We start from the raw sequence: 228706 nt of genomic DNA, 5'->3' as shown, positions 1-228706 counted from the left end.
CCCAGTACACGCATTTGATGTCGGGGTAGGTCAGGGTCAGCCCGTTGTAGGTATACGTTTCACCGGGGTGCAGCAGCATGTCACTGATCGCCGCGACGGGGATGAACGTCTGCACCGGGTTGGGGCCCTGCGGCAGCGAGGGGAGCCGGAAGCGCAGCGGCGGCAGGCCGGGTTCGTTCATCGATCCGTAGCCGTGCCCGAAACCGCCTCCGGCAAGCCCGATCTGGCCGAGCATCGCCGCCAGCGTCACCCCCATCCACGGGGCCTGCTCGCCGTGGCGCAGACGCTGCAGTGACCAGCTGACGGTGACGATCGTGCGCTGCCCGGCCATCCGGCGGGCCAATGCCGTCAGGATGTCGGCGTCCAGACCGCAGATCGGCGCGGCCCACTGCGGCGACTTGGGCACCCCGTCGTCGGTGCCCAGCACGTAACGCTCGAAACGGTCGTAGCCGGTGCAGTAGGTGTCGAGGAAGTCCCGGTCGGCCAGACCTTCGGTGGCCAGCACATGGGCCAGTGCCAGCATGATCGCGACATCGGTTCCTGGCGTGGCCGGCAACCACTGGCAGTCGCCGTCGACATCGGAACGCAGCGGGCTGATCGACACGATCTCACCGCCCTTGTCCCGGAACCGGTTCAGCGCGGCGCGCGCCGGATGATCGGTGGTGCCGCCGTGATTGATCCCGGTGTTCTTCAAGTTGACCCCGCCGAAGCACACCAGCAGATCGGTGTGCTCGGCGATGACCGTCCACTGCGTCGAACGCTTGAACAGGTCGTCGTGGGTGCCCACCACCCGCGGCATGATCACCCCGGTGGCGCCCAAACTGTAGGAGTGCCGGGAGAACGTGTACCCGCCCAGCATCTTGAGGAATCGGTGTACCTGACTCTGCGCGTGGTGAAACCGGCCCGCGCTGGCCCATCCGTAGGACCCGCCGTAGATCGCCTCGTTGCCGTAGGTGTCCACGACACGGCGCAACTCAGCGGCCAGCAGATCGGTCAGTTCGTCCCAGCCGACGGCGACGAATTCGTCGGCGCCACGAACCGCACTGGGGCCCGGCCCGTCGCGCAGCCATCCGCGCCGCACCGCCGGCGTGGCGATGCGCGACGGGTGGCGCACCGATCCGGGGATGTTGCCCAGCAGGGGAGAGGGGTCGGTATCGCTGGAAATGGCCGACACGGAGGTGATCTCGCCGTCGGCGACGCTGGCGCTGAACGCACCCCAGTGCGTGAGGCTCGTGGGGGCTCGGCCCATGGCTGAGAGTCTAAACGGGCCCCCGCCCTACGCGCCCGCCCAGTGCCCCAGCAGTGCCTCGGTGACGATCGCGGCGTTGTCGGCGGCGATCTGGCGGTAGACGAAGAACTGCAGGAACGGAATTCCGGGCAGGTTCAGCGGATCCCCGGCGCCGTCGGAGATCCCACGAATGCCGAGGAACGGCACCCCGTAGGCGTCGGCGACCTGCTGTGCCGCGGCCGTCTCCTGGTCCACGGCGTCGACCGGCGGGTTGGTGTTGGTCAGCAGTCCGGTGATGTTGCTGATGAGCCCGCGCGCCAGAAATGGCCCGATCGCGCGGACGAAGTTGCCCGTCGACAGCGGCGAGTAGTCCGGCGCGCCACAGGGCTGCGGCCCGAACACCGCACCCCCCAACGGAATTGCGGGGAAGGCGGTGCCGCCGTTGTTGTCGTCACTGGCGCCGTCACCCCCGACCACCACAGCCGGCTTGCGGCCAAGGTCGATCCGCAGGCCCGAGGTCAGCCCGCTGCAGGGGCAGGCCGGATCGCCGATGCTGTCCGAACTCAGCAGGTCGACCGACACCGCACCCGCGGTAGCCAGTAGCCCGGGATCCACCGGGTGCCAGGTCGCGCCGTCATCGGCGGTCCACCGGGCGGGCACGGTCACCGAACCGATCTGGGCGCCTGCGAAACCGCCGGCGACACCGGAGAACACCACCGCACCGATCGTCGTGCCTGTTTCGGCGGTGAAGTGCTCGAAAGCAGTTGTGGTGGTTCGGGTTGCGTTGACCATTCCGATTCCGGTCATCGCCACGATGACCTTCTTGCCGCCCATCTCGCCGAAGTAGAAGTGCGCTCCGTCGACGACCACCGAAGGGGTGGGGTCCAAGGTGGTACGGGCCAGGATCGCGTCGGTCTCGGCGGGAAACGCCGACAGGATCAACGTCCGCTTCTCGGGCTGGCCTGCCGGGCCGGCGTTGTCGACGGTGGTGGGGTCGCTGACCGCCTGCCTCGGTGTGCGCCGCGCCGAGTGCGCGGCACCGGCGGTGGCCGGACGGGTGAACTGCGTAGGCCTGCTTGGGGTTGGCTGACGGTCCGCCTGGCCGCTGGAGGCGTGGTGGGCTGTCGTGGACGACGGGCCGGTCTCGGCGGCAGCGGTGGCCGGCCACGCCAGCAGGCCCGCACCCACACCGGCGGCCACCGCGACGACCCAGAGCCAGCCTCGACTGCTCGATCGAACCGTTGTCCCCATGGCCACCATCCCGACTTGGCGACACGATATCGGCGTCACACCGCCGGTGTCCGAACTCCGGGTGAACGGCCATGTGCGGCTCGGTCCTGCTGATTCTCTACCAACTACTCGGTTGGTCTATTCTCGTGGCAAGCACGCCCAGCGATTACACCGATTCCGCGGAGGTACACCCATGAGCACTGCCGTCAAGTACGACCGGACGCTATTCGAGCCGGAGCACGAGCTGTTCCGCGAGTCCTACCGCGGGTTCCTCGAGCGGCACGTCGCGCCCTACCACGACCAGTGGGAGAAGGACAAGATCGTCGACCGCGGGGTGTGGCTCGAGGCCGGCAAGCAGGGCTTCCTGGGGATGGCGGTGCCCGAGGAGTATGGCGGCGGCGGCAACCCCGACTTCCGCTACAACACCATCGTGGTGGAGGAGACGGTCGCCGGCCGCTACAGCGGACTGGGCTTCTCGCTGCACAACGACGTCGTCGCGCCGTATCTGCTGCGCCTGACCACCGAGGAACAGAAGCAGCGCTGGCTGCCGAAGTTCTGCACCGGCGAGCTGATCACCGCGATCGCCATGACCGAGCCGGGCACCGGAAGCGACCTGCAGGGCATCAAGACCCGCGCGGTCAAAGAAGGTGACCACTACATCCTCAACGGATCCAAGACCTTCATCACCAACGGCATCAACTCCGACCTGGTCATCGTGGTGGCCCAGACCGACCCCGATAAGGGTGCGCTGGGCTTCTCGCTGCTGGTCGTCGAACGCGGCATGGAGGGCTTCGAGCGCGGCCGTCACCTCGACAAGGTCGGGCTCGACGCCCAGGACACCGCTGAGCTGTCCTTCACCGACGTGAAGGTGCCGGTGGAGAACCTGCTCGGCGAAGAGGGGCAGGGCTTCATCTACCTCATGGAGAACCTGCCGCAGGAGCGGATCTCGATCGCCATCATGGCCGCAGCCGCCATCGAGGCCGTGCTGGCCGAGACGATCCAGTACACCAAGGAGCGCAAGGCATTCGGCAAGCCGATCGGTTCGTTCCAGAACAGCCGATTCCTGCTGGCTGAGCTGGCCACCGAGGCCACCGCGGTGCGGATCATGGTCGACGAGTTCATCCGGCTGCACCTCGACGAGAAGCTGACCGCCGAGCAGGCCGCGATGGCCAAGTGGTGGACCACGGAAGCCCAGGTCAAGATCATCGACCGGTGCCTTCAGTTGCACGGCGGCTACGGCTACATGCGGGAGTACAACGTGGCCCGCGCTTACCTGGACGCCCGCGTGCAGACCATTTACGGCGGGACGACCGAGATCATGAAGGAGATCATCGGGCGCAGCCTGGGCGTCTAGCCCGCATACAGCGGTTTTGTCACAACTTAATGCTGTTTTCCGGTGTTTGTGCGTGCCGTATCTCAGATATCGCCGCGTGTCGTGATCTGCTGACGCAGAGTTGACGCGGACTATAACTAGAGGAATCTTGACCGGAACGCAGGGGAGTTACATGACCTGGCTTGGAAGTCGTCTCACCAGAGGCGTCGGGCGACTAGCGCTTGGCGTGGTCGCGACGGCTGTGGCGGCGCTGCTGGTTGCTCCTGCGGCGGTGGCATCACCGGAAAGCGATGCCGCCAACGCGGCCATCGACCAGGCGTGGCAGGCCGCAGGCGGCGACGGGTCGCCGGTCGGCGGCAAGGACGGCGACGTCTACCCGGTCGGCGACGGGTTCGCGCAGAATTTCAGCGGCGGCAAGATCTTCTTCACCCCGGCCACCGGGGCGCACCTCCTGTTCGGCGCGATCCTGGACAAGTACCAGGAGCTCGGCGGCCCCGCCGACGGCGATCTCGGATTCCCGACCATCGACGAGGTGGCCGGCCTGCTCGGTCCGAACAGCCGGGTCAGCACGTTCAGCGCCAGCGACAAGCCCGCGATCTTCTGGACGGCCGAGACCGGGGCACGGGTTGTGCGCGGCGCCATCAACGCCGCATGGGACAAGCTGGGCGGTTCCGGGGGCACGCTGGGCGCGCCGACCGGCGACGAAACCTACGACGCCGACGTCGTGAGCCAGAAGTTCACCGGCGGCACGGTGTCCTACAACAACGCCACCAAGGTGTTCACCACCGACCCGCCCGACCTGGCCGCGAACCTGGCCGGTGTCGAAGTCCCGTCGGATCCGACGACGTTGATCAACCAGGCCTGGCGGGCAGCCGGCGGTATCTCCGGCGTGCTGGGCGGACGGCAAGGTGCTCAGTACACCGTCGGCAGCGACGGTGCCGCGCAGGATTACGCCGGCGGCAAGATCTTCTACTCGCCGGCGACCGGTGCCCACGCGGTGACCGGCGCGATCCTGTCGAAGTACGAATCGGCCGGTGGCCCGACCGGTGACCTTGGTCTGCCGACCGGCACCGAGGCCGATGGCGGCGCGCCCAACAGCCGGGTCAGCACGTTCAGCGCAGCGGACAAGCCGGTGATCTTCTGGACGCCGGACAACGGCGCGATCGTGGTCCGCGGTGCGATCAACGCAGCCTGGGCGAAGCTCGGCGGTGCGACGGGCTCGCTCGGCGTGCCGACCGGCGAGCAGACCACAGACGGTGACACCGTCACGCAGAAGTTCAGCGGTGGCGAGATCTCCTTCAACAAGGCCTCCAATACCTTCACCACCAAGCCGCCGGAATTGGCCGGACAGTTGTCGGGCCTCCAGGTGCCTGCCGCGAGCGGGCCGCAGACGCCCGGTGCGCCGGGGGCCGACGGCAAGTCCGGCAAGTCGTTCACCTGGCACTGGTGGTGGCTGCTGGTGATCATCCCGGGGCTGCTGCTGATCGGCGTGCTCGCCCTGGGTGTGCTGTGGCTGCAGCGGCGCCGCGCCGCCACCGCCGAGGACGACGACGACTTCGAGGACGCCGACTACGACGATGACGATCGCTGGCCCGGCGATTCCGAAGCGTCGCGGTACTCCTCCTATCCCGACGGCGGCCGTGCCGAGGTTCCGAGTTCCTCCGGGTTTAATTGGTCCTCCCCGGGCCTGGGGGCCAAGTCGATGCCCGGCCCCGACGACGTGTTCGACGGTGACCAGGACTCCATCGACACCACGCCGACCCGCATTCCCGTCGAGCCCGAGGCCGACACCGCGGCAGACGACGTACACCCGGATTACGTGGAGTACGCCGAGGTCGAGGAGGAGGCCGACGAGGCCAGCGACTCCGGCCGGCACGCCGCGGTCAATCTCGAAGAGTCACAGTCGATGTGGCGCCTGGACATGGGCGGTATCGGCACTCCGCGTCGTCGTCGCGCCGCCGAGGAGCCCGACGAGGTTCCGATCGTGCCCGACGAGGATGTGACCGTCGAACCTGCCGAAGAGCAGCAGTCGGATGCGCATGAGGACCAGGACCCCGCCCGTCCGGCGATCCACCTACCGCTAGCCGATCCCTATCAGGCGCCTGAAGGCTATGTGATCAAGGCCAACACCCACTCCGGCCTGTACTACACACCGGAGTCCGAGCTCTACGAGCACACCATTCCCGAGGTGTGGTTCGCCAGCGAGGAACTGGCCCAGGCCAACGGTTTCCACAAGGCCGAATAGCGGCCCGCTCGTCGTCAGATCTTGCGGATGACGGTGACGACCTTGCCCAGGATGGCGGCGTCGTTACCGGGGATCGGGTCGAAGGCCGGGTTGTGGGGCATCAGCCACACCTGACCACCCGTCCGCTTGAACGTCTTGACCGTCGCTTCGCCGTCGATCATGGCGGCCACGATGTCGCCGTTGTCAGCGACGTTCTGCTGGCGCACCACAACCCAGTCGCCGTCGCAGATGGCTGCGTCGACCATCGATTCGCCGACGACCTTCAGCAGGAACAACGACCCTTCGCCGACGAGTACGCGCGGCAGCGGGAAGACGTCCTCGACGGCCTCCTCGGCCAGGATCGGACCGCCCGCGGCGATCCGGCCCAGGACCGGAACGAACGTCGGCTCGGGCAGCGCGTCTGAGCCGACGACCTCGGTCACCGGTGGCGTCGGCATGTCATCCGCGCTGCGGACGTCGACGGCGCGTGGCCGGTTGGCGTCGCGGCGCAGGTAGCCCTTGCGCTCCAGGGTGCGCAGCTGGTGGGCCACCGACGACGTCGAGGTGAGCCCGACGGCGTCACCGATCTCCCTGATACTCGGGGGATAGCCGCGGGTGGTCACGGAAGCGCGGATGACCTCCAGAATGGTCCGCTGCCGCTCGGTCAATCCGGAGTCGGGAGCCCCGCTACGGCTGCTGGTGTCGGTCCCCGATGTCTCACTGCGGTCACTCATAGCGCCGAATGTAGTCGCCCGGACCGACACAATCAAACATTTGTTCGAGCGTGTCGCATCGTGTCGCGATGTTCGATCGCGCGGGGCGAAAACTTGTCGGTGGTCCGTTTTATTCTTCCGACACGCTCGCTCACATGTTCGGACATCGAACACATGATCGAGTATATTTCGAACACAAGAGCGAACAGTCGGGCGCATCGGAGGAAGGAGCGGACATGACAGTCATCGACGATTTACAGGTGGTGGCGTGGCCGTCGGAGCCGCGGCGGTACCCCGTCCGGTCCGGTTCGCCCGTGCGGGTGCGTCCGGGCGGGACGCGCACTGATCGGCCGGGCCCCGCACGGCCGGCGGCCGGGCACCTGCACTACCGCGGCACCGGCGTTGCCGTATCGCGCGCGGCGCACACGCGCAAGCCGGTCAGCACGACGGCCACCATCGTGCTCGCGGGGCTGGCGGCGCTGATCACGCTGTGGCTGGGCTCGCTGTTCCACTTCAGCTCCACCGAGGTGGCACCGGCGGCGGTCCCTGACCAGCTGGCGGTGGTGCGGGTCGAGGCAGGCGAGACGTTGCAGCAGGTTGCCTCCCGGGTGGCGCCCGATGCGCCGGTGAGCCAGGTCGTGCAGCGCATCCGCGAACTCAACAAGCTCGATTCGGCCGCGCTGGACGCAGGCCAGACCCTTATCGCACCCATCGGCTGATTCGCCACCGCCGTGGCCCGCGACGACGCACTCCGCTGGACGGCCCGGGTAGGCTCTGGGTGGTTCACATCACCCGGCTGCGGCGGCGAAGGAGCGGTCATGCACTGTCCGTTTTGCCGTCATCCCGATTCCCGCGTCGTCGACTCGCGTGAGACCGACGAGGGCCAGGCGATCCGGCGGCGCAGATCGTGCCCCGAATGTGGTCGGCGATTCACAACGGTGGAGACCGCTGTCCTGGCCGTGGTCAAACGCAGCGGCGTCACCGAACCGTTCAGCCGGGAGAAGGTCATCAGCGGGGTGCGCCGCGCCTGCCAGGGCCGCCAGGTCGACGACGACGCGTTGAACTTGCTCGCTCAGCAGGTCGAGGACACGGTGCGGGCCGGCGGGTCACCCGAGGTCCCCAGTCACGAAGTGGGCCTGGCGATCCTCGGCCCGCTGCGCGAACTCGACGAGGTCGCTTACCTGCGCTTCGCCTCGGTGTACCGCTCGTTCAGTTCGGCAGAGGATTTCGAGCGCGAGATCGAGGCGCTCCGGGCCCACCGCAGCGTCGGAACATCGGGCTGAGCCCGGCTCAGCCCAGTTGCCGCACCCCGTCATCGACCACGCGGCCACCGACGATCACCCATCCCTCGGGACTCCATTGAGTCTGCAGGCAAGAACCCTTGCCCTGGGTGATGGTGAGGTCGCGGCTGAGGTAGTCGGTGATGCGCACCGCGGCCGACCCGGTCGCCTCGTCCTCCGGCACCCCCAGATCGTTGGCGAACATTCGCGACCGGATGTGCCCCTGCTCGCGGTCGACCCAGGCCCACAGGTAGTGCTCGGCGTCGTCGGCGTAGTCACCCGGATCGGCGGCCAGCACGTCCTCGGCGGACGGCAGGTCGTGGATGGCGAACTCCGGTGACCATTCCGCCCTGGCCCGAATCGTCGTCAGCTCGCCGTCGTCACCCAGCTGCACGATGCCGGCGGGCACCTGCAGGGTATGGACCGGTGTGCCCCGCTCCCGCAGCCACCAACCCGCTCCTACCGTCGGGTGCCCGGCGAACGGCAGTTCGGTGGCCGGGGTGAAGATGTGCGCGAGCGCCGTCGTCGAGCCCGGATCGGGCAGTTCGATGAAAATCGTTTCGCTATAACCCAATTCGGTCGCGATGCGTTGTCTCTCACCGGCGGCGACGGTTGAGGCATTGACGACCCCGAGGGGATTGCCGAAGTTGCCCGTGGCATCGGTGAACACCCGCAAGACGGTGACGTCGACGGTCATGAGCCGACTCTACGACGCGTGCTCGCCTGCGTGCACTGACTAGGTGGCGCTGCGCTCGTCGGTGCCCATCGCGTCGAGCACCGCAACCCGGGTGTCCAGGGAGCCGGTGACCAACCGCTCGCTGATCCCGGTGCGCAACAAGTCACGCAGGACGCCCTGGTCGTACTCGGCCGGCGCCGTGGAGTCGATAAACCGTTGCACCACCTCGACGAACCGGTCCGGATCGTCGTGGAACGGAAAATGCCCGGATCGCGCGAAGATCTCCAGCTGCGAACCGGGCATGGCCGAATGTGCCATCTTGGCGTGGGCTACCGGGATGACGGCGTCCTGATCGCCCCAAATCAATTGCACAGGAACGGATTCCGTCAGATAACATCGGTCGAGCATGGTCACCACCTGACCGCGCCAGTCCACCACCGAACGCAGTGTGCGGGTGAACGCCGAGGACGCCGTCGGCTCGGGAAGGTCGGTCAGGATGCGCAGTGCATCGGGGATGTCGCGGCCGAGGCCGGTCGAACCGAAGACCGAACCCAGCGCCCGGCCCGCGACTTGTAGCGCGGGCAGCACCATCGGCAGCCGCAGCAGCGCCAGGGCCTCGCCGCCCAGGGGCAAGGAGGCCAACCGCAGCGCGATGTTGACGTCCTTGGTGACCCCGCCGGCGCCGATCAGGATGAGGCGCTCGACCAGTTGGGGGAACTGGTAGGCGAACTGCATGGCGACGCCGCCGCCGAGCGAGTGCCCGACCACGGTGACCTTGTCGATATCGAGCACGCTGAGCAGGTCCCGCATGCCGTTGGCATAGGCCGCCACCGAGTAGTCGGCGCGCGGCTTGTCGGACTGGCCGTGGCCCAGCAGGTCGGGTGCGATCACGGTGAAGCGCTGCGCGAGCTTGCTGTGCACTGAATGCCAGGTGGTCGAGTTGTCACCGATGCCGTGAATCAACAGCAGCACCGGACCCGATCCCGCGACCCGGAATGCGCGGCGGTAACCGTGGATGGTCTTGAAGTGCAGCGTCGGAGTCACTTCCCGCACCGGCTGCAGATTGGGCTTTCGCTGCGGCATCTCCAACCTCGTCGTCGGTGCGGGGACTTCCTAGGTCTCGCCGTCGTCGGTGAGACCGTCCTTGAGGTCCTCGGCGTGCTGGGCCAGGAATCGCTCGAATTCCCCGGCGAGTTCGTCACCGCTGGGGAGTTCTTCGTCGTGTGCAAGCAACGACCGGTTCTCCTGCGCGGCAACGAATGCATCGTACTGTCGCTCCAGTGCGCTCACCACTTGAGCGACCTCGGGACTGGCCTCTACCTGCTCGTCGATCTTGGTGCGCACGGCCGCGCCGGCCTCGGTCAGGGCCCTTAGCGGAAGCTGCAGCGAAGTCGTCCTGGCCACCTGCTCCAGCAGCGCCTCGGCGGCGATGGGGTAGTCGGTCTGGGCCAAATAGTGCGGAACGTGCACGGTGAACCCGAGGACTTCGTGGCCGTGCTGGGCCATCCGGTACTCCAGCAGGTTCGAAACGCTGCCCGGCACCTGCACTTCGCCGACCCACGGTTGGTGGTCGGTGATCAGTTCGCGGTTGTTCGAATGCGCCGTCATGGACACCGGGCGGGTGTGCGGCACCGCCATCGGGATGGTGCCCAGCCCGATGGTCTGCCGGACTCCCAGCCGCTCGGCCAGCAGGCGCACCGCGGTGACGAACCGCTCCCACCTCAAATCCGGCTCCAGCCCGGCGAGCAGCAGAAACGGCGTCCCCATGCTGTCGTGCAGTGCGTAGAGGTTCAGCTGCGGTTCGTCATAGTTGGTGAAGTGGTCGGTCTTGAACGTCATCACCGGCCGCCGCGAGCGGTAGTCGAGCAGCTCGTCGATCGCGAACGAGGCGACCAACTCGGTGTCGAGCACGTTGCGCAGATGTTCGGCGGCCAGGTGGATGGCGTGGCCGGCGTCGGAGAACCCCTCCAGAGCGTGCACCAGCACCGGGCCCCGCCCGTCGGACGCCGACAGTTGGGGTGCCGGAAACTCCAGTTCGTACATCCCGGTGGGCTCCGGTTGATACTGCTGTCCCTGCTCGTCAGCCATCGTTTCGCCTCCTCGCGGTGTCCTGCGACGTCATGGTCGCGCTCGTACCGTTGACCACTAGTGTCTCGCAGATCCGGCACAACGCCATCGTGTGCCCGTCTCTGGACAACGCAGCCGTGGTCGCGCTCGTTCCCTGCTCGCCGACGATATCGGGCATGATCTCCTGCATGCGGACCGTCCTGGCGGCATTGAGCATCGCGACAGTTGCTGTTGTGGTGGGCGGCTGCGGCCAGTCCAGCGAGCCGCCGGCCAAAGCCGCCGAGACCGCCAAACCTTCCGGTGAGGCCATCTCGGCGCGACCGTCGGCGCCCCAGCCCGCGGTCGGCGCCCTGTTCCTCGGCGGCACCGACACTCACACCTGCACCGGATCGGTGGTGCGGTCGGTCTCCAAGGACCTGGTGCTGACGGCCGCGCACTGCCTGGCCGACGGCTATCCGGCCACCTTCGTGCCCGGTTTCGCCGACAAGGCCGCTCCGGGTGACGTGTGGACCGTCGACACCGTCTACCTCGACCCGCGCTGGGTGGCGACCCAGGACCCCAAGGCTGACTACGCCTTTTTGCGGGTCAGCAGGCCCGGTGGCGGCGCGATCGAGACGGCGGTAGGTGCTGCGCTGGTGCTGGGCGCAACGCCGAGCGAGTTCAGCCAGGTGACGATCGTCGGCTATCCGCTCGGTGTGGGCGGCAGCCCGCTGAGCTGCGACACGATCGCCGGGGTCGACGAGGGCGGCTTCCAGACCCTGCAGTGCGGCGGTCTGGTCGACGGCACCAGCGGCGCACCGTGGATCAAAGGCCCAGAGGTGGTCGGGGTGATCGGCGGCCGAGACGGCGGCGGCTGCCAGGACAGTGTCTCCTTCTCGGCCCCCTTCGACCAAGCCACCGCAGCCCTGCTTAAGCGTGCCGAGGCCGGCGGGCCCGGTGACACCGCGCCGAACACATTCGACTCCGCGTGCTAACCGCTCACTTACGGAACTGGTTCAGCGCCCGAAGTTTGTTCATCACGTCCAGCGCCGCGACCTTGTACGCCTCGGAGAACGTCGGGTAGTTGAACACGGCGTCGACGAGGTATTCGATCGTCCCGCCGCAGCCCATCACGGCCTGGCCGATGTGGACGAGTTCGGTGGCTGCGGTGCCGAAGATGTGAACGCCGAGCACCTTGAGGTCCTCGGTGGACACCAGCAGCTTCAACATGCCGTACGAGTCGCCGGCGATCTGGCCGCGGGCCAGCTCGCGATAGCGGGAGACGCCGACCTCGTAGGGGATTGCGTTCTTGGTCAGCTCGGACTCGGTGGCCCCGACGTAGGACACCTCGGGGATGGAGTAGATGCCGATCGGCTGCAGCGCAGTCATACCTGCCGTCGGCTCGCCGAAGGCGTGGTAGGCGGCGAGCCGGCCCTGCTCCATCGAGGTGGCCGCCAGCGCCGGGAAGCCGATGACGTCGCCGACCGCGTAGATGTGGTCGACCTTGCTCTGGAAAGTCTTGTCGTCGACGAAGATTCGACCGCGGTTGTCGGCTTCCAGGCCGGCGTTGGACAGATCAAGGCTGTCGGTCTGGCCCTGCCGTCCAGCCGAGTACATCACGGTCTCGGCGGGGATCTGCTTGCCGCTGGCCAAGGTGGTGACGGTGCCCGCCGAGCCGACATCCACGGCGGTCACCTCCTCGCCGAACCGGAAGGTCACCGCCAGATCGCGCAGGTGGAAGCGCAACGCCTCGACGATCTCGGGGTCGCAGAAATCGAGCATCGTGTCGCGCTTTTCCACGACGGTGACCTTGGTGCCCAGCGCGGCGAACATCGAGGCGTACTCGATACCGATCACCCCGGCGCCCACCACGACCATCGAGGTGGGGATGTTCTTCAGGTCGAGGATGCCGTCAGAGTCCAGTACCCGGTTCTCGTCGAATGCGATCCCGGCTGGCCGCGCGGGTTTGGTCCCGGTCGCGATGACGATATAGCGGCCGCTGATGGTGAAATGTTCGGCCCGGGTGGGATCCTCGATCGTCAGGGTGTGCTCGTCGAGGAATCGGCCAAGGCCCATGTAGAGCTCGACACCGTTGCGCATCAACTGGTTTCGGATAACGTCGACTTCTTTGCCGATCACGTGCTGGGTGCGGGCGAGTAGATCGGCCGGGGTGATCTTGTCCTTGACCCGATAGCTGGCGCCGTACAGTTCGCGCTGGCTCATACCGGTCAGATACAGAACGGCCTCGCGCAGCGTCTTGGACGGGATCGTGCCGGTCTGGACGCAGACGCCGCCGATCATGTGGCCCCGCTCGATGACGGCCACCGACTTGCCCAGTTTGGCTGCGGCGATGGCGGCTTTCTGGCCGCCGGGACCCGAACCGATGACGACGAGGTCGTATTCCAAACCCATGAGCAACAGGTGTACGCCGGTTTGCCGAATCTCGCATGCCGACGGTGTCAATACGACGTGAACACTGCGCCATCCCCAGCCCGCAGTTCATCCACAGCTTCGGTGTCCTGGACGGGTCGGCCGGACCGGTATGACGGTGTCGGTTGACAGCGTCGGGGCATGACCACCTACCGCCCTGATTACCGCATCAACCGTCCCGGCGCCCTGATCGCCGCCATCCCTGCCGTGCTGGGCTTCGTTCCCGAGAAGTCGCTGGTCCTCATCGCGCTCGAGCACGACCAGATGGGGGCGGTCCTGCGCGTCGACCTCGACGACGCGATGGCCGGCAAAGTCGACCATCTGATCGAGATCGCGGCGACCTCGGGAGCCGAGGCCGCCATCGCCGTGATCGTCGACGACAAGGGCGCGCCGTGCCCGACGTGTAACGACGACTACCGCCGGCTGTGCCAGGCGCTGGCGGACGCGCTGACAGACCAGGACATGACGCTGTACGCCGCACACGTGGTCGACCGGATCGCGGCCGGCGGCACCTGGCACTGCGTGGACGGCTGCGGGGACACCGGCCCCGTCGAGGATCCGTCGGCCTCCCCGCTGGCCGCCGCGGCAGTGCTCGACGGCAGGCGGCTCTACGGCCGGCGTGCCGACCTGCAGGCGGTGATCGCCGTCGCCGATCCGGCGCACGCCGACTCGCTGGTCGAGGTGATCGGCCAGTGCGCCACCGACAGAGAAATCCGGTGGCGCGCCGATCCGGATGCGTGCGGACGGCGTGACGTTGAGGCGACGATCGCGGCGGCCGCCCGGGTCAGCACCGGAGCCCAACCCGATGACGCGGAGGTGGCGGCGCTGGCGTGCGCGATCACCGATGTCGCGGTGCGTGACACGCTCTACGCGCTGGCCGTCGGGTCGGAGGCCGGGCAGGCCGAGACGCTGTGGGCATTGCTGGCCCGGACCTTGCCGGAGCCGTGGCGAGTGGAAGCCCTTGTGCTGCTGGCATTTTCAGCGTATGCCAGGGGTGACGGCCCGCTGGCCGGCTTGTCGTTGGAGGCGGCACTGCGTGGCGATCCGGAGCACCGGATGGCGGGCATGCTCGACACCGCGCTGCAGTCGGGGATGAGGCCGGAGCAGATCCGTGAACTCGCGGGCACCGGCTACCGGCTGGCGAAGCGGCTCGGGGTGCAGTTGCCGCCGCGCCGGATGTTCGGGCGACGGGCGGTCTAGCCCAGGCTTAGGCGTTCTAGACCTTCTCGACCTTCACGGCGTGGGCCATCTCGTGCGGCAGGTCGACGTTCTCGTGGCCACCGATGATGATCGTCACGCTGCCGTTCGGGTTGTTCTCGACCTGCACTCGGGCGTTAGGCACCACACCGGCGTCCTTGAGCCGGCTGATCAGCCCGACGTCGCCCTGGACGTGTTCGGTCAGCTGGCGCACCACCACCGCGACCGGGGAACCCGCGGGCAGTTCGGTGAGGCGGAACAGCGTGTAGTCGGGCTGGCGGGCGTAGTTATCCAGTCCCAGGTGGGACAGTCCGGGAATCGGGTTGCCGAACGGGGACACCGTCGGGTCGTCGAGGACCTTCACCAGGCGGCGTTCGACGTCCTCGCTCATCACGTGCTCCCACCGGCAGGCCTCGGCGTGGACTTCCTCCCAGGGCAGGCCGATGACGTCGACCAGCAGGCGTTCGGCCAGGCGGTGCTTACGCATCACCGATACCGCCAGCGCCCTGCCCTTCTCGGTCAGTTCGAGATGGCGGTCACCGGCTACGTGCAGCAGTCCGTCGCGCTCCATGCGTGCCACGGTCTGGCTGACCGTAGGTCCGCTCTGCTCCAGCCGTTCCGCGATACGCGCCCGCAGCGGAGTCACACCCTCTTCTTCGAGGTCGTAGATGGTCCGCAGGTACATCTCGGTGGTATCGACCAGGTCGTTCATAGGCCACCCTTCGTCACGGCCAAGTCTACTGGCGCAGCTGGGCGAATGGTCGGACAACACTGCCCCGGCACAGCTGTGTGCCCGTCAGCCAGGGCCGACGGGCACACAGGAGAGTGGTGGTCAGCTGGCGTAGGACCGCAGCCGGTCGGCCCGTTCGCCGTTGCGGAGCTTGGCCATGACCTCACGCTCGATCTGGCGGACCCGCTCGCGGGACAGCCCGAACAGCTTGCCGATCTGGTCCAGGGTGCGGGGCTGGCCGTCGTCGAGGCCGAACCGCAGCCGGATCACCTGGTGTTCGCGCTCGTCGAGGGTGGCCAGCACGCTGCGGATGTCGGTGTGCAGAAGCTCCGAGATCACCGCGTTCTCCGCCGACATCGCCTCGGCGTCCTCGATGAAGTCGCCGAGCGGGGCTTCCTCGTCGCTGCCGACCGGCATGTCCAGGCTGACCGGGTCCCGGCTGTGCTCGAGCAGATCGTTGATCTTCTCGACCGGGATGCCCGACTCTTCAGCCAGTTCCTCGTCGGTGGCCTCGCGGCCCAGGTTCTGGTGCATCTCACGCTTGATGCGGGCCAGCTTGTTCACCTGCTCAACGAGGTGGACGGGAAGCCGGATGGTGCGGCTCTGATCGGCCATACCGCGGGTGATGGCCTGGCGAATCCACCACGTGGCGTAGGTGGAGAACTTGAAACCCTTTGTGTAGTCGAACTTTTCCATCGCGCGGATCAACCCCAGGTTTCCTTCCTGGATGAGATCCAGCAGTGGCATTCCGCGACCGGTGTAGCGCTTGGCCAACGACACCACCAGGCGAAGGTTGGCCTCCAGCAGGTGGCTGCGTGCGGCCTGGCCGTCGCGGACCACGATCGCAAGATCGCGCTTGCGGTTGTCGCTGAGGCGCTTGCGGGTCTCCAAGAGGTGCTGGGCGTACAGGCCGGCCTCGATGCGCTTGGCCAGCTCGACCTCATCCTCGGCGCTCAGTAGTGCGGTCTTGCCGATGCCATTGAGATAGACGCGCACCAGATCAGCGGCTGGGCTCTGGGCGTCCAGATCGCTGTCGAATCGGCTGGTGGTGGCATTTGCCATGGTGGCCTCCTGATCGGCTCCGACTGTCAAATGGTTCAACGTCGGCTAGGAGCTAAGAGTTCCCACGTGCTTGCCGTCTCACACCCTCTGACGTGCAGAAATGTCGCGAGGTTCTGAGAATGTGCTGAGAATGGCGCGCGGTGGCGCTCAGTGGGAACCGGCATCGGCCGGTCCGGCCGGATGCGGTTGCACAGTGGGGAGGACGGCCTCGATCGCCCGGCGATCGGGCCGCGGGAAAAGCTGGGTGCGGTTGGGCATGTCGTTGTACCGGCGCGGCTCCTCCGCGCGGCGCGGCGGCCGGTCGTTGGCGATGAGTACGGCGATCCAGGGCAGTGGAATCGAGACCGCGACGATCGCCAGCGAGATCAGCCCGTTATGCCAGATTCCGTAGGCAATCGCCGCCAGCAACAGAGCCGGAATGCGAAAAGACATGATCGCCAAGTACTTACGTACCCGCGCGCGGTGCTGCTCCTCATAAGCGGGTGCCGCCGCGGTGATGAGCACGGGCCGACCGTCGTCGTCGAAACCCACCTCACGCTTCATTCCCCTACTGTTCCACATCTTGGGGCCGTTTGACCCGGCCGGTTTCTTACGGGGGTCTTACCGGGCAGAATGGTGTCATGCAGACCCAGACGATCGAGCGCACCGACACCGACGAACGCGTCGATGACGGGACCGACGACGACACTCCCAAGGTCTTCCACTACGTCAAGAAGGACAAGATCGCCGAGAGCGCAGTCATGGGAACCCACGTGGTGGCCCTGTGCGGCGAGGTGTTCCCGGTGACCCGGGCCGCCAAGCCTGGTTCGCCGGTCTGCCCGGACTGCAAGAAGGTCTACGAAAGCCTCAAGAAGGGCTGACCGGCTCGGCCGTGGGTTCCGGGCTGGGGTGCGCGGGCTTGGCCGCCTCCCCGGTGCTCTCGCCCAACGAGCGCGCCTTGTGTTCGAGCCACGTCCGCAGCTGGCGGCCGCGGGGGATCGGTGCGGGGAACTCCTCCTGGATTGCGGCGTTGAGTTCGGCACCGATCATGATCGCGAAGCCCAGGAAGAACGCGAACAGCAAGAACGCGATCGGTGTGGCCAGCGCGCCGTAGGTGTAGCCGGTGCTGGTGATCCAGGTCAGGTAGAACCGAAGGCCCATCGTGGCCACCACGAACACCGCCACCGCCAGCACCGCACCCCACACCAGCCGATGGGTCGGCAGTGGTCTGGGCAGCGACACCCGGTAGAGCACGGTCACGGCCACGACCACCACGAACATCAGCACGGGGAAGTAGCCGTGCTGCAGCACGTTGTCCCAGCTGTCGGGGATGTACTCGGAGACCTTGCGCGGACCGAGCGCGACGAACGGGGCGGCCGCGATCACCACCACCAACATCACCACGTACAGGCCCAGGGCGAAGAAGCGCTGGCGCACCGGGTGGCGTAACGGGGTCTGGTCATGGGCCTCGACGACGGAGTCGACGAACGCCGATACCGCTGACGAGCCCGCCCACAGACTGATGACGAAACCCACCGAGACGACCTCACCGCGGGCACCGACGACGATGTCGCGCACCGTCGGCTCGATGATCTCGGCCACGACGTTCTTGGAGAAGAAGCTGTTCGAGGTGCTGATCAGCTGGTCTTGGATCCGCTGCAGGGTGTCGGGCCCGAACAGCGGCGCGATGTAGGCGAGGCTGCCGAGCATGCCGAGCAGCAGAGGCGGCAAGGAGAGCACCGACCAGAAACCCGCCTGGGCGGACTCGGAGAAGATCGAGTCGTCCCAGCTTTTCGACAGGGTTCGCTTGGCGATGCGCCACACGTGATGGCGGGATGGTTTCGCAGGCTGGTCAGTCATGACCAGTCCAGCATTCCTGACGGTTCCCGTCCTGCCCAGCGACGTGGCCGTCAGGCCACGTCATGCGTCCGCGGGACTCACTTCGATCACGGCTGCCAGCTCGATCAGCTTGGCCTGGTGCTCGTTAGCGTGGTGCTGGCAGAACAGCAATTCCGCACCGGAGGGCAGCTTGGCCCGCACTCGGGCCGCTGCACCGCAGCGGTCGCAGCGATCAGCCCTAGTCAATTCGGGACTGGTCAAGAATGCGGTCATGGGCTCCTCCGTAAGGTGCTCAGCGCGCCGGCGGTTTCGGCGCCACCGTCGCGTATCTCTACTGTCTCAGACGTTTTGCGTTCCGGCCTTGTTCCCCGGGGGTTTGACGTTGTGTCGTGTCTCACGCTCCGTCGTGTTGCGGGTGATGCAGTGTGGTCGTATGTACCCGAATCCCGATTTCTTACTCCACCTGTGTGGACGGCGTGACTGGGACGATGCCAGGGGCGTCGGCGAACTTTGCCCCTCGTCGCTGACCGACGTCGGGTTCGTCCACCTGTCGGCGCCGCACCAGGTTCACCTGCCGGCCAACCGGCTTTTCGCCGGCCGTACGGACCTGGTGCTGCTGCACATCGACCCGCGGGTCCTGACCGCGCCGTTGCGGTGGGAACCCGGTGTGCCAACGGATCCCGCGTCGATGTTGTTCCCGCACCTGTACGGCCCGTTGCCGGTCGACGCTGTCGTGGAGGTCGCCACCTACCTGCCGGGACCCGATGGGAGCTTTCCGCCGTTTCAGTCCGCGACGTAGGCATCGGCTTCGATCTCGACCAGCAGATCGGGCTCGATCAGCGCCGACACCTCGACCATGGTGGCGGCCGGCTTGACCGCACCGAAGAACTCGGCGTGTACCGCCCCGACCTCACGCCACTGGGAGATGTCGGTGACGTAGATCCGGGTGCGAATGACGTCGGACAGCCCACCGCCGAGTGAGGCCAATGCAGATTGGATGCGGCGCAACGCATTTCGTGTTTGCTCGGTGATATCGGCACCCGGGCCGGTGGTTCCCGCGACGGAGATCAGCGGCCCGGTCCGCACCGCCCGGGAGTACCCGACTTCGGGTTCGTAGACGGATTCAGAGGACAGGTTCTTCCGGTTGGCCACGCCGGTCAGGGTAGGCAGGTCTGGCCGGCGTCCGCACCTGAGTTTTGCCCAGCGGTTGTCGTGGGTGGTCGACGGCCGCTAGCGTCAATTACGCGGGGGCGGCTTCCTCCCAGTGCTCGAAGTCCAAGCAACTGAAGCGTGCTGGACATGGGCCGCTCCCGCCCAGTTTGCACGCTCGGGGGAAGCGCGGATAAAGCTGCCTAGTCCAGGTAGTCCCGCAAGACCTGCGAGCGGCTGGGGTGCCGCAGCTTCGACATGGTCTTGGACTCGATCTGGCGGATGCGTTCGCGGGTCACCCCGTACACCTGGCCGATCTCGTCGAGGGTCCGCGGCTGGCCGTCGGTCAGGCCGAACCGCAGCCGCACCACACCGGCTTCGCGCTCGGAGAGCGTCTCGAGAACCGACTGCAGCTGATCCTGCAGCAGTGTGAACGACACCGCGTCCACGGCCACCACGGCTTCGCTGTCCTCAATGAAGTCGCCGAGTTGGCTGTCGCCCTCGTCGCCGATGGTCTGGTCCAGCGAGATCGGCTCACGCGCGTACTGCTGGATCTCCAGCACCTTCTCCGGCGTGATGTCCATCTCCTTGGCCAGCTCTTCGGGAGTGGGCTCGCGGCCCAGGTCCTGAAGCAGCTCGCGCTGGATGCGGCCCAGCTTGTTGATGACCTCGACCATGTGCACCGGAATACGGATGGTGCGGGCCTGGTCGGCCATGGCGCGGGTGATCGCCTGGCGAATCCACCAGGTGGCGTACGTGGAGAACTTATAGCCCTTGGTGTAGTCGAACTTCTCGACCGCACGGATCAGACCCAGGTTGCCTTCCTGAATCAGGTCCAGGAACGCCATGCCGCGGCCGGTGTAGCGCTTGGCCAGCGACACCACCAGGCGAAGGTTGGCCTCCAGCAGATGGTTCTTGGCGCGGTCGCCGTCGCGGCAGATCCACTGCATATCGCGGCGCTGCTGCACGGGCAGCTTCTCGCCCTTCTCGGCCAGCTCGGAGAGTTTCTGGGTGGCGTACAGACCGGCTTCGATCCGCTTGGCCAGCTCCACCTCTTCCTCGGCGTTGAGCAGCGCGACCTTGCCGATCTGCTTGAGGTAGGCGCGCACCGAGTCCGCTGAGGCGGTGAGCTCGGCGTCCTTGCGGGCCTGCCGCAGCGCCTCGGATTCCTCTTCGTCCCAGACGAAGTCTCCGGATGCCTTGTCCTTCTCCGACGGCTCGCTGATGTCCTCGTCTTCGGCGGTGTCGGCCTCGGCCGCCGGGGTGGCCTCCTCGTCGGCGACGACCACGTCATCATCGGCGACGACCACGTCGTCTTCGAGATCGTCGAGCTCGATGTCGTCGACGGCGACGTCGAGTTCCGGATCGGCTTCGAGGTCGGTGTCCAGGTCGTCGACGACGACATCGCCGTCGGCTGCGGCGTCAACGCCCGTCTCGGCCTTCTTGGCGCGCCCGGGCGCGGCCTTGGCGGCCTTCTTGGCCGGAGCGGCCTTGGCGGCCGGGCGGCTCTTGGTCGTGGTCTCGATGTCCTCGGCGTCGGCGTTGACGGCCCCTGCAGGGGTGGCCTTCGCGGCCCGCTTGGTCGGGGCGGAACCGTTGGGTGCCTTGGCCGCCGGCCGCTTCGCGGGAGTCTTGGTGGCGGTGCGCTTCACCGGCTCGTCGGTTGCCGGGCTTGCTTTGGTCGCTGCCACGTACACCCTTTCGGTCGTGCTGGCTGTCGGCGGGCGTGGGCGCGCCCGACCGAAAGCGTCGGCTATCAGGAATATCGGCGTGGATCTCGTTGTGGATACTTGCCGCTATCCGGTAGGCGGCCGCCGACGACCATTGTAACGACTGCTGGGCCCTGCACCCGCTCAGCGGGCAAAATTCAGTGTTCGGCGTCGCCTGCGGCGGCCATCGCGGCGCCGACGATGCCCGCCTCGTTGAGCAGTTCGGCCGCCACCACGGGGGTGCGGTTCTTCAGCAGCGGGATCCACTTGTCGGCTTTGCGGCTGATCCCGCCGCCGGCGATGAACAAGTCAGGCCAGATCAGGTTCTCGACTGCGACCAGCACTTTGGTCACTTCTTCGCTCCACCGCTCGTAGCTCCATTCCTTGCGCTCCTTGACCGACGAGGCGGCGCGGTGCTCGGCTTCCTTGCCCCCGACCTCGAGGTGGCCGAACTCGGTATTGGGCAGCAGGACGCCCTTGTGGATCACCGCCGAGCCGATGCCGGTGCCGAAGGTCAACAGCACGACGACGCCGTTCACGCTGCGCCCGGCACCGTGGCGTTCCTCGGCAAGCCCAGCGGCGTCGGCGTCGTTGAGGACCGTCACCTGCCGGCCGCCCAGCGCAGCGCCGAAGAGCTCCGCGGCGTCGGTGCCGATCCAGGCCTTGTCGACGTTGGCCGCCGTGCGCACGACCCCGTCGACGACGACGCCCGGGTAGGTGACGCCGAGCGGCCCGGTCCAGCCGAAGTGGTTGACGACCTCGGCGACGGTTTTGCCGACCGCCTCGGGTGTCGCGGGCTGGGGGGTGAGGAGCTTGAAACGCTCGCCGATGAGCAGGCCGGTGTCCAGGTCGACGATGCCGCCCTTTACCCCGCTGCCGCCGACGTCGACCCCGAATCCTCGGTTCTGTCCTGGGGCGGTCTCGGTTCCGGTCATGGCTGCTCCTGGGCGAGGCGGGCGGTCTGCGCGATCCACACACTAATGCGTACTCGCCGCTGTATGTGCTGCGATAGCCCGGTGAGCGACAACACGCCTGAGCATCTGCGCGCGCTGGCCGAGACGCTGGCCATCGAGGCCGCGGCCTTCGTGCGGCGGCGCCGTGCCGAGGTCTTCGGCGAGGCGGCTGACGCCGCCCGGGACGGCGCGGTGCAGGCGAAGAGCACCGCCACCGATCCGGTCACCGTGGTCGACACCGAAACCGAAGCGCTGCTGCGTGATCGGCTCGCCACCGAGCGCCCGGGCGACCCGATCCTCGGCGAGGAGGGCGGTGGCCCGCGCGCCGATTCCGGCGGTGCGGTGTGCTGGGTGCTCGACCCCATCGACGGCACGGTGAACTTCGTTTACGGCATTCCCGCCTACGCGGTCTCGGTCGGCGCTCAGGTCGACGGCGTGTCGGTCGCCGGGGCGGTCGCCGACGTGGTCAGCGGTGACGTGTACTCGGCGGCGCGGGGCGGGGGCGCGCACGTGCTGCGCGATGGTCGGCGCAGGGCCCTGCGGTGCCGCCCGGTCACCGAACTGTCCATGGCGTTGGTGGGTACCGGTTTCAGTTATGCGGCTTCCCGGCGCGCCGAGCAGGCGGCGTTGTTAGCCCAGCTGCTGCCCCTGGTGCGGGACGTCCGGCGGGTTGGTTCGGCGTCGCTGGATCTGTGCATGGTGGCCGACGGTCGCCTGGACGCGCACTATGAACACGGCCTGCACGTGTGGGACTGGGCGGCTGCCGCCTTGGTGGTCACTGAAGCCGGCGGGCTGGTGCGACTGCCCGCCGACGAGGACGGCGCGGTGCTGGTGGCTGCCGCGCCGGGGGTGTTCAGCCCGCTGGTCGAGGCGCTCGACGGCGTCGGGGGCCTGCGTGCGTTGGACTGAGCGTCAGCAGGTTCCGTTGTGGATCTTGGCGATCAGTGCCGAGTCGGCCGGTTCGGTGGCGTCCGGCCGCAGTCCGGCCAGCACGGCGTCGATGTCGTCGCTGTGGGCGAGCGTGGTGAAGTCGGTGCCGATGGCCAGGTCGACAGAGTCGTCCTTGCGGTCATCCTGGTAGAGCTCGACGCAGGGGGCGACCAACCAGACCGCGGCTGCACCGGCCTTGCCGTTGGCGCCGAAGCGGATCTGGCCCTGGCAGTTGAGCCGCTCATTGGCGTAGACGGGGTCATTGGCGGCGGTCGGCTGCGCGAAACCGACGTCACGCAACGCCCCGGCCACCTCGCCGGCCTGGCCGCCCTGGCCACTGGCGTTGAGCACCCGGATCTTGGCGTCGGCGAGCTTGGCCGGGGCGACGTCGATCAGCGTCGATCGCGAGACCTGCTCACCGAGCTTGGGAGCGGCCGCATCGGCCGACGGAGGTGGGGCGTTGCAGGCTGCGGCTTCGCGGACGTCGACGGGGCGGGTCAGGACGACACCCCACACCAGCGCGGTGATCGCGAACAGCACACCCAAGGCGATGATCCCGGGCAGATAGTTGCGCCGGCGGAACGGGCGACCATGCTTGTCGAAGGCGGTGCCTTCGGTAATTTGAGCGACCACGGATGCACTCTAGAACCACCTCGGGCACCTTGGCCGAACACGCCCAACACGGGATATCAATAGATGTGACGTAAATCACACTTCAACGCGGTGTGATCTGGGCACGAATCGTTTGGCGGATGCGTTCGACGCTGATACAAAGCCTTGCTGAGGTTACGAGGGGACAGACGATGGCTACCGATTACGACGCCCCACGGCGTTCAGAGACCGACGACGTGTCCGAGGATTCGCTCGAGGAGCTCAAGGCACGGCGCAACGAGGCGCAATCAGCTGTCGTCGACGTCGACGAATCAGACACTGCCGAGAACTTCGAGCTGCCCGGAGCCGACCTGTCGGGGGAGGAACTGTCGGTGCGGGTCATTCCCAAACAGGCCGACGAGTTCACCTGTTCGAGCTGTTTCCTGGTGCATCACCGCAGCAGGCTGGCAAGCGAGAAGAACGGCACGATGATCTGCACCGACTGCGCGGCGTAGCCGGCAGTCAGCTGCGCAGCGCCGAGAGCACCCTGTCGGGGTGCCGCGCGCTGACCAACCAGTACGGGGTGGGGTCGTCGGGGTCGTCGAGGACCAGCAGGACGAGGGGGCCGACCCACCCGCGGTGCAGGACGAACGCCGCCGGGTCGAGCTGGCGGCCCAGGGCCGCCGACTTGGCGGTGCGTGGAATCTCGGCCGAGCGTGTCACCACGGAGACCGGCAGATGCGCTTGGCCTGCCCACAATTCGACATCCGGGCCGTCGCCGACCACCCGGACCTCGGTACGTGACAGCCACAGCAACACGCCCACCGCCACCAGCCCGAGCACGACGTACGGCAGCCACGGCGGCAGCGAGCGCACACCCATGTTGACTTCCTTGGCGATGATCCACGCCGGCACCAGACCCAGCGGCCACCACCACCACGGCACCCACAGCCGCTCGCGATACCGCAGGGTTTGCGAGGTCACACGCGAACCAGACACGAGGCCAAGGGTAGTCTGTGGCATCGTGCCGACCAGTCTCGCGGTGGTTCGCCTGGACCGCGATCTTCCTATGCCCAGCCGCGCCCATGCCGGTGATGCCGGGGTCGATCTGTACGCGACGCAGGACGTCGACCTGGCGCCCGGGCATCGTGCTCTGGTGGGCACCGGGATCGCCGTCGCGATTCCCCACGGCATGGTCGGCCTGGTTCATCCGCGCTCCGGTTTGGCTGCGCGCGTTGGCCTTTCGATCGTGAACAGCCCCGGCACGATTGATGCGGGCTATCGCGGGGAAATCAAGGTCTCACTGATCAACCTCGACCCCACCACGCCGATCGAGATTCGGCGCGGTGACCGCATCGCCCAGCTCGTGGTCCAGCGGGTCGAACTACCAGAGCTGGTCGAAGTGGCCTCGTTCGACGAGGCCGGACTGGCAGACACCACCCGTGGCGAGGGCGGCCACGGATCCTCCGGCGGACATGCGAGTTTGTGATGGCATTCGGCAGACGTAACAACGACGATTCCCGCGACGAGACCCCGGACACGCCGGTGGTGGCGCCCGAATCGCATGACGAGGACCCCGAGGAGTTCGACGGCGGGCCCTTCGACATCGAGGACTTCGACAACCCCGACGACGCCGCGCAGGCGCGCCTCGATCTCGGTTCGGTGCTGATCCCGATGCCGGCGGCCGGTCAGGTCCAGGTCGAACTCAACGAGGGTGGCGTGCCCAGCGCGATCTGGGTCGTCACCCCCAACGGCCGGTTCACCATCGCCGCCTACGCCGCCCCCAAGACAACCGGTCTGTGGCGCGAGGTCGCCGGCGAACTGGCCGACTCGCTGCGCAAGGACAACGCCCAGGTATCCATCCAGGACGGCCCGTGGGGTCGCGAAGTCGTGGGCACCGGCGCCGGTGTCGTGCGGTTCATCGGGGTCGACGGATTCCGGTGGATGATCCGGTGCGTGGTCAACGGCGCCGCCGAAACCATGGAGCTGCTGACCGCCGAGGCGCGGGAAGCGTTGTCCGACACCGTCGTTCGCCGTGGCGACACACCGTTGCCGGTGCGTACGCCGCTGCCGGTGCAGCTGCCCGAGCCGATGGCCGAACAGCTGCGCCAGGCCGCCGCCCAGCAGGCCCAGATGGCTGCCGCCCAGCAGGCGCAGATGGCCGCCGCTCAGCAGGCGCTGATCGAGCAGCAGCAGCAGGGCCTTGCGCCCGCCGAGCGGCGCGGCGCGTCGGGGTCGGCCATGCAGCAGCTGCGCAGCACCAACACCGGCGGCTAGTTAGCCGGCGGCGTCGATCAGCGCCGCCACGCACGCTGCACCCAACAGGCTCGGCTGCGGCCCGAACTCGTCGAGCGTCACGGTGCGTAGCGCCGCGCGCGGTGCCGCGGTCACCCACTCCAATGCCACCTCCAGCGGATGGATCGGGTCGTCGGTGGCGCCGACCACGCCCATCGGCACAGCCAGCCCCTCGAATTCGGCGATGGTGGGGCAGACGTAGCCGGCGGCTTCCTCCATAGCCTCGGGCAACTGGGGCCACTGCGCCAGCCAGCTGCGGGTGAGCTCGCCGGCCAGCCAGGCCGGGCTCGATGCGCGCATCTGCGCCGTGGTGGCCGCCAGCCCGTCGGTGCGGAGCTGATGTGCGGTGTGGCGGGCGGATAGCGCGGCCGCGGCCTGGTGCGGCTCACCGGTCCACGGCGGCAGCGCCGCCAGCACTCCCACAGTGCGCTCGGGGTGCGCCAGCGCCCACGCCGCGGCGACGGCCGCGCCGATCGAGACCCCGCCCACCACGATCGGTGCGTGCCGGGCGGCGTCGTCGAGGGCTTGTACGTACCCGCTGACCAGGCGGCCCGGCTGTGGTGCGGTAGCCACCACGACCGCGCCGGCCTGATGCAGGGGGTCGCCGAAGGCGCGGTAGACGTAGTCGTCGTCGGACCCGGTTCCGGGCAGCAGAACCGCCGCGACGCCACGCAGAGTGATCGACATAGCGGCAATCGTGCCCTGTGCCGATACAACCGGGTCTGCTCCGGGTATGCCACGTGGCATTGGGGAACCAAGAGGTCTACCGTGACGTTGGCAGTGTGATCGAACTTCAGGAGAGGCCATGGCTACGGCCGAAGGTTTTGTTCGCCGCATCACGCGTCGGTTGACGGAAGATCCCGAACAACGAGACGCCGAGGAGCTGACCGGCGAGGCCGTCAGTACCGGTGCGCATCGGGCCGTCGATTGTCGGCGCGGACAAGAAGTCACGATGGTCGGCACGCTGCGCAGTGTGGACACCAATGCCAAGGGCTGTGCGGGCGGTGTGCGCGCCGAACTGTTCGACGGCACCGACACCGTCACCCTGGTCTGGCTGGGCCAGCGCCGCATCCCCGGCATCGAGTCCGGGCGGACCCTGCGGGTCCACGGCCGGCTGGGGACCCTGGAGAACGGCAGCAAGGCCATCTACAACCCGCACTACGAGATTCAGCGTTGAGCGAGGCGCCGGCCACCTCCGAGCCCGTGGACGACGAAGAAACCAAGCCGACCCCCGCGCAGGCCCTGCTGGCCCAGATGGGTGGCATCAGCGGTCTGGTCTACTCGGCCCTGCCCGTCGCCGTCCTCGTCCCGGTCAACACCGCCTTCGGGCTCGTCCCCGCCATCAGTGCCGCCCTGGGGGTGGCCGCGCTGATCCTGGTGTGGCGGCTCATCCGGCGTGACTCCGTCCAACCCGCCATCTCGGGGTTCATCGGCGTCGGCATCAGCGCCCTGATCGCCTGGATGGTCGGGGCCTCCAAGGGCTACTTCCTGCTCGGCATCTGGACCTCGCTGCTGTGGGCGACGGTGTTCGCCGCCTCGATCCTGATCCGCCGGCCGGTCGTCGGCTACGTGTGGAGTTGGATCAACGGCCACGACCGCGCCTGGCGGCACAGCCCGCGCGCGGTTCTCGCGTTCGACATCGCCACCCTGACCTGGGTACTGGTGTTCGGTGCCCGCTTCCTGGTTCAGCACCACCTCTACGACGCCGACCGCACGGGCTGGCTGGGGGTGGCCCGCATCGCAATGGGCTGGCCGTTGACCGCGGTGGCAGCCCTGGTCACCTACCTCGCGATCCGTGTCGCCCAGCGCGCGGTGCATGCCCGGCATGCCGAAGAGGCCGGCACCGAGATCGAGCCCGCCGACGACTGAGCGTCAGCCCTTCGATTCCGCCAGCACCGTCGAGCGCAATTCGCCCTCGACCTCCGGAGCCGCGACGAACAACAGCTCGTCACCGCCTTCGAGCGGCTCGTCGGGCTCGGGCACGATGACCCGCTGACCGCGCAGGATCGTCACCAGTGCGGCGTCGCGGGGCAGGGCGAGCTTGCGCACCGGCCTCCCGCCCCATGGCGTGTCGTCGGGGAGCGTGATCTCGACGAGGTTGGCGTGGCCCTGGCGGAACTGCATCAGCCGCACCAGATCGCCCACCGCGACGGCTTCCTCGACCAGCGAGGCCAGCATCCGCGGGGTGGAGACGGCGACGTCGACGCCCCAAGCGCTGTCGAAGAGCCACTCGTTGCGCGGGTCGTTGACGCGGGCGACCACCCGCGACACCGCGAACTCGGTCTTGGCCAGCAGCGAGAGCACCACATTGGCCTTGTCGTCGCCGGTCGCGGCGATCACCACGTCGAACTCCTCGAGGTGCACCGCCTCGAGCAGGCTGAGCTCACAGGCGTCACCGAGGCGCCAATGCGCAGCCGGGATCGCGTCGACGTCGACATGCTCGGCGTTGCGCTCGATCAGGGTGACGTCGTGCTCGTTGTCCACGAGCTCACGGGCGATCGAGCGACCGACCGCGCCGGCCCCGCCGATCGCGACCTTCAACCGTTTCTCGCCCATCTGGTTAGTGCCCCTCTCCGGCGTCCGGGCCCGGTGGTAGCGCGGCGATCGCCAGCGCCTCGCCGGCATGCCCGGACACCGCCGCGATGTAGACCTGATCGCCGGCCTGCACGACGGTCTTGGCTTCGGGCAGGATTCCGGTGCCGAACCGGATCAGGAACGCCACCCGCGCGCCGGTGGCCTCCTCCAGGGTGGTCACCCGGTGGCCCACCCACCCTTCGTGCAGTGAGGCTTCCGCGACGGCCACCGTGCCGGTGGGGTCGCGCCACTTGGTGGTCTCGGTGTCGCCGACGAGCGTGTTGAGCAGCCGGTCGGTGGTCCACGGGACGGTGGCCACCGTCGGGATGCCGAGGCGTTCGTAGACCGCCGCGCGCTTGGCGTCGTAGATGCGGGCCACCACCCGCTTCACGCCGAAAGTCTCGCGGGCGACGCGGGCGGAGATGATGTTCGAATTGTCGCCGGAGGACACCGCGGCGAAGGCGTCGGCGTTCTGAATGCCCGCCCGCAGCAACACTTCCCGGTCGAAGCCCATACCCTGCACCCGCTCGCCGGAGAACTCCGGGGAGAGTCGGTGGAAGGCCGTTCCGTCACGGTCGATGATCGCGACGTCATGCCCGATCCGGGACAGCGCGTCGGCCAGCGAGGCGCCTACTCGGCCGCACCCCATCACCACTATCCGCACCAGCTGTCCTCTCGGCTACGTTGTGCATCGGTCCGCCGCAGCGGGGGCCGGAAAGTGGCTGACCGATCCGTGCGGACAACGACAGTATGGGGAACGCTACAGCCAAACGCGGTTGGGCTTAGTCTTGGCACTCGTGTCTAAGCTTTCGACCGCCGCGCGTCGGCTGGTCCTGGGGCAGCCCTTCCGCAGCGACAAGCTCAGCCACACGCTGCTGCCGAAGCGGATCGCCCTTCCCGTCTTCGCATCCGATGCCATGTCGTCGGTGGCCTACGCGCCCGAGGAAATCTTCCTGGTGCTCTCGGTCTCCGGCTTGGCCGCCTACTCGATGGCGCCGTGGATCGGGGTGGCGGTCGCCCTGGTGATGCTCGTCGTGGTCGCCTCCTACCGGCAGAACGTGCACGCCTACCCCTCCGGCGGCGGCGACTACGAGGTGGTGACCACTAACCTGGGCGGGACGGCGGGGCTGACGGTGGCCAGTGCGCTGCTCGTCGACTACGTGCTGACCGTGGCGGTGTCGATGGCCTCGGCGATGTCCAACATCGGCTCGGCGGTGCCGTTCATCAACGAGCACAAGGTGATTTTCGCCGTCGCGGCGATCGTCCTGCTCACCGCGGCCAACCTGCGGGGTATCCGGGAATCGGGCACCGCGTTCGCCATCCCGACCTATGCCTTCATGATCGCCATGTTCCTGATGTTGCTGTGGGGCTTCTTCCAGATTCACGTCCTGGGTCACCACCTGCAAGCCGAGTCGGCCGGCTTCGGCCTGCGGTCTGAACACGGGGACGTCGTGGGCTTGGCGCTGGTGTTCCTGGTCGCCCGCTCGTTCTCGTCCGGCTGTGCGGCGCTGACCGGTGTGGAGGCGATCAGCAACGGGGTGCCGGCCTTCCGTAAACCCAAGTCGAAGAACGCCGCGACCACGCTGGCCCTGTTGGGCGGCATCGCCGTCACGCTCTTCATCGGCATGATCGTGCTCACCCTGGAGACCGGAGCCAAGGTGGCCGAACGCCCCGAGGAGCAGCTGATCGGGGCGCCGGCGGGCTACCAGCAGAAGACCCTGGTGGCGCAGCTGGCCGAATCGATCTTCCACAACTTCCCGCCGGGGCTGTTCCTGATCACGGGTGTCACCGCGCTGATCCTGGTGCTGGCCGCCAACACCGCGTTCAACGGTTTCCCGGTGCTGGGTTCCATCCTGGCCCAGGACCGTTACCTGCCGCGTCAGCTGCACACCCGCGGCGACCGGCTGGCGTTCTCCAACGGCATCGTGTTCCTGGCCCTGGCGGCCATCGCGTTCGTGGTGGCCTTCCGTGCCGAGGTGACCGCACTCATCCAGCTCTACATCGTGGGTGTGTTCATCTCGTTCACGCTCAGCCAGATCGGCATGGTGCGGCACTGGACCCGGCACCTGCGCACCGAGACCGACCCGGCGGCGCGGCGCCGCATGATGCGCTCGCGGGTGATCAACACCGTCGGCTTCATCGCCACCGGCGCGGTGTTGATCGTGGTGCTGGTCACCAAGTTCGCTGCCGGCGCGTGGATCGCGATCGTCGCGATGTCGAGCTTGTTCGTCCTGATGAAGGCGATCCACAAGCACTACGACACGGTGTCTCGGGAGCTGGCCGCCCAGGAGGCCGAGCAGGGCGACATCGTGTTGCCCAGCCGCAACCACGCGGTCGTGCTCGTCTCCAAGCTGCACCTGCCGACGCTGCGCGCGTTGTCCTACGCCAGGGCCACCCGGCCCGATGTGCTCGAGGCGATCACCGTCAACGTCGACGACGCCGAGACCCGTCAGCTGGTGCACACGTGGGAGGACAGCGACGTCACGGTGCCGCTGAAAGTCGTTGCCTCCCCGTACCGGGAGGTCACCCGCCCGGTGCTTGACTACGTCAAGCGGATCAGCAAGGAAGCCCCGCGCACCGTCGTCACGGTCTTCATCCCCGAGTATGTCGTCGGCCACTGGTGGGAGCAGATCCTGCACAACCAGAGCGCGCTGCGCCTTAAGGGCCGGTTGCTGTTCATGCCCAACGTGATGGTGACTTCGGTTCCGTGGCAATTGAATTCGTCTGAGCGCCTGCATGACCTGCAGGAGCAGAACGCGCCCGGTGACGTTCGCCGCGGTTTTGTCGAGTGACAGCTTCACTGGAGCCGCCCGGCCGGCGACATCAGACCCCGTCGGCTGAGCTGGTTCTCGAAACCGGCCCGGCAGCCAATGGCGGCAGTTGCGTGGCCCGGCACGAGGGCCGCGTGGTCTTCGTGCGCTACGCACTGCCCGGTGAGCGGGTGCGGGTCCGAATCACCGGCGATCGCGGATCCTATTGGCATGGAGAAGCTTTCGAGATCCTCGAGCCGTCACCTGATCGCGTCGAGTCGCTGTGCCGGATCGCCGGTGTGCACGGCTCGGGCTGCTGTGACCTCTCCTTCGTCGACCCGACTGCCGCCCGCGCCATCAAGGGGCAGGTGGTCGCCAACCAACTGGCCCGGCTGGGTGACTTCACCTGGGAGGGCGTCGCCGAACCGGTCGGTGACGGGGCGGCGACGGGCTGGCGCACCCGGGTACGACTGGCGGTGGGCGACGGCAGTCGGGCCGGTTTCCACCGCTACCACAGCGAGGACCTGGTCACCGACCTGCGCTGCGGGCAGTTGCCGGACGGCATGCTCGACGGGCTGGATTCGATCCGGTGGGAACCCGGCGAGCAGGTGCACGTGGTGCTCGACGACGACGGCGGCCGCCACATCGTGTGCACCACCCGCCAGCCGCGTCGCACACGTGTTGTCGAAGGTGCCGAGGAGACCGTGCAGCGCGTGGGGGAGCGGGTGTGGCGGGTTCCGGTCACCGGCTTCTGGCAGGCGCACCGGGCGGCCGCCTCGACCTACAGCGCGCTGGTGCGCGAGTGGGCCACCGACGTGACCGCGACGACGGCATGGGATCTCTACGGCGGGGTGGGGCTGTTCGCCGCGGTGCTGGCCGACGTCGTCGGCGAGAGCGGCCGGGTGCTATCCGTCGATACTTCGCGCAGCGCCTCCCGTTCGGCGCGCGCCGCGCTGGCAGACCTGCCGCAGGTCGAGGTTCTCACCGAGTCGGTCCGCCGCGCGCTCGGCGCCGCCCGCACCGGCGCCGACATCGCGGTGCTCGACCCGCCGCGGTCGGGGGCCGGGCGTGAGGTCATCGATCAGCTCGCCGAAGCCGGCGTCCCGCGGGTGATCCACGTCGGCTGCGAGGCCGCCGCGTTCGCCCGCGACATCGGGCTGTACCGGGCCCGCGGGTACACCGTCGACCAGATCCGGGTGTTCGACTCCTTCCCGCTGACCCACCACATCGAATGCGTTGCCCTCCTGACGCGGTGAACCATCAGTAGACTCACGCCCCGAAGGTGTGCCGGGAAGTCTGGTCGGCAGCGAGTCTCTGTCCCGTCGACGACGAGGTGAATCGTGGCCGATCGCAAACCCTTGCTGCGCCGTGCGCTGTTCTCCCGCGGCTCGTGGTCGGAGACGACGCGTGTCACCACGATCCTGCGCAAGGAGACCGTCGGCGGCGCGTTGCTGCTCGTCGCGGCCGCGACGGCGCTGATCTGGGCCAACTCGCGGTGGTCGGCGTCGTATCACAACCTGACCGCCTTCCACGTCGGCACCGACCGGCTCGGCCTGCACCTTGATCTGAGTCTGGGCGGGTGGGCCGCCGACGGTCTGCTGGCGATCTTCTTCTTCGTGGTCGGGCTCGAACTCAAGCGCGAGTTCGTTGCCGGCGACCTGCGCGACGCTAGCCGTGCGGCCCTGCCGATCGCGGCAGCCGTCGGCGGCATGGTGGTCCCGGCGGCCATCTTCGTCGCGTTCACGGCCAACGCCGGCGATGGCGCCATGCGGGGATGGGCCATCCCGACCGCCACCGACATCGCGTTCGCGGTGGCGGTGCTCGCCGTCATCTCCACGCATCTGCCGACCGCGCTGCGGACCTTCCTGCTGACCCTGGCGGTGGTCGACGACCTGCTGGCGATCACGGTGATCGCGGTGTTCTACACCGAGAAGATCAAGTTCGTGCCGCTGCTGATCGCCTTGATCCCGCTGGCGCTGTTCGCGTTCCTGGTGCAGCGGCGCATCCAGTCCTGGTGGCTGCTGGTGCCGCTGGCCGCGCTCACGTGGGCGTTCGTCCACGAGTCCGGGGTGCACGCCACGGTCGCCGGGGTGCTGCTGGGCTTCACCGTTCCGGTGCTGCGCAACGAGCGGGACCACGGTGACACCGGGCCCGGGCTCGCTGAACATTTCGAGCACGTGATGCGGCCGGTGTCGGCCGGCTTCGCGGTCCCGGTGTTCGCGTTCTTCGCCGCCGGGGTGACCTTCGGTGGCTATGACGGATTGATGACAGCGCTACGCCATCCCATCGCGCTGGGCATCGTGTTCGGCCTGGTGCTGGGCAAGACGCTGGGAGTGTTCGGCACCACCTGGATTCTGGCCGCCGCGACCCGCGCCAGCTTGGACTCGGCACTGCGCTGGATCGACGTCTTCGGGATGTCGATGCTGGCCGGTATCGGGTTCACGGTATCCCTGCTGATCGGGGATTTGGCCTACGAAACGGGGTCCGCGCGCGACGACATCGTCAAGGTTGCCGTACTCACGGGCAGTTTGCTGGCCGCATTGCTGGCGGCCATCGTGTTGCGCCTGCGCAACCGGCACTACCGGTCTGTCTGGCTGTTGGAGACCCGTGATGCAGACCACGACGGAATGCCCGACATCTACAAGTCTCAGCAGGACTGATCACTGCGGGCGTGCGTAGACTGGCCTGATGCTGGAACAGGTTCGCGGCCCCGCTGATCTGCAACACCTGTCGCAGGAGCAGCTCAGCGAACTGGCCGCAGAGATTCGCCAGTTCCTGATCCACAAGGTCGCTGCGACGGGTGGGCACCTGGGACCCAATCTCGGCGTGGTCGAGCTGACACTGGCCCTGCACCGTGTCTTCGACTCGCCGCACGATCCGATCATCTTCGACACCGGCCATCAGGCCTACGTGCACAAGATGCTCACCGGGCGCAGCGCCGACTTCGACACGCTGCGCATGAAGGACGGTCTGTCGGGCTATCCGTCGCGGACCGAGAGCGAGCACGACTGGGTCGAATCCAGCCACGCCTCCTCTGCGCTGTCCTACGCCGACGGTCTGTCCAAGGCCTTCGAGCTAGCCGGTCACCGCAATCGCCATGTGGTCGCGGTTGTCGGTGACGGTGCGCTGACCGGTGGCATGTGCTGGGAGGCGCTGAACAACATCGCCGCCTCCCGCCGCCCGGTGGTCATCGTCGTCAACGACAACGGCCGCAGCTATGCCCCGACGATCGGCGGGCTGGCCAACCACCTGGCCGGTCTTCGGCTGCAGCCCGGCTACGAGCGGGTCCTCGAGCGCGGCCGGACCGCGGTGCGCGGCATGCCGTTGGTCGGCGAGGCGTTCTACCAGGCCTTGCACAGCGTCAAGGCGGGACTCAAGGATGCGCTGTCCCCGCAGGCGATGTTCACCGACCTGGGATTGAAGTACGTCGGCCCGATCGACGGTCATGACGAGCACGCGGTGGAGAACGCCCTGCGGCACGCCCGCGGCTTCAACGCCCCGGTGATCGTCCACGTCGTCACCCGCAAGGGCATGGGCTATGCGCCGGCGGAGAACGACGAGGCCGAGCAGATGCATTCCACCGGTGTCATCGACCCGGCGACCGGGCGGGCCACCCAGGCGTCGGCTCCCGGATGGACCGCGGTGTTCTCCGACGCGCTGATCACCTACGCCGCCAAGCGCCGCGACATCGTCGCGATCACCGCGGCCATGCCCGGCCCGACCGGCCTGTCGGCCTTCGGTGAGCGATTCCCCGACCGGCTCTTCGACGTCGGTATCGCCGAGCAGCACGCGATGACCTCGGCGGCCGGCTTGGCCATGGGCGGACTGCACCCGGTGGTGGCGATCTACTCGACGTTCCTCAACCGGGCCTTCGACCAGATCATGATGGACGTCGCGCTGCACAAGCTGCCGGTGACGATGGTGCTCGACCGGGCCGGTGTCACCGGTAACGACGGCGCCAGCCACAACGGCATGTGGGACATGTCGATGCTCAACATCGTGCCCGGCATCCGGGTCGCCGCGCCGCGTGACGGTGCGCGGCTGCGGGAGGAACTCGGCGAAGCGCTCGAGGTCAACGACGGTCCCACCGCCATACGTTTCCCCAAAGGTGCTGTGGGCGAAGACATTCCGGCTATCACCCGACGCGACGGGGTGGACATCCTCGCGTCGCCCAGCGACGGCCTGGGCAACGACGTGCTGCTGGTTGCGATCGGCTCGTTCGCCTCGATGGCACTGAAGGTGGCCAAGCGGCTGCGCAACCAGGGCATCGGTGTGACGGTCGTCGACCCGCGTTGGGTCATCCCGGTGCCTGACGCCATTGCGCCGCTGGCCACCTTGCACAAGCTCATCGTCACCCTCGAGGACAACGGGGTGCGCGGCGGTATCGGCTCGGCCGTCTCGGCGGCCCTGCGCGCCGCCGAGATCGACGTGCCGTGCCGCGATGTCGGTGTGCCCCAACAGTTCCTCGACCACGCCACCCGCGGTGAGGTGCTCGAGCAGGTGGGGCTGACCGAGCAGAACGTGGCCCGTCAGGTCACCGGCTGGGTGGCTGCACTCGGCGCACTCGACGAGTCGGTCAGCGAACAGGTCGACTAGCGTCTCGCAGCGACATCGATTCTGCCGCGAGATCGCGATTATCCCTGAAAAGTACGCTCTGAGCGCAGATTCGGTGTAGTCAGGTCGACGGCGCCGGCGTCAGCGCCGCTGCCAGCACGGGCACCGCCAGCTGACGCTGCCAGGACCTCGCCCCGCCGTCGCGCAGGAATTCGTCGATCGCGGTCTCCCGGTCTTCTTGGCGGTCTCCTTGCCAGTCCCAGCACAGCCGGCGAATCAGCTCGGGGGACACCAGGTTCTCGGTGGGGACCCCCACTCGGGCCGATAGTTCGGCCAGCGCGGCGCGTGCGGCGTCCAGGCGGGCGGCGGCCTCGGGTTTGCGTTTGGCCCAGCGCACCGCCGGCGGCGGACCGTTCTGCTGGTCACCGGTGTCGGGCGGCTCGGGATTGGTCCGGGCGGCCTCGAGCGCACCCAGCCACACGTGGGCGCTGCGGCGCTGCTTGCTGCCACCGAAGATCGGCAGCTTCGTCAGGTCCTCGACGGTCTTGGGGTCAGCGGTCGCCGCGGCGATGATCGCCGAATCCGGCAGGATGCGCCCCGGCGCGATATCGCGGCTGCGGGCGATCTGATCGCGCACCGTCCACAGCTCGCGCACGGCGGCCAGCCCTTGCCGGCTGCGCACCTTGTGAATGCCTGAGGTTCGCCGCCAGCGGTCCCGCCGGGTGGTCTGGGGCTCCGCGCAGCGCAGGTACTCGAATTCCTCTGCCGCCCAAGCGCTTTTGTCCTGCTGAGCCAGGATGGCCGCGATCTCCTCGCGCAGCGTGATCAGCACCTCGACGTCCAGTGCGGCGTAGTTCAGCCAGGCATCCGGCAGCGGGCGTTTGGACCAGTCGGCCGCGCCGTGGCCCTTGGCCAGGCCCAGCCCGAGCAGACGCTGCACCATCGCCGCGAGGTTGACCCGCTCGAAGCCGGCAAGCCGGCCGGCCAGTTCGGTGTCGTAGAGCGCCGGCGGGTGAAGGCCCACCTCGGCCAGGCACGGCAGATCCTGGTCGGCCGCGTGCAGGATCCACTCGTCCTCGGCCAGCACCTCGGCGACGGGTTTGAGGACGTCGATCGGGCTGCTGCCATGGTTGACCGGGTCGATGAGGACCGTCCCGGCGCCGGTGCGCCGAATCTGGATCAGGTAGGCGCGGTTGGAGTAGCGGAAACCGGAGGCGCGTTCGGCGTCGATCGCGAACGGTCCGTGGCCGGCTGCGAGCTTCTCGGCCGCCTCGGCGATGTCGTTGACGCTCACCGACAGCGGAGGCACACCCTCGGCGGGTTCGAGCAGCGGGGTGGCCTCGACTGCGTCCTCGTCAGGGGTATCGGGCGCCCCGGCGCCGTCGTCGTCTTCGACCATCTCAGGCGCGGGTGCGGGAATTCAGGTCGGTGACGCCCACCGGCGGCAGGCCGGCTGCGTGCTCGAGAACCTCGCAGAACGCCTGCACGTGGGTGTCCAGCGACATCGTGGTGGCCGTCCACGAGGCGCGAAGTTCGAGTTGGTGGGCGCGCGGCGGCCCGGAGATGTCGCCGTAGCGCACCGAGGTGGTGGCGGTGACGGTTCCGCCCAGCGCGGTGACGTGTTCGGCGCGTGACTCCAGGGCGTCCACCAGCCAACTCCAGGCCACCTCGGGCAGCAGCGGGTCAACGGCTTCGCTGGAGTCCAGGTCGGCCTGGATGTAGGCGACCAGGCGCATGGTGCCGTCCCAGGCTTCCGATCCGTCGGGGTCGTGCAGCAGGATCAGCCTCCCGAACGCGTCGCCCTCGGACCGTTCCGGGATGACGTCGGTCTCCGGATGCTTGACCTCGGCGCCGATGGCATAGCTGTACGGCGCGAGACGCTGAGGTGGCCGGATCGGACCCAACTCGATCTCGGAGCGCACTTTCGCGGCGCTCATGGCCGCCACCGCCTCGCGGAATTGCACCGGTTCCGCAGTGGTCACGTGGACTGACGCTAGCCGCATCGGCGAGGTCAGGGGGGCAGGCGCGCCGAATTCGCGCCAGCGCCGGATTCCGGGCGTTCGGCACCGTGGCAGCATGGACGCGATGAGTACGCGTCGCGCACTACCCGAGGCCCCCTTCCTGGCCGCCGCCACGGGCCGCAAACCCAGCCGCGTCCCGGTGTGGTTCATGCGGCAGGCCGGCCGTTCGCTGCCCGAGTACCGGGCGTTGCGGGCCAAGAACACGATGATGCAGGCCTGCTTCGACCCCGAGCTGATCTGCGAGATCACCCTGCAGCCGGTCCGCAGGCACGCCGTCGACGCGGCGATCCTGTTCTCCGACATCGTCGTCCCACTGCGGGGCGCGGGTATCGACCTCGACATCGTTCCCGACGTCGGCCCGGTGATCGCCCATCCGATCCGCACCAAGGCTGATGTCGACGCGATGAAAAGTCTTGAACTGCAGCGGGTCAGCGCGGTCGCCGAGGCGGTGGGTCTGTTGGTGGACGCGCTCGGCGAGGTGCCGCTGATCGGATTCGCGGGCGCGCCGTTCACGCTGGCGTCCTACCTGATCGAGGGCGGCCCCAGCAAGCTGCACGAGAAGACCAAGGCGATGATGCTGGCCGAGCCGGCCACCTGGCATGCCCTGATGGGGATGCTCACCGACCTGACGATCGCCTTCCTGACGGTGCAGCTCGACGCCGGGGTGGACGCCATCCAGGTCTTCGACTCCTGGGCGGGCACGCTGTCGCTCGCCGACTACCGCACCCATGTGCTGCCGCACAGCACCCGGGTGTTCACCGCGCTGGCCGGCCACGGCGTGCCGATGACCCACTTCGGGGTGGGCACCGCCGAATTGCTCGGCGCGATGGCCGAGGCGGTCGGCGGGCACGGGGCTCCGGCCGTCGTGGGTGTGGACTGGCGCACCTCGCTGGCCGACGCCGCGACCCGCGTCGGCCCCGGGCTGGCGCTGCAGGGCAACCTGGATCCGGTGACGCTGCTGGCCGGCTGGCCGGTGGTGGAGAAGGCCGCCCGCGCCGTGGTCGACGACGGGCGGCTGGCCATCGACGCCGGCGCCGCGGGCCACATCTTCAACCTCGGTCACGGCGTGCTGCCCGCGACCGATCCTGAGCTGTTGACCGATCTGGTGGCCTTGGTGCACTCGCTGTGAGATCCGGCGGGCAGGAGCGGAGCGACCCGGGAAGAGATCCGGCGGCGGGCAGGAGCGGAGCGACCTGGGGATGAGACTTTCGTATTGCATTGTGGGGGGCGGTATCTCGGGGCTGGCAGCCGCCTACCGCATTCGTGTGGCAGTCGGTGCAGATGCCACCATTACCGTGCTCGACCCAGCCGACCGGCTCGGTGGCATCCTGCGCACCGAGACGCTGGCCGGTCAGCCAATGGACATCGGCGCCGAGGCATTCGTGGCCCGTCGCCCCGAAGTGCCTGCGCTGCTGGCCGAACTGGGCTTGGCGGGCCGCCAGATCACCACCACCGGGGTGCGCCCGACGATCTTCAGCCAGGGTCGCATCCATCCGCTGCCACCCGACACCGTCAACGGAATCCCCACGTCGGCGGCATCGGTGACCGGCCTGGTCGACGACGCGACGATCGCGCAGATGGCTGCCGAACCGCACCGCCGGCTGCAGTGGCAACGTGGTGCCGACCCCGCTGTCGGCGCCGTAGTGGCCGACCGGTTCGGCGAGCAGGTCGTGGCCCGCTCGGTCGACCCGATGCTGTCCGGGGTGTACGCGGGTTCGGCGGCGACCATCGGCATCCGAGCGGCGGCCCCCACCATCGCGGCGGCCCTCGACGCGGGCGCCGAAAGCCTCACCGAGGCGGCCGGACGGGCACTGCCCGGCGGCAGCCGCGGCCCGGTGTTCGGCGCCATCGAGGGCGGTTATCAGGTGCTGCTGGACGCGTTGATCCAGCGCAGTGGGCTGCAGTGGGTGCAGGCCGCGGTCAGCCGGATCACCGCCGACGGCGCAGGCTGGTCGGTACGCGACGACGAGGGCACCGACCGCTACGCCGACGCCGTCATTCTCGCTGTACCGGTGCCCCGGCTGCCCGCACTCATCGGTGAGATCGCGCCCCGCACGGCCGCGGTGGCCGCCGGGATTCCGGTGGCCTCGGCCGCGGTGCTGGCGATGGCCGCACCGGGCGGAACCCCGTTCCCGCCGCAGTCCGGTGTGCTGGTGGCCAGTGGAGAACGCTTGCACGGCAAGGCAATTACGCTGTCGAGCCGCAAGTGGGGGAGCCGCGGCAACTGCGAGTTGTTGCGGATGTCGTTCGGCCGCTTCGGCGACGATATCGCGCGGTCGACCTCCGACACCGACCTGCGGGCCTGGGCGGTGGCCGACCTCAAGACGGTGTTCGGCATCAGCGTGGACCCGGTCGACATCCTGGTGCACCGCTGGCTCGACGCGATGCCGCAGTACGGCCCCGGTCATGGCGCGCTGGCCGCCGCATTGCGGGCGGACTTGCCTGCGACGCTGGCCATCGCGGGCAACTATCTCGACGGCATCGGCGTGCCCGCCTGCCTGGCCGTGGCCGGGGGTGCCGCAGCGGCTGTGGTGGCGGCCACCACGCACCGATAACGCCCGGCCCGCGTGGCACGATGGTGCCATGGCACGACTGGACTATGACGAGCTCAACGCCACCATCCGATACGTCATGTTCTCGGCGTTCGCCGTCGAGCAGGGGGCGCTGGGCTACGACGAGGATGCCCGCGCCGCGGTCGCCGACGAAACCGCCACTTTCCTCAAGCAGCAGGAGGACAACGGGGTGGTGTTCCGCGGCATATACGACGTAGCGGGAATGCGCGCCGACGCCGACTTCATGTTCTGGACGCACGCCGAGCGGGTCGAATCGCTGCAGTCCGCCTACAGTGATTTTCGTCGCACGACGACCTTGGGCCGGGTGAGCAAGCCGGTGTGGAGCAGTGTCGCCTTGCACCGCCCCGCGGAGTTCAACAAAAGCCATGTTCCGGCGTTTCTGGCCGGCGAGGAACCCGGCAACTATGTGTGCGTCTACCCGTTCGTCCGGTCGCTGGACTGGTACCTGCTGCCCGACGAGGAGCGGCGGAAGATGCTCGCCGACCACGGAATGGCCGCCCGCGGGTACAAGGATGTGCGCGCCAACACTGTGCCCGCGTTCGCGCTGGGTGACTACGAGTGGATTCTGGCGTTCGAGGCCATGGAGCTGCACCGCATCGTCGACCTGATGCGTGACCTGCGGGCCACCGAGGCGCGCCGGCACGTCCGTGAGGAGATCCCGTTCTTCACCGGGCCGCGTGTCGGCGTCGAGGAACTCGTTGCCAAGCTGCCCTGAATCCACTCACCAAAGGCCCAACGTCGATAGCATTTTTCCTGCGGTCAATATCGCCGCGGATTTGCCGAGACGATCGGGGGCCTGGTGGGAGAGCCGAAGGCGACACCGAGGGTGGCCGGTGGCGCGGTTCTGGTTGCGCTGATCGTCGCGGCCTACTTCGGCTGGCTGGCGACAGTGCCGGCGCATGTGGACATCCGGGCGATCGTCTTCGACTCCGACACGTTGATGGTGGTGGTGGCGGCCGTCGCCGCGTTCACCTCGGCCGTCACCGCCTGGGTGACCAGGGGCCGGGTTCGCGCCGCTTGGGCATCGATGACCGTCGGCCTGACCGGATTCACCCTGGGTGCTGCGATCTGGCGCTACTACGAAGTCAGTGGCGTCACCCCGCCGTATCCCTCGGTCGCCGACATCGCCTACCTGCTGCTGCCGATCGCGACCGGGACTTCCCTGGTGCTGCTGGCCAGCGGGATGAACCGGACCTCACGCACCCGCCTGATGCTCGACGGACTCACCGTCGCGGCGTCCTTCACGATCGTGATCTGGATTGTCGTCCTCAACGAAATCATGCGGTTGGACATCCCCAACCGGTTCAAAATCGCGGTCTCGCTGACCTATCCGGTGCTCGACGCGGCGGTGCTGACCATCGGGCTTCTGGTGCTGGCGCGGGCTCTGCCCGGTCAGCGGCGCACCCTCGTGCTGCTGACACTGGCGATGACGTGTGTCGCTGTCTCTGATGATGTGTTCGTCTATCTGGCCGCGACACAACGACACGAGAGCGTGGGGTGGATCGATTACGGCTGGCTGGCCGGGCTGGTGCTGATGACGGCCGCGGCGATTGCGGGGCGCGACTTCAACGTCCGGGAAACCATTGTGGCCCAACCACCTTCGGTGGCCTCGGTCTGGTTGCCCTTTGTTCCGGTCGCAGCGGCTGCGCTGATAGCCCTGATGGCGCCACCGGAAGTGGCCCGGGAACTGCCGATCCTGGTGCCCAGCATTGTGCTCGTGGTGGCTTTTCTGGCCCGCCAGTTGTTGACGATGAGCGAGAACCGCAGGCTGCTGGTCGAGGTTGCCGAGCAGGCGCTCCGCGACCCGCTGACCGGTGTCGGCAACCGGATCGTGTTGCGCGACCACCTCAACCACGCCATGCAGATGCGTGAGCGCGATGGCCTGACGGTGGGTGTGCTGGCCATGGACCTCGACGACTTCAAGGTGGTCAACGACACCCTGGGCCACCCGGTGGGCGACGAGCTGCTCAATCTGGTCGCCGAGCGCATTCTGGGGTGCGTGCGCGACGGCGACACCGTGGCCCGCCTCGGCGGTGACGAATTCGCCGTCCTGCTCGAAGGCCGCGACGACCATACCCAGTTGATCGCCCACCGGGTGGTGGAGGCATTCGACCGGCCGTTCCACATCGTCGGCCAGGAACTGCTGGTGCGGCCCAGCGTGGGGCTGGCCGTCGCCGAAGCCGACGACCCCGACGTGACGGCGATGGAGTTGCTCAAACGCGCCGATATCGCGATGTACGCCGCCAAGCGGTCGCGCACCGGGGGTGTACACACCTATAACGCCGAGATGCTGTTGGCCGAGTCGCCCGGCAGCGACCTGTTCGACAAGCCGTCATCGGAAACGCAGGGACGCGGTGCCGAGTCCGTGCGGCTGCTCGGCGAACTGCGCCAGGCCATCGATCATTTCGAGCTGACCCTGGTCTACCAACCGAAGTTCGATCTGCGCACCGGATCGATCGTCGGCGCCGAGGCCCTGGTCCGCTGGCCACATCCGGTGCGCGGCGTGCTCGCCCCCGACGAGTTCCTGCCCCTGGTCCGCCGGTACGGACTCATGGGACGGGTCAACGACTTCGTGGTCAACAAGGCGCTCGACGACGTCCTGGAGTGGCGCGCTGCCGGCGTGCCCATCCCGATCGCGATCAACCTCTTCGCGCCGTCGATGGCCGACCTGAGGCTGCCCGACACGATCAGCCTGGCGCTGGGCAACCGCGACCTCGAGCCGTCGATACTGACGGTGGAGATTACCGAGGATCTGTTCCTGGACAACATGGAGCGAACCAAACTGGTGCTGGCCCGGCTGCGTGAGCGCGGGATCCGGATCGCCATCGACGATTTCGGTAGCGGCTACTCGGCGTTGTCCTACATGCGCGAGCTCACCGTGGACGAGGTGAAGCTCGATCGGCATTTCATCGCACCGATGCTCGACGACCCGCGGGCGGCGGCTGTGGTCCGGGCGGTGATCGACCTGGCCGCCGAATTGGGCCTGGCCACCGTCGCCGAGGGGATCGAGAACCTGCCGACCGCCAACTGGCTCCGAGAGCACGGATGCAGTGTCGGGCAGGGCTTCTTTCTCAGCCCGCCGGTGTCCTCCGAGAAGCTCGTCACCCTGTTCAGGCGGTGCGCGGTAGAGGGCCCGGGTGGCTATCGCGATGCCGTGCGCTCCCGGTAGACCAGTCGACGCCCTACCCGCTGGTCGGCGGCCACTCCGCTAACGTTTTCACTGACGTCAATTTTTGGTCCGCTCTGTCCCGTCAGGAGGTGCCGTGCCCAAGGCTGTGCATGTGGCCGCCGTCGCCGGGGCCGTCTTTGTCGCCTTCACCGTCTGGATCGTCAGCGGGTTGTCGCACGGTACCGCGCTGGCTGCGGTATCCGACATCGCGTTGTTGCTGTTCACCGTGCCCGCGATTGTCTTCAGCGTTCTTGCCGCACGCGCGTCGCACGGTAGGGTCCGGGTGGCCTGGGCTGCACTGTCCGTGGGCATGGTCAGCTGGGGCGTCGGCGAGGCGCTGTGGACCTACTACGAGTTGATCGCCGAGCAGGCGCCGTTTCCGTCCCTGGCCGACGTTGCCTTCCTAGGGTTCCCCGTCGCCGCGTGTGTGGCGCTGCTGGTGTTGCCGGGCGGGGACACCGGACCGCTGCGCGGCCGGGTGCTGTTGGACGGTCTGATTGTGGCGGCATCGCTGTTCCTGGTCGGCTGGGTCACGGTGCTCGGCCCGCTCTACACCAGCGCCGGCGGCATCAGCCGGCTCGGATTCGCGGTCGCGATTGCCTATCCGCTCTCCGATGTGGTGGTGCTGACGATGGCCACGGTCGTGCTGGTCCGATCGGGTGTGCGTGACCGCGCTCCGCTGACACTGGCGACGGTGGGTGTGGCCTGTATTGCCCTCTCGGACAGTGCGTTTGCCTACCTGGCAGCTAAGGGACAGTACGACAGCAGCCGAGCGATCGACATCGGTTGGCTGGCTGGCCTGCTGTTCATCGCGGTTGCCGCGGTGGCCAGCATGCAGACGACGGGGGAGAACTCCGAGGCGCTGGAGCTGCCGAGCTGGGCGTCGATCTGGTTGCCGTACGTGCCGCTGCTGTTGGCCGGCATCGTCGCGGCCGCCAACCCGCCCGATCTGTTCCGCAACCGTCTCGTCCTGATCGTCGCCGGTCTGCTGGTGGTCGGGGTCTTGGTCCGTCAGTTCCTCGCGGTGAGTGAAAACCGGATGCTGGTGACCGCGGTGGCCGAGCAGGCGCTGCGCGATCCGCTGACCGGGCTGGCCAATCGCGCACTGTTCAACGAGCGGCTCGACCACGCCATGGCCTTGCGTGAACGCGACGGCAGCACGGTCGGCGTGATCTCGTTGGACCTCAACGACTTCAAGCTCGTCAACGACAACCTCGGCCACTCTGTCGGCGATGAACTGCTCATCGGAGTCGCCGACCGTCTGCGCAACGCTGTGCGGTCGGTCGACACCGTTGCCCGGCCCGGTGGAGACGAGTTCTGCCTCCTGGTGTCCGGCAGTGCCGACGCGCCGCATCTGGTCGCCGATCGGGTGGTGCAGGCGTTCGATCAGCCCTTCAGGTTCGCCGGCCATGAACTGCCGATGCGGCCGAGCATCGGGTTGGCGATCGCCGATGCCGGCGAGCCGGCGCTGGGCGCCGGCGAACTGATGGAGCGCGCCGACACCGCCATGTACGCAGCCAAGCGATCGGGTAACAGCGGTGTGGTGACGTACGACCGGCAGATGCACCTGGCCACCGACGCCGGCGATGGGGAGATGTTCGCTCCGTCCGCCGGCGAACCGGAGGCCGGTGGGGTGGCGGCCATCGCTCTGCTTGGTGACTTCCGCAACGCCATCGCCAACGCCGAGCTGAACCTGTTGTACCAGCCCAAGTTCGACCTGTTCACCGAGCGGATCGTTGGTGTCGAGGCGTTGCTGCGCTGGCACCGCCCTGACGGCCAGGTGGTTACCCCGAAGGATTTCCTGCCGCTGGTGCATCGGCACGGATTGACCGGCCCGGTAACCGAATTCGTGCTCAACCGCGCTCTCGATGACATGGTGTCGTGGCGGGAGGCGTCTTTCGACGTGCCCGTCTCGGTCAACCTCTTCGCTGCCTCGATGGCCAACCGCGGGATTCCCGCCAAACTCACTGCGGCGCTGGCCGACCGGGGCCTGAGCCCGGAGGTGTTGACCGTCGAGATCACTGAGGAGGTGTTCCTGGACAACCTCGAACGCACCCGTGCAGTATTGGCGGACCTGCGACGCAGCGGAATTCGCATAGCAATCGACAACTTCGCCAGCGGCAACTCGGCACTCCCGTTCTTGCGGGAGTTGCCGATCGACGAGGTGAAGCTCAACCGGCACTTCATTTCACCGGTCGTCGGTGATCCGCGCGCCGCGACCGTGGTCCGCACCTTGATCGGCCTTGCGGACGGGTTGGGCCTGTCCGTCATCGCCGAGGGGGTCGAGAACGCTGAAACGGCGACGTGGCTTCGCGACCACGGCTGCCGACTCGCTCAGGGCTACTTCCTGAGCCCGCCGCTGCCCTCGGCAGAGTTGCTGCCGCTGTTGGCCGGCGGCACGTCCGACTATCTCGAGACGCAAACCGGCAGCGGCGCGCTCGGATAGACTTTCCCCGCCGTCGGACATCGGCGGCGGCCCAGGGGAGGGGGCGGTGGAGTGCCCAAGGCTGCGCACGTGGCTGCCGTTGCCGGTGCGATCTTCGTCGGATTCGTCGCCTGGATCGTCAGCGGTGTGTCCCAGGGATCGGCGCTGTCGGCCATCGACGACCTCGTGCTGCTCGTCCTGACGGTGCCTGCGGCTGTGTTCTCGGCGATCGCCGCGCGGTCGGCGAGCGGTCGGCTGCGACTGGCCTGGATAGCGATGACGGTGGCTTTGGTGGCGTGGGGGATCGGCGAGGCGATCTGGACGTACTACGAGCTCGTCCTCGACCAGGTGCCGTACCCGTCGGTGGCCGACGCCGCATACCTGATGTTCCCGGTCGGGGCATGCGTGGCTTTGCTGCTGTTCCCCAGCGACCAGGCAGGACCGTTCCGGGGCAGGGTGTTCTTCGACGGCCTGATCGTGGCCGGGTCGCTGTTTCTGGTCAGCTGGGTGACGATCCTCGGCCCGCTCTACTCTGCCGGGGGGACCGATCCGCTCGCGTTCGCGGTTTCGCTGGCCTACCCGCTCTCCGATGTCGTCGTGCTGACACTGGCGGCGGTGGTGTTGGTGCGCTCGGGAGTCGATCACCGCCTCACGCTCACCCTGCTGACCGTTGGCCTGGCCTGTATTGCGTTGTCGGACAGCATGTTCACTTACCTTTCGGCGAAGAGCCAGTACGTCAGCGGCAACGTGATCGACATCGGCTGGGTGGCGGGCCTGCTGATCATCGCTGTCGCCGCCGCGGCGAGTCGCCAGACCACCAATGACACCTCCGACTCGCCGGAACTGCCCGGCTGGGCGTCGATTTGGCTGCCATTCGCCCCGCTGTTGTTGGCCGCGATCATCGCCGCCGCGCAACCGGTACCGCTGCTCAAATCGCAACCGGTCGAGATCGTGGCGGGGCTATTGGTGATCGCCGTTCTGGTCCGGCAGTTCCTGGCGGTCAGCGAGAATCGGCGGCTGGTCGCCGCCGTAGCACAGCAGGCGCTGCGTGATCCGCTCACCGGCCTGGCCAACCGGGCGCTGTTCAACGAGCGGCTCGACCACGCCATGGCGTTGCGCGAACGCGACGGCATCGCGGTCGGCGTCGTCGCGGTGGACCTCAACGACTTCAAGCTCGTCAACGACAGCCTCGGCCATCCGGTGGGCGACAAGTTGCTGACGGGAGTGGCTACCCGGATGCTGAATTCGGTGCGCGCCGGCGACACGGTGGCCCGGCTCGGTGGCGACGAGTTCTCGGTCGTGGTCGAGGGCAGCACCGACGCCGCCCACTTCATCGCCCACCGGGTGGTGGAGTCGTTCGAGCGACCGTTCGTCATCGACGGTCACGAACTGTTGATGCGCCCCAGCGTCGGGCTGGCGATCGCCGAACCCGACGAGCCAGGACTGTCGGCCGACGAACTGCTCCGCCGTGCCGACACGGCGATGTACTGCGCCAAGCGGGCCAGGACGCGCGGCGTGGAGACCTACCACCCGGAGATGCACGTGGTCAGCGGGGGCGAACTCGATGTTCTCGGCGGGGCGCCTTCCTCGGCCAGCAGCGGTGGGCTGGCGGCGATTCAATTGCTCGGTGATCTGCGCCAGGCCATCGCCGACTCCGAACTGATCCTGGTCTACCAGCCGAAGCTGGACCTGCGAACCAGCCGGATTGTCGGGGTGGAGGCGCTGCTGCGCTGGCCTCGGCCTGACGGCGAGGTCCTCACCCCGGAGGAGTTCCTGCCGCTGGTCCGCAGGCACGGCCTGATGGCGGCCGTGACCGAGCGGGTGCTCAACTGTGCGCTCGACGACGCGCTGGTGTGGCATACCGCGTCCTACGACGTGCCGGTGGCGGTCAACCTGTTCGCCCCGTCGCTGGCCAACCTGGGCATCACGACCAAGATCACCGACGCCCTGGCCTGTCGCGGGCTCGATCCTGCCGCGCTGACCGTCGAGATCACCGAGGACATGTTCCTGGACAACATCGACCGCACGCGAGTGGTATTGAATGAGTTGCGGCGCACCGGTATTCGCATTGCCATCGACGACTTCGGCACCGGCTACTCGGCGCTGTCCTATCTGCGCGACCTGCCGATCGACGAGGTCAAACTCGACCGGCATTTCGTCGCGCCGATCCTGACCGACCCGCGCGGGGCTGCGGTGGTGCGTGCGGCGATCGACCTTGCCCACGTGCTCGGCCTGACCACGGTCGGGGAAGGTATCGAGGACGCGGCGACCGCGGACCATCTGCGCGACTTCGGATGCGATATCGGGCAGGGCTTTTTCTTCAGCCCGCCGGTGACCTCAGAGCAGTTGGTCGAGATGCTCGGGCGTCAGGAACCAGCGTCGACGAGATCGAGTTGATCCAGTCGCGCTGATCGGTCGGGTCGGCTGTGGCAGTTCGCGCACAACAACGACCTGTCGAGCCCGGCCGCAGTCGCCGGTGCGCTGTTGATTGTCGCCTTCCTGGCTCGGCAGCTCATCGTTGTCGGCGAGAACGCCAGGCTGTTCTCGGCCGTCACCAACCAAGCCCTCCGTGACCACCTGACCGGGTTGGCCAACCGAGCGGTCTTCCACGACCGGGTGAGTCATGCGATGCAGGTGCGAAACCGCGACGGGGGCGCAGTCGCGGTGATCAGCTTCAACATCGACGACTTCAACATGGTGAACGAAACCTTCGGCTATCACATTGGCGACAAATTGCTCGTGCTTGTTGGCGAACGGATCCTGGCTGCTGTCCACTCCGGCTATACGGTGGCGCGGGTTTGCGGTGACGAATTCGCAGTACTCATCGAGGGAAGGGACGACCACTTGCAGGTGGTCGACCAGCAGGTGGCCGAGGCCCTGGACCGGCCGTTCCCCATCGACGGCCAGGAGCTGATCATCCGGGCCAGCATGGGACTGGCCATAGCAGATCCCGACGACGGTGACATCACCGCCGCCGAGTTGTTGCAACGGTCCGACATCGCACGGGCGGCGGCCACGACGTCGAGGGTCCCCGGCGTCCACCGCGTTCGCCCCCGAGATGGTGGCGGAGTTCGTCGTGGGCGATGTCCAGAAGCCGCCGCCGGCCGGTGGCGGGCAGACTTCGGCCGTCCGTCTGCTCGGGGAGCTTCGGCAGGCCATCGATCGCAATCAGCCCACCCTGCACCACCAGCCGAAACTGGACTTGCGCTCACTGGAGATCGTCAGGGTGGAGGCATTGATCCGCTGGCCGCACCCGTCGCGCGGGATGCTGGGACCCGACGAGTTCCTACCCTTGGTTCGGCGGCACGGTCTGATGGTGACGGTGACCGGCCAGGTGATCAACCGCGCCCCCGACGACGCGCTGGTGTGGCATACCGCGTCCTATGGCGTGCCGGTGGCGGTCAATCTGTTCGCTCCGTCGCTGGCCAACCTCGGCATCACGACCAAGATCACCGACGCCTTGGCCTGCCGTGGGCTCGATCCTGCCGCGCTGACCGTCGAGATCACCGAGGACATGTTCCTGGACAATATCGACAGCACGCGTGGGGTATTGAATGAGTTGCGGCGCAATGGTATTCGCATTGCGATCGACGACTTCGGCACCGGCTACTCGGCGCTGTCGTAGCTGCGCGACCTACCTCTCGATCACGTGAAGCTGGATCGCCGATTTGTGGTGCCGATTCTGTCCAATCCGCGCGCGGCCGCCGTGGTTCGCGCTGTCATCGACTTGGCACACGAGCTGGGCCTGAGTACGGTCGCCGAGGGCATCGAAGACTTCCGCACGTTGTCCCGGCTGCGCGAGTTGGCCTTCGATGTGGGTCAGGGCTATTACTTCAGCAAGCCGGTGGAGCGTGACGTTCTGCTCGCGATGTTCGCTAGCCCTCCGTGGGCACCAGCTTCAACGAGATCGAGTTGATGCAGTAGCGCTGATCGGTCGGGGTCGGATAGCCCTCGCCACTGAACACATGGCCGAGGTGGCTGTGGCAGTTCGCGCACAACACCTCCACCCGGTGCATGCCCAGGGTGTCGTCCGGGCGCAGGATCACCGCGTCGGAGTGCGACGGGTCGAAGAACGACGGCCATCCGCAGTGCGACTCGAATTTCTCGGTGCTGCGGAACAATTCGGCACCACAGGCCCGGCATTGGTAGATGCCTTCGGTCTTGGTGTCGGTGTATTCGCCGGTGAACGGACGCTCGGTGCCGGCCTGGCGCAGCACGTGGTACTCCGACGGGTTGAGCCGCTTGCGCCACTCGTCGTCGGTCAGTTCCAGCTTCGGGGCGGGAATCGAACTCATCAGTTCACGTTACCGCGCTGGCGCGGGTGCGGTCTCCGGTCGCAGCCAGCGCGGGTCGATTCCGTCGTCGAGCCGGCCCTCGGCCTTGGCGTCGGAGTACCGGAAGTACAGCACGCAGAACACCACGATCAGCATCAGTGACCAGCCGTAGGTGATCTTCATGTACTCCAGGAACCGGCCCGTCGTCGGCCAGCGCCACATCAGCCAGCGGTCCATCGTCAAGAACCCGTAGGTGGCCAGCCAGGCCGGCCAGTTGCGCAGCACGGAGTTGGGTAGCACCACCGTCATCAGGAACGGGAAGAGCATCATCGAGTAGTAGCCCTGGGCCAGCGACAGCACCAGCCACGACGCGATCAGCAGCACACCCGAGGACGTCAGCATCCAGAACAGCGGGTCGCGCCGGTGATAGTAGCGGTAGAGCAGCCACAGGCTGGCCGCCGCCAGCGCCAGGAACAGCAGCCGCAGGGCGAGGATCAGCCACGTCGGCAGGCCGTAGTAGACACCGTTGCCCAGCACCGAGGAGTTGAAGTAGTCCCGCGTGGAGAAGATGTAGGGCAGGGTGCGCCGCACGAAGTTCATCGGGTCGGCCACCAAAGGCCAGGCCGCGACGTTGAACACCAGCGGGACGACGAAGGCGGCCACCAACACCCGCCACTGCCGGTTGAGCAGCGGCAGCAGGAGCAGCACGCCGAGTAGCGGCTTGACCACCAGCGACAGCCCGATCGCCACACCCGCCAGCCACTGATGGCTGACCTTGCCGTCGAGCAGCCAGCGGAAGAACAACACTTCGGCCAGCAGGATGCAGCCGTTGATGTTGGTGAACACCAGCGTGTTGGTCACCGACTCCGTGCAGAACATGGCCAGCAGCAGCGCGGGTAGCGCCACCGAGGTCAGCGAGAAGTTGAACAGCCGTACCAGCAGGCAGGCCGCGATGATCATCGCCACGGTGTTGAAGAACACGAACCAGTTGTGCGAGGCGAACACCGGCATGTAGCCGAACGGGGCCATCAGCAGCGTGCCGCCCGGCGGGTACAGGTAGTGCGGGTCGACGTGGTCGAAATGCTCGTTGTAGATCTCCAGGCCTCGCCGGAAGTTCGACACCGCGCGGTACACAGGCCCGAAGTCATCGGTGATGTAGCCGTTGGACGACAGCACGTAGCTGCGATGGATGATCGACATGATCGCGATGGGCCACAGAGCCGACCGCAGCACCGAGGCCGTACTGGCCGGCCCGGAGCGAGGAGCAAAAGCGTTGCGCAGTTGAGAACGCACAGAATCAGCTACCGCCACGTCCGCACCGTACACCGGACTTCTGCCCGCACCGATCAGGCGGGGCAGTAGGTGTCGGTCGGTGGCAGGTTGCCGGTACTGAGGTAGCTGATCATCGGCGGCAGCGCGCAGTCCGAGTAGATGCTGGCGCCGTGGCCGATGCCCTGCCACATCACCCGCTTGCTGGCGGCGCCGGCGTTAATGATGGTGGCCGCCGAGGCGGGCACCCCTTGGCCGCCGGCGATCGGATCGTTCTGCACGCCCATTAGCAGCACGTTGACCTTGAGGTTCTTCGGATCCTTGGGTGCGGCGCCGCTGGGCCAGTTCAGGCACTTGACCAGGTCGAGCGCGCCGACGGTCCCGAACTGGGGGTAGAGCTTGCCCCAGGCGACGACGAGTTCACGCACCCGGTCTGGGGTCGGCCGGTTGAGCGCGTCGCTGCAGGAGTTGATGAATTGGCCGTCGCTGTCGCGGGTCGCCTCGGCCTGGTTGATCAGGCTGTTCAGCGGGTTGGTGTCACCGTTGCGGGCGGCGGCGAGCACATTGGCCAGGCTGACTGTGCTGCCGATGCGATCGCCGCTGGGGTAGCCCAGTGCGGTGACGATCGCGTTGGCGAGCACCGCCACCGACACCCCGCCGGGTCCTTTGCCGGCCCGCGCGGCCGACAGCAGCGAGTCGACGGCGCCCTTCGGGTCGGGACCCAGCGCGCAGTTGACCGCCACGCACTGGGCGGCGAAGGCGTCGAGGGCACCCTGCTGGCTCTTCACCTGGTCTTCGGCTTCGGCTTCGGCGCTGATGCCGGCCGGGATCGGTGAGTCGAGCACCAGCCGGGCCACCTTGTCCGGATGTGAGCCGGCGTAGGCCAGCGCGATCTGGGCGCCGTTACCCACCCCGATCAGGGCCAGCGAGGGGACGTCCCAGGTGCTGCGTAGCCGTTCGAGATCCTCCGCGGCGCGGGCGTTGTCGTAGGCGGAGTCGCCGGGGGCGATCGTGTCTGTGCAGCCGGTGGTTGCGGTCATGGTGATGGCGCCGAGGTTGGCCACCGGGTCGTCACCGGATTCGAACTGTGCCTGGTCGCGCATCTCCTGCCGGTCGAACGCGTCGCGGCAGTCAACCGGGCTGGACATGCCGATGCCGCGGCGGTCCACCGACACGACCGGATGGGTCTTGAGGACGTCGGTTCCGGACCGGGTCAGCCACACCGGCAGTTGCAGCGACGAGGGCATGTCGGTTCCGGTGGTGAACACCAGCGGTCCGGCGTCCGGCGGGGTCTGCACCGAGCGGGCGCGCACCACGCCGATGGTGATCTTGCCGTTGGCGCCGGCGATCGGGTCGAGGTCGGCGTCGTAGTTCGCGCATTCCAGGATCACGCCGGGTGCGGCGGGTGTGCCGGCATCGCCGAACACCTTCGACGTGCAGTCCTTCCACGCCAGGTCGTTCTTGGGGGCGGCGATATCAGGTGGCCCGCCGGCGGGTTTGGCGCTGGTGGGCGCGCCGGCGGGGTTGTGCGCCGAGTCGCTCGCGAACTGCGGGTTGGCGGCCAGCCACGGGGCACACCCGGTCAGCAAAGCAGTCAGCGCGGCAGTTCCGACGCCGACCGCGGCGAGCACCCGGCGATCACGCATGCCCACCACAGTAGCGACAGGCTCGGCGATAGCCGTGTCAGCTCACGCGCGTGTAGCGGCCGTAGAGGTAGCCGCCGGCGTCGGACATCAGGTGCCGCCGCTCCATCCTGGCCAACACCTGTGCCGACCCCGCGGTGATGCGTGGCCCGTCGCCGCCGACCAATACCGGCGCGGTGGTCAGGCACATTTCGTCGAGTAGCCCCGCCGCCAGGAAGGTCCCCATCAGGCTGGGGCCGCCTTCGCACAGAATCCTGCTCAGGCCGCGGTCGGCCAGCGCAGCCACGGCCGCGGCCAGGTCCACCTCGGCGGGGTCGTCGGCGGAGCAACTGAGCACCTCGGCGCTCGAGCCCAGCAGGGAACGGGCCTGCTCGGCGGCGTCTGCACAGGTCAGGACGAGCGGGGGCACCTCGGTGCGGGTCAGCACCGCGAGGTCGTGGTCCAGGCGCCCCGAGCGGGTCACCAGCGCGATCGGCGGTATCTCACCCTGGCCGCGGTGCTGGCGGTTGCGCCGCTGAGCGACGGTCATCTGCGCGCCGGAGTAGTTCTCGGTGCGGGCGGTTCCGGCGCCGACGACGATCACATCGGCAAGCTCGCGCAGCACGTTGAACAGGCGCCGGTCGCCTGCCGCGCCGAGACCGCCGGAGGTTCCGTCGGTGGTGGCGCCGCCGTCGAGGCTGATGATCGCGTTGCCGCGGACCCAGTGCGCGACACCGTCGGGGTAGGCGTAGAGCGAGTAGAGCCCGTCGTCATCCACCGGGCCGTCCGGGCCGAGCAGTGTGAAGTAGGTCCCATCCGACTCGTCGTGGCGTGGGCTTCCCATGCAAACGATTGCAACACGTCGATACAGTTCGTCCATGGACCGCCGCCCAGCCGAAGCCAATTCGGTACCGGGGCTTGACCATCTGGCCGATCGGCATCCCACGGTGTCACCGGAGCGGCTCATCGCCCAGCTGGTGCCGCCGCCGACCTTCGCCGATGTCACCTTCGACAGCTATCGGCCCGATCCGGCCGAACCCAGCCAGGCCGCCGCCGTCGACGCGTGCCGGGCTTTCTGCGAGGAGGCGCTGCGGCGCCGCGCCGGGCGCAAGAAGCTCTTCGGCCGGCGCGAGGTGATGCCCGGTGTGGGGATCTACCTCGATGGCGGGTTCGGGGTGGGCAAGACCCACCTGCTGGCGTCGGCCTACCGCACGCTGCCGGACTCCGCCGAGCATCCCAAGGCGTTCGCGACGTTCGGTGAGCTGACCCAGCTGGCCGGGGTGTTCGGGTTCGTCGAATGCATCGACCTGCTCGCCGACTATGTGGTGGTCTGCATCGACGAGTTCGAGCTCGACGATCCCGGTAACACCACGCTGATCTCGCGGATGCTGTCCCAGCTCGTCGAGCGGGGCGTGTCGATCGCAGCCACCTCCAACACGCTTCCCGAGCAACTCGGCGAAGGCAGATTCGCCGCCCAGGACTTCCTGCGTGAAATCAACACGCTGGCAAGCATTTTCACCACGGTACGCATAGAGGGTCCGGATTACCGGCACCGGGGGCTGCCACCGGCGCCCGAGCCGCTCTCCGACGAGGAGGTGACCGCCGGGGCGGCGGCCACCGCGGGTGCCACCCTCGACGACTTCGACTCGCTGTGCGCGCACCTGGCGACCATGCATCCGTCGCGCTACCTCACCCTGATCGAAGGTGTGTCAGCGGTTTTCGTCACCGGCGTGCACCCGCTGGACGATCAGAACGTCGCGCTGCGGCTGGTCGCGCTCACCGACCGGCTCTACGACGCCGGGATTCCGGTGGTGGCCTCCGGCGCCAAGCTTGACACGCTGTTCTCCGAGGAGATGCTCGCCGGGGGATACCGAAAGAAGTACCTGCGGGCCACCTCGCGGCTGCTGGCGCTCAGCCGCCCCGGCGGCCTCTGACGCCGAATCAGTCGGCCGGCGGCGCCGGCCGCACGGTGGTCAGCTTGTCCAGGCCGCTGATCTGCAGCACCCTGGTCAGCAGCGGATTGGCGACGATGCTGAGTGATTCGGCGTGGGGGACAAGCACATTGATCGCCGCGCTGTCCAGATAGTGCACTGCGCTCAGGTCGAGGGTGAGCGTGTCGACAGCTTCGGCGAATCCGGCCTGGAGGGCCTCGGCGAAGGAGGCGACGTTGCTGGCGTCGATCTCGCCGGCCGCGCGTACGACGACCTGATCGTCGGCACCGCGCTCGGTGTGAACGGTCAGCGGCGTGCTCATCGACGGATCCTCGTCGACAGGCGGACTGTGGTGCCCGTGCTGTCGGGAAGGATATCCACGTCCTCCATCAATGCGCGCATGATCTGGATGCCCCGGCCGCGATGCGAGTTGGCCACGGTCTGTTTCGGCTTCCACGATCCGCTGTCGGTGATGGTCAGGCGCAACTCATCCACCTCCGAGGTCGCGACCAGGGTGATGGTGCCGCCGTCGGTGTGCCGGTAGCCGTGCTCGATCGCGTTCGTGACGGCTTCTCCGGCGGCGACGAGGACGTCCTGGGCCTGATCGTGATCGATGCCTGCCGCGGACAGCCAGTCGCGTAGTGCCGCGCGGGCGGGGGCTAGATGGACCGCGTCGGCGGGGATCGTCACCTGCAGCGGTGCGGGATGGCGGTAGAGCAGTAGGGCGACGTCGTCCTGGTAGCCGCCCGGTGGTGCCAGTTGCGACATCACCTGGTCGGCGAGCGAGCCGAGGTCCAGTGCGCTGTCGTCGCGGATGACTTCTGCAGCCCTGGTGATTCCGTCATCGAGGGAGCGTCGCCGCCGTTCGACCAGGCCGTCGGTGTAGAGCAGCAGCGTGGCCTGGGCCGGCACCGTCACCTGCGCCTGCGGGCGGTTCGTTTGCGGCTTGATGCCCAGCGATATCGAGTGCCCACCCTCGAGAAGAGTGGTGTTGCCGTCGATGTCGACCATGATCGGTGGCGGATGCCCTGCGCTGGAGTAGATCAGCTCCCCGGTCTCGGGGTCGAGGACGGCGCAGAAGGCGGTGGTGCACTGTGCGCCGGGCAGCCGAGCCGCGAAGCGGTCTAGTCCTGCCAACGTCGCTGCGGGGCTCGCCTGTTCGAGCAGCAGGGCCCGGCAGGCGCTGCGCAACTGGCCCATCACAGTGGCGGCGGTCAGGTCATGGCCGACGCAGTCGCCCACCACCAGGGCGATGCGCCCGTCCTCCAGGTCGACGACGTCATACCAGTCGCCGCCGACCTGCAGAGGGTGTGACGCCGGCTGGTAGCGGACGGCGAAGCCTGCGGGCAGCCGGGCCGGGCCGAGAATCGAATGTTGAAGTGCCAGAGCGGTTTCGCGTTGCTGGTCGACCTGGTGAACGCGTTGTAAACCCTGTCCGAGCCGGCCGGCGAGCACGCTGAGCAGGGTTTGGTCCTCGGCGGTGAACGGCCGCTGCTCGGGCAGGTCGATCCACACGACGAGGATGCCCTGCGGGTGTTGCAGGGCGATCCCCACCGAACCGGCGGTTGTCGTATCGGCGGTGAGCAGGTCCCCGCTGCCCGCCAGGGCCCTGATGCGGGCGCGGGCGGGCTCGGCAATCTCGGACCACTTCACGTCGCGGGGTGTGCAGGTCAGCTCCGGGGTGTGCGGCAGCGCGGTGGGGGTGCTGCCCGGGGTGGGGAAGACTGCGGCGAGCACCCGCTGCGCCGACCATTGGGTACACATCTGATACAGCGCGTCCCGCAGCGCATCCTCGACCGTATCAGCTTGTGCCAGTTGCTGATTGAGTGCCGACAGTGCGGTCTGGCGTTGCACGGCGTAGTGCTCGGCGGTGACATCGCGGAACGTTCCGACCATGACGCTGCGGCCGGTGTCGGGGTCCTCGGCGTGGGCGATGTTGGCGGTGATCCAGAGCCGGTGCCCGTCACGGTGGGTGACCGGCACAGTGTAGGTGCCGTCGGGGTCGTCGGGCATCCCTGCGAATGCGTGCACGATCTCCCGGTTGGCTTCGCGCTCGGTGCCGGCGTCCGGCCACCACGGGTGCGTCGGCGGGTAGGGCAGACCCTCGGGGCCGTAGCCGAGGATGTCGGTGAAGGCGGCGTTGATCTCGATGACCGCGCCACGTTCGTCCATGACGAAGAACGCCTCTTGAAGTGAGTCCACCAACGCGCTTCGCCACCGGCTGTGGTGGCTACGCATCCGTGCGAGTTCGATGTTGGCACGCACTCGCGCGAGTAGTTCGGCCGCCGCGAACGGCTTGACCAGGTAGTCGTCGGCGCCGGCTTGGAGTCCCTCGATGGAGGCTTCCTGACCGGCGCGCGCCGAGAGCAGCAGCACTGGTACTGCCACGGTGCGTGGTTCCGAGCGCAATGCGCTCACCAGTGACAACCCGTCGAGTCTGGGCATCATCACATCGCTGACGACGAGGTCAGGCAGCTCCGTCCGGATCCGGTCGAGTGCTTCGCGGCCGTCGTTGACCGCGTCGACCTCGTAGCCGGCGTTGCGCAGTAGCCGGACCAGGTACTCGCGCATGTCGGAGTTGTCGTCGGCGACCAGCACCCGGGCCGGTGGCCCGGCCAGTCCGGACGGATTTGTCAGGGCGGCCAGCTGGCTGTCGGTGGCATCGGCGGTGGTCCGGCCTTCGGCGGGCAGCCAGCGCAGCGCCTCCTGCAGATACGGTTCGGCGACACCGGAGGGCGTCCAGCCCGATCCGGCGGGGGCCACGGTATCTGCAGGCAGGTGGGCGGCGCCGTGTGGCAGCCGGATGGTGAATGTCGTTCCCGCTCCGGGCGCGCTGTCGGCGGCGATGGTGCCGCCGTGCAGTCCGACGAGTTCCCGGACCAGGGCCAGGCCGATTCCGCTGCCTTCGGTCGACCGGGCCCGCGCGGTCTCGATGCGGTGGAAGCGTTCGAACAGCCTGGGCATTTCCTCGGCGGCCACGCCGATGCCGGTGTCGGCCACGCTGACCACCGCGTCGGATTCCTCAGTCCAGACCCGCACCGTGATCGAGCCGTCGAAGGTGAACTTCAATGCGTTGGACAGCAGGTTGAGGACCACCTTCTCCCACATGTCGCGGTCCAGATAGATGGGTTCGTCCAGCGGGGCGCAGTCCACGACCAGCTGCAGTCCGGCCCGCTCGATCGCCGAGCGGAAAACGCTGGCCAGTTCCGCGGTGACCTCGGCCAGGTCGACCGGCTCGTAGCGGGCCTGCACGCGGCCGGCCTCGATGCGGGAGAAGTCCAGCAGCGTGTTGACCAGCTTGGCCAGTCGCAATCCGTTGCGGTGGACGACGTCGAGTTCCGCACGGGCGTGCGCGTCGATACCGGAGGTGCGGGCACGCAGTTCGGCGACGGGCCCCAGGATGAGGGTGATCGGGGTGCGGAACTCGTGGCTGATGTTGGAGAAGAACGCCGTCTTGGCGCAGTCGAGTTCGGCGAGTTCCTCGGCGCGGCGCTGCTGGGCGCGGTAGCTGCGGGCGCTGCTGATCCCCGTCGCGATATGACCGGCGACCAGGTTGATGAACCCGCGGTACTCGTCGTCGAGTGGGCGGTAGCGGTTCAGCCCGGCCACCAGGAACCCGCACGGCGCGCCGCCCTGGACCGGCAGGGGTGTGACCAGCGCACCCTGCGGTGCAGCGTTCCACTCGCCGAGTGGCAGATCGACGAACGGCGCATCGGTGAGCCCGACGAGCACCGACTCGCCGCGGGCCGGGGCGTCCAGTGGCCACACCGAGGGTCCTGCCGCCGCCAGCCAGGGCGGTGCGGCCGGGTGTCCGGCGGCGATCTGGCTCAGCCCGGCCAGCCGCGCGCTGCCGTCGTCGTCGAACAGGTAGGTCAGGGTGAAGGGCAGATCCCGTGGGTTGCGGGCGAGTTGACGGGCGGCGAAGGACAGCATCTCCTCTTCGGTGCGCACCACCGACGGATCGGAGCCCAGGTCTCGCAGCGTCGCCATCCGCCGTTCGCCGATCACCCGGTCGGTGTCTTCGCTGACCACGCAGAGCATTCCGACGACTTGTGCGCGGTCGTCGCGCAAGGGGCTGTAGGAGAAGGTGTGGTAGGTCTCCTCGGGGTAGCCGGAGCGTTCCAGAAAGAGCAGCAGACCTTCGTCCCAGGTCGCCTCGGCGGTGGCCAGGACGCGGTCGATCCTGGGGCCGATGTCGTCCCAGATCTCGGCCCAGACCTCGCGGGCGGGCCGGCCCAGTGCCCACGGGTATTTCCGGCCGAGGGTGTCGCGACGGTAGGCGGAGTTGCAAAAAAACGTCAGCTCGGGTCCCCATGCCATCCACATCGGAAACCGTGAGGACAGCAGGATGCTCACCGCGGTTCGCAGACTCTGCGGCCAGTCGCCAGGAGGCCCCAACGGTGTGCTCGACCAGTCCACCGCGGCCAGATGGCCGCCCACGTCCGGGTCGGCACCGAATACGGAGTCTCCCACGAGCGTCCTTTCGCCATGCCCTTGCCGGTGTCCTGGCGCCAGCGCCCTCGGACTTGCGCGGAGCGGCCCTGTGACCAACCTTACGTGGCGCCGGGCTCACATCTGCCTGGTCTGGGGCTAGATATGGCGAACCATCACGAAGTCATGTTCGGTGTGGGTGCCGAGCGCAAACGTCTTCGTTCCGGCGATGGTGAACCCGTGTTTGGTGTAGAAGCGCTGGGCCCGCAGGTTGTTCTGGTTGACCCCGAGCCACAGGCAGTGCGCGCCCGACTTGGCGGCTCGGTCGGCGGCATCGTTCATCAGCGCCGCGGCAGTGCTACCGCCGTGGTGTTCGGGTGCGACGTAGATCTTCGACAGTTCCGTCGCCGGCCGCGCGGTCACCGCACGGGCGACATCGGGGTTGTCGCCGACCCCGCGAATGAGCATGGCGTAGCCGATGATTCGGTGTGCCTGCCGCGCGGCGAGGACGATCCGCGACGGGTCGGCCAGGTAGTCGCCGAATCGTTGTGGGGACAGCTGCGCTGCGATGAAGGCGGCGACCTCGCGTGGCGGCGAGGACGGAGGACAGGCCAGTGGGAACGTCGCGGCGGCCACCGTCGCCAGTTCGTCGGCGTCGGCATCGGTCGCGACAGTGATCGAGACGGTCACGGAATCCATTGTGCGGTGCGGTTGGGCGCGGTTACGGCGACGGCGTGGTGGTGTTGGCGGCGAGCGTGTTGCCGGTGCGGCGGCCGGCCCGGCGATAGGCTCTGCCTGGCGATAAAGCCGCAGATGGGGGGCATCCGATGGGTACGACGAGGGCTGTGCGGCGGTCACTGGCCGCGGTGTCCATCGGACTCGGCGTCGGTGCCGGCGTGATCCGGATGGCACCGGCCACATCGCTGGCCGAGCACTGCCCGGCCGGTCAGGCCGCCGTTGACGCGGACCGCTGGCAGTGTGTGCACGAGTGCCCGGCGGGCATGATCTACGACGGCGATAGTGATGTCTGCGTGGCCGCGCCGGGCGTCCCGCCCCCAGCGCTCTCACCCCAGATCCCGCAGGCTCCGCAGATCCCGCAATTGTGAGCCCGCGGGTGTGTTCGGGCCGGCAGCGCGATCCCCAGGATTTCGACTAGCCCGTCGCGGTGGGCTTGCCGATTCCGCCACCGGCGGAGGCCGACCTTCATAAACTCGCGCACATGGCAGGCCTGCGCAAATCCGACGAGCGGCCCGACATCAGCAAGATCGACAACCGGGCACCGTCGGTGCCCCGGATGTTTCTTGACCGTGTCGCGGCCACGCCCACCGCGGAAGCATTCCGCTATCCCGACAATGACGGCTGGACCGGCGTCACCTGGCAGCAGGTGGGCGATCGCGTCGAGTTGATCGCCGCGGGGTTGATATCGCTGGGTATCAACGCCGAGGATCGGGTGGCGCTGGCCTCGGGGACCCGCTACGAGTGGGTGGCCATCGACTTCGGCATTCTGTCGGCCGGTGCGGCCACCACGACGGTGTATCCGACGACCAATGCCGAGGATGTGGCGTTCATCGTCGCCAATTCCGGCAGCCGGGTCGTCGTCGCCGAGAACCAGACCCAGGTGGACAAGCTCATCGCGCATCGCGCGGAGCTTCCCGCCGTGGAGAAGGTGGTGATCATCGACGGCCCGGGCGACGGCGAGTGGGTCATCACGCTCGAGGAACTCGAACAGCTCGGCAAGCAGTTGCTGGCTGACACACCCAACGCGGTGACCGAGCGGATCGACGCGATCCGCCCCGACCAGCTCGCCACCCTGATCTACACCTCCGGCACCACCGGTAAGCCCAAGGGTGTTCGGCTCAACCACGAGGCGTGGACCTACACCGCCTCGGCACTGGACTCCCTGGGCGTGCTCAGCGACAAGGACCTGAATTACCTGTGGCTGCCGCTGGCCCACTCGTTCGGCAAGGTGATGCTGGCGCTTCCGCTGGTGATCGGCTTCCCGACCGTGATCGATGGGCGGGTCGACAAGATCGTCGAGAACCTGGCCATCATCCGGCCGACGTTCATGGGTGCCGTCCCGCGCATCTTCGAGAAGGTGCATGGCCGGATCACCGAGATGATGGCCGAGGAGGGCGGGGTCAAGAAGCGCCTGTTCGACTGGGCTGTGGAGGTGGGGCTGCAGGTGTCGCGGGCCAAGCAGGCCGGCCACCGCGTCGGCCCGGTGCTGGCGCTGCAGCACAAGCTCGCAGACCGGTTGGTGTTCAACACCATTCGCGAGCGGTTCGGCGGGCGGTTGCGGTTCTTCATCTCCGGGTCGGCGGCTCTGGACCGCGACGTCGCACAGTGGTTCGACGCCGTCGGCGCCATCGTTCTGGAGGGCTACGGACTGACCGAGACCTCCGCGGCCTCGTCGTTGAACCGTCCGCAGGCTTACCGGTTCGGCACGGTGGGGTGGACGTTCCCCTACACCGAGGTCAAGATCGCCGAGGACGGGGAGGTCCTGCTCAAGGGTCCCGGTGTGATGAGCGGGTACCACGACCTGCCCGAGGCCACGGCCGAGGCCATCGAGCCCGACGGCTGGTTCCACACCGGTGACATCGGTGAACTCGACGCCGAGGGGTTCCTGCGGATCACCGACCGCAAGAAGGACATGTTCAAGACGTCGCAGGGCAAATACGTCGCGCCCTCGGCGATTTCGGCGATGTTCAAGGGGCTGTGCCCGTTCGCCAGCGAGATCATTATCTACGGCGAGAGCAAGCCCTACTGTGTCGCGCTGGTCAGCCTCGACGGCGAGGCGATCAGGGAGTGGGCCGACCGAAACGGTTTGGAGGGCAAGTCATTCTCCGAGATCGCCCGCGACGAGAAGACCAAGGAGATGATCGGCGAGTACGTCGACACGCTCAACAAGCACCTCAACCGGTGGGAGCAGGTCAAGCGTTTCACCATCATCGACCGCGAGCTGACCGTCGAGGCGGGCGATTTGACGCCGAGCCTCAAGCTCAAGCGCAAGGCGGTGGTGGAGAACTTCCACGACAACCTGGACTCGCTCTACGCCTGAGGCGGTGGCGCGGCTGATCGTGCCGCTGCCCGGCGGAGGTGGGCCGGGTACCACGACGTGAACGCGGCCGCGCCGATCAGTGTCGTGTAACTGGCGGTGTGACAAGCCCATTCGGGCAGCACGTGTTTCATCAGCGCCCACGCCAAGGCGGTGTTGACGGTGAACACCGACGCCCACACCGCGGTCAGCAACACGTTGACGCGGATGAACAGCGGGTCGTGCCATTTCGCGGGGTCGGTGTGGGCGCGGGCGTATTCGAGGGTGAAGGGTTTGCCGATCGCCAGCGTGAACCAGGATCCGAGCGCGAGGGCGCCGTTGGCCATCACACCGAGGTGCCGGATGGTCCACATGTTGTGGAAGACCAGTACGGCCAGGGTCGCGATGCTGAAGAAGGCCAGCCCGACCCACATGATGACCCCGCGATGCAGTTTGAGCGCCGCCATCACCACCGACAGGACCAGCGCGGTGACAAGTCCGATCTCGACGCGCGCCATGGTGTCCCTGGCGATCACCAGAAAGGCGATCCACGGCGCGAACGACAGCAGCAGTTTGACGAACGACACGGTGCCCCCTCAGACCTCGTCAGGTCTGGAATCGTAGCGCCATTCTATTGACGCTGCCGTAAACACGGCTGGACGTAACCTTGACGTGGGTTTTCGCGATGGTGGGGGAGTGGAGATGGTGAAACGCGCCGCGGTGCCGGCAGTCCTTGCCGGGCTGCTGCTGACCGCGGGGATCGCCCAGGCCGACACCGCCTTCCCGCAGGCGGGTGCGGGATGCCCGGCGGACCAGGTCGACGCCATGACCCAGCTGCCCGACGGCAGTGACTTCCTGGCCTGCCGCGCCGGCCCCGATGGCTCTCACGCTTGGACTGCGGTGGTGGGCCCGTTCGACCCGAACGACACCTGGGTGAGTTATGGACCGGCGATCACTCTGCACGGTCAGGGTTTTCGCAACCCGAACCTCACCTCCGGGCGTTGGACCGCAACTCCGCTGGACCCCGCAAGCTCCTGCAGCGCAGAGCAGGTCACCGTAGTGAGCGCCGGAGTCCTTGCCCCACCGCAACTCTCGAGCGGTGAGCCGGGCGCCCCGCTGTCGGTGGACCTGCTCCCGAAACTGTTCACGGTGCGCCTGGCCGGAGACTGCCTGTGGGCCAAGGATTCCGGATTAGGGTTCGGGTTCGGCTGGTAGGCGGTCACTGCGGCGGCGAGTAGCCTCGGGCGCAAGTTTCGCCTGACTGTCCGGGACGTGTTCGTCGTCCGCAAGCGAGGCCTGATTGCGACCGGCCGAGTCGAGCCCGCCCAGCTGGTTCTTGTTGACGGTATCGAGCAGTTCCGAAGATCCCTCGACGAAATGGGTCCCGACGACAACGTCGGACTGCTGTTCGGGAGCCTCGACGGATGCGAACTGGACCGAGGTGAGGTGCTCGTTGCGGGTGGATTCCAGGTCGCCGTGTAACGAAACTGACGCACAAATATTTGCTATACCTGCAACAGCGGGAAATTTCTGGATGCGCGCCACCTTAATGGGCCAGCTGAGACGCGTCAGTGAACTGTCGGATGCTGTCACTTCTCACTCAGAAGAGCGCTCTGAAATGCTGTTACGCTCGTGCGAGGTAAGGCTGCTCTCAGCTTGCCATCCGCCGATGGTGTGGTCTTCGCCACAACTTTGGGCAAACCTCTAGAAATTTGCTGGCATAAGTGCACTAATGAAGGGGCCCTAATTGCTCCCCCTCAGCAAGGCACCGACATGAACCTCTTGACCGCCGAAACCGCCGCCGTGGCCGATGCGCCCACCGCGCACGGCATCCACACGGTGTTCGTCATCCCGGAACCGTCCCTGACGGCGCCAGCCGAGACTGATCAGGACGCGGCACTCGCCGAACCCTGCGATGTCGTCGACGAACGCGCCGACGTGTCACCGAACCCCAGCTTCCACCTCAGCACCCAGATGATCCTGGCGGTCATCCTCACCACCGTCATCCTGACAGCTGTGGCCGTCACTGCTGTGGCATCCTTTGCGCCGCAAGGCTTTTCCGCGGGAACCTAAGCTCTCTGCCTATCCGCTATCTGGTCGAGAATTCGCCTGCGCAGTTCTTCGCGAGGCAATCTGACCACCACCTCTGCCTCGTGGCGATACCTGTCAAAGACAAAACCCTGTCGCAGTCCCGGATGGAACGTGGCGTTCTTGTTGACCGGCGTGGTGCATACGCCGTGGTGGTAACCCAGCAGCGTCCAGGTGGCATCCCGGTGAAACGCCAGATGCATGCAGACGGTCGTTTCGCCTGGTTCAGCGTTGGCGGCCACCGCGAACACCCATGCCCTGTGCAGCTTGAGGGCGCCAACGCTGGCCGTGGGCAGGCGGCGTTTGGCGCATTCGACGGCGACCTCTGGGGCCAGCTCGTCTAGCGCCTGGCGGGTGAGGACCCACTTGCGCTGGCGTTCGGCGTCTTGTGCCGCCTCGCGAGCGCGGATCTGGTCAGCCTTTTCGGCCATGTCCATGAACCGACGATAAACCTGGTCCGACGTGTCACCCGGGCGAACTGCGGCAAAAGACCAACTGCCGGAAATGCCTTGTCGGTACCGCCTTCTCGGCTGACTCCTCTGATGAAGATGTCCAGTACCTGCTCTGCATACTCTGGGCGCATCGGACTGTCGGTGAACAGGACGTCGTAGTTCAACGCGGTGCTCAACAGCCGCATGGCTTCCAAAGGATCGACTCCGCTGCGCAGTTCGCCGCGCGCGGCGGCGCGGCGCAGGATGGTGGCGATCTTGTCGAAGCGGATTTCCCAGAAGTCGGCGCGGACCTCGGTGGGGTCCCAATCCTTGCTGGGCGGAATCAGTGAGTACAGCACCGCTCGCGCGCTCGGATTCGCCGATGCCGCCGACAGCGAGTGTGCGTAGGCCACGAGGTCGGTGCGAAGCGAACCGGTGTCCGGGATCGGGACGGACTGCTGTGCACCGCGCAGGGGCGCATCTATCAATAGCACTCGCCGGTCGCCCCAGATCTGCCTAATGGCTTCGGCCTCGACACCGGCACGCGCCGCGACACCTTCGATGGTGAAGTTGTCGATGCCCCGTGAGGCGAGTTCGTCGCTCGCCGCGACGATGACGCGCTGGCACAGCGGTGTCGGTCCGGACTCCCAGTCCACGTTGATCCCCCCGGCGCTCGAAGCTGTGGCGTGCAGCAGATGGTCTCCAGGGGCGAGCGCGCATAGCGCAAGGGGATGGCTACGGTGTCCCGCCCCTGGAGACCGGCTTGCGGCGGTGGGCGGGCGCGCGCTCTTGGGGCGCACCGGCGCACGACCGGCTGATGGCTGTTATCTCAACCTCGTCGCGAGAATTTACGCCACCGGGGGGTCGGTTGGGGCGGGTTCGACGACAAAATTGACGACGCGGTAAGGCATTTGCGCTAACCGCTGCTTTCGAGGGCGGTTCGTCGCAGAACTTCGTAGAAGTAGGGCAGCGATTCGGCGGGAACGATCGCCCGCAGCAGCACCCGCCAGGCTTGGGTCAGCCGGGTCACCTGGTCGTCGCCGATCGCCGCGGACAGGAATTGGCAGCCGATCACCGAGACCCAGATGGTCTCGCCGACGTCGTCGGGCTTGAGGTCGGGGCGCAGGTCGCCTGCAGCGAGCGCGTTCTTCACTTCCTCGACGAAGGCGACCGTGGTCTGGGCGAAGATCTGCTGCCCGGCAGCGCTGACCTGGCCGAGGGCCTGGGAGAGTTCGTTGCCGACGCGCACCGAGTCGTCGGAGTGCATCAGCTGGGCCACCGCGAAGGTGCCGCGCACGATGCCCTCCAGGCCGGGCTGAGCCGGCGGGTCGATGCTCTGGCGAAACGCTGTGCGGATCTTGTCGTGGAATTGGCCGATGACGGCGGCGGCTACCGCGTCCTTGGAATCGAAGTGATAGTAGAACGCGCCCTTGGTCACCGCGGCCAGCTGCTGAATTTCAGCCAAACTTGTTTCGCCATAACCTTTTTTGCTGAACAGGTTGATCGCGGCGTCGACGATCGCCTGACGGGTCGCGGCGGCTCTGGCCTGTGCCATCTCTATCCCCCCTGGCGACCCGGACCTCTGGCCTCGGCGTGATTGCGCTCGCGGTCCAGGTCGGCCATCCCGTGTTCTGAGTACTGCTGACCCATCCGCCTGGCCACCTCGTGGAAGTACTCCAACGACTGGGCCGGCACGATGCCGCGCAGCAGTACCTGCCAGATGCTGGTGAGACGAGCGAACATGTCGTCGCCGATGCTGTCGGAAAGGACGCGGTTGCCCAACGACGCCGACCAGATGGTTCGGGCCAGCCCGTCGACATCGATGTCCGCGGCGACATCGCCCTGGGCGACCGCTCGACGGATGCCGTCGGTCATCACCGTGAAGATGGTCTTGCGGCGTTTCTCGTAGACCTGGGCAGCGACGGAGCTCATTTGGGACAACGACTGCCGCAGTTGGTTGGCGACGCGGGCCAGGTTGTCCTGTCGGTGCATCTGGGCCACGACGAACGTCGAGCGGATGATGTTGTCGAGGGCGGGGGCATCGGATGCGCCGACGACTCGGATCATGGCGGCGCGGAAATCCTCTTCGTACTGCTCGATGATCGCCAACGCCACCGATTCCTTGCTGGGGAAGTGGTAGTAGAAGGCGCCTTTGGTGACTTCAGCCCGGCTGATGATGTCGGCCAGCCCAGTCTCGCCGTATCGGGTGCCGTCGAACAGTTCGACGGCGGCGTCGATAATCCGCTTGCGCGTTACCTCGGCTCTGGCCTGTACTGCCATGGAGCTCCCCGTCTACGGCGGCATGGCAGCCACCAGCGAAGACGAGTCTACTTTTCGACAGGGGATTTGACGCCGAGATTGGGTCCGAGTCGTTGGAACTCGCAAACTCCCGCGACGCCATCAAATGAGGAAAACCCGGCCGAAACCGGGCTCCATCAGGTCGATGTGGTGCGCGATACTGGGATTGAACCAGTGACCTCTTCCGTGTCAGGGAAGCGCTCTCCCGCTGAGCTAATCGCGCGGGTCTATCGGTTGATCCTTGTTGGAGGTGGAGACGGGAATCGAACCCGTGTGCACGGCTTTGCAGGCCGTTGCCTCACCACTCGGCCACTCCACCGTTGGGGTTTGATGCCAGTTGCACCTTCGAGCGGATGACGGGATTCGAACCCGCGACCCTCACCTTGGCAAGGTGATGCGCTACCAACTGCGCTACATCCGCGCGCTCCGAATGAGATCGTCATCCGGTGCGAAGCACGACAATAGTCGACGCAACCGAAGCCACACAAATCCCTATGGTCACCTGTGGTGACAAGCGCATTCCGAGCCGATGGTCGCGTCGTGATAATGTTCTGCCTCGGCGTCGTCGCCCGCTTCGGCGGTGCAACTGCCACTCGGTCTCGTAGCTCAGCGGGAGAGCGTCCGCCTCACACGCGGAAGGTCGCTGGTTCGATCCCAGCCGGGACCACCACCTTTATGGCCAAGCCATTCATCGAGACTCGCCCTTGAGGCGGCGCCCCCGAATCCCGACGATCTCGGCATGACCGGCGCACCTGTGACCCTCAGCCCCGTCGAGCGGCTGCTGGCCATCGAAGAGATCAACGCCGTCTTCGCCGGCCGGCTGCACTGCCTGGACGCCAAGGACTGGGAGCACTACGGCGACTTCCACACCGAGGACGTCGTCAGCGACACCTGGCGCGACGCCCGCCGAGCCGGTGACACCCCCGCCCCGGTCGTCGTCGGCCGGGAGGCACTCAGCACCGCCATCAGGGCCACGTTGGACGGCCCGGTGCCCATCACGTCGGTCCATCACGGCCACACCCCGCTGATCGAGCTCACCACCGACACGACCGCCCGCGGTGTCTGGGCGATGGAGGACCGGCTGTGGTGGACCCACGGCGAGACCGAGGAACATCTGCACGGCTGGGGCCACTACCACGAGACCTATCGCAAGGTCGACGGGCGATGGCTGATCAGTTCACGCACCCTGACCCGCATCCGTGTCGACGTCACCCCGGGATTCCTCGACCGACCCAACCGATAGAGCGCGCCTCGAAATCGCTTGCCTGCTAGTTGGTTTCGCGGCTCGTCGCGATGTCGAGCATCGGCTGTGGCGCCCGCAGCCGGTTCACCCGGATACGCCCACCGCGATCCGGGATGAGGATGACGTGCTTGACCCGTTGGCGCTCACCGGGATCAGTGGTGGTCGCCAACTCCGCACGCAGCAGAACCTCGCGCAGCACCACCCGCATCTCTGCCATCGCGAAGGTGGCGCCGAGGCAGCGGCGGGCACCGCCGCCGAACGGCAACCACGTCGTCGGGCTCAGCGTCGCGCCCACCATGCGGTCCGGGTCGAAGCGGTCCGGGTCGGGGTAGATCGTCTCGTCGGAGTGCACCAGGCCCACGCCCGGGGCCACCATCACACCCGCGGGCAACCGGTAGCCGGCGACCTCCACCGGCCGGGTCAGGATGCGCCCCACGTCGAACACCACGGGCCGGTTGCGCAAGGTCTCCTTGGCGATCGCGTCGAGGTACTCGTCACCCTCGGGGTCGCCGGCGGCACTGGCCTGGGCGGCTGCAACCGCCTTGGCGAGCACCGCCGGGTGGCGGGTCAGTCGCTCCAACGCCCAGGACAGCCCGGTCGCCGTCGTGTCGTGTCCGGCCACGAGCAGGGTCATCAGCTGATCGCGCAATTCGGCATCGGTCATGGTGCGGCTGTCCTGGTCGGCGGCCCGCACCAGCATTGCCAGCGCGTCCGGGCGCGAGGCCAGGTCCGGGTCGGCGCGGCGTTCGGCGATCTCGGCGTACAGCAGCCGGTCGGCGTCCTCGATCCGCTGGCGCACTCCCCGCCACGGCAACCGGCTCTGCAGTTTGGGTGAGGCAATGGCCACCAACTGGGTCGAGGAGAGGTTGAGCAGGCGCGGCATCACCGTTCGCAGGGCCGCCAGCCGGGCCGGGTCGGTCGCCCCGATCACCGTCCGCAGGATGACTTCGAGGGTGATCGCAGACATTCGTGGTGCCACCGCGAACGGTGTGCCCACCGGCCAGCGGTCGATATCGGCGGCGGCGACCTCGGTCATGATCGCGGTTTGGCGCGCCACCGCGTCGCGGGTGAACGGCTCGAGCATCAACCTGCGGCGGTCCCGGTGTACGTCCTCGTCGATCACCAGCACCGAGGCCGGACCCAGTAGCCCCTTCAGGACGGAATTCGCTTCGCCGGCATGGAAAGTCGTGGTGTCCCCGGCAAACACCTTCTTGATCTCGGCCGGGTCGGTCAGGTAGACGATGCTGCCCAGTCCGGCAACGCGCACCGTGAACTCGGTGCCGTAGCGGCGGCGGCAGGCGGCGACGAACCGCGGCCAGTACCGCCACATCAGAACGGCCTGGACGACCGGTGGCAGGGGAGGCCCGGGCGGCAACGTTGCCGGTGCGGCGTCGCTCATGTGGTCAGCATACGAGCAGGTCCCGGCCCTGGCACGGGATTGGTCTGACCACTTGACGTCTGCCGGATCGAGAGGTCATCATCGCCGCATGGTGCTTCAGCCGGTGCAACGCAAGTCGGTTCCGGAAGAAGTCGTGGAACAGATCATCGCCGACGTGCTCAGCGGTGAGATGCAGCCGGGCGACGTGCTGCCCAGCGAGCGTCACCTGGCCGAACTTCTCGGTGTCTCCCGGCCCGCGGTACGGGAGGCGTTACGCGGCGTGCTGGCCGCCGGGCTGATCGAGGTGCGCCAGGGGGATGCGACCACGGTGCGCGACTTTCGCCGTCACGCCGGGCTGGACCTGCTGCCACGGCTGGTCATCCGCGGTGGCGAGCTCGACGTCGCCGTGGTGCGCAGCATTCTGGAGACCAGGCTGCACAACGGACCCAAGGTCGCGGCGCTGGCCGCCGAACGCCGCCAGCCCGAGCTCATCGATGCGCTGCGAGAGTCGTTGCGTGCCTTGGAGTCTGAAACCGATCCCGTCGGGCGTCAGCGGCTGGCGCTGGCGTTCTGGGATGTCGTCGTCGACGGCGCGGATTCGATCGTGTTCCGGCTGATGTACAACACGCTGCGCGCCACCTATGAGCCCGCGCTGGTTGCGCTCAGTGCGGTTATGGCGGACGAGGTCGGCAGGCCCGCGGCCTACGCTGCGGTGGTCGAGGCCATCGAGGCCGGTGATCCTCAGCGGGCGGCCCGCGCCGCGACGGCCCTGCTGGAACCCGCGACCGCGGCGCTGCTGTCGGTACTCGACGGGCTCGAGCGGTAACGCCGGCGAAATTGGCTCAGCCGTCAATCAATTCGGGTCGCCGTTGACCGCCGCGGTCGTGCCGCGGGGCAGCGGTAGGGTTGACGTACTGCCGAACACGGCGACCACCTCCGACGGCGGAAAGCCATGGTGACCACTCAGTTCTCCCCGCGCACGCCCAAGGCGCTCGAGGACGAGCGGCTCCGCGCCCTGGAGCGCTACGCCATTCTCGACACCCCGGGCGACGACGGCTTCGACCGCATCGCCCGGGTCGCGGCGCGGTGTTTCGGCGTACCGTACGCGGCGATCAGCTTCGTCGACCGGGACCGGATCTGGTTCAAGGCGGTGCACGGTATCAGCGGCATCTCCGAGGTCGACCGCGATGCGGGCCTGTGCCCGATCGTCATCCGGGACAGCCGCACCTACGTCGTCCCCGACACCACCGCGGATCCCTACTCTGCTGAAAACGCCTTGGTGACAGGCGATCTGGGAATCCGGTTCTACGCCGCAGCGCCGGTCACCACCGCCGACGGCCACCACCTGGGCGTCGTCAGCGTGCTGGATACCCGGCCCGGCGAGGTCACCGCCGAACAGGTCGCCATCTTGGAGGACCTGGCGGCGATCGTCATGAACGAACTCGAATTGCGGCTCTCGGCGCTGACCACGGTGCGCGCCGAGCGGGATCTGCGCGACACCGCCCAACGCAACCAGGCCACCGTGGCGGACTACGCCGCGGTGCTGCAACGTTCGCTGCTTCCGCCGGCACTGCCGGTGATCCCGGGCATGTCGATGGCCGCGCACTATCACCCGGCCGCCTCCGGGCAGGTGGGCGGCGACTTCTACGACGTCTTCGGCCTGGACGACAACCGCTGGGCGTTCTTCCTCGGCGACGTCGAGGGTCATGGCGCGCCGGCAGCAGCGGTCACCTCACTGGTTCGCTACACGTTGCGGGCGGCGGCACTACACCACGAAGACCCCACCGACGGCCTCACCGAACTCAACGCCGTTCTGGTCAGCGATCCGAACGAGAAGAAGTTCTGCACAGTGCTGTTCGGCAAGTTGGCGCGCGACGCGGCGAGTGGCGAATTCGGTATCGCCCTGGCAACCGGCGGGCACCTTCCTGCTCTGCTGCTCGACAGCCACAGCGGCTCGGTCCGGCCGGTGCGGTCGTCCGGTGGCATGCTCGTCGGCGCGATCGCCGATGCCACCTTCGAATCCTGCGAGGTGTCACTGTCGGCGGGGCAGACCCTGCTGCTCTATACCGACGGCATCGTCGAGGCCCGCCCCGACGGATCCGCCACGTTCGGCGAACCAGCCCTTCGCCTGTTCCTGTCCGAGCGGGTCGGCATGCCCGCCGCACAACTCATCGCTGAGCTCGCCGAACTGGTCGCCACGCTGCAACCCGACGACGACGTCGCGCTGCTGGCTTTGACCGTCGAAGCCGCAACTGACGCCGATGTACGTTAACCTGGAGGGGTCGCGCCGACCGCTTATCGGGGCGCGGACTAGGCGCCGCAAGCAAATCGGCGCACAACTGTTGTGAGTTCTTGCCAGGTTCAGACGGAAGCCGCCGGCATGACCTAACTCAGAGCGCATCGTTCGGTGCGCGCAAGTGAGGTGTGAATCTTGGACGAACAAGCCACAACCACCACCACGGCCAACACCGGGTGCCTGGTCAGCGAAGAGTGTTTCGGCCGTACGGTCGTAGTCGCGGTCTCCGGCGTCATCGACATGCTGACGGCGCCGCAATTGGAGACCAGCATCAAAACGGCGCTGACGAAAAACCCGTCCGCGGTCATCGTCGACATGAGCGACGTGGAGTTCCTGGCCTCGGCCGGGATGGGCGTCCTGGTCGCCGCGCACGAGCAGGCCGGCCCCGGCGTCGGGTTCGGCGTCGTGGCCAGCGGACCGGCCACCAGCAGGCCGCTGAAGCTGGTCGGCCTGGCCGAGATCATCGGGATGTATCCCACATTGGACGAGGCGCGCGCCGCACTGGGTGAGTAATTACGCGAAGGTGGGTATACGGCATTTGCCATGACGACAACGAGTTACCCATGTCCCGACGGTGACAGGTTCGCAGACGTCGGCGTCCACGCCGATGCACGCAGCGCCGGCCGCGTCCGTGACGCCTTCTCGGTGTGGCTGCGGGCAAACACCAACGTCGATGCGGTCCAGTTCAGTGACATCGTGCTGGCCGTCAACGAAGCGCTGGCCAACGCAGCGGAATTCGCCTACCTGCGCGACAGCGGTGCCGGCGCCATCGACGTCGAGGCGGTGCTCAATCGTGCGGCCGCCACACTCACCGTCACGATCGCCGATCAGGGCTGCTGGCGCGAGCCCGATCCCACGACACAGGGCAGCATCCGCGGCCGCGGCATCCCGTTGATGCGCGCCCTGGCCGACGAGGTGACCATCGACACCTCCGCGCTGGGCACCACGGTGTGCCTGCGGTTCGACAACGTCGCCGCCGCCGCCGTGCGCGCCGACGTCAGCGTCTGAATCAGGCCGGCTCGTACCGCAACATCGTCACCCCGTCATCGGGGTAATCGAAGAACACCGGCGTCAACCGCATCCCCACCGACAACCGCGCCACATCGGCGTTGACGATCTCGGTGGAGAACCGCGGTCCCTCATCCCACTGCACCACCGCCAGAATCTGCGGCAGGTCATCGGCGAAATGTGGGGCCACCGGCCGGTAGGCCACCGTGTAGGTGTATAGCGACGCGGCCCCGCTGATCTCACGCCATTCGAGATCGTCGGCCAGCGTGCCCGGCGCCAGCACCCGCGGATAGAACACGTAACTGTCCGACGACGGCGAGTACTGGATGCGAATCTTGTGCTCGGCCAGCGCATCCCAGAACGGCTGAGCGGTCGGCGTCGGGATGGGCATCGGCTTGGCGAATGCGGCCATGATCAGTCACCCTCCAGTACGAGTGTGGTCTGTTCGGACAGGATGCCGCCGTTTCCGGAGACGAACGCGCGGTTGCAGTCGGCCACCTGGGTGGCCTCCGAGCGGCCCATGATCTGACGGGTCGCATCGCAGACGTGGTGCATGCCGCCGGCGGTCCCGGCCTGGCCGTAGCCGAGCTGGCCGCCGGAGGTGTTCATCGGGAAGTCGCCGCGGAACGTCAGGTCGTGCTCGGTGACGAACTGCAGTCCCTTGCCCTTCTCGCAGAAGCCCGCGTCCTCCAGGCTGAGCAGCGCGGTGATGGTGTAGCAGTCGTAGATCGACACCATGTCCATCTCGGCCGGGGTCAGCCCGGCCATCGAAAACGCTGACGCCGCAGCCTTGATCATCGGGGTCTGCAACAACTCCTGGGCGTAGGTGGGTGTCTTGTAGGGCACCCGCTCGCCGAATCCCTTGACCCACACCGGCCGATTGCGCGCCCGGCGGGCCAGATCGGCGTTGGTGACCACCACAGCGGCGCCGCCCATCACAGGCATCACGATCTCGAGCATGTGCAAGGGTGCGGCGATCACGGGACTGTTGACGACGTCGTCGACGGTGATCGGGGTGTCCCTGAAAATGGCGCCGGGGGTGTGGTTGGCGTTGACCCGCTGATCCACGCTGATCTTGGCGATCGCGCGTTCGTCGTAGCCGTAGGTGGCGGCGTAGAGCGTGGCGACCTGTCCGTACGGGCCGTTCTGCCCGAGGTTTCCGTAGGGGATCTCGAACTCGGCCTGCGGTGAGCCGTACCGATTGCTCGAAGCGCCGAAATACAGCATGTCGCCGAAATCCGGGGGCCGCTTCTCGCTGACCGGCGACAGCGGCGTGCCGGGGATGACGCACAGCACCGCGTTGCACAGTCCGAGTTCGATCGCGGCCGCCGCGCGCCACACCATCGCCACCGCGCTGGCGCCGCCGAGGTCGACCATCTCGGCGAAATTGGCTTTGATACCGAGGTATTCGATCACCGTCGACGGCGCGAAGATCTGCGATTCCTGCAGGTAGGTGGTGCAGATGCCGTCGACGTCGGTGGCCGACAGGCCCGCGTCGGCGAGGGCGGCCGCTGCCAGCCGAGCCCAGTGCTCGAGGCTGAACTCCAGCGGCCCGGTCGGGCGCTTGGTCGACGGCAGCTCGGTGTAGCCGACTATCGCGGCTTCCCCTCGAAGACCCATGGCGGCCCTTTCGTCATTGCCCCAAGAACATTAAGGATGTAATCATATTGACCGTTCTATGAAAATCCGCCCACCCGGAAAGGACCCCGCATTGTGAGCGATGTCTCACCACTGGACGGCAAGGTCGCCGTCGTCACCGGAACCAGCCGAGGAGTCGGGCTGGGCATCGCACACGAACTGCTGCGCGCCGGTGCCACCGTCGTCGGGTGCTCCCGAGGGGCGCTGGACGCCATGCCCGGGGTGGCCGACAACCCCGAGTGGGCGGCCCGGTCCTCGCAGCGGGTCTGCGATCAGGGCGACCACCGCGCCATCGACGAGTTCGTCGCCGGGGTGGTCGCCGACTACGGCCGCATCGACATCCTGGTCAACAACGCCGGCGGCACCGTGCCGACCCCGCATGTCGAGGACGTTCCCGAACTCGTCTCGCGGATCCAGGGCGCCCCGCGTTCTGCCGACGACTTCGAACGCACGATCCTGTTCCACCAGTTCGCCATTCAGATGAATCTGATCAGCCCGCTGTGGTTCGCCATCCGGGTGTATCTGCAGATGCGTGAGCAGGACGGCACCGGCTCGATCGTCAACATCTCCAGCGGTGCCGGACATCCGGCCGGATCGCCGACCTTGGTCTCCTATGGCGCGGCCAAGTCCGGCCTCAACCACATGACGCGGTCGCTGGCCGAGGAATGGGGACCCAAGGTCCGGGTGAACTGCCTGGCGCTGGGCCCGACGATGACCGACAACTTCCAATCCTTCGTGCTGCCCAAGGACGACCCGACGGGGGAGAAGTACTTCCGCGACGTGCCGTTGCACCGCGCCGGCGAGCCGTCCGAAGTGGGACGCGCGGTGGTGTTCCTGTCCAGCGGCACAGCTGATTTCATCAACGGCACGACCATCGAGATGGACGGCGGGATGTTGCCCGGCGTGCTCTACGAGGCCGGCCTCAAGACCATTACGGACCTCCTGTGAAAGACGTCATCCAGTTCTCCACCGGCAACGTGGGCGTCCACGCCCTGAAGATGATCATCGAACGGCCCGACCTGCGGTTGGTGGGTCTGCATGCCCACGGCCCGGACAAGGTCGGGCGCGACGCCGCCGAACTGTGCGGACTCGACGAGCCGACCGGCATCGTGGCCACCGACGACATCGAGGCCCTGGTGGCACTCGACGCCGACTGCGTCGTCTACACCTCCCAGGCCGAGATGCGCCCGCAGCAGGCGATCGAGGAGATCTCCCGGTTTCTGCGCGCCGGCACCAATGTGGTTGGGACGTCAATGGTCTGGCTGGTCGCTCCATATCAGGCCGACGAGTGGATGCGCACCCCACTGGTCAAGGCCTGCGAGGCCGGCGGCACCTCGCTCTACATCAACGGCGTCGACCCCGGCTTCTCCGGCGACAGCCTGGTCTACACGGCGCTGAGCCTGGCCGGCCGGGCCACCTCCGTCACGGTCTCCGAGATCTGCGACTACGGCACCTACGACGACGCCGAATTCACCGGCGTCAGCTTCGGATTCGGCACGACACCGGATCACACCCCGATCATGTTCGCGCCGGGCGTGCTGTCCTCGCTGTGGGGTGGCCAGGTGCGTTCACTGGCTCAGCTGCTCGGTGTCACCCTCGACGAGGTGCGCGAGTGGCACGAAAGCTGGGTGACACCCGAGCAGATCGACTGCACGATGATGGCGGTGCCGCCCGGCCGCGTCGCCGCGGTGCGCTTCGCCGTCGAGGGAATCCGCGACGGCCGGCCGGTCATCACCATGGAGCATGTCAACCGGCTGACCTCCGCGGCCGCGCCGGACTGGCCCACCCCGCCCGACGGGCGACCGGGCGTGCACCGGGTGGTGGTCCGAGGCACCCCAGGGGTGGAGATCAACACCCATCTCGGGCTCGACGGTGTCGACCACAACCAGGGCGGTGTCGTCTCGACCGCGGCGCGCGCCGTCAACGCCATTCACGACGTGTGCGCCGCACCGCCGGGACTGCTTGCCGTCAAGGATCTCCCGACCGCGCACGCCGACAATGTGATGTGGTGACCGCGGTGCCCAAGATCGCGCCCCGGCGCCCACCCGGCGGCAGCCAGGAGCGTGCCGACCGCACACGCGATTTGGTGCTCGACGAAACCGTGCGCTGCGTCATCGAGGAGGGCTTCGCGGCGGCCAGCGCCAAACACATCGCCGAACGCGCCGGGGTGACCTGGGGTGTGGTGCAGTATCACTTCGGCGACCGCGACGGTCTGCTGATGGCCGTCGTGGACCGGGGTCTGGCTCAACTGGTGGACGTGCTGCATGCGTTGCCGGCGTCCACCGAACAGCTCGGCCGCCGGGACCGGGTACGCCGCGTCGTCGACGAGGCTTGGAAGGTGTTCTCCAGTAACACCTCTCGCGCTTCGCTCGAGATCTTGATAGGCACCCGGGCAATGCGCGACAAACGCGCGACGAAGCACCTGGCCCAACTTCAGCAGGCCATCACCGATCTCAGTCACGACCTCGCCGAGGGTCTCGACAGCCCGCAGGCCACCGCGGTCGCCGACCTGATCTGGGCCACGATGCGCGGCCTGGTCGTATCGGAGTTGGTGGCCGGCATACCGATGGACACCAGCCGAGAGCAGCAGGCCCTCGTGGACGTGATCTGCGCCTATCTCGGCGACGGTCAGTGACCGCCTGAAAGCGTCTGAACGGCAGTCACACTCGTGGTGGTCGACACCAGAGCGGCCGGGGGTGGGGTCGGCGACGGAAAGGTCGAGTATGGTCCGTTGCCGGCCATGATCGAGTCGTGCGGCGCACCGCGCGGTTCGTCGGCAAGAGCCGCTGACGTCATCACACCGATTGCCGCAGCGGCTATTACACCACCCACGAAACGGATTCACTTCATCTGAATCTCCCTCGGAGTCAGGCGGAGAACATCTTTCGAGGATAGGCCGGGCGGCGGCCGCCGTGTGACCTGAACACGGATCGGCAGCACCCTCGTCGCAGCCACACAGTGGTCATCCATGTTCAGCGGGCGTTACTGCCGGACACGGCCTTTCTCTCAGCAGGTTCCAAGTGCCCGCGTAGCCAAGGATTCAGCGGGGTTGCAGAATCGGGTCACTATGGCAGTGCCCCACCGACCACGGCGGGCGGCCCAATATCGGCGCGAGCGGAGATTGCGATGACCGACCACAGCAGCACCCGGCGCGGACCGATCACCCGTAACGCCGTCGGGTCTGGTTCGGCAGAGGCGTTCGTGATCGTCGCGATCGCCACGATCCTGCTGACCCGGCTGTACCTGCGGCTCACCGGCTACCCGCAGATCGGCGGCGGCGACCTGCACATCGCACACGCACTGTGGGGCGGTGCCCTGATGATGCTGGCGCTGCTGACCGGGTGGCTGGCGCTGGGGTCGGGCGTGCGCGTGCTGACGGTGGTGATGGGTGGCATCGGGTTCGGCCTGTTCCTCGACGAGGTCGGCAAGTTCGTCACCAAGGACAACGACTACTTCTACGGCCCGGCCGCCGAGATCATGTACGTCCTGGTGTGCCTGATCCTGGTCGGCGCGCGGATCATCCGGGTGATCCGCCCGCTCAGTGCCCACGAATGCCTGGCCTCGGCTGCGGCCATCGCCGCCGACGGGACGGCCCGCGGGCTGGCCGACCACCGCCGCGAGATCGGGCTGCAACTCGTCGAGCAGGCCCGGGCCGGGGGAGCACCCGACGGCGATGTCGAACACGTCCGGGCGCTGCTGCTGTCGGCCGGGCATGCCAGCGACCGGCTCTACCGTCTGCAGCGGTGGGCTCCGCGCTTGATTCCCAACGTGTTTCGCAGCCCCAAGTGGGTGCCATGGGTGGGGTGGCTGCTGGTGGCCGGCTCGATCTTCGGGCTGTTCCTGCACACCCTGGGCATCGTGTTCGGCGACTACTTCTACGAAGAGAAACACGTCAAGATCCAACTGGCGGGCAAGAGCCCGGCCACGATCATCCTGTTGGTGACCGCCGGATTGACGCTGGCGATGGCGCTGCCGGCAATGATCGCCCTGCGGCGCACCACCAAGGTGTGGCCGTTGCGCCTGCTGCGCAGCGCCGCGCTGGTGTTCACCTTCCTGACCGCGCTGGTCGACTTCGCCACCGAGGGCTTCGGGGCGTTGATCAACCTGTCGATCGGCCTGTTCGCCCTGGCGATCCTGTCCTATCAGATCGATGTCGCCACGCGGGACACGTCAACCGGCGACCACTCAGACCACTGACAGATACCGCTTGGTGATCACCCGCTGGACGATCGACGCCACCGGCGCCCCGATCTGGCTCCACCACGTCGCGGGCCGGGAGAACGCCACCACTTCGGCGTGCACCGAATCGTCGGCCGGTTCGTATCGCACGCCGAACATCTCCTCACCCGCCACGGCGTGACCGGGCAGACTCCCGTAGGCGAAGCCGCGGCGGTTGTGCTCGTCGACGACGTAGACCACCCGGCACGGCGCCACGAACGGACCCAGCTTGCCCAGCACGTCGGTCCCGACCTCGGCCACCTCGGTGGTCGCGGCGACGCGCAGCCCAGCCCCGCGCAGCATCCCGTAGCGCATGACCGCAGCGGCAGCCTGCTCGAACCGGTCTCGGCCGCGCCCGATCCGCGAGGACAGCCTGACGTGGTGATAAGCCGGGGGAAGCTGGCCCGCGGTCGCCCCCACTTCGGCGTACGTCAACGGCTGTCCGGCCAGGTCGCTGAGCTTCACCCGATCCACCATGCCATCGGCACACGTACCGTCGTAGTCAGGGCCGCTCACCAGGCGGCATACGGTAACCAGGTGGCAGACGATATGACCGTGATGGGCGCGACCCACCCCGGCGGCGGGTTCAACCCGCCCGTACCCACCGCCAAAGGCGGGCCGGACTACGGGCGGTTCATCGATGCGGTCCGCGATCTGCAGGACCACGCCCGTGCCGCCGACGCCCCCGACGACGTCGTCACCCGCGCCGCAGACCTGCTCGAGCAGGCCTCCGGGCTGCTGGCTCCCTTCGATGTCGACGAGTGGACCACGCCGTCGGGCCGGCGCAACGATCTGCCGATGCGCGGCAACATCCTGAGCATCCCCAACGAGGTGGAGCCCGGCGAGGATGGCCGGCTGCGCGGCTGGGCCCGCTTCCGCCGATTCCATCTCGGCCGCAACGGCGCGGTGCACGGCGGCATCATCGCCCACCTCTTCGACGGCGTGCTGGGCAAGACGTCGTTCCTGCTGACCGGCGGGCCCTATCAGCGCACCGCCTACCTGCACGTCAACTACCGCAAGATCGTGCCCATCGAGAAGGAACTGCAGGTCGACGCCGGGGTGCTGCGCCAAGAGGGACGCAAGATCTTCGTCGACATCCGGCTGTCCGACGGCGACACCGTCCTGGCCGACGGGGAAGGACTGTTCGTGCTGCTGAAACCGGGACAGCCGTGAAGAACTGGCGGCGCCGGGCTAGGGGAACCGCCCGGCCGCAGGCGAGGGGGAGAGCGAAGCGACCCGGGGATTGGCTGCGCGCGTGGGCGCGCCAACGTGACCGGCTGCGGGACCGTCCGCTCGCCGACTTCGTCTACCGCGTCGCGGTCGCGGTGGTCGGGGTGACCGTGCTGCTGGTCGGGATCGTCGCGATCCCGTACCCCGGCCCCGGCTGGGCCATCCTGTTCGTCGGCCTGGCCATCCTGGCCACCGAGTTCTACTGGGCGCACCGCACCCTGACGTTCACCCGGGGCCACTACAGCACTGCGATGGCCTGGTTCAAGCGGCAGGGCTGGTGGGTACAGGCGCTCGGCGCGGTGTTCACCGCCGCCGTCGTGGTGGCCACACTGTGGCTGGTCGGCGCGGTGGGCTGGACGGCCGGCCTGTTCGGACTGGATCACCCGGCCTTGGAGAGCCCCATCGGCCTCGGAGCCTGACGCTCGCCCCGATAGCATGGTCGCGACCGGCCGCGAGCCTTCGTGGCGGTCATCCCTGTCCCCGTCACCCGAAAGAGCATCCGTGATGAGCGCCCCCGCGACCACCGCCCCAGCAGCCCCCATCAGGGTCCCTGCCGGGACTACCGCGGGCGCTGCCGTGCGCGACGCCGGCCTGCCCAGCCGCGGGGAAGCCGACGCCATCGTGGTGGTGCGTGACGCCGACGGCAAGCTGCGCGACCTGAGCTGGGCGCCGGACGCCGACGCCGACGTGGTGCCGGTGGCCGCCGACACCGAGGACGGGCGCAGCGTCATCCGGCACTCGGCCGCCCACGTTCTGGCCCAGGCGGTGCAGGAGCTGTTCCCGCAAGCCAAGCTCGGCATCGGCCCGCCGATCACCGACGGCTTCTATTACGACTTCGACGTGCCCGAGGCGTTCACCCCCGAAGATCTCGAGAAGCTCGAGAAGCGGATGCGCGCCATCGTCAAAGAGGGCCAGCTGTTCGCCCGGCGGGTCTACGAATCCAAGGACCAGGCCCGCGCCGAGCTGGCCGGCGAGCCCTACAAGCTTGAACTGGTCGACGACAAGTCCGGTGACGCCGACATCATGGAGGTCGGTGGCGACGAGCTGACCGCCTATGACAACCTCAATCCCCGTACCCGGGAACGGGTTTGGGGTGACCTGTGCCGCGGCCCGCACATCCCGACCACCAAGTACATCCCGGCGTTCAAGCTCACCAGGAGCTCGGCGGCGTACTGGCGCGGCGACCAGAACAACGCCAGCCTGCAACGCATCTACGGCACAGCGTGGGAGTCCCAGGAAGCCCTGGACCGTCACCTCGAGCTGCTCGAGGAGGCCCAGCGCCGCGATCACCGCAAGCTCGGCGTCGAGCTCGACTTGTTCAGCTTCCCCGACGAATTGGGCTCGGGCCTGCCGGTGTTCCACCCCAAGGGCGGCATCGTGCGCCGCGAGCTGGAGGAGTATTCGCGGCGTAAGCACATCGAGGCCGGCTACGAGTTCGTCAACACCCCGCACATCACCAAAGAGCAGCTCTACATCACCTCCGGTCACCTGGAGTGGTACGCCGACGGCATGTTCCCGCCGATGCACATCGACGCGGAGTTCGACGAGAACGGCGTCCTGCGCAAGCCAGGGCAGGACTACTACCTCAAGCCGATGAACTGCCCGATGCACCATCTGATCTTCCGGTCGCGTGGGCGGTCGTATCGCGAACTTCCGTTGCGGCTCTTCGAGTTCGGCACCGTCTACCGCTACGAGAAGTCCGGTGTCATCCACGGCCTGACGCGGGTGCGCGGGATGACCCAGGACGATTCGCACATCTACTGCACCCGTGAGCAGATGCGTGACGAACTGGCCTCGCTGCTGCGGTTCGTTCTCGACCTGCTCGCCGACTACGGCCTGTCGGACTTCTATCTGGAGCTGTCCACCAAGGACCCGAACAAGTACGTCGGCTCCGACGAGGTGTGGGAGGAAGCCACCGAGACGTTGCGCGAGGTCGCCGAATCCTCGGGCCTGGAGCTGGTTCCCGATCCCGGCGGCGCGGCGTTCTACGGGCCGAAGATCTCGGTGCAGGTGCGCGACGCGCTGGGCCGCAGCTGGCAGATGTCGACCATCCAGCTCGACTTCAACATGCCCGAGCGTTTCGAGCTGGAGTACACCGCCGCCGACGGCACCCGCCAGCGGCCGGTGTTGATCCACCGCGCGCTGTTCGGGTCGATCGAGCGGTTCTTCGGCATCCTCACCGAGCATTACGCCGGCGCGTTCCCGGCGTGGCTGGCCCCGGTTCAGGTGGTGGGCATCCCCGTCTCCGACGACCACGTGGCCTACCTGCGCGACGTCGCCGCCGAATTGCGCTCGCACGGTGTGCGGGTGGAGGTCGATGCCAGCGACGACCGGATGGCCAAGAAGATCGTCAACCACACCAACCAGAGGGTGCCGTTCATGGTGCTCGCGGGTGACCGCGACGTGGAGGCCGGTGCGGTCAGCTTCCGGTTCGGTGACCGCACCCAGATCAACGGTGTGCCCCGTCAGCAAGCAGTGGCGTCAATCCTGAAGTGGATCGCCGACCGCGAAAATGCCGTGCCCACAGCCGAACTGGTGAAGGTTGACAGTGACTGAAGACCGCGAGGCGATCACCGATCGGGGAGTGGGGGAGCCTGACCGGCTCCAGCGGTTGTGGACCCCGCACCGGATGAGCTACATCGTCGAGGTGCCCGCGCAGAAGAAGTCTGCCGAGCCCGCACGGCCGTTCACCCACATTCCCACGCTGCCCGACGAGGAAGGCCTGGTGGTGGCCCGCGGCGAACAGGTGTACGCGGTGCTCAATCTCTACCCGTACAACCCCGGCCACCTGATGGTGGTGCCGTATCGTCGGGTCTCCGAGCTCGAGGACCTCACCAGTGAGGAGAGCGCTGAGCTGATGGCGTTCACTCAGAAGGCAATTCGCGTCATGAAGGCCGTCTCCAACCCGGACGGCTTCAACGTGGGGCTCAACCTCGGCAAGTCGGCGGGCGGTTCGCTGGCCGAGCATCTGCACATGCACGTCGTACCGCGGTGGTCGGGTGACGCCAACTTCATCACGATCGTGGGTGAGACCAAGGTCATTCCGCAGTTGCTACGCGACACCCGCGCGCTGCTCGCCTCCGAATGGGCCAACCTGCCGTGAGCGACTTCTACCTGATGACCCGCGCGGCGTACACCAAACTCAGTACGCCGGTTGCCAAGGCGGCCCTCAAGATTGGGCTGACCCCCGACATCGTCACCATCGTCGGCACCGCCGGCTCGGTGCTGGCGTCCTTGACGCTGTTTCCCATCGGGGTGCTGTGGTGGGGTTCGGTGGCGGTGTTCTTCTTCGTACTGGCCGACATGCTCGACGGTGCGATGGCACGCCAGCGCGGCGGCGGCACCCGGTTCGGCGCGGTGCTCGACGCCACCTGCGACCGGATCAGCGACGGCGCGGTGTTCTGCGGGCTGCTGTGGTGGGCGGCGTTCGGCCTGCACAGCTCGTCACTGATGGTGGCTACCCTGATCTGCCTGGTGACCTCGCAGGTGATCTCCTACGTCAAGGCCCGCGCCGAGGCCAGCGGCCTGGAAGGCGGCGGGGGCCTCATCGAACGCCCCGAACGTCTGGTCATCGTGCTGCTCGGCGCCGGCCTTTCGGACTTCCCGGTGTTCGGCGTGCCGATCCTGCTGCCCACCGCGATGTGGCTGCTCGCGGTCGCCAGCCTGGTGACGGTGGGCCAGCGGGTGCATTCGGTGCGTAGCTCGCCGGGGGCGATGGACAAGATCGAACCGGCCACGCCCGAGTCCGGGAGTCCCGAGCAGTGATCGCGACTCCGTCGGGGCTGTGGACAGCCGGGCGTAACCGGCTGCCCTCAGGCGACAACCTGGCCGACTGGGGATACGCCGCGGGCTGGCGGCTGGTCAGAACGATGCCGGAGTTCTTTGCACGCAATGCTTTTGGCGCCGGCGCCCGGTATGCGGCGCTCGGCGGCGGCCCCGAGCAGCTCCGCAAGAACCTGGCCCGGGTGATCGGCACCACGCCCGCCGAGGTGCCCGACGAGCTGATCCGTGCTTCGCTGGCCTCGTACGCCCGGTACTGGCGGGAGGCATTCCGGTTGCCGACGATGGATCTCGACGCCCTTGCGCGCCGGCTCGATGCCGTCGTGGTGGGCGCCGAACACGTCGACGCCGGCTATGCGGCCGGCCACGGCGTGATCCTGGCGCTCCCGCACAGCGGCAACTGGGACATGGCGGGGGTGTGGCTGGTGCATCACAGCGGCACGTTCACCACGGTGGCCGAGCGGCTTCAACCGGAGTCCCTCTACCGTCGCTTCCTCGACTATCGGGAGAGCCTGGGCTTCGAGGTGCTCCCGCTCAACGGCGGCGAGCGCCCGCCGATGGAGGTGCTCGCCGAGCGGCTGGAGGCCAACCGCGCGGTGTGCCTGATGGCCGAACGCGACCTGACCCGATCCGGTATCGAGGTGAACCTGCTCGGTGAACCCACTCGGATGCCGGGCGGCCCGGCGAAGCTGGCCGTCAAGACCGGCGCCGCGCTGCTGCCGGCTCACGTCTACTACCAGGGCGAGGACTGCGTCGTGCAGATCGGCCCGCCACTGGACTGCTCGAGCGCGGACGTCGGTGTGATCACCCAGGCGCTGGCCGACGAGTTCGGCAGGAACATCGCCGCCCACCCCGAGGACTGGCACATGTTGCAGCCGCAGTGGCTCGCCGACCTGTCCGAGGAGAGGCGCGCCCGAATACGGGGCGACGGTCCCAGCTGATGCGCATCGGCATGGTCTGCCCGTACTCGTTCGACGTTCCCGGCGGGGTGCAGTCGCACGTACTGCAGCTTGCCGAGGTGATGCGTCAACGCGGGCACTATGTCAGCGTGCTGGCGCCGGCGTCGGCCGACGTCGAGTTGCCCGACTACGTGGTGTCCGGCGGCAAGGCGGTCCCCATCCCGTACAACGGGTCGGTGGCACGGCTCCGGTTCGGCCCGGCGACCCACCGCAAGGTCAAGAAGTGGCTCATCGAGGGTGAGTTCGACGTCCTGCACCTGCACGAGCCCAACGCGCCGAGCTTGTCGATGCTGGCCCTGCAGGCCGCCGAGGGCCCGATCGTCGCGACCTTTCACACCTCGACCACAAGGTCGTTGACGCTCAGCGTCTTTCAAGGATTTCTGCGGCCGTACCACGAGAAGATCGTCGGGCGTATCGCGGTGTCCGATCTCGCCAGGCGCTGGCAGATGGAGGCGCTGGGCTCCGATGCCGTCGAGATCCCCAACGGGGTGGACGTGGCGTCGTTCGCCGAGGCGCCCCGGCTCGACGGCTACCCGAGGCCGGGAAAGTCGGTGCTGTTCCTGGGCCGCTACGACGAACCCCGCAAGGGGATGGCGGTGCTGCTGGGTGCGCTGCCTGCCCTGGTGGCGCGCTTCGCCGACATCGAGGTCCTCGTCGTCGGCCGCGGCGACGAGGAGGAACTGCGCGAGAAAGCCGGACCGCTGGCCGGCCATCTGCGTTTCCTGGGTCAGGTCGATGACGCCACCAAAGCCTCGGCGATGCGCAGCGCCGATGTGTACTGCGCCCCCAACACCGGCGGTGAGAGCTTCGGCATCGTTTTGGTCGAGGCGATGGCGGCCGGAACGCCGGTCGTGGCCAGCGATCTCGACGCGTTCCGCCGGGTTCTGGTCGACGGCAAGGCCGGCCGGCTGGTCCGCGTCGAGGATTCCGACGCGCTGGCCGACGGTCTGATCGCCGTCCTCGCCGACGACACGATCCGCGGCGGCTACGTCAAGGCGGCCAGGACCGCCGTGCGCCGCTACGACTGGCCGGTGGTGGCCGACGAGATCATGAGGGTCTACGAGACGGTCGCCGGTGCGGGGGCGAAGGTGACGGTGGCCGGCTCGGCGGGCAGGAGCGAAGCGACTCGGGGATCGATCCAATGAACGGCCCGCTGTACTGGTCGCTGACGGCGGTCCTGGTGTTCGTGCTGGTGTTCAGCGCGGTCTGGGCTTACCAGACCGCCAACCGGCTCGACCGGCTGCACGTGCGCTACGACCTGTCCTGGCAGGCGCTCGACGCGGCGCTGGGCCGCCGCGCGGTGGTGGCGCGCGCCGTGGCCGCCGACGCCTACAACCACCGCCCCGAGGGCCGGCGACTGGCCGCGCTGGCTGATGCGGCCGAACGTGCGCCGCGAACCGGGCGGGAGGCCGCCGAGAACGAACTGTCCACGGCGCTGGCGATGGTCGACCCGTCGGCGATACCGGTGGCGCTGGTCGCCGAGCTCGCCGACGCCGAGGCACGGGTGCTGCTGGCCCGCCGCTTCCATAACGACGCGGTCCGCGACACGCTGGCGCTGCGGGAGCGACGCCCGGTGCGCTGGCTGCGTCTGGGCGGAACCGCGCCGCTACCAAGTTATTTCGAGATCGCCGAGCGGGCGGCTCCCGGGCCGGCCGCCGAGGCGGGCGTGGTGGACCGGCGCACGTCGGCGCGGGTGGTCCTGCTCGACGATGACGGCGCGGTGCTGTTGTTCTGTGGGTCGGATCCGGCGGTCACCGCCACCACCGCACCGCGGTGGTGGTTCACCGTCGGCGGCGAGGCGCATCCCGGCGAGCGGCTGGTTGACGCGGCGGTGCGGGAGATCGCCGAGGAGACCGGTCTGTGTGTGGACCCGGCCGCGATGGTGGGCCCGCTGTGGCGGCGGGAGTCGGTGATCGATTTCAACGGCACTGTCGTCCAGAGCCAGGAGTTCTATTTCGTGCATCGGACCCGGCGGTTCGAGCCGGTGGCCACCGGACGCACGGAACTGGAGCTGCGCTACATCCACGGTCACCGCTGGTGTGATGCGGCCACCATCGACGAGCTCGCCGCAGGCGGGCAGACGGTCTACCCGCTGCAGCTCGGCGAGCTGCTGGCCGAGGCCGGCGCGGTGGCCGACGGCGGAGCCGGGCGCGCCGAGCTGCACCCCATCCGCTGAGGGCGACCGTGCCGGGCGGTCACTGCGGGTGGTCCGGCACGTGCAGCCTGATGACCTCGAGCAGATGACGGCCGACGTCGTCGAGCGGGTCGGTCGACTGCGCCGCCACCGCGAGGATCACCGCGCCTTCGATCGCGGCGACGGTCAGGGTGGCCAGCGAGCGGGCGGTCTCCGGTTCGGCGCCGTCCGCGATGAGCCGCTCGGCCAGGATCTCCTGCCATTCCGCGACGGCCGCGCTGGCGGCCTGGGCGGCGGCGGGCGCCTCGGAGCGGCCGAGGATCGCGGCGACGATCGGGCAGCCCGCTTCCACATGCGTCGCGCCGAGCTGCGCCTTCCACTGATCGATGAACATCTGCACGGCCTGCGCCGCGTCAGCGCCGTCGGCTGCCCGGATCGCCGAGGCCAGCTCCTGTCCGGCCTGCCGAGTGGCTTCGGCGACGAGCTCGGCTTTGCCGCCGGGAAAGTTCAGATACAGGGTTCGGCGGGCGAGTCCGCTGTCCTCCAGCAGGGCAGCGAGGCCGGTTCCGGCCACTCCGCGCCGGCGCACCAATCCGGTGACGCTGGCGATCAGGGCGTCTCGTGCGGACATGTTCGGTACCTCTCGGTTCGGCAAGCTCGCCTTGAAGTATACCGATTGGTCTACTAGGCTTGCCCGTACTACCCCTAGGAGGCGGCCATGGCGATCATCGGTGCGGACAAGACGCTGCGGAAGTTTCGCAGAGAACGCCTGATCGGGCGTTATCTGCTCAATCCGGCGGTCAAGGGGCTGAGCAGGCTGGGTGTGCGCACCACCTTGGCCACCGAACTGGAGACCATCGGCCGCAAGACCGGCCAGCTGCGCCGGGTCCCTGTCTCGGCCCAGTTCGATACTGCCGGTGCGTGGGTGATCTGCCAGCATGGCAACCGTTCGGGATGGGGAAGCAATATCGCCGCCAACGCCGGCGTCCGCATCCGGCAGGGCGATCGGTGGCGCACCGGGGTGGCCGCATTCAGGCCCGACGACGACGTCGTCGCCCGTGCCCGCGGCTTCGGCCGGCTGGGGTCCAAGGTCGTCAAGGCGCTGGAAACGACCCCGGTGTCGGTTCGGATCGACTTCACCGACTGACAGCGTGACCGCCCCGCCTCCTGGCGGGAGGTCACCGGTGACCGTTGCGGTAGATTCACGCCATCGGCGATCTGCCTCCGGAAGGGTCCGACCGACCCGCCCCCAGCGGGCGGAAGCGTGGTCGACGGAGTGCTCCAACGCGGAGATATTCAGTTTGGGTGCCTCCCTTACACTGGATCCGTATCAAAAGAAGGGATCGACTGTGGATACCGCAGCTGGACGTAACGGCACGGGCAGCCACGCGCAGACCGGTACGGCCCGGGTCAAGCGCGGTATGGCGGAGATGCTCAAGGGCGGCGTCATCATGGACGTCGTCACCCCCGAGCAGGCGCGCATCGCCGAGGGCGCAGGCGCGGTGGCGGTGATGGCCCTCGAGCGCGTCCCCGCCGACATCCGCGCCCAGGGCGGCGTGGCCCGGATGAGCGACCCCGACCTGATCGAAGGCATCATCTCCGCGGTCACCATCCCGGTGATGGCCAAGGCCCGCATCGGGCACTTCGTGGAGGCGCAGATCCTGCAGAGCCTCGGCGTCGACTACGTCGACGAGTCTGAGGTGCTGACCCCGGCCGATTACACCCACCACATCGACAAGTGGAAGTTCACCGTGCCGTTCGTGTGCGGTGCGACCAACCTTGGCGAGGCGTTGCGCCGCATCACCGAAGGCGCGGCGATGATCCGCTCCAAGGGTGAGGCGGGTACCGGTGACGTGTCCAACGCCACCACCCACATGCGCACCATCGGCGGGGAGATCCGCCGGCTTACCTCGTTGTCCGAGGACGAGCTTTTCGTTGCGGCCAAGGACCTGCAGGCGCCCTATGACCTCGTGGTCGAAGTGGCGCGGGCCGGCAAGCTGCCGGTCACGCTGTTCACCGCCGGCGGTATCGCCACCCCCGCCGACGCGGCCATGATGATGCAGCTCGGCGCCGAGGGCGTGTTCGTCGGCTCGGGAATCTTCAAGTCGGGCAATCCCGCCGAGCGTGCCGCCGCCATCGTCAAGGCCACCACGTTCTACGACGACCCCGACGTCCTGGCGAAGGTGTCGCGTGGCCTCGGTGAGGCGATGGTCGGCATCAACGTAGAGGACATCGCGCAGCCCCACCGGCTCGCCGAACGCGGCTGGTAGGCGCTGCCTGGTGGCGATCGAAGAGATCCTCGATCTCGAGCAACTCGAGGTCAACATCTACCGCGGTGGTGTGTTCAGCCCCGAATCTGGTTTTCTGCAAAGGACTTTCGGCGGCCACGTGGCCGGCCAGTCACTGGTGTCGGCGGTGCGTACCGTGGAGCCGGAATTCCAGGTGCACTCGCTGCACGGGTACTTCCTGCGTCCCGGTGATGCCACCAAGCCCACCGTCTACATCGTCGAACGGCTGCGTGACGGAGGCTCATTCGTCACCCGCCGAGTCAACGCCGTGCAGCATGGGCAGACCATCTTCTCGATGTCGGCGTCGTTCCAGACCGACCAGAGCGGTATCGAACACCAGGACGCCATGCCGGCAGCCCCACCGCCCGACGACCTCCCCGGTTTCGTCTCCAAGGGTGGGGTGTTCGACGACGCCGGCTTCGCGCAGTTCGCCGAGTGGGATGTCCGCATCGTCCCGCGCGACCAGGTGATCACCGACCCCGGCAAGGTCTCCCAGCAGCAGGTCTGGTTCAAGCACAAGGATCCGCTGCCCGACGACCACGTCCTGCACATCTGCGCGCTGGCCTACATGAGCGATCTGACCCTGCTGGGGTCGGCGCAGGTACACCACGCCGAGGAACGCAAACACCTCAATGTCGCCTCGCTCGACCACGCGATGTGGTTCATGCGGCAGTTCCGTGCCGACGAGTGGCTGCTCTACGACCAGTCCTCGCCGTCGGCATGCGGCGGGCGGGCGCTGACCCACGGCCGGATCTTCAACCAGTACGGGGAGATGGTCGCCGCGGTCATGCAGGAGGGGCTGACCCGCTATCAGCGTGGATACCCCGCTGCACAATGACCGTCCGGATCGGTGTGCTGGCCCTGCAGGGTGATACGCGTGAGCATCTGGCCGCCTTGCGCGAAGCCGGTGCCGAGGCGTCCACGGTGCGCCGCCACGAGGAGCTCGACGCCGTCGACGGTTTGGTGATTCCCGGCGGCGAATCCACCACCATGAGCCATCTGCTGCGGGCCTTCGACCTGCTCGACCCCCTGCGCGGGCGACTCTCGGGCGGTATGCCCGCCTACGGCTCGTGTGCGGGAATGATCCTGCTGGCCAGTGAGATCCTCGACGCCGGCGAACCGGGCCGGGAGGCCGTCCCGCTCGGCGGTATCGATATGACGGTGCGGCGCAACGCCTTTGGCCGTCAGGTTGACTCCTTCGAAGGTGACATCGAGTTCGACGGGCTCGACGGTCCGGCGCATGCCGTGTTCATCCGGGCGCCGTGGGTGGAGCGGGTCGGTCCGGATGTGCAGGTCCTGGCGCGCGCCGACGACCATGTCGTCGCGGTGCGCCAGGGCGCGGTGCTGGCGACGGCGTTCCATCCCGAGATGACCGGCGACCGGCGAGTGCACAAGCTTTTCGTCGACATCGTCACCGGCCGGGCCTGACGCTTCCTGCGCTAATTCGTCAGTTGACGTTTACCCGGCGTCAATGTGGGCACACACGTTCTGCCGTGATGGGTGTCCATACTGGCTGGACAGAGGGCTCGGGGCAAAGGACGGAGGCGTGATGTTGTCACGAATCTTGTTCCGCCTGCACCTGCGGGAAGTGGGCCTGGACGCGCAACCGCCTCGGGGCGCCGTCGGCCACCGCTTCGTGTGGCGGCCGGCCTGGCAGTATCACTCGTCCGATCGTCCCACCGGCTGGTGGCGCGCGCTCTAGTCTTCAATAACCGGCAACACTAGCCGCGAGCCGGATCCCACGGTGTTGATACTGCTGGTTCCCACGCTGGCATGCCGGAAGTTCATGATCGCCGCAATGTCCGTGTCCTGGTCGTCACTGGTGAGAGTCAGCGCGATGCGATGGCCGGGCGCGAACCGTCTGGCGTTGGGCACCAGCGGAATCCGATACTCGACATCCTCGCCGATGGGCACCGCGACGGCCTGCCTGCAGGGCAGCACCGGTGCGCCCGGCCGGCTTGCCGCCTCGTCGACGTCGCGCAGGCTGGCGCGCAGCCACCCTGCGGTGACCGGCGTGCTGGAGCCGTCCGGGGCGACATCGGTCAGCGTGACGATCCACGCGGTGTCGGCGGCGGTGGCGCTGGCCAGGAGGCGCAGCTCGATGTCGCCGGCGACCTCAAGCGCATCGTCGAGGGGCTGGCTGGTCCAGGTCAGCGACGACGGGGGATCGATCTCACTTGCCTTGGCGCGGCCCAGCCCGCCGCCGAGAACCATGAAGTCTCTTGTACCAGGGGCATTTTCGTCGTCGTCGAGGGTGCCGTCGGCGCACAGGGCCAGTTCGCGGACCGTGCTTGCTGGCGGCCAGGATTCGCTCATGCGCCACTCGTCGGTGCCGGGCAGGACGTAACGAACCGCCGGGCCGTCGAGGATCGCGGTGTCGCGGCCTTTGAGCCAATGGTCGTACCAGGCCAGCGCTTCGATGTGCAGGCTTTCCCAGGGCCAGGTCAGGCCGTACTCGCCGAGCATCCCGATGCACACGCAGGGGCTGTTGGTCAGCCTGGCGTAGCTGGTGAACGTCGAGGGCAGGTGCAGCGGCACGTTCTGCCAGTCGCAGCCCAAATAGGCTGGGATGTCGACCTTTTCGAGCAGTGGCAGCAGGTTGCGTTCGTCCCACCAGGCGTCGCGGGTGGGGTGCTTGACCGTCGCTTCGAGCCACAGCTCGTCCCAGGGGTGGGGGTCGTGCGGCAGTTTGAGCAGCCCGCGCATCATCGTCACGGCCGCCTCGCCGTTCATCGTCGCGAACTTGCGGTGCAGCCGCGGGGTATTGAGGACCCAGCGTGCCGCTCCCAGCGGTCGGCTGCGCCAGAACGTGTCGCTGCGCGCGGCGGTGAGTCCGAGCATCGACATGAACGGTGTCACGAACGACGCGCTGGACAGGCCGTGGTGCATCGCGGCGTCGTACAGGTCCGCGGTGACGGCCACCGGGAAGATGGCCTTGAGGTGGGGCGGGCGTTCGACAGCGGCCTCCAGCTGGGTCATCGCGAAATAGCTGATGCCGATCATCCCGACATTGCCATCACACCACGGCTGGGCGGCCACCCATTCCACGAGGTCGTACATGTCGCGGCGTTCCTGGGCGTCGAAGAAACCAAACGTGCCGCCGGACCCGCCCGTACCGCGCAGGTTGGCGATGACGTGCACGTATCCGCGTGGCACCCAGAAGTCGGTGGCGCCCGCCTCGATGAATCCGGCCGGCGCGCCGAGGTCCTGGATCTGCCGGGGATACGGGGAGGCCGCGATGAGCGCGGGGAAGCGCGCCCCTTCAGCTGCTGGGCCGTCGGGGCGGTGTACATCGGCCAGCAGGGTGATGCCGTCACGCATCAGGACGGCGACGTTGATATCGGTAGTCATGCCATGGTCGGGCGTGCTGAGGTTGCGGTATTCCCGGCCGGTGGTCTGCGGGCCGTTGAGCCGGCGCTGTCCGGGCTCGGTTCCGGAAACGGTGGACATATCGGCTCCTGTTTCACGCTTCGTTGAGACAGTCTCATCGTATGGTGAAACTAGTTTCAACGCAACGTGAATCTCCGGGTATCCTTGGCCGGTGGCCAAGACTGTTTCCCCTGGTCCGCGAGACGAACGCGGTGTCCTCTCGGCGCGCATCCTGACCGCCGCCAGAGAATCCTTCGCCGAACACGGCTCGGCGGGGACCACCATCAGGGCCGTGGCCCGCGCCGCCGACGTCGACCCCGCGCTGGTCTACCACTACTTCGGTTCCAAAGAAGGCCTGCTCGACGCCGCTACCGCGCCGCCGCCGCGCTGGCTGGAGAAGGTGGCCGCGGCCTGGGGCACCCCCCGCGGTCAGCTGGCCGCCCAGCTGCTGCGCACCGTGATGAGCAGCTGGGAGGACGACGAGATCGGGCCGACACTGCGGGCGGTGGTGCTCACGGCGGCCCACGAACCCACCACCCGCGACAAGCTGCGGACGATCGTCGAGCGCAGCCTGATCGGAGAATCGACGCTCGGCGATGATGAAGGCGAGCGGCTCAGACGAAGCGCCCTGATCTCCAGCCAGCTGATGGGATTCGCTCTCGTGCGTTATGTGTGGAAGATCGAACCGCTGGCCTCGATGACCGAAAATCAGGTGCTAGCCGCGATGGTTCCAGTGGTGCAGCACTACATCGACGCAGACCTGGGGGCGTGAGTGGCCCTTCGTCCGGGCTAATGGATAGTACCCTAACTATTAGGGTACTATCTTTCTTGTGACGATATCCCCGGTGGATCCGCTGGCGCTCGAACAGCAGGTCTGTTTCGCACTGGCGGTGACCAACCGCGCCGTCCTGGCCGTGTACCGCCCGATCCTGGAACCACTGGGCCTGACCCACCCGCAGTATCTGGTCATGCTGGCGTTGTGGGATCACGACCGTGATTCAGCTGCGGCAGGCGATCTTTCGGTCAAGGGGATCGCCTCGGCATTGCAGATGGAATCCGCCACGCTGTCGCCGATGCTCAAACGGCTCGAGGCGATGGGACTGATTCGGCGACATCGCAGCACCGTCGACGAACGTGCCACGGCAATAACGTTGACCGACGAGGGGCGAGCCCTGCGACAGCGTGCGTTGGCTGTTCCGGCGGCGGTCGTGGACCGGCTGGGTGTGGAACTCCCCGAATTGGAGAACCTGCGCGACGTGCTGCACCGGATCAATGCGGTGGCCCTCGCAGCCGGCGCGCTTCCCGGGGTGTGAAGAGCCGACCAGATGGGTGCTGACAGGTCGGTTGACGACAAATTCGACGGTTCCGCCCACAGCGCCGGGCGGACGGAGACGGACGAGCAATGTTGATGAGCGGCAAGTCATTTCATCGGCCCGACCCACTGCGGTGGTTGTGGTACGCCTACGGTGGCACGCTCGGCCCCCGCTATCAGCAGTGGGTGCTGCACGACCTCACCGCACGTAGCCGCTGGTGGCGGCAGGTCGCGCGGACTTTGACGACCCTGCTGCCCTTCGCGGTCTGCGGCATCCTATTGACCAGGCCCGTCTGGATTGCGGCGACAGCGGTCCTGGGTGGTGCTTGCATCGCGTTGATCTACGGCGCGGCCTACATCGACCAGAGCGCCGAACACCGACTCCGCAAGCACGGCTTGCCGCCGGGCACGCTGCAGCGCGTTCTGGCTGAACGGGACCAGGTGGCCGAAGCCGGACGGCGCCGCAGTTACGACGCCAGGTATCGCTGACCGCTTGGGTTTCCTGCTGTCGCGACTGGCCGTACGGACCGCGACTCGCGTCCTGGGCGCATCGAGGATGTCGATGTGTGCGGGCCAGTAGACTCGTCTGGTTACGAGGCTTCGGCGCTGACTGCAGAAGGAAGAGGAAGTACCACCATGAGCGGCCATTCCAAATGGGCCACGACCAAGCATCAGAAGGCCGTCAAAGATGCGCGCCGCGGCAAGGAGTTCGCCCGGCTGATCAAGAACATTGAGGTCGCGGCCCGCACCGGCGGTGGTGACCCGGCCGGCAACCCGACGCTGTACGACGCCATCCAGAAGGCCAAGAAGACGTCGGTGCCCAACGACAACATCGAGCGGGCCCGCAAGCGTGGCGCCGGTGAGGAAGCCGGCGGCGCCGACTGGCAGACCATCATGTACGAGGGCTACGGGCCCAACGGTGTCGCGGTGCTCATCGAGTGCCTGACCGACAACCGCAACCGGGCCGCCGGTGAGGTCCGCGTGGCGATGACCCGCAACGGCGGAAACATGGCCGACCCCGGCTCGGTGTCCTACCTGTTCTCCCGCAAGGGTGTGGTCACGCTGGAGAAGAACGGCCTGACCGAGGACGACATCCTGCTGGCCGTCTTGGAGGCCGGCGCCGAAGAGGTCAACGACCTCGGCGACAGCTTCGAGATCATCTCCGAGCCCACCGATCTGGTCGCGGTGCGCACCGCGCTGCAGGACGCCGGTATCGACTATGACTCGGCGGAGGCCAGTTTCCAGCCGTCGGTCACCGTGCCCGTCGACCTCGACGGCGCCCGCAAGGTGCTCAAGCTCGTCGACGCGCTCGAAGACAGTGACGATGTCCAGGACGTCTACACCAACATCGACATCCCCGACGACGTCGCGGCGCAGCTCGACGAGGACTGACGACGATGCGCTGCGAGGTACGAGCGGCGAGGAGGAGTCGGTCCATGGGGGAGTACTGACATGCCCGCGGTTCGCGACGCCACCAATACCAGGTGGACGGTGCGCCGCGTGTGGTGGCCGTTCGGTACCTGGCTTCTGGAACTGCCGGAGTGGGGCGGGCTGTTCGCACTCGGCATGCTGCTGACCCTTCCTCTGGTGGTGGTCTGGCCGTTCTGGTTGCTCGCCCGATTCCTCGGCGTCCCGTGGACGATCGTGGTCAAGCGGCAAGGTGACGAGCTGCGCCGGGAAAAAGTCAAGGGTTGGAAGGCTTCCGGCGAGCGGATCGCCGAGATCATGGCCGAGGCGCGCGGGCACGGCAGCCCCGAAGCGGAGTCTGGTGCCGTCATCTACTGACTCGAGACGCTCCGAGCGTGTGCTGCTCGGCAGTGTGTCCGCCACGATGGGCCTGCAGTTCCTCGGGGCCACCGCCATCCTGCCGATCCTGCCGCTGTTCCTAGTCCACCAACAGGTCTCGGTCGGCACCGTCGGCATCGTCATGGGCGCCTACTTCGCGGCGGCTGTCGTGGCGCAGTACCCCAGCGGGTGGGCCACCGACCGATGGGGCCACCGACCGGTCATCGTCGCCGGCCTCCTGATGTATGCCGTCGCCAGTGCGGCTTTCGTCCTCGTCGAGGCGGGCTCAGCCTATGCGGTGCTGCGCGGACTGCAGGGCTTTGGATCAGGGGCGGTGCGAGTGGCGGCGTTGAGCATGGTTGGTCGCTGCATCCCCGCCCAACGCCGCGGGGTGGGATACGCCTGGCTGTACTCCAGCGAACTGGCGGGGATGGCCATCGGACCGGTGGTGGGCAGCCTGGTTCCCGAACGCCACGTCGGCGCGATGTTCATCGGAACCGCGGTGTGCTCGGTGCTCGCCTGCCTGCCGATGCTGTTCATCGCACTGCCCGATGTCGAAAGCCCCTCGGAGCCAACCGATTCGGTGTCGGTGCGCGACCTGCTGCGCAGACGGGGGCTGCAGGGCGCGATGCTGGCCGGGCTGGCCGGCGGACTGTGCGCTGGGGTGTACGAGGCATGTTGGTCGCTGCTGCTGCAGAGCAAGGGCGCCACGAACTTTCAGATCGGGCTGTCGTTCGCCGCCTACGCCGTGCCGTTCATCGTCGTCGCGCCGTTCTCGGGCCGGCTTGTGGACCGTTACGACCAACGTCGCCTCGCACTGGCCGCCCTCGCGATGTCGGCGGCGTTCCTGGCCACCTATCCGTTCCTGTCCAGCACGGTTGCACTGATGGCACTGGGGGCTTTCGAAGCCGCCGGATTCACCGTCGCCTATCCGGCTGCCCTGTCCCTGCTGTCCCGTAACGTGCCGGCCGGTGCGGCGGGGCGCGCGCAGTCGTTGTTCGGGGTGGCCGAGATGTCGGCCATCGCGATCGGCGCCGGCGCCGCCGGAGCGATGTTCGCCTACGCGGTCTGGCTGCCGTTCGTCGTCACCTCCGGTGCCGTGCTGATCACCCTGCTGTGCGCGGCCCTGATCTGGCGCTCGGTGCCCGGCCGCTCGGGCGGCACCTCCGATCCTGCGCTGACCGCGATGGCCCTGGAACGCTGACCCGGTGGGTATGTCGCTACGCGATGCTGTCGCTCGCAGCGGTTAAGGTATCGAACAGCTGTTCGTAGGCGAAAGGCGATCCGTGCGGGTGATGGGAGTCGACCCAGGGTTGACGCGCTGCGGTCTGTCGGTGATCGAGGGCAGCGGCGGGCGTCAGGTGACCGCACTGGATGTCGACGTGGTGCGTACCCCGGCCGATCAGCCGCTGCAGAAGCGGCTGCTCACCATCAGCGACACCGTCGAGCACTGGCTCGACACCCACGTGCCCGAGGTGCTGGCCATCGAGCGGGTGTTCGCCAACCAGAACGCCAACACCGCGATGGGCACCGCCCAGGCCGCCGGGGTGATCGCCCTGGCCGCTGCGCGCCGCGACATCGACGTCCACTTCCATACCCCCAGTGAGGTCAAGGCCGCCGTCACCGGCAACGGCCGCGCCGACAAGGCACAGGTGACCGCGATGGTCACCCGGATCCTGCAGCTGCAACAGAAACCCACACCGGCTGATGCCGCCGACGCGCTCGCCCTGGCGATCTGCCACTGCTGGCGGGCCCCGATGATCGCGCGGATGGCCAAGGCCGAGGCGATGGCCGCCGAGCAGAAGCGGGCGTACGTCGCGCGGCTGAAGGCGGCGAGATGATCGCCTCGGTGCGCGGCGAGGTCCTCGACATCGCCCTCGACCACGTCGTCATCGAGGCCGCCGGGGTGGGCTACAAGGTGATGGCCACCCCGTCGACGCTGGCGACCCTGCGCCGGGGCAGCGAAGCCCGGCTGATCACCGCGATGATCGTGCGCGAGGACTCCCAGACGCTCTACGGGTTCGCCGACGCCGATGCCCGCGACCTGTTCTCGACGTTGCTCGGTGTCTCCGGCGTGGGCCCCAAGATCGCCCTGGCCACGCTGGCGGTCTACGACGCGACCGCGTTGCGCCAGGCGCTGGCCGACGGTGACGTCACCGCGCTGACCCGGGTGCCCGGCATCGGCAAGCGTGGTGCCGAGCGCATGGTGCTCGAGCTGCGCGACAAGATCGGCTCGCTGCCCAGTTCGGCCGGGGTGGCCACGGTCTCCGGGCATGCGGTGCGCGGACCCGTCGTGGAAGCCCTTGTCGGACTTGGCTTTGCGATCAAGCAAGCCGAGGAAGCCTGCGACAAGGTCCTGGCCGCTGACCCCGATGCCAACACGTCCAGCGCGCTGCGCGCTGCTCTGTCATTGCTGGGCAAGACCAAATGAGCAGGTTCGAGGGCGACACCGAGGACGACGACCCCGACCGGGACGTCTCGCCGATGCTCAGCGTCGGCGAGGGCGATATCGACGCCAGCCTGCGGCCGCGGTCGCTGCGAGAGTTCATCGGGCAGGCGCGGGTGCGCGAACAGCTGCAGCTGGTCCTCGAGGGCGCCAAGAACCGCGGCGGCACACCGGATCACATCCTGCTGTCCGGTCCGCCCGGTCTGGGCAAGACGTCACTGGCGATGATCATCGCCGGCGAGCTGGGCTCGTCGCTTCGTGTCACCTCCGGGCCTGCGCTGGAGCGCGCCGGTGACCTGGCAGCGATGCTGTCCAACCTCGTCGAGCACGACGTGTTGTTCATCGACGAGATCCACCGCATCGCGCGGCCCGCCGAGGAGATGCTGTACCTGGCGATGGAGGACTTCCGCGTCGACGTGGTGGTGGGCAAAGGCCCCGGCGCCACGTCGATTCCCTTGGAGGTGGCCCCGTTCACCCTCGTCGGTGCGACTACAAGGTCCGGGGCGCTGACCGGCCCGCTGCGGGACCGCTTCGGATTCACCGCGCACATGGACTTCTACGAGCCCCCGGAACTCGAACGCGTGCTGGGCCGTTCGGCAGGAATCCTCGGCATCGAACTCGGTGCGGAAGCCGGCGCCGAGATCGCCCGCCGGTCGCGGGGGACCCCGCGGATTGCCAACCGGCTGTTGCGCCGCGTGCGTGACTACGCCGAGGTACGTGCCGACGGGATCATCACCCGCGACATCGCCAAGGCTGCTCTGGCGGTCTACGACGTCGACGAACTAGGCCTGGACCGCCTCGACCGGGCGGTGCTCTCCGCGCTGACCAAGAGCTTCGGCGGCGGCCCGGTGGGGGTCTCGACACTGGCGGTCGCCGTCGGGGAGGAGGCCACCACCGTCGAGGAGGTGTGCGAGCCGTTCCTGGTGCGCGCGGGCATGATCGCGCGAACTCCGCGCGGCCGCGTCGCCACGCCACTAGCGTGGACCCACCTCGGAATGGTGCCGCCGCCGCGTGCCAGCGGGCTCGGGCCGTCCGGATTGTTCGAGTGAACTTCGACGAACGGAACGCCATATGACCGCCGCCGCCCTGGTATTCGCCGCGCTCGCCGCGCTGCTGCACGTCTACATCTTCGTCATGGAATCGCTGACCTGGACCTCACCGCGCACCCGAAAGGTGTTCGGCACCACGCCCGAGGAAGCCGAGACGACCAAGCTGCTGGCATTCAACCAGGGCTTCTACAACCTGTTCCTGGCGATCGTGACCGCCGTCGGTATCGTGGCAATCGTGTTGGGCCACAACGCTGTCGGCGCTGCGCTGGTGTTCGCCGGCGTCGGCTCCATGCTGGCCGCGGCGGTCGTACTGCTGGCAGTCTCGCCCGACAAGGCGCGAGCCGCGATCACGCAGGGCGTTTTCCCGCTGATCGCCGTGGGCCTGCTGGCGATCGCGGTGCTGTAGGTCAACCTTCAGTCGATCAGGCGGCTCGGCGACGGCCGATGCCGCGTCTGGTTGCCGCCGGCCCGCTTCGCCTCGTACATCGCCGTATCGGCTTCGTCCACCAGATGCTCGATAACCCGCTGCTGCGCACCCCGGCCGATATCGGCGAGTGCCATCGAGGCCATCCCGAGGCTGGCGGTGACCCCGCCAGGCGCCGACGCGACGGCCTGGCGCAGCCGTTCGGCGCGAGCCGCGGCGTCACTGGGTGCCGCCAGCTCCGCGATCAGGAATTCTTCGCCGCCCACCCGCGCCACCACGGAATTCATGGCGCTGAAGCGCCGCAGATTGTCGGCGACCGCGATCAGCACCGCGTCGCCGAAGCCGTGGCCGTGCCGGTCGTTGATCTGTTTGAACCCGTCCAGGTCGACAAGGGTGACGGTGAGACACGACGACGCAGAGTCGCCTGCGGTGTCGATCAGCTGGACCGTGGAGCGGTAGTAGCCGCGCCGGTTCCGCAGCCCGGTCAGCGGATCGGTGTGCGACATCAGCGCATCCACCGTCAGTAGGTGCACCAGCACCTGAGCGGCGAACGGCACGGCGACCACCGCGATCGCCACCGCCACGAAATGCCCTGCTGCCAAGGCGATATCACCGGCGGCGGCGATCCGGGCAGCCGCCAACGCCGTCGTCAGGCCCGCGTTGATCAGGGTGGCCGTCAACAGCCGGCTGGAGTGGAACAACGCCACATACCCGGCAAGAGGAGCGAATGTGGTGCAGGCCAGCAGCCCGGTGATGGGGCTTCCGGCGATCAGGCAACCGAGGGTCACACACGCATTGCCGCCGAGGGCGAACGCGGCTGACTGGCGTTGGGTCGGCCAGCACACGAGCCACATGATGCCCCCGGTCACGCACAGCAGCGACATCGTGATCGCTCCGATGGTGCCCACCCGCCCCTGTGGCCCTGACGGGCTCCACAGCATCAGAATCGGCACGACCGCGAAGAACGCGGCGGTCGAGCCAGCCATCGTCCGGGTGAATCCCTGCAGCTGCCGCGACGCGAGGAACTCCGAGAACCAGTTGTACTGATCGGGCTGGGCCCACCATTGCCGAAGCGACGCCATCACGCCGTCGTCCCTGTGCATCTGCTCCCCGCGCCGGCCCACGCCCCCCAAGATCTGACGATCCTACTGCTTGCAAAGAAACGCCACCAGGGTCGTGGATCGCGCCGACCGCGACCCTGGTGGCGAGTTCGCAAAATGGATTACAACAGCCCGAGCAGAGAAAGGTCCGTCGCGTACTTGACGACGACATCGGACGACACATGCGGGATGTCCTTGTCCGCGCCGATCTTCGCCTCCTGGACCGCCGTCCGGAACAGGTCGGTGGGCGCGATGGATCCGCGCAGGGGGCGCTCGGGTCGCCGGTAGTTGTGCAGCAGCGGCAGTAGCGAATAGTGCCGCTGCCGTTCGGGCAGGCCCCGCATCGCGGTCTCGAACCGCTGCAGCCACTGGTCGTAGTCGGCGATCCGCTGGATCGGGTATCCGGCGTCGATCAACCAGTCGACGAACTCGTCGAGCCCGATACCGTCGTCGTAGGGGTTCATCACGTGATAGGTCTCGAAGCCGTCGGTGACCTGGGCGCCCAGTGTGGAGATGGCCTCGGCCACGAATTCGACCGGCAACCCGTCATAGTGCGCGCGTTGCCGGTTTCCCGCCGCGTCCAGTTCGTAGAACGACGCCGGGGCCACTCCGGTGGCGACCAGGCTCAACATCATCCGGGTGAACATGTCGGGCAGGTTGAGCTGGCCGGCATAGCTGGTATCGGCCAGGATCATGTCGCAGCGGAACACCGAGACCGGCAGGCCCGCCAGGTCGTGGGCTTCCCGCAGCAGTACCTCACCGGCCCACTTGCTGTTGCCGTAGCCGTTGGCATAGGAGTCGTCGACCGCCCGTGTTGCGCTGATCGTGCGGATGTCGGCGTCTTCGACGAAGCGGCCCGGGGTGATGCCGGCACCGACTCCGATCGTCGAGACGTAGACGTAGGGCTTGATGCGTGTCGCCAGTGCGATGCGGATCAGCTCCGCAGTGCCTAACACGTTGGGGGCGAACAACTCCCGGTAGGGCAGCACATGGTTGACCAGTGCGGCCGGGTCGACGATCAGGTCGACGGTGTCGGCGAGCCGCTGCCAGGTGGGCGCATCGAGTCCGAGGTTGTGCTCACCCTTGTCGCCGGCGAGGACCTCGAGATGCTCGGCGGCCAGCTGCCGGTAGTGCGCGAGAAGTCCCGCGTCGCCGCTGTCGAAGGTGGCGTCCAGGCGGGCGCGGGCATCCTCGTCGGAGCGGGCGCGCACCAGGCAGATGACCTTGCCCCCGACCAGGCTCATCCGCTCGAGCCACTCGATGGCGAGGTAGCGGCCCAGGAAGCCCGTCGCTCCGGTGAGCAGGACGGTGCGGATCTCACGGCGCGGGCCGGGCAGCGTAGCGGCCGCGGCGAGTGATTCGGCGTCGATGAACCGTTGCAGCGTCAGGTCTTTGGCGTGAACCTCGGTGGCGTCGGCGCCGTGCACCGCGGCGAAGGTCGGCCGCGTGCTGGCTGAGGCACGCTCGGCCTCGACGTAGGCGGCGATGGACCGCAGGTCGCTGGCCGGGCTGACGATCACCCCGACTGGCACTTCGACACCGAAGATCTCGTTGAGGAGGTTAGCAAAACTCAACGCGGACAACGAGTCTCCGCCGAGATCGGTGAAATGTGCCCCGGTGTCGAGATCGGCAGCGGGTGTGCCCAGCAGCGCGCCTGCCGCACGGATGAGCGTCGCCAGCACCGGTGCGTCGGCGGCGCTGCCGCGGATGGCCCGCAGTTCGTCGTCCTGAGCCCGGGCCAGATCGGTATAGAGCTGTTCGAGGGTAGGGCCGTAGCGCTCCTTCAGTCGCGGCCAGGCCAGCTTACGGATGCCGGTCAGCAGACCGTTCTCCACGGTGAACGGCGTTGTCTCGAGGAGAATGTCGCGAGGGATCTCATAGGACTGCAGGCCCGCTGTCTGCGCCACGGTCTGCAGTGACTCGGTGATCGCCGACTTGAGTTCGGCCTCATCGTGGCCGGTTCGGGCTTCGTCGGTAGGCACCACCACGGCGAGCAGGTAGGGCCGGGAACTGTTGGCGTACAGGTAGATCTGGGACACCAGTTGGCTCGCGGTGAACACGGCCTCCAGCTTGGACACCGTGACGAACTCGCCCTGGGACAGCTTGAGCACGTTGTTGCGCCGGTCGACATAACGGACCTGGTCGGGTCCGATGGCGGCGACGATATCGCCGGTGCGGTAGAAGCCGTCGGCGTCGAACACCTCGGCGGTGACGTCGGGCCGGCGGTAATATCCCGCGAACAGTTGCTCGGACTTGACCAGCAGCTCGCCGCGCGGATGGGGCAGATCAGTGCCGAAGTAGCCGAGTTCGGGGACGTCGACGAGTTTGTAGTCGGTCACCGGCGGGCGCCGGATCAGCCCGTCGACGAACACGGCACCGGCCTCAGTGGAGCCGTATCCCTCGACCAGGTGCATGTCCAGGAACCGCTCCACCCAGGCTTTGAGTTCGGGTGCGATCGGCGCCGACCCGCTCATCGCTGTGACAAACCGGCCGCCGAGCAGGCTCTGCCGCCTCTCGGCGAGCACGCTGTCCTCATCGATGTCAGTGCGGCGGTCGACCTCACGCTGCACCTCCTGGTGGATCATGTCCCAGACGCGGGGGACCAGGCTGAGCTGAGTGGGGCGGACCAGCGCGAGGTCCTCGAGGAATGTCGAGAGGTCGGGCCGGGCGGCGAAATACACAGTGCCGCCGGTGCTCAGCGCACCGTAGAGGGCGCCACGGCCCATCACGTGGCTCATCGGCATGAAGCTGAGCACGATTGCCGGGAAGCTGCCGTGCTGCTCGTCCCAGTGCTGCGCGGCCGCGCTCCACATGTCGGCGACCTTGCTGGCGGGGTACATGGCGCCCTTGGGGGCACCCGTGCTGCCCGAGGTGTAGACCAGCAGCGCCAGGGGGTCCTCGTCGACGCTGGCGGGAGTATGCTCCGCGAGCGCAGTGCCGCGGTCGATCTCCTGCGCCAGTGTCGTGACTTTCACACCGGTGCCCTCCAGTGTGGTGACCGCGGTGTCGAGGGCTTCCCGGTGGTCGTCGTCGTCGGCATGAAAATCGAAGACCACCAAGCGTTTCAGCGCCGGTCCGGTCAATACGAGCTGGGTGGCGTCATCGAGATAGTCCGCGCCGACGGCGATCAGGGTGGGCTCGGTCTCGGCGACGATCGGCGTGAGCTGAGACGCTGCCGCGCTGGTCTGCAGCGGCACGGCGACGGCGCCGAGTTGGGTGAGGGCGAGGTCGACCACCGTGTAGTCCACGCTGGTGAACCCGAGGATCGCGACCCGGTCGCGGGGATGCACCGCGGTGCCTGCCCAGGCTCGGGTGATGGCCTCGACGCGATCCCATACCTGCGCGTAGGTGAGGGTGTCGAATGCCGGTTCGGTCACCCGGGTACGGCGCCCGGTGTCAGGGTCGAGGTGCAGTCGGGAGACGCGCTGGCCCACGGCGGGCCGATCGGCGTAGCCGTCGAATACGGTCTTGATCATCGCGGGCAGTGGCAGCCCCGCGGCGGCCTGGCTGACCAGGGGGAGAGGCTGGGCGGCGGCGAACTGCGGATCGGTGGCGTAGAGGTCGGTGATTCGGCGGGTGAAACGGTCTTCGCGGGTATCGAGCGGCATGACGAATCTCCAAGCAAGTCAAGAATCAGGAATCGTGGGCGCCACGCTGCGCCCGACGGGAATGACGTTAGAGAAGCTAACGATATTCCCGTTCGCGGCTGTGACGCTGCTGCTCGTCGCTGTGAATCTGCTGTCAGTGGTGGGGTACGTGAAGCCGCGAACAGGCGCAAAATCGCACAAACCCGACTGGTGGAGTGCGATTTTGCGCCTGTTCGCACCAACTAACCCGTGTAGGCCATCACGTGCTTGATGCGGGTGTAGTCCTCGAGGCCGTACATCGACAGGTCCTTGCCGTGCCCGGAGGACTTGTATCCGCCGTGCGGCATCTCGGCGACCAGCGGGATGTGGGTGTTGATCCACACGCAGCCGAAGTCCAGTGCAGCGGAGACCCGCAGCGCGCGTGAGACGTCCTTGGTCCACACCGAGGACGCGAGCCCGTATTCGACGCCGTTGGCCCAGCTGATGGCCTCGTCCTCGTCGGCGAAGGACTGCACGGTGATCACCGGCCCGAAGATCTCTTCCTGGATGTGACGGTCACCCTGCCGCAGTCCGCCGATGACCGTCGGTTCGATGTAGAAACCCTTGTCGCCCTGGCGGTTTCCGCCCGCCGCGACGGTGGCGTGCGACGGCACGTCGGAGAGGAACCCGAGCACCCGCTCGAGCTGGTTCGGGTTGTTGACCGGCGGCACCCAGGCGTCCTCGTCGTCGGCGGCCCGGCCGAATGTGGTGGTCGCACTCTTGGCCTGCTCGGCCAGCGCTGCGGTGAGCTCCTCGGCGATCCCGGCGCGGGCTAGCACCCGGGTGGCCGCGGTGCAGTCCTGGCCGGCGTTGAAATATCCGGCGACGGCGATACCTTCTGCGGCGGCGCCGATGTCGGCATCGTCGAAGACGATGACCGGCGCCTTGCCGCCGAGTTCGAGGTGGGTGCGCTTGAGGTGGCCGCCGGCGCTGACGGCCACAGCGCGCCCGGCGGCGACCGAACCGGTGATCGATACCATCTGCGGGGTCGGATGAGCCACCACCGCGGCGCCGGTGACGCGGTCGCCGCAGACGACATTGAGCACCCCGGGCGGGAAGTGCTTGGCGGCGATCTCGGCCAGCATCACCGTGGACACCGGAGTGGTGTCACTGGGCTTGAGCACCACAGTGTTTCCCGCGGCGATGGCCGGGCAGAACTTCCAGATGGCCATCATCATCGGGTAGTTCCACGGCGCTACCTGACCGATCACCCCGACCGGCTCGCGGCGGATCCAGGAGGTGTGGTTCTCCAGATACTCACCGGCGGACTTGCCTTCCAGAATCCGCGCCGCACCGGCGAAGAACCGGATCTGGTCGAGCATCGGCGGGATCTCTTCGGCCAGTGTCACGTGGTTCGGCTTGCCGGTGTTACGTCCCTCGGCCGCAACCAGATCGGCCGCGGACCTCTCGACGTCGTCGGCGAAGCCCAGCAGCGCCTTCTGTCGATGCGACGGGGTGGTGCGCTTCCAGTCGGCGAACGCAGTCGACGCCGCGGCATACGCGTTGTCGATGTCCTGCTCGTTGGAAATCGGTGCGGTGCCGTACTTCTCACCTGTCGACGGGTCGACGATCGGCATGGTGCCGCCGCTGACGGACTCGACGAGTTCGCCGTTGATGAAGTTCTTGACGGTCGTCACCGGGACTCCCTAGATGTCGGCGAGGATGCCGGCCAGGACGTCGAGGCCTTCGGTCAGCAGTTCGTCGCTGATGGTCAGCGGCGGCAGGAAACGCAGGATGTTGCCGAATGTGCCGCAGGTGAGTACCAGTACGCCCTGCGAATGCGCTTTGGCGGCAAGGGTTTTGGTCAGTTCGGGATCCGGCTCGGAGGTGCCGGACTTGACCAGCTCCACGGCGATCATCGCGCCGCGGCCGCGGACGTCGCCGATGCGGTCGTCGTCGGCCTGGATCCGGCCGAGCTTGTCCTTCATCACCTTCTCGATGTGCTTGGCGCGGTCGAGTAGCCCGTCGAGTTCGATGGTCTCGATGGTGGCCAGCGCCGCGGCGCACGCCACCGGGTTGCCGCCGTAGGTGCCGCCCAGACCGCTGATGTGCGGGGCGTCCATGATCTCGGCGCGCCCGGTCACCGCCGCCAGCGGCAGACCGTCGGCGATGCCCTTGGCGGTGACGATCAGGTCGGGCTCGATGCCCTCGTCCTCGCAGGCGAACATCGCACCGGTGCGGGCGAACCCGGACTGCACCTCGTCGGCGATGAACACCACGTCGTTGTCCGAGCACCACGCGCGCAGCGTCGGCAGGAAGCCCGGTGCGGGAACGATGAAGCCGCCCTCGCCCTGGATCGGCTCGATGATGATCGCCGCCAGATTGGCCGCACCGATCTGCTTGTCGATCACCGTGAGTGCCCGCTCGGCGGCGAGCTCGCCGTCGGTGGCCCACTCCTTGTCGATCAGGCCGTCGCGGTAGGGATAGGACATCGGCGCGCGGTACACCTCGGGCGCGAACGGGCCAAAACCGCTCTTGTAGGGCATCGACTTGGCGGTCAGTGCCATCGTGAGGTTGGTGCGGCCGTGGTAGGCGTGGTCGAAGGCCACCACCGCCGTCTTGCGGGTGTAGGCGCGGGCCACCTTGATGGCGTTCTCCACCGCCTCGGCCCCGGAGTTGAACAGTGCTGAACGCTTCGCGTAAGAGCCGGGGGTCAGGCGGTTGAGGTGCTCGGCGACCGCGACGTACTCCTCGTACGGCGTCACCATGAAACATGTGTGGGTGAAGTCGGCGACCTGGGCGCGCACCGCGTCGATCACCCGCGGCGAGGAGTTGCCGATGGTGGTCACCGCGATGCCCGAGCCGAGGTCGATCAGCCGGTTGCCGTCGACGTCCTCGATGATCCCGCCGCCCGCCCGCGCGGCGAACACCGGCATGGTGACGCCGACACCACGCGACACCGCGGCCACGCGGCGCTTGGACAGTTCGATCGACACGGGGCCGGGGATCTCGGTGACGAGTTTGCGGCTCTGCTCGAGGGTGGTCACAGCTGTTCTCCTAGGCGGTGCGGCGCTGGACGAAGCGGGCGATCAGAGCCTATCGGTGCGGGCGCGCACTGCAACTGAAAACCCGGTTCGAGGACGCAGGATGAAATGGATTACGTCGTTCTGAGACCCATTATCAACGTAATCGGTGGCGTCATGTCGGTAAGGGGGGTCCGTCGACCCGGTCGACGGTGGTGAACGACTCGACCGGGCCGCGGCGCAACCGCGTGGGCTGGTGAACGGGGTGCCCGAGGGCGATCACGGCGGCCAGCGCCAGCGGCCCCTGGGCGCCCAGCAGTTGCTTCACCTCGTCTTCCCGCTGGATGAGCATCGTGGTCAGGACACCGCCGAGGCCTTCGGCCCGCGCGGCCAGCAGCAGATTCCAGGCGAACGGGTACACCGAGGCACCGCCGGCGAACGTATAGCGATCCAGGTCGCGGTCCACCGCGGCCAGCTGGGAAAGGTCGGCGAACAACGCGATCAGTACCGGAACGGTGTCGAGGTGGGCAGCGAAACCCTGCACCGGGCCGACCGGTCCGGCAGCGGCCAGCGCGGCGCGCTCGGCACCGGGGTCATTGACTGGTGACCACGGCCGCAGCCCGGCCGCGCTCATCGCCAGGTAATCGGTCCAGCCCGGCAAGTACAGATCCCGCAGCCGCGACCGGACCGCGGGATCCTTGACGACCACCACCCGCCAGGCCTGCGCGTTGCCGCCACTGGGCGCGAATCGGGCGGTGTCGAGGATGCGTGCCAGCACCGCGTCCTCGACTGGTTCGTCGGTGAATTCCCGCACCGTCCCGGTGCTGCGAAGCGTCTCGATCAGGTCCATCCGACCATCTTCTCCGGCCGGCGGGCCGGGGCGAAGCGACCTGGGGATCAACACCGTGACGGTCACAGCCGCCACCGCCAATGGCAGACTGGTCAGCTATGAGGCCCGTGGCCCATCGGTCCCGGAGCATTACCCCCGCACCCGATATGAAAGTGCTGTCATGGATCTAGTCGTCTTTTTGCCCCTGATCATCATCATGGGCGCGTTCATGTGGTTCGCGTCCCGGCGCCAGCGCAAGGCCATGCAGGCCACCATCGATCTGCACGAGTCCCTGCGTGTCGGCGACCGCGTGCACACCACCTCCGGCCTGCAGGCCACCATCACCGGCATCACCGATGACAATGTCGACCTCGAGATCGCTCCCGGCGTGGTGACCACCTGGATGAAGCTGGCGATCCGGGACCGCGTCGAGCCCGAGGTGCCCGAGGTCGAGGATTCGGAGTCTGGAGCTGCCGAAATAACCGAAAGCGACGCGGACCGCCTGACCAAAGACTGAACGCCAGGCTCGGCACGTACCCTCTAGCGAGAACCGACGGCGGATCTCGCAGGTACCTTGCGGAGCGGATCGCGGCACACACCTAGGAGAGACAACAACGTGGCATCGTCTTCGGCGCCGGTGCATCCGTACCGCTACCTGACGCTGTTCCTGGTCCTGCTCATCGGGGTCTACCTGCTCGTCTTCCTCACCGGTGACAAGCATGCGGCACCCAAACTGGGCATTGACCTGCAGGGCGGTACGCGCGTCACGCTGACGGCGCGTACCCCGGACGGCTCCAAGCCCACCCGCGATGCCCTCAACCAGGCTCAGCAGATCATCAGTGCCCGTGTGAACGGTCTCGGCGTGTCGGGGTCCGAGGTAGTGATCGACGGCGACAACCTGGTCATCACCGTTCCCGGCAACGACGGCAACGAGGCCCGCAACCTGGGCCAGACCGCGCGACTGTTCATCCGCCCGGTGATCGGGCAGCCGATCCCGGTCGAGGCCATCAAGGCCCAGGCCAACGGTCAACGTCCCGGAGCCGGCGCGCCGCCGCCCGGTGCACCGCCGGCCGGCGCCCCTGCGCCCGGTGCCCCCGCACCCGGTGCCGCCCCGGACGCCCCACCGCCAGCAGCTCCTGCTCCGGCCCCGGACTCGGGCACCGCCCCCGCGCCGCAGCCGCGTCCTTTCCCGCTCGAGCCGACGCCGGAGCCCACCCCTGCGCCCGGCCAGCCCGCCGCGCCGGCACCTCCGGGCGCCGCACCCGCCGCTCCGGCTCCGGGTCAGCCTGCCCCGCCCGCACCGCCGGGCCCGCCGGATCCGCGTAAGGACCTCGCGGCGCGGATCAAGTTCGAGAAGGAACTGCGGCAGAGCACCAACCAGAACCTGCTGTTGCTGGCCGTGCAGTACATGGCCGGCCGCTGCGACCAGGAAGACGTGCTCGCCGGAAACGACGACCCGAACCTGCCGCTGGTGACGTGCTCGGAAGACCACAAATACGTCTACGTGCTGGACAAGTCGATCATCAGCGGCGACCAGATCAAGAACGCCACCTCCGGCCTGGACAACCAGAGCGGCGCCTACGTCGTCGACGTGGAGTTCAAGGAGCAGGCCGCCACCACCTGGGCCGACTTCACCGCCGCCAACATCGGCACCCAGACCGCGTTCACGCTCGACTCGCAGGTCGTCAGCGCACCGCAGATCCGGGAAGCCATCCCGGGCGGGCGCACCCAGATCAGCGGTGGCAACCCGCCGTTCACGGCCGACACCGCCAAGCAGCTGGCCAACGTCCTCAAGTACGGGTCGCTGCCGCTGTCGTTCGAGTCGTCGGAAGCCGAAACCGTCTCGGCGACACTGGGATTGGCGTCGCTGCGGGCCGGCTTGATCGCCGGTGCGATCGGGCTGGCGCTGGTGCTGGTGTACTCGCTGCTGTACTACCGGGTGCTGGGTGTACTGACGGCGCTGTCGCTGGTGGCCTCCGGCGCCATGGTGTTCGGCATCCTGGTGCTGCTCGGCAGATACATCAACTACACACTCGACCTGGCCGGTATCGCCGGTCTGATCATCGGTATCGGTACGACGGCCGACTCGTTCGTGGTGCTCTTCGAACGCATCAAAGACGAGATCCGGGAAGGGCGTTCGTTCCGCTCGGCCGTGCCACGAGGCTGGGCACGCGCCCGCAAGACGATCCTATCCGGCAACGCGGTGACCTTCCTCGCCGCCGCGGTGCTCTACTTCCTGGCGGTCGGCCAGGTGAAGGGCTTCGCGTTCACCCTCGGCCTGACGACGATCCTCGACGTGGTCGTGGTGTTCCTGGTGACCTGGCCGCTGATCTACCTGGCCTCCAAGTCGCCGACGATGGCGAAACCGGCATTCAACGGTCTCGGGGCGGTGCAGCAGATCGCCCGGGAACGTCGCGCTGCCGCTTCTGTGACGGAACGGGGGTAAGCACATGGCCAGGGATACGACCGAAGACACCGAAAGCACCGCCGTCGAGGCGCCCGACCTCGAAGCCGCCGCACCCAGGCACAACTTCTTCGTCCGCCTCTACACCGGTACCGGCGCCTTCGAGGTCATCGGCCGGCGCAAGATGTGGTACGCGATCAGCGGCCTGATCGTGGCGGCCGCGGTGGCCAGCATCGTGTTGAAGGGCTTCACCTTCGGCATCGACTTCGAAGGCGGCACCAAGGTCTCGCTGCCGGTGGCGGGTGCGACCAGCATCGCCACCACCCAGCAGGTCGAGGACGTGTTCAGCAAGACCCTCGGCAAGAGCCCCGAGGCCGTGGTCCAGGTGGGCAACGGCTCGTCGGCGACCATCCAGATCCGCTCGGAGACGCTGACCAATCAGCAGACCGCCCAGCTGCGCACCGCGCTGTTCGACGCGTTCAAGCCCAAGGGTGCCGACGGCCAGCCCAGCGAGACGGCGATCAGCGACTCGGCGGTCTCCGAAACCTGGGGTGGCCAGATCACCAAGAAGGCGCTGATTGCGCTGGTGGTGTTCCTCGTGCTCGCCGCCATCTACATCACCCTGCGCTACGAGAAGTACATGGCCATCTCGGCGCTGACGACGCTGGTGTTCGACCTGGTCGTCACCGCGGGCGTGTACTCGATCGTGGGCTTCGAGGTGACACCTGCGACGGTGATCGGCCTGTTGACGATTCTGGGCTTCTCGCTTTACGACACGGTCATCGTGTTCGACAAGGTCGAGGAGAACACCCACGGCTTCGAACACACCACCCGGCGAACCTACGCTGAGCAGGCCAACCTGGCGGTCAACCAGACCTTCATGCGGTCGATCAACACCAGCCTCATCTCGGTGCTGCCGATTCTGGCGCTCATCGTGGTGGCGGTCTGGCTGCTGGGCGTCGGCACTCTCATGGACCTGGCTCTGGTTCAGCTGGTCGGCATCATCGTCGGTACCTACTCGTCGATCTTCTTCGCCACACCGCTGCTGGTGACCATGCGTGAGCGCACCGACAAGGTCCGCACGCACACCCGCCGGGTGATCAACCGCCGCAAGCCGGCGGCCACTGTCGCCGCCGCTGCCGCCGAGGTCACCGGCGACGACGTCGACGGCGCGGCCGAGCCGGTGTCCGCTGCGGTGGGCAACAAGCCGGCACCCGGCGCGCGTCCGGTCCGGCCGTCCAGCTCACGCGCGGGCCGGCCGACAGGCAAGCGCAGCACCCGAGGGCGATAACGCGACATGGCTGTCCGGCGCAGGGGCGCCGCCGCGATCTCGGTGGCGGCTGTCGTGGGAGTTCTCGCCGCCGGCACGCTCAGCGCCTGCACCGGCAGCGCCGCCGAACAGGTCAACTACGCCGTCGACGGCACGCTGGTCAGCTACAACACCAACACCGTCACCGGGGCGGCGTCGGCGGGCCCGCAGGCCTTCGCCCGGGTGCTGGCCGGGTTCACCATCCACGGCCCGGACGGCCAGCCGCTGGCCGACCACGACTTCGGTTCGGTCGCGGTGGTCGGCCGCGACCCGCTGGTGCTCGACTATCAGATCGCCGACAACGCCGTGTACTCCGACGGCAAGCCGGTGACGTGCGACGACATGGTGCTGGCGTGGGCCGCCCAGTCGGGGCGCTTCCCGGCCTTCGCCGCCGCCAGCCGCGCCGGCTACATCGACATCGAGTCAGTCGACTGCCAGCCCGGCCAGAAGAAAGCCAGGGTGAGCTTCGCGCCCGGCCGGTCGATCACCGACTACATGCAGTTGTTCACCGCGACGTCGCTGATGCCCTCGCACATCCTCGACGACGAACTCGGGCTCAGCGTCACCCAGGTGCTGCAGGCCGGTGACCCCGCGGCCGTCGACCGCATCGCGCAGGCCTGGAACACCACCTGGGACCTCAAGCCCGGGATGAAGGGTGCCGACCTCAAGAAGTTCCCGTCGTCGGGTCCGTACAAGATCGACTCGGTGCTGCCCGAAGGTGCGGTCGTGCTGACCGCAAACGACCGCTGGTGGGGTGCCAAACCCGTCACCAAGCGGGTCACGGTGTGGCCGCGCGGGGTCGACGTGCAGGACCGCCTCAACAACGGCACCTTCCAGGTCGTCGACGTGGCCACCGGGTCGTCGGGCACCCTGACGACCCCGGACGACTACGACCGCTTCGAGATCCCCTCCGGCGGCATCGAGCAGCTCATCTTCGCCGCCGAGGGTCCGCTGGCCGGGCCGCCGGCCCGGCGCGCGGTGGCGCTGTGCACCCCGCGCGACCTCATCGCGCTCAACGCCGAGGCGCCGATCTCCAACTCCCGGCTCAACCCGGCCGACGACAACGCCTACACCGGTGTCGAGGGGAACGCCGTGGTGGGCCAGTTCGGGGCGGCCAATGCCGACGCTGCCCGCGCCTCGCTCAACGGTCAGCCGCTGACCGTGCGGATCGGTTATCAGGCACCTAACCCCCGGCTGGCCGCCACCGTCGGGGCGATCACCAAATCCTGTGCAGCGGCCGGTATCACCGTGGTGGACGCGACGTCGGACACCACCGGTCCGCAGACGCTGCGCGACGGTGGTATCGACATGCTGCTGGCCAGTACCGGCGGCGCGACCGGCAGCGGCTCCACCGGCTCGTCGGCCATGGACGCCTATACGTTATTCAGCGGCAACGGCAACAACCTGCCCGGCTACTCCAACCCGCAGATCGACGGGATCATCTCGGCGTTGGCGGTCACCACCGATCTCAAGGAGCAGGCGCGACTGCTCGGGGACAGCTCACCGATCCTGTGGGGCGACATGCCCACGCTGCCGCTGTACCGTCAGCAGCGCACGGTGATGGCGTCGAAGAAGATGTATGCCGTAGAAGGCAATCCGACCAAATGGGGCGCGGGCTGGAACATGGACCGATGGGTGTTTGAACAGTGACAGCTGAGTCAGTCGCAGACGTCATCGCCTCGCTGACCCGCGAGGTGCCCGACTTCCCGGAACCGGGCATCCAGTTCAAGGACCTCACCCCGGTGCTGGCCGACACCCACGGATTCGCGGTGGTGACCGGCGCGCTGGCCGAGATCGCGTACGGGGCCGACCTGGTCGCCGGGATCGACGCCCGCGGCTTCCTACTCGGCGGCGCGGTGGCCCACCGCCTGGGCATCGGTGTGCTCGCCATCCGCAAGGGCGGAAAGCTGCCCCCGCCGGTGCACAGCCGCACCTACGACCTGGAGTACGGCACCGCGACGCTGGAGATCCCGGCCGACGGCATCGACCTGGCCGGGCGGCGGATCGTGATCATCGACGACGTGCTGGCCACCGGCGGCACCATCGCCGCGGCACGTGACCTGCTGATCACCGCCGGCGCCGAGGTGCCGGTGGCCGCGGTGGTGCTGGAGCTGGCCGCGCTTGGCGGACGCGAAAACATCGCGCCGCTGCCGGTCCGCAGCTTGCGCAGCATCTGAGGCGATATCCTCGCTCTACGGGAGCGAGCGCGAGGAGGTGACCATGGCTGACGAACAGGGCACAGGCGCGGCGGTCCAGCCCCTGCCGGTCGCCGAGATTCCGCCCGCTGAGCCGCGGGTGGAGACCCCCAAGACCACCAGTAGCGCATCGCGGCGGGTCCGCGCGCGACTGGCTCGGCGGATGACCTCGCAGCGCAGCACGCTCAACCCCGTGCTCGAGCCGCTGGTTGCCGTGCACCGCGAGATCTACCCCAAGGCCGATCTGGCCTTCCTGCAACGCGCCTACGACGTCGCCGAAGCCAAGCACGCCGACCAGTTGCGCCGCTCGGGTGACCCGTACATCACCCACCCCCTGGCGGTCGCCAACATCCTGGCCGAACTCGGGATGGACACCACCACGCTGGTGGCCGCGCTGCTGCACGACACTGTCGAGGACACCGGATACACGCTGGAGGCGCTGACAGCCGACTTCGGCGAGGAGGTCGGCCATCTGGTCGACGGCGTCACCAAGCTGGACAAGGTCGTGCTGGGCAGCGCCGCCGAGGGCGAGACCATCCGCAAGATGATCATCGCGATGGCACGTGACCCGCGGGTGCTGGTGATCAAGGTCGCCGACCGGCTGCACAACATGCGCACCATGCGGTTCCTGCCGCCGGAGAAGCAGGCCCGCAAGGCCCGCGAGACGCTGGAAGTCATTGCCCCACTTGCTCATCGGCTGGGAATGGCCACCGTCAAGTGGGAGCTGGAGGATCTGTCGTTCGCGATCCTGCACCCCAAGCGCTACGACGAGATCGTCCGCCTGGTCGCCGACCGGGCGCCGTCACGCGACACCTATCTGGCCAAGGTACGTGCCGAGATCAACAGCGCGCTGTCCGGGATGAAGATCGGCGCGGTCGTCGAGGGCAGGCCAAAGCACTACTGGTCGATCTATCAGAAGATGATCGTCAAGGGCCGCGATTTCGACGACATCCACGACCTGGTCGGTGTGCGCATCCTGTGCGACGAGATCCGCGACTGCTATGCCGCTGTGGGCGTGGTGCATTCGCTGTGGCAGCCGATGCCGGGCCGGTTCAAGGACTACATCGCCCAGCCCCGCTACGGGGTGTACCAGTCGCTGCACACCACCGTCGTCGGCCCGGAGGGCAAACCGCTGGAGGTGCAGATCCGCACCCGCGACATGCACCGCACCGCCGAGTACGGCATCGCCGCGCACTGGCGCTACAAGGAATCCAAGGGCCGCAACGGAGTTCCGCATCCGCAAACCGCCGCCGAGATCGACGACATGGCCTGGATGCGCCAGCTGCTCGACTGGCAACGAGAAGCCGCCGACCCCGGCGAATTCCTCGAGTCGCTGCGCTACGACCTGGCCGTCCAAGAGATCTTCGTCTTCACTCCCAAGGGTGACGTGATCACCCTGCCCGCCGGGTCCACCCCGGTGGACTTCGCCTACGCCGTGCACACCGAGGTCGGTCACCGGTGCATCGGCGCCCGGGTCAACGGTCGGCTGGTGGCACTGGAGCGCAAGCTCGAAAACGGCGAAGTGGTCGAAGTTTTCACCTCCAAGGCCCCGAATGCCGGGCCGTCGCGGGACTGGCAGACCTTCGTCGTGTCGCCACGCGCCAAGGCCAAGATTCGGCAGTGGTTCGCCAAGGAGCGCCGCGAGGAGGCGCTGGAGGCGGGCAAGGATTCCATCGCCCGTGAGGTGCGCCGGGGTGGACTTCCGTTGCAGCGCTTGGTCAATGGCGAGGCGATGGCGGCCCTGGCCCAGGAGCTGCGGTACGCCGACGTGTCGGCACTCTATACGGCCGTGGGGGAGGGGCACGTCTCGCCACGGCACGTGGTACAGCGGCTGGTCGCCCAGCTCGGTGGGACCGACAGCGCCGAAGACGAACTGGCCGAACGGTATACGCCGGCTACCATGCCGGTGCGTCAACGCAACAACGACGACACCGGGGTGGCGGTGCCCGGTGCGCCCGGAACGCTGACCAAACTGGCCAAGTGCTGCACGCCGGTGCCCGGGGACAACATCATGGGCTTCGTCACCCGCGGCGGCGGGGTCAGCGTGCACCGCACCGACTGCACCAACGCCACCTCCCTGCAGCAGCAGGCCGAACGCATCATCGAGGTGCACTGGGCGCCCTCGCCCACATCGGTGTTCCTGGTAGCGATCCAGGTCGAGGCGCTCGACCGGCATCGGCTGCTCTCCGATGTCACCCGCGTGCTGGCCGATGAGCGGGTCAACATCCTTTCGGCGTCGGTGACCACCTCCAACGACCGAGTGGCCATCAGCCGCTTCACGTTCGAGATGGGTGACCCCAAGCATCTGGGGCATGTGCTCAACACGGTGCGCAACGTCGAAGGCGTCTACGACGTCTACCGAGTCACCAGCGCGGCGTGACGATGGCGACACTGATCACCGGGGCTTCGGCTGGGCTCGGCGCCGAGTACGCGCGGGCATTCGCCGCACGCGGGGATGACCTGGTGCTGGTCGCCCGCCGCCAGGATGCACTGGAAGCGCTGGCGGCCGAGCTGCGCGCGGCGCACCACGTAACCGTCACCGTCTTCGCCCGCGACCTGGCCGTGCCGGGCGCGGGCGCCGAGCTGGTCTCGGCCACCGAGGCGGCGGGCATCACGGTCGACGTGCTGGTCAACAACGCCGGGTTCGGCACGCACGGCGATGTCGTCGACGCCGACCCGCAGCGGCTGGCCGACGAGATCCAGCTCAACTGCGCCACGCTGGTCGACCTGACGGCGCGCTACCTGCCCGGGATGCGGTCACGGGGCCGCGGCACGATCGTGAACATCGCCTCCACGGCCGGCTTTCAGCCGGTGCCGCACATGGCGGTCTACGGGGCGACCAAGGCGTTCGTGCTGTCGTTCAGCGAGGCGCTGTGGGCCGAGGAGAAGCCGCACGGCATCCGTGTGCTCGCGGTGTGCCCCGGTGCGACTGACACCGAATTCTTCGACATCGCAGGCGAATCGGCGGCGCTGGGCAAGAAGCGTTCGGCGCACCAGGTCGTCGAGCGCACCATCCGCGAACTCGGAGGCGGCAAGCCGAGTTTCGTCGACGGGCTGAGCAACGCCGTCACCGCGCACCTGCTCACCAGGCTGGTGCCGCGGCGGCTACTGATCACGGTGACGGGGCGGCTGATGGGCGGCCGGAACTGAGCGCCGTCGCGGCGGTCGATCCCGTGACTCCGCCGGTTTCCCCGGCGAATCCGCGGTCATGGCGAACAGTCCCGACGATCGACGCCCCGCCGACCGCCAAGGGGCAGGCCGGCGCCTTCCACAGCTGACGTCCGGCGCGCGAGCAGCCTGAAAATCGCACGAATCCGGGCCCCGCTATGCGAGTTTGGGACCGCTCGCCGGATAGCCTGCCGGTAGGAGAGGAGCGCACATGGAACCGGTCATCATCGAATGCGCCATCAACGGCGTCACCACGAAGAAGACCAACCCGAATGTGCCCGTCGAGCCACCCGAGATCGTCGCCGACGCCTTGGCGTGCATGCAGGCGGGCGCCTCGATCATCCACAACCACATCGACCGGGTCGGGATCGGTGTGGACGAGGCTGCCGACCGCTATGTCGAAGCGTGGCAGCCGATCCTCACGCAGCGTCCGGATGCGTTGCTGTATCCGACAATTCATCTCGACGAGACGTACTCGCCGTCCTACGAGCACCTCGTCCCGCTGGCGGCCCGCGGGATGCGCCTGGGTGTGACCGATCCCGGGTCGGTCAACCTCGGCTACACCAACGCCGAAGGACTGCCTGCCGGTTCGATGATCTACCGCAACTCCTTCGACACGGTCGCCCACGCCTTCGACATCTGCCACGCCACCAACGTCGGCCCGAGCCTGGCGATTTACGAACCCGGATTCCTGCGCGCCGCGCTGGCCTGGTGGCGGGCCGGCCGGCTGCCGAGGGGCGCCATGATCAAGTTGTACTTCTCCACTGACCGGGGATATCTCGGCGCACCCTTCGGCCTGCCGCCCACCGAGCGGGCGTTCGAGGCCTACATGGAAATGCTTGAGGGATGCGACATTCCGTGGGCGGTCTCGGTGGTCGGCGGTGACCTGTGCGCCAACCGCGTCGCCACGCTCGCCCTCGAGCGCGGCGGGCACCTGCATGTCGGGCTGGAGTTCTACGGCGGCGACCGCACCCCGACCAACGTCGAACTGATCACCGAGGCTGTCGAGTTGTGCGCGCAGGCCGGCCGTCCGGTGGCCACCCCCGATCAGGCCGCGGCCATCCTCGGGATACCCGCGCGGGACCGATAGCGCCGGATCAGTCCAGCCGGACCGAAGCGACGACCACCTTGTTCTTCGGTCGCCCGTCCTCGGGATCGCCGACGATACCCTCGCCGGCGATCGCGTCCACCGTCGCCAGCCCGGTCTCGTCGACCCGGCCGAACACCGTATACGTCGGCGGCAACAGCGAATCCCGGTACACGATGAAGAACTGGCTGCCGTTGGAATCCGGCCCGGCGTTGGCCATTGCCAGTGTGCCGCGCGGATATTCGATGGCCTGTTGCAGAGCCGGGTCGAATGGACGGTACTGGTTGGTCGGGTACTCGTTGGCGAAGCGGTAGCCGGGCCCGCCCTGGCCGGTGCCGGTCGGGTCGCCGCACTGCAGTACTGCCAGCGACGCTGAGGCGGTCAGCCGATGGCACGGGGTGCCGTCGAAGTAGCCCTGCTGGGCCAGGCTGACGAAGCTGTTGACGGTGCACGGCGCCTTGGCGTTGTCCAGGGTCAGGCCGATAGTGCCCGCGTTGGTGGTCATCGTCGCGTTCACTGTGGCCGGGACGGTCGGCACCTTGCCGGACCGCGGCGGCTTGACCGCCTTGTCCGCCGGGGTGACCGTCGCAGGGTAGGTGCAGTTGGCGCCCAGGCCAGCCGGCGGCTTGAACGGTGGCAGCTGGTCGCCGCCGGGCCCGGGTGCGCTGCGCGGGATCCCGGCGCCGCCGTTGCGGGCGGCCTCGTCGCGCAGCACGGTGGCCATCCACCCGAACAGTGCGATGCCGGCGATCACCGCCACGATCGTCACCACCGTCACCAGGTAGCTGATCACGAGCCCGGCGATCGCGAGACCGCGGCCTTCCTCACCGGTCCGCTTGATCTGGGACAGCGAGATGTGGCCGAACACGATGCCCAACGGGGCGAAGAGGAACGCACAGACCAGCGATGCGATCGCCATCCCGTTGGTGGTCGGCGGCGCCGGATACGGGTAAGGCCCAGGTCCAGGACCGTAGGGCGGCGGTGCGCCCGGCGGCGGTGGCGGAGGGTAGTACGGCGGCTGTGTCATCCCTGCCTAATCGAGCAGCACCGACTTGATCTGGACGTCGGCCTTCGGCTTGCCGTCCTGGCCGCCGCCCGCCACGCCTTCGGCGGCGATCTTGTCGAGCGTCGCCAGCCCGGTCGCGTCGATCGTGCCGAACACGGTGTAGTTCGGGGGGAGCTGCGAGTCCTTGTAGACCAGGAAGAACTGGCTGCCGTTGGTGTTCGGGCCGGCGTTGGCCATAGCCAGCGACCCGCGCGGGTAGAGCACCGGCTTCTGCAACGCCGGGTCGTCCTTGGCGTACTGATTGGTCGGGTACTCGTTGGCGAACTCGTAGCCCGGCCCGCCTGACCCGCTGCCACTCGGGTCACCGCACTGCAGCACGGCCAGCGACGGCGAGGTCGTCAGGCGGTGGCAGGGGGTGTCGTTGAAGAACCCCTTCTGGGCCAGGCTGACGAAGCTGTTGACGGTGCACGTCGCCTCGCCGTTGTTCAGGACCAGGCCGATGTTGCCCTGGTTGGTGGCCATGCTGACGCTGATCGTGGCCGGGTCGGTGGGAACCTGGCCGGACTTCGGCGGTTCGACCGGTTTACTGGCCGGGCCCGCGGCCGGGTACTGGCAGTTGGCGCCGAGGTCGGCGGGTGCCTTGAAGGCCGGAAGCTGATCGGCGCCGCCGCGAACCAGCGGGGTCGCAGCGGACGGCGCTCCCGGACTCGGGGGCGCCGACGAGGCAGCGGTGCTGGTGTCGTTGCCCTTCTTGTCCTTGTCGGTCAGGACGAAGGTGACGACCAACGCCACAGCCGCGGCAACCGCCACGATTCCGCCGATGATGGCCAGCAGCCGGCGTCGCTTGGCCTGTTGTTCCCGGCGTTCCAGCTGCCGCTCGAGTTTGCGCTTGGCCGTTGCGCGTCGCTGTTCGTTGGTGGGCACCGCCGTGAGCCTCCGTCGTGCAGTGAGTCTGGTTGAGTCGGCACCGAGTGTGCCAGCTAATCCTGAGGCGAGGGGGCGCGACCCTCAGGAACTCCAGGATGGGAGACTGGATGACGTGTTGCTCACCGGGTTCCCGGCCGGCATGTTGGCGTGTAACTGCTACGTGCTGGCCCCGCGCAAGGGGTCGGACGCCATCGTCGTCGACCCCGGTCAGCGCGCGATGGGAACGTTGCGGCGCATCCTCGACGAGAACCGGCTCACGCCGGCGGCGGTGTTGTTGACCCACGGCCACATCGACCACATCTGGTCGGCGCAGAAGGTGGCCGACACGTTCGGCTGCCCGGCGTTCATCCATCCCGAGGATCGGCACATGCTGGCCGACCCGATTCGCGGTCTCGGTCCTCGGCTGGGCCAGGTCGCGCTCGGCGCGTTGTTCCGCGAGCCCAAGCAGGTGGTCGAACTCGACCGCGATGGCGAGGTGCTCGACTTCGCCGGGCTCAGCGTCACCGTCGACCACACGCCGGGGCACACCCGCGGGTCGGTGGTGTTCCGGGTGGACGACTCCGGCGGGCAGGAGCGCAGCGACCCAGGGATGAGCATGGCCTTCACCGGGGATACGTTGTTCAAGCAGTCGGTCGGGCGCACCGACCTGCCCGGCGGCAGCGGCAACGCCCTGCTGGGTTCCATCGTCGACAAACTGCTGGTGCTCGACGACGACACCCTGGTGTTTCCAGGGCACGGTGAATCGACCACCATCGGTCTCGAGCGCCGCACCAACCCGTTCCTCGAAGGTCTGACTCTGTGAGCGAATTCCAGGCACCCAAGGGTGTCCCCGATTACCTGCCGCCGGAATCCGCCGAGTTCGTCGCGGTCCGCGACGGCTTGCTGAGCGCGGCGCGGCGCGCCGGCTACGGCGATATCGAGCTGCCGATCTTCGAGGACACCGCGCTGTTCGCCCGCGGGGTGGGTGAGTCCACCGACGTGGTGTCCAAGGAGATGTACACCTTCGCCGACCGCGGCGAACGGTCGGTGACGCTGCGCCCGGAGGGCACCGCCGGCGTCATGCGCGCGGTGATCGAGCACGGCCTGGACCGCGGCGCGCTGCCGGTCAAGCTCTGCTACGCCGGGCCGTTCTTCCGCTACGAACGCCCGCAGGCCGGCCGCTACCGCCAGCTGCAGCAGGTCGGTATCGAAGCGATCGGGGTCGACGACCCCGGCCTGGACGCCGAGGTGATCGCGATCGCCGACGCCGGCTTCCGCTCGCTCGGCCTGGACGGCTTCCGGCTCGAAATCACCTCGCTGGGTGACGACACCTGCCGCCCGCAATACCGCGAGCTGCTGCAGGAGTTCCTGTTCGGACTGGATCTCGACGAGGACACCCGCCGTCGCGCCGAGATCAACCCGCTGCGGGTGCTCGACGACAAGCGCCCGCACGTGAAGGAGATGACGGCTGCTGCTCCGGTGATGCTCGACCACCTCTCCGATGTCGCCAAAGCTCATTTCGAGACGGTGCTGGCCCACCTCGACGCACTCGGGGTGCCCTATGTGATCAACCCGCGGATGGTGCGCGGGCTGGACTACTACACCAAGACCACGTTCGAGTTCGTGCACGACGGTCTGGGTGCACAGTCCGGGATCGGCGGCGGTGGCCGCTACGACGGGCTGATGCGTCAGCTCGGCGGCCAGGACCTGTCCGGGATCGGCTTCGGGCTGGGTGTCGACCGCACGGTGCTGGCGCTGCGGGCCGAAGGAAAAACGGTGGGCAACACCAGCCGCTGCGAGGTCTTCGGTGTTCCGCTGGGGGAGCAGGCCAAGCTGGCGCTGGCGACGATCGCGGCCAGGCTTCGAGCCTCGGGTGTGCGGGTCGATCTGGCCTACGGCGACCGCGGCATCAAGGGCGCGATGCGGGCGGCGGACCGCTCGGGTGCCCGCCTCGCGCTGGTCGCGGGGGACCGTGACATTGAGGCCGGCACCGTCGGCATCAAGGACCTGTCGAACGGCGAACAGGTCGACGTGGCGGTCGACTCGGTGATCGCCGAGATTCTCGCGAAGCTGACCTAGTCGCTGCGCGCAGTGCGCGACTTACCGAATTCTCACCAGATTCTTGGCTCTACCACGGTGTTGACGGGAACTGTGCCCGGTCTTTGACGCGTTTGCTGGATATGACCATCGAGTTCGGCGCGGAACTGATCGAGCGTTACCTGCGCACCCGGCAGGTGCGGTACTTCCGCGGCCACCATGACGACGAGTACTTCTTCCTCGTCAACGCCTACCACGGCAGGCTGCACGTGCACCTCGAACCGTGCGGCCCCGACCGGCGCATGGTGAAGATCAGTATCACCGCCGAGCGCTACTACCCGGCTGCGGCCCGCGCTACGGTGGCAGCCCTGGCGTCGCAGTGGAATGCGTCTGCCCCGCCGGTGACGGCGACGGTGTTCGCTTCGTCGGATCCCCGTCTGGTCGGGGTCGTCGCGGCACGCCGCTTCAGCACCGCGGCCGGTGGCGATTTCGGGAGCGTCGTCGACCAGAGCATCCAGTCGGCGATCGATCTGTTCGGCCGGCTCAAGGCGTCGGTGAGTTCCGCGCCGGGCGGGACGACGCATCTGCTCGACGCGGGGTGAGCCTTACAGCGCCGAGCGCCGGTGGGCTGGTGACCCTAGATCGCCATCGCCGCACGCACATCGGCCTCCGACGCAGACCCGCCGGCACCGCTGGAGGTCACCCGACCGGACTCCAGAATGTAGTACTGCTGGGCCGACTCCAGCGCGAAGCCGATGTGCTGTTCGACCAGCAGGACACCGAGATCACCGCGGCTGGTCAGTGCGGTGATGGCGGCCTCGATCTCGGCGACCACCGACGGCTGGATGCCTTCGGTGGGTTCGTCGAGGATCAGGATTTTCGGCGAGGTGATCAGGGCGCGGGCGATCGCCAGCTGCTGGCGCTGGCCGCCGGAGAGCAGACCGGCGCGCCTGCCCAGCAGCTCCTTGAGCGCGGGGAACAGGTCGAGCTGTTCGTCGACGAGTTGCTTGCCTCCTCTGCGGCCGTCGGCGACCACCTGCAGGTTCTCGGCGGTGGTCAGCTGACCGAAGGACTGCTGACCCTGCGGCACGTAGGCCAGGCCGCGGGCCACCCGCGCGCTGGGACGCAGTTTGGTGACGTCCTCACCGCCGATCATCACCTTGCCCGCCGAGCATTTGAGCAGACCCACCGCGGCGCGCAGCAGGGTGGTCTTGCCCGCGCCGTTGTGACCCATGACGGCGGCCACCCCGTCGGAGGGCACCTCGACGCTCACGCCGTGGATGACCTGCGAACGCCCGTACCCGGTACGAACATCGATGAGTTCCAGCATTATTCGTCGCTCTCCAAATCGGAGGCCCCGGCCGCGGCGGTGCCGAGGTAGACCTCCTGCACCTTCGGGTTGGCCTGGACTTCGGCGACCGTACCTTCGGCGATGACCTGGCCGCGGGCCAGCACCGTCACCGACGTGGCGAACGCCCGCATGAAGTCCATGTCATGTTCGACGACGACCACGGTGCGGGTGGAACCGATGCGGCGCAACAGGTTTCCGGTCTCCTCGCGCTCCTCGCCGCTCATGCCGGCCACGGGCTCGTCGAGCAGCAGGACGTCGGCGTTCTGTACCAGCAGCATGCCGATCTCCAGCCACTGCTTCTGGCCGTGGGCCAGCACGCCGGCCGGCTGGTCGGCCAGCCCGGTCAGGCCGACGGTCTCCAGGGCTTCCTCGATCGCCGGCAGGACTGCCCCGCGCCTGCGCAGCAAGGTCCACCAGGAACGGCCTGCCCCGGCGGCGATGTCGAGGTTCTGCAGCACGGTCAGTTGTTCGAAGACGCTGGCGGTTTGGAAGGTTCGGCCCACCCCGAGCCTGGCGATCTGGTGGACCTTCTTGTCGAGTAGTTCAGCGCCGGACTTGTTCACCGATCCGCTGGCCGGGACCAGCCCGGTGATCGCGTCGATGACGGTGGTCTTGCCCGCGCCGTTGGGTCCGATCAGGAACCGCAGGTCGCCCTGGAACAGGGTGAGGTCGACGCCGCTGACGGCCTTGAAGCCGTCGAAATCGACTGTCAGATCGCGAACTTCGAGGTATTCGCTGCCCATGCCGACATTGCCGCCGGCGATCGGTTCGGCGAGTGTCATGATGCGGCTCCGACCTTCTCGGCTTCGTCGAGCGGACCCGGGTCGGGTGCCGCGGGCGGCTCGGCCTTGCGGCGGCGTCGGCGCAGCAGCGTCCCGATCCCGGCCAGGCCGGCCGGGAAGAACCCGACGACGACGATGAACAGCAGGCCCTGGGCGTAGGTCCAGCCCGACGGAAAGCGTTCGGAGAACGCGGTTTGCGCCCACACCACTCCGACGGCGCCCAGGATCGGGCCGAGCAGTGTGGTCCGCCCGCCGATCGCCACCCCGATCAGGAACGCGATCGAGGGCACCACGCCGACCTGAGCCGGGGTGATGAACCCGATGATCGGGGCGAACAGCGCACCGGCGATGCTGGCGAACAGCGCCGCCAGGGTGTAGGCCACCACCTTGATATTGGCCGGGTCATAGCCCAGGAACCGGACCCGTTCTTCACCGTCGCGCACGGCGACCAGCAGTTCGCCGTAGCGGCTGTGCATCAATTGCCGGACCACCGCGACCACCACCAGCAGGGTGCCCGCCGCGATGAAGTACAGCATCTGTCGGTTCACCGGGTCGGACAGCTTGAACCCGAAGAAGGTGCGAAAACCGTTGAGCCCGTTGCTGCCACCGAGGGTGGACTGCCCGACGAGCAGGATCGCCAGCGCGGCGGCCAACGCCTGGGACAGGATCGCGAAGTAGGCGCCCTTGACCCGCCGCTTGAACACACCGAGACCCAGCAGCGCGGCGATCGCGGTGGGGATCACCACGATGGCGAACAACGTGAACGCCGCCGAGGAGAACGGTTCCCAATACGACGGCAGCGCAGGGATTCCCGCGATCTGCATGAAGTCGGGCACCGCCTGTTTGCGAATCTCGGCGTCGGCGATCTTGAGGTGCATACCCATCATGTACGCGCCCAGGCCGAAGAACACGCCCTGGCCGAGGGTGAGCATGCCGCCGCGGCCCCAGGCCAGCCCTATGCCGGCCGCCACGATGGCAAAGCACAGGTACTGGCCCAGCAGGCCGAGCCGGAAGCTGCTGAGCACCGCGGGTGCCAGGCCGAACAGCACGGCGGCGGCGACGGCGAAACCGGCCCAGGTCTGCCAGCGTCCGATAACGGCTCGGGTCATACGAGACTCCTCGTCCGGACCGTGAACAAGCCCTGCGGGCGGACCTGCAGGAAGATCACGATGATCACGAACACGATCACCTTGGCCAGCGACGCGGTGGTGCTGTACTCGATGAACGAGTTCAGCAGCCCCAATGCGAACGCGGCGATGACGGTGCCCTTGATCTGGCCGAGCCCGCCGACCACGACTACCAGGAACGCGTCGATCAGATAGCTCTGCCCGATGGTCGAACTGGTGGAGCCGATCAGCGTCAGCGCCACGCCGGCCACGCTGGCCAGACCCGACCCGATGAAGAAGGTGGTGATGTCGGTCTTGCGGCTGGAGATGCCGCTGGTTTCGGCCAGGTCGCGGTTCTGCACCACCGCCCGGATCCGCCTGCCCAGTGGGCTGGTCTTCATCAGCAGCGTCAGCGTCACGACCGCGACGACGGCCAGCAGCAGAATAAAGATGCGGGTTTTGGGCACCACGGCGCCGAGGATTTCGACACCGCCGGACAGCCAGGACGGCGCGGTCACGTTCACCGCCGGGGCACCGAAGATGCTGCGGGCGGCCTGTTGCAGGATCAGCCCGACACCGAAGGTCACCAGCAGCGTGTCCAGTGGACGGTCATACATCCGCTGGATCAGCGTGACCTCCAGCAGCACGCCGAGCAGTCCGCCGACCACGAACCCGACGACCAGCGAAACGAGCAGGGAGGCACCGGCATTCGAGATCACCTTCTGCACCACGTACGCGGTGTAGCAGCCGACCATGATGAATTCGCCGTGCGCCATGTTGATGACGCCCATCTGACCGAAGGTCAGTGAGAGTCCCAGTGCAGCCAGCAACAGGATCGAGCCGAGGCTCAATCCCGTCGCCAGCTGTCCGACAAGGACATCCATGCTGTGTTATTTCCCCGTCGCTCCACTCGCCCCTGTCTAGCCCGACAGACCCTTGGCCCACGGGTAGGACTTCAGGTAGGGATCCGGCGTGATCGGGCCGGGGGAGGACCAGATGGTGTAGATCAGGCCGTCCGGGTGGATCTCGCCGATGCGGGCGGTCTTGGTGATGTGGTGGTTCTCGCCGTCGATGGTGACCAGACCCTCGGGGGCGTCGAAGGTGACCCCGGCGCAGTTGTCCTGGATTGCCTTGACGTCAAAGGACTTTGCCTTCTCGACGGTGTTCTTCCACAGGTAGACCGACACGTAGGCGGCCTCCATCGGGTCAGAGGTCACCCGGTTGGCGCCGTACTTGGCCTTGAATGCCGCGACGAAGGCCTTGTTCACCGGGTTGTCGAGGGTCTGGTAGTAGTTCCACGCCGTCAACTGGCCTTCGATGTTCTGTGCGCCGATGCCTTGGACTTCTTCCTCGGCGATCGACACCGAGACCACCGGCATCTTCTGGGCGGTCAGTCCGGCGTTGGTGTACTCCTTGAAGAACGCGACATTGGAGTCGCCGTTGAGGGTGTTGAACACCGCTCCGGCGTTGGACGCGCGGACCTTGTTGACGATCGTCGAGAAGTCGGTGGAGCCCAGTGGGGTGTAGTCCTCGCCCTTGATCTCGATGCCGTTGGCCGCCGCGTACGCCTTGATGATGCGGTTGGCGGTCTGCGGGAACACGTAGTCACTACCCACCAGGTAGAGCGACTTGACGCCCTTCTCCTTGAGATAGTCCAGCGCTGGCACGATCTGCTGATTGGTGGTGGCGCCGGTGTAGAAGATGTTCTTGGAGGATTCCAGGCCCTCGTACTGCACCGGGTAGTAGAGCAGCGAATTGTTGCTCTCGAAGACCGGCAGCATGGCTTTGCGGCTCGAGGAGGTCCAGCCGCCGAACACCGCGGCCACACAGTCGTCCTTGATCAGCTTTTCGGCCTTCTGGGCGAAAACGGCCGGGTCAGAGGCGCCGTCTTCGCCCACGATCGTGATCTGTTTGCCCAGAACGCCGCCCTTGGCGTTGATCTCGTCGACGGCGAGTTTGATCGAGTCCCGTACGGTGACCTCGGAGATCGCCATCGTTCCCGACAGCGAGTTCAACGAGCCCACCTTGATGCTGGAACCTGAGGTGTCCACGCACGATTCCGACTTTGCTGAATCGGTCTCACTGGCCTTGCTGCCGCAGCCGGACAACACCAGGCTTGCCGCGAATACGACACTTCCTGCGGCCAGTGCCGATCGGTTCACCACGGAACGTCGAAGGTGCATGGATGCCCTTTCCTATTGCCAGTGACAATCATTGGGTCCCGGCAGCAACGAAGCCGACGGGACCCACAGCGATGTAGACACCGGACGTTAGAGCGCCGACGTTTCTGTGAAATGTCTGTATGTGACGAATGCATTAACGTGCTAGCTACTTCGCTGGGCCGATCCGGGCGGCGCATCGCGTAACGGGCTCGGTACGGTGGCCGATATGGCCGATATGCGAACAGTGACAGCAAGGGTTGGTGCGGCGCTGGTGTTGGCGGCTGCCGGTGTTGCCGGCACTGGGGCGGTTGCTGCCGCCGATCCGGCGGCCGGGCACCAGGTGACCTACACGCTCGCCACGGGCGGTACGTACGACTTCACCATCACCTATCTGACCGCGCAGCCGCCGAGCAAGGACGCGTTCAACGCCAATTCCGACCCCTTCATGAAGCGCGAGACGATCAGCGTGTCGCCGGACGCGCCGTGGGTCTTCACCACCACGCTCGCTGATCCGCAATGGGCGTTCCTGCAGGTGAGCAGTACCACCCATGGTGGCCAGGCGGCGCCGAACGCGCACTGCGAGGTCACTGTCGACGGCCAGGTGGCCGTCGCGCAGGACGCGCCGTACAGCCCGCAGTGCTACCTGTCGCGCTGGACGTCCTAACCGGCGAAGACGTACACCCACGCGGTCCGGCCCGATCGCAGCGGAACGGCCACGCGGGCATAGTCGTCGACCTCGTAGTCGTCGGCGGCCGCCAGTTCGGCTGGCGTGATCGCGAAGACGGTGCCCTCCACGGCGGCATCGCCGCCTGCGGGTTTGAGGATCGGGTGGCGGTCGCTGCCGCTGGTGGCGATGACGTGCGGGTCGGTGATCGTCACGTAGTCCAGGTCGTATCCGGCGATGGCGTCGAGCTCGCCGTCGAGTTCGCGGCCGAAGGTGGCCAGCTGAACCTCGCGCTGGCGCAGCGTCCCGTAGGAGAAGAGCAGTTCGGTCTGCGGCATGACGGCAAGTCAAGCAGCAGGCTGCAGGCTCCGCACGAATTGGGCGACGGCCGCGCCGATCTCGTCAGCGCTGTCCTCCTGGATGAAGTGGATGCCGGGCACGGTCACCTCGGTGAGGTTGGGCCAGGTGCGCACGTAGTCGCGGATCTCGCCGCGCATCAACGCTCCCGGTTCGGCGTTGACGAAAAGCTTTGGTAAATCACTGGTTTCGAGCCATGCGGCATAGTCGCTCACCACGGCGGCGACGCCGGCGGGCTCCCCGTCGATCGGGATGTTGCGCGGCCAGGACAGTGTCGGGCGGCGGTCCTCGCCGGGCGTGGCGAAGGGGCGGCGGTAGTGCTCCATCTCCTCGTCGGACAGGGGGCGCAGGATCGAGGCGGGCAGCACGTCCTCGACGAAGACGTTGTCGGTCAGGACCATCTGCTCGCCTTCAGGGGAGCGGAAGCCCTGAAAGACCGGACGCACCCGGTTAGGAAAGTTCGCCCAGGTGATCGGTTTGGCGATGCCTTCCATGAAGGCGATGCCGGCTACGCGGTCGCGATGCTGGTTGGCCCAGTCGAATCCCAGTGCGGTGCCCCAGTCGTGCAGAACCAGGGTCACGTTGTCGCCGAGGTCCAGGGCGTCCCAGAGGGCGAAGAGGTAGTCGCGCTGCTCGCGGTAGTGGTAGCTGCTGGGACCTGAGTCGGGGAGTTTGTCGGAGCTGCCCATGCCGATCAGGTCGCAGGCGACCAGCCGGCCCAGGCCGTCGAGGTGGGGCATGACGTTGCGCCATAGGTATGACGACGTGGGGTTGCCGTGCTGGAAGACGATCGCGTCACCGGCGCCCTCGTCGATGTAGGCCATGCGTCTACCGAGGACCTCGGCGTATTTCAGGTGGCCGTACGGGGTGGCGTTGGTCATCAGCGTCCTTCGTGAGGGTTGTGGTCGGCGTAGGTGGCCGCGGTTTCTCGGGCGATCCGCAGAACCCGCGCGGAGAACTCGTCGTCGGGTAGCGCTCGGGCCAGGGCGATGCCGCCGAAGCAGATGATGGCCAGCGCGATGGCGTCGTCCATGCGTTCGTCGGATTCGTCGCCGTCGCAGACAGCGGCCAGGGAGATCTCCAGCTCGCGTTGATAGGTGGCGCGGAAGCTGTCCGGGGCGCGGGCGGCATCCGAGCTGAGCGCGGCGAAGCCGCATGCGGTGCCGAGGTCGTCGCGGTGCGCCGGGGTGAGGTAGCGCTGGGCGAGGCGTTTGAGCCGTTCGTTCCACGGTTCCTTCGGCCCGGGTTTGATCCAGTGCGAGCGGCCGGTGGTGATGGCGTGGGCGAATGCGGCGTCGGCGAGTTCGTTCTTGGTGCCGAAATGGGAGTAGAAGGCGCCGTGGGTGAGTCCGGCGTCGTGCATGACGGGGGCGATCGCGGTTCCTTCGATGCCCTCTTCGCGCAGCCTGCGGGCGGCGGCGTCGAGAATCCGCTCGAGGGACTGCTGCTTGCCGAGCCGGCGGCGAGACGGTGCATTTCGCATGATGGTCATCATGCTAATCACATGATAGGCATCATGCCAATACCCCGTGGTGGCATGCTGGCTGGTGTGGGGATGATCTTCCGGTTGGCCGAGCTCCTGCTCATCCTGGTGCCGTTGGCGGGTGCGATCTATGCGGCCTTCAAGGGGGTCTCGGCCATCAACCGGCGCCAGAACCCGGGTTCTGCTGATGAACCCGCTCTGCCGCTGCCGCGTTCTGAGCCGAAAAGCCAAGCAGCGCAATGGCGCACGATCACCCGCGTGCTCGACGAACACAGCCGCACCGACACGCGCTGGCTGGACTACGAACTCGATGCCGCCAAGCTGCTGGACTTCCCGGTGATCACGGACATGCGCGAGCCGCTGACGGTGGCGTTTCACCGGGCCAAGCTGCGGGCCGATCTGCTGCGGCCGGCCAAGGCCGAGGACCTGCTCGACGACCCCGAAGCGGCGCGGCAGTATCTGGACGCCGTCGAGGCCTACGCGACGGCGTTCGACGCCGCTGAAGCCGAGGCGGTGCGCCGGCGGCGCAGCGACTTCAGCCGCGAGGACCAGCAGCGGCTGACCCGGGCCCAGAGCCTGCTGCGGGTGGCCTCCGACGGCGGCGCCACCCCGCAGGAGCGTGAGCGTGCCTATGATCTGGCGCGCGGTGAACTCGAGGGCTTGGTGGTGCTGCCGGATCGGACGCGCGGTGCGTTGGAGCGGGGGATTGCCGGGGAGCTGGACGACTAGGTGTACTGCCCAGGCAGGTTGGTCAATCGGGTGATGGGTGGGACTTTGCCGATCGCGGAGTGTTGCCGGTGGTGATTGTAGGTGTGAAGCCAGCCGGGTAGCGCTGATCGTCGGGTGCCTTCGTCGCGGTAGTGGCGTGCGAACGCCCACTCGTTGGCCATGGTGCGGTGAAATCGCTCGACCTTCCCGTTGGTCTGAGGGCGGTACGGGCGAGTGCGGAGGTGTTTGATCTGCAAGTCGGCACAAGCATCACGCCAGGCGAACGAGCGATAGCAGCCGCCATTGTCGGAGAGCACGCGCTCGACGGTGATGCCCCTGGCGGCGTACCAGGCCACCGCGCGACGCAAGACCGCGGCGGCGGTGGTGGCGGTCTCGTCGTCGTGGATCTCGGCGTAGGCGACTCGCGAGTAGTCGTCGATGACGGTGTGGACGAAGCCGTATCCCAGCAGTTCGTGGTGATGCTTGTTGCGGGTGGTCCCGCTCGTGGTGCGGCGATTCCGGCCTCCTTGGGCACGCCCGACGAAGCGCCACCCACCGCCGGTGGGGATGTTGCCCAGCTTCTTGACATCCACGTGGATCATCGCGCCCGGGCGGTCATGCTCGTAACGGCGAATCGGCTCACCGGTGCGGATATCGATGTGGGACAGCCGATTCAAATGACACCGGACCAGTACCGCATGAACTGTCGAGGCGGCCATCGACAGTCGCGAGGCGATCGCCAGCGGCGAGAGTCGCTGCCTCCATCGCAACTCCACGATCTTGCGCACTACCGGCAGCGGTGTGCGATGGGGACAGTGGTGAGGCCGGCTGGACCGGTCACTCATCCCGGCCGCACCCATCGCGATATAACGCGATGCCCAGCGTTTAGCTGTCGGCCACGAGACGTGGAAGTGCTCAGCGGCTCGGGCAATGGACCAGCCCTCCTCGACCACGCGGCGAGCCAGCAGCAACCGGCCCCGAGGAGTCAGAACAGCGTTAGCGTGGACCACGAAGGTCTCCTGTTCGTTGCAGTGAAGTGGTAGCAGCTCCACTCCACGACAGGAGACCTTCGCCAATCAACGACCGCTAAAGCGCGTCGTCACACTTCTTCGACCAACCTGCCTGGGCAGTACAACTAGGGGCGGGGTGGGTCGCCGATTGTGATGATGTCGTGGGCATCGACTGCACCGCTGTCCGCGATACGGCTCGTTTCACCATCTGATACGCTCTGTATCAGATGGAGGAATGATGCCTACAACGATCGAACGGACTGTCGGCGCGGAGCGCAGTGTTGAAGACATCGCCCACCAGGCACAGGTTCGCCGGGCACAGGAACGCTTGCTGCGTATTGATGACATGCGCGCTGCGCGCGACCTTCAACGGTCCGGGATGAGTCAACGCGAAATCGCTGAGGTGTTGTGTACCACGCAGCCGCGGGTGGGCCGACTGTTGCGCGGAGCCAGCGCCCTCGGGGATTCACCGGGTCCCGAAGAAATCATCCTGCGCGCCACCGTCGACCGGACCCCCCGGGCCAAGCTGTTGAAACAGCTTCGCGGTCTTGATTACACCTTCACCCAGGCCGCGCCCTATCCCCATGAGGGATCCATACCCGGAACCTGGACGCAGGTGAGCACCGCCCATCAACTCGGACTGCTCAGCGACGAGGAATACGAGAGTGTCAGCTCCGCAGTCCAATCGCCGACTGCGTAATAAGGTCCATTCTCAGCTCACTGCCCTCCATCATGGGGGGCAGTTCGCCGTTCCCACCGCAGTGCAGCGTTGCCTCAATGATTCGCTCATTGAGCAGATCGTTCATGAGTACCGCGCTGGATGCCCCAATGCGCCGACACACGGTCGTGCCGCGATCATCACCGCCGGTGTACCCGGTGCCGGTAAGTCCTTTGCGGTCGACATGTTGGGCGCCGGTTACCGTCGCATCGACTCAGACGAGATCAAAGATCTCATCCTGATGCGACTGGAATGGGCTGGGCTACTTGATATCAGGCACAACCACGTGTTGGCCGACGGCAGGCCGGTTCATCCTTGCGAGCTGGCGAGATGGGTGCACGATGCTTCGACCGATGCTGCGAATCGTGTTCGCGCGGTGTCCCTGCGTTTGGGGGAGAACTTCGTCATGGAAGGCACCCTTTCTTGGAAGCCGCTTGTTGGCAGCTATGTGACCGACTTGGCTTCTGATGACTACGAGCACTTGACGATCGTGGATGTCGAAGTTCCCTTCACGCTTGCTCTCGAGCAGTCCAGAGTTCGGTGGTGGGCCGCGCGAGAAGCAGAGCGAACAAAAAACGGCATTGAGCTCGGCGGCAGATTCATCGCGCACGCTGCCCTCGAGAGCTTCTACACCAGGCAGCGTCGGGTCTCAAAGTGCGCGGCCAATGCCCGCAGTCTCCAGAGCGCAGCCAACAATGCAGGTATTGAAACCGACCTTCTCTGCGTCACTCGTACGCTGACCGGACGAGAATACCGAGCTTGGCTCCGACCCGATGGCGACATCGATACCTCCCAGGACGCCCCGCTAGGAGCCGTTTGCATAAACACCGGCGCGATACTCACAAACCCAACGGCCATAAGGGCGGGCGTTCGAAGCAGCCGCGCCTGACACCAGTGGGTCGGGTGCCGCTTACCTACTGCCGTGGGGCGTGGTTTACCGCACTAATAGGGGTTCAGACCTTGACCTAGAACGCCAACAGGTTCTCCCGCAACGTGTCGTACTCATAGAATTCCCGCACCAGGCCCAGGTCGCGCAACGCCGGCACCAGCCCTTCGGTGATGTCGGTGACGTAGCGCCGGCTCAAGTGCTGGATCGGGGTCGTGAGCAGGAACCCGTCCCCGCCAACGGCATCCATCGCCTCGGCCATCTGATTGGCGACGTACTCGGGTGTCCCCACCAGCGGCAGGCAACTGGCGAATCCGGTGGCGGTCGTGGCCAACTGCCGCAGTGTCTTTCCGCTGCCGACCTGCTGGAACTTGTTCAGCGATCCCTGCTCGCCATTGGTGCTCAGCTCCGGCAGCGCCTCATCGAGCGGGAACTTCGAGAAGTCGATATCGGTGACGGTGGAGATCATGCCCAGCTGGCTGGTGATGAACGCATCGGTGTTGACCATCTTGTAGCGCTTGGCTTCGGCGTCCTCGGCGCTGTCACCGAGCACCGGGGTCACCAGGAACATCACCTTGATGTCGTCGGGATTTCGCCCGGCCGCCGCAGCGCGGGCCCGAATATCGTTGCGGTACTCGATCATTCCCTCGATGCCCTCGGCGATGGCCACGATGGAGTCGGCCGTCTCGGCGGCGAACTGCCGCCCCCGAGGTGAACCGCCGGCCTGCAGGTACACCGGGCGGCCCTGCGGGGTGCGGGGTACGTTCAGCGGCCCGCGCGACTTGTAGAACTTGCCGACGAAGTTGACCTCGTGAACCTTGGTGTAGTCGACGAACGTCTGTGACTCGCGGTCCATCACCACCGCATCCTCGTCCCACGACGCCAGCAGCTTGGTGACGACGTCGACGAACTCGTCGGCCATGTCGTAGCGCTGCTGGCGCGGCGGCAGCGTGTCCAGACCCAGGTTGTGGGCGGCCTGCTCCTCACCGGAGGTCACGATGTTCCAGCCGAACCGGCCGTCGGAGAGATGATCGAGGCTGGCGATCAACCGGGCCAGTGTGAACGGTGGATAGGACAGGATCGACGCCGTGGCGATCACCCCCAGCTTCGTTGTCGCCTTCACCACCGCCCCCGCCAGCACGGTGGCATCCATCTTCGGCACCTGCAGCGCATGCTTGAGGGTGGCCTCGGTTGAGCCGCCGAACGCGTTGGACACCATCAGGGTGTCCTCGATCATCAGATAGTCGAAGCACGCGCCCTCGAGCATCTTGGCCATCTCGATGTGGAAGTCGGCGTTGGTCCACGACGTGTTGACCCGGTCGAACCGGTCGAGCCATTGCGGGGGAGCGTAGTTCATGAACCAACCGAGATGCATCTTCTTCGCCATGACATGAGTTCACCGCCAGCTGATTTCGAGACTGTGGCACCCCGGGCACATCGGCATTACGCCACCGGGCAGGAGTGGCCGACAACCTCAAGTGGCGTAATGCGCGCGGAACGCAACTCGCCGTCGGGCGGAAACATCGACCAGTCACATTGGGTGCCAAGGAGGTCAACATGTTTCATCTCGGGTGGTTCCTCGGCAGTGGCTTCAGCGTGCAGACCTGGGCGCTGGACCCGTGGGCGGGTAACACCGGCCACGACTGGATGAAAGGCGACCTGTTCGTCGACCTGGCCGCCTCGCTGGAGCGGGCCTGCTTCGACTACCTGCTGGTCGAAGACACCAGCATGGTCGAAGACGCCTACGGCAGGTCCATGGAGACCACCCTCAAATACGGCATGCTGGCCCCCAAATGCGACCCGGTGCCGATGATCCCGCTGCTGACCCAGCGCACCAAACACATCGGCATCGCTGTCACGCTGTCCACCAGCTTCTACCACCCGTTCATGGCGGCCAGGACGATGACCACCCTGGACCACCTGACCGACGGCCGGGTCGGGCTCAACGTCGTCACCGGGAGCTCGGCCCGCGCCGCCCAGCAGTACGGCTACGACGACCTGATGCTACACAGCGAACGCTACGAGATGGCCAAGGAGTGGATGGAAGCCGTTGGCGCACTGTGGGATTCCTGGGAACCCGGTGCGGTTCTGGTCGACCAGGACACTCCGCGCTACGCCGACCACACCAAGGTGCACACTGTCGACTTCGAGGGCAAGTACTTCCGCACCCGCGGCCCGCTGAACACGATCCCCGGCCCGCAACGCCGACCGGTCATCGTCCAGGCCGGCGCCTCCCCGGCCGGCCGTGATCTGGCCGCCAAATACGCCGAGTCGATGCTCGCCCACGGCACCAGCGTGGAGTCGATGAAGGCCTTCCGTATCGACATGCACCGCCGGATGAAGGAATACGGTCGCGACCCGAGCGAGCTGAAGATCCTGTTCCTCATCGACCCGATCCTCGGGGACACCGACCGCGTCGCCCAGGCCCGCCAGGACGATATGAACGCCGCCCGGTGGAGCGACCACGCCATCGAAAAGGCGTTGTGGGGGCTCAGTTACACCTCGGGAGGGGAGTACGACTTCTCCACTTTCGACCTGGATAAAGAAGTCCCCGACGTGTGGGGCAACGGGGAGACCAGCACCCTGCGCACCTTCATCGAAGGAGCCCGCGGCAAGACCCTGCGGGAGGCCATTGCCACCGTCGACACCCATGCCGGCCTGGCCTTCGTCGGCTCCCCCGACACTGTGGCCGCCAAGATGGGCGAAGCCATGGACGAGGTGGGCGGTGACGGGTTCCTGCTGTCACCGGTAGTCACCCGGCGCAACATCGCCGAGATCGCCGACGGCCTTGCCCCGGCGCTGCGTAAGCGCGGGCTGATCCGAGATGGCTACCACCACCGCACCTTCCGCGAAAATCTGCTCGAGTTCTAGACCCCGAAACCGGCGTAATACGCGGGGCACTACGGCGACGCCGCCGTGTCACGCAGCCACGCTTTACTCGTCGAAGACACGCACGCCAAGGAATGCCGTGCACAGGTCGCACAACTGACCAGCAGGAGGCATTCATGATCGACAACACACCGCGGCCCCGTATCACCGGACCGGAGTGGAACCGCCGGGCGTTCCTCAAAGCCGGCGGTATCACCGTCGGCGGTCTCGGTCTGGCGTCGTGGCTGGCCGCCTGCGGCGGGGGGACAGGCACCCAGAGCAGCGGAGGAACCCTGGATCTTCGGATGCCGTTCCTGGCCGACATGCAGGTGCCCGACCCCGACATCATGTACGAGGGCGAAGGCGTGCAGGTGATGGAATCGGCCTACGAAGGACTGGTGCGCTACCGCCCGGGCTCCTCGCAGATCATCCCCAGCCTGGCCAAATCCTGGACCGTCTCACCGGATCTGCTCACCTACACCTTCACCCTGCAGCCCGGCGTCAAGTTCCACGACGGCACCCTGGCCGACGCGCAGGCATGGGTCAAGAGCTTCGAGCGCCGCGCCAAGGTCGACCAGGGCCCTGCCTACATGGTGGCCGGGGTGGCCAAGACCGCCGCCCCCGACCCGACCACGTTCGTGGTCACCCTCAAGGAACGCAACAACGCCTTCCTGCACTACCTCGCCTGCCCTTGGCAGCCGTTCGCGGTCAGCCCCACCGCGGTGGCCACCAACGCCGTCGGCGACGACCTGGCCCAGGAATGGCTGAAAACCCATGACGCGGGCACCGGGCCGTACGTGTTCAAGGAGTTCGTCGCCGGAAGCCACTACCTGCTCGAAGCGTTCCCCGACTATTGGGGTGAGAAGCCCGCATTCAAGAGCATCCGCATCGACATCACACCCGCAGTGGCAACCCAGAAACTGCAACTGGACTCCGGTGCATTCGACATGGTCACCAAGGGATTCGCGATCCCCGATGTGCTGGCCTACCAGAAGAACTCGCAATTCAGCGTCGTCAACTCCTTCGGCGGCGTGGGAGAAGCGATATGGCTGAACCCGACCTCCGGCCTGTTCGCCAACAAGGCGCTGCGCCAGGCCCTGTTGCCGGCGCTGGACCGCAAGTCGGTGGTCGACAACGCCTGGGGCGGGCTGACCGGCGTGCAGGCCGGCATGTGGCCGGAGGAAACCTTCCCGTCCGCCCTGGCGCCGTTCCCACAACAGATCGACGACGCCGCGCTCAAGGCGATCGTGCCTACCTTGCCGTCGAAGAAGATCGACCTGGCCTGGAGCGCTGATGGCGGCGCACCGCGCCAGCAGATGGCCGAGATCATTCAAACCCAGCTCGCCAATTACGGATTCGAGGTCGAGGTGCGCACCATCCCGGTCGCCGAGCAGTTCGACCTGGCCAACCAGCCGCCGGAGAAGCGACCGGACATGATGGTGACCTTCCTCGGCGGGGACGCACTGCATCTGGACACGACGTTCCGGATCCTGTTGCGCACCGGGGCCAAACCGCTGAACTTCTACCAGTACTCCAACCCCGAGTTGGACAAGCTGATGGACCAGGCGGTGCAGGCCCTCACCCCGGCGGAATCCACCGCGACCTACCAGCAGTGCAGCAAGATCATCCTGGACGACGCGTTGTTCATCCCGTTGTGCCTGCCGCCGAACTCGACGATCGCACACAGCTACATCACGGGTGTCGAGAACAATTCGTTCTACCCGGCGATCTTCTGGCCGCAGGCGCTCAAACGGGCGTGACGGCGCTCAGCCGGCGGAGGACAGCTCGCGGAAGCTGCTGCGGTGGAACACGATTGGCGAGACATCCGGGTAGGTGGCCAGGGCGGTGATCTGCAGGACGACGATCTCGTGATCACCGGCCTCCACCCGCTTGAACGGTGCGCACTCCAGCCACAGGGTGGCGCCGTGGACGAACACCGCGCCGCTGTCGGCGGCCGTCCAGCCCACCCCGGCGAAGCGGTCACCGGTCTTCGCCGACAGCGACCGTGCCACCAGGGCGTGCTCGTCGGCCAGCACCGACAAGCCGAGGCGCTCCAGCGTGGCCAGCTTGGGCCAGGTCGTCGAGGTGTTGGCGACGCACACCGACACCAACGGCGGATCCAGGGACACCGTCGTGAACGAACTGGCCGCCATCCCCTCGGGCAGGCCGTCACGCAGCCCGCAGAACGCGGTGACGCCGCTGGGGAAACACCCGAACGCCTGACGCAGCAGCCCCGGCTCGAACTGCCCGTCGACCGCGCTGATCACGACGAGACCTGCGGGACGAAGCGGCGAGCCATCTGCAGCCAATTGTCGAGATCCGGTGCGGTCTCATACTCCGAATCGAGCAGGAACAGCCCCGGTGCAGGACAGCTCGCCCCGATCTCCACGAGCACCGGCCGCAGCGTCAGCTCCGGTGCGAGGGCGTGAATCGGCGACGCCCCGAGCATCAGCGGGTAGGTAGTGATCCCGTTCAGCTCGCCCTGCCCGAACTGGTCCAGGAACAGCTTCAGCAGCCCGGTGTAGGTGGCCTTGAATGTCGGGGAGGCCACCACCAGCGAGTCGGCGCCCAGCACCAGTGCCTTGGCGGCGGCCACGGCTGGATCACCCCACCCGAGCAGCCCGGGGCCCAGGTCGACGACGTCGATGACGTGGTCGGGCTCAGCTCCGGTCAGCTTGCGGGCCACCATCTCTGCGGCAGCGCGGGTCCGCGACATCGGTTTGGGATTTCCTACGACAACGACAGTCATGGCTGTGAGTCAATCGGCACGGTATTTCTGCCGACCTTCGCCGGGGTAACGCTTGCATTGCGCCGCGACGGTAGCGGTGCTCGGTCATCGGCGCAATGCGATCGACACCTCGGTGACCTATCCGCGTCACGCAGTGCGGGTTTGCTCAAATCTGCCCGAGCGGCCCATGACGGCCGCGCTCGTCGCTTCACCACACCGGTTGAGACCACCTCACGTACAAGGGCGAAGACATGAGCATTGCATCGCACGACCCCGGCGCCGCCGGCGTCGAGCCGAGGGCCAGGGTGCACGATCTGCACGTCACGTTCAACCGCCGCGGCGTCGACGTGCACGCGTTGCGGGGGTTGAGCCTCGACGTGTTGCCCGGTGAGATTCTGGCCCTCGTCGGCGAGTCCGGTTCCGGGAAAAGCGTTATGGGCCTTGCCCTTCTGGGCCTGCTCACCGGGGACCCGGCCCCGCGGATCACCGGGCGCGCCGAGGTCTGCGGCATCGACATGGTGGCAGCGGATCCCGAGGAACGCAGGCGGGTGCGACGCGCCCACCTGGGTGCGGTCTTCCAGGATCCGATGACCTCGCTTGACCCGACGATGCGGGTGGGCAGGCAGGTCACCGAAGCCGCAGGCGACTACGACGAAGCGCGGCGCCTGCTAGACCTGGTCGGGGTTCCCGACCCGGTGCGGCGGATGAAGGCCTACCCGCACGAGCTGTCCGGAGGTTTGCGGCAACGCGTCATGATCGCGATGGCGGTGGCCGGAAAGCCCGACCTGGTGATCGCCGACGAACCCACCACCGCACTGGACGTGACCGTGCAGGCGCAGGTGCTGGCTCTGCTGCGGGAACTGTGCGACGAACTGGGGACCTCCTTCATCGTCGTCACCCACGACATCGGGGTGGCCTCGCAGATCTGCGACCGCGTCGCGGTCATGTACGGGGGCCGGCTCGCCGAACTCGGCACAATGGCCGACGTGCTGGCCGCGCCGTCACACCCGTACACGGTCGGCTTGCTGAACTCTCGGCTGGATCTGGATCTCCCACTGGGACAGGCCATTGCGGCGCTGCCCGGCCAGCCACCGGACCCCCGAAACCACCCGCCGGGCTGCGCGTTCAGCCCGCGCTGCGCCGCCGCGGTCGACGCGTGCTCGGTGTCGGTGCCCGAACCGCTGCCGGCCCCCACCCACTCCGGGCTGGTCGCCTGCGTGGTCGAGGACGCCGCCGCCGTCGCCCAGCACCGCGGGGAGGCACGCGCATTCCGCCCGATGCCGCCGGTGGACGAAGAACGCCCGGTGCTGCAGATCAACGGAGTCGACAAACAGTTCGCCGTCAGCCGCGGGCTGCTCAAACGCGACGCCCTGCACGCGCTGCGGCACGTCATTCTCGACGTCGCCCCCGGGGAATCCATTGCCGTGGTGGGGGAGTCCGGTTCGGGTAAGTCGACGCTGCTGCGGGTGGTCGCAGGCCTGCTGCATCCCGACAGCGGCAGCGTCGAATACCTCGGTGCCCGCCCGCAGGTGGTGTTCCAGGACGCCGGGGCGTCGCTGACGCCGTGGATGACCGTCGGTGAGATCGTCGGTGAGCGCCTGCTGAAGAGCACCAACCGCACCGACCGGCCCGCCCGCGTCGACGAGGTCCTGCGACAGGTGGGGCTGCCACCCGACGTCGCCGCAGTCAAGGCCTCCAGCCTGTCCGGGGGGCAGCGTCAGCGGGTCGCGTTGGCCCGCGCCATCATCGTGCCGCCACGGCTGTTGCTGTGTGACGAGCCCACCTCGGCGCTGGACGCCTCGCTGGCCGCGTCGGTGCTCAACCTGCTGCAGGATCTGCGCCGCGAGCTCGGCATGTCCGTCATGTTCGTCACCCACGATCTGGCTGCAGCCCGGTTCATCTCCGATCGCATCGCCGTGATGTATCTGGGTCAGATCGTCGAGCTGGCCCCCACCGAGGAACTGATCAACAGCCCCAAGCACCCCTACACCAAGGCGCTGCTGGCCGCCGTGCCGTCGCCCGGTGCGGCACCGGTGCGATTGTCGGGTGAACCCGCCAGTCCGCTGGCCGTGCCCACCGGGTGTGCGTTCCACCCGCGCTGCCCGGAACGGGTCGACCGCTGCACGGTCCAGTCACCTCAGCTGCTGTCCATCGACGCCACCAGCAGGCAACTGGCTTCATGCCTGCTGGCGACCGGCGAGCAAGAGGACCTCATTGCCGGCTGATCATCGGCGTAATCCCTTGGAGACGAGAAGGATTCACCGCCGATATCGACTCGGTGTCGGATAGAACCACAACACCATATTCGGATGAAGTGCAGCAAGGAGTTCGGTATGACAAGCAAGTTTCACCTCGGCTGGTTCATGAATTTCATTCCGCCCGAATGGGATACGCCCTGGGCTGCGCCCGATGTCCAAAAGTGGCCCAACGGCAAGTTCTACGTCGACATGGCGCGCAGCATGGAGCGGGCCTGTTTCGACTTCATCATGATCGAGGACACCGTGATGGTGGCCGACGCCTATGGCGGCAGCATGGAGGGCTCGCTGAAGAACTCAGTGTTCGCGCCCAAGCACGACCCGGTGCCGCTGGCCGTGCTGATCGCCGCCAACACCTCCCGACTCGGTGTGGTGGCCACCATGTCGACCTCCTTCTATCCGCCGTACCTGCTGGCGAGGCTGGCCTCCACCGTCGACTCCATCTCCGAGGGCAGATTCGGCTGGAACATCGTCTCCTCCGCCGAGGACCGCGCCGCACAGAACTTCGGCCTCGACGAACTACCCGAGCACGACGAGCGCTACAACGTCGCCGACGAGTACTACGACCTGGTGTGCGAACTCTGGGACTCCTGGGACGCCGACGCGGTGGTGATGGACCGCGAGACGCACACGTACGCCGATCACCGCAAGGTCCGCCCCATCGAGTTCGTGGGCAAGTACTTCAAGTCCCGCGGACCGCTCAACACGGTGCCCTCACCGCAGCACAAGCCCACCATCCTGCAGGCCGGCGCATCGCCTCGGGGCCGCGCCTTCGCCGCCCGGGCAGCCGACGCGATCGTCGCCGTCGGCACCGGAATCGAAGGGATGCGAAGCTACCGCAACGACATTCGGGCCCGTGCTGCCGCCGCCGGCCGCAACCCCGACGACATCAAACTGATGTTCTGCATCTCACCGACGGTGGCGCCCACCGAGGCCGAGGCTCGCGCTGAGCTCGACCGGCTGGTGTCCACCGACGCCTACATCGAGAAGTCGCTGGCCGGCATCTCCTCGAACACCGAGATCGACTTCAAGCAGTTCGACTGGGACAAGCCACTTCCCGAGGATCTCACCACCAACGGCGAACGGGGGTCGCTGGAACACTTCATGCGCGGCGACGGCTCACCCGGGCCCAAGACGCTGCGCCAGCTGGCCATCGACTGGGCCACCACCGGGGTGGAGTTCATCGGAACACCCGAGCACGTGGCCCGCAAGATGGGGGAGGCGATGGAGGAGATCGGCGGGGACGGATTCCTCATCATGAAGCCGGGCTGGGACCTCAACCGCAACTACATCGCCTCGATCACCGACGGGCTCGTCCCCGAACTACAGCGGCTCGGCCTGACCCGAACCTCATACAGCGGCACCACGTTGCGCGAGACGCTGCGGGAGTTCTGATGGCCGTCGCCGAGTACTACGTACCGACTCCGCTGGTTCGCTACCGGAGCCGGATCGGGCTGGGTTTCAGGCAGTACTTCCAGGGCACGTCGGTGCCCGACTACGTGGCGTTCGCCGGACTGGCGGCGATGTTCGTCATCGCGCTGTTCGCCCGCCACATCGCCCCGTATGACCCGCTTGCAGTCGTCGGTGCGCCGATGGCACCCCCCAACGGGACCAACCTGCTCGGTACCGACACGGTCGGGCGCGACATTCTCAGCCGGGTGCTGTGCGGTATGCAGTCCAGCTGGCTTGGCGCGCTGGCGGTGGGAGCCTTCGGCGTCGTCGTCGGCGGCGTCGTCGGGCTGGTCGCCGGTGCCCGCGGCGGATGGGTCGACACGATTCTGATGCGGGTCACCGACGCGTTTCTGGCGCTGCCCGGCCCGATTCTGGCGCTGGCGGTGGTCGCCTCGATCGGACGTTCGTACGCGCACACCCTGATCGGGGTGGCGATCGTGTGGTGGCCGCTGTATGCGCGCATCGTGCGCGCCGAGGTCCGCCGGTTGCGGGCCTCTCCGCACATGGAAGCCGCCGAGGTGGGCGGGGCGAGCAAGTGGCGGTTGATGTACCGGCATCTGCTGCCCGGTGCCATCCCGGCGACGATCGTCACGGCGAGCCTCGACATCGCAGCCCTGGTGTTGATGGTGGCCGGCTTGTCGTTCCTCGGACTGGGGGCGCCGCAACCGGCCCCGGAACTCGGGTCGATGAGCGCCCAGGGTGTCACCTACATCTTCAGTGCGTGGTGGATCCCGATCATGCCTGCGGTCGGGGTCGCCGTCATCGCGGTGATCGCCAACTTCGCCGGTGACGCCATCCGCTCCCGGATCCGGGACCGCTGATGCTGACCGTCCTGCCCCGACGCCTGCTCGGCGCGATCCCGGTGCTCGTCGTCCTGATCCTGGCGGTGTTCACCCTGCAGAAACTCGCGCCGGTCGACCCGGTGGCGGCGCTGGTGGGCGCCAAGGCATCCCCGGAGGTCTACGCCGCGGCCCGCACCAAACTCGGCCTCGACCAGCCGCTGCCCATCCAGTTCTGGCACTACCTGACCAAAGCCGTCACCGGCGACCTGGGCCAGTCCACCGTCACCCGCACGCCGGTCCTTTCCGATCTGACCAGCTTCCTTCCCGTTACGCTCGAATTGCTCTTTGTGGCAATGATTTTGACCGTCATCATCGGGTTCGTTCTGGGCCTGGCGACGGCACAGGGATGGCGCGGGTCGGGCGTGCTGCGGGTGGTGATGGTCTCCGGCGCCTCCATCCCGGTGTTCCTGGCCTGCCTGCTCGGGATGCTGGTGTTCTACCGGTGGCTTAACATCCTGCCGGTGACCGGCCAGACCTCGTTCGTCGACGCCCCGACCGGACCCACCCACTTCCTGCTCGTCGACAGCCTGCTCGCCGGGCGCCCCGATATCTTCGCCGACGACCTGCTGCACCTGCTGTTGCCCGCGTTCTGCCTAGCGGTGACACCGGCGGTAGCCGTCGGCAGGGTGCTGCGCAGCAGCCTGGAGGCCACCCTGCGCGCCGACCACACCCGCACCGCCCGCTCGATCGGACTGTCGGAGAAGCGAATTCTCGTCGTGCACTCGTTGCGTAACTCGGTCGGGCCGGTACTGGCCCTGCTGGGGCTGCAGCTCGCGGTGATGGTGGGCAACTGCATCCTGGTCGAGCTGATCTTCGCGCGGCCCGGCATCGGCCTCTACATCTCCCGTGCCATCGAGAAAGCGGACTTCAACGCGATCGCCGGTGTCACCCTGGTGGTCGGCGCGCTCTACGTACTGACCAACATCGTCATCGACATGCTGCAGTCGCTGGCCGATCCACGGGTGGCGATGTGAGCCGTTGATGCCGTCCCTGCTCGTCAGCTCGTGGCTGTGGCATCTGACCCGGTGGGCCGGATTGTTCCTGGGAACCTATCTGGTGACGCATCTCGGTGGACCGCCGATCGCCAATCAGTTGGTCGGCGTCGCGATGTTCGCCCCGATGCTCGCCGGTGCGTACTTCTCCTCCCGGACCGATATCGACCCGCGCACAATGGTTCTGGCGACCGAACTGGCACTGATCCCGGTCTCGATACTCATGGCGGCGCTGGTGTTCACCGGATCGGTGTCGATGTGGATGGTGTATCCCTTCGAGCTGGCGTACGGATTCGGCGGCATGGTCAACATGACCGCCCAGCGTGAGTTGCTCTTCCGGATCAGCGGACCGGTGCAGGCCTCGCGGGTGCTGAACATCGAAGTCACCAGCCTGGCCGCGGCGATGATGCTCGGGCCGCTGGCCGGTGGGCTGACGATCTCAGCCTTCGGCCTGGGTGTGGCGTTCGCGGTCCCGGTGGTGCTGCTGGCGTTCTCGGTGGTGCTGTTCTGGCGCTCGACGGTCGGCCTGCCGGCCGGGCCCACGCAGATCGGTGTGCCGCAACGGATCGACTGGCGGCTGCTGTCCCGGTCGCCCGCCCTCGGGTTGGTTCTTCTGCTGACGGTGATCTGCAACCTGTCGTATTTCGCGTTCCTGCCGCTGGTTCCGGTGATCGCCGACCGCCTCCACGCCAATGCCGCGATGGCCGGTGTCATCGGGGCAGCCGCCGGTGTTGTGCAACTCGTGATTGCCACCGTTCTGGTCGTGCGGCCGGTGCGGCGTCCGCTGGTGGCGTACGCCGGCGGGGTCGCGGTGTGCCTGTGCTGTCTGGCGATTGTCGCGGCCACACCGCTGTTGAGCGTCACCCTGTTCGCCTTGGGCGTCGCCGGGATAGGCCAGGCGCTGTTCGGGTCGACACAGGCCACGCTGCCGGTGGAGGTGGTCGCTCACCACGAACGCGCGACCGCGCTGGGGATGCTCACCACGACCATCGGCGTCGCGCTGCCCACGGGGATGGTGGTCCTCGGATTGTCCTCGAGTGTGCTCGGCGCCCAGCGGGCCATGCTGGTGTCAGCGCTCGCCGGCCTGGTGGTGCTCGCGGTGACACTGGTGCTGGGACGGCGGCACCTGGGCGGCGCTACACGGCTAGGCGGAGCGACGGGCGTTGGCAGAGAAGGCGACTCGGTCGCCGCGTAGCCGAAGCTGCGACAGCGCGCGGGGCTGGCCGCTGTGATCCTCGATGAGGTCCTCGAGCCAGATCAGCGGTGCGCCGACCTCGACGCCGACCAGCTCGGCACTCTGCTCGTCGGCCGCGACCGCGCCGATGGTGGTCTGGCTGCCGCCGATCTGCACCCCCAGCTTTCGCTCCAGGATGAGGATGACGTCGGACTCGTCGGTGTCCTCCTCGACCGACTGCCCTTCGGGCAGCGCGATGTAATTGACCGAAATACCCAGCGGCAAAGAGTCTTTCATCATCAGGCTCTCGATCATCAGCACCGTCCAGCCCGTCGGAAGCTGCAGCCGGTCACGAACCAGCGGCGGGCAGCCCAGCGCCCGGCATTCCAGCCGCCGCGCCGCGACCGGGGCGAGTTCGTCGATGGGCAGCAGCAGCGCTCCGGCAGCGCGGGTCCCGTTCTTCGGCTCCCGGATCACCAGGCCGTCGCGAGCCAGCTGCTGCAGAACCGTCCGCACGGTGTTGCGGCTTGCCGAGAGTGCCTCGGTCAGTTCGTTTTCCACCAGTGACATCCGGCGACCGGTATTGACCAGGGTTGAGCGCAACAGGTCATAGGTGCGGCGCGGGGAGTTGTTGAGCCGGTCCGGGCTTTGCCGCTGACGCTGATAGAGGACTTCGGGGCGGGTCTGGTCGCGGGGGTGTAGCCGCCCTCGACAGTTTCCGTACATCGCCGGATCGTGTGGTGCCACCTGGCGGGCTCCTTCCCAAGGATTAGGGCCCAAAGACTCTTGTATATATTTGATCAGGACTTTGTTACCGGCTGCTACCACGGCTGATTCGCCCACGTTACGCCGGTGTCATTCGCCGTCCGACGGCATGAGCCAGGTACGAACTACCCAGCAGGATGATCGCGATGAGTGCGAAGAGCCATGCGATACCGATCCCGTTGGCCAGCACCGCGGAGCCTGCCGACCCGACGAGGATGCCGATGCCCGCCGAGATCCGGAACTTCGCCAGTCCCGAGGTGGAGTCGCCGACCTGGGTCACCACCAGAACCGGCAGGCTCGCCGTCGCCCCGGCCAGGCCGATGCCGAACAGTGCGGAGGCGATCAGGTAGGTCGCCGTGCCCGACGCCAGTGCCAGCATTCCCGCACAACACGTCCCGGTGATGAATGACGACACCAGGACCGCCACCATTCCGAACCGGCGGATCACGCGGTAGGCGACCTGCAGGGCGAGGATCTCGGCACCGGACATCAGCGCGATGGCCACCGCGATGGTGGTGGTCGGGTAGTTGCGGACCGCTCCGGCAAGCGGAAGAGCGGTGAACAGCACACCGCCCCGAAGAAAATCGCCCAGCATCGCCAGCACCAATGCCGCAGCGCTGCCCGGTGATCGGGCAAAGCGCGGCAGGCCCAGACTCGGCGGAGCGGTTCCCGGCGGGGCCGCCAGGTTCGGCAGCACCACGGCGCAGGCGGCGGCGACCAGTAAGGCCAGCAACCCCGTCGACACGAAGGCGACGCGGTAGCCGGCGTGGCCGTCGAGCAGACCGGCGACGAGCAGCCCGCCGGGTGACCCGAGGGCGCCGCCGAGCAGGAAGGCAGCGTTGAAGCGTGCCAGGCTACGGGCGATGTCCAGACTGGGTTGCCCAGCAGCAGAAGCAGATTCGGGTGCCGAAGACACCCGGACCGCTGCCTGCAGTCCGGCCCCGAGCATGACGCCGCTGCCGAGGCCCTGCAGAATCCGCGAGCACATCAGCATCAGCCCGCCACCGTCGACGCCCATCCCTATGCAGGCGAGGCCGAACAGCGCCAGCCCTGCCGTCAGTGCGGTCCGCGCGTCGATGCCGGGAACGAAGCGTGTGCCGAAGACGTCGACCGCTATCACCCCGATACCTGCGGTCAGCATGAACACCGCGGTGTACGCGCTGTTGTCCGAACGCTCCTGGATGAACAGCACCTCCAGGGGAGCGGTGAGGCTCACGGTGACTCCGGCGGCAGCGATCAGCGGGAGGAACCACCGCGCGCCGTAGCGCCGTGGTACGGAACACCGCATCAGACCATCAAGCCTCGGCCACGGAGACGGCGCCGGTACCGCCCGACCACATCCGCACCGTGGTGGCGACCTCCAAACCATAGGCGTCCAAACCGATTCGCTTGACCGGGTTGTTGGTCAGCAGCCGCATTCGGCGCACACCGAGGTCGGCCAGGATCTGGGCCCCCAGTCCATAGTCGCGCGGGTCGAGCAGATCGGCGGACGGGTCGTGCGGCCGGTAGGCCTGCTGACCGCCGCGGCTGCGCAGATAGACCACCACGCCGCAGCCCTCGTCGGCGATCATCCGCATGGCATGCTCCAACGATTCCGCGCACTCGCAACCGCCGGAGCTGAACACGTTGCCGGTCACGCATTCCGACTGCACCCGAACCAATGTCGGCGAGGGCTTCTTGCCTGCCACCTCACCCATCACCAGTGCGATGTGTTCGCGGCCGTCGAGCACCGACTGGAACCCGTGTGCCTGGAACACACCGTGGCGGGTGGGTAACCGACTGACCGCCTTGAACTCGACCAGCCTCTCGGCACGGCGCCGATACGTGATCAGGTCGGACATCGTGACGACGGTGAGGTCATGCGCGGCGGCGAACTCCCAGAGCGCCTGCCCGCGCACGACAACGCCTGCGCTGTTGACGATTTCGCCGATCACGGCGACCGGCGGCAGGCCGGCCAGCCGGACCAGGTCGACAGCGGCCTCGGTGTGGCCCGCCCGGCGCAGCACCCCACCGTCGACCGCCTGGAGCGGAAAGACATGGCCCGGCCTGCTCAGGTCGTCATGATTGGTCGCCGGGTCGGCGAGCAACGAGATGGTCCTGGCCCGGTCGGCGGCGGAGATACCGGTGGTGATCCCGGTCCGGGCATTGACCGACACCGTATAGCTGACCCCGCGCGGGTCTTCGTTGAGTGCCACCATCGGGGGCAGTCGCAGCCGGTCCAGATCGTCGGATTGCATCGGGACACAGAGGATTCCACCGGTGTGGCGCATCATGTACGCCACCTGTTCCTGGCCGGCGTGCACGGCGGCGAGTAACAGGTCACCGTCGTCGCCCGGATCGTCGGCGTCGACCACGATCACCATGCGCCCCTCACGCAGCGCCTGCACTGCGGTTCCCACGGAACCGCCCAGCGTTTCGATAACCGTCATGTCATCGCTGGTCAGAACTCGCGCAGATGGTCACGCAGCATGGTCGTGGTGTACTCGGTGCGGGTCAGCCCACGCTTCTGCAGTTCCGGGATCAACCCATCGGTGATCTCGGTGACATAGCGCCGGTTGAGCCGCATCACCGGACTGGTGATCAGATAGCCGTCACCACCGACCTCCGCCATCAGCTCACCCATCTCCTCGGCCACCTCGGCCGGGGTCCCGATGAATGGCACCTTGGACGTCAGCCCGCTGCCGGTGACGATCTCGCGCAACGTCTTTCCCTCACCGCGGGCCAGGAAGCTCTCCAGCGAGCCCCGCTCGCCGTTGGTGGTCACCGGCGGCACTGGTTTGTCGAGATCGAACTGGGCGAAGTCGATCTCGGTGATCGAGGAGATCTCGGCGAGCATGTACTCGATGTAGAGCGGATCGTTGAACCAGCGGTCGCGCTTGGCCACCGCCTCCTCGTGGGTGTCGGCGACGATGGGGGAGACCAGGTAGAGCACCTTGCAGTGCGACGGGTCGCGCCCGTTGGCCTTCATCCGTTCGTGGATGTCGTCGCGGTAGGCCCGCATCGCCTCCACACCGTTGGCGGGCGCGACGATCGTATCGGCGTGCTGCGCGGCCAACTCACGTCCCGGCGGGGAGGCACCGGCCTGGGCGATCGACGGCCGGTACTGCGGCGACGGTGCGGTGTTGAGCGGTCCGCGGCTCTTGTAGTACTTGCCCTCGAAGTCGATGGTGTGGACCTTCTTGTAGTTGGCGTAGGTCCCGGTCTCGTGGTCGCGTTCGACGGCGTCGGGTTCCCACGACTCCCAGAGCTTGGTGACCAGCTCCATGTACTCGCTGGCCATGGCGTAGCGCTCGTCGTGCTCGTAAAGCTTGTCCAGACCGAAGTTCTGTGCTGCCCGATCCTCGGCGGAGGTCACCACGTTCCACCCGAACCGGCCGCGCGCGATGTGGTCGACGGTGCTGCACAGCCGCGCCAGCATGAACGGCGGGTAAAAGCTCGTCGACATCGTGGGGATGACGCCCAGGCGCTGGGTGGCGTTGGCCATCAGGATCGCCAGTGGCACAGGATCGTGTTTGGGGTTGACGCCGTGCTTGAGATCGGCCTCCATGGTGCCGCCGTAGGCGGTGGACACCATGAGCTTGTCCTCGATCAACACGTAATCGAATTTGGCCCGTTCGAGGTCCTTGGCGACCTCGACGTAGAAGTCACCGGTGAAGTCACGACCGCCATCACCCCAGGTGCCGTTCCACTCATCTGCGACGAAGTTCAAAAACCAACCCAGATGGAACATCCCGCTCACGCTCCTCACCTTTCGCTCTGTGCGATCCAGACAAGCCGTGGGGCGTTACTCGACGATGTCGTGGCGGTACCACCTGCATTGCGCCGTACGCCACCTGCGGTGTTTATGACGTCACGCGCCGCGCGGGGTGATGGGCGCCATGTGGCGGGCGCGGTCGGTATCGTTCTTTGCCAGCAGCGTGTCCATCGGGGATGGCCGTTGGCGGACGGGGGTGCAGTGGAGAAGTTGGTTCCGGCGCTGGCCACATTGATGGATCCGGCGTTGGTGATGGGTCGCATTGCTGAGCAGGCGTGCGTACTCATGCCGAAAGCTGATGGATCTGCTGTCGCCCTCCTACGCGCCTCCGATGACTCGTACGTCACTGTTTCCTGCCACGGTGTCGTCGCGGGGACGACGGGTTTCGCGGTACCCAAGGCGAGTAGCTTCCAGGGCCTTGCGGCGCGGGAGAAGAGACCCATGCTGATCGATGACGCGACCGTCGACTTGCGACTTTCGCAACGCGTTCAGTCGATGAACAAGCAGTGGGGTACCCGGTCGTGGGCCGTGATTCCCCTGAGGCATGGCGACGACGCCATCGGATCGCTGATGCTGGTCGCGCGGGCACCCGCGGCGTTCGACGAAGCCGACATTGATGTCATGGTCGAGATCAGCGAGTTCGTGTCAGCCTTGACCTACGCCATGGCAGACGGCGCCGAGACCGGAAAGCGCACCATCACAGCGCGTTTCGTCGCCTCGGTGATGCTGCCGGAAGCAGCTGAGGTCCAAGGGATGCAGGACAAAGTGGATGCCCTGCTGATGCAGCCGGCAGCCCTCAGTGCGGTGTTCCAGCCGATCGTCCACCTGCCGAGCAGCGCGACGGTTGCCTACGAGGGACTGACGCGCTTTTCCGCGTCACCGGAGTTGACACCTCTGCAATGGTTTAGTGCCGCTCAGCGGGTGGGCCGGGGTACCGACTTGGAATATGCGGCCCTGTCCACGATTCTGGCCGCCGCCCGCGCCATCCCCGGTGATTGTCCGGTCGCGGTGAACCTCAGCCCGAGCGCGGCCGGCGAGCCGACGATCCAAGAGATGCTGGCATCCCAGGACCGGCCGCTGATCGTCGAGATCACCGAGCACGAACCGTTTCCCGACGACCTCGCTGCGGATCTCATGCGTCTGCGTGACCGCGGAATCCATCTGGCGGTCGACGATGCCGGCGCTGGATATGCCAGTTTCGCCCAACTGCTGCGGTTGCAGCCCGACATCATCAAGATCGACGGCGAACTGACCAGCGGCATCGATACCGATCCCGCCAAACGCGCGCTGACGACGGCACTCAACACACTGGCCTCCGAGCTGCAGGCGAAAACAATTGCAGAGGCTGTGGAGACGCCCGAGCAGCTCCACGCACTAGTCGGTCTCGGCGTCGAATACGGGCAGGGCTTCTTCCTGGGGCGTCCCCAACGCAACGCCCGGCCATATCTGGACGGGAAATATGCGCGCCTGGCTGAAGCCTCGCGTGCCGACAGGCCGGCGTTTCCGCGCTGATCAGGGGTTGACAGCACATCGAACGCATGTTCGACTGATGCGGTGCGGTGGTCGGACCAGGGAATCAGGGTCGACGACGGAGCGCTGCCCGGCCTGCAGCGCATCGGCTTCGTGCGGACGGTGCGCACTCCACAGTTCGAGGGCGTCACGTTTCACGAGGTGCTGTGCAAGTCGGCGCTGAACAAGATCCCGGCCGCGGCGATGCTGCCATTCCAGTACACGGTCAACGGTTATCGGGGCTGCGCGCACGCCTGCCGGTACTGCTTCGCCCGGCCCACCCACGAATACCTGGACTTCGACCCCGGTGGGGACTTCGACAGCCAGATCGTGGTGAAGACCAACATCGTCGAGGTACTGCGGCGCGAACTGGCCCGCCCGTCTTGGGGCCGCGACACCGTTGCGCTGGGCACCAACACCGATCCCTACCAGCGGGCCGAGGGCCGCTACGCAATGATGCCGGGAGTCATTGCTGCGCTGGCTGATTCCGGCACACCGCTGTCAATCCTCACCAAGGGCACGCTGCTGCGCCGGGACCTGCCACTGATTGCCGATGCCGCACAACAGGTTCCGCTATCGGTGGCCATTTCGCTGGCGGTCGCCGATCCTGACCTGCACCGCGACGTCGAGCCCGGCACACCGTCGCCGGCGGCCCGGCTCGATCTGATCGCCGCGGTCCGCGACGCCGGGCTGGACTGTCACGTGATGGTGGCGCCGGTGCTGCCGCATCTGACCGATTCGGCCGAGCATCTCGACAGCCTGCTGGGGCAGATCGCCGCGGCAGGTGCCACCGGGGTCACGGTGTTCGGCCTGCACCTGCGCAGCTCGACCAGGGGCTGGTTCATGGGCTGGCTGGCCCGCTCACATCCCGAACTGGTCGCGACCTACCGTCAGCTGTACCGTCGCAGCGCCTACCTTCCGGAGGACTACCGGCAGATGCTGCGCCGGCGGGCTGCGCCGATAGTCGCCAAACACGGGCTGAGCGGTGACCATCGGCCGTTCAGGTCGGCCGCACCTGCACCCGTGTCCGTCGCCGAGCCTGAGTTGACGCTGTTCTGATCTGCCGAGTGTGGGGGATATGCACGGAAAACCGCCGCGGAAATCCGTGCACAAGGCCCACAGTCGACGCCGGAAGCTAGCTTCGGCCCCGCTTGACCTGGTTGAACGGCACGCCCTTGTCGGCGGCGAACTCGCGCGGGAAACCCAATACCCGCTCGCCGATCACATTGCGTCCCACCTCGGTGGTGCCGCCGCCCAGCGAGGCGGTCTGGCGGGACAGGTAGCGATTCCCGATGGCGAACAGATCGTCGTCGCCGGTGTCGACCACGCCGGCGCTGCCGGTGATCGCCAGCGTGGTGTCGAGCTCGGTGTTGATGCTCTCCGCGTGCGAGATGCGGATGATGGTGCCGGCCGTCGGCGGCAGCGAGCCGTCGTTGACGCCGTGATAGACGTGATCGATGAGCTGCTCCTGTACGGCGCGGTGCACCAGCGCGCGGCCCGCCATCTCCTGCAGCCGCTCGTTGTCGGCCTGGCCGACCCGCTCGAGCAGTGCGACGTAGTCGGTGGGCTTGTCGGTCTTGCCTTCGGCGCCAATACCGCTGGCGAACTCGGAGCCGCCGCCCACCGCACGCCGCTCGTGGTAGAGCTGACGCGACGCCACGGCCCAGCCGTCGTTGACCTGGCCGACTACGCTGTCGTCGCCGACCTCCAGACCGTCGAAGAACTCCTCGCAGAACTCGATGGAGCCGTTGACCTGCTTGATGCGCCGCAGCGTGATTCCGGGCGCGTTCAGCGGCACCAGGAACATGGTCAGCCCCTCGTGCTTGGGCACGTCCCAGTTGGTGCGAGCCAGCAGGGTCCCGTAGTCGGCGGCGAAAGCGCTTGTGCTCCAGGTCTTCGCACCGTTGATGACCCACTTGTCACCGCGGCGGTCGGCCCGGGTGATGACGCCGGCCAGATCGGAGCCGCCGCTGGGCTCCGACAGCAGCTGGACCAGAACCTCGTTACCGCGCAGCGCTCCGCCGATATGCCGGCGCTTCTGCTCCTCACTGCCCATATCGAGAATCGTCGCCGCGCAGATGGTGAACGTCGGTGTGTTGAGGATGATCGGCAACTCGTAGTTGCGCGACTCGATGTCGAAGGCACGCTGGTACTCGATGGGCAGCCCCAGTCCGCCGTACTCACGCGGAAAGCAGATGCCGGCGAACCCGCCCTCCCAGAGCTTGCGCTGGAGTTCCCGGGCGCGCTGCCACGGAGCCTCCTCGCCGCGATCGGCATCCGGCGGGTCGTTCGGGTCGATCGGCGGCATGTTCTCGGCCAGCCACTTGCGGGCACGGGCCGCGAACTCCACGACCGATTCGGTTTGAGTTGCGGTGGCGGTGGTTTCGGTCATCAGGCGGACTCCAGCTCCTTGGTCATCCGATACACGCGCAGGTTGTGTTCTTCCGGGGTGCCGTACATCGACCGGTACAGGGTGACCCGGCGGAGATACAGATGCAGGTCGTGCTCCCAGGTCACCCCGATGCCGCCGTGTAGCTGCACACACATCTGCACCATGTCCGGGGCATGTTCGGCGACATAGGATTTCGCGACGCTGACGGCCATGTCGGCGTCGGACGCGCGGCACCCGACCTTCGCAACGGCCGCCTTCGTGGTCGCGCGACAGGCCTCCAGCCAGATCTTCAGGTCCGCATACTTGTGTTTGAGCGCCTGGTAGGAGACCAGGGGACGGCCGAACGAGTGCCGGTCGAAGCCCCACTGCACAGTCATGTCGAAGACGGTGTCGAGGATGCCGACGGTCTCGGCGCACTGCAGCACCAGCGCGATCTGGGTCTGCCGCGCGACCAGCGCCGGGGTTTGCTCGGCAGAGCCCACCACGGCTGACTCGTCCACCTCGACGCCGTCGAGGCTGACCCGGGCGTAGGACTTCACCAGATCGATGCTGCGCTGCGCCTCGATGGTGAGCCCGGGCGCGTCGGTGCGCACCAGGAACTGTCGGGGGGAGCCCGCCACGTCGGCCACCACCAACAGGACGTCGCTGTCGGTGCCGGCCTCGACGCGGTCCTTGACCCCGTCGATGCGGAAGCCACCGGCGGTTGGGGTGGCAGACACCTTAGGCTGCAACGGGTTCCACGGCTGGCCGGGCTCGTAGACGGCCCACGACGCGATTGTCTCCCCGGACACCAGGGCCTCGACCGTGGCGGCGTGCCGTTCGCCGTCCTCGGCGTCGGCCAGTGCCGCCAGCACGACCGAGACCGGGTGCAGCGGACCCGGGGTGACGGACTTGCCGCTGTGTTCGGCGACCAGGGCCAGGTCGGCGACACCGTCGCCGGAGACGCTGCCGCCGCCGAGTTCCTCGGGCACCAGCAGGCTGACCCAGCCGAGCTCGGCGGCCCGTTGCCACCAGTCACGTTCGAAAGCGACACCGTCGCGGTGCAATTCGCGCACCCGGGTCAGCGGAACCTCCTTGTCCAGGAAGGACTGGGTGGTGGAGGCGAACAGCAGGATCTCGGGGGAGGCGGTCATGGTGCCGTGCTCGCTTTCAGTAGACAGTGGACGTGTGCGCCGGTGTCCCGGCGCACACGTCCACTGTGACGATCAGATTCGCTCAAGCGATGACGAGCGCGGGCACGTCGGGCTTGTGAACCGAGACGTTGGGCACCTTGAACAGGTCAACCAGGTTGCCGCCCATCACCTTTCGCTGCTCATCCTCATTCAGGCCCTGGGCCACCAGGTCGTCGACCAGGTTGATCGGGTTGGCCAGGCCCTCGGGGTGCGGCCAGTCCGACCCGAAGATGATGCGGTCGACGCCGACCAGGTCGGCCATCTGCTTGAAGTTGTCCTCCCAGAACGGGGCCACGTACACGCCGCGCTTGAATGCCGCGACCGGGTCCTCGGGGAACTCGTTGGGCAGCTTGGCGTGCACGTCCTCGAACTGGTGCAGCAGGTAGGGCAGCCAGGACGCGCCGTTCTCGATGGACAGGATGCGCAGTTCCGGGTTGCGGGTCAGCGCGCCGTGGCAGACCAGCGCGGCCATGGTGTCCTCGATGGGGCGCTTGCCCATCGCCACCATCCGGAACGCGGTCGGCTTGAACGGCAGGAACTCGTCGGCGGGCTCCCAGTCGTTGAGGTATTCGGCGTAGCCGCTGTCGGAGGCATGCATGCAGACCGGGATGCCGGCCTTGACACAGGCGTCCCAGAACGGGTCGAACTCGGGCAGGCCCATCGAGCGGGTGCCGCGGAAACCCGCCACCGGCGCCGGGCGCACCAGGATGGTCTTGGCGCCGCGCTCGAGGCACCACTCGAGTTCCTCGAGTGCACGGTCGACGATGCTGAGGTTGATCACCGGTGTGGAGAAGATGCGGCCCTCGTAGTCGAATCGCCACGTCTCGTACATCCACTGGTTCAGCGCATGGACGATGTCGAGAATCAGCTCGGGATCGTCCTTCAGGCGCTCCTCGACCAGGCTCGCCAGGGTCGGGAACATGATCGTGTAGTCGAGCGCCAGCCCGTCCATCACCTCGATGCGTGCCTCGGGGTTGCGGAAGGCGGGGATGGCCTTCATCGGCTTGCCCATCACCTCGCGGTAGCTCTTGCCGCCGCTGCCGTGCTTGAAGTACTCCTCCTGCGCGCCTGGGCGCGCGACGACCTCGAAGGTCGGGTTGGGGATGTAGTCGCTGATGTGTCCGCGCACCACGATCTTGGTCCGGCCGCGGACATCGAGGTAGTCGATGACGCCCTTGCGGTTGTCGGGCAGGAACTGTGTCAGGGCTTCCTGCGGTTCGTAGAAGTGATTGTCGGCGTCGAATACCGGGTAGGGAAGCTCGCGCGAAGGCATATCCGGCTCCTGAGAGTGGGCTTGGTCGGTAGCGGTAACGACGTTACCATGTGATGAGCAGGCGAAACACCACCGATTTTGGGACGGTGTCGGTACCGGCTCTACCAGCGTGAACGGGCTAGGCGCCGGGGCGGGGCAGCAGGCCCTGCACGCAGAATTCGTAGATGTGGTCGCCGTCGATGGGCACCCCGTTGAGTTCGACTCCCAGGCTGCGTAACCGCATCGCGCCCAGCACCGTCTGCATGATCAGGGCGGACGTCGTCTCGACCTCGAGGTCGGCCCGGAACACGGTCTCGTCGATCCCGCGCTCGAGCAGGTCGCCGATCAACTGGTGCAGTGGAGAGAGCACCCTGGCGTACTCCTGCGGCAGGCTCTCTGCGAGGTGGTCGTTGTAGTAGGTCAATCCGCGATTGATGCTGTCCTGCTTGGTGGTCTCGGCCGGCGTGCAGATGCGTTCAATGAGCACGCGCAGCGCGTCGGCGGCAGGCAGGTCGGCGGTCTCCTGGCGCCAGTTCTTGGTCGACTCCGTCATGATCGTGTCGATCAGCGCCAGCAGCAGCTCGTCTTTGGTGGAGAAGTGCTGGTAGAAGGACCGCAGCGAGGTCTTGGAGCGTTCGACGACCTCGAGCACGGTGAAGTCGGTGCGGCCTGTCTCGGCCAGGATCGACAGTGCTGATCGCATGAAGCGGCTGACCCGGGATTCCGGGTCGGCGTGGACGGATGACTGGTCGGCGGCCTTGGCCATGGACACACCTTATCGTCCGGCCTCCGGGGTGAGAATGACATTACCGTTCTGGTAGAACAGGACTTGGGATCAGCGCAAGCACAGTTTGCGGCACTCCCGTCGAACCAGCCAGGAGTGAGGGACCGATGACCGACCAAACCCAGCACACTCAGTGGACGCTCGGCCTGCTGCTCGATCTCTTCGAGGTCGAACCCGACGGGGCGGACCGCTTCATCGCGCAGTCCGGCCTCGCCGCCGCAGACGAACGTCAGGTAGTCGAGGGCACGCAGGTGTTGGCCCAGGCGATCGTCGCCGCGGCCAAACGCTTCCCTGGAAAGTCGGTCCGCTCGGTGCACGCCGTGTTCAACCGGGCCGTCCTGGTCGGCCCGCCGATCGTGCTGGACGTCGACGTGGTCGCAGAGGGGCGCAGCACCGCCACCGCGGTGATCACCGCATCCCAGAACGACAAGAGGTGCATGACGTTCACGGTTTTCACCGACGTCCCCTCCGAGGACGTGATCCGCCACCATCTGCCGCGCCCGGGCGTCAAAGGTCCGGATCTGGCCAACGATTGCGAAATGCCCATGGCCGGAAGGGAAATCAAACTCGTCGACATCGTCGACATCAACAGCCCCGATGAGGTCGGCCCGCCCGAGGTGTACGCGTGGCTGCACTACGACCCCATCCCCGCGCGCGACGACCTGGCGAAGGCACTGATCGCGTACTTCACCGGACACCTGGGGATTTCGACGAGCATGCGCGCTCACGAGGGCATCGGCACCGCCCTGTCGCACATCACGGTGTCGACCGCGCCGATGACGGTCACGGTGAGTTTCCACGAGCCGGTGTCCTGGACCGGCTGGCTGCTTTACACCCACGAGAGCACCCAGGCCGGCGCGGGCATGTCCTACATCCGCGGGACGGTCCACACCGAAGAGGGTGACCTGATCGCGTCGTTCACCCAGGACGCGCTGATCCGCCCGATGCGTGCCGCCGACACCAAAGTCGCTGTCGAAGCGCGCATCTAGCGCGCTCCCGCCCGCCGTTACCCGAGATCGCGGGCCTTGAACGTGTCGCACTGGTTGGGGTCACCCGTCTGGTAGCCGACGGTGAACCACTTCTGGCGCTCGGCAGACGAACCGTGCGTCCACTGCTCGGGGTTGACCCGGCCGGTGGCCTGCTTCTGGATGCGGTCGTCGCCGACCGAGGCGGCCGCTGACAGAGCGTCAGCAATATCCTTGTCGCTCAACGGTTCCAGATACGTCACGTCGGTTCCGGGCTGCTTGGTGATCGCGGCGTAGTGCGCCCACACCCCGGCATAGCAGTCGGCCTGCAGTTCGGTGCGCACCCCGTTGCCGGTCGCGCCCTGGGCGCCCTGCTGAGCCTTGCCGAGCACACCGAGCAGGTTCTGCACATGGTGGCCGTACTCATGCGCCACGACGTACTCCTGGGCCAACGGCCCACCGCTGGAACCGAACTGGGTCTTGAGCACCTGGAAGAAGTCGGTGTCGAAATATGCGGTGCGGTCGACCGGGCAGTAGAACGGGCCGACGTCGCTGGTGGCCGGACCGCACCCGGTCTGCACCGAACCCTTGAACAGCTTCATCTTCGGGCGGCTGTACCCGCGCAGCAGCTGCTCCCACACCCCGTCGACGGAGTTGCCGGTGGCGACCACGCGGCACTCGACGTACTTGTTGGCGTCCGCTCCCGTCTTGCACTTGCTCAGGTCGTAGGCCGACGACTGATCGGCGCCGGGCGGCAACGCCTGCTGCTGGCCGACCACCTGGCCGGGGTCGACCCCGAGGAACAGTGCCAGCAGCACGATGACCAGACCGCCGACGCCGCCGCCGATCGCGATGCCGCGACCGCCACCGCCGCCACCACCGGTGGAGGTGGTGCTCGTGTCGATCTGCATACCTTCGTTGAAGGTCATCACCGCTCCTTGAAGATTGACCGTTCAGGCTGGCAACCAGCCGCGTTCAGCTTGCCACACTACGATTCACTGGTGGCCGTCGTCGTGGATCCGTCGACCGTGGTTCATACCTCATTGGGGGCGCTGCGCGGCACCACCGAGGGCGGGGTCGGCGTGTGGCGCGGGGTCGCCTACGCCCAGCAGCCCGTCGGCCATCGACGGTTCCAGGCACCCGAACCGCTCTCACCCTGGTCGGGTCTGCGCGACGCCGTCGAGCACGGGCCGGTTCCACCCCAGGGCCGCTCGTTCGTCGGTGGCGGCCGCGACGATCCGAAGATCCGCGACGAAGCCTGTCTGACGGTCACCGTGTGGTCGCCGCGGCGCGAGCCCGGCACGCTGCTGCCGGTCATGGTGTGGATTCCCGGCGGGGCGTTCGTCTATGGCGCCGGGCAACTGCAGCTCTACAACGGCTCCCGGCTGGCCGCCAACGGCCACGTCGTCGTGGTCAACGTGACCTACCGGCTCGGGGTGTTCGGCGGTTTCGAACTCGGCGACCTCGGTGCGGGTTTCGCCGACAACCTGTGCCTGCGCGACCAGATCGCCGCCCTGCAGTGGGTGCGCGACAACATCGCCGCGTTCGGCGGAGATCCGCAGTGCGTCACCATCTTCGGCGAGTCGGCCGGCGCCACGTCGGTACTCGCGTTGCTGGCCAGCCCGGCCGCGGTCGGCCTGTTCGCGCGCGCCATCGCCCAAAGCCCGGCGCTGCCCCTGATCGCGGACCGCGAGACCAGGGCCCGCCGGGCACACGAGTTCCTCGACCTCGTCGGCGCCACCCCCGCGCAGCTGAAGGAATTACCGCAGCGCGCGCTGCGCCGGGCGGCCGGTGAGATCCAGCGCCGCAGCGCCGCATCGACTCCGACGCTGGCCTACGGCCTGACGTTCGGAACCGACCTGCTGCCGCGCCATCCCATCGACGCCGCCCGCTGCGGCGAGTGCAACCCGGTGCCGCTGATCGTCGGCACCAACACCCACGAGGCGTCGATGTTCGCCTGGTCCAAACCGCCGATGCTGCCGACCAGCCAGCCCGGGATCGACGACTACTTCGAGCGGGTCGCGCCAGGCGCGCGGGACCGGGTGCTGGCCGCCTATCCCGGCTATCCCCGCCGCAGTGCGCTGATCGCGGTCGGCTCCGATGTCATGTTCGGGGCGCCGACATGGGCGTTCGCCGACGCCTACAGCGCCCACGCGCTCACCCACGTCTACCGGTTCGACCATGCGGCCTGGCATCTGCGGGCGATCGGGCTCGGCGCCACCCACGGCAGCGAGATCGTGCACATCCAGCACAGCTACGGCTCGTTCATCGGCCGCAAGCTGCATCCATTGGGCCGCCGGGTGCTGCCCTCGGTCGGTCGCCGGATGCAGCGCACCTGGCTGGGTTTCGCGACCGGGCCGGGCCTGGACGACTGGCCGCGCTACGACACGCCCCGGCGGGCCACCCGCATCATCGGCTCGGGGCGCGACATCACCGTCGACGACCCGGACTCGGCTCGTCGTCAGGCCTGGGAAGGCCTGTACTGAATCAGACGTACCGCTTGTCGGTGTAGCGGCGCAGGTTGGACAGGAACCACTTGAACGACAGGTTCATCACCGGGCCACCGAGGATCAGCCCCCACTTGGCCGAGCCGTTGGGCTTCTGCGCCACCGTCCACGTCAGCCGGCAGCCGCCCGCGGTGGGCACGACGCGGTACTCCTCGGCGAACGCGGCTATCGCTTTGTTCGAGGCCGTGTTGAACCGGAACGCCAGATAGCTGTAGGGCTCCCAGGCCAGGAACTCCTCGTCGCCGACCAGGCCGCCGAGCATGTCCACGGTCCGCGTGGTACCGACGCCGTAGGGCTGCGGGCTGGTCCAGGTGACCTTGGTGATCACCTTGGCCCACTGCGGCCACGACTCGGCGTCGGAGAGAACCTCGAACACCTGCTCCGGCGTGATCGCCAGGTCGACGCTGTTGGAGAACCGGTACGGGGCGTTCTGGATGAAGCTCAGGTCGACGAGCTCACAGGGATACATCGTGGTCATCAGGCGCACCTCCGCGCTGACCATACACTGAGGCCTCGACTGTGCGGTCCCCTCGACCTCATAGACTGATCAACCGGTTTCCCATTTCTCAATCTCCAGGAGTCAGCCAGTGCTGCGCAGTCATGCCGCGGGTTCGTTGCGGGCCACCGACGCCGGACAGACGGTCACTCTGGCCGGCTGGGTCGCGCGCCGCCGTGACCACGGCGGGGTGATCTTCATCGACCTGCGTGACTCGTCCGGCGTCACGCAGGTGGTGTTCCGCGACGCCTTGGAGGAAGGTCAAGTGCTGGCCCAGGCGCACCGGCTGCGCGCAGAGTTCTGCGTCGCCGTCGAGGGTGTGGTCGAGATCCGTCCCGAAGGCAACGCCAACGCCGAGATCGCCACCGGCGAGATCGAGGTCAACGCCACCGCGCTGACCGTGCTGGGGGAGAGCGCACCGCTGCCCTTCCAGCTCGACGAGCCCGCCGGCGAGGAAGCCCGGCTGAAGTACCGCTACCTCGACATGCGCCGCGACGGCGGCCCCGGTGCCGCGATCCGGTTGCGGTCGAAGGCCAACGCAGCCGCCCGTTCGGTGCTCGCCGCCCACGATTTCGTCGAGATCGAAACCCCCACGCTGACCCGGTCCACCCCGGAAGGGGCACGCGACTTCCTGGTGCCCGCCCGGCTACAGCCCGGCTCCTTCTACGCACTGCCGCAGAGCCCACAGCTGTTCAAGCAGCTACTGATGGTGGCGGGCATGGAGCGCTACTACCAGATCGCCCGCTGCTACCGCGACGAAGACTTCCGCGCCGACCGCCAACCCGAGTTCACCCAGCTCGACATGGAGATGAGCTTCGTCGACTCCGACGACATCATCGCGGTGGCCGAAGAGATCCTCGCCGCCCTGTGGGCGTTGATCGGCTACGGCGTGCCGCGGCCCATCCCACGGATGACCTACGCCGACGCGATGCGCCGATTCGGTTCCGACAAGCCCGATCTGCGGTTCGGACTCGAACTCGTCGAATGCACCGACTACTTCGCCGACACCCCGTTCCGGGTGTTCCAGGCGCCCTACGTCGGCGCGGTGGTGATGCCCGGTGGCGCCTCGCAGCCGCGGCGCACCCTCGACGGCTGGCAGGAGTGGGCCAAGCAGCGCGGCGCCAAGGGGCTGGCCTACGTGCTGGTCGGTGAGGACGGCGAACTTTCCGGCCCGGTGGCCAAGAACCTCTCCGACGCCGAACGCGCCGGGCTGGCCGCCCATGTCGGCGCCGCACCCGGTGACTGTGTGTTCTTCGCCGCCGGTCCCGTCAAGACCTCGCGGGCGCTGCTCGGTGCCGCCCGCGGCGAGATCGCCCGGCGCCTGGACATGATCGACCCGGCCGCCTGGGCGTTCACCTGGATCGTCGACCCGCCGCTGTTCGAACCGGCGGGCGACGCGACCGCCGCCGGTGACGTCGCCGTCGGCTCGGGGGCGTGGACGGCGGTGCACCATGCGTTCACCTCGCCTAAGGCGCAGTACGCGGACTCGGTGGATACCGATCCCGGCGCGGTCCTCGCCGACGCCTACGACATCGTGTGCAACGGCCACGAGATCGGCGGTGGCTCGATCCGTATCCATCGCCGCGACGTCCAGGAAAAGGTGTTCTCGGTGATGGGTATCGACAACGCCGAAGCCCAGGAGAAGTTCGGATTCCTGTTGGACGCCTTCACCTTCGGGGCGCCCCCGCACGGCGGTATCGCGTTCGGCTGGGACCGCATCACCGCACTGCTCTTCGGTGCGGACTCGATCCGCGACGTGATCGCGTTCCCCAAGTCCGGCGGCGGCGTCGACCCGCTGACCGATGCGCCCGCGCCGATCACCGCCCAGCAGCGCAAGGAATCCGGAATAGACGCCAAGCCGGAGTAGCTTCAGGTCACATGACCGACACATCTAAAGCTGCCCTGGACGCCTTCAACCAACCCATCATCGAGGAGTTCCGCGCCAACAAGGGCGTGGTCGGCGGACCGTTCGCCGGCGCCACCCTGCTGCTGCTGACCAGCACCGGGGCCAAGTCGGGTGAGCCCCGGCTCAGCCCGCTGGCCTACCTGACCATCGACGACAAGATGATCATCGTCGGCTCCAAGGCCGGGGCGGACACCAACCCCGCGTGGGTGTACAACCTGCGGGCCAACCCCCGCGCGCACATCGAGGTCGGCACCGAGGCCTACGACGTCGTAGCCCGCGAGCTGCCCGCCGACGAGCGTGACGCGACCTACCCGAAGATCGTCGAGATGGCTCCGACGTTCGGCGACTACCAGGCCAACACCAGCCGGGTCATCCCGCTGTTCGAGCTGCAGCGAGCCTGAGCCGGGCGAATTCGGCGCGCTTGTCACCGCTGACCGGCGACGAGCGCGCTGAATTCGCACCCTCGGTGTGTCCGCTCACCGGGACGACGGGCCGGTGTATCAATTACGGCGCTGGTACGAACTGTTCTACGTCGGCGATCTGGGAGACCGAGGCCGCCGAGAACCTGGCCGACGCCGCACAGGCCTGAGAAAGGAACCGACACGTGAGCGCAACCGGGCAGTGGGACTACGAGGCCGACGTGGTGATCGCCGGCTACGGCATCGCCGGAGTCTCCGCGGCCATCGAAGCCGCCCGGGCCGGGGCGGACGTCCTAGTGCTCGAACGAGCCGGCGGCTGGGGCGGAGCGGCCGCACTGGCGGGCGGATTCGTCTACCTCGGTGGCGGGACGGCGATCCAGAAGGCTTGTGGCTTCGATGATTCCGTGGAGGCCATGCGGACCTTCCTGTGTGCCGCGATGGGTCCGGGCGCCGACGAAGCCCGCATCGCCGACTACTGTGACGGCAGCCTCGAGCACTTCGACTGGCTGGTCGACTGCGGGGTGCCGTTCAAGCCGGAGTTCTGGGGTGAGCCCGGCTGGGAGCCGCCAGGTGACCAGGGCCTGATGTACACCGGCGGGGAGAACGCCTACCCGTTCAACACCATCGCCACACCGGCGCCGCGCGGCCACGTGCCGCAGATGACCGGAAAGGTCACCGGCGAGAAGGGCGGTGGCTACATGCTGATGAAGCCACTGGTCGACACCGCCACCGCACTCGGTGTGCGCTCGGTCTACGACGTACGCGCACACGAGCTCCTGACCGCCCCCGACGGGCGGGTGATCGGGGTGTCGGCCCGCCAGTACGGCAACCCGGTGCGGGTCCACGCGCGGCGCGGAGTAGTCCTGGCGACAGGCAGTTTCGCCTACAACGACGCGATGATCGCCCAGTACGCCCCACGCATCGCCGGCAAGCCCGCCGCTTCGGTGGAAGAGCATGACGGGCAGTCGATCCGGATGGCGCAGGCGCTGGGGGCCGACCTCGCGCACATGGACGCCACCGAGGTGGCCTTCTTCGCCGAACCGCAACTGGTGGCACGCGGCATCCTGGTCAACGGCCGCGGCCAGCGCTACGTCGCCGAGGACACCTATCCCGGGCGTATCGGCCAGCTGAGCCTCTACCACCAGGACGACACGGTCTACCTCGTCTTCGATGCCCAAGCCCACGAGGAGGCGATGGCCTCGACATCGTCCACGCCGTTCTTCAAGACCCCGCCCACCTGGGTGTGTGAGACCGTCGCCGAACTGGAGGCCGAGATCGGCTTGGCGCCCGGGTCGCTGCAGGCGACCGTGGCGGCCTACAACGCGGGAGCCGAACGCGGCGAAGATCCGTTGCTGTTCAAGAAGTCTCAGTGGCTGCGGCCGATCGGGTCGCCGATCGGGGCGCTCGACCTGCGTGGGCACACCGGTGGCTTCACCCTCGGTGGTCTGCTCACCACGCTGGACGCCGAGGTACTGCACGTCAACGGCGAACCGATCCCCGGGCTGTTCGCGGCCGGGCGGGCAGCGGCCGGACTGGCGGCCTGGGGCTACGCCAGTGGCGTCTCGCTGGGCGACGGGAGCTTCTACGGCCGGCGGGCCGGCCGGGCCGCGGCCAAGGGGTGAATTGTCGTGGTGAGCACCGCGGTGTACCTCGGCCCCCGGCCAGCGGTCGTTCGCCCGAACCTGTGACCTGGGTTGATACCCTGACGACGTGACCGAACCAGAGCCTGACGCCCAACCGTCGCTGTCCGCGACGGGCTGGGCACTGCTCGGGATGTTGTCCTACGAAACGGAACTGTCCGGTTACGACATCCGGAAGTGGATCGACTGGAGCATGCGTTACTACTACGGCAGCCCAGCCTTCAGCCAGATCTATTCCGAGCTCAAGAAACTCGAGAAGATGGGCCTGCTCACCTCGCGAGTGGACGACACCGGCACCCGCAACCGTCGCCTCTACAAGATCACCCAGAGGGGGATGGAATCGGTGACCCGGTGGGCCAGGGAGGCTCCGGTCGAGTCGCCGTCGCTCAAGCACCCCGCGATCCTGCGAGTGACGTTGGGGCATTTGAGCGATCCGGCATCGCTCAAGCAGATGCTTCACGATCACATCGCCTACATCGACGGCATGCAACGCGATGCGTCCAAGGAAGCACGATGGGCCGCCGCCGATCCGTCCTGGGCGTACGCCAAGATCGCACTGGAATGGGCAGAGCGCTACTACGCATCCGAGCGAGAACTCACTCTGAGGTTGATCAAAGACCTCGACGAGGCGGAAGCCACGTTCCCGAAGGTTGGTGAGGGAGCGAAGATTCCGTGGCCGGATCCCGCCTATTGGTATGAGATCGAGCGAAAGGCCGACGCCGAAGACGGCGCCTGATGTCGTCGGTGAGGTGCCGCCGCCGCTACACCCCGTCGGCCGCGTCTTGGGCGGCGATGTAGCCGTACACCAGCCCTTGGGCGATAGTCGCACCCGCACCGGGATAGGTGTTGCCGAATGCGTTGGCCGCTGTGTTGCCGATCGCGTACAGCCCGTCGATGACGGTGCCGTCCTCGCGAAGCACCCGGGCGCGGTCATCGGCCCGCAGACCACCACAGGTACCGAGGTCGCTGAGCACCATCTGCACCGCGTAGAACGGCCCCTTCACCAGCGGCCGCAGGTTCGGATTCGGCGTGACCGTGGGATCGCCGTAATAGCGGTCGTATGCACTTTGGCCCCGTTCGAAGTCGGGATCCGCACCGGCGAACGCATGCTCGTTGAAGCGAGACGCGGTCGCCGAGAAGGTGTGCGCGGGTACCCCCATCGCGACGGCCAGCGAACTGAGATCGTCAGCGCGAACGGCGATTCCGGCGTCATACCACGCCTTCGGGATCGACATGCGCGGGAACAGTTCGGCGGCAAAGACGTAACTGTTGCGGTACTGCTGGTCGAAGACGATCCACATGCGCTCCACCGGCGTGCCGGCCGCTTCCAGTTGCAGAACGCGCTGGCCGAAGCTCATATAGTCGGCAGACTCGTTGGCGAATCGGCGACCGTTCTGGTCGACGATGAACGAGCCGGGCAGCGACCGCTCGGCCAACATGACCGCGGGTGCCGCACCGGGCAGGGGGGCCACGGCGGGAAACCACCACGCTTGATCCATCAGTGCGATGTCGCCGCCGACGTCCTGCCCAATGCGGATGGCGTCGCCGGTGTTGGATTCCGCGCCGAGGCTGAGATTGCGGTCAAGGGATTCGGACTGGAACTTCCGGCGCATGTCCATGCTGTGGTCGAAGCCGCCGGCGGCCAGAACGACGCCTCGCCGGGCCGTGACGGTCACGGTGTTGCCCAGGTGCTCGACGACGGCGCCGGTCACACGGGTGCCGTCGGTGATCAGTTCGGTCAGGGAGGTGCGCAGCCAGATCGGGACCCCGGCGCGAATCGCACCGGCGAACAGGGCGGCGGCCAGGGCCTGGCCACCGGCGGCGTAACGCCTCCCGAGGGCCAGGCCGCCAACGCCCTGCGCGAGCCGCTTGACGATGGTCGCCAGCCCCTTGCGGGGGACCCGGCTCACCAGGTTCATCCAGCGGTAGTCCGCGCCGGTGGTCGGCATCGGGATGCTCGCCTCCATGATGCCCGGACGAAGATCGGGCAAGTATTCGCCGAGGATCGCGGTGTTGAGTGGACGGCATTCGCAGGTGCGTCCTGCCGCGGATCCGCCCGGTGCCTCGGGGTGATAGTCGGAGTACTCCTTGGCCCAGAACAGCTTCATCGGTGTGGTGCGGCGCAGCATGGCGATGGTCGCGGGCAGGTTCTTCACATAGGCGGCCGAGCGCTGCTGCGGGGCCGAGCCCGCGACCACCGCATCAAGGTAGGTCTGCGCCCGCGCTGAGGTGTCGACGCCGCCACATTCTGCGATGACCGGGCTGGCGGGAAGCCACAGAGCGCCACCGGATCGGGCCGTTGACCCACCGACGTGGGAGGACTTCTCGACGACGAGAACAGACAACCCGCGCTCGTGGGCGGCCAGGGCGGCCGCCAGCCCGGTGCCCGACCCGATGACGAGCAGATCCACCTCGGAATCAGCGACGGGCAGTCCGGCGGGCACAGTGTCATGACGGGTGGCGGTCACGGTTGGGAACGTTAGAGCGTGGCGCCGAGGCTTTGATTCCGGCATCCCTTTGAGCGGAACGCGGGTCTTCTCGCGGGCCACATTTCGCCGTTCAATAGGGAAATCAGCTACGAAGCCACCGATCCAGGGACGGACGCACGATGACGACGCATTCCGACGAGATTCGGTTGATCGAGGCAGGGGCGCTGCCCACCCGCTTTGCCCGGGGGTGGCACTGCCTCGGGTTGGTTCGCGATTTCGGCGACGGCACACCCCATCAGGTCAACGCATTCGGTCAGAAACTGGTCGTGTTCCGCGGCGAGGACGGTGCCGTCAATGTGCTCGACGGGTACTGCCGACACATGGGTGGCGATCTCTCGCAGGGGACGGTGAAGGGCAACGAGATCGCCTGCCCATTCCACGACTGGCGATGGGGAGGCGACGGCCGCTGCAAACTGGTGCCCTACAGTAAGCGCACCCCGCGTCTGGCGCGTACTGCCTCGTGGCCCACGCTGCAACAGGACGGCATGCTGTTCGTCTGGAATGACCCGGAAGGCAATGCGCCGCCCGCCGAGGTGACCATCCCTCGCATCGAGGGCGCCGAAAGCGATGATTGGACCGATTGGCATTGGTACACCACCGTGGTGCACACCAACTGCCGGGAGATCATCGACAACGTGGTCGACATGGCGCACTTCTTCTACATTCACGGCTCGCTGCCCACGCAGTTCAAGAACATCTTCGAGGGTCACATCGCGACGCAGTACATGAACAGCGCGGGCCGCCCCGATATCGGGGAACCCGGTGAAACCCAGATGTTGGGTACGACATCGGTGGCGTCTTACTACGGCCCGTCCTTCATGATCGATGATCTGACCTATCACTACACCGACGTTGACCACCACACCGTCCTGATCAACTGCCACTATCCCATCGACGCCAATTCCTTTGTGCTGCAATATGGAATCATCGTCAAGAAGTCGGCCGAACTGCCCGACGACCTCGCCATGCAGACGGCCATCGGCCTCGGTGACTTCGTCAAGATGGGCTTCGAGCAGGATGTTGAGATCTGGCGCAACAAGACCCGCATCGACAACCCGTTGCTGGTGGAAGAGGACGGGCCGGTGTACCAGCTGCGGCGCTGGTACGAGCAGTTCTACGTCGACGTCGCCGACGTTGCCCCGGACATGGTGGACCGCTTCGAATTCGAACTCGACACCACCCGGCCCAGCGAAGCGTGGATGAAGGAAGTGGAAGCCAACCTGGCCGCCCGGACCTCGGCAGCCGGGCCGGTGGAGTGACGATGGCGGTGCGCCCGGACAACCGTCTCGACGACGCACCGATGGTTCCGGTGACCTGTGTGCGTTGCGGGGCAGGCGTACAGGTGCGCAAGAGCAGCTGGAACCAGACCAGTGTGCAGTGGAGCGGATCAGCCGTGAACCGATGTGAAGAGCGTTGTGTCGCAGCCCAATTAGCAGGGCGCAGCGGACTTTTCCTGTCATGCTCGGCGCTCACCGAATCGATCGTCGACGCGGTTCGGTCTGGAGTTGTCGCGGTGGTCGACGGATCGACGGGTCCGTGACCTAGCCGTCGAAGACCGCCAGGGGACCGACATGCGCGCGGTTGACTTTAATGCGTTGGGTCAGCCGCCAGGAGCCGTCACCGTCCCGGCGCCACATGTCGTGGTAGTCACCGAGGGTGTAGAACCGCACCGACGGGTCGGCAGCCGAGCCGAGATGGACATCGCGGATATAAGCCCGGCTGGTGGCGATGTCACCGGCGACGTCGACCACGACATTGCCCAGCAGATGCTGTGTCGGGCCGCACTTGTCGAGAAATCCGCGGATCAGGCCGATGATCGCCGTGCGCCCCGCCAGGTGTCCGGTCCCGAAGTCTCCTTCGGCATCCTCGGTGAGGATCTGGGCCATCGTCGCCCAGTCGCGATCGTCCATGGCACGCGCGAAGAGGGTCAGCGCCCGCTCGATCGCGCGTTCGTCACGCAGTTGCGCCAGAAAGTCGGATTCCATGGCGTGATTATGCGAACTGGAATGCACTCACCGGCGCGTCTTCCGGATAGCCGGCGGGTCCGCCCAGATCGTAGGCGGCGTTGAGCGCCCCGATGAACTGTGCATCGTGCAATGGTTCGGTGGGCACGTCGAGCGTGATGCCTTTGCCCTTGAGGTCGTCGACCATCATGCCGATTGCCCGCTCGATCGTGATGTCATCGGACCCATCCATGTTCTTCTTCAGTTCGTCGAAGTCGGTGAACACTTCTGCCGACCAGTGCACGAGGAACCGCAGTTCGTCCGTGTGGTGACGAGCGATGACGTCCTCCCCGTTCCTCAACACCCATTGATCACCGTCATCGGGGTCGCCGGCGAATACGGTGTCGAATGCCAACCCGGCCGGAATCTGTTGCCCCAGTGGACCGTTGGCTTCTCCGCGGTGCACCATCATCTCGTTCTGCACGACGACTCCGCGGTTGTTGATCGGTGGCAGGACGCGGGCGGGTGGCTTGAGGGGGCCGTCCGGCCAGTAGGTGAAACCTGATCCTTCGTCGAGGGAGAACCAGGTGATGACCTGGGCCATCTTGATCAGATAGTCGGTGAACAGCCCGGATTTGCCCATCACGCTGCACAACCAGGTCGGGGCGTTCTCGTGGCGCACTCCGCGGAAGCTCGGCGAGTCGAGGTGTCCGGGGTCGCGATTGGCGCACGGCCCGTTGATGTTAAAGAGCATCATCTCCGGCTTGGCGTACTGCGCGTTCCAGTAGCTCTTCGCGTGCTCGATGAAGGTGGCGTTGTAGAAGCAGTCGTGTAGCTCCGGGTAGAGAACGGTGCCGTAATTGGCCAGGTAGCCACGAAACGTCGGGGTGAGGAACAGATCGAGCGACGGCGTGAACCCTTCGGGAAACGCCCCGCTCATGGTGGCCATCAACTCGTCGGCCGATGCGAAATGCTGGGCGATGATGAGCTTCCACGGGCCGCCGGTATGCACGACGTCGAGCAACCTCTGCCGCTGATCTTCGGTGTAGATGTCGCTGATCTCGCGCGGCGGGGCCACCGGACGGAGGATGTCGGACAGTTCCAGACGCTGCTCGTCAGTCAGCATGATGGTCTCCTTCGGTGGTGAGGCTCTCGATTGTGGGCGGCGGTGAGTCGGATGGTCCGGGCAGCGTCCGTTCATCGGGAGCTTCGCTGCCGTCGAGCGGGTGGCTGAACTTGGCGCGTAGCAGGGCGCCGATCTCGGCGATCGCGAGGCGTCCGCGTGCCGTGGCATCGGAGCGCATCAGAAAGCCGTGATACATACCCGGATAGCGAGTAACCGTCGTCTGAACGCCGGCGTCACGCAGCCGGCACGCATAACGTTCCCCCCAGTCCCGAATCGGGTCGCATTCGCCGGTGACCACGACAGCGGCCGGCAGGCCGCCCAGATCGCGTGCATAGGCCGGGATTTGGTAGGGGTCCCGGGGTGCGCCAGCGCCTTGGTCGACCAGTTCGTGCATGTAGACGATGTCGTCGCGGCTCAGCAGCGGTGCATCCGGCATGGCGGTGATCGACGTGGCGCCCATGTCCCGGTCCAGTCCGGGGTAGAGCAATACCTGCGCACAGATTCGAGGTCCGCGCTTATCGCGGGCCGCTAATGCCACGGCGGCAGCCAGGGAACCGCCGGCGCTGTCTCCGACGACTGCCAGTCGACGCCGGTCGAGGTCAAGGGTATCGGCGTGGGCAGCAACCCAGTCGGTGGCCGCGTAGGCGTCATCGAATTGAGCCGGCGGCGGTGACTCTGGTGCCAGCCGATAGTCGACGGCTACTACCGCGGCGCTGCTGGCGTGGGCCAATTCGCGTGCCAGCGGTTCGAACGAGTGGTTACTGCCCATCACCAGTCCGCCGCCGTGGAAGTACACCAACACCGGTGGACGAGGCTCGGTCGTCGGCCGGTATAGGCGCAGCGGGATCGGCCCTGCGCGGCCGGGTGCCGCCAACTCGCTGATCTCGGCCATCGGCGGCATGTCCGGGCGCGGCGCGGTTTCGAGGCCGGCCCGCACCGCGGCCAATCCGCGGACGCGCATCGGGGTCGGCTCACCGAACGAGGCGACGCGGTGCGCGGCGTCCGGATCCAGTCGGGGGAGACGCACGTCAGTCCTGGGCCGGATCGAATCGGCGCCCGGTACGCAACCGCGGCGCCTCTTGAGTGGTCAATACGCGGGCACGTTCCGCCATTGCCGATCCGACGTAATCGGGTTGAGTCAGAAGATAAAAGCGGTCTTCGGTGGCTTGTTCGAACACCACTTCCGCGGCGGCCAGCGGGTCCATGGCCGCGGCCTTGATGTCCAGCATGGCGGTCCGCTGAGCCTCGGCGGCACCGGTGTCACCGGATTGCACACCGCCGGCAGACTCGAAGATGTTGGACACGACCGCGCCGGGCAGCACCGCCTGCACGTGGAGGTGGTGAGCATGGCCTGCGGATTGCACTTCAAGATGCAGGCACTCGGTCAGGGCGAGCACCGCGTGCTTGCTCATGATGTAGGGCGCCTGCAGGGGGATCACCGCAACCCCACCGATCGAGGACAGGTTCCACACCCATGCAGGTGCCTCGGTGGCCATCATCTTGGGCAGGAACGCCCGGATACCGTGGAAGACACCGCTGATGTTGATGTCGACAACCCGCTGCCAGTTGGCGACCGGGGTGTCCCACAGATAGCCGAACTGCTCGACGCCGGCATTGTTGACCAGCAGTCGTACGTCGCCCACATCGCGGTACACGTCATCGGCCAACGCCTGGACCGCGTCGGCGTCGCGCACGTCGCACACCGCGTCGATCGCCGACCCACCTGCGGCAGTGAGCTCGTCGCGCAGCGCTGCCACGGCCGCGGCGTCGACGTCGGCCAGAACCACCGTCATGCCCAACCGGCTGGCGTGGCGGGCCAAGCCGGCGCCGATCCCGGCACCGGCGCCGGTGATGACTGCGACGCCACCACCGAAGGTCTCGCGTGCGCTCACGCCGGTTGCGTGCTGGCGGGTGCGGCGTTGGCGGTGTGTTGCGCGAACGGAATCGAGTCCTCGGCGTCGAGTCGCACTGTCAGCGAGGTGAATACCAGTCCCTCGGCCGAGCGTCGGATGCCGGCGTCGACGATGCCGCTGGACACGGCGAACGGCACGTTGTTGGTGATCTGGTTGACGAACAGATAGAACCGGACACTCGTCACGTCGCCGACGGCACCGGTGCGGAAGACGTTGGTGGCGTGGTGTCGGCACGGATAGGGATTCTCGTTGCGGTGCGCGGTCAGCCAGGCGAGTGTTTCCGCCTTGCCGTGCAACTCCGCGGCCAGCAGATGCTCGAACGGACAATTGCCCGAGTCGGACCGGCTCAGGTACTCCATCTCCTGGCCGAGACGGACACCGACTTCGTCGAAGTGGCCCTGGTCGTAGTGGTACCAGAATCCCGCGATGAACTCCTGAACCTCGGCCAGGGTGATGTCGTTGCTCATAGCCGCAGTCAACTCGGGTGGGTGCGGGGAAAGAAGACTCCTGCCCGTTGAGTGGAACACCTGGGTGCGCTCGTCACGACGGCAGGCTGAACCGCTCTCGGAGGTCGCGTTTGAGCAGCTTTCCGCTGGGGTTCTTCGGTAGCCGGTCGACGAAGAAGATGTGCTTGGGGGTCTTGAACCCGGCGAGGTGCCGGCGGCAGTGGGCAAGCACCTCGTCCTCGTCCAACTGCGCACCCGCGCGAGGCACCACCGCGGCCACGACCGCTTCCACCCACACCGGGTGCGCCAACCCGAATACCGCGACTTCCTCGACCCCGGCATGCAAGTAGAGGATCTCCTCGACCTCACGGCTGGCCACATTCTCCCCGCCGGTCTTGATCATGTCCTTCTTGCGGTCCACCACGTGGAGGAACCCTGCGTCGTCGTAGAAGCCGAGATCTCCGGAGTGAAACCAGCCGCGGCGGAACGCCTCGGCCGTCTTCAGCGGGTCGTCGAGATACCCGAGCATGAGATGTGGGCTGCGATGGGCGATCTCGCCGACCGTCCCGGCGGCGACCGGCGCGTCGGAGTCGTCGAGGACGACGGTTTCCACGTTGAGCACCGGGCGCCCAGCGGCACCCGCATGGGCCTCCTGGTCGGCCGGGCCCAGCGCCGAGGCCAGCGGTGCGATCTCGGTTTGTCCATAGAAGTTCCAGAGCTGCAGGCCGGGCAACCGGCGCCTGATTTCGTGCAGGATCTCCGTCGGCATCGCCGACGCGCCGTAGTACCCCTTGCGCAAGCTCGACAGATCCACGCGATCGAACACCGGGCTGCGCAACAAGCTGATCCAGACCGTCGGCGGGGCAAAGTAATTGGTCACCGCATGACGTTCGATGGTGTGCAACACCACCTCCGGATCGGGGCGGGGCAGAAGGATGCTGGTCGCACCGAGGTACACGTCGGTCGCCAGAAAGTTGTCCAGTTGCGCACAGTGATAGAGCGGCAGTGAGTGGATCTCGACGTCCTCGGCGCTCATGGACCCCGCGGTGATGGTGCTGACGTACTGCCACATCAGGCTGCGGCTGGTGTGCATGACGCCTTTGGGCCGTGACTCGGTGCCGCTGGTGTACATCACTCTGAGCAGCTGGTCGTCGTCGACCTGCGGCGCCGGGGGACGCGACGCCGTGGACAGGCAGTGCTCGAAGTCGGCCCATCCCGGTGGTGCTGCTGCGGTTGCCGTGGTTATCGCGATCCGAGTCGGGATGTTCCCGCTGTGAACCATTGCGCTCTCAGCGACGGCGACGAGGTCGGCTTCGACAATGAAACCCGTTGCGCGACAGTGGCCCAGGATATAGGCGATCTCCTCGGCAGTGAGCATGAAGTTCACCGGCACGAGCACAACGGCCGCACGCGCCGTGGCGAACGCGAGCACCGCGTACTGCCAACAGTTGCGCGCCAGCAGCGCCACCCGATCCCCGGGTCCTAACCCGTTGTCGTCGAGAGCTGCCGCCGCCCGGTCGACGAGTTCGTCGAATTCGGCGAATGTCAACGTCACCTCGCCGTCGATGATCGCCACCTTGTCCGGGTAGCGCCCAGCGGTGCGCCGCGGGATGTCCCCGATACTGTGGCTTCGGGCGGAGCGGACCAGGTCGCCTACCGCGAGGTGATCATTCGCGAGGTGATCATTGTCGGAATGCCTACCCTGCATGGCCGAACTCTATGACCGGCAACGGCCGACACAGTTGAGTCTCCCGCTGAGTAGACAACAGGATCGCCGCCGGCAGCCAGCGCTTCGATACTCAGCTGCTATGAGCATGGGAACACCTGCCGTCGCGCCGGGCACCGACGTCGACAAGGGCACGCTGCGGAGCCACCTGCTGCAGGCCGACCCCGGGGTATTGGTGGCAGTGCTGGCACAGATGACTGCTGACGCATCGGTTATCGACCGGTACGGCCCCAAAATCGACCACGTCCCCGACCCACCCGAACGCGCGGGTACGACCGACTCCGCCACGGCGGAAGCCCTGGCCGACGAGATCCTCGCCGCCCTCGAGCACCCGCGGCCCGGTGCTGCAGCAGCCGCAGTCGACCGTGAGCTGTTCGCCACGCTGCTGCCGATCGCACTGGGTACGGATGTCGACGATGAACAGGTCGATCTGCTTCTCGAACAGGGTGGTTTCCTGCCCTCACAGCCCACGCTGCCCCGGACCACGCCGATTCCGCCGACGACCACGATGGCCATCATCGGCGCCGGTATCGCCGGAATCGCGGTCGCGTTGGCGGCCGCCGAAGAGGGCGTGCACTTCGAGATCTACGACCGCAACGATGACGTCGGTGGCACGTGGCTGACCACAAACTATCCGGGTATCGGCGTGGATACGCCGTCGGCGTACTACTCGCTGTCCCGGGAGGTCAACCCGGACTGGTCGAACTACTACCCGCAGGGCGCGGAATACCAGGCCTATCTGGTGGCGCTGGCCGACAAGCACGACCTGCGTCGCCACATCCGATTCGGCACCGAGGTCGAAGCACTGTGGTGGGACGAGCAGCACCAGCACTGGCAGATCCATACGCGTGCCGCCGACGGCGCCCGCAGCATCGACTACGCCCGCGTCGTCGTCACCGCGGCCGGCTACCTGAACCGGCCGCGATTCCCCGACCTGAAAGGCCGAGATACCTTCTCCGGTCGCAGTATTCACTCGGCACGGTGGGACCCTGCGCTGAGCCTAGCGGGTAAGAGAGTGGCCGTCATCGGAGCGGGGTGCACCGCTGTGCAGATCGTCGACGCCTGCGTCGACGACGTTGAGCACCTCACTATTTTCCAACGTCAGCCGCATTGGGTGGCCCCCCGCAGGCGGCTCTCCGACGAGGTGCCCGAACACCGCCGCTACCTGGGACGGGTGCTGCCCTTCTACGCGATGTGGCACCGGCTCAAGTCGTACTGGGCCACCGCCGACAACAACTACCCGATCATCCTGCAAGATCCCGAGTGGTCGCAGACGCACCTGTCGATCTCTGCGGCCAACGATGTGTTGCTGCAGATCTGTCTGGACTACATCGACCGCACGTTCGGCGCCGGAAGCGAACTGGCGCGCAAGGTCACTCCCGACTTCGCGCCCTATGGCAAGCGCATCATCCGGGACCCGGGCGGTTACTACACCGCATTGACGCGCGATCACGTCGATGTCGAAGCCAGTGAGCCCGCCGAGGTCAACGCCGACGGCATTCGGACCGTCGACGGCCGTCAGATCGACCTGGATGTCATCATCTATGCCACCGGTTACCATCTCGACTTCCTGTCGACCATCGACATCCGCGGCCGCAACGGCAAGACCTTGGCGGGAGAGTGGGGTGACAGTCCACGCGCCTACCGGGGCGGAACCGTCCCCGGCTTCCCGAACCTGTTCATCACATCGGCGCCCAACTACAGTCCCGGACATGGGGCGGGCGCCAACTTCTCGATGGAGGTGCTTGCGCACTTCATCGTGGAGTGCTTGCAGCTCATGGCATTACGCGACGCCACGACGATAGAGGTCACTCAGGGTGCCTTCGACGACTACGTCGCCGGGATCGACGAGGCGATGCAGCGCACCGTCTGGTGCCATACCCCCAATGCCCACACCTACTACCGGTCGGAATCGGGCCGCGTCGTGGTGGCCACCCCCTACCGACTGGTTGATCTGTGGCGCCAGCACCGGGCGCCCATCGAAGAGGACTTCATCCTGCAATGAGTCAGATCCTCGCCGGCAGAACGGCCTTGGTGACGGGAAGCAGTCGAGGAATCGGCCGCGCGATCGCTCAGCGACTGGCTGCCGAAGGCGCCACCGTCGCGGTCACGGCGCGGGCCTACACGCCGTCGCCGTCACGGCGTTCCGGGATGAGCGAAGCATTGCCCGGCACCATCGAGGAGACGATCGCGCTCATCGAGGATGCCGGCGGCGAAGCTTTCGGTCTCGCTGCCGACCTCGACGATCACGCGGCGCGCGACGGCCTGATCGATGCGGTGGTGCAGCGTAACGGCCGCATCGACATCCTGGTCAACAATGCCGGCTATGCCGACTATTCGGTGGTCGAGAACATGTCCATGGCGACCTTCGATCGAACCGTCGAGCACTACCTCAGGACGCCGTTCGCGTTGACGAAAGCCGCTGTGCCACATATGCGCCGACAGGGTGCGGGATGGATCGTCAACATCGGATCGGTCACGGGGGTGGCGCCGGTCCGGCCCTACCGTGACTACAACAAGACTGCCGGGGACGTGATCTACGCGTCGTGCAAGGCCGCGTTGCACCGCCTCACCCAAGGTGTCGCCGCCGAACTGCTCGACGCCAACATCGCCGTGAATTGTGTCGCTCCGTCGACGGCGGTTCGCACGCCCGGCGCTGCGGCGCTGATACCGGACAGCTTTCCCACCGAGCCGGTGGAGTACCTGGCCGAGACCGTCCTGTCGATGTGTCACCTCCCGGCAGAACAACGAACGGGACTGGTGGCCTTCAGCTTGCACTACGCCTGGTCCCAGGGCCTTGCAGTGCATTCCCTCGACGGGCTTGCCACGTTGGCGCCGTTGGAGCCACCGACGACGGCGAATCCGAACATCCGTCCCGCCGGGTACTGACGGCTACATCAGAGAACCGCCGATCCCATCTCGCAGAAGCTGTGACACACCCGGTCTCGGACGATCATGTCGGTCGTCTCGGGATCGAACCAGCGATCCACCACCGCCCAGTGAACGGGGTGCATCAGGTACGGGCCCATCAGGCCCGCGACGTCGGTGAATTCCTGCTCGAAGACGTGGGTCCACCCAGTGGTGCCGATCGCCTCGTCGACTCGGCTGAGCTGCCATGACTGAATCGTGGGCACGAAGCGGGGCATCATCGCCAGTTCATGTTCGAACGCGGTGACGACGTCGGTGGATACGTCCGGCGGCACACGCAGTAGCAGCGTTCGGTACACGGTGCCGGTGCCGCGGCGACGCGGTGTTCCGCGGTAGGTCACGCCGTTGACGTTCGTGATCGCCCCGTCGCGCAGGACATCGTCGAAATTGCACTCTGCCCAGGCCGGCTGGTCTCGGAACCGCAGGTGCACCAGAATGTCGCCCCCATTGCGCGAACCGGTCAACGTCGGCGCTACCAGCGCCCGCTGCGCACCACTGGACTCGGTTGCCTGCCGCAGCATGGCGAGTACCCGCTCGCGCTCGGACTCGATCACATCAAGCAATCGGGTGACCCCCACCGTCTCGGTACCGGGCGAGTCGGGCAGTGCCACAGGGGTTTCCGCGTCACCGATGTCCGCGGCGCGCGACGCCACACTGCGGCTGCGCTCGCTCACCAGGTGGGAGATGTCCTGCCACCAGCGAGCCACCGTCGGATCGGGTCGAGCGCGCCACGTCATCTGCCACCAGGCCTGCGGGCTGGGCAGAGTCCAGGTGATAGTCACGACGTTGGGCCGGTCGTCGGACAGCATCGGTGGGCTCACCACGACATCGCGCAGATCCATCCCACGATCGCGAGCGCCTGGGACGTAGCCGGACAGGTAGGCGTCGATGAAGGCCCGTGCACAGCCCGGGGCGGTCACGACGCGGTCGATGACGAACACCTCGGCCATGGGCGCGAGATTACGGTTGGCGACCGGCGTCATGCCCTGGTGCTCCCGGCCATCGGGAGATCACCGTCACCGGTTGAGCACGTCACCCAGCGATCGACTGGCTTCCCGGCGAGCACGGTGGGCGATATCGAGCACGGGCATCGTCATGAAGCCATGAATGCCGCCCTCGTAGGAGCACTGGGTGGTCGGTACCCCGGCTGCTGTCAACGCGTTCGCGTAGGCGATGCCCTCGTCGCGCAAGGGATCATGGCCGGCCAGCACGATGATCGACGGTGGCAGACCGGTCAGATCCGCCTGCAGCGGTGAGGCATAGGGATGTTGACGATCCTCGACCGCGGGCACGTACTGATCCCAGTACCACTGCAGCGCCGGGCGAGGATTGTAGAAGCCCCGGCCATACCGGCGATAAGACTCGGTATCGAAGTCGGCTGCGATCACCGGATACAGCAGCAGCTGTGCGGCGATGGCCGGCGAGCCGTGGTCGCGCGCCATCACTGCGGTCACTGCGGCGAGGTTGCCGCCTGCGCTGTCGCCGCCTACCGCAATTCTGGTGGCATCACCGCCCAGTTCGGCGGCGTGTGCGGCGGCCCATCGGGTGGCGGCCAGCATATCTTCGGCCGCGGTGGGCCATCGATGTTCGGGCGCGAGCCGATAGCCGACCGAGACCACAACGGCGGGAATGAGATTGGCCAGATTGCGACACAAGCCGTCATGGCTGTCGAGGTCGCAGAACACGAACCCGCCGCCGTGGGCGTAGACGAGTATCGGCAAGGAATCGCTGGAGGCGGGCCGGTATACCCGGACCCCGACGCGGCCACCCGGTACGTCGACCTGGTGGCCGGTGACCTGGAAGACGGGTTCGGGGTCGGGGTTGGGGACAAAGCGGCTGCGGATCGCCGCGCGGGCCTGGGCGCCGGTCATCGTGTGCACCGGCGGGAATCCCGCGTCGAGGGTCTCGACCAGGGCGGCGATCTGAGGATCGAGCGTCACGCCGGTTGTAGCGCTGCCGAATCCCGCGGCGTGACGGGGCGCGGCCCCGGACGCAGCGGGCGCAGCGGCTGCAGTGTCGGAGCGACACAGCCGGGACCGTCATGAGCGCTGCGCCAGATACCCATCGCCGTCATTCGCACCGGCGCCACCAGCCGGCCGTCGAATGTCATCCGGCTCATCGGGCCACAGACCGACACCGCGGCCACCGCCCGCCCGGCCGGGCCGATGGGCGCAGCAACGCAACCGAAGCCGGGAATCGATTCTTCACGCTCGAAAGCCGCCCCGTGGGCGCGCACCCTTTCCAACTCGGCGACCAACTGTGGAGTCGTGGCGATCGAGAAGCGTGTCCGGCGATCGGACAGGTCGACCTCGGTGATGTCGTTGTCGGCGAGGATTGCTTTGCCGACCGCCGTACAGTGCGCCGGTTGACGCCCACCGACGCGGGTGGGGATCGCCGCTGCCATGTGATCGCCGATCTTCTCCAGATACACCACGTCGGAGCCATCCAGGACGGCCAGGTGGACGACCAGTCCTGTGGCTCGGTGCAGATCTCGCAACAACGGGATGGCGGCTCGGTGAATGCGGTCCTGGTGCAGCGCCAACGATCCCAGCTCGACCAGGCGCATCCCCAACTCGTAGTCGCGGCCGTCGCGGCGCAGCCAGCGCAGCGCGACCATGCGTTCGAGCATGCGGTGCGCCGACGACCGCGGCAGCCCGGTGCGACGTACGACCTGTGCCAGTGTCAGCCGCCCCGGCCCGTCGAAGGAGTCCAGAACCAGCGAAATCCGGTCGATGACGGCGCTCGGCGTCTCGCCGGCCTTCTCGACAGCCGTTGTCATGAGGCCCTCCTAGTTCCAGCGGCATGCCAGCCCGCTATATGACTATTAGTCATATAGTTCTAGCACAGCGTTGTGGGCGCTGTCACACGAAACGCCGGGTGAGAATTGGCGCCGGCTCCGCGGAAGAATCTGGTGGGGCACTGATTTCAGAATTCGATGTGGAGGTCGTCGGAGACCGGCCTGGCCTGGCAGCCCAAGATCAGCCCGTCAGCGAGGTCTTCCGGCTCGAGAATCCCGCAACTGGCCATGTCCACCTCGCCATGCACCACGGTCGCAGCGCACGACCCGCACCGACCCTCCTTGCACGAGTACGGCACGTCGATCCCGGCGGCGATCATGGTGTCGACCAGCGTCGTATGCCGGGGCCAACGCAGATGGTGGCTCGCTCCGTCCACGTCGAGCCGGACGCTGGCAGCATCGCTTCCGCCTGGATCAGTGACCAGTGGGCTGGCACTGTCGGTGAACGGATCGCCGGCCAGCGAGCGGAACACTTCGACATGGACCCGCTCTCGGGGCACACCCGCATCGGTTAGTGCCTCCCTGATCACCGTCATGAATGGCGCGGGTCCACAGATGAAGGATTCGAGCGCCGCCGAACCGGCGACAACGGCACGGGTGAACCCACTCAGCTGTGCGCGGGTGGGAAGGCCTTGTACGGACTCCAGCCAGTGCAGCACCGTCAACCGCCCGGCGTAGCGCGCGGCCAGCTCGCGTAACTCGGCGGCGAAGATGACCGAGCGCTCATCGCGGTTGGCGTAGCACAGCACGGCTCGGCCCGAACCTGCCGCCAAGACCGATTTCAGGATCGACATCACCGGCGTGATGCCACTGCCAGCGGCCCACAGCAGGAAATCCGCATCCAGGTCAGCCGGGGTGAAGGCTCCCGACGGTGGCAGCACTTCGATGGAGGTGCCTGGAATTGCGTTGTCGCACAGCCAGTTCGACGCATAGCCGTCAGCGGTCCGTTTGACCGTCACCTTCGGTTTCGAATCGGTGTGCGGTGAGCTGGCGAGCGAATAGCAGCGAGCAACCGAACCGGTCAGATCGCTGGGTACTCGAAGGGTCAAGAACTGCCCGGGCCGATACGCGAACCGATCCCGTTGATCGTCGGGGACGGCGAACACCAGCGAGCAGGCGTCGGCGCTCTCCGCGATGACATCACACACCGTCACCCGCACGCCGCGCCCTAAGGTGACCTTCCCGTTGCTGTTATCGACGTCGGACATGGGCGCCGATTCTGGCCCGCCGGGTGTTCGCCGCCAATCCGATCGGCCGATGGCCGGGACGTGGGGTCTGGGCGTCCGGTGACCGGGAGGCACCCGCAACGGGAGGGCCGGGGCCACCTACCGTTCGGCGCGTGAGCAGTGGATCGAAGTCCCATGTTGACGTCGTCGTGGTGGGGGCCGGGTTTGGCGGCCTCTATGCCCTGCACAAGTTCCGCTCGCAGGGACTGTCGGTGCGGGTGTTCGAAGCCGCACCCGACGTGGGAGGCACCTGGTACTACAACCGTTACCCGGGTGCGCGCTGTGATGTGGAAAGCGTGGACTACTGCTACTCGTTCTCCGACGAGTTGCAACAGGAGTGGACCTGGACGGAGAAGTACGCCACCCAAACCGAGATCTTGGCCTACATCAACTGGGTCGCCGACAAGCTCGATCTGCGGCGCGACATCACCTTCGGCACCCGGGTGACGGGTGCGGTGCTTGACGAGCAGACGTTGCGGTGGACGGTGCGCACCGACGCCGGCGAGAGTGTCGAGGCACGCTTCGTCGTGATGGCCACCGGCCCACTCTCAGCAGCCCTCACCCCGGACATCACCGGCCTGGAAACCTTCCGGGGCGAGGTCTACCACACTGCGCACTGGCCGCACGAGGGCGTCGACTTCACCGGCAAACGCGTCGCCATCATCGGCACCGGATCCTCAGGCGTCCAATCCATTCCGATCATCGCTGACCAAGCGCAACAGCTGTACGTGTTCCAACGCACGCCGAACTACAGCGTGCCGGCGGGCAACCGGCCCTTAACGGCAGAAGAGATAGCCGACATCAAGGCCAACTACGCCGAGCGGCGGCGGCTGTCGTGGCGCAGTGGCGGTGGCTCACCGCATGCCGCCCATCCGAAGCTGACGATGGAGGCCACGCCCGAGGAACGCAGGGCAGCGTTCCAAAAGCGTTGGGAGCTCGGCGGCGTGCTGTTCTCGAAGACCTTCGCCGATCAGATGGTGTCCCTGGAAGCCAACGACGAGGCGCGCAGATTCTACGAAGAGAAGATCCGATCCGTGATCGACGATCCAGAACTCGCGGACTTGCTGATCCCGACCGACCATCCGATCGGCACCAAACGAATCTGCACCGATTCCAACTACTTCCAGACGTTCAACCGGCCCAACGTCCGGCTCGTCAGTGTCCGAAACACCCCGATCGAAGCGATCGATGAGACGGGGATCGCCACCACAGAAGCGCACTTCGCGATCGACGTGCTGGTGCTGGCCACCGGCTTCGATGCCATGACGGGCGCGCTGGCCAAGATCGACATCGTCGGCCGCAATGGCCAGCGGTTAATCGACGACTGGTCCAGTGGACCGCGCACGTATCTGGGATTGGGAACCGATGGTTTTCCCAATCTGTTTCTGGTGTCCGGGCCAGGTGCACCGGCAGTGTTGGCCAATATGGTGCTCCATGCCGAGGCTCACGTGAACTGGATCGCCGATGTCATCGGATACCTCGACACTCACGGCTACAGCGGGATCGAGCCGAGCGCCGGCGCCGTGGAGAACTGGATGGCGGACTGCGCGCAGCGCGCTGAGGCGACGCTGTTCACCAAGGCGAATTCCTGGTACGTGGGCGCGAACGTGCCCGGTAAGCCTCGGCAATTCATGCTGTTCATCGGCGGCTTCGGGACGTACCTCGACATCTGCAGCGAAGTGGCCGCGGCCGGCTACAAAGGATTCGACCTTCTCAAGGCGCCGTCGTCGACGCGGGCCTGACCCAGAAGACGGCCTGAACGGTAGCTCGGTCGGTAAGAATGCGTTCATCGCTAAGCCCAAGGAGAGGAAGGTTGTCCTGACATGGCCGATTCACTGCGGGGCAAGGTCGTTCTGGTCACCGGTGGTGCCAGGGGCATGGGCGCGGCGTTCGCGCGGATGGTGGTCGATCGCGGCGGGCAGGTGGTGATCGCCGACGTGCTCGACGACGAGGGTGCAGCTGCTGCGGCCGAACTCGGGCCCGCCGCGCGCTACGTCGCACTCGACGTCACCGACCGCGAACGCTGGAGCGTCGTGGTGGATTTCGCGGTCGCCGAGTTCGGGTCGCTGACCGGGTTGGTCAACAATGCCGGGGTGTCGACGGGGCAGTTCATCGAGCACGAACCCGTCGACCACTTCCGGTCGGTCCTGGAGGTCAACCTCACCGGTGTTTTCAATGGAATCCAGTCCGTCATCGCGCCGATGCGGGCTGCCGGTGGTGGCTCGATTGTGAACATCTCGTCGGCCGCGGGACTGATGGGACTGCCCCTGACCGCCGGGTACGGCGCGTCGAAATGGGGCGTGCGGGGCCTGACCAAGGTCGCCGCTGTCGAACTGGGCGCCGACCGGATCAGGGTGAACTCGGTGCACCCCGGCATGGTGTACACACCGATGACCTCAGGCATCGGAATCCAGTTGGGGGAGGGCAACTTCCCCGGGGCACCAATGGAACGCATCGGCGCCCCCGAGGAAGTCGCCGGGGCGGTCGGGTACTTGCTCTCCGACGACGCCGCCTACACGACAGGATCGGAGATCGCCGTCGACGGCGGCTGGACCGCCGGGCCGACCGTGCGCTCGATGATGGGCGGGTGACGCAGGCGCTAGCCGGTTACCCTGGTGGCGAGTGCGGCCAGCTTGTCATCGAGTTCGATTGCAGCACTGAGTAATTCCTGGTTGGGTGTCACCACCATCAGCGATGAGGGTTTGACGTAGGTCAGGCTGCTGCCCCCGCCGTCCTCATCGAGGAGCAAAACCTCGACGGGGGCGAACAAGCCGGCCGTCAGGTCGTGGCGCAGCATCGTGATCGCGATGAGCGGGTTGCCGAGGATGACCCGCATCGCCTTGCGCTCGATGCCTGCCTTGGGGATCCACCCGCCATGGTCGAGCAATCCGAACAACATGAATCCGCTTGGGCCCAAATGTGCCTCGATCGCATCCCGGTATGACGCCCAGTCGGGGCTGGCCGCCGTGATCTCCTCGATGGGGGCGCGCTGCTCGCCGATGTCGGCGAGCAGCGCGCCCAGCAGTTCGTCGTAACTCTTGGCGCTGTCGTGGCGGACCCGTACGCCATGGAACCCGATCTCGGTCGGCATGGGCTCAGAGTCGCTCGATGATGGTGGCGTTGGCCATGCCGCCACCCTCGCACATCGTCTGCAGGCCGTAGCGTCCGCCGCGCTGTTCCAACGCGTTGACCAACGTCGTCGTGATGCGGGCACCGCTGGCCCCCAAGGGGTGCCCGATGGCGATGGCGCCGCCGTTGACGTTGGTCTTAGAAAGGATATCGGCGTCAGGTCCTCCGCCGATCTCCTTGGCCCATGCCAGCACCACCGGGGCGAACGCCTCGTTGACTTCGAACAGGTCGATGTCGGCGATCGTCAGCCCGGCGCGCGCAAGCACCTTCTCGGTCGCGGGGATCACCCCGGTCAGCATGTACAGCGGATCGGAACCCACGACCGTGGTGGTGTGGATCCGCGCCAACGGCTTCCAGCCGTGTTTGCGCGCCACCTCACTGGTGGTGATGAGCACCGCGGCACTGCCGTCGGACAGGGGAGAGGAGTTGCCCGGGGTGATGTTCCAGCTGATCTGCGGAAACCGTTGGGCAACAGCCTCGTTGTAGAACGCCGGCTTGAGACCGGCCAGGGTGTCGACGGTCGTCCCGGGGCGGATGATCTCGTCGGTGTGTAGCCCCGCGATCGGTGCCAGCTCGTTGTCGAACAACCCGTCCTTGGTGGCGCGGGCGGCCTTCTCGTGGCTGGCCGCCGAGAACTCGTCGAGCTCGGTACGCGAGAGGTTCCAGCGCGCGGCGATCAACTCGGCACTGATGCCCTGGGGCACAAGACCTTCGGAGTACCGCTGCGCGAACGCGACACCGAACGGATCGCTGCCGGGCAGTACCGAGGTTCCCATCGGCACCCGGCTCATCGACTCCACGCCCGCGGCGATGACGATGTCGTAGGCGCCGGCGATCACACCCTGGGCGGCGAAGCTGATCGCCTGCTGGCTGCTGCCGCACTGGCGGTCGACGGTCGTGCCCGGCACCGACTCCGGGAACCCGGCGCCGAGCAGCGCATTGCGGGCGATGTTCACCGCCTGGTCGCCCACCTGGGTGACCGCACCGGCGATCACGTCGTCGATCTCGGCCGGGTCGACGCCGCTGCGCGACACCAGCTCCGTGAGGCTGTGCGCCAGCAGGTCGGCGGGCAGCACACCGTGCAGTGCACCGTCGGGCTTGCCCTTGCCCACCGGTGTGCGCACCGCTGCCACGATCACCGCGTCGCGCTCTGAGATTCCGGTCATGACGTCCTCCTGAAACTCCACTCTGAGTATTGTTTTATATACTCAGCTATACCACCTGGGTATACTTCAAACAACCCAGAGGGAGGTGACGTCGGTGACAGTCCTACAAGGGCCCCTGACCGACCGGAACAGCTGGTCAGCGGTGGGGAAGTGCCCGATCGAGAAGACCATGGCCGTGGTCGGCACCAAGTCGGCGATGTTGATCCTGCGCGAGGCCTACTACGGCACGACCAGGTTCGACGACTTCGCACGCCGGGTCGGTATCACCAAGGCCGCCACCTCCGCGCGGCTGACCGAGCTCGTCGACGCCGGCCTGCTGACCCGGCAGCCATACCGCGAGCCGGGCCAGCGGGTTCGCGACGAGTACGTCCTCACCGAAGCCGGCACCGACCTGATGCCCGTGGTGTGGGGGATGTTCGAGTGGGGCAGGCGCCACCTCGCCGAGGACACCCGGCTCCGGTTGACTCACCGCGGCTGCGACGCCGAGGCGACCGTCGAGATCCGCTGCGCCGAAGGGCATCGGGTACCACCCGAGGAAGTGGGTGTGTCGCTGCGGCGACGAAGCGGCACTGACTAACCGGGGGCCGGTGCGACCGCCGTCTAGCATGATCCGGTGGACAACCAGCTGGCCTATATCGATCAGGCGTCTTTCCTGGGCCTGCGTGCCCTCGGGCACAGCCCACAGGAACAGATCGCCTGGATCTACGACCACCCGATCGACATCGAGGCGGTGCGCCGCCTGCACGCCAATCTCGGCTACACACTGCTGGGTCGGCTGATCGAACGCTCACCCCTGCCGTTCGGGCGCCACCGCTGGGTCGCCGCACCACATCAGGCCGACCTCGACGTCGCGCCCGCCCCCAGACCGCGCGAGGAGCTGCTGGCCTGGCTCGACGAACAGATCTTCATCCCCATCGACCCCGAACACGGCCCTGCCTGGCGGCTGGCGGTCGTGGAGTTCACCGACGGCGGTGGCGCGGTGACGCTGATCTTCTCGCATTCGGTGGCCGACGCCAGCGGGGCGGTCCTGTCCCTCGTCGCTGCGCTGCACGGCCAGAAGATGGAACTCGGTTACCCGCCCGCACGATCGCGCCCGCTCGGACGCGCGCTGCGTGCGGACCTTCGCGAGATCGCGCGAGCTGTTCCGGAGATGGGCACAGCGGTCCGTGCGGCAGTCAAGCTGGGCCGCGAAGAGGCCGGTGGCCCCAAGTCGCCGGCGAACGCCAAGCCGCCGGTCGACCATTCACCCGGTGCGGGCGCGCTGACCCTCATCCCGACCGTGGCCGCCTATATCGACGCCGACGTGTGGGACGCCCGCGCCGCGAGCCTCGGTGGGACCAGTAACTCGCTGGTCGCCGGGGTTACAACCCGGCTCAGCAAGGCTCGGGGCCGGGTCGGACCCGACGGACTGGTGACAATCAACTTTCCGGTCAGCGAGCGGACGCTGACCGACACCAGGGCCAATGCCCTCACCGGAATGACCATCAAAGGCGACCCCGAGACCGTGACAGCCAACCTCGAGGGCCTGCGCACCAGCGTGCGGGAGGGATTCAAGGCCCTCGAGAAGGAAAGCAACAAGCTCATTGCACCGTTGCCGTTGACCCCGCTGACCTCCAAGCGCCTGCTGCGGCGGCTGGAGAAGATGACGACGGGTGGCGACAAGTCGGTGGGCTGCTCGAACGTCGGGCAGCTCCCGGACGACGTGAACAGGATCGACGGCACTGAGGCCGCGTCGTTCTGGGCGCGGGGCGTGGAATGGCCCGTCACCAGGGAAACGCTCGACCAGATCGGCGGTTCGCTGATGGTCGCGTCGCTGCGGATGACCGGCACGATCCTGTTGGTGGCCCAGGCCTGGCAGGCCGGTGGCCCCAACGACAAGAACGTGCTGGCCGAGCAGTTCGATCAGGCGCTCAAGGACTTCGGCGTCGAGGCGCGGCTGTTTTAGCGCTGTGAGCGGGCCCGGGCTGGGATTGACCCATGACGCTTGTCACACGGGCTAGGATCACACAACGGTTAGTTCTACTATGTAGCGGTGCTAACTGCAGCTGTGGAACCATGCCAGGGTGAACTGCAGGAAGCGGAGGGGGCCGGGTCATGAGTCTCGATAGCCACACCTACTCCTCGACGCCGTCGGAGGCGGAGCCCGCACCCGAAGCGCCGGAACCCGGTCACGCTGCCAAGCGTCCCGCCAAGCGGCGAGGTTGGCTGATGCGCGGCTTCCGCAAGGTCTGGCTGCCGGTGGTGATCCTGCTTGTCGTCGCGGTGGCCGCCTTCAGCGTCTACCGGCTGCACGGTGTCTTCGGTAAGACCGAGCTGACCCGCGCCGGTTCGGGGCTGGCCAACGACACCAAGCCGTTCAACCCGAAGACCGTCACCTACGAGATCTACGGGCCGCCCGGCACCGTCGCCACCGTGAACTACCTCGACCTCGACGCCACGCCCCAGATCGCGCGCGACGTCACCCTGCCGTGGTCGCTGACGCTGACCACCACCGCGCCCGCCGCCTCGGCCAACATCGTGGCCCAGGGCGACAGCGACACGATCGGCTGCCGCATCACCGTCAACGGTGAACTCAAGGACGAAAAGACCTCCACCGGTGTCAACGCCCAGACCTTCTGTCTGGTCAAGTCGGCATGATCACCCTCAATAAAAAAGAACGACCGCAGGCCGACGAGCACGGTAAACGCCCGCACATCGCGCAGTGGGTCCGGTGGCTGTCCGTCCCGATCATCCTCGGCTGGCTGGCGCTGACGGTCATCACCAACGTGGTGGTGCCCCAGGTCGAGGTCGTCGGCCAGGCGCAGTCGGTGCCGATGGCGGCTCCCGACGCCCCCTCGACCGTCGCGATGAACACGATCGGTAAGACGTTCAAGGAGTTCAACTCCAACACCTCAATCATGATCGTGCTGGAAGGCCAGCAGCCGCTGGGTGATTCGGCGCACAAGTACTACGACGAGATCATCAGCAAGCTCAACGCGGACAAGAAGCACGTCGAGCATGTCCAGGACTTCTGGAGTGATCCGCTGACCGCAGCAGGCTCACAAAGTGAGGACGGCAAGTCCGCCTACGTGCAGGTCTATCTCGCCGGCAACATGGGCGAAGGCCTGGCCAACGAGTCGGTCGAGGCGGCCAAGGCGATCGTGGCCAGCGTCCCGGCCCCGCCCGGAGTCAAGGCCTACGTCACGGGGCCGTCCGCACTGATCGCCGACACCCACATCGCCGGTGACCGCAGCCTGCAGCTGATCACCCTGCTGACCTTCGGCGTCATCACGGTGATGCTGCTGTTTGTGTACCGCTCGATCGCCACCGTGCTGCTGGCGATGTTCATGGTGTTCCTCCAACTCGCTGCGGCCCGTGGCGTGGTGGCCTTCCTCGGCCATCACCACCTCATCGGCCTGTCGACGTTCGCCGTCAACCTGCTCACCATGCTGGCCATCGCCGCCGGCACCGACTACGTCATCTTCCTGTTCGGCCGCTACCAGGAAGCCCGGGCCAAAGGCGCCGACAAAGAGTCCGCCTACTACGAGATGTTCCACGGCACCGCCCATGTGATCCTCGGGTCGGGCCTGACCATCGCCGGTGCCATGCTCTGCCTGCACTTCACCCGCAGCCCGATGTTCAGCTCGATGGGTATACCGCTGTTCATCGGCATGCTCGTCGTCGTCAGCGCGGCGATGACGCTGGGGCCGTCGGTGGTGACAGTGGCCAGTCGCTTCGGCCGCCTGGAACCCAAACGCGCTTCGCGTGAACGCTTTTGGCGACGCATCGGCACCGCCGTCGTTCGCTGGCCCGGGCCGATCCTGGTGGCCACCACCGCGTTGTGCCTCATTGGTCTGCTCGCGCTGCCCGGATATCGCACCGACTACAACGACCGGCACTACCTGCCGGCGGACATCCCGGCCAGCGAGGGCTTCGCCGCCGCCGAACGGCACTTCCCAGCAGCCCGGCTCAGCCCCGAGCTGCTGATGCTGCAGAGCGACCACGACCTGCGGAACTCCGCGGACTTCCTGGTGATCGACCGGGTGGCCAAAGCCATGTTCCACACCCCGGGCATCGGGCGGGTGCAGACCATTACCCGCCCGCTCGGTTCGCCCATCGAGCACAGCTCGATTCCGTTCCTGCTGGGCATGCAGGGCACGACGCAGACCCTGAACCAGTCGTATCTCGACGACCGGATGAAGGACATGCTCAAGATGGGTGACGACATGAACGTCTCCATTGCGACCATGACGCAGATGTACGACCTGATGGGCGACCTCAACGCCACCACCCACAGCATGGTCGGCAAGATGGACCTGACGCTGGCCGACATCCAGACGCTGCGCAACCACATCGCCGATTTCGACGACTTCTTCCGGCCGATCCGCAACTACCTCTACTGGGAACCGCACTGCTTCGACATCCCGATGTGCTGGTCGATCCGGTCGGTGTTCGACACCCTCGACGGCATCGACACGATGACAGACGACTTCCAGAGCCTGGTGCCCAACCTGCATCAGCTCGACATCCTGACCGCTCAGATGCGCACCCTGATGCCGCCGATGATCGAGACGATGAAGTCGATGCGGACCATGCAGCTGACGATGCAGAGCACGCAGGCCGGCATGTACGACCAACTCGCGGCCCAGCAGGAAAACCAGAGCGCGATGGGCAAGGCCTTCGACACGGCCAAGAACGACGACTCCTTCTATCTGCCGCCGGAAGCCTTTGACAACCCCGACTTCCAGCGCGGTATGAAGATGTTCCTGTCGCCGGACGGAAAAGCGGTGCGGTTCATCATCTCTCATGAGGGTGATCCGATGTCACCGGAAGGCCTCAGCCACGTCGACCCGATCAAAAACGCGGCATTCGAAGCCATCAAGGGCACCCCGCTGGAGGGTTCCAAGATCTACCTCGCCGGGACCGCAGCCAGCTACAAGGACATGCAGGACAGCGCCAACTACGACCTGATGATCGCCGGAATCGCCGCGCTGTGCCTGATTTTCATCATCATGCTGATCATCACCCGGGCGGTGGTCGCCGCCGCGGCCATCGTCGGCACCGTGCTGCTGTCGCTGGGGACGTCGTTCGGTCTGTCGGTGTTGGTGTGGCAGGACCTGATCGGCCGCCCGCTGCACTGGATGGTGCTGGTGATGTCGGTGATCATCCTGCTTGCCGTCGGGTCGGACTACAACCTGCTGCTGGTGGCCCGGCTCAAGGAAGAGGTCGGTGCCGGCATCAACACCGGCATCATCCGCGCGATGGGCGGTAGCGGTTCGGTGGTCACCTCGGCCGGTCTGGTGTTCGCGGTGACGATGGCGGCGATGGCGTTCAGCGAGCTGACCATCCTCGCCCAGGTCGGCACCACGATCGGCATGGGCCTGCTGGTCGACACCCTGGTGATCCGCTCGTTCATGACACCGTCGATCGCCGCGCTGTTGGGCCGCTGGTTCTGGTGGCCTCAGCGGGTCCGCCCGCGTCCGGCGCCCAGCCCATGGCCGCAGGCGAAAACCGATTCGGCGCAACCTATTTCGGCTGAGTCTTCGGCGTAGCGCTGAGCGCTATCACTTCATGGCGTTGCGGGCGCCGTCTACACAGCCGTGCTCGTACTTCCCCGTGCTGTGCTGGGCCGCGGCCCGGTCGCGGCAGTACGCGGCGATGGACTCTTCGTGGGCCTGGTAGCCGCCTTCGTGAACCCAACGCTGACCGTCGGTGTAGCCGGCCCAGTACGAGGAGTCCTTGCGCTCGGACACCAGCGTGAACACCCCCAGGAGAACAGCGAACACGACGATCACCAGCAAGGTGACGACCCACTGTTTGGCCAGCCACGGCCGCAATCGTTGCGGTACCCAGCGATGCACGGCTCCGATTCTCGCACTCATCGCGAAGTAGTCTCGCGGATGTGCTGCATCTGCGGGTGATTGCTCCGGTCGATCTGCGCGACGAGGTGGTCGGTGTCCTGAGACGCCGCGCCGGCGTGACGCATCTGGTCGTGCATCGCGACGCGGCGCTGGAACCCGCCGGCGACGAGATCAGCGCTGACATCGCCAGGGAGAGCGCCAATGACGTCGTCGACGACCTCAAGGCACTCGGCCTGCGCAACCGCGGCGCGATAACCCTCGATGTCGTCGACACCGTCGTCTCGACCGCGGCCTACCGGGCCGAGAAGGAGGCCGACGGCGACCCGGGCGACGCCATCGTGTGGGAAGAACTCGCCGCCCGCACCCGCGAAGAGTCCACGCTCAACGTCACGTTCCTGTTGTTCCTGTGCCTGGCGTGCATGATCGCCGCCGTCGGTGTCGTCACCGACTCACCGGTGACCGTCGTCGGCGCGATGGTCGTCGGCCCCGAGTTCGGGCCGCTGGCCGCGCTGGCGTTCGCGTTGCTGGCCGGTGCCGCGGGAATGCTGTCGCTGGTATCCGCGAAATCGGCCGCGCTGGTAGGTGTGTTCATCTCGGTGACCACGGTGCCCGCCGCCGGCTTCGCCGTCGTCGCGGCGTCGGTGGGGGATTGGGACATCGCCGCCGAGTCGACCGCTCAGCTGCTGCTCAACCTGGTCGGGATCACCGTGGCCGGCGTGCTGGTGCTGGCGGTTCGGCGCCGCCACGCCAGCCGGCCTCGGCTGGTTCGGGCACGCTGAGCGGTGGCCCGCTGCGCGTGCAGCCTGCGCGGCCCTATCTCTTGTGATGGGATTGCGGCCTATGGGTATCAAAGTGGCGCTGGAGCACCGGACCAGCTACACCTTCGATCGGTTGGTCGAGGTGTATCCGCATGTGGTCAGGCTTCGACCGGCGCCGCACTGCCGGACGCCCATCGAGGCGTACTCGCTGGAGGTCGAACCCGCCGACCACTTCATCAACTGGCAGCAGGACGCGTTCGGAAACTTCCTGGGTCGGCTGGTGTTTCCCAGCCGCACCCGGCAGCTGACCATCAAGGTCGGGCTGATCGCCGACCTCAAGGTCATCAACCCGTTCGACTTCTTCATCGAGGACTTCGCCGAGACCTATCCGTTTAGCTATCCCAAGGCCCTCAAGGACGACCTCGAGCCCTACCTGCGTCCCGTCGATGAGGGCGACGAGGGGTCCGGCCCCGGCGACCTCGTCGCATCCTGGGTGCGCGACTTCTCCGTCCCGCCCGGCACCCGCACGATCGACTTCCTCGTCGCGCTGAACCGGGCCGTCAACGCCGACATCGGTTACAGCGTGCGCATGGAGGCGGGTGTGCAGACCCCCGACCACACGCTGCGCAGCGCCATCGGCTCCTGCCGCGACTCGGCGTGGCTGCTGGTGTCGATCCTGCGCCAGCTCGGCTTGGCCGCTCGGTTCGTGTCGGGCTATCTGGTGCAGCTGTCCTCCGACGTCGAGGCCCTCGACGGTCCGTCGGGCCCGGCGGCCGACTTCACCGACCTGCACGCCTGGACCGAGGTCTACATTCCCGGCGCCGGCTGGATCGGGCTGGATCCCACGTCGGGACTGTTCGCCGGCGAGGGGCACATCCCGCTGGCCGCCACCCCGCACCCGTCGTCGGCGGCGCCGATCACCGGTGCCACCGGGGTCGCCGAAACCACGCTTGATTTCTCCAACACCGTCACCCGCGTGCACGAGGACCCCCGCGTCACGCTGCCCTACACCGATGCCGCGTGGGTGGCCATCAACGAGCTGGGGCAGCACATCGATCGGCGGCTCAACGAGGCCGACGTGCGGCTGACCATGGGCGGCGAGCCGACGTTCGTGTCGGTGGACAACCAGGTGGACGACGAGTGGAATACCGCCGCCGACGGCCCGCACAAGCGCGAGCGCGCCTCGGTGCTGGCCGCGCGGCTCAAGGCAGTATGGGCGCCGCAAGGTCTGGTGCAGCGCAATCAGGGCAAGTGGTATCCGGGAGAACCGTTGCCGCGCTGGCAGATTGGACTCCACTGGCGCCGCGACGGCCAACCGCTGTGGAGCGACCCCTCATTGCTGGCCGACCCCTGGGGACCCGAACGTTACGACACCGACCCGTTGGCCGCCCAGCAGGTGCTCTCGGTGGTCGCCGCGAGCCTGGGCCTGCCCGCCACCCAGGTGCGGCCCGCCTACGAGGACCCGCTGAGCCGGCTGGCCACCACCGTGCGCCTGCCTGCCGGTGAGGCGGTCGAGGCCGACGACGACCTGGCCGCCGACTCGCCGCAGGCGCGCGCCGCGCTGTTGGCTCGCCTCGAGCAGCCTGTCGCCGAGCCTGTCGCCTACGTGCTTCCGGTACACCGCCGCGACGACGACTCGTCGTGGGCCAGTGCCGACTGGCGACTGCGCCGCGGCCGCGTAGTGCTGTTGGACGGGGATTCGCCCGCCGGGCTGCGGCTCCCGCTGAACTCGATCAGCTGGCGTCCGCCGCGCGCCACCTTCCACGACGACCCGATCGCCAGCGCCGGGGCCGACCTGCCCGTCGACCCCGACGGTGCCGACGCCGTCCTCGAGGACCCGGAGACCGCGCCGACCACCGCGATGGTCGCCGAGGTGCGCGACGGCGTGCTCTACATCTTCATGCCGCCGACCGACAAGCTCGACCACTTCGTCGACCTGATCGCACGGGTGGAGGCCGCCGCGGCCAAAGTCGGCTGCGCGGTGGTCGTCGAGGGCTACGGCCCGCCGTCGGACGCCCGGCTGGAGTCCATGTCGATCACCCCCGACCCGGGTGTCATCGAGGTCAACGTGGCACCCAGCGCCAGCTTCGCCGAGCAGCGCCAGCAGCTGGAGATCCTCTACGAAGAGGCCCGCAAGGCCCGGCTGTCCACCGAGTCGTTCGACTTCGACGGCACCCACGGTGGTACCGGCGGCGGCAACCACATCACCCTCGGCGGCATCACCCCGGCGGACTCGCCGCTGCTGCGCCGCCCCGACCTGCTGGTGTCGCTGCTGACGTACTGGCAGCGTCATCCGGCGCTCTCCTATCTGTTCGCGGGCCGCTTCATCGGGACCACATCGCAGGCGCCGCGCGTGGACGAGGGCCGCTCCGAAGCGCTCTACGAGCTCGAGATCGCTTTCGCCGAGATCGCCCGGCTGACGGCCTCCGCAAGCTCCGCTCCGTGGATAACAGACCGCGCACTCCGCCACCTGCTCACCGACATCACCGGCAACACCCACCGCGCCGAGTTCTGCATCGACAAGCTCTACAGCCCGGACAGCCCGCGCGGACGGCTGGGCATCCTGGAGTTGCGCGGCTTCGAGATGCCACCGCACTTCCAGATGGCCATGGTGCAGTCGCTGCTGGTGCGCTCACTGGTCGCGTGGTTCTGGGACCAGCCGCTGCAGGCGCCGCTGATCCGGCACGGACTGAACCTGCACGGCCGATACCTGTTGCCGCACTTCATCATTCACGACATTGCCGATGTCTGCGCCGAACTGCGGGCACATGGCATCGACTTCGACACCAGCTGGCTCGACCCGTTCACCGAGTTTCGTTTCCCCCGCATCGGCACCGCCGTCTTCGACCACGTCGAGATCGAACTGCGGGGCGCCATCGAACCGTGGAACACCCTGGGCGAAGAGTCCACCGGCGGCGGCACCGCCCGCTACGTCGATTCCTCCGTCGAACGCATCCAGGTGCGCACCGTCGGCGCCGACCGGCAGCGCCACGTGGTCACCTGCAACGGTTATCCCATTCCGATGCTGGCCACCGACAATCCCGACGTGCAGGTCGGCGGGGTGCGCTACCGGGCCTGGCAGCCGCCGAGCGCCCTGCACCCCACGATCACCGTGGACGGCCCGCTGCGCTTCGAACTGGTCGACATCGCCAGCGGGACGTCACGGGGCGGCTGCACGTATCACGTCTCCCATCCCGGCGGACGGTCCTACGACAGCCCGCCGGTCAATGCCGTGGAAGCCGAATCCCGGCGCGGCAGGCGCTTCGAGGCCACCGGGTTCACGCCCGGCAAGGTCGACATCGCTGACCTCCGGGAGAAGCAGGCGCGCCAGTCGACCGACGTCGGCGCGCCGGGAATCCTCGACATGCGCCGGGTGCGTACCGTGCTGCAGAACTGATGGGGTCGCCGACCCGGGCGCTGTCCGGGCCGGAGCCAACCGTAGGTTTGCAAGAGTCACAGAAGTGGTCGAAACAGGAGGTGGGGCCGTTGTCGTTGTCGGCTGCCGGCTCTGACCTCAGCCGGCCCGCCCATGACCCGGACCGGCTGCTCGCCGGCTATCGGGCCGCCCGGGCCCAGGAGCCGCTGTTCGACCTGCGCGGCGGCGGCCCGGGAGCGTTCGGGCACTTCGGTAGCACCGGCTACGACGAGTTCGTCGACGCCACCGGCACCATCCGCCCGTCATGGCAGGAACTCGGCGATCTCATCGGTGAACGCGGCCGCGCCGGGCTGGATCGGCTGCGCGGTGTGGTGCGCGGTCTGGTCGACAACGACGGCATCACCTACATCGAGATCGACCGCCACGGCGAGGCCGTCACCAACGGCCAGGGCATCTCGCTGCCGGGACCCTGGCACCTCGACGGCATTCCGCTGCTGCTGTCGGCCGCGGACTGGGACATCCTCGAAGCCGGGGTGGTGCAACGCTCCCGGCTGCTCGACGCCGTGCTGTCGGACCTCTACGGCCCGCGCCGGGCACTGACCAGCGGCATCCTGCCGCCGCAGCTGCTGTTCGCCCATCCCGGCTACATCCGCGCCGCCCGCGGTATCGAGAACCCCGGCCGCCACCAGCTGTTCATGCACGGCTGCGACCTGAGCCGGGCCGCCGACGGCCGGTTCCTGGTCAACGCCGACTGGACCCAGGCGCCTTCGGGTGCCGGCTACGCGGTCGCCGACCGACGGGTAGTGGCCCACGCCATCCCGGACGTCTACGAGCGGATCGGTCCGCGCCCGGTCTCGCCGTTCGCCCAGGCGCTACGGCTGGCCCTCATCGATGCCGCACCGGATGCCGCCGAGGATCCGGTGGTGGTGGTGCTCTCGCCCGGTATCCACTCCGAGACGGCGTTCGACCAGGCCTACCTGGCGTCCGTGCTGGGTTTCCCGCTGGTCGAAAGTGCCGACCTGGTGGTCCGCGACGGCAAGCTGTGGATGCGCTCGCTGGGCACCCTCAAGCGCGTCGACGTGGTGCTGCGCCGGGTGGACGCCGAGTACGCCGATCCCCTGGATCTGCGGCCCGATTCCCGCCTCGGCGTGGTGGGCCTGGTCGAGGTGCAGCGCCGTGGCGCGGTCACCGTGGTCAACACCTTGGGCGCGGGGATCTTGGAAAGCCCAGGGCTGCAACGGTTCCTGCCGCAGCTCGCCGAGCGGCTACTGGGGGAGAAGCCGCTGCTGGACACCCCGCAGTTGTACTGGGGCGGGTTCGACAGGGAACGCCAGCACCTGCTGTCGCGATTGTCGTCGTTGCTGATCAAGTCGACGGTCGGGGCCGAGACGCTGGTGGGTCCGGCCCTCTCAGCCGCCGAACGCGACGAGCTCGCGGCCCGCATCGACGCGCAGCCCTGGCAGTGGGCGGGCCAGGAACTGCCGCAGTTCTCCTCGGCACCCACCGACCACTATCCGGGCACCCTGTCGGCGGTCAGCGTCGGGATGCGTCTGTTCACCGTGTCCCAGCGCGGCGGCTACGCCCCGATGGTCGGCGGACTGGGCTATGTGCTCGCACCCGGCAACGCGGCCTACAAGCTCAACAGCGTTGCCGCCAAGGATCTTTGGGTGCGCCCGCCGACGCGGGCCAAGGCCGAGACGATCACCGTCCCGTCGGTGGAGCTGCCTAGCGGCACCCGCTTCATCAGCTCGCCGCGTGTGCTGTCGGACCTGTTCTGGATGGGCCGCTACGCCGAGCGTGCCGAACACCTGGCCCGGCTGCTGATCGTCACCCGCGAGCGCTACCACGAATACCGCTACCGCCAGGACATGGAAGGCAGCGAGTGTGTGCCGGTGCTGCTGGGTGCGCTCGGACAGGTCACCGGAACCGATTCGCCCGCAACGGCTTCCTACGCCGAGACGGTGGCGGGCGCGCAGCGCACGCTGTGGTCGCTGACCGCCGACCGGCAGCGGCCGGGCTCGCTGGCGCAGTCGATCGAAGGGCTGGGCCTGGCGGCGCGGTCGGTGCGCGACCAGATGTCCAACGACACCTGGATGGTGCTCGGCGGCGTCGAGCGCGCGCTGGCGCAGCAGGCGGGCTCACCGCCCTCACCGCAACGCGGCGCACGGGTCGCCGACGACACCCAGTTGGCCGCCGCGCAGCAGCAGACGCTGGCCGGAATGCTCGCGCTGTCGGGGGTGGCCGCCGAGTCGATGGTCCACGACGCCGGCTGGATGATGATGGACATCGGCAAGCGCATCGAACGCGGACTGGGGCTGACCGCACTGCTGCGAGTCACCCTGACCACCGAGCGCAGCCCGGGCGCCGAGCAGACCATCACCGAATCGGCGCTCGTGGCGTGTGAGTCCTCGGTGCTCTACCGGCGCCGCAACCTCGGCAAAGTCAGTGTGGCCGCGGTGGCCGACCTCGTGCTCTTCGACGGGGAGAACCCGCGGTCACTGGTCTTCCAGCTGGAACGGCTGCGTTCGGATCTGCGGGCGCTACCCGGCGCCTCGGGGTCCTCGCGGCCGGAGCGCATCGTCGACGAGATCAGCACCCGGCTGCGCCGCCTGGACCCCGCCGAGCTCGAAGAGGTCGACGACGAGGGGCGCCGCGCCGAACTGGACGGCCTGCTCAAGGGTGTCGAGGTCGGGCTGCGTGAGCTCTCCGACATCATCACCCGCACCCAGCTGTCGCTGCCGGGTGGTATGCAGCCGCTGTGGGGACCCGACCAGCGCCGGGTGGTGCCGTGACCCGGGGAGGTATGACATGAGTTTTCCTGACGGTCCGACCCCGGGGCTCAACAGCCGGGTCTACCGCATCACCCACCGCACCGAGTACCGCTATTCGGATGTGGTCACCAGCTCCTACGGCCGCGGGCATCTGACCCCGCGGGACACCACTCGGCAGCGCTGCGTGACCAACGCCTTGGTCATCGATCCCGAGCCGGCCGACCGGTCCACCAGCCGTGACGTCTACGGCAACATCAGCTCCTACTTCCACGTCACCGAACGCCACCACGCGCTCACGGTCACCAGCAACTCCGTCGTCGAGGTCGACCCGCCGCCCGCCGAGCTCTACAACGGGGGTTCGGCGCTGGCGCCGTGGGAGTCGGCCCGCCCGGTCGGTCGCGACGGTGTGCTGGCATGTGAGTTCACCCTCGATCTGCGCCCGCCGGAGATCACCGACGCGGTGCGTGAGTACGCCGCGCCCAGTTTCGAGCCGGGCCGCCCACTCGTCGAGGTATTGCGTGACCTCAACGCCCGAATTTTTTCCGATTTCACGTATAAATCCGGTTCCACGACGGTGTCTACCCAGGTCGGGCAGGTTTTGAAAGCCCGAGAAGGGGTATGTCAGGACTTCGCCCGGCTGGCGATCGCCTGCCTGCGCGCCAACGGTTTGGCGGCGAGTTATGTGTCGGGATACCTCGCCACCGACCCGCCGCCGGGGAAGGAACGGATGTTCGGGGTCGACGCCACGCATGCCTGGGCCGCGGTGTGGACGCCGCAGAATCACTGGGTCGGACTGGATCCGACCAACGACCAGCTGATCGACGAGCGCTACATCATCGTGGGGTGGGGCCGGGACTACGCCGACGTGCCGCCGCTGCGCGGCATCATCTACACCGATTCCGAGCACAGCGTCATCGACGTCTCGGTCGACGTCGCCCCGTTCGAGGGCGGTGTGTTGCATGCGTGATTTCATCTGTCCCAACTGCGGTCAGCACCTGGCCTTCGAGAACTCGGTGTGCCTGTCGTGCGGCCGGTCGGTCGGGTTCTCGTTGGAGGACGAGACCTTCCTGGTGATCGCCTCGGGCACCGAGAGTGAACACGGCGGCGCGGTGGATGCCGCCGAATACCAGCTGTGCGCGAATCTTCATCTGGCCGAATGCAATTGGCTGGTCAAAGTGCAGCCGGTGCGGGCGCTGTGCGCCTCGTGCCGGTTGACGCGCACCAGGCCCAAGGATGACGACACCGCAGCACTGGCGGCGTTCGCGGTGGCCGAGCGGGCCAAGCGACGGCTGATCGCGGAGTTGCACGAGATCGGGCTGCCGATCGTGGGCCGCGACGAGGATCCGAACTACGGGTTGGCGTTCGACCTGCTCTCCAGCGCCAACGAGAAGGTCTTCACCGGCCACGACAACGGCGTGATCACCCTGGATCTGGCCGAGGGCGACGACGTGCACCGCGAGCAGTTGCGCATCGAGATGGACGAGCCGTATCGGACCCTGCTCGGTCACTTCCGCCACGAGGTCGGGCACTACTACTTCTACCGGCTGGTCGGGCCGTCGGCGTCTTTCCGGCAGCAGTTCAACGGCCTGTTCGGTGATCCCGACGCCGACTATCAGCAGGCCCTGGACCGCCATTACAGTCAGGGACCGCCGGCCGGCTGGGCGAAGACCTTTGTGTCGTCTTACGCCACGATGCATCCCGCCGAGGACTGGGCTGAGACATTCGCCCACTATCTGCACATCCGCGACACCCTGGACACCGCAGCATCCTTCGGGCTCGCACCGGCGAACGCAACCCTTCAGCGTAAAGTGCTGGGCCCCAGCGGTTTTGACACCATCATCCAGATGTGGCTGCCGCTGGCGTGGTCGCTGAACATGGTGAACCGGTCGATGGGCAAGGACGACCTGTATCCGTTCGTGCTGCCCGTTCCGGTGCTGGAGAAGATGCGGTTCATCCACACGGTGATCGACGAGGTGGTCAGCGAGGCGCAAGTCCGTTGAAGGTGTCCTCGTGCGTGAACAGCGCACGGGGTTCGGTGCGATCGCCGGGCGGATGAGGCGCCTCCTGCGCAGAATGCGCACGCCGAACCCGCCGCAGCGTCAGCCGGACCGTCGTGACGACGGCCAGGACGGCGGCCAGCGCCGCCGGAATCCACCACCATTGGCTGCGCCGAACCGACTGGGCGGCTGAGTCTTTCGCTGATGGCAGGGTAGCGGCCAGCGTCGCGGGAACTGTCGACACGCCGGTGGCGGCCGACCACGCGATCCTGGTCCCACGCGGGCCGATGAACGTTCCGGTCTGCACCCCGTCGACGGTGGTGGTGTCGGCGCTGGGATAGCTGAACGGGCCGATCGCGCCGCCGGCGTTGCGGTAGGTCTGCAGCACAGGTCCGTTGACCACCACCGCACCCCACTGCGGGCTCCAGTAGATGGCTGCCCCGCCCGGCTGGCTGAAGTCCGCGACGTGCGCGACGCCGTTACCGGCGTCGACCTCGTCGGTCACCGGGAAGCCGAGTTCGCCGCCGGGACCGCCGAGCGCCTGATAGCGGTCGAGGACCGGCCCGTAGAGCGCCTTGGCCCCGGTGGTGGCGGAGAAGTAGATCGAGCCACCCACGTAGTCGCGTTCCGCGCCGCCGGGCACTTCGTAGATGTCACTGACCGGAGAGCCGAGAGTGGACCGGACGCTGCCGAGCGCCTCGTAGTGCGCGTTGATCGCGTCGACGGCATCGGCAGAGGGCGCAGCACCGGCCAGCGGGGCGGTGAGCAGCAATCCGGCGGACACTATTCCGCCGACCGCTAACGACTTCGTTGTGTGAGCCATGGGGCCTTCTTTCGCCCGCGACGACATCACTGTGTCGCGGGAGTTCCCACGGTGCATGGCTGCGACCGCGTGTATGTCCAATAGGGCATGGCTGCCGCACCCTTGCATACACGCGGTTTCGAATCGACATCCCCCGGGCGACAGTCTGACTCGGTGATTGCGCCCTCCCAAGCGCATTCTGTGAGTCGGCTGCACCGTACCGCTTGGTATGCCGGCCGCGCAAGGCTTCGGCAAACATCGGTGCGGTGTGGTGTCGGCGACTGCCGGCGCGACGCGCCGCCGCGCTGCGCCGCGAACGGGCCCGCCGGTCCCTACGATCGCCGGGTGGCAGATCGCTATGGCACCGACGTGCTCGCCGACGACCCGCACCAGTCGCGGCGGGTCCGCTCGACCGAGCAAGCCGCCGAAGTGGGCATGGTCGTCGAGGACCCGCAGTCCGGCTATGTCGGAGCGGTGGTCGCGATCGAAGGCGGACGGGTAGAGCTCGAGGATCGCCGCGGCCGTCGCCGGGTGTTCCCGCTGGGTCCCGGGTTTCTGTTCGAGGGCAGGCCGGTGATCCTGACCGCGCCCGCGCGCAGCGCGCCTGCCGGCGGCCAGCGCACGAAGTCCGGTTCGGTGAAAGTCGCCGACGCCCGGGCCAAGGTGGCGCTGGCCAGCCGGATCTATGTCGAAGGCCGCCATGACGCCGAACTCGTCGAACAGGTGTGGGGCGACGACCTGCGCGTCGAGGGTGTCGTCGTCGAGCATCTCGGCGGTGTCGACGACCTCGTCGACATCGTCGCGACATTCGCACCCGGCCCCGGGCGCCGGCTCGGGGTGCTGGTCGACCATCTCGTCACCGGATCCAAGGAGGCCCGGATCGCCGAGGCGGTGCGGCGCGGGCCGGGCGGTGAGCACACCCTGGTCGTCGGGCACCCCTACGTCGACATCTGGCAGGCGGTCAAGCCGGCCCGCATCGGGCTGGAGCGGTGGCCGGTGGTGCCGCGCACCATCGAGTGGAAGCACGGGGTGTGCGACGCACTGGGCTGGCCGCACCGCAACCAGGCTGACATCGCCCGGGCGTGGCAGCGGATCCGGTCCTCGGTGCGCGATTGGACCGATCTGGAGCCCGCCCTCATCGGACGGGTCGAGGAGCTCATCGACTTCGTCACGCAACCGGCGTGATTCCACGGGGACACTGGGTCCATGTACGTGCCGGCCCCGTTCGCCCTGTCCGACGCCGAGACGGCATCCGCGCTGGGTGCCGGCGGCTTCGCGCAGCTGATCACCGCGACCGACAACGACTACCTCGTCACCCCGCTGCCGCTGCTGTACCGGGCTACGACGCACTCACTGGTCGGGCACGTCTCGCGGGCCAACCCGCACTGGCGGTATGCGCAGCGACCGTCAGTGGCGGTCATCGCCGGCCCGCAGGCCTATGTCTCGCCGAGCCTGTATGCCACCAAAGCCGAGACGGGCAAGGTCGTTCCGACCTGGAACTACGACGTGCTGGTGGTGCACGGCCGGCTGGTGGTGCACGACGATGCGGGGTGGGTACGAGAGTTGGTCGGGCAGTTGACTGATCACCACGAGGCGAGCAGGCCGGCGCCGTGGGCCGTCAGCGACGCCCCGGACGACTTCGTCGCCGCCCAGCTTCGGGCCATCGTGGGTGTCGAGCTGATCGTCGAGCGCGTCGAAGGCAAGGCCAAGATGTCGCAGAATCAGCCCGAGCGCAATCAGGCCGGTGTCGTCGACGGCCTGCGGCGCTCCGATGAGCCGCAGGACCGTCAGGTCGCCGAACAGGTAGCTAAGCGAAACCGGTTGTGAGAGTTACGGTCCCAGATCCGGAACCCACGCGACGCCGTTGATGTGGCTGCCGCCGTCGACGAACAGCGTGTTGCCCGTCAGGTACCGGCTGCCGTCGCTGGCCAGGAATACCGCGACGGGAGCGATGTCGTCGTACGGGTCGCCCATGCGGCCCATCGGGTTGGCGGCATCGGCCATCGATCCGATCTCGGGGTGTTGTTCCACGATGGCCAGGAACGCCGAGCTCTTGGCCGCCGGGCAGATGGCGTTGACGGTGACCCCGGTCGGCGCCCACTCGCGGGCGGCGGTGCGGGTCAGCGCCCGCAGCGCCTCCTTGGCGGCGTTGTACTCCAGCGAGCCGACGTGGGCATTGACCCCGTTGAGGCTGCACATGTTGATCACCCGGCCCCAGCCGCGCTGCTTCATCGGGCCGAAGGCGGCGCGCATCGCCCAGAACGGGCCGTAATAGCCCATCGCGACACCGTGGGCCAGCGCGTCGTCGGTCTTGTTCTCGACCCGGCCGATGCCCCCGCCGCCCCAGGCGTTGTTCACCAGGATGTCCAGGGAGCCGTACTCGGAATGGGCTGCGGCGACGGCATTTTCGACCTGTTCGCGGTCGGTGACATCGGTGGCCACGAACAGCCCGCCGATCTCCGCGGCGACGGCCGCGCCGGTTTCCGCGTCGTATTCGGCCACGACCACCTTCGCGCCCTCGTCGGCGAACCGCCTGGCGATTCCCGCGCCGATGCCGGCACCGCCGCCGGTGACCAGGGCCACCTTGCCCTCCAGTGCGCGGCTCATGTCGGCAGCCCTTCGGTGATCAGGTCGAACGCCTCGGTGCCGCCATCGAGTTGGCGGGCGACGCGGGTGAGGATCTGCCAACCGGATTCGGCCCGGCGCAGGGTGAGCAGATGCACCCCTGCGCGCATGGCGTGATAGCCGCCGGCCTCCCGGCGCACCAGAATGATCGACTGGCACACCGCGGTCGCTTCGTCACCGTCGACGGTGATGACCGGCGGGCCGAAGAAGTGACAGGCGCCCCTGGCCATCAGGCCCTGGTGGGCGCCGGACTGCACCATCGCAATGATCTCGGCGCGGCCGGACATGTTCCAGTCGCCGACGTCGTAGCTGCCGTCCTCGGTCCACAGCGCAGCCACGGCCTGGGCCTCGCCGGCGTCGACGAGGGGGCCGTACGACGCGATGATGCGGGCGATGGCGCTTTCGTCCTCGAACACCGCCAGGCGCCGTTCGAGGGTGGCCAGCCGGTCTTCGTTCATGGGGTGCCTTTCACAGTGCATCGGCCAGTTCACGCAGCACGGCGAGCTGGTCGCAGTAGTGGGCCGCGGACTCCGCGCCCACCGAGCAGGTGATTGCCGTGGCGCCGGCATCGCGTAATGCCTTGAGCCGCTGGGTGGCCCGGGCCGGCTCACCGATCGGGTCGAGGGCGTGGCCGCTGGGCAGAACCACGTCGAATCCGGGTGGGATATCGACGTCGCCCAGCATGTTCTGAAGTTCCGCGGTGGTCAACCCGAAGGGCATCCATCCGTCGGCCAGCGTCAGCGCCCGGCGCAGCGACCGCTTCGTGCGGCCACCCACCCAGATCGGCACCTGCTGCTGCACGGCGCACGGCTCGACGGCGAAGCCGTCGAATTGGTAGTGCTTGCCCTGATAGGAGGGCCGGGTGTTGGACAGCGAGGCGCGCAGGGCGGCGATGGCGTCATCGGCCAGGTCGCCGCGGCCGTCGAACACCGCACCCAGAAGTTCGAACTCCTCGGCCAGTGAACCCACGCCGACGCCGAGCACGAGCCGGCCTTCGCTGATCCGGTCCAGGGTGCCGAACCGCTTGGCGATCTCCAGCGGATGGTGATAGCCCAGGACGATCACCGACGTCGCCAACTTGATCTCGGCGGTGTGCGCGGCGAGAAAACCGAAGGTGGACAACGGATCCCAATACACCAGCCCGCGCTGGCCGGCCGCACCGGCCGGGACGGCAACGTGCTCGGCGCAGGTGAGGTGGTCGAAACCCAGCTCGTCGGCGGTGTGCGCGACACGCGCCAGGTCCGCGATGGTGGCGTCGTGCTCCCAGGATGACGACACCCCAGGCAGCTGCATCACCACCGGCGTCGAGAGGCCAATCCGCACAAGATGCTGTTCTATCGGCCGCCACACCAGCGGAATGCTTGCATCCCGGTGATCGGGACCGCTACGGTGCGGTAGAACGAATTCTCGTTAGCAGACAGGAGTGTGGATGACGGCGGCACTGACCGATACCGCTCCGGCATCGATGCTGGACCGGTTCACAGCCATCATCGATGCCTTCGACGACGGGTCGGTGGCACTCACGCTCGACCAGATCGCCGCCAGGGCCAACCTGCCGCGGTCCACGACACACCGGATCCTCGACCAGCTGGTCCGGCTGCGCTGGTTGAGCCACTGCGGGCGGGGCTACCGCCTGGGTGCGCGCACTTCGGGGCGCAGCGCCGGCGACGGTATCGACGTGCGGCTGCGGTCGGCGGCCGCCCCTGTGCTGCATGACCTGCAGGTTCGCACCGGTGCGGTGGTGCATCTGGGTCTTCTCGACCGCGGCTGCATCGTGCACCTGGACAAGCTCGGCGGGCCCTCGGCGCGGCAGGTGCCGACATCGGTCGGCAGCCGGATCCCCGCGCATCGCGTCGCCCTGGGCATCGCCGCGCTGGCGGGACTGTCCCCGGAGGACGTCATCGCCGAACTCAGTTACGTCGGCAACTGGCAACCCGATCCGTCGTGGTGGGGCGAGCTGCACAATGTGCGCCGCCGGGTCACCACCCGCCGCGGTGACTACGTCGAAGGCATGGTTTCGGTGGCGGCGACGATCGGTTGCCGCGCCGCGATCGGGGTGGTGACACCCGACCGGGTCATGGCACAGCGATGTCAGCCGCTGGTCGGCGCCGCAGCTGCCAGCATCTCGCGGGCGCTCGGTAGCGCCGCCAGCTAGGCATCAGCAGCACCATCGTCGGGGCTAGGTCGACAGCCCCATGAGTTTCGCCATCATCCGGTGCGCGCCGGCGACCACTGCGGCGCGGTCGGGATCGTTGCGCCGCGCCACATCGCCGGCGTTGCCGCCTGCCACGTAGACCGGTCCATGCGGCAATTGTTCGAGGCCCTCGCGGGCGACGTCGGCAGGCTCGGCGACCCGCATGCCCGGCACGTCGAAATTCAGGCCCACCCGCTCCATCGCCGGAGTGCGGGTGACCCCGAGGACCAGTTCGAGGACGTCGACGCCGTAGTCCCGAAGCTCCAGCCACAGGCCCTCGGCGAAGATCCGGCCATAGGCCTTCACCCCGCCGTACACGGTGTGCCGCACCGATCCCAGGTAACCCGACATCGATCCGACGAGCAGGATCCCGCCGCGGCGCCGATCCCGCATCAACCGGCCGTAGTGCTGGGTCAGAGCCATCATCGTCGTGATGTTCAGGTCGATCACCCGCTGGAAGTCCGACAGCTCCGCGTCCAGGAATTCCGCACTGCAGGTGTTGGCGCCCGCGTTGTAGATCAGCAGCCCGACCTCGAGGCCACCGGTCATGGCGGTCAGTGTGTCGACCGCGCCGCTCGTCGTGAGATCCGTTGCGAGCGTGCGTACTTCGACGCCAAGCGAGCGGCAGTCGGCGGCCGTGGCCTCCAGCGGTCCCGGCTTTCTGGCTACCAGGACCAGATTGATTCCCGAACCGGCAAGCAGCCGGGCGAATTCGGCCCCCACACCCTCTGAACCGCCTGCCACCACTGCCCACGGGCCGTACTTCGGGTAAGACACGCATCGATCCTTACCCGTCGCCGCCGCCGGTGTGGCAGTGGTCTCGGTGATCGGTACCACCGCGCTGTGCCGAAGCCGATACCCGATACTTGTGGGCGTGCCACGGATCGGAGAGCCCAGGGCGCCGGCCCTGCCGGCCACCGACGACCAGGAGAATCGCCGCGGCGCAATCCTGCGCGCCGCGTCCAGATTGGGCGCCGCCAAGGGACTCGACCGGATCCAGGCCCAGGAGATCGCCGCCGACGCCGGCGTGGCACTGCGCACGCTCTACCGCTACTACCCGTCCAAGCATCACGTGTTCGCGGCGGTGCTCACCGATCAGGTGGCGCGCTTCCGTCCGCCGCCGCCCACCGGCAACCGTGTCGACGACATCGTCGCCGTCATGGTCGAAGCCTGCCGAAACGTGTTGCGCTACAAGCACCTTGCCCACGCCATGATCACCTCGACCCAGGTGGTCAGGGCTCAGGTCGGTGAGCCGGAGGATCCGACGCTGGCCCAGCTGATCCTCGCGGTCGCCGGCATCGACGATCCCACCGACGAGCAGCTTCGGCGGCTGCGGCTGGTGCAGCAGGCCACCACCGGCATCCTGACGTGGACTGTCGGTGGCGCGATGACCTCCGAGGACGCCCTCGCCGACGTCGAGGTGGCCTGCCGGCTACTGGTGGCCGGCCAGTTCTGAGCGTCGCACCGCCCCCGGCCGGGTGGCCAGGACCGACCCCGCCAGGATCAGCGCCAGCCCCGCGATGTTCCACCACGTCAGCGGCTCGCGCAGCACCATCACCCCGGCCAGCAGCGCCACCGCCGGGTTGACGTAGGTGACGATGAGGGAGCGGGCGGCACCGACCTCCCGGATCAGGGCGAAGAACACCACGAACGCCAGCGCCGTGCAGATCCCGGCGAGCCCCGCGATCGCCCAGTAGGTCTGGGCCCGCAGGGCGTGCGTCGGCCAGGTCAGCACCGCCGGCACCAGATACACCAACGCCGCCAGGCCCAGGCACGCCGATGTCAGCGCCGGGCCGGGCACATCGGCGAGATAGCGGGCGGCGATCAACGGCGCGATCGCGTAACAGGTCGCCGTCAGCAGCACCTCGGTGACCGGCCACGCCCCGCCGCCGGCCAGGCCGGGTCCGGCCAGCACCGCCACGCCGACCAGCCCGACGCTCAGCCCGACCACCCGGGTGGGGCCGAGCCGTTCACCGCCGGTGAGCCGGTCGAGCACCGCGGCGATGATCGGTGCGGCGGCGATCAACAGCCCGGTCAGGGAACTGGTCAGGTGACGTTCGGCGTCGGACAGCATCAGCCACGCGGCGATCATCTCGAAGAAGGCGAAGGCGACCACCGCCTTCCAGTGCCTGCGCAGCAGCGCACGGTTGGCCGCCGGCAGCGCCAGCGGCAGCAGCAGCGTCGCGCCGACGGCCGAGCGCACAAACACCAGGAACGGCACGGACACCTCGCCGACCGCCACCTTGATCATCAGATAGGGCACGCCCCAGATGAGACTCATCGCCGCGAACAGGACCCAGCCGCGTGCGCTCACGACGACCACATTACGAACGTGGTAAGCCTGTGGTCGTGGCCGACAGCCTGTTCGACGTACCCGGAGACGACGACCGGCCCGGTCGTGACGTGCCCGCGTCGGCGCCGCTGGCCGTGCGGATGCGCCCGTCGTCGCTCGACGAGGTGGTCGGCCAGGAGAACCTGCTACGACAGGGTTCGCCGCTGCGCAGGCTCGTCGAAGGCTCCGGCGCGGCGTCGGTGATCCTCTACGGGCCGCCGGGCACCGGCAAGACAACGCTGGCCTCACTGGTCAGCCAGGCCACCGGCCGTCGGTTCGAGGCGTTGTCGGCGCTGACCGCCGGAGTCAAGGAAGTCCGGGCTGTCATCGACAACGCTCGCCGCGCCGCGGCGTACGGCGAGCAGACGGTGCTGTTCATCGACGAGGTGCACCGGTTCTCCAAGACTCAGCAGGACGCGCTGCTGGCGGCGGTGGAGAACCGGATCGTGCTGCTGGTCGCGGCCACCACCGAGAACCCGTCGTTCTCGGTGGTCGCGCCGCTGCTGTCGCGGTCGCTGATCCTGCAACTGCAGCCGTTGACCACCGACGCCATCCGCGCCGTGGTCACCCGCGCGATCGAGGACCCCCGCGGGCTCGGCGGCACGGTCGCCGTCGACGACGACGCGGTGGAGCTGGTGGTGCAGCTCTCGGCAGGCGATGCCCGCCGTGCGCTGACCGCGCTGGAGGTGGCCGCCGAGGTCGGTGATCACGTCACCGTCGAGGTCGTCGAGCAGTCACTGGACAAGGCTGCCGTGCGCTACGACCGCGACGGCGATCAGCACTACGACGTCATCAGCGCCTTCATCAAATCCATCCGGGGCTCCGACGTCGACGCGGCGCTGCACTATCTGGCGCGGATGCTGGTCGCGGGGGAGGACCCGCGGTTCGTGGCCCGCCGGCTGATGATCCTGGCCAGTGAGGACATCGGGATGGCCGATCCGTCGGCGCTGCAGACCGCCGTGGCGGCCGCGCAGACCGTGGCGCTGATCGGGATGCCCGAAGCGCAGCTGACGCTGGCGCACGCCACGGTGCACCTGGCGACCGCCCCGAAGTCCAACGCGGTCACCAATGCGCTGGGCGCGGCGATGAACGACATCCGCGCCGGTAAGGCCGGGCTGGTGCCGGCGCACCTGCGCGACGGCCACTACGCGGGAGCGGCCAAGCTGGGCAACGCCGTGGGCTACCGCTATCCGCATGATGACCCGGACGGCATTGTGCCGCAACAGTATCCACCCGACGACCTGGTCGGCGTCGACTACTACCAGCCCACCAACCACGGCGTCGAGCGTGAGATCACGGGGCGGCTGGACAAACTGCGCGCGATCCTGCGCCGCCGGCGGGGTTAGCTCGCCTGTCGGCGCCGAGCAGGCGCAAAATCGCACGATTGGAGCCCAATTCATGCGATTTTGCGACTGCTCGCCGGCTCAGCGCGTGCTGGTGGCCCGCTCGCGAATGCCGCGCAGCATGCCGCGTTCCATCACGAAGTGCGCGATGTCATAGCCGGCGTTGCCGGCCGACCCGCCGCTACCGCGGGCCAGCAGCCGGGTGCGGTCACCCTGCGGGCGCAGATAGAACGCCCACGATCCGGATGCCTTCTCGCCGCGCCGCACCCGCTCGACGTCCCCCGTCGACATCAGCACCAGATGCGACCCGGGTTCGATCGCGGCCACCGTCTGGCTGGCCCTGGGCCCGTACCGGCGAGCCATCCACACCGTGTCGCCCACGCGCAGGTCCTGCCACTCGGGATGGATGACGTCGGCGTTGTGGATGCGGGCGCCGACCGCACGCTCGAACACGTCGTAGCTGTAGAAACCCGCACGGTCCTCACCGATCTGCGCCAGCCACGGCCACACCGCCGCCGCCGGGGCGTCGACGGTGAGCGCCCGGGTGGTGCGCGGCACACCGGCGCGCACCAACTCGTCGCCCGGCAGCACCGCGGCCACCTCCTCGGCCGTCGCACCCCAGGTGTACAGCCGCGGCCGCACCACCCAGCGGTACAGACCCGCGACACCGGCCACCGCCATCGCCGACGCCAGCAGCGGTCTCTGCTTACCCATGATGGTGAAGCTAGCGACCGGCGGCGCGGGGCGGCAGAGCCTTAAGTCACCGGCGCTCAAGCCATTTCGGGCACGCGCAGCCGGGCAACCACCAGTTCGAACTCGCCGACGTCCTGCTGATCGGCGCCGAGGTCACGCAGCAGCGCGGTGCGCAGCGATCGAGCCTGATCCCTGGTGCGCTCCATGGCGTCGCGGGTGTCGTAAGTGGTCGACACCACGACGCGTCCCGAGCCGCTGTCGGTCATCAGGCTGGTGCTGCAGAAGCCCTCTAACGTTTCGATCTCGGGAAGGACCGACGCCTTGTAGAACTCCAGTGCCCGGTCGAACTGGTCGGGCCGCACGTGCAGCCAGGTCGCACGCACACAGGCACCGTCGCCGGAGCGGTGATCGCGGTGCACCGCGGTGATCTGCCATTCGTCGACCGAGGTGGGTGCCTGGAACACCTCGGCCGCCCGGTCGCGAACCCGCCGGACTTCCTCGGCGCTCGCGTGCATCGCAGCGGTGTTCTCCCAGGCGCTGGTGGCGATGCACCGTCCCGACTCGCGGTCGGCCAGCAGCGAGACCCCGACGCAGCCGGTCATCGTGTTCAGCGCGGGCATCACTTCGTCGCGGAAGTATGCGATCCCGGCATCGATCGATTCTGGACGCGCCTCGAACGTCGTAGAGCGTGCGTACACGGCCCACCTCCTCTTCAGGCGGGGCAGCGCCCCGGCGGCGCTACCGGTTCCTCCCACCTTCCTCCAGGTCGATGGGGCCTGGCAATCCTCACCTAGGCTGGATGTCGTGGACACCGATGTGCTCGACGTCGACACGGCGCGACGGCGGATGGTCGACCTCACCGACGCGGTGCGGTCGTTCTGCCGTGGCAAGGGCGACGGACTGTGCAACGTGTTCGTCCCACACGCCACCGCCGGCGTCGCGATCATCGAGACCGGGGCCGGCTCCGACGACGACCTCATCGACACCCTGGAACGGCTGCTGCCGCGCGATGACCGCTACCGCCACTCGCACGGCTCACCCGGGCACGGCGCCGACCATGTGCTGCCGGGGATCGTGGCGCCGTCGGTGACCGTCCCCGTCGGTGACGGCGACCCGCTGCTGGGTACCTGGCACAGCATCGTGTTGGTCGACCTGAACCGGGACAACCCGCGCCGGTCGGTGCGGCTGAGCTTCCTCGGCGGTTGAGCCACTCCGGACCGGTAATGTAGTGCGGTCGAAGCGACAGTCGAGCCGCACCCCGAAAACGCAAGGACAGCAACCCAGTGCAGACACATGAGATCAGGAAGCGGTTCCTGGATCACTTCGTCAACGCCGGACACATCGAGGTGCCCAGCGCATCGGTGATCCTCGACGATCCGAACCTGCTGTTCGTCAACGCCGGCATGGTGCAGTTCGTGCCCTACTTCCTGGGCCAGCGCACGCCGCCGTACCCGACCGCGACCAGCATCCAGAAGTGCATCCGCACCCCCGACATCGACGAGGTCGGCATCACCACCCGGCACAACACGTTCTTCCAGATGGCGGGCAACTTCTCCTTCGGCGACTACTTCAAGGCCCGTGCCATCGAGCTGGCCTGGACGCTGCTGACCAATCCGGTCGACGAGGGCGGCTACGGATTCGACCCGCAGCGGTTGTGGGCGACGGTGTTCTACGACGACGACGAGGCCGAGCAGCTCTGGAAGGACATCGCCGGGCTGCCGCCCGAGCGGATCCAGCGCCGCGGCATGGCCGACAACTACTGGTCGATGGGCATCCCCGGCCCCTGCGGGCCATGCTCGGAGATCTACTTCGACCGCGGACCCGAGTACGGCATCGAAGGCGGCCCGGAGGCCAACGAGGACCGCTACATCGAGATCTGGAACCTCGTGTTCATGCAGAACGAGCGCGGCGAGGGCACCTCCAAGGATGACTTCGAGATCCTCGGGCCGCTGCCGCGTCAGAACATCGACACCGGCATGGGTGTGGAGCGGATCGCCTGCCTGCTGCAGGACGTCGACAACGTCTACGAGACCGACCTGCTGCGCCCGGTGATCGACAAGGTCGCCCAGTATTCCCCGCGCGGGTACGGCCAGGGGTCACACGAGGACGACGTCCGCTACCGGATCATCGCCGACCACAGCCGCACCGCGGCGATCATCATCGGCGACGGCGTCACCCCGGGTAACGAGGGTCGCGGCTACGTGCTGCGCCGGTTGCTGCGGCGGATCATCCGGGCGGCCAAGCTCCTGGGCATCGAGCAGCCGATCATGTCCGAGCTGATGGCCACCGTGGGTGACGCGATGAGCCCGTCGTATCCGGAACTGGCTGACACCCGCATCGAGCGCATCGCGGTTGCCGAGGAGACCGCGTTCAACCGCACGCTGGCCTCGGGCTCCAAGCTGTTCGAGGACGCCGCGGCCGCGACCAGGAAGGCCGGCAAGACGGTGCTGGGCGGCTCGGATGCGTTCGCCCTGCACGACACCTACGGGTTCCCGATCGAGCTCACCCTCGAGATGGCGTCCGAGGCGGGGCTGACCGTCGACGAACTCGGCTTCCGTGAGCTGATGGCCGAGCAGCGCCGCCGTGCCAAGGCTGACGCCGCCGCGCGCAAGCACGCCCACGCCGACCTCTCGGCGTTCCGGGAACTGGTCGACGCCGGCCCCACCGAGTTCACCGGCTTTGACGAATTGACTTCGCAGGCAAGGATTCTCGGGATCTTCGTCGATGGCAAGCGGGTCCCGGTTATCGGCCACCAGCCTCGCGTGCACTCGGAGACCCCTACCCCTGAGCGCGTCGAGATCGTGCTCGACCGGACTCCGCTCTACGCCGAGTCCGGCGGCCAGATCGCCGACGCTGGAACGATTTCCGGAACCGGTGGCAGCGAGTCCGCCAAGGCCGCCGTCACCGACGTGCAGAAGATCGCCAAGACGCTGTGGGTGCACCGGGTGAATGTCGAGTCCGGCGAGTTCGTCGAGGGCGACACGGTGGTCGCGGCTGTCGACCCGACATGGCGCCGCGGTGCCACCCAGGGCCACTCCGGCACCCACATGGTGCACGCCGCCTTGCGGCAGGTGTTGGGGCCCAACGCTGTTCAGGCAGGCTCGCTGAACCGCCCCGGCTACCTGCGTTTCGACTTCAACTCGCAGAGCGCGCTCAGTGAAGACCAGCGCAACGAGGTCGAGGAAGTGGCCAACGAGGCCGTGCAGGCCGACTTCCCGGTCAACACCTTCACCACCGGCCTGGAGAAGGCCAAGGCCATGGGCGCGATGGCGATGTTCGGTGAGCAGTATCCCGACGAGGTGCGGGTGGTCGAGATCGGCGGCCCGTTCTCGCTGGAACTGTGCGGCGGCACGCACGTGCACAACTCGGCCCAGATCGGGCCGATCACGATTCTCGGTGAGTCCTCGGTGGGTTCGGGGGTGCGCCGCGTCGAGGCCTACGTGGGTCTGGATTCGTTCCGGCACCTGGCCAAGGAGCGGGCGCTGATGGCGGGCCTCGCGTCGTCGCTCAAGGTGCCCTCCGAGGAGGTGCCCGCCCGGGTGGCCACCCTCGTCGAGCGGCTCAAGGCCGCCGAGAAGGAACTGGACCGGGCGCGGCTGGCCTCGGCCCGCGCGGCGGCGGGAAATGCGGCCGCGGGCGCCGAACAGGTCGGTAAGGTCCGTCTGGTGGCGCAGCGGATGTCGGCGGGCATGACCGCCAACGACCTACGCTCCCTGGTCGGCGACATCAAGGGCAAGCTGGGTTCGGACCCCGCCGTGGTGGTCCTGATCGCCGAAGGTCCCGAAACCGACGGGGTGGGCGTCGTGCCCTTCGTCGTGGCGGCCAACCCGGCCGCCCAGGACGCCGGCCTGCGCGCCAACGAACTGATCGCCCAGATCGCGACGGCGGTCGACGGCCGAGGCGGCGGAAAACCGGACCTCGCTCAGGGCTCCGGCAAGAACGCCGCAGGGATCGACGCGGCATTGGCTGCGGTGCGCGCAGAGATCGCCCGGAGCTAGCGTCAGTGCTGCCCGCGCACAACCGCGTGCCCGACCGTCCCGGTGCCGATGACCCGGGTCGGGGCAGGCGCCTCGGGGTGGACGTGGGCACCGTGCGCATCGGGGTCGCCACCTGCGACCCGGACGGGATCCTGGCCACGCCGGTCGAGACGGTTCGGCGGGAGCGCTCGGGCAAACATCTGCGTCGGCTGGCCGCACTGGTCGACGAGTTCGAGGTCGTCGAGGTGATCGTCGGGCTGCCGCGCACCCTGGCCGACCGGGCCGGCACCTCCGCGCAGGACGCCGTCGGTCTCGCAGATGCGCTCGCCGACCGGATCGCGCCGGTGCCGGTACGGCTGGCCGACGAACGACTGACCACCGTGGCCGCCCAGCGATCGCTGCGCGAGGCAGGGGTGCGGTCCAAGGCGCAACGCGGAGTCATCGACCAGGCAGCCGCTGTGGGAATCCTGCAAGGCTGGCTCGACCAACGTCGCAGCGCGGCGTCCAACCAGCCGGAGAGTGACGATGCCTGACGACTACGACACCGGCCGGTATGACAGCCAGCGGGCTGATCCGGTCGCGGTCGGCGCGCCGCGTCGCCGGATGAGCCGGCTCGAGCGGGTCCGCGCCCGCCGAAACAACAACCGGCGCAGGGCAATCGGGCTCGGCGCGGTAGGCCTGCTCATCGCCGTGGTGGTGGCCCTGGTGCTGCTGGGCACGAATTTGTTCGGCGGATCCAGCGAGTACTCCGGCGACGGGAAGGACGACGTCGTCGTCCAGGTTCGCGACGGCGACTCCACCACCCAGGTGGCCCAGTCGCTGCGCGACCGGAACGTGGTCGCCAGCGTCAAGTCGTTCGTCGACGCCTCCAAGGACAATGCGGCCATCGCCGCGATCCAGCCGGGCTACTACAAGATGCGCACCGAGATGTCGGCGTCGGCCGCGGTGCAGCGCCTCGCCGACCCGGCCAACCGGGTGGGCAAGCTGGTCATCCCGGAGGGCAGGCAACTCGACGACGTCAAGGCCGTCGGCTCCGACAAGGTCACCGACGGGATCTTCACGCTGATCGCCAACGCCAGCTGTGTGGAACTCAACGGAGAGCGCAAGTGCGTGTCCGCCGAGAGCCTGCGCAAGGCGGCCGAGCAGGCCGCGCCCTCGGCGCTCAATGTGCCGGACTGGGCGATGCAACCGGTGACGGCGCTGGCCGCCAACCACCGCCGGCTGGAGGGGCTGATCGCACCCGGGGCGTGGAACGTCGATCCGTCCGGGTCACCCGAGGCGATCCTGGGAACACTGGTCGCCGAAAGCGCCACCCACTATGTCAAAGGCGGCCTGCTCGACACCGCCAAGGCGATGAACCTGTCGCCCTACGAGATCCTCGTCGTCGGCTCACTGGTGCAGCGCGAGGCCAAGCCACAGGACTTCGCCAAAGTCGCCCGCGTGATCTACAACCGGCTGGCCGAACCGCAACGCCTCGAGTTCGACTCGACGGTGAACTACCCGCTGGACCGCCAAGAGGTCGCCACCACCGACGCCGACCGCGCCCAGGTCACGCCGTGGAACACCTATGCATCCGACGGCCTGCCCGCCACGCCGATCTGCTCGCCCGGCGACGAGGCGCTGGCCGCCGCCGAACGACCGGAGCCGGGGGACTGGCTGTACTTCGTGACGGTAGACCTCGAGGGCACCACCCTGTTCACCAAGGACTATCAGCAGCATCTAGCCAATATCGAGTTGGCACGACGCAACGGTGTCCTCGATTCGGCTCGCTGAGCGATGACCGCGGCCCGCAAGGCGGCGGTGCTGGGATCACCTGTCGCGCACTCGAAGTCACCACTTTTGCACCTGGCTGCCTATCGGGCGCTGGGCCTGAGCGACTGGACCTACGACCGCATCGAATGCACAGCCGAGCAATTACCCTCTCTGGTAAGGGAATTGGGGCCGGAGTGGGTGGGTCTTTCGGTGACCATGCCGGGTAAGTTCGCCGCGCTCGAGGTCGCCGACGAACGCACCGACCGCGCCGAACTGGTCGGCTCGGCCAACACCCTGGTCCGCACCGGGCACGGCTGGCGCGCCGACAACACCGACATAGACGGCGTGGCAGGTGCTCTGGGCCATCATCGGGACCTGCGACACGCGATTGTGCTCGGCTCGGGCGGGACCGCACCGGCGGCCGTCGCCGGCCTGGCCCAGATCGGGGTCACCCGGATCACCGTGCTCGCCCGCGACAGCACCAAGGCGGCCCGGCTTGTCGACCTCGGCAGGGCTGTCGGGCTCACCACCGAGTTCTGTGCGCTCGACGGGCCGCAACTCGCCGATGTGGTGGCCGACGCCAACGTTCTGGTGAGCACAATCCCCGCTGCCGCGGCCGCCGGCTACGCCGATGCCTTCGCCCCGGTGCCGGTGCTGCTCGATGCGATCTACGATCCGTGGCCCACCCCGCTGGCCGCCGCCGTCCAGGCCGCCGGCGGTGAGGTGATCAGCGGGCTGCAGATGCTGCTGAACCAGGCCTTCAGCCAGGTCGAACAATTCACAGGCCGACCCGCTCCGCGCAACGAGATGACCGCCGCCCTGGGTTAGCGTGCGGTCATGCGCTGGGTGGGCTGTGCGGTGGTGCTCGGCTGGGCACTGGCTTTGTCTGTCTTCGACATCAGGCAACGGCGGCTGCCCAACACTCTGACGCTGCCCGGCGCGGCCGTGGTGCTGACAGTCGCCGTCGTGTCCGGGCGCGGACTGCCCGCGCTCTACGGGGCTCTCGGGCTCGCGGCGCTCTACCTGGTGGTGCACCTGCTCGCGCCTGCCGGCATGGGCGCCGGTGACGTCAAACTCGCGGTGGGGCTCGGCTCGCTCACCGGCGCCTTCGGCCCGGAGGTGTGGCTGCTGGCCGCGCTCGGCGCACCGCTGCTTACGGCGCTGTGCGGCGTGCTGGGCCGGGTCAGGACGCTGCCGCATGGCCCGTCGATGTGTCTGGCCAGCCTGGCCGCGGTCGCGTTGGCGGCGTTCTGAGGCCTCTGTCGCAACGGCCAGGCTGTCGTTGACGAGCTGGTCACTCGTTCGATACCGACAGCGTCGGCGACGCCGAGGACGCGGCGCCCGGGGGCGTAGCCAGGGCACTAGTCGCCTCCGCCGCGCAGTGAAATTGGGTCACGGATGACCGGCGTGGGAAGATGGGACGCGTGTTGCGATGGACAACTGCTGGTGAATCCCACGGCCGCGCGCTGGTAGCGATGGTCGAAGGCATGGTCGCCGGTGTCCGGGTGACCTCCGAGGACATCGCCGGACAATTGGCGCGACGCCGGCTGGGCTACGGCCGCGGCGCCCGGATGAAGTTCGAGCAGGACCAGGTCACCATCCTGGCCGGGGTCCGGCACGGCAGCACCCTGGGCGGCCCGATCGCGATCGAGATCGGCAACACCGAGTGGCCCAAGTGGGAGACCGTGATGGCCTCCGACCCGGTGGATGCCGCTGAACTCGATGTCGCCCGCAACGCCCCGCTGACCCGGCCCCGGCCGGGCCACGCCGACTTCGCCGGCATGCTCAAGTACGGCTTCGACGACGCCCGGCCGGTGCTCGAACGCGCCAGCGCCCGCGAAACCGCCGCCCGGGTGGCAGCCGGAACAGTGGCCCGGGAGTTCCTCCGCCAGGCCGTTGGCGTCGAAGTGGTCTCCCACGTCATCTCCATCGGCGACTCGCAGCCCTACGACGGGCCGCCGCCGGAGGCCGCCGACCTCGCCGCCATCGACGAGAGCCCGGTGCGGGCCTTCGGCAAGGCCGCCCAGGAGAGCATGATCGCCGAGATCGAGGCCGCCAAGCGGGACGGCGACACGCTAGGTGGTGTGGTCGAAGTCGTGGCCCACGGGCTGCCCGTCGGCCTGGGCTCGTTCACCAGCGGCGACAACCGGCTCGACAGCCAACTCGCCGCCGCGGTGATGGGCATCCAGGCCATCAAGGGTGTCGAGATCGGCGACGGCTTCCAGACCGCCCGCCGCCGCGGCACCCAGGCCCACGACGAGATGTACCCCGGACCCGACGGCGTGGTGCGCTCCACCAACCGCGCCGGCGGCCTGGAAGGCGGTATGACCAACGGCCTCCCGGTGCGGGTCCGCGCCGCCATGAAGCCGATCTCCACCGTGCCGCGCGCGCTGGCCACCGTCGACATGGCCACCGGCGACGAAGCCGTGGCGATCCACCAGCGCTCCGACGTGTGCGCGGTGCCTGCCGCGGCCGTCGTCGTCGAAACGATGGTGGCACTGGTGCTGGCCAGGGCCGTGCTGGAGAAGTTCGGTGGTGACTCGCTGGAGGAGACCCGCCGCAACATCGACGGTTACCTCGCGGCGATCGCGCGGCGCACACCGTCCGGAACAGCCGTCCGGGCATCGGGGTAGCCGAGATGGCGCCCAAGGCCGTACTGATCGGCTTGCCCGGCTCGGGTAAATCGACCATCGGACGCCGCCTGGCCAAGGCGATGGGCCTGACCCTGCTCGACACCGACGCCGCCATCGAGGAGAAGACCGGCCGCACCATCGCCGACATCTTCGCCAACGACGGCGAACCGGAGTTCCGCCGCATCGAAGAGGACGTCATCCGCGACGCCCTGGCCAACCACGACGGCATCCTGTCGCTGGGCGGCGGCGCGGTCACCACCCCCGGAGTCCGGGACGCGCTGGCCGGACACACCGTCGTCTTCCTGGAAATCAGTGCCGCCGAAGGGGTTCGGCGTACCAGCGGCAGCACTGTGCGCCCGCTGCTGGCCGGGCCCGACCACGCCGAGAAGTATCGCAAGCTGATGAATGACCGGGTGCCGCTGTACCGGCGGGTCGCCAAGATCCGGATCAACACCAACCGCCGCAATCCCGGCGCGGTCGTCCGTCACATCGTCGCCCGCCTGGAAAATCCGCAACCGCCACGCCGGCGCCGCCCGCCGTGGCGGCGGGGGCTGTCGGGCGGCCGGGCCGAAAAGTCCTCCGACACAACGCCACCCACACCAGCGGTGTCGTCCGCCCCGACCGAATCCGCCCCGGTCACGCCTGCCACGCCGGCAGCGCTGGCCGCCCGCCGCGCTGGAGTCCGCAAATGACCAAGACCACCCCGGCCGCCCCGGTGACCATCGAGGTGGCCGTCACTCCGCCCTACCCGGTGATCGTCGGCACCGGACTGCTCGGTGAGGTCGGCGACCTGCTCGGTTCGCGGCACCGGGTCGCGATCCTTCACCAGCCGGTGCTGGCGCAGACCGCCGAAGCCGTCCGTGCGCATCTGGCGGGCAAGGGTGTCGACGCCCACCGCATCGAGATCCCCGACGCTGAAGCCGGCAAGGACCTCGCGGTCGTCGGTTTCATCTGGGAAGTGTTGGGACGCATCGGAATCGGACGCAAAGACGCCGTCGTGAGCCTCGGCGGCGGCGCGGCCACCGACGTCGCCGGATTCGCGGCGGCCACCTGGCTGCGCGGTGTCGACATCGTCCACATCCCGACCACCCTGCTGGCCATGGTGGACGCCGCCGTCGGTGGCAAGACCGGGATCAACACCGACGCGGGCAAGAACCTCGTCGGCGCGTTCCACCAGCCCGCCGCCGTGCTCGTCGACCTGGCCATGCTCGAGACGTTGCCGCGCAACGAATTGGTGGCCGGGATGGCCGAGATCGTCAAGGCCGGCTTCATCGCCGACCCGGTGATCCTCGACCTCATCGAGGCCGATCCCGAGGCCGCCGTCGACCCGGCCGGAAATGTTCTGCCCGAACTGATCCGGCGGGCGATCGCCGTCAAGGCCGAGGTCGTCGCGGCCGACGAGAAGGAATCGGCGCTGCGCGAGATCCTCAACTACGGCCACACTCTGGCACACGCCATCGAACGCCGCGAACAGTACCGCTGGCGCCACGGTGCCGCGGTGTCGGTGGGGCTGGTGTTCGCCGCAGAGCTCGGCAGACTCGCCGGGCGGCTTGACGACGCCACCGCCGAGCGGCACCGCGCGGTGCTCACCGCGCTGGGTCTGCCCGTCAGCTACGACGCCGACGCGCTGCCACAGTTGATCGAAACCATGGCCGGGGACAAGAAGACCCGCTCCGGTGTACTGCGTTTCGTTGTGCTCGACGGCCTGGCCAAACCCGGCCGGCTCGAGGGGCCCGACCCGTCGCTCCTGGCGGCGGCCTATGCGGAGGTGGCGCAGAAGCGATGACCACGGTTCTTGTTCTCAACGGGCCCAACCTCGACCGGCTCGGCCGTCGCGAGCCCGACGTGTACGGCAGCACCACCTACGACGAGCTGGTCACCGCGATCGAAGCCCAGGCCACCGAGTTGGGCCTGCAAGCCGTTGTGCGACAAAGCAACAGCGAGGAACAGCTGCTGCAGTGGGTGCACGCCGCCGCCGACGCGGGTGACCCGGTGATCCTCAACGCCGGCGCGTTCACCCACACCTCGATCGCGCTGCGCGACGCCTGCGCCGAGCTACGCGGTCCGTTGATCGAAGTGCACATCTCCAATGTGCATGCGCGCGAACAGTTTCGGCACCACTCGTACCTGAGTGCCGTGGCGACCGGAGTGATCGTCGGACTGGGCGTGCAGGGCTACCTGCTGGCCCTGCGCTACTTGGCGGAGTCCTTACCCGCTTCGGGGTAGTCGATCGCCTCGGTGGGGGCGTCCTCGCGCTCGGCGGTGGCGATGGCCGAGGTCTGCTCCTCGGCGGCAGCTGCGCCGCCTGCGACAGTCCCCGGGACGGGGCCGGTGCGGTCGTCGTCGTGAACGGCGTCGAACACGTCGGCGGCCTCACCGAAGCGTCGGCGCGGCTCTTGGGGCCGCTTGCGGTCGACCCGCCAACGGCCGATGGACACCGCGGCGATCGCCGGGATGAACACCAGCAGCGCGGTGAACGCGGCGAACGTGGTCACCTCGCTGATGAGGCCTTCGACGTAGACGGCCTTGTAGAACAGCGAGATCAGCCAGGCGACGAAGCCGCTGAGCACCCCGGCGAACAACCCGGCGAGCAGCCAGGTCATCGCCAGATCGCGGCGGCGGTCCGGATCGGGGTTGGCGTTGGCGTCGGCGCGACCGTCCAGCAGGCCCCACACGAAGGCCACGATGGCCAGCAGCGCCACCAGGACGACGCTGACCAATCCGGCGTGGGTGGGGAACTGGTTGATCAGCGTTCCCTGCACCAGGCGGACGACAACCATCCCTGCCGCGAAGGCCAATCCGCGCAACAACCAACTGTTCATGGGGCATCAGCGTAGCGAGTACCGTCGGCGACCGTGACACATTCCCAACGCCGAGACCGGTTGGCCGACCGGCTGGCCGCCGACGGGCTGGATGCGATTGTGATCAGTGACCTGGTCAACGTCCGCTATTTGTCCGGTTTCACCGGTTCCAACGCGGCGTTGCTGGTGTTCGCGGGCGACACGCCGACGGTACTGGCCACCGACTCCCGCTACCGCACCCAGGCGGCCAACCAGGCGCCCGATGTCGAGACGGCGATCGAGCGCGCCTGCGCACGCCATCTGGTCGGCCGGGCGGTGGCCGACGGGGCCCGCCGGATCGGATTCGAAAGCCACGTGGTCACCGTCGACGGTTTCGACCTGCTGGCCAAGGAACTCGACGAACACCCCGGTGCCGCCGAACTGGTGCGGGCATCCGGTGTCGTCGAGGCGCTGCGGGAGGTCAAGGACGCCGGCGAGCTCGCCCTGCTGAGGCTGGCCTGCGAGGCCGCCGACGCGGCGCTGGCCGAGCTGGTCCAGCGCGGCGGATTGCGTCCGGGCCGCACCGAGAAGGAAGTCGGCCGCGAACTGGAGGCCCTGATGCTCGAGCACGGCGCCGACGGCCCGTCCTTCGAGACGATTGTGGCCGCCGGCGCCAACTCCGCGATCCCACATCACCGGCCCACCGATGCGGTGCTGGCCGCCGGCGACTTCGTCAAGATCGACTTCGGCGCGCTTGTCGGCGGCTACCACTCCGACATGACCCGGACGTTCGTGCTTGGGCCTGCGGCGGACTGGCAGCGCGAGATCTACACCCTGGTGGAGACCGCCCAACGGGCCGGGCGGGAGGCGCTGAAGGTGGGCGCCACGCTCAGCGATGTGGACCGCGCCGCCCGGCAGGTGATCGCCGACGCCGGCTACGCCGAGAACTTCGGGCACGGCCTGGGACACGGCGTCGGACTGCAGATCCACGAAGCGCCGGGAATCAACTCGGCGGCCGCCGGTACACTGCTTGCTGGCTCTGTGGTGACCGTCGAACCGGGCGTCTACCTGCCCGACCGTGGCGGTGTGCGGATCGAGGACACCCTGGTCGTGCTCGACGAGCCGCTCGGGCGGCGACACGAGACAACCGAGCTGATCACCCGGTTCCCCAAGGAACTGACCATCTTGACCTAGGAGAACGACCGACTGTGGCAACAACTGCCGACTTCAAGAACGGCCTCGTGCTGAACATCGACGGCCAGCTCTGGCAGATCACCGAGTTCCAGCACGTCAAACCCGGCAAGGGCCCCGCCTTCGTGCGCACCAAGCTCAAGAACGTGCTCTCGGGCAAGGTCGTCGACAAGACCTACAACGCCGGCGTGAAGGTGGAGACCGCGACCGTCGACCGGCGCGACGCCACCTACCTGTACCGCGACGGCTCCGACTTCGTATTCATGGACTCCGAGGACTACGAACAGCATCCGCTGCCCGAGGCGCTCGTCGGCCGGGCCGCGGGCTTCCTGCTCGAGGGCATGCCGGTGCAGATCGCGTTCAACGAGGGCGCACCGCTGTACCTGGAACTGCCGGTGACCGTCGAGCTGCTGGTCAGCCACACCGAGCCCGGTCTGCAGGGCGACCGCTCCAGTGCCGGCACCAAGCCCGCGACGCTGGAGACCGGCGCCGAGATCCAGGTGCCGCTGTTCATCAACACCGGCGACAAGCTCAAGGTGGACTCCCGCGACGGAAGCTATCTGGGCCGCGTGAACGCCTAGCATGGCTGATCGCAAGGGCGACAAGGGTCGTCATCAGGCGCGCAAGCGCGCCGTCGACCTGCTCTTCGAAGCCGAGGCTCGCGGCCTGACCGCCGCCGAAGTGGCCGACTCCCGGATCGTGCTGGCCGAGTCGAACACCGACGTGTCGGTGCTCAACCCGTACACGGTGACCGTGGCGCGCGGCGTCACCGAGAACATCGCGCATATCGACGAACTGATCACCTCACACCTGCAGGGCTGGACGCTGGAGCGGCTGCCCGCCGTCGACCGCGCGATTCTGCGGGTCGCGGTGTGGGAGTTGCTGCATGCCGACGACGTTCCCGAGCCGGTGGCCGTCGACGAGGCGGTAGAGCTGGCCAAGGAGCTGTCCACCGACGAGTCGCCCGGCTTCGTCAACGGGGTGCTGGGCCAGGTGATGCTGGTGACCCCGCAGATCCGCGCCGCCGCCGACGCCCTTCGGGGTGCGGTCCGCGGGAGCGCTCCTGAGGCTTAGCGGGCGGCTTTGGCGTTGGCCATCAGTTCCTCGACGCGCTCACGCTGGGCGCGGTTCTCGAAGATGCCGTCTTTCTTGAAGTAGGTTCCGACGATCGCCCCGTCGGCCAGCGCGAGCTGTTCGACTACGTTGTCGGCCTTCACGCCGGTGTTGACGAACACCGGCACCGCCCCGGCGGACTTCTTGACAACCGAGAGCGCGGCTAGATCGGTCGGTGCTCCGGCGGTGAGTCCTGAGACGCAGATCGCGTCGGGCAGCGTGGCGAACACCGTGGTGCGCGTGATCGAGGCGAGGTCGCGCTCGGCTAGGTAGGTGGCGGATTCCGGAACGATGTTGAAGAACAGCTTCACCCCGGCCCCGCCGATACGCGCACGGTGGCGGGCGACCTCACCAACATTGGTGTTCCACAAGCCGAAGTCACTGGCGTACACGCCGGTGAAGATCTCGCGGACGAACTGCGCGCCGGTGGCGACGGCGAGGTCGATGGAGGCGCGGCCGTCCCACAAGACATTGACACCGTAGGGGACCGAGATGTCGGGCAGCAGTTCACCGATGATGCGCGCCATGGTGATCGCGGTGATCGGTTCGGTCTTGGTGAGGTACGGCAGGCTGAATTCGTTGGAGATCATGATGCCGTCCACGCCACCCTGCTGGAGTGCGTCGAGTTCCTCCTTCGCCCGGTCGACCACGGCTGCCAGCCCACCGCGAGTGTCGAATCCGGGATCGCCGGGCAGCGCGGACAGGTGAAGCATCGCGATGACGGGCTTCTGCACGGAGAAGACTTCTCGCACCCATTCGGCCATCTGACTCCCTTTCGTTTCGGTGTGTCTTTTTCTAACGTATCCCGCTACTAACTGCAAGAAATTAACAAAAAGTAGATGAATATCGCCGCTGGCATTGCGGCATCACCGTGAAGACCTTACATTGGGGCACACAGAACGTGAATCAGTCACAATCGAGGAGCGGCGAGCCGGTGTCAGCCAAGACGCGACGAGCGCAGATCGAACAGCGCGTCCTCGACCAGGGCGAGATCGAGTACGCCGCGCTGGCCCAGGAATACGGCGTTTCGGAGATGACGATCCGACGGGACGTCGACGCCCTTGAGGCCTCCGGATTGGTTCGGCGGATCACCGGCGGCGCGATCGCGGCCTACCGCAAGGCGGAGGAACCGTCCTTCGAGAGCCGTGCCTCACGCTCGGCCACCGAGAAGATGCATATCGCCGAGGCCGCCGTCGAACTGCTCCAGCCGGGCGAGACTGTGATCCTCGACAGCGGTAGCACCGTGTTGGCGGTGGCTCGTGCCATCCGCGGCCGCGGGCTGGGGTTGACGATCGTGACGCCGAGCCTGCTCGCGGCGATCGAACTCGCCGATGAACCGGACACCACGATCATCGTGACCGGGGGCAATCTCCGGCCCGGGGAACTGAGCCTGATCGGCTTCGAGACCGAGTCGGTGTTCCAGATGTACAACTGTGACACCTTCATCATGGGTATCGCCGGGGTCGATCCGGTTCGCGGCCTGACCGACTACCACCGGGTGGAAGGCAGTGCCAAGCGGGCCGCCGCCGCCTCGGCGGACCGCATCATCGTGGTAGCCGACGAGTCCAAACTCGGCCGGGTGCAACTGCTGACCGTCGCCCCGTTGAGCGCGGCGGCTCACATCGTCACCGACAGCCATCCCGACCATCCCACCCTGATCGCCGCCCGAAACCTGGGTGTCGACGTCATCTGCGTGAACCGCGAGGAATCGTCCGACACCGGCACGGCTGGTGACCTTCGGTGACGGCCTACACCGTCGGGGTGGATATCGGCACGACCGGCACCAAGACTGTCCTCTTCGACACCGAGTGCGGAATCGTCGCGCAAACCAGCCGCACCGCAACACTTTTCAGTGAGCATCCCGGATGGGCCGAGGCGGACCCGCAACAGTGGCTGGCCAATGTGGTCGACTCGATCGCCGAACTCGTCGCCAGCGCGGGGATCTCGCCGAGTGACGTCAGGGCCGTCGCCACGACGGGGATGGTGCCCGCTGTCGTCGCCGTCGACGCCGCCGGCCGGCCGCTGCGTCGCGCGATCCTGCAGAACGACGCCAGGGCGACCGACGAGATCCGCACCCTTGCAGCTCAGTTGGCCGACATCGACCTGGTGGGCTTGACCGGTGCCGCGCTGACCCAGCAGTCGGTGGCTCCCACCGCGCTGTGGCTGCATCGTCATGAGCCCGACATCGCCTCGCAGACAGCTCATTTCGTGGGTTCCTACGACTGGGTGCTGATGGCGCTGGGCGCCGATCCGCATGTCGAGACGAACTGGGCGCTAGAATCCGGGCTGTTCACCATCGGCGGGGATCCGGTGGGGGAGGTACTGGCCGCCGCGGACATCGACGCGGTGGCGCTGGCGCCGGTGCTACATCCCGGTCAGGTCGCCGGCCGGCTCAGTGCCGAGATGGCCGAGCGGACCGGCCTGGCTGTCGGTACCCCGCTGGTGGTCGGCGGTGCCGACCATGTCTTGTCGGCCTTCGCCGCAGGTGTCGAGGAGCACGGGGACTGGTTGGTCAAGCTCGGCGGTGCCGGTGACATCCTGGTCGCCAGCGACGAACCCGTGGTCGACGCCCGGCTGTATCTGGACGCCCACCCGGTCCCCGGACGCTGGCTTCCCAACGGCTGCATGGCCACCAGCGGCAGCCTGATCCGCTGGTTTCAGAGTCTGGTCGGCGGCGAGGATCTGCTGCGCCTGGACGCCGAGGCGCACGAGTGTCGCCCGGCCGAGGTGCTTTGCCTGCCGTACTTCCTGGGTGAGAAGAGCCCGCTGCACGATCCGGACCTGCGGGGGGTCTACGCGGGCTTGCATCTGGGGACCACCCGCGCCGACATGTACCGCTCGACGCTGGAGGCTATCGCGTTCGGGTTCCGCCACCACGTCGAAGTGTTCGCCGAACTCGGCATCGAGCTCGGGCGTGCGTCGATCACCAATGGCGGCAGTAAATCGACGCTGTGGAAGCAGATCCACGCCGAGGTGCTCGGCGCCCCGATGTACCCGATCGTCGACCATCCTGGTGCGTCACTCGGGGCGGCGCTGATCGCCGCGGTCGGTGTCGAGGTGCTGGCCGACTGGGAGCAGTGCCGGCGCTTCATCACCCTCGGCGAGCCGGTGCTGCCCGATCCCGAGAAAGTCGCGGTGTACGACGCGGCATACCAGGAATGGCGCAACCTGGCCAGCGCCACCGCAGGCATCTCGCATTCGCTAGCTGAAAGGACTCGTCAATGAGCAAGACCGTGGTCATCACCGGAGCGGGATCCGGCATCGGCAGGGCGATCGCGACGGTTCTAGCGCAACGGGATTGGCGTGTCGTGGTCACCGATGTCGACGTCGATGCCGCCGCCGAGGTGGCCGCCTCGCTCGTTGACACCTCGGGTCTGGGGCACGAGGCGACACGACTCGACGTCACCGACCCGGCGCAGGCGGCAGCGGTCGCCGACGACGTCGCTGATCGCCTGGGCCTGGACGCGTGGATGAGCAATGCCGGCATCTCATTCATGGTGCCTTTCCTCGATCTTCCGCTGGACAAGTACGACCTGACGATGAACATCAACCTCAAGGGCGTTTTCGTCTGCGGGCAGGCAGCCGCCCGCGCGATGATCAGAACCGGACGCCGCGGGACGATTGTGAACACCGCGTCGATGGCCGGCAAGCAGGGCCGGGTGCCGTACCTGTCCGATTACGTCGCCTCCAAGCACGGTGTCGTCGGACTCACCCAGGCGATGGCCTACGAACTTGCCGAACACGGCATCACCGTCAACTGCGTATGCCCCGGATTCGTCGAGACCCCCATGCAGTCCCGCGAACTCGCCTGGGAGGCGCAACTTCGCGGCTCGACCCCCGAGGACGTCAAGCAGATGTGGATCGACGACACGCCGCTTGGCCGTTTGCAGCAGCCTGAAGACGTGGCGTACAGCGTCGCGTTCCTGCTGTCCGATGACGCCCGGTTCATCACCGGCGAGGCGCTGGCCGTCAACGGTGGCGCCTACATGGATTAGCTCGACCCAGCACTACCGATCACAACGAGAAGAGGAAGCAATGACGTTGAAAAAACCAGGGTTCCGGCGTGCCGTGACCTGTCTGGGCGCCATCGGCGCCTCAGTGCTCCTCCTGTCGGGGTGCGCGGGTAGCGGCGGTCCGCAGACCCCGGCGGCGACCGGGACTGGCAAGGTCGCCACCGACACGTCGGGCACCGTCAACATCCTGATGGAGAACGTGCCGGACACCGACATCGTCAAATCGTTGATCCCCGAGTTCAACAAGATCTACCCCAACATCAAGGTCAACATCGAGCCGCAGACCTACGACCAGATCCGAGA

At 67.5% G+C, this 228706-nt stretch carries 221 protein-coding genes, 4 tRNA genes and 3 pseudogenes (2 of these 228 only partly in view); 131 read left to right on the top strand and 97 right to left on the bottom strand.

What is annotated here, in order from left to right; all coding sequences use genetic code 11:
* Together HBE64_RS14315 and HBE64_RS14310 are read right to left on the bottom strand one after the other, a co-directional pair.
* A protein-coding gene (locus HBE64_RS14315; protein WP_167103258.1) for a molybdopterin guanine dinucleotide-containing S/N-oxide reductase crosses the window boundary here: on the bottom strand, nt 1-1249 show its 5' portion. The gene continues 1034 nt to the left of window position 1, outside the view; only the first 1249 of its 2283 coding nucleotides appear in the window; the start codon lies at nt 1247-1249; the stop codon falls past the left edge of the window.
* A 27-nt stretch (nt 1250-1276) separates the two neighbouring features.
* Nucleotides 1277-2479, bottom strand: a complete 1203-nt coding sequence (locus tag HBE64_RS14310) for a 5'-methylthioadenosine/S-adenosylhomocysteine nucleosidase (protein WP_208300474.1) — start codon at nt 2477-2479, stop codon at nt 1277-1279.
* Between the two features lie 172 nt (nt 2480-2651).
* Here HBE64_RS14310 and HBE64_RS14305 point away from each other — a divergent pair, with 172 nt between their 5' ends.
* Both HBE64_RS14305 and HBE64_RS14300 read left to right on the top strand, forming a co-directional pair.
* On the top strand, nt 2652-3812 hold the full coding sequence (locus HBE64_RS14305; RefSeq protein WP_167103255.1) for an acyl-CoA dehydrogenase family protein: 1161 nt from the start codon (nt 2652-2654) through the stop codon (nt 3810-3812).
* Between the two features lie 151 nt (nt 3813-3963).
* Entirely contained in the window at nt 3964-6036 is a 2073-nt protein-coding gene (locus tag HBE64_RS14300) for a hypothetical protein (protein WP_167103251.1), read from the top strand.
* Nucleotides 6037-6050: 14 nt separating this feature from the next.
* On the opposite strand, the gene lexA is transcribed toward HBE64_RS14300, so the two are convergent.
* Nucleotides 6051-6749, bottom strand: a complete 699-nt coding sequence (lexA, locus tag HBE64_RS14295; protein WP_167103248.1) for a transcriptional repressor LexA — start codon at nt 6747-6749, stop codon at nt 6051-6053.
* A gap of 215 nt (nt 6750-6964) precedes the next feature.
* Here lexA and HBE64_RS14290 point away from each other — a divergent pair, with 215 nt between their 5' ends.
* Both HBE64_RS14290 and nrdR read left to right on the top strand, forming a co-directional pair.
* Nucleotides 6965-7447, top strand: coding sequence for a LysM peptidoglycan-binding domain-containing protein (locus tag HBE64_RS14290; protein ID WP_167103245.1), 483 nt, complete (start codon nt 6965-6967; stop codon nt 7445-7447).
* Between the two features lie 99 nt (nt 7448-7546).
* Nucleotides 7547-8011 carry a transcriptional regulator NrdR gene (gene nrdR, locus HBE64_RS14285; RefSeq protein ID WP_167103242.1) on the top strand — a complete coding sequence of 155 codons (465 nt, stop codon included), beginning with the start codon at nt 7547-7549 and terminating at the stop codon, nt 8009-8011.
* 7 nt (nt 8012-8018) lie between these two features.
* Here nrdR and HBE64_RS14280 read toward each other — a convergent pair whose 3' ends face one another.
* From HBE64_RS14280 to HBE64_RS14270, 3 genes are read right to left on the bottom strand one after another with little or no spacing between them, the layout of a single operon-like run.
* Nucleotides 8019-8705 carry a PhzF family phenazine biosynthesis protein gene (locus HBE64_RS14280; RefSeq protein ID WP_167103239.1) on the bottom strand — a complete coding sequence of 229 codons (687 nt, stop codon included), beginning with the start codon at nt 8703-8705 and terminating at the stop codon, nt 8019-8021.
* A 39-nt stretch (nt 8706-8744) separates the two neighbouring features.
* Nucleotides 8745-9767 (bottom strand): alpha/beta fold hydrolase, encoded by a 1023-nt coding sequence (locus tag HBE64_RS14275; protein WP_167103236.1) that lies wholly within the window; start codon nt 9765-9767, stop codon nt 8745-8747.
* A 30-nt stretch (nt 9768-9797) separates the two neighbouring features.
* Nucleotides 9798-10772, bottom strand: coding sequence for a proteasome assembly chaperone family protein (locus tag HBE64_RS14270; RefSeq protein WP_167103233.1), 975 nt, complete (start codon nt 10770-10772; stop codon nt 9798-9800).
* Between the two features lie 155 nt (nt 10773-10927).
* Between HBE64_RS14270 and HBE64_RS14265 the strand changes: the two genes are divergently transcribed.
* Entirely contained in the window at nt 10928-11725 is a 798-nt protein-coding gene (locus HBE64_RS14265) for a serine protease (protein ID WP_371744188.1), read from the top strand.
* A 4-nt stretch (nt 11726-11729) separates the two neighbouring features.
* Here the strand turns inward: HBE64_RS14265 and sthA are convergent, their stop codons facing one another.
* Nucleotides 11730-13142 (bottom strand): Si-specific NAD(P)(+) transhydrogenase, encoded by a 1413-nt coding sequence (gene sthA, locus HBE64_RS14260; RefSeq protein WP_167103227.1) that lies wholly within the window; start codon nt 13140-13142, stop codon nt 11730-11732.
* Nucleotides 13143-13301: 159 nt separating this feature from the next.
* Here sthA and HBE64_RS14255 point away from each other — a divergent pair, with 159 nt between their 5' ends.
* The gene (locus HBE64_RS14255) at nt 13302-14360 is read left to right on the top strand and encodes a DUF4192 domain-containing protein (protein WP_167103224.1); all 1059 of its coding nucleotides are present in this window, start codon (nt 13302-13304) and stop codon (nt 14358-14360) included.
* 16 nt (nt 14361-14376) lie between these two features.
* Here the strand turns inward: HBE64_RS14255 and HBE64_RS14250 are convergent, their stop codons facing one another.
* The 3 genes from HBE64_RS14250 to HBE64_RS14240 form a co-directional block, all read right to left on the bottom strand.
* Complete coding sequence (locus tag HBE64_RS14250; protein WP_167103222.1) at nt 14377-15069, bottom strand: metal-dependent transcriptional regulator; 693 nt, start codon at nt 15067-15069, stop codon at nt 14377-14379.
* A 120-nt stretch (nt 15070-15189) separates the two neighbouring features.
* Nucleotides 15190-16149 (bottom strand): sigma-70 family RNA polymerase sigma factor, encoded by a 960-nt coding sequence (locus tag HBE64_RS14245; RefSeq protein WP_167103219.1) that lies wholly within the window; start codon nt 16147-16149, stop codon nt 15190-15192.
* A gap of 147 nt (nt 16150-16296) precedes the next feature.
* On the bottom strand, nt 16297-16710 hold the full coding sequence (locus HBE64_RS14240; protein ID WP_167103216.1) for a DUF3099 domain-containing protein: 414 nt from the start codon (nt 16708-16710) through the stop codon (nt 16297-16299).
* A 59-nt stretch (nt 16711-16769) separates the two neighbouring features.
* Between HBE64_RS14240 and HBE64_RS14235 the strand changes: the two genes are divergently transcribed.
* Complete coding sequence (locus tag HBE64_RS14235; RefSeq protein WP_167103213.1) at nt 16770-17009, top strand: DUF3039 domain-containing protein; 240 nt, start codon at nt 16770-16772, stop codon at nt 17007-17009.
* Here the strand turns inward: HBE64_RS14235 and HBE64_RS14230 are convergent.
* Nucleotides 16996-17988, bottom strand: coding sequence for a YihY/virulence factor BrkB family protein (locus HBE64_RS14230; RefSeq protein ID WP_167103210.1), 993 nt, complete (start codon nt 17986-17988; stop codon nt 16996-16998). The genes HBE64_RS14235 and HBE64_RS14230 overlap by 14 nt on opposite strands.
* Before the next feature lie 60 nt (nt 17989-18048).
* Nucleotides 18049-18240 (bottom strand): hypothetical protein, encoded by a 192-nt coding sequence (locus tag HBE64_RS14225; protein WP_167103207.1) that lies wholly within the window; start codon nt 18238-18240, stop codon nt 18049-18051.
* Between the two features lie 160 nt (nt 18241-18400).
* Here HBE64_RS14225 and HBE64_RS14220 point away from each other — a divergent pair, with 160 nt between their 5' ends.
* Entirely contained in the window at nt 18401-18766 is a 366-nt protein-coding gene (locus HBE64_RS14220; RefSeq protein ID WP_167103204.1) for a DUF952 domain-containing protein, read from the top strand.
* On the opposite strand, the gene HBE64_RS14215 is transcribed toward HBE64_RS14220, so the two are convergent.
* The 3 genes from HBE64_RS14215 to ppgK form a co-directional block, all read right to left on the bottom strand.
* Complete coding sequence (locus HBE64_RS14215) at nt 18751-19119, bottom strand: RidA family protein (RefSeq protein WP_167103201.1); 369 nt, start codon at nt 19117-19119, stop codon at nt 18751-18753. The two genes, HBE64_RS14220 and HBE64_RS14215, sit on opposite strands and share 16 nt — an antisense overlap.
* A 200-nt stretch (nt 19120-19319) precedes the next feature.
* Nucleotides 19320-20807 (bottom strand): RNA polymerase sigma factor, encoded by a 1488-nt coding sequence (locus HBE64_RS14210; RefSeq protein ID WP_167103198.1) that lies wholly within the window; start codon nt 20805-20807, stop codon nt 19320-19322.
* 176 nt (nt 20808-20983) lie between these two features.
* Entirely contained in the window at nt 20984-21760 is a 777-nt protein-coding gene (gene ppgK / locus HBE64_RS14205) for a polyphosphate--glucose phosphotransferase (protein WP_167103195.1), read from the bottom strand.
* A gap of 81 nt (nt 21761-21841) precedes the next feature.
* Here ppgK and HBE64_RS14200 point away from each other — a divergent pair, with 81 nt between their 5' ends.
* Nucleotides 21842-22687, top strand: coding sequence for an inositol monophosphatase family protein (locus tag HBE64_RS14200; protein ID WP_243841324.1), 846 nt, complete (start codon nt 21842-21844; stop codon nt 22685-22687).
* A gap of 3 nt (nt 22688-22690) precedes the next feature.
* On the opposite strand, the gene cei is transcribed toward HBE64_RS14200, so the two are convergent.
* The gene (cei, locus tag HBE64_RS14195) at nt 22691-23341 is read right to left on the bottom strand and encodes an envelope integrity protein Cei (protein ID WP_167103189.1); all 651 of its coding nucleotides are present in this window, start codon (nt 23339-23341) and stop codon (nt 22691-22693) included.
* 170 nt (nt 23342-23511) lie between these two features.
* Between cei and HBE64_RS14190 the strand changes: the two genes are divergently transcribed.
* On the top strand, nt 23512-23814 hold the full coding sequence (locus tag HBE64_RS14190; protein WP_167103186.1) for a DUF4193 domain-containing protein: 303 nt from the start codon (nt 23512-23514) through the stop codon (nt 23812-23814).
* Between the two features lie 7 nt (nt 23815-23821).
* On the opposite strand, the gene HBE64_RS14185 is transcribed toward HBE64_RS14190, so the two are convergent.
* Nucleotides 23822-24298, bottom strand: coding sequence for a DUF3093 domain-containing protein (locus HBE64_RS14185; RefSeq protein ID WP_208300473.1), 477 nt, complete (start codon nt 24296-24298; stop codon nt 23822-23824).
* A 25-nt stretch (nt 24299-24323) separates the two neighbouring features.
* On the opposite strand from HBE64_RS14185, the gene dut reads away from it, so the two are divergent.
* Together dut and HBE64_RS14175 are read left to right on the top strand one after the other, a co-directional pair.
* On the top strand, nt 24324-24788 hold the full coding sequence (gene dut, locus HBE64_RS14180) for a dUTP diphosphatase (protein WP_167103180.1): 465 nt from the start codon (nt 24324-24326) through the stop codon (nt 24786-24788).
* Complete coding sequence (locus HBE64_RS14175) at nt 24788-25576, top strand: DUF3710 domain-containing protein (RefSeq protein WP_167103177.1); 789 nt, start codon at nt 24788-24790, stop codon at nt 25574-25576. Before dut ends, HBE64_RS14175 begins: the two co-directional genes overlap by 1 nt.
* Here HBE64_RS14175 and HBE64_RS14170 read toward each other — a convergent pair whose 3' ends face one another.
* Nucleotides 25577-26281 (bottom strand): alpha/beta fold hydrolase, encoded by a 705-nt coding sequence (locus HBE64_RS14170; protein ID WP_167103174.1) that lies wholly within the window; start codon nt 26279-26281, stop codon nt 25577-25579.
* 118 nt (nt 26282-26399) lie between these two features.
* On the opposite strand from HBE64_RS14170, the gene HBE64_RS14165 reads away from it, so the two are divergent.
* Both HBE64_RS14165 and HBE64_RS14160 read left to right on the top strand, forming a co-directional pair.
* The gene (locus tag HBE64_RS14165; RefSeq protein ID WP_167103171.1) at nt 26400-26771 is read left to right on the top strand and encodes an OB-fold nucleic acid binding domain-containing protein; all 372 of its coding nucleotides are present in this window, start codon (nt 26400-26402) and stop codon (nt 26769-26771) included.
* Between the two features lie 77 nt (nt 26772-26848).
* Nucleotides 26849-27463, top strand: coding sequence for a DUF3159 domain-containing protein (locus tag HBE64_RS14160; protein WP_167109195.1), 615 nt, complete (start codon nt 26849-26851; stop codon nt 27461-27463).
* Between the two features lie 3 nt (nt 27464-27466).
* On the opposite strand, the gene HBE64_RS14155 is transcribed toward HBE64_RS14160, so the two are convergent.
* Both HBE64_RS14155 and HBE64_RS14150 read right to left on the bottom strand, forming a co-directional pair.
* Nucleotides 27467-28135 (bottom strand): TrkA family potassium uptake protein, encoded by a 669-nt coding sequence (locus tag HBE64_RS14155; RefSeq protein ID WP_167109193.1) that lies wholly within the window; start codon nt 28133-28135, stop codon nt 27467-27469.
* A gap of 19 nt (nt 28136-28154) precedes the next feature.
* Complete coding sequence (locus HBE64_RS14150) at nt 28155-28832, bottom strand: TrkA family potassium uptake protein (protein ID WP_167103168.1); 678 nt, start codon at nt 28830-28832, stop codon at nt 28155-28157.
* A gap of 133 nt (nt 28833-28965) precedes the next feature.
* On the opposite strand from HBE64_RS14150, the gene HBE64_RS14145 reads away from it, so the two are divergent.
* From HBE64_RS14145 to dxs, 4 genes are all read left to right on the top strand, one after another.
* Nucleotides 28966-30960, top strand: a complete 1995-nt coding sequence (locus HBE64_RS14145; RefSeq protein WP_167103165.1) for an APC family permease — start codon at nt 28966-28968, stop codon at nt 30958-30960.
* Entirely contained in the window at nt 30957-32174 is a 1218-nt protein-coding gene (locus tag HBE64_RS14140) for a class I SAM-dependent RNA methyltransferase (RefSeq protein ID WP_371743988.1), read from the top strand. Before HBE64_RS14145 ends, HBE64_RS14140 begins: the two co-directional genes overlap by 4 nt.
* 84 nt (nt 32175-32258) lie before the next feature.
* On the top strand, nt 32259-33578 hold the full coding sequence (gene nhaA / locus HBE64_RS14135) for a Na+/H+ antiporter NhaA (protein WP_167103162.1): 1320 nt from the start codon (nt 32259-32261) through the stop codon (nt 33576-33578).
* A gap of 28 nt (nt 33579-33606) precedes the next feature.
* Nucleotides 33607-35514 carry a 1-deoxy-D-xylulose-5-phosphate synthase gene (gene dxs / locus HBE64_RS14130; RefSeq protein WP_167103159.1) on the top strand — a complete coding sequence of 636 codons (1908 nt, stop codon included), beginning with the start codon at nt 33607-33609 and terminating at the stop codon, nt 35512-35514.
* Between the two features lie 79 nt (nt 35515-35593).
* On the opposite strand, the gene HBE64_RS14125 is transcribed toward dxs, so the two are convergent.
* On the bottom strand, nt 35594-36871 hold the full coding sequence (locus tag HBE64_RS14125; protein ID WP_167103156.1) for a ribonuclease D: 1278 nt from the start codon (nt 36869-36871) through the stop codon (nt 35594-35596).
* 1 nt (nt 36872) lies between these two features.
* The gene (locus HBE64_RS14120; protein ID WP_208300472.1) at nt 36873-37475 is read right to left on the bottom strand and encodes a DUF3000 domain-containing protein; all 603 of its coding nucleotides are present in this window, start codon (nt 37473-37475) and stop codon (nt 36873-36875) included.
* Nucleotides 37476-37557: 82 nt separating this feature from the next.
* On the opposite strand from HBE64_RS14120, the gene hemE reads away from it, so the two are divergent.
* From hemE to HBE64_RS24740, 8 genes and pseudogenes are all read left to right on the top strand, one after another.
* Entirely contained in the window at nt 37558-38622 is a 1065-nt protein-coding gene (gene hemE, locus HBE64_RS14115; protein ID WP_167103150.1) for a uroporphyrinogen decarboxylase, read from the top strand.
* A 70-nt stretch (nt 38623-38692) separates the two neighbouring features.
* On the top strand, nt 38693-40048 hold the full coding sequence (locus tag HBE64_RS14110) for a protoporphyrinogen oxidase (RefSeq protein WP_167103147.1): 1356 nt from the start codon (nt 38693-38695) through the stop codon (nt 40046-40048).
* Between the two features lie 28 nt (nt 40049-40076).
* Nucleotides 40077-40781, top strand: coding sequence for a hydrogen peroxide-dependent heme synthase (hemQ, locus tag HBE64_RS14105; protein WP_167103144.1), 705 nt, complete (start codon nt 40077-40079; stop codon nt 40779-40781).
* An 84-nt stretch (nt 40782-40865) separates the two neighbouring features.
* Nucleotides 40866-43235, top strand: a complete 2370-nt coding sequence (locus tag HBE64_RS14100; protein WP_167103141.1) for a bifunctional diguanylate cyclase/phosphodiesterase — start codon at nt 40866-40868, stop codon at nt 43233-43235.
* Nucleotides 43236-43329: 94 nt separating this feature from the next.
* Nucleotides 43330-45681 (top strand): bifunctional diguanylate cyclase/phosphodiesterase, encoded by a 2352-nt coding sequence (locus tag HBE64_RS14095; protein ID WP_167103138.1) that lies wholly within the window; start codon nt 43330-43332, stop codon nt 45679-45681.
* A 69-nt stretch (nt 45682-45750) separates the two neighbouring features.
* Entirely contained in the window at nt 45751-48057 is a 2307-nt protein-coding gene (locus HBE64_RS14090) for a bifunctional diguanylate cyclase/phosphodiesterase (RefSeq protein ID WP_243841323.1), read from the top strand.
* Nucleotides 48058-48276: 219 nt separating this feature from the next.
* Nucleotides 48277-48612 (top strand): annotated as a pseudogene (locus HBE64_RS25005) (diguanylate cyclase domain-containing protein); the annotation flags it as partial.
* Between the two features lie 106 nt (nt 48613-48718).
* Nucleotides 48719-49576: pseudogene (locus HBE64_RS24740) on the top strand (EAL domain-containing protein).
* Here the strand turns inward: HBE64_RS24740 and msrB are convergent.
* The 4 genes from msrB to HBE64_RS14055 are packed head-to-tail and all read right to left on the bottom strand — an operon-like array spanning nt 49536 to nt 53669.
* On the bottom strand, nt 49536-49946 hold the full coding sequence (msrB, locus tag HBE64_RS14070; protein ID WP_167109187.1) for a peptide-methionine (R)-S-oxide reductase MsrB: 411 nt from the start codon (nt 49944-49946) through the stop codon (nt 49536-49538). The pseudogene HBE64_RS24740 and the gene msrB overlap by 41 nt on opposite strands.
* Before the next feature lie 18 nt (nt 49947-49964).
* Entirely contained in the window at nt 49965-51260 is a 1296-nt protein-coding gene (gene aftC, locus HBE64_RS14065) for an arabinofuranan 3-O-arabinosyltransferase (RefSeq protein ID WP_167103130.1), read from the bottom strand.
* A gap of 20 nt (nt 51261-51280) precedes the next feature.
* Nucleotides 51281-52849: an alpha/beta fold hydrolase gene (locus tag HBE64_RS14060; RefSeq protein WP_167103126.1), complete on the bottom strand. Its 1569-nt coding sequence runs from the start codon at nt 52847-52849 to the stop codon at nt 51281-51283.
* A 37-nt stretch (nt 52850-52886) separates the two neighbouring features.
* Complete coding sequence (locus tag HBE64_RS14055) at nt 52887-53669, bottom strand: pyrimidine reductase family protein (protein WP_167103123.1); 783 nt, start codon at nt 53667-53669, stop codon at nt 52887-52889.
* Here HBE64_RS14055 and zapE point away from each other — a divergent pair.
* Complete coding sequence (gene zapE, locus HBE64_RS14050; RefSeq protein ID WP_167103120.1) at nt 53668-54759, top strand: cell division protein ZapE; 1092 nt, start codon at nt 53668-53670, stop codon at nt 54757-54759. The two genes, HBE64_RS14055 and zapE, sit on opposite strands and share 2 nt — an antisense overlap.
* A gap of 7 nt (nt 54760-54766) precedes the next feature.
* Here zapE and HBE64_RS14045 read toward each other — a convergent pair whose 3' ends face one another.
* The 3 genes from HBE64_RS14045 to HBE64_RS14035 all read right to left on the bottom strand — a co-directional run bounded on the left by HBE64_RS14045 (nt 54767) and on the right by HBE64_RS14035 (nt 59886).
* Nucleotides 54767-55078: an STAS domain-containing protein gene (locus HBE64_RS14045; RefSeq protein ID WP_167103117.1), complete on the bottom strand. Its 312-nt coding sequence runs from the start codon at nt 55076-55078 to the stop codon at nt 54767-54769.
* Complete coding sequence (locus HBE64_RS14040; protein WP_243841321.1) at nt 55075-59229, bottom strand: SpoIIE family protein phosphatase; 4155 nt, start codon at nt 59227-59229, stop codon at nt 55075-55077. The genes HBE64_RS14045 and HBE64_RS14040 overlap by 4 nt, the downstream gene beginning before the upstream one ends.
* Before the next feature lie 117 nt (nt 59230-59346).
* A complete protein-coding gene (locus tag HBE64_RS14035; protein WP_167103114.1) occupies nt 59347-59886 on the bottom strand; it encodes a GNAT family N-acetyltransferase in 540 nt (179 codons plus the stop codon).
* Between the two features lie 128 nt (nt 59887-60014).
* Here HBE64_RS14035 and HBE64_RS14030 point away from each other — a divergent pair, with 128 nt between their 5' ends.
* Both HBE64_RS14030 and HBE64_RS14025 read left to right on the top strand, forming a co-directional pair.
* Nucleotides 60015-60293 carry a hypothetical protein gene (locus tag HBE64_RS14030; RefSeq protein WP_167103112.1) on the top strand — a complete coding sequence of 93 codons (279 nt, stop codon included), beginning with the start codon at nt 60015-60017 and terminating at the stop codon, nt 60291-60293.
* 113 nt (nt 60294-60406) lie between these two features.
* The gene (locus HBE64_RS14025) at nt 60407-62245 is read left to right on the top strand and encodes a long-chain fatty acid--CoA ligase (protein ID WP_167103109.1); all 1839 of its coding nucleotides are present in this window, start codon (nt 60407-60409) and stop codon (nt 62243-62245) included.
* Here the strand turns inward: HBE64_RS14025 and HBE64_RS14020 are convergent.
* Complete coding sequence (locus tag HBE64_RS14020) at nt 62236-62808, bottom strand: hypothetical protein (protein WP_167103107.1); 573 nt, start codon at nt 62806-62808, stop codon at nt 62236-62238. The two genes, HBE64_RS14025 and HBE64_RS14020, sit on opposite strands and share 10 nt — an antisense overlap.
* A 115-nt stretch (nt 62809-62923) precedes the next feature.
* Here HBE64_RS14020 and HBE64_RS14015 point away from each other — a divergent pair, with 115 nt between their 5' ends.
* Nucleotides 62924-63436, top strand: coding sequence for a hypothetical protein (locus HBE64_RS14015; protein ID WP_167103104.1), 513 nt, complete (start codon nt 62924-62926; stop codon nt 63434-63436).
* Here HBE64_RS14015 and HBE64_RS14010 read toward each other — a convergent pair.
* Nucleotides 63413-63814: a hypothetical protein gene (locus HBE64_RS14010; protein ID WP_167103101.1), complete on the bottom strand. Its 402-nt coding sequence runs from the start codon at nt 63812-63814 to the stop codon at nt 63413-63415. The two genes, HBE64_RS14015 and HBE64_RS14010, sit on opposite strands and share 24 nt — an antisense overlap.
* Nucleotides 63815-63994: 180 nt before the next feature.
* On the opposite strand from HBE64_RS14010, the gene HBE64_RS14005 reads away from it, so the two are divergent.
* Nucleotides 63995-64294 (top strand): hypothetical protein, encoded by a 300-nt coding sequence (locus HBE64_RS14005; RefSeq protein WP_167103098.1) that lies wholly within the window; start codon nt 63995-63997, stop codon nt 64292-64294.
* On the opposite strand, the gene HBE64_RS14000 is transcribed toward HBE64_RS14005, so the two are convergent.
* From HBE64_RS14000 to HBE64_RS13970, 7 genes are all read right to left on the bottom strand, one after another.
* Nucleotides 64291-64746, bottom strand: coding sequence for a hypothetical protein (locus HBE64_RS14000; protein WP_167103095.1), 456 nt, complete (start codon nt 64744-64746; stop codon nt 64291-64293). The two genes, HBE64_RS14005 and HBE64_RS14000, sit on opposite strands and share 4 nt — an antisense overlap.
* Complete coding sequence (locus HBE64_RS13995; RefSeq protein WP_167103093.1) at nt 64650-65540, bottom strand: TetR-like C-terminal domain-containing protein; 891 nt, start codon at nt 65538-65540, stop codon at nt 64650-64652. The genes HBE64_RS14000 and HBE64_RS13995 overlap by 97 nt, the downstream gene beginning before the upstream one ends.
* Before the next feature lie 116 nt (nt 65541-65656).
* Nucleotides 65657-66295, bottom strand: a complete 639-nt coding sequence (locus tag HBE64_RS13990; RefSeq protein ID WP_167103090.1) for a TetR/AcrR family transcriptional regulator — start codon at nt 66293-66295, stop codon at nt 65657-65659.
* 2 nt (nt 66296-66297) lie between these two features.
* Nucleotides 66298-67020, bottom strand: coding sequence for a TetR/AcrR family transcriptional regulator (locus HBE64_RS13985; protein ID WP_167103087.1), 723 nt, complete (start codon nt 67018-67020; stop codon nt 66298-66300).
* Nucleotides 67021-67186: 166 nt separating this feature from the next.
* A tRNA-Val gene (locus HBE64_RS13980) sits at nt 67187-67261 on the bottom strand.
* Between the two features lie 22 nt (nt 67262-67283).
* Nucleotides 67284-67357, bottom strand: a tRNA-Cys gene (locus HBE64_RS13975).
* A 29-nt stretch (nt 67358-67386) separates the two neighbouring features.
* A tRNA-Gly gene (locus HBE64_RS13970) sits at nt 67387-67459 on the bottom strand.
* Nucleotides 67460-67633: 174 nt separating this feature from the next.
* Here HBE64_RS13970 and HBE64_RS13965 point away from each other — a divergent pair.
* Nucleotides 67634-67708: transfer RNA gene (locus HBE64_RS13965), tRNA-Val, on the top strand.
* A gap of 69 nt (nt 67709-67777) precedes the next feature.
* Nucleotides 67778-68281, top strand: coding sequence for a nuclear transport factor 2 family protein (locus HBE64_RS13960; RefSeq protein WP_167103084.1), 504 nt, complete (start codon nt 67778-67780; stop codon nt 68279-68281).
* 25 nt (nt 68282-68306) lie between these two features.
* Here HBE64_RS13960 and HBE64_RS13955 read toward each other — a convergent pair whose 3' ends face one another.
* Nucleotides 68307-69680 carry a cytochrome P450 gene (locus tag HBE64_RS13955; RefSeq protein WP_167103081.1) on the bottom strand — a complete coding sequence of 458 codons (1374 nt, stop codon included), beginning with the start codon at nt 69678-69680 and terminating at the stop codon, nt 68307-68309.
* Nucleotides 69681-69768: 88 nt separating this feature from the next.
* Here HBE64_RS13955 and HBE64_RS13950 point away from each other — a divergent pair, with 88 nt between their 5' ends.
* The 4 genes from HBE64_RS13950 to HBE64_RS13935 all read left to right on the top strand — a co-directional run bounded on the left by HBE64_RS13950 (nt 69769) and on the right by HBE64_RS13935 (nt 72963).
* On the top strand, nt 69769-70485 hold the full coding sequence (locus tag HBE64_RS13950) for a FadR/GntR family transcriptional regulator (RefSeq protein ID WP_167103078.1): 717 nt from the start codon (nt 69769-69771) through the stop codon (nt 70483-70485).
* 126 nt (nt 70486-70611) lie between these two features.
* On the top strand, nt 70612-71931 hold the full coding sequence (locus HBE64_RS13945) for a PP2C family protein-serine/threonine phosphatase (RefSeq protein WP_167103075.1): 1320 nt from the start codon (nt 70612-70614) through the stop codon (nt 71929-71931).
* Nucleotides 71932-72090: 159 nt separating this feature from the next.
* Nucleotides 72091-72468, top strand: coding sequence for an STAS domain-containing protein (locus tag HBE64_RS13940; protein ID WP_167103072.1), 378 nt, complete (start codon nt 72091-72093; stop codon nt 72466-72468).
* 30 nt (nt 72469-72498) lie between these two features.
* A complete protein-coding gene (locus HBE64_RS13935) occupies nt 72499-72963 on the top strand; it encodes an ATP-binding protein (RefSeq protein WP_167103069.1) in 465 nt (154 codons plus the stop codon).
* A 1-nt stretch (nt 72964) separates the two neighbouring features.
* On the opposite strand, the gene HBE64_RS13930 is transcribed toward HBE64_RS13935, so the two are convergent.
* Together HBE64_RS13930 and HBE64_RS13925 are read right to left on the bottom strand one after the other, a co-directional pair.
* A complete protein-coding gene (locus tag HBE64_RS13930) occupies nt 72965-73375 on the bottom strand; it encodes a Zn-ribbon domain-containing OB-fold protein (protein ID WP_167103067.1) in 411 nt (136 codons plus the stop codon).
* Nucleotides 73376-73377: 2 nt separating this feature from the next.
* Entirely contained in the window at nt 73378-74583 is a 1206-nt protein-coding gene (locus HBE64_RS13925; RefSeq protein ID WP_167103064.1) for a thiolase family protein, read from the bottom strand.
* A 93-nt stretch (nt 74584-74676) separates the two neighbouring features.
* Between HBE64_RS13925 and HBE64_RS13920 the strand changes: the two genes are divergently transcribed.
* The 4 genes from HBE64_RS13920 (at nt 74677) to HBE64_RS13905 (ending at nt 78798) form a co-directional block, all read left to right on the top strand.
* On the top strand, nt 74677-75549 hold the full coding sequence (locus tag HBE64_RS13920; RefSeq protein ID WP_167103060.1) for an SDR family NAD(P)-dependent oxidoreductase: 873 nt from the start codon (nt 74677-74679) through the stop codon (nt 75547-75549).
* The gene (locus HBE64_RS13915) at nt 75546-76613 is read left to right on the top strand and encodes a dihydrodipicolinate reductase (RefSeq protein WP_167103057.1); all 1068 of its coding nucleotides are present in this window, start codon (nt 75546-75548) and stop codon (nt 76611-76613) included. Before HBE64_RS13920 ends, HBE64_RS13915 begins: the two co-directional genes overlap by 4 nt.
* Nucleotides 76610-77236: a TetR/AcrR family transcriptional regulator gene (locus tag HBE64_RS13910; RefSeq protein WP_243841320.1), complete on the top strand. Its 627-nt coding sequence runs from the start codon at nt 76610-76612 to the stop codon at nt 77234-77236. The genes HBE64_RS13915 and HBE64_RS13910 overlap by 4 nt, the downstream gene beginning before the upstream one ends.
* A gap of 491 nt (nt 77237-77727) precedes the next feature.
* Nucleotides 77728-78798, top strand: a complete 1071-nt coding sequence (locus HBE64_RS13905; RefSeq protein ID WP_167103054.1) for a hypothetical protein — start codon at nt 77728-77730, stop codon at nt 78796-78798.
* On the opposite strand, the gene HBE64_RS13900 is transcribed toward HBE64_RS13905, so the two are convergent.
* Nucleotides 78787-79284 carry a DUF1990 domain-containing protein gene (locus tag HBE64_RS13900; RefSeq protein ID WP_167109181.1) on the bottom strand — a complete coding sequence of 166 codons (498 nt, stop codon included), beginning with the start codon at nt 79282-79284 and terminating at the stop codon, nt 78787-78789. The genes HBE64_RS13905 and HBE64_RS13900 overlap by 12 nt on opposite strands.
* A 93-nt stretch (nt 79285-79377) precedes the next feature.
* Between HBE64_RS13900 and HBE64_RS13895 the strand changes: the two genes are divergently transcribed.
* From HBE64_RS13895 to HBE64_RS13860, 8 genes are all read left to right on the top strand, one after another.
* Nucleotides 79378-79992: a PaaI family thioesterase gene (locus HBE64_RS13895; protein WP_167109178.1), complete on the top strand. Its 615-nt coding sequence runs from the start codon at nt 79378-79380 to the stop codon at nt 79990-79992.
* 74 nt (nt 79993-80066) lie between these two features.
* Nucleotides 80067-80468: a TIGR02611 family protein gene (locus HBE64_RS13890; RefSeq protein ID WP_208300690.1), complete on the top strand. Its 402-nt coding sequence runs from the start codon at nt 80067-80069 to the stop codon at nt 80466-80468.
* Nucleotides 80469-80553: 85 nt separating this feature from the next.
* A complete protein-coding gene (thrS, locus tag HBE64_RS13885; protein ID WP_167103048.1) occupies nt 80554-82605 on the top strand; it encodes a threonine--tRNA ligase in 2052 nt (683 codons plus the stop codon).
* Nucleotides 82598-83152: an HIT domain-containing protein gene (locus HBE64_RS13880; protein ID WP_371743987.1), complete on the top strand. Its 555-nt coding sequence runs from the start codon at nt 82598-82600 to the stop codon at nt 83150-83152. The genes thrS and HBE64_RS13880 overlap by 8 nt, the downstream gene beginning before the upstream one ends.
* Nucleotides 83149-83814 (top strand): phosphatidylinositol phosphate synthase, encoded by a 666-nt coding sequence (pgsA, locus tag HBE64_RS13875; protein WP_167103045.1) that lies wholly within the window; start codon nt 83149-83151, stop codon nt 83812-83814. Before HBE64_RS13880 ends, pgsA begins: the two co-directional genes overlap by 4 nt.
* A 17-nt stretch (nt 83815-83831) precedes the next feature.
* Nucleotides 83832-84770, top strand: coding sequence for a phosphatidylinositol mannoside acyltransferase (locus tag HBE64_RS13870; protein WP_243841654.1), 939 nt, complete (start codon nt 83832-83834; stop codon nt 84768-84770).
* Complete coding sequence (locus tag HBE64_RS13865) at nt 84770-85933, top strand: glycosyltransferase family 4 protein (protein ID WP_167103039.1); 1164 nt, start codon at nt 84770-84772, stop codon at nt 85931-85933. Before HBE64_RS13870 ends, HBE64_RS13865 begins: the two co-directional genes overlap by 1 nt.
* On the top strand, nt 85930-86964 hold the full coding sequence (locus HBE64_RS13860; RefSeq protein ID WP_167103036.1) for an NUDIX domain-containing protein: 1035 nt from the start codon (nt 85930-85932) through the stop codon (nt 86962-86964). Before HBE64_RS13865 ends, HBE64_RS13860 begins: the two co-directional genes overlap by 4 nt.
* Nucleotides 86965-86983: 19 nt before the next feature.
* Here the strand turns inward: HBE64_RS13860 and HBE64_RS13855 are convergent, their stop codons facing one another.
* Entirely contained in the window at nt 86984-87553 is a 570-nt protein-coding gene (locus tag HBE64_RS13855) for a TetR/AcrR family transcriptional regulator (RefSeq protein ID WP_167103033.1), read from the bottom strand.
* A gap of 87 nt (nt 87554-87640) precedes the next feature.
* Between HBE64_RS13855 and HBE64_RS13850 the strand changes: the two genes are divergently transcribed.
* From HBE64_RS13850 to HBE64_RS13830, 5 genes are all read left to right on the top strand, one after another.
* Entirely contained in the window at nt 87641-88069 is a 429-nt protein-coding gene (locus HBE64_RS13850) for a nitroreductase family deazaflavin-dependent oxidoreductase (protein WP_167103031.1), read from the top strand.
* Nucleotides 88070-88343: 274 nt separating this feature from the next.
* Nucleotides 88344-89192 carry a pyridoxal 5'-phosphate synthase lyase subunit PdxS gene (gene pdxS / locus HBE64_RS13845; RefSeq protein WP_243841653.1) on the top strand — a complete coding sequence of 283 codons (849 nt, stop codon included), beginning with the start codon at nt 88344-88346 and terminating at the stop codon, nt 89190-89192.
* Nucleotides 89193-89202: 10 nt separating this feature from the next.
* Complete coding sequence (tesB, locus tag HBE64_RS13840; protein WP_167103027.1) at nt 89203-90048, top strand: acyl-CoA thioesterase II; 846 nt, start codon at nt 89203-89205, stop codon at nt 90046-90048.
* The gene (gene pdxT / locus HBE64_RS13835; protein ID WP_167103025.1) at nt 90045-90638 is read left to right on the top strand and encodes a pyridoxal 5'-phosphate synthase glutaminase subunit PdxT; all 594 of its coding nucleotides are present in this window, start codon (nt 90045-90047) and stop codon (nt 90636-90638) included. The genes tesB and pdxT overlap by 4 nt, the downstream gene beginning before the upstream one ends.
* 121 nt (nt 90639-90759) lie before the next feature.
* Nucleotides 90760-90912: a hypothetical protein gene (locus HBE64_RS13830; protein WP_167103023.1), complete on the top strand. Its 153-nt coding sequence runs from the start codon at nt 90760-90762 to the stop codon at nt 90910-90912.
* On the opposite strand, the gene HBE64_RS13825 is transcribed toward HBE64_RS13830, so the two are convergent.
* Nucleotides 90909-92660 carry a CocE/NonD family hydrolase gene (locus HBE64_RS13825; protein ID WP_167103021.1) on the bottom strand — a complete coding sequence of 584 codons (1752 nt, stop codon included), beginning with the start codon at nt 92658-92660 and terminating at the stop codon, nt 90909-90911. The genes HBE64_RS13830 and HBE64_RS13825 overlap by 4 nt on opposite strands.
* Before the next feature lie 91 nt (nt 92661-92751).
* Here HBE64_RS13825 and HBE64_RS13820 point away from each other — a divergent pair, with 91 nt between their 5' ends.
* The 10 genes from HBE64_RS13820 to HBE64_RS13775 all read left to right on the top strand — a co-directional run bounded on the left by HBE64_RS13820 (nt 92752) and on the right by HBE64_RS13775 (nt 99577).
* A complete protein-coding gene (locus HBE64_RS13820; protein WP_167103018.1) occupies nt 92752-93351 on the top strand; it encodes a TetR family transcriptional regulator in 600 nt (199 codons plus the stop codon).
* 58 nt (nt 93352-93409) lie between these two features.
* Complete coding sequence (locus HBE64_RS13815) at nt 93410-93892, top strand: MarR family winged helix-turn-helix transcriptional regulator (RefSeq protein ID WP_371743986.1); 483 nt, start codon at nt 93410-93412, stop codon at nt 93890-93892.
* Between the two features lie 95 nt (nt 93893-93987).
* Complete coding sequence (locus HBE64_RS13810) at nt 93988-94380, top strand: DUF5313 family protein (RefSeq protein WP_167103014.1); 393 nt, start codon at nt 93988-93990, stop codon at nt 94378-94380.
* A gap of 147 nt (nt 94381-94527) precedes the next feature.
* Nucleotides 94528-95283 (top strand): YebC/PmpR family DNA-binding transcriptional regulator, encoded by a 756-nt coding sequence (locus HBE64_RS13805; RefSeq protein ID WP_167103011.1) that lies wholly within the window; start codon nt 94528-94530, stop codon nt 95281-95283.
* 60 nt (nt 95284-95343) lie between these two features.
* Nucleotides 95344-95676 (top strand): hypothetical protein, encoded by a 333-nt coding sequence (locus tag HBE64_RS13800; RefSeq protein WP_167103008.1) that lies wholly within the window; start codon nt 95344-95346, stop codon nt 95674-95676.
* 19 nt (nt 95677-95695) lie between these two features.
* Nucleotides 95696-96880, top strand: a complete 1185-nt coding sequence (locus tag HBE64_RS13795) for an MFS transporter (protein ID WP_167103005.1) — start codon at nt 95696-95698, stop codon at nt 96878-96880.
* 82 nt (nt 96881-96962) lie between these two features.
* On the top strand, nt 96963-97517 hold the full coding sequence (gene ruvC, locus HBE64_RS13790) for a crossover junction endodeoxyribonuclease RuvC (RefSeq protein ID WP_167103002.1): 555 nt from the start codon (nt 96963-96965) through the stop codon (nt 97515-97517).
* The gene (gene ruvA, locus HBE64_RS13785) at nt 97514-98107 is read left to right on the top strand and encodes a Holliday junction branch migration protein RuvA (RefSeq protein ID WP_167102999.1); all 594 of its coding nucleotides are present in this window, start codon (nt 97514-97516) and stop codon (nt 98105-98107) included. Before ruvC ends, ruvA begins: the two co-directional genes overlap by 4 nt.
* Nucleotides 98104-99171, top strand: coding sequence for a Holliday junction branch migration DNA helicase RuvB (ruvB, locus tag HBE64_RS13780; RefSeq protein ID WP_167102996.1), 1068 nt, complete (start codon nt 98104-98106; stop codon nt 99169-99171). Before ruvA ends, ruvB begins: the two co-directional genes overlap by 4 nt.
* Nucleotides 99172-99193: 22 nt before the next feature.
* Complete coding sequence (locus HBE64_RS13775) at nt 99194-99577, top strand: DUF1304 domain-containing protein (protein ID WP_167102993.1); 384 nt, start codon at nt 99194-99196, stop codon at nt 99575-99577.
* Nucleotides 99578-99585: 8 nt separating this feature from the next.
* On the opposite strand, the gene HBE64_RS13770 is transcribed toward HBE64_RS13775, so the two are convergent.
* From HBE64_RS13770 to HBE64_RS13750, 5 genes are all read right to left on the bottom strand, one after another.
* The gene (locus HBE64_RS13770) at nt 99586-100698 is read right to left on the bottom strand and encodes a GGDEF domain-containing protein (protein ID WP_243841318.1); all 1113 of its coding nucleotides are present in this window, start codon (nt 100696-100698) and stop codon (nt 99586-99588) included.
* Nucleotides 100699-100817: 119 nt separating this feature from the next.
* Complete coding sequence (car, locus tag HBE64_RS13765; RefSeq protein ID WP_167102990.1) at nt 100818-104303, bottom strand: carboxylic acid reductase; 3486 nt, start codon at nt 104301-104303, stop codon at nt 100818-100820.
* Nucleotides 104304-104524: 221 nt separating this feature from the next.
* Nucleotides 104525-105958, bottom strand: a complete 1434-nt coding sequence (locus tag HBE64_RS13760) for a gamma-aminobutyraldehyde dehydrogenase (RefSeq protein WP_167102987.1) — start codon at nt 105956-105958, stop codon at nt 104525-104527.
* Nucleotides 105959-105967: 9 nt separating this feature from the next.
* Complete coding sequence (gabT, locus tag HBE64_RS13755; RefSeq protein ID WP_167102984.1) at nt 105968-107308, bottom strand: 4-aminobutyrate--2-oxoglutarate transaminase; 1341 nt, start codon at nt 107306-107308, stop codon at nt 105968-105970.
* 151 nt (nt 107309-107459) lie between these two features.
* Nucleotides 107460-108134: a nitroreductase family protein gene (locus HBE64_RS13750; protein ID WP_167102981.1), complete on the bottom strand. Its 675-nt coding sequence runs from the start codon at nt 108132-108134 to the stop codon at nt 107460-107462.
* Nucleotides 108135-108294: 160 nt separating this feature from the next.
* On the opposite strand from HBE64_RS13750, the gene yajC reads away from it, so the two are divergent.
* The 8 genes from yajC to HBE64_RS13710 all read left to right on the top strand — a co-directional run bounded on the left by yajC (nt 108295) and on the right by HBE64_RS13710 (nt 118279).
* Nucleotides 108295-108630 carry a preprotein translocase subunit YajC gene (yajC, locus tag HBE64_RS13745; protein ID WP_167102978.1) on the top strand — a complete coding sequence of 112 codons (336 nt, stop codon included), beginning with the start codon at nt 108295-108297 and terminating at the stop codon, nt 108628-108630.
* 99 nt (nt 108631-108729) lie between these two features.
* Entirely contained in the window at nt 108730-110559 is a 1830-nt protein-coding gene (secD, locus tag HBE64_RS13740; RefSeq protein ID WP_167102975.1) for a protein translocase subunit SecD, read from the top strand.
* A gap of 4 nt (nt 110560-110563) precedes the next feature.
* A complete protein-coding gene (secF, locus tag HBE64_RS13735) occupies nt 110564-111808 on the top strand; it encodes a protein translocase subunit SecF (protein WP_167102972.1) in 1245 nt (414 codons plus the stop codon).
* A gap of 6 nt (nt 111809-111814) precedes the next feature.
* Nucleotides 111815-113476 (top strand): ABC transporter substrate-binding protein, encoded by a 1662-nt coding sequence (locus tag HBE64_RS13730; RefSeq protein WP_167102969.1) that lies wholly within the window; start codon nt 111815-111817, stop codon nt 113474-113476.
* Nucleotides 113473-114003: an adenine phosphoribosyltransferase gene (locus HBE64_RS13725; RefSeq protein WP_167102966.1), complete on the top strand. Its 531-nt coding sequence runs from the start codon at nt 113473-113475 to the stop codon at nt 114001-114003. The genes HBE64_RS13730 and HBE64_RS13725 overlap by 4 nt, the downstream gene beginning before the upstream one ends.
* Before the next feature lie 43 nt (nt 114004-114046).
* A complete protein-coding gene (locus tag HBE64_RS13720; RefSeq protein ID WP_167102963.1) occupies nt 114047-116401 on the top strand; it encodes a bifunctional (p)ppGpp synthetase/guanosine-3',5'-bis(diphosphate) 3'-pyrophosphohydrolase in 2355 nt (784 codons plus the stop codon).
* A 2-nt stretch (nt 116402-116403) separates the two neighbouring features.
* Nucleotides 116404-117171, top strand: coding sequence for an SDR family oxidoreductase (locus HBE64_RS13715; RefSeq protein WP_167102960.1), 768 nt, complete (start codon nt 116404-116406; stop codon nt 117169-117171).
* A 229-nt stretch (nt 117172-117400) separates the two neighbouring features.
* Nucleotides 117401-118279 carry a 3-keto-5-aminohexanoate cleavage protein gene (locus HBE64_RS13710; RefSeq protein ID WP_167102957.1) on the top strand — a complete coding sequence of 293 codons (879 nt, stop codon included), beginning with the start codon at nt 117401-117403 and terminating at the stop codon, nt 118277-118279.
* Nucleotides 118280-118286: 7 nt separating this feature from the next.
* Here HBE64_RS13710 and HBE64_RS13705 read toward each other — a convergent pair whose 3' ends face one another.
* Nucleotides 118287-119303 (bottom strand): peptidylprolyl isomerase, encoded by a 1017-nt coding sequence (locus HBE64_RS13705; protein ID WP_167102954.1) that lies wholly within the window; start codon nt 119301-119303, stop codon nt 118287-118289.
* A 6-nt stretch (nt 119304-119309) separates the two neighbouring features.
* Nucleotides 119310-120206 carry a peptidylprolyl isomerase gene (locus HBE64_RS13700; protein WP_167102951.1) on the bottom strand — a complete coding sequence of 299 codons (897 nt, stop codon included), beginning with the start codon at nt 120204-120206 and terminating at the stop codon, nt 119310-119312.
* 115 nt (nt 120207-120321) lie between these two features.
* Here HBE64_RS13700 and HBE64_RS13695 point away from each other — a divergent pair, with 115 nt between their 5' ends.
* The 3 genes from HBE64_RS13695 (at nt 120322) to HBE64_RS13685 (ending at nt 122827) form a co-directional block, all read left to right on the top strand.
* Complete coding sequence (locus tag HBE64_RS13695; RefSeq protein ID WP_167102948.1) at nt 120322-121011, top strand: MBL fold metallo-hydrolase; 690 nt, start codon at nt 120322-120324, stop codon at nt 121009-121011.
* Nucleotides 121008-122267 carry a histidine--tRNA ligase gene (gene hisS / locus HBE64_RS13690; protein ID WP_167102945.1) on the top strand — a complete coding sequence of 420 codons (1260 nt, stop codon included), beginning with the start codon at nt 121008-121010 and terminating at the stop codon, nt 122265-122267. Before HBE64_RS13695 ends, hisS begins: the two co-directional genes overlap by 4 nt.
* 101 nt (nt 122268-122368) lie before the next feature.
* Nucleotides 122369-122827, top strand: coding sequence for a hypothetical protein (locus HBE64_RS13685; protein WP_208300471.1), 459 nt, complete (start codon nt 122369-122371; stop codon nt 122825-122827).
* Between the two features lie 35 nt (nt 122828-122862).
* On the opposite strand, the gene urtE is transcribed toward HBE64_RS13685, so the two are convergent.
* Genes urtE through urtA form a run of 5 tightly spaced genes read right to left on the bottom strand, consistent with a single transcriptional unit; the run spans nt 122863 to nt 127647 of the window.
* Entirely contained in the window at nt 122863-123555 is a 693-nt protein-coding gene (gene urtE, locus HBE64_RS13680; protein ID WP_167102939.1) for an urea ABC transporter ATP-binding subunit UrtE, read from the bottom strand.
* Nucleotides 123555-124358: an urea ABC transporter ATP-binding protein UrtD gene (urtD, locus tag HBE64_RS13675; protein WP_167102936.1), complete on the bottom strand. Its 804-nt coding sequence runs from the start codon at nt 124356-124358 to the stop codon at nt 123555-123557. The genes urtE and urtD overlap by 1 nt, the downstream gene beginning before the upstream one ends.
* The gene (gene urtC / locus HBE64_RS13670) at nt 124355-125467 is read right to left on the bottom strand and encodes an urea ABC transporter permease subunit UrtC (RefSeq protein WP_167102934.1); all 1113 of its coding nucleotides are present in this window, start codon (nt 125465-125467) and stop codon (nt 124355-124357) included. The genes urtD and urtC overlap by 4 nt, the downstream gene beginning before the upstream one ends.
* Nucleotides 125464-126348, bottom strand: a complete 885-nt coding sequence (gene urtB, locus HBE64_RS13665) for an urea ABC transporter permease subunit UrtB (RefSeq protein WP_167102932.1) — start codon at nt 126346-126348, stop codon at nt 125464-125466. Before urtB ends, urtC begins: the two co-directional genes overlap by 4 nt.
* Before the next feature lie 36 nt (nt 126349-126384).
* Nucleotides 126385-127647, bottom strand: a complete 1263-nt coding sequence (gene urtA / locus HBE64_RS13660) for an urea ABC transporter substrate-binding protein (RefSeq protein WP_167102930.1) — start codon at nt 127645-127647, stop codon at nt 126385-126387.
* A 214-nt stretch (nt 127648-127861) separates the two neighbouring features.
* Between urtA and HBE64_RS13655 the strand changes: the two genes are divergently transcribed.
* Nucleotides 127862-128290: a hypothetical protein gene (locus HBE64_RS13655; protein ID WP_208300688.1), complete on the top strand. Its 429-nt coding sequence runs from the start codon at nt 127862-127864 to the stop codon at nt 128288-128290.
* On the opposite strand, the gene HBE64_RS13650 is transcribed toward HBE64_RS13655, so the two are convergent.
* From HBE64_RS13650 to HBE64_RS13640, 3 genes are read right to left on the bottom strand one after another with little or no spacing between them, the layout of a single operon-like run.
* Entirely contained in the window at nt 128287-128628 is a 342-nt protein-coding gene (locus HBE64_RS13650) for a gamma-glutamylcyclotransferase family protein (protein ID WP_167102926.1), read from the bottom strand. The genes HBE64_RS13655 and HBE64_RS13650 overlap by 4 nt on opposite strands.
* Before the next feature lie 9 nt (nt 128629-128637).
* On the bottom strand, nt 128638-129528 hold the full coding sequence (locus HBE64_RS13645) for a haloalkane dehalogenase (protein ID WP_167102924.1): 891 nt from the start codon (nt 129526-129528) through the stop codon (nt 128638-128640).
* Nucleotides 129528-130130, bottom strand: a complete 603-nt coding sequence (locus HBE64_RS13640; RefSeq protein WP_167102922.1) for a TetR/AcrR family transcriptional regulator — start codon at nt 130128-130130, stop codon at nt 129528-129530. The genes HBE64_RS13645 and HBE64_RS13640 overlap by 1 nt, the downstream gene beginning before the upstream one ends.
* 66 nt (nt 130131-130196) lie before the next feature.
* On the opposite strand from HBE64_RS13640, the gene HBE64_RS13635 reads away from it, so the two are divergent.
* Complete coding sequence (locus HBE64_RS13635; RefSeq protein ID WP_167109170.1) at nt 130197-130859, top strand: hypothetical protein; 663 nt, start codon at nt 130197-130199, stop codon at nt 130857-130859.
* Here HBE64_RS13635 and HBE64_RS13630 read toward each other — a convergent pair.
* On the bottom strand, nt 130856-131848 hold the full coding sequence (locus tag HBE64_RS13630; protein WP_167102919.1) for an IS481 family transposase: 993 nt from the start codon (nt 131846-131848) through the stop codon (nt 130856-130858). The genes HBE64_RS13635 and HBE64_RS13630 overlap by 4 nt on opposite strands.
* A 379-nt stretch (nt 131849-132227) precedes the next feature.
* On the opposite strand from HBE64_RS13630, the gene HBE64_RS13625 reads away from it, so the two are divergent.
* Both HBE64_RS13625 and HBE64_RS13620 read left to right on the top strand, forming a co-directional pair.
* On the top strand, nt 132228-132548 hold the full coding sequence (locus tag HBE64_RS13625) for a hypothetical protein (protein ID WP_167102916.1): 321 nt from the start codon (nt 132228-132230) through the stop codon (nt 132546-132548).
* Complete coding sequence (locus HBE64_RS13620; RefSeq protein ID WP_167102913.1) at nt 132514-133455, top strand: hypothetical protein; 942 nt, start codon at nt 132514-132516, stop codon at nt 133453-133455. The genes HBE64_RS13625 and HBE64_RS13620 overlap by 35 nt, the downstream gene beginning before the upstream one ends.
* A 76-nt stretch (nt 133456-133531) precedes the next feature.
* Here the strand turns inward: HBE64_RS13620 and HBE64_RS13615 are convergent, their stop codons facing one another.
* The gene (locus tag HBE64_RS13615) at nt 133532-134839 is read right to left on the bottom strand and encodes an NtaA/DmoA family FMN-dependent monooxygenase (RefSeq protein ID WP_167102909.1); all 1308 of its coding nucleotides are present in this window, start codon (nt 134837-134839) and stop codon (nt 133532-133534) included.
* Nucleotides 134840-135009: 170 nt separating this feature from the next.
* Here HBE64_RS13615 and HBE64_RS13610 point away from each other — a divergent pair, with 170 nt between their 5' ends.
* Nucleotides 135010-136323, top strand: a complete 1314-nt coding sequence (locus HBE64_RS13610) for an NtaA/DmoA family FMN-dependent monooxygenase (protein ID WP_167102906.1) — start codon at nt 135010-135012, stop codon at nt 136321-136323.
* A 134-nt stretch (nt 136324-136457) separates the two neighbouring features.
* On the top strand, nt 136458-138080 hold the full coding sequence (locus HBE64_RS13605; RefSeq protein WP_167102903.1) for an ABC transporter substrate-binding protein: 1623 nt from the start codon (nt 136458-136460) through the stop codon (nt 138078-138080).
* Nucleotides 138081-138086: 6 nt separating this feature from the next.
* Here the strand turns inward: HBE64_RS13605 and HBE64_RS13600 are convergent, their stop codons facing one another.
* Nucleotides 138087-138584, bottom strand: a complete 498-nt coding sequence (locus HBE64_RS13600) for a flavin reductase family protein (RefSeq protein ID WP_243841652.1) — start codon at nt 138582-138584, stop codon at nt 138087-138089.
* Complete coding sequence (locus tag HBE64_RS13595; RefSeq protein ID WP_167102897.1) at nt 138584-139069, bottom strand: NADPH-dependent FMN reductase; 486 nt, start codon at nt 139067-139069, stop codon at nt 138584-138586. Before HBE64_RS13595 ends, HBE64_RS13600 begins: the two co-directional genes overlap by 1 nt.
* 230 nt (nt 139070-139299) lie before the next feature.
* Here HBE64_RS13595 and HBE64_RS13590 point away from each other — a divergent pair, with 230 nt between their 5' ends.
* The 5 genes from HBE64_RS13590 (at nt 139300) to HBE64_RS13570 (ending at nt 145784) form a co-directional block, all read left to right on the top strand.
* The gene (locus HBE64_RS13590; protein ID WP_167102894.1) at nt 139300-141273 is read left to right on the top strand and encodes an ABC transporter ATP-binding protein; all 1974 of its coding nucleotides are present in this window, start codon (nt 139300-139302) and stop codon (nt 141271-141273) included.
* A gap of 108 nt (nt 141274-141381) precedes the next feature.
* Entirely contained in the window at nt 141382-142698 is a 1317-nt protein-coding gene (locus HBE64_RS13585; protein ID WP_167102891.1) for an NtaA/DmoA family FMN-dependent monooxygenase, read from the top strand.
* Nucleotides 142698-143576 (top strand): ABC transporter permease, encoded by an 879-nt coding sequence (locus HBE64_RS13580; RefSeq protein WP_167102888.1) that lies wholly within the window; start codon nt 142698-142700, stop codon nt 143574-143576. The genes HBE64_RS13585 and HBE64_RS13580 overlap by 1 nt, the downstream gene beginning before the upstream one ends.
* The gene (locus HBE64_RS13575) at nt 143576-144571 is read left to right on the top strand and encodes an ABC transporter permease (protein WP_167102885.1); all 996 of its coding nucleotides are present in this window, start codon (nt 143576-143578) and stop codon (nt 144569-144571) included. The genes HBE64_RS13580 and HBE64_RS13575 overlap by 1 nt, the downstream gene beginning before the upstream one ends.
* A 7-nt stretch (nt 144572-144578) precedes the next feature.
* Nucleotides 144579-145784 (top strand): MFS transporter, encoded by a 1206-nt coding sequence (locus tag HBE64_RS13570; RefSeq protein WP_167102882.1) that lies wholly within the window; start codon nt 144579-144581, stop codon nt 145782-145784.
* Here the strand turns inward: HBE64_RS13570 and HBE64_RS13565 are convergent.
* From HBE64_RS13565 to HBE64_RS13550, 4 genes are all read right to left on the bottom strand, one after another.
* Nucleotides 145734-146510, bottom strand: coding sequence for a GntR family transcriptional regulator (locus HBE64_RS13565; RefSeq protein WP_167102879.1), 777 nt, complete (start codon nt 146508-146510; stop codon nt 145734-145736). The two genes, HBE64_RS13570 and HBE64_RS13565, sit on opposite strands and share 51 nt — an antisense overlap.
* Nucleotides 146511-146607: 97 nt before the next feature.
* Nucleotides 146608-147816, bottom strand: coding sequence for an MFS transporter (locus HBE64_RS13560; RefSeq protein ID WP_167102876.1), 1209 nt, complete (start codon nt 147814-147816; stop codon nt 146608-146610).
* A gap of 7 nt (nt 147817-147823) precedes the next feature.
* Nucleotides 147824-148957, bottom strand: coding sequence for a 3,4-dihydroxy-2-butanone-4-phosphate synthase (ribB, locus tag HBE64_RS13555; RefSeq protein ID WP_167102873.1), 1134 nt, complete (start codon nt 148955-148957; stop codon nt 147824-147826).
* 11 nt (nt 148958-148968) lie between these two features.
* On the bottom strand, nt 148969-150258 hold the full coding sequence (locus HBE64_RS13550) for an NtaA/DmoA family FMN-dependent monooxygenase (protein ID WP_167109168.1): 1290 nt from the start codon (nt 150256-150258) through the stop codon (nt 148969-148971).
* Here HBE64_RS13550 and HBE64_RS13545 point away from each other — a divergent pair.
* Together HBE64_RS13545 and HBE64_RS13540 are read left to right on the top strand one after the other, a co-directional pair.
* Nucleotides 150250-151794, top strand: coding sequence for an EAL domain-containing protein (locus tag HBE64_RS13545; RefSeq protein WP_371743985.1), 1545 nt, complete (start codon nt 150250-150252; stop codon nt 151792-151794). The two genes, HBE64_RS13550 and HBE64_RS13545, sit on opposite strands and share 9 nt — an antisense overlap.
* A gap of 42 nt (nt 151795-151836) precedes the next feature.
* Nucleotides 151837-152850, top strand: a complete 1014-nt coding sequence (locus HBE64_RS13540) for an Rv2578c family radical SAM protein (RefSeq protein ID WP_167102869.1) — start codon at nt 151837-151839, stop codon at nt 152848-152850.
* 76 nt (nt 152851-152926) lie between these two features.
* Here HBE64_RS13540 and HBE64_RS13535 read toward each other — a convergent pair whose 3' ends face one another.
* The 4 genes from HBE64_RS13535 to HBE64_RS13520 all read right to left on the bottom strand — a co-directional run bounded on the left by HBE64_RS13535 (nt 152927) and on the right by HBE64_RS13520 (nt 157373).
* Nucleotides 152927-154183 carry an acyl-CoA dehydrogenase family protein gene (locus HBE64_RS13535; protein ID WP_167102866.1) on the bottom strand — a complete coding sequence of 419 codons (1257 nt, stop codon included), beginning with the start codon at nt 154181-154183 and terminating at the stop codon, nt 152927-152929.
* Entirely contained in the window at nt 154183-155316 is a 1134-nt protein-coding gene (locus tag HBE64_RS13530) for an acyl-CoA dehydrogenase family protein (protein WP_167102863.1), read from the bottom strand. Before HBE64_RS13530 ends, HBE64_RS13535 begins: the two co-directional genes overlap by 1 nt.
* Nucleotides 155317-155398: 82 nt before the next feature.
* A complete protein-coding gene (locus tag HBE64_RS13525) occupies nt 155399-156628 on the bottom strand; it encodes an amidohydrolase family protein (RefSeq protein WP_167102860.1) in 1230 nt (409 codons plus the stop codon).
* 118 nt (nt 156629-156746) lie between these two features.
* Nucleotides 156747-157373: a TetR/AcrR family transcriptional regulator gene (locus HBE64_RS13520; protein WP_167102857.1), complete on the bottom strand. Its 627-nt coding sequence runs from the start codon at nt 157371-157373 to the stop codon at nt 156747-156749.
* Between the two features lie 125 nt (nt 157374-157498).
* On the opposite strand from HBE64_RS13520, the gene HBE64_RS13515 reads away from it, so the two are divergent.
* A complete protein-coding gene (locus tag HBE64_RS13515) occupies nt 157499-158380 on the top strand; it encodes an acyl-CoA thioesterase II (RefSeq protein ID WP_167102854.1) in 882 nt (293 codons plus the stop codon).
* Nucleotides 158381-158397: 17 nt separating this feature from the next.
* Here the strand turns inward: HBE64_RS13515 and HBE64_RS13510 are convergent, their stop codons facing one another.
* On the bottom strand, nt 158398-159285 hold the full coding sequence (locus HBE64_RS13510) for a neutral zinc metallopeptidase (protein ID WP_167102851.1): 888 nt from the start codon (nt 159283-159285) through the stop codon (nt 158398-158400).
* 72 nt (nt 159286-159357) lie between these two features.
* On the opposite strand from HBE64_RS13510, the gene HBE64_RS13505 reads away from it, so the two are divergent.
* A complete protein-coding gene (locus HBE64_RS13505) occupies nt 159358-160842 on the top strand; it encodes a carboxylesterase/lipase family protein (protein ID WP_167102848.1) in 1485 nt (494 codons plus the stop codon).
* Nucleotide 160843: 1 nt separating this feature from the next.
* Here HBE64_RS13505 and HBE64_RS13500 read toward each other — a convergent pair whose 3' ends face one another.
* The gene (locus HBE64_RS13500; RefSeq protein ID WP_167109166.1) at nt 160844-161332 is read right to left on the bottom strand and encodes an SRPBCC family protein; all 489 of its coding nucleotides are present in this window, start codon (nt 161330-161332) and stop codon (nt 160844-160846) included.
* Between the two features lie 118 nt (nt 161333-161450).
* Between HBE64_RS13500 and aspS the strand changes: the two genes are divergently transcribed.
* The 4 genes from aspS to HBE64_RS13480 all read left to right on the top strand — a co-directional run bounded on the left by aspS (nt 161451) and on the right by HBE64_RS13480 (nt 166060).
* Nucleotides 161451-163226: an aspartate--tRNA ligase gene (aspS, locus tag HBE64_RS13495; RefSeq protein ID WP_167102845.1), complete on the top strand. Its 1776-nt coding sequence runs from the start codon at nt 161451-161453 to the stop codon at nt 163224-163226.
* Between the two features lie 11 nt (nt 163227-163237).
* Nucleotides 163238-163666, top strand: coding sequence for a nitroreductase family deazaflavin-dependent oxidoreductase (locus HBE64_RS13490; RefSeq protein WP_167102842.1), 429 nt, complete (start codon nt 163238-163240; stop codon nt 163664-163666).
* Nucleotides 163667-163869: 203 nt separating this feature from the next.
* Complete coding sequence (locus HBE64_RS13485) at nt 163870-165306, top strand: FAD-dependent oxidoreductase (RefSeq protein ID WP_167102839.1); 1437 nt, start codon at nt 163870-163872, stop codon at nt 165304-165306.
* A gap of 88 nt (nt 165307-165394) precedes the next feature.
* Nucleotides 165395-166060, top strand: coding sequence for a PadR family transcriptional regulator (locus HBE64_RS13480; protein WP_243841317.1), 666 nt, complete (start codon nt 165395-165397; stop codon nt 166058-166060).
* 25 nt (nt 166061-166085) lie between these two features.
* Here HBE64_RS13480 and HBE64_RS13475 read toward each other — a convergent pair whose 3' ends face one another.
* A complete protein-coding gene (locus HBE64_RS13475; protein ID WP_167102836.1) occupies nt 166086-167837 on the bottom strand; it encodes a 3-ketosteroid-delta-1-dehydrogenase in 1752 nt (583 codons plus the stop codon).
* A 95-nt stretch (nt 167838-167932) separates the two neighbouring features.
* Between HBE64_RS13475 and HBE64_RS13470 the strand changes: the two genes are divergently transcribed.
* Entirely contained in the window at nt 167933-169072 is a 1140-nt protein-coding gene (locus tag HBE64_RS13470; protein ID WP_167102833.1) for a Rieske 2Fe-2S domain-containing protein, read from the top strand.
* A gap of 2 nt (nt 169073-169074) precedes the next feature.
* Complete coding sequence (locus HBE64_RS24735) at nt 169075-169353, top strand: ferredoxin (RefSeq protein ID WP_167102831.1); 279 nt, start codon at nt 169075-169077, stop codon at nt 169351-169353.
* A gap of 1 nt (nt 169354) precedes the next feature.
* Here the strand turns inward: HBE64_RS24735 and HBE64_RS13460 are convergent, their stop codons facing one another.
* The 6 genes from HBE64_RS13460 to HBE64_RS13435 all read right to left on the bottom strand — a co-directional run bounded on the left by HBE64_RS13460 (nt 169355) and on the right by HBE64_RS13435 (nt 174949).
* Nucleotides 169355-169798, bottom strand: coding sequence for a nuclear transport factor 2 family protein (locus HBE64_RS13460; protein WP_208300469.1), 444 nt, complete (start codon nt 169796-169798; stop codon nt 169355-169357).
* A gap of 7 nt (nt 169799-169805) precedes the next feature.
* Complete coding sequence (locus HBE64_RS13455) at nt 169806-170882, bottom strand: hypothetical protein (RefSeq protein WP_167102828.1); 1077 nt, start codon at nt 170880-170882, stop codon at nt 169806-169808.
* On the bottom strand, nt 170872-171909 hold the full coding sequence (locus HBE64_RS13450) for an alpha/beta hydrolase (RefSeq protein WP_167102825.1): 1038 nt from the start codon (nt 171907-171909) through the stop codon (nt 170872-170874). The genes HBE64_RS13455 and HBE64_RS13450 overlap by 11 nt, the downstream gene beginning before the upstream one ends.
* A gap of 1 nt (nt 171910) precedes the next feature.
* On the bottom strand, nt 171911-172774 hold the full coding sequence (locus HBE64_RS13445; RefSeq protein ID WP_167102822.1) for an SDR family NAD(P)-dependent oxidoreductase: 864 nt from the start codon (nt 172772-172774) through the stop codon (nt 171911-171913).
* The gene (locus HBE64_RS13440; RefSeq protein ID WP_167102819.1) at nt 172771-173262 is read right to left on the bottom strand and encodes a polyketide cyclase; all 492 of its coding nucleotides are present in this window, start codon (nt 173260-173262) and stop codon (nt 172771-172773) included. The genes HBE64_RS13445 and HBE64_RS13440 overlap by 4 nt, the downstream gene beginning before the upstream one ends.
* A 73-nt stretch (nt 173263-173335) precedes the next feature.
* Nucleotides 173336-174949: an acyl-CoA synthetase gene (locus HBE64_RS13435; protein ID WP_167102816.1), complete on the bottom strand. Its 1614-nt coding sequence runs from the start codon at nt 174947-174949 to the stop codon at nt 173336-173338.
* Nucleotides 174950-175049: 100 nt separating this feature from the next.
* On the opposite strand from HBE64_RS13435, the gene HBE64_RS13430 reads away from it, so the two are divergent.
* Both HBE64_RS13430 and HBE64_RS13425 read left to right on the top strand, forming a co-directional pair.
* On the top strand, nt 175050-176972 hold the full coding sequence (locus tag HBE64_RS13430) for an NAD(P)/FAD-dependent oxidoreductase (RefSeq protein ID WP_167102813.1): 1923 nt from the start codon (nt 175050-175052) through the stop codon (nt 176970-176972).
* Complete coding sequence (locus HBE64_RS13425) at nt 176969-177856, top strand: SDR family NAD(P)-dependent oxidoreductase (RefSeq protein WP_167102810.1); 888 nt, start codon at nt 176969-176971, stop codon at nt 177854-177856. The genes HBE64_RS13430 and HBE64_RS13425 overlap by 4 nt, the downstream gene beginning before the upstream one ends.
* An 8-nt stretch (nt 177857-177864) precedes the next feature.
* Here HBE64_RS13425 and HBE64_RS13420 read toward each other — a convergent pair whose 3' ends face one another.
* The 4 genes from HBE64_RS13420 to HBE64_RS13405 form a co-directional block, all read right to left on the bottom strand.
* Nucleotides 177865-178845 (bottom strand): Dabb family protein, encoded by a 981-nt coding sequence (locus HBE64_RS13420; RefSeq protein ID WP_167102808.1) that lies wholly within the window; start codon nt 178843-178845, stop codon nt 177865-177867.
* Between the two features lie 66 nt (nt 178846-178911).
* Nucleotides 178912-179835, bottom strand: coding sequence for an alpha/beta hydrolase (locus HBE64_RS13415; protein WP_167102805.1), 924 nt, complete (start codon nt 179833-179835; stop codon nt 178912-178914).
* A complete protein-coding gene (locus HBE64_RS13410) occupies nt 179832-180674 on the bottom strand; it encodes an IclR family transcriptional regulator (RefSeq protein ID WP_167102802.1) in 843 nt (280 codons plus the stop codon). Before HBE64_RS13410 ends, HBE64_RS13415 begins: the two co-directional genes overlap by 4 nt.
* A gap of 146 nt (nt 180675-180820) precedes the next feature.
* A complete protein-coding gene (locus HBE64_RS13405) occupies nt 180821-181900 on the bottom strand; it encodes a ferredoxin--NADP reductase (protein ID WP_167102799.1) in 1080 nt (359 codons plus the stop codon).
* Between the two features lie 131 nt (nt 181901-182031).
* On the opposite strand from HBE64_RS13405, the gene HBE64_RS13400 reads away from it, so the two are divergent.
* Together HBE64_RS13400 and HBE64_RS13395 are read left to right on the top strand one after the other, a co-directional pair.
* On the top strand, nt 182032-183660 hold the full coding sequence (locus tag HBE64_RS13400) for an NAD(P)/FAD-dependent oxidoreductase (RefSeq protein ID WP_167102797.1): 1629 nt from the start codon (nt 182032-182034) through the stop codon (nt 183658-183660).
* An 81-nt stretch (nt 183661-183741) separates the two neighbouring features.
* Nucleotides 183742-184509 carry an SDR family oxidoreductase gene (locus HBE64_RS13395; protein WP_167102794.1) on the top strand — a complete coding sequence of 256 codons (768 nt, stop codon included), beginning with the start codon at nt 183742-183744 and terminating at the stop codon, nt 184507-184509.
* An 8-nt stretch (nt 184510-184517) separates the two neighbouring features.
* Here HBE64_RS13395 and HBE64_RS13390 read toward each other — a convergent pair whose 3' ends face one another.
* Together HBE64_RS13390 and HBE64_RS13385 are read right to left on the bottom strand one after the other, a co-directional pair.
* Nucleotides 184518-185009, bottom strand: coding sequence for a DUF302 domain-containing protein (locus HBE64_RS13390; protein WP_167102791.1), 492 nt, complete (start codon nt 185007-185009; stop codon nt 184518-184520).
* A gap of 4 nt (nt 185010-185013) precedes the next feature.
* Entirely contained in the window at nt 185014-186213 is a 1200-nt protein-coding gene (locus HBE64_RS13385) for a thiolase family protein (protein ID WP_167102788.1), read from the bottom strand.
* 94 nt (nt 186214-186307) lie between these two features.
* On the opposite strand from HBE64_RS13385, the gene HBE64_RS13380 reads away from it, so the two are divergent.
* From HBE64_RS13380 to HBE64_RS13365, 4 genes are all read left to right on the top strand, one after another.
* On the top strand, nt 186308-186790 hold the full coding sequence (locus HBE64_RS13380; RefSeq protein WP_167102786.1) for a helix-turn-helix domain-containing protein: 483 nt from the start codon (nt 186308-186310) through the stop codon (nt 186788-186790).
* A gap of 36 nt (nt 186791-186826) precedes the next feature.
* Nucleotides 186827-188158 (top strand): hypothetical protein, encoded by a 1332-nt coding sequence (locus HBE64_RS13375; RefSeq protein ID WP_167102783.1) that lies wholly within the window; start codon nt 186827-186829, stop codon nt 188156-188158.
* Nucleotides 188159-188421: 263 nt separating this feature from the next.
* Nucleotides 188422-188850: an MmpS family transport accessory protein gene (locus HBE64_RS13370; RefSeq protein ID WP_167109160.1), complete on the top strand. Its 429-nt coding sequence runs from the start codon at nt 188422-188424 to the stop codon at nt 188848-188850.
* Nucleotides 188847-191744 carry an RND family transporter gene (locus HBE64_RS13365; protein WP_167102780.1) on the top strand — a complete coding sequence of 966 codons (2898 nt, stop codon included), beginning with the start codon at nt 188847-188849 and terminating at the stop codon, nt 191742-191744. Before HBE64_RS13370 ends, HBE64_RS13365 begins: the two co-directional genes overlap by 4 nt.
* Before the next feature lie 12 nt (nt 191745-191756).
* On the opposite strand, the gene HBE64_RS13360 is transcribed toward HBE64_RS13365, so the two are convergent.
* On the bottom strand, nt 191757-192074 hold the full coding sequence (locus tag HBE64_RS13360; protein ID WP_167102777.1) for a hypothetical protein: 318 nt from the start codon (nt 192072-192074) through the stop codon (nt 191757-191759).
* A 20-nt stretch (nt 192075-192094) separates the two neighbouring features.
* On the opposite strand from HBE64_RS13360, the gene HBE64_RS13355 reads away from it, so the two are divergent.
* The 5 genes from HBE64_RS13355 (at nt 192095) to HBE64_RS13335 (ending at nt 200958) form a co-directional block, all read left to right on the top strand.
* Nucleotides 192095-192832, top strand: a complete 738-nt coding sequence (locus HBE64_RS13355) for a DUF389 domain-containing protein (RefSeq protein WP_167102774.1) — start codon at nt 192095-192097, stop codon at nt 192830-192832.
* 61 nt (nt 192833-192893) lie between these two features.
* The gene (locus HBE64_RS13350) at nt 192894-196208 is read left to right on the top strand and encodes a DUF2126 domain-containing protein (RefSeq protein ID WP_167102771.1); all 3315 of its coding nucleotides are present in this window, start codon (nt 192894-192896) and stop codon (nt 196206-196208) included.
* An 89-nt stretch (nt 196209-196297) separates the two neighbouring features.
* Entirely contained in the window at nt 196298-198979 is a 2682-nt protein-coding gene (locus HBE64_RS13345) for a circularly permuted type 2 ATP-grasp protein (RefSeq protein ID WP_167102768.1), read from the top strand.
* Nucleotides 198980-198995: 16 nt separating this feature from the next.
* The gene (locus HBE64_RS13340) at nt 198996-199925 is read left to right on the top strand and encodes a transglutaminase family protein (RefSeq protein WP_167102765.1); all 930 of its coding nucleotides are present in this window, start codon (nt 198996-198998) and stop codon (nt 199923-199925) included.
* Complete coding sequence (locus HBE64_RS13335) at nt 199918-200958, top strand: putative zinc-binding metallopeptidase (RefSeq protein ID WP_167102762.1); 1041 nt, start codon at nt 199918-199920, stop codon at nt 200956-200958. Before HBE64_RS13340 ends, HBE64_RS13335 begins: the two co-directional genes overlap by 8 nt.
* On the opposite strand, the gene HBE64_RS13330 is transcribed toward HBE64_RS13335, so the two are convergent.
* On the bottom strand, nt 200936-201778 hold the full coding sequence (locus HBE64_RS13330) for an LGFP repeat-containing protein (RefSeq protein WP_167102758.1): 843 nt from the start codon (nt 201776-201778) through the stop codon (nt 200936-200938). The genes HBE64_RS13335 and HBE64_RS13330 overlap by 23 nt on opposite strands.
* 324 nt (nt 201779-202102) lie before the next feature.
* On the opposite strand from HBE64_RS13330, the gene HBE64_RS13325 reads away from it, so the two are divergent.
* Nucleotides 202103-202942, top strand: a complete 840-nt coding sequence (locus tag HBE64_RS13325) for a DUF3097 domain-containing protein (protein ID WP_167102755.1) — start codon at nt 202103-202105, stop codon at nt 202940-202942.
* A 21-nt stretch (nt 202943-202963) separates the two neighbouring features.
* Nucleotides 202964-203584 (top strand): FMN-binding negative transcriptional regulator, encoded by a 621-nt coding sequence (locus HBE64_RS13320; RefSeq protein WP_167102752.1) that lies wholly within the window; start codon nt 202964-202966, stop codon nt 203582-203584.
* A 3-nt stretch (nt 203585-203587) separates the two neighbouring features.
* Here the strand turns inward: HBE64_RS13320 and HBE64_RS13315 are convergent, their stop codons facing one another.
* Genes HBE64_RS13315 through HBE64_RS13305 form a run of 3 tightly spaced genes read right to left on the bottom strand, consistent with a single transcriptional unit; the run spans nt 203588 to nt 205705 of the window.
* Nucleotides 203588-204364: an SDR family NAD(P)-dependent oxidoreductase gene (locus tag HBE64_RS13315; RefSeq protein ID WP_167102749.1), complete on the bottom strand. Its 777-nt coding sequence runs from the start codon at nt 204362-204364 to the stop codon at nt 203588-203590.
* Entirely contained in the window at nt 204361-204840 is a 480-nt protein-coding gene (locus tag HBE64_RS13310; protein ID WP_167102746.1) for a nuclear transport factor 2 family protein, read from the bottom strand. Before HBE64_RS13310 ends, HBE64_RS13315 begins: the two co-directional genes overlap by 4 nt.
* A 10-nt stretch (nt 204841-204850) precedes the next feature.
* On the bottom strand, nt 204851-205705 hold the full coding sequence (locus tag HBE64_RS13305; protein WP_167102743.1) for an LLM class F420-dependent oxidoreductase: 855 nt from the start codon (nt 205703-205705) through the stop codon (nt 204851-204853).
* 106 nt (nt 205706-205811) lie between these two features.
* Here HBE64_RS13305 and HBE64_RS13300 point away from each other — a divergent pair, with 106 nt between their 5' ends.
* Nucleotides 205812-206537 carry an IclR family transcriptional regulator gene (locus HBE64_RS13300; protein ID WP_167102741.1) on the top strand — a complete coding sequence of 242 codons (726 nt, stop codon included), beginning with the start codon at nt 205812-205814 and terminating at the stop codon, nt 206535-206537.
* A 24-nt stretch (nt 206538-206561) separates the two neighbouring features.
* On the opposite strand, the gene HBE64_RS13295 is transcribed toward HBE64_RS13300, so the two are convergent.
* A complete protein-coding gene (locus tag HBE64_RS13295; RefSeq protein WP_167102738.1) occupies nt 206562-207353 on the bottom strand; it encodes an SDR family oxidoreductase in 792 nt (263 codons plus the stop codon).
* Between the two features lie 97 nt (nt 207354-207450).
* Between HBE64_RS13295 and HBE64_RS13290 the strand changes: the two genes are divergently transcribed.
* Nucleotides 207451-208032: a TetR/AcrR family transcriptional regulator gene (locus tag HBE64_RS13290; protein WP_243841315.1), complete on the top strand. Its 582-nt coding sequence runs from the start codon at nt 207451-207453 to the stop codon at nt 208030-208032.
* On the opposite strand, the gene HBE64_RS13285 is transcribed toward HBE64_RS13290, so the two are convergent.
* A complete protein-coding gene (locus HBE64_RS13285; RefSeq protein ID WP_167102732.1) occupies nt 208009-208890 on the bottom strand; it encodes a DMT family transporter in 882 nt (293 codons plus the stop codon). The genes HBE64_RS13290 and HBE64_RS13285 overlap by 24 nt on opposite strands.
* Here HBE64_RS13285 and HBE64_RS13280 point away from each other — a divergent pair.
* Nucleotides 208881-210254 (top strand): replication-associated recombination protein A, encoded by a 1374-nt coding sequence (locus HBE64_RS13280; RefSeq protein WP_371743984.1) that lies wholly within the window; start codon nt 208881-208883, stop codon nt 210252-210254. The genes HBE64_RS13285 and HBE64_RS13280 overlap by 10 nt on opposite strands.
* Nucleotides 210255-210332: 78 nt before the next feature.
* On the opposite strand, the gene HBE64_RS13275 is transcribed toward HBE64_RS13280, so the two are convergent.
* Both HBE64_RS13275 and HBE64_RS13270 read right to left on the bottom strand, forming a co-directional pair.
* Complete coding sequence (locus tag HBE64_RS13275; RefSeq protein WP_167102727.1) at nt 210333-210965, bottom strand: hypothetical protein; 633 nt, start codon at nt 210963-210965, stop codon at nt 210333-210335.
* Nucleotides 210966-211021: 56 nt separating this feature from the next.
* Entirely contained in the window at nt 211022-211642 is a 621-nt protein-coding gene (locus tag HBE64_RS13270; RefSeq protein WP_167102724.1) for an antibiotic biosynthesis monooxygenase, read from the bottom strand.
* Between the two features lie 118 nt (nt 211643-211760).
* Between HBE64_RS13270 and HBE64_RS13265 the strand changes: the two genes are divergently transcribed.
* The 10 genes and pseudogenes from HBE64_RS13265 (at nt 211761) to aroQ (ending at nt 221532) form a co-directional block, all read left to right on the top strand.
* Nucleotides 211761-212150, top strand: coding sequence for a secondary thiamine-phosphate synthase enzyme YjbQ (locus tag HBE64_RS13265; protein WP_208300685.1), 390 nt, complete (start codon nt 211761-211763; stop codon nt 212148-212150).
* Between the two features lie 77 nt (nt 212151-212227).
* Nucleotides 212228-214942, top strand: a complete 2715-nt coding sequence (gene alaS / locus HBE64_RS13260) for an alanine--tRNA ligase (protein WP_167102718.1) — start codon at nt 212228-212230, stop codon at nt 214940-214942.
* 5 nt (nt 214943-214947) lie between these two features.
* A complete protein-coding gene (gene ruvX, locus HBE64_RS13255) occupies nt 214948-215454 on the top strand; it encodes a Holliday junction resolvase RuvX (protein WP_167102715.1) in 507 nt (168 codons plus the stop codon).
* Complete coding sequence (gene mltG / locus HBE64_RS13250) at nt 215447-216694, top strand: endolytic transglycosylase MltG (protein ID WP_167102712.1); 1248 nt, start codon at nt 215447-215449, stop codon at nt 216692-216694. Before ruvX ends, mltG begins: the two co-directional genes overlap by 8 nt.
* Before the next feature lie 3 nt (nt 216695-216697).
* Nucleotides 216698-217501, top strand: coding sequence for a shikimate dehydrogenase (locus HBE64_RS13245; protein ID WP_167102709.1), 804 nt, complete (start codon nt 216698-216700; stop codon nt 217499-217501).
* 18 nt (nt 217502-217519) lie between these two features.
* Entirely contained in the window at nt 217520-217927 is a 408-nt protein-coding gene (locus tag HBE64_RS13240; RefSeq protein ID WP_371744187.1) for a prepilin peptidase, read from the top strand.
* Nucleotides 217928-218097: 170 nt separating this feature from the next.
* Complete coding sequence (gene aroC / locus HBE64_RS13235) at nt 218098-219306, top strand: chorismate synthase (RefSeq protein WP_167102703.1); 1209 nt, start codon at nt 218098-218100, stop codon at nt 219304-219306.
* A gap of 5 nt (nt 219307-219311) precedes the next feature.
* Nucleotides 219312-219824 (top strand): annotated as a pseudogene (locus HBE64_RS13230) (shikimate kinase); the annotation flags it as partial.
* Between the two features lie 170 nt (nt 219825-219994).
* Complete coding sequence (aroB, locus tag HBE64_RS13225; RefSeq protein WP_167102697.1) at nt 219995-221092, top strand: 3-dehydroquinate synthase; 1098 nt, start codon at nt 219995-219997, stop codon at nt 221090-221092.
* Nucleotides 221089-221532 (top strand): type II 3-dehydroquinate dehydratase, encoded by a 444-nt coding sequence (gene aroQ / locus HBE64_RS13220; protein ID WP_167102694.1) that lies wholly within the window; start codon nt 221089-221091, stop codon nt 221530-221532. Before aroB ends, aroQ begins: the two co-directional genes overlap by 4 nt.
* Here aroQ and HBE64_RS13215 read toward each other — a convergent pair.
* Complete coding sequence (locus tag HBE64_RS13215) at nt 221499-222128, bottom strand: B-4DMT family transporter (RefSeq protein ID WP_167102691.1); 630 nt, start codon at nt 222126-222128, stop codon at nt 221499-221501. The two genes, aroQ and HBE64_RS13215, sit on opposite strands and share 34 nt — an antisense overlap.
* Nucleotides 222129-222161: 33 nt before the next feature.
* On the opposite strand from HBE64_RS13215, the gene HBE64_RS13210 reads away from it, so the two are divergent.
* From HBE64_RS13210 to nusB, 3 genes are read left to right on the top strand one after another with little or no spacing between them, the layout of a single operon-like run.
* On the top strand, nt 222162-223280 hold the full coding sequence (locus tag HBE64_RS13210; RefSeq protein ID WP_167102688.1) for a Xaa-Pro peptidase family protein: 1119 nt from the start codon (nt 222162-222164) through the stop codon (nt 223278-223280).
* Between the two features lie 14 nt (nt 223281-223294).
* Nucleotides 223295-223858: an elongation factor P gene (gene efp / locus HBE64_RS13205; RefSeq protein WP_167102686.1), complete on the top strand. Its 564-nt coding sequence runs from the start codon at nt 223295-223297 to the stop codon at nt 223856-223858.
* A gap of 1 nt (nt 223859) precedes the next feature.
* A complete protein-coding gene (gene nusB / locus HBE64_RS13200) occupies nt 223860-224351 on the top strand; it encodes a transcription antitermination factor NusB (protein ID WP_167102683.1) in 492 nt (163 codons plus the stop codon).
* Here nusB and HBE64_RS13195 read toward each other — a convergent pair.
* Nucleotides 224348-225154 (bottom strand): BtpA/SgcQ family protein, encoded by an 807-nt coding sequence (locus HBE64_RS13195; RefSeq protein WP_167102680.1) that lies wholly within the window; start codon nt 225152-225154, stop codon nt 224348-224350. The genes nusB and HBE64_RS13195 overlap by 4 nt on opposite strands.
* A 170-nt stretch (nt 225155-225324) precedes the next feature.
* Here HBE64_RS13195 and HBE64_RS13190 point away from each other — a divergent pair, with 170 nt between their 5' ends.
* The 4 genes in view from HBE64_RS13190 to HBE64_RS13175 are tightly spaced (at most 40 nt apart) and all read left to right on the top strand, a layout consistent with a single transcriptional unit that may run on beyond the window.
* On the top strand, nt 225325-226134 hold the full coding sequence (locus tag HBE64_RS13190) for a DeoR/GlpR family DNA-binding transcription regulator (protein ID WP_167102678.1): 810 nt from the start codon (nt 225325-225327) through the stop codon (nt 226132-226134).
* The gene (locus HBE64_RS13185) at nt 226131-227615 is read left to right on the top strand and encodes an FGGY-family carbohydrate kinase (RefSeq protein WP_167102675.1); all 1485 of its coding nucleotides are present in this window, start codon (nt 226131-226133) and stop codon (nt 227613-227615) included. Before HBE64_RS13190 ends, HBE64_RS13185 begins: the two co-directional genes overlap by 4 nt.
* Complete coding sequence (locus HBE64_RS13180) at nt 227612-228385, top strand: SDR family NAD(P)-dependent oxidoreductase (RefSeq protein ID WP_167102673.1); 774 nt, start codon at nt 227612-227614, stop codon at nt 228383-228385. Before HBE64_RS13185 ends, HBE64_RS13180 begins: the two co-directional genes overlap by 4 nt.
* Before the next feature lie 40 nt (nt 228386-228425).
* Nucleotides 228426-228706, top strand: the 5' portion of a protein-coding gene (locus HBE64_RS13175) for an ABC transporter substrate-binding protein (protein ID WP_167102670.1). It continues 1036 nt past the right edge of the window; the window shows 281 of its 1317 coding nt (coding positions 1-281); the start codon lies at nt 228426-228428; the stop codon falls past the right edge of the window.

The organism is Mycobacterium sp. DL592, from assembly GCF_011694515.1.
GTDB lineage: Bacteria > Actinomycetota > Actinomycetes > Mycobacteriales > Mycobacteriaceae > Mycobacterium.
Note: the sequence above shows the minus strand (reverse complement) of the source record. Positions and strands in the feature narration are given on the sequence as shown.

Coding starts and splice junctions, on each gene's coding strand:
- HBE64_RS14310 (WP_208300474.1), bottom strand. CDS start 2,479: ATGGGGACAACGGTTCGATCGAGCAGTCGAGGCTGGCTCTGGGTCGTC.
- HBE64_RS14305 (WP_167103255.1), top strand. CDS start 2,652: ATGAGCACTGCCGTCAAGTACGACCGGACGCTATTCGAGCCGGAGCAC.
- HBE64_RS14300 (WP_167103251.1), top strand. CDS start 3,964: ATGACCTGGCTTGGAAGTCGTCTCACCAGAGGCGTCGGGCGACTAGCG.
- lexA (WP_167103248.1), bottom strand. CDS start 6,749: ATGAGTGACCGCAGTGAGACATCGGGGACCGACACCAGCAGCCGTAGC.
- HBE64_RS14290 (WP_167103245.1), top strand. CDS start 6,965: ATGACAGTCATCGACGATTTACAGGTGGTGGCGTGGCCGTCGGAGCCG.
- nrdR (WP_167103242.1), top strand. CDS start 7,547: ATGCACTGTCCGTTTTGCCGTCATCCCGATTCCCGCGTCGTCGACTCG.
- HBE64_RS14280 (WP_167103239.1), bottom strand. CDS start 8,705: ATGACCGTCGACGTCACCGTCTTGCGGGTGTTCACCGATGCCACGGGC.
- HBE64_RS14275 (WP_167103236.1), bottom strand. CDS start 9,767: ATGCCGCAGCGAAAGCCCAATCTGCAGCCGGTGCGGGAAGTGACTCCG.
- HBE64_RS14270 (WP_167103233.1), bottom strand. CDS start 10,772: ATGGCTGACGAGCAGGGACAGCAGTATCAACCGGAGCCCACCGGGATG.
- HBE64_RS14265 (WP_371744188.1), top strand. CDS start 10,928: ATGATCTCCTGCATGCGGACCGTCCTGGCGGCATTGAGCATCGCGACA.
- sthA (WP_167103227.1), bottom strand. CDS start 13,142: ATGGGTTTGGAATACGACCTCGTCGTCATCGGTTCGGGTCCCGGCGGC.
- HBE64_RS14255 (WP_167103224.1), top strand. CDS start 13,302: ATGACCACCTACCGCCCTGATTACCGCATCAACCGTCCCGGCGCCCTG.
- HBE64_RS14250 (WP_167103222.1), bottom strand. CDS start 15,069: ATGAACGACCTGGTCGATACCACCGAGATGTACCTGCGGACCATCTAC.
- HBE64_RS14245 (WP_167103219.1), bottom strand. CDS start 16,149: ATGGCAAATGCCACCACCAGCCGATTCGACAGCGATCTGGACGCCCAG.
- HBE64_RS14240 (WP_167103216.1), bottom strand. CDS start 16,710: ATGTGGAACAGTAGGGGAATGAAGCGTGAGGTGGGTTTCGACGACGAC.
- HBE64_RS14235 (WP_167103213.1), top strand. CDS start 16,770: ATGCAGACCCAGACGATCGAGCGCACCGACACCGACGAACGCGTCGAT.
- HBE64_RS14230 (WP_167103210.1), bottom strand. CDS start 17,988: ATGACTGACCAGCCTGCGAAACCATCCCGCCATCACGTGTGGCGCATC.
- HBE64_RS14225 (WP_167103207.1), bottom strand. CDS start 18,240: ATGACCGCATTCTTGACCAGTCCCGAATTGACTAGGGCTGATCGCTGC.
- HBE64_RS14220 (WP_167103204.1), top strand. CDS start 18,401: ATGTACCCGAATCCCGATTTCTTACTCCACCTGTGTGGACGGCGTGAC.
- ppgK (WP_167103195.1), bottom strand. CDS start 21,760: ATGACCGGAACCGAGACCGCCCCAGGACAGAACCGAGGATTCGGGGTC.
- HBE64_RS14190 (WP_167103186.1), top strand. CDS start 23,512: ATGGCTACCGATTACGACGCCCCACGGCGTTCAGAGACCGACGACGTG.
- HBE64_RS14175 (WP_167103177.1), top strand. CDS start 24,788: ATGGCATTCGGCAGACGTAACAACGACGATTCCCGCGACGAGACCCCG.
- HBE64_RS14170 (WP_167103174.1), bottom strand. CDS start 26,281: ATGTCGATCACTCTGCGTGGCGTCGCGGCGGTTCTGCTGCCCGGAACC.
- HBE64_RS14165 (WP_167103171.1), top strand. CDS start 26,400: ATGGCTACGGCCGAAGGTTTTGTTCGCCGCATCACGCGTCGGTTGACG.
- HBE64_RS14160 (WP_167109195.1), top strand. CDS start 26,849: ATGGGTGGCATCAGCGGTCTGGTCTACTCGGCCCTGCCCGTCGCCGTC.
- dxs (WP_167103159.1), top strand. CDS start 33,607: ATGCTGGAACAGGTTCGCGGCCCCGCTGATCTGCAACACCTGTCGCAG.
- HBE64_RS14125 (WP_167103156.1), bottom strand. CDS start 36,871: ATGGTCGAAGACGACGACGGCGCCGGGGCGCCCGATACCCCTGACGAG.
- HBE64_RS14120 (WP_208300472.1), bottom strand. CDS start 37,475: ATGCGGCTAGCGTCAGTCCACGTGACCACTGCGGAACCGGTGCAATTC.
- hemE (WP_167103150.1), top strand. CDS start 37,558: ATGAGTACGCGTCGCGCACTACCCGAGGCCCCCTTCCTGGCCGCCGCC.
- HBE64_RS14110 (WP_167103147.1), top strand. CDS start 38,693: ATGAGACTTTCGTATTGCATTGTGGGGGGCGGTATCTCGGGGCTGGCA.
- hemQ (WP_167103144.1), top strand. CDS start 40,077: ATGGCACGACTGGACTATGACGAGCTCAACGCCACCATCCGATACGTC.
- HBE64_RS14060 (WP_167103126.1), bottom strand. CDS start 52,849: ATGCGTGATCGCCGGGTGCTCGCCGCGGTCGGCGTCGGAACTGCCGCG.
- zapE (WP_167103120.1), top strand. CDS start 53,668: ATGCAAACGATTGCAACACGTCGATACAGTTCGTCCATGGACCGCCGC.
- HBE64_RS14055 (WP_167103123.1), bottom strand. CDS start 53,669: ATGGGAAGCCCACGCCACGACGAGTCGGATGGGACCTACTTCACACTG.
- HBE64_RS14045 (WP_167103117.1), bottom strand. CDS start 55,078: ATGAGCACGCCGCTGACCGTTCACACCGAGCGCGGTGCCGACGATCAG.
- HBE64_RS14035 (WP_167103114.1), bottom strand. CDS start 59,886: ATGGATTCCGTGACCGTCTCGATCACTGTCGCGACCGATGCCGACGCC.
- HBE64_RS14030 (WP_167103112.1), top strand. CDS start 60,015: ATGGGTACGACGAGGGCTGTGCGGCGGTCACTGGCCGCGGTGTCCATC.
- HBE64_RS14025 (WP_167103109.1), top strand. CDS start 60,407: ATGGCAGGCCTGCGCAAATCCGACGAGCGGCCCGACATCAGCAAGATC.
- HBE64_RS14015 (WP_167103104.1), top strand. CDS start 62,924: ATGGTGAAACGCGCCGCGGTGCCGGCAGTCCTTGCCGGGCTGCTGCTG.
- HBE64_RS14005 (WP_167103098.1), top strand. CDS start 63,995: ATGAACCTCTTGACCGCCGAAACCGCCGCCGTGGCCGATGCGCCCACC.
- HBE64_RS14000 (WP_167103095.1), bottom strand. CDS start 64,746: ATGGACATGGCCGAAAAGGCTGACCAGATCCGCGCTCGCGAGGCGGCA.
- HBE64_RS13990 (WP_167103090.1), bottom strand. CDS start 66,295: ATGGCACAGGCCAGAGCCGCCGCGACCCGTCAGGCGATCGTCGACGCC.
- HBE64_RS13985 (WP_167103087.1), bottom strand. CDS start 67,020: ATGGCAGTACAGGCCAGAGCCGAGGTAACGCGCAAGCGGATTATCGAC.
- HBE64_RS13960 (WP_167103084.1), top strand. CDS start 67,778: ATGACCGGCGCACCTGTGACCCTCAGCCCCGTCGAGCGGCTGCTGGCC.
- HBE64_RS13955 (WP_167103081.1), bottom strand. CDS start 69,680: ATGAGCGACGCCGCACCGGCAACGTTGCCGCCCGGGCCTCCCCTGCCA.
- HBE64_RS13950 (WP_167103078.1), top strand. CDS start 69,769: ATGGTGCTTCAGCCGGTGCAACGCAAGTCGGTTCCGGAAGAAGTCGTG.
- HBE64_RS13945 (WP_167103075.1), top strand. CDS start 70,612: ATGGTGACCACTCAGTTCTCCCCGCGCACGCCCAAGGCGCTCGAGGAC.
- HBE64_RS13935 (WP_167103069.1), top strand. CDS start 72,499: ATGACGACAACGAGTTACCCATGTCCCGACGGTGACAGGTTCGCAGAC.
- HBE64_RS13930 (WP_167103067.1), bottom strand. CDS start 73,375: ATGGCCGCATTCGCCAAGCCGATGCCCATCCCGACGCCGACCGCTCAG.
- HBE64_RS13925 (WP_167103064.1), bottom strand. CDS start 74,583: ATGGGTCTTCGAGGGGAAGCCGCGATAGTCGGCTACACCGAGCTGCCG.
- HBE64_RS13905 (WP_167103054.1), top strand. CDS start 77,728: ATGACCGACCACAGCAGCACCCGGCGCGGACCGATCACCCGTAACGCC.
- HBE64_RS13895 (WP_167109178.1), top strand. CDS start 79,378: ATGGGCGCGACCCACCCCGGCGGCGGGTTCAACCCGCCCGTACCCACC.
- thrS (WP_167103048.1), top strand. CDS start 80,554: ATGAGCGCCCCCGCGACCACCGCCCCAGCAGCCCCCATCAGGGTCCCT.
- HBE64_RS13865 (WP_167103039.1), top strand. CDS start 84,770: ATGCGCATCGGCATGGTCTGCCCGTACTCGTTCGACGTTCCCGGCGGG.
- HBE64_RS13860 (WP_167103036.1), top strand. CDS start 85,930: ATGAACGGCCCGCTGTACTGGTCGCTGACGGCGGTCCTGGTGTTCGTG.
- HBE64_RS13855 (WP_167103033.1), bottom strand. CDS start 87,553: ATGTCCGCACGAGACGCCCTGATCGCCAGCGTCACCGGATTGGTGCGC.
- HBE64_RS13850 (WP_167103031.1), top strand. CDS start 87,641: ATGGCGATCATCGGTGCGGACAAGACGCTGCGGAAGTTTCGCAGAGAA.
- pdxS (WP_243841653.1), top strand. CDS start 88,344: ATGGCGGAGATGCTCAAGGGCGGCGTCATCATGGACGTCGTCACCCCC.
- pdxT (WP_167103025.1), top strand. CDS start 90,045: ATGACCGTCCGGATCGGTGTGCTGGCCCTGCAGGGTGATACGCGTGAG.
- HBE64_RS13830 (WP_167103023.1), top strand. CDS start 90,760: ATGTTGTCACGAATCTTGTTCCGCCTGCACCTGCGGGAAGTGGGCCTG.
- HBE64_RS13825 (WP_167103021.1), bottom strand. CDS start 92,660: ATGTCCACCGTTTCCGGAACCGAGCCCGGACAGCGCCGGCTCAACGGC.
- HBE64_RS13810 (WP_167103014.1), top strand. CDS start 93,988: ATGAGCGGCAAGTCATTTCATCGGCCCGACCCACTGCGGTGGTTGTGG.
- HBE64_RS13805 (WP_167103011.1), top strand. CDS start 94,528: ATGAGCGGCCATTCCAAATGGGCCACGACCAAGCATCAGAAGGCCGTC.
- HBE64_RS13800 (WP_167103008.1), top strand. CDS start 95,344: ATGCCCGCGGTTCGCGACGCCACCAATACCAGGTGGACGGTGCGCCGC.
- ruvA (WP_167102999.1), top strand. CDS start 97,514: ATGATCGCCTCGGTGCGCGGCGAGGTCCTCGACATCGCCCTCGACCAC.
- ruvB (WP_167102996.1), top strand. CDS start 98,104: ATGAGCAGGTTCGAGGGCGACACCGAGGACGACGACCCCGACCGGGAC.
- HBE64_RS13775 (WP_167102993.1), top strand. CDS start 99,194: ATGACCGCCGCCGCCCTGGTATTCGCCGCGCTCGCCGCGCTGCTGCAC.
- HBE64_RS13770 (WP_243841318.1), bottom strand. CDS start 100,698: ATGCACAGGGACGACGGCGTGATGGCGTCGCTTCGGCAATGGTGGGCC.
- car (WP_167102990.1), bottom strand. CDS start 104,303: ATGCCGCTCGATACCCGCGAAGACCGTTTCACCCGCCGAATCACCGAC.
- HBE64_RS13750 (WP_167102981.1), bottom strand. CDS start 108,134: ATGGACCTGATCGAGACGCTTCGCAGCACCGGGACGGTGCGGGAATTC.
- yajC (WP_167102978.1), top strand. CDS start 108,295: ATGGATCTAGTCGTCTTTTTGCCCCTGATCATCATCATGGGCGCGTTC.
- secF (WP_167102972.1), top strand. CDS start 110,564: ATGGCCAGGGATACGACCGAAGACACCGAAAGCACCGCCGTCGAGGCG.
- HBE64_RS13730 (WP_167102969.1), top strand. CDS start 111,815: ATGGCTGTCCGGCGCAGGGGCGCCGCCGCGATCTCGGTGGCGGCTGTC.
- HBE64_RS13720 (WP_167102963.1), top strand. CDS start 114,047: ATGGCTGACGAACAGGGCACAGGCGCGGCGGTCCAGCCCCTGCCGGTC.
- HBE64_RS13715 (WP_167102960.1), top strand. CDS start 116,404: ATGGCGACACTGATCACCGGGGCTTCGGCTGGGCTCGGCGCCGAGTAC.
- HBE64_RS13710 (WP_167102957.1), top strand. CDS start 117,401: ATGGAACCGGTCATCATCGAATGCGCCATCAACGGCGTCACCACGAAG.
- HBE64_RS13705 (WP_167102954.1), bottom strand. CDS start 119,303: ATGACACAGCCGCCGTACTACCCTCCGCCACCGCCGCCGGGCGCACCG.
- HBE64_RS13685 (WP_208300471.1), top strand. CDS start 122,369: ATGACCATCGAGTTCGGCGCGGAACTGATCGAGCGTTACCTGCGCACC.
- urtE (WP_167102939.1), bottom strand. CDS start 123,555: ATGCTGGAACTCATCGATGTTCGTACCGGGTACGGGCGTTCGCAGGTC.
- urtD (WP_167102936.1), bottom strand. CDS start 124,358: ATGACACTCGCCGAACCGATCGCCGGCGGCAATGTCGGCATGGGCAGC.
- urtC (WP_167102934.1), bottom strand. CDS start 125,467: ATGACCCGAGCCGTTATCGGACGCTGGCAGACCTGGGCCGGTTTCGCC.
- urtB (WP_167102932.1), bottom strand. CDS start 126,348: ATGGATGTCCTTGTCGGACAGCTGGCGACGGGATTGAGCCTCGGCTCG.
- urtA (WP_167102930.1), bottom strand. CDS start 127,647: ATGCACCTTCGACGTTCCGTGGTGAACCGATCGGCACTGGCCGCAGGA.
- HBE64_RS13655 (WP_208300688.1), top strand. CDS start 127,862: ATGCGAACAGTGACAGCAAGGGTTGGTGCGGCGCTGGTGTTGGCGGCT.
- HBE64_RS13650 (WP_167102926.1), bottom strand. CDS start 128,628: ATGCCGCAGACCGAACTGCTCTTCTCCTACGGGACGCTGCGCCAGCGC.
- HBE64_RS13645 (WP_167102924.1), bottom strand. CDS start 129,528: ATGACCAACGCCACCCCGTACGGCCACCTGAAATACGCCGAGGTCCTC.
- HBE64_RS13640 (WP_167102922.1), bottom strand. CDS start 130,130: ATGCGAAATGCACCGTCTCGCCGCCGGCTCGGCAAGCAGCAGTCCCTC.
- HBE64_RS13625 (WP_167102916.1), top strand. CDS start 132,228: ATGAGTCAACGCGAAATCGCTGAGGTGTTGTGTACCACGCAGCCGCGG.
- HBE64_RS13615 (WP_167102909.1), bottom strand. CDS start 134,839: ATGGCGAAGAAGATGCATCTCGGTTGGTTCATGAACTACGCTCCCCCG.
- HBE64_RS13610 (WP_167102906.1), top strand. CDS start 135,010: ATGTTTCATCTCGGGTGGTTCCTCGGCAGTGGCTTCAGCGTGCAGACC.
- HBE64_RS13605 (WP_167102903.1), top strand. CDS start 136,458: ATGATCGACAACACACCGCGGCCCCGTATCACCGGACCGGAGTGGAAC.
- HBE64_RS13595 (WP_167102897.1), bottom strand. CDS start 139,069: ATGACTGTCGTTGTCGTAGGAAATCCCAAACCGATGTCGCGGACCCGC.
- HBE64_RS13590 (WP_167102894.1), top strand. CDS start 139,300: ATGAGCATTGCATCGCACGACCCCGGCGCCGCCGGCGTCGAGCCGAGG.
- HBE64_RS13585 (WP_167102891.1), top strand. CDS start 141,382: ATGACAAGCAAGTTTCACCTCGGCTGGTTCATGAATTTCATTCCGCCC.
- HBE64_RS13580 (WP_167102888.1), top strand. CDS start 142,698: ATGGCCGTCGCCGAGTACTACGTACCGACTCCGCTGGTTCGCTACCGG.
- HBE64_RS13575 (WP_167102885.1), top strand. CDS start 143,576: ATGCTGACCGTCCTGCCCCGACGCCTGCTCGGCGCGATCCCGGTGCTC.
- HBE64_RS13570 (WP_167102882.1), top strand. CDS start 144,579: ATGCCGTCCCTGCTCGTCAGCTCGTGGCTGTGGCATCTGACCCGGTGG.
- HBE64_RS13560 (WP_167102876.1), bottom strand. CDS start 147,816: ATGCGGTGTTCCGTACCACGGCGCTACGGCGCGCGGTGGTTCCTCCCG.
- ribB (WP_167102873.1), bottom strand. CDS start 148,957: ATGACGGTTATCGAAACGCTGGGCGGTTCCGTGGGAACCGCAGTGCAG.
- HBE64_RS13545 (WP_371743985.1), top strand. CDS start 150,250: ATGGAACATCCCGCTCACGCTCCTCACCTTTCGCTCTGTGCGATCCAG.
- HBE64_RS13550 (WP_167109168.1), bottom strand. CDS start 150,258: ATGTTCCATCTGGGTTGGTTTTTGAACTTCGTCGCAGATGAGTGGAAC.
- HBE64_RS13535 (WP_167102866.1), bottom strand. CDS start 154,183: ATGACCGAAACCACCGCCACCGCAACTCAAACCGAATCGGTCGTGGAG.
- HBE64_RS13530 (WP_167102863.1), bottom strand. CDS start 155,316: ATGACCGCCTCCCCCGAGATCCTGCTGTTCGCCTCCACCACCCAGTCC.
- HBE64_RS13525 (WP_167102860.1), bottom strand. CDS start 156,628: ATGCCTTCGCGCGAGCTTCCCTACCCGGTATTCGACGCCGACAATCAC.
- HBE64_RS13520 (WP_167102857.1), bottom strand. CDS start 157,373: ATGGCCAAGGCCGCCGACCAGTCATCCGTCCACGCCGACCCGGAATCC.
- HBE64_RS13515 (WP_167102854.1), top strand. CDS start 157,499: ATGACCGACCAAACCCAGCACACTCAGTGGACGCTCGGCCTGCTGCTC.
- HBE64_RS13510 (WP_167102851.1), bottom strand. CDS start 159,285: ATGACCTTCAACGAAGGTATGCAGATCGACACGAGCACCACCTCCACC.
- HBE64_RS13500 (WP_167109166.1), bottom strand. CDS start 161,332: ATGTATCCCTGTGAGCTCGTCGACCTGAGCTTCATCCAGAACGCCCCG.
- HBE64_RS13490 (WP_167102842.1), top strand. CDS start 163,238: ATGACCGACACATCTAAAGCTGCCCTGGACGCCTTCAACCAACCCATC.
- HBE64_RS13475 (WP_167102836.1), bottom strand. CDS start 167,837: ATGCCGGAATCAAAGCCTCGGCGCCACGCTCTAACGTTCCCAACCGTG.
- HBE64_RS13470 (WP_167102833.1), top strand. CDS start 167,933: ATGACGACGCATTCCGACGAGATTCGGTTGATCGAGGCAGGGGCGCTG.
- HBE64_RS24735 (WP_167102831.1), top strand. CDS start 169,075: ATGGCGGTGCGCCCGGACAACCGTCTCGACGACGCACCGATGGTTCCG.
- HBE64_RS13460 (WP_208300469.1), bottom strand. CDS start 169,798: ATGGAATCCGACTTTCTGGCGCAACTGCGTGACGAACGCGCGATCGAG.
- HBE64_RS13455 (WP_167102828.1), bottom strand. CDS start 170,882: ATGCTGACTGACGAGCAGCGTCTGGAACTGTCCGACATCCTCCGTCCG.
- HBE64_RS13440 (WP_167102819.1), bottom strand. CDS start 173,262: ATGAGCAACGACATCACCCTGGCCGAGGTTCAGGAGTTCATCGCGGGA.
- HBE64_RS13435 (WP_167102816.1), bottom strand. CDS start 174,949: ATGCAGGGTAGGCATTCCGACAATGATCACCTCGCGAATGATCACCTC.
- HBE64_RS13430 (WP_167102813.1), top strand. CDS start 175,050: ATGAGCATGGGAACACCTGCCGTCGCGCCGGGCACCGACGTCGACAAG.
- HBE64_RS13425 (WP_167102810.1), top strand. CDS start 176,969: ATGAGTCAGATCCTCGCCGGCAGAACGGCCTTGGTGACGGGAAGCAGT.
- HBE64_RS13420 (WP_167102808.1), bottom strand. CDS start 178,845: ATGGCCGAGGTGTTCGTCATCGACCGCGTCGTGACCGCCCCGGGCTGT.
- HBE64_RS13410 (WP_167102802.1), bottom strand. CDS start 180,674: ATGACAACGGCTGTCGAGAAGGCCGGCGAGACGCCGAGCGCCGTCATC.
- HBE64_RS13405 (WP_167102799.1), bottom strand. CDS start 181,900: ATGTCCGACGTCGATAACAGCAACGGGAAGGTCACCTTAGGGCGCGGC.
- HBE64_RS13395 (WP_167102794.1), top strand. CDS start 183,742: ATGGCCGATTCACTGCGGGGCAAGGTCGTTCTGGTCACCGGTGGTGCC.
- HBE64_RS13390 (WP_167102791.1), bottom strand. CDS start 185,009: ATGCCGACCGAGATCGGGTTCCATGGCGTACGGGTCCGCCACGACAGC.
- HBE64_RS13385 (WP_167102788.1), bottom strand. CDS start 186,213: ATGACCGGAATCTCAGAGCGCGACGCGGTGATCGTGGCAGCGGTGCGC.
- HBE64_RS13370 (WP_167109160.1), top strand. CDS start 188,422: ATGCGCGGCTTCCGCAAGGTCTGGCTGCCGGTGGTGATCCTGCTTGTC.
- HBE64_RS13365 (WP_167102780.1), top strand. CDS start 188,847: ATGATCACCCTCAATAAAAAAGAACGACCGCAGGCCGACGAGCACGGT.
- HBE64_RS13360 (WP_167102777.1), bottom strand. CDS start 192,074: ATGAGTGCGAGAATCGGAGCCGTGCATCGCTGGGTACCGCAACGATTG.
- HBE64_RS13350 (WP_167102771.1), top strand. CDS start 192,894: ATGGGTATCAAAGTGGCGCTGGAGCACCGGACCAGCTACACCTTCGAT.
- HBE64_RS13340 (WP_167102765.1), top strand. CDS start 198,996: ATGAGTTTTCCTGACGGTCCGACCCCGGGGCTCAACAGCCGGGTCTAC.
- HBE64_RS13335 (WP_167102762.1), top strand. CDS start 199,918: ATGCGTGATTTCATCTGTCCCAACTGCGGTCAGCACCTGGCCTTCGAG.
- HBE64_RS13330 (WP_167102758.1), bottom strand. CDS start 201,778: ATGGCTCACACAACGAAGTCGTTAGCGGTCGGCGGAATAGTGTCCGCC.
- HBE64_RS13320 (WP_167102752.1), top strand. CDS start 202,964: ATGTACGTGCCGGCCCCGTTCGCCCTGTCCGACGCCGAGACGGCATCC.
- HBE64_RS13315 (WP_167102749.1), bottom strand. CDS start 204,364: ATGAGCCGCGCACTGGAGGGCAAGGTGGCCCTGGTCACCGGCGGCGGT.
- HBE64_RS13310 (WP_167102746.1), bottom strand. CDS start 204,840: ATGAACGAAGACCGGCTGGCCACCCTCGAACGGCGCCTGGCGGTGTTC.
- HBE64_RS13300 (WP_167102741.1), top strand. CDS start 205,812: ATGACGGCGGCACTGACCGATACCGCTCCGGCATCGATGCTGGACCGG.
- HBE64_RS13275 (WP_167102727.1), bottom strand. CDS start 210,965: ATGGGTAAGCAGAGACCGCTGCTGGCGTCGGCGATGGCGGTGGCCGGT.
- mltG (WP_167102712.1), top strand. CDS start 215,447: ATGCCTGACGACTACGACACCGGCCGGTATGACAGCCAGCGGGCTGAT.
- HBE64_RS13245 (WP_167102709.1), top strand. CDS start 216,698: ATGACCGCGGCCCGCAAGGCGGCGGTGCTGGGATCACCTGTCGCGCAC.
- aroB (WP_167102697.1), top strand. CDS start 219,995: ATGACCAAGACCACCCCGGCCGCCCCGGTGACCATCGAGGTGGCCGTC.
- aroQ (WP_167102694.1), top strand. CDS start 221,089: ATGACCACGGTTCTTGTTCTCAACGGGCCCAACCTCGACCGGCTCGGC.
- HBE64_RS13215 (WP_167102691.1), bottom strand. CDS start 222,128: ATGAACAGTTGGTTGTTGCGCGGATTGGCCTTCGCGGCAGGGATGGTT.
- nusB (WP_167102683.1), top strand. CDS start 223,860: ATGGCTGATCGCAAGGGCGACAAGGGTCGTCATCAGGCGCGCAAGCGC.
- HBE64_RS13195 (WP_167102680.1), bottom strand. CDS start 225,154: ATGGCCGAATGGGTGCGAGAAGTCTTCTCCGTGCAGAAGCCCGTCATC.
- HBE64_RS13180 (WP_167102673.1), top strand. CDS start 227,612: ATGAGCAAGACCGTGGTCATCACCGGAGCGGGATCCGGCATCGGCAGG.